Here is a 230,686-nt window from a genome sequence, read left to right as displayed (position 1 = left end):
TAACTCCGCAGGCTGAAGCGTTAATGACTGCTGTTACGCCACCCGATTGTGCGTAAATTGCATTTTTCACTGACATAATAACTCCAAATTAAATTATTGAGTAAATGCTAACAGGAGCTTAGACACTTTACTAGCTTACTATAGCGTCACCCACTAAGTTTTAGACAAGGCGCAAGTGAAGGCGGTGAAGGAGTGTAAAAAGTATATGACTTAAGCCGTGCGAGCTTGCAACGAACTATAAAGCTTAGTGGGTGATGCTATAAATAGAGCTTTTCGGAAACCATGCCCTAGGTTTTAAAAATACCTGTTTATAATTTATGATTTCCAACTAATTTTTAAAAAACTATTTTGTATTCCTAGGGTCAATGTTTCGAAAATTATATATCTGCTAGATGTTAAGATGGTACATAAGTGCTACTAGAATTGACCGTCTCTACACGATTAAGTTTTTCTGTAGCTTGATTAGAAAAAAAACCATTATTAGCAACGCAGAGTGGAATAATATTATTTTGTTTCTCTGCCGTAATAGTTGATAGCGTCGTCTGATTTGCAGGTTCTTTAAGTAAAAAATCTATTATGGCGCGATGTCCATTGCGTAAGGCTACATTGAGTAATTTTTTGTTCTCTTTAGGTGTTATATTTATCGCAATTTCAGCTTGGTAGAGTAATTTAAAAGCGGCTAACGAACCACTTTCTGCAGCATAGAATAAAGCGTTATTTCCTTTTTTATCACAAAGCGTAATGTCGGCACCTTGCGTTAATAATAATTTTATATTAGGTACAATAGCGGCCTTTGCAGCTAACATTAGGGGCGTACGCTCCTTGTCATCGCTTAAGTTAAGTAATCTGCCAAACCCTTGTGTAAATAAAAAATTAAGCATGTCATTAGGTTGGCTTGCTGCTAATGTTAAACCTGTCTCTTTTTCATTCGCCAAAATTAAATTAGTTTTTGTCTTTAGAATAAGTTCCACTACTTCGATATTTCCGGTTTCGATTGCCGCTAAAGCGTGCTGCTCATTTAAAGAAGCGCCATAACTTAAAATAAGCTCTATTAATTTAATATTCCCTGTTTTGACTGCTAATAAAGTAGCTTGATTTTTTAACAAAACACCATGGCTTAAAATAAGCTTGGTAATTTCCAAAGCTTCATTATTAATAGCCAACTTTAGCGCCTTATATTTATTTTCTTCATTTTCTAAAGGTAGAAGATACTCTATGATTGGTAGTTGGTAATATTGAACTGCTGTTAGTAAAAGGGGCGTGCTTATATAAATATGACTACCGTATATATCCTCAGTTTCTCTTACAAAAGTCTCTTTATGACCGCCTTTTTCAATATGGTTTTTAATAAGCGACAAATTGCCTTGTTCGATAGCATCAGTAAGAGTTTTACGATTGTGAGAAGTTCTGAGATGTTTTTCTATATATTTTTTAAATTTTTGCTTCATTGCTTTTTCCTTAAGAGCTCAATGTCTAGATAAAGTACTAATATTTTTTAACCTAATTTCACATACTATGCTTACATTTTTATGAAAAATACAATCATTGGTTTGAAGAAGCACGCTCTAATTTAAAGACTTTGCTTGATAGAAATTTTCGAATTCTTTAATAACTTCATCAGCACTTTGCATAAACTCAGCAAAAACTTCTTTTATTGCGGCAATATCTTTAGCTTCTTTGGCTTTTTTCTCAAGACGAATGACCTGACTTTGTAGTCTAGGTACGCCACAAAAACAACAGGCGCCATTGAGCTTATGGGCTGCACTTTCAAGTCCTTTAATATCCTTTTGCTCAAATAAAGTGACAAACTCAGGCTGACTTTTAGTAAGTTCTTCTACAAAGCGCGTTAAAAATTCTTCTGCCAAAATTTGATTACCAGAAACTTTTTGCACACAAAGCGACCAATCAATGGCAAGCGCTTTAGTTTTATTAAGGATGCGTAAGAGGTGAGTTAATAATTGTTTTTCATCAATAGGTTTTTCTAAGCAAAGATCAATTCCTGATTTTGTTAATTGCTCTTGTTTGACATCATTGGTGTTAGCACTAATAACAACAATTGGCGTTCTTCGATTTAAAATAGATTCTTTGCGAACTAATTTTGCGGCCTCTAGTCCATTTAATTTAGGCATCTGTACGTCTAAGAGAAGTAAATTATAGCGTTTTTCTTGACAAGCTCTAAGCGTTTCCTCGCCATTTTCTACTAGTTCAATAGCGGCATGTTCTTGTAAGAGGGAACTTAAAAGCATTCGATTGACTGGGTTATCTTCAGCAATAAGAATTTCAGGATGAATCGCTCTTAATTGTTTCCTTAAATTGTCTAACTCATGATTATTAGTTACCGTTTGTGACGCCTCATTAAGAATGAATTCAATCGTATCGTATAATTTTTGAATACTTAATGGTTTATATAAAAAGGCGCGCGCGCCTAAAGCTTGGGGGTCATGAATAAGCCATTTGGACACTAAAACACAAGGAATAGTTTGTTTCCGTAATAATTGAGCAACTTGCTTTTCGCAGCCTTCATTAACATTAATAAAGGCAATCTCGCATTCTTTATGGTTTTTAAAGGCATCCTCTAACTGGTTAAACGCATTAACTGCAACGCATTGTATGCCCCAAAAGCCTATCCCGTTACACATGGCCTCAAGTTGCAGTGGATTATCGTCAAAGCAAATAGCTTTTAATAGACCGAATCGATGCGTTTGATTTTTTTCAACTTCGTAAGCTGCTAATTTCTCTAATCTAATTTTAACTGTAAAGGTAGACCCTTTATGTAGCTCACTGGTTAATTGGATGCGTCCATGCATTTCTTCTGCTAATTTTTTACAAATCACAAGCCCAAGTCCAGTACCGCCAAAACGTCTGGTGATGGATGTATCTGCTTGATTAAAAGCATTAAATAACTTCGTTTGGTCGTCTTTTGATATGCCGATACCTGTATCTGTAATAGCAATAGAAACTACATAGTCCTTTTCGGATTCTTGTTCGATTAAGGTGCGAATTAAAACATAACCATGATCGGTAAACTTAATAGCATTACTAATTAAATTGGTCAAAATTTGTTTTATACGTAATGGGTCGCCTAAAACAGTTTTAGGAACCCTAGTTCCTGTAGAAGGAATTAAATCAATTCCTTTTTTATGAGCATTCGGACCAGCTAAAGTCAATACTTCATCAATGCAGGCTCTTAAATCAAGTGGAATACAATCAAGATGCAATTTGCCAGCATCCATTTTCGAGTAATCTAAAATATCATTAATAATATTTAATAGATCTTGAGAAGAAGATTTAATCGTTTTTACATAATCTAGCTGTAGGGGATCAAGTTTGCTTTCTAACAAAACATTAGTAAAACCAATAACACCATTCATGGGAGTTCGAATCTCATGAGTCATGTTGGCAATAAAATCGCTTTGCTGTTTAATTTTTTCTTCAGTCTTTTTCTTTTCTAGCGATAATTGAATATTTTTTTCTTCTAAAAGCTCAAGACTATTTTGTAAGTCTTCTGTGGCAACCTCAATATGATGATTAAGGTCATGGATTGTATTTAAATATTGACGCTGTAGGTGCGCACATCCTTTTTCAATTTCTCCTAATTCGCTATCACTAGAGACAGCAATATGTGTTTCAAATTCATTTTGTAAAATTTGTTTCATACTACGCCGTAAACGGGCAATAGGTAGGTAAATGCGTTTAGATAATAAGTAGTGAATGGTAAGGCTAATTAATAAACCAAAGAGAGTAATAAAAATAGTGATGATATACATTTGATAACGTTTAATTAGCATTGACTTGGTATCAATGTCAATGGATAGCCATCCTAAAATATCATCCGCTTGCAGTGGTATATAGTCTGCCGTTTTTTTAAAAGTGGTATTTGAGTAGAGGTTAAACTTAGGAATCGTAATAGGTGCGACAAAATTAATTACGTAAGGTTCAATTTGTTTGCTTTCAATGTAATCACCGGTAAATTCAGGAGGTTTAAATGGTGTATGAATAGAGTGCTTTCCACCTCGATAAGCCATTAAATGCCCATCACCATCATAAAAGGCAAGTGCGATAACCTCAGGATTAATAGTTGAGGCGTTAATAAGCCCTTGCAGCGTTCGTCTATCATTACGCATCATAGCTAGTTGGGCTGCAGGTAATAATTGACGGATATAAGCTTCTCCTAAACGAAACATATGCTGATTTAAGTCTTTATTAAATTGACCGTTATAAAAAACAGCAAATAATAGGGCAACTACAAAAACCGGGATTAATGTCGTCAGGCGAAGCTGATATTTAATACTTAAGCCTTTCATAGAGAATAACGTAATCCATTTGCTGAGCGGTTAAATTTAGCATAACTTGCACAAAAATAATGGCTAGAAAACCTCCTGTACTGAGATATACTGTGGTTTTTCACTAGTTTTTTCGCCCAACCTGTGCTCAAATTAATCTGTTCACCAAGATTCAAGCCTACCCTTCGAACGGTTAAAGAATAACCGCCGTTAAATAAAAAAAGTGCTTCTTGCATAGTTTTTATAAAATTGGCAATACATTTGTTGGCTTTTCGTTATATATAAAGTCAGCTATTATAGCCCGAATATTTTCCTGCTTACAACGGAGCAATTTTAATGGTTGTTAGAACGCGTTTTGCCCCAAGCCCCACAGGGTTTTTACATGTTGGTGGAGTAAGAACGGCCTTATTTTCTTGGTTATATGCTAAAAGGCATCAAGGACAATTTGTTTTGCGTATTGAAGATACTGACAGAGAGCGCTCTACCCAAGAATCAGTGCAAGCTATACTCGATGGCTTAGCTTGGTTAGGTATGGATTATGATTTAGGCCCTATCTATCAAACCAATCGCTACGAAAGATATCAAGAGATAGCTATACGTCTTTTATCTTTAGGTCATGCTTATCGCTGTGTTTGTTCTAAAGAACGTCTAGAAGCACTACGAGAAGCGCAATTAAATGCAAAAGAAAAACCTAGATATGATGGCCATTGCCGTAACTTAAACTTAGCACCTACTAATGAGCCTTATGTCATTCGCTTTAAAAATCCAACTACAGGGGCGGTTGTTTTTAAAGATGAAGTCTATGGCGAAATTGAAGTAGAAAATAGCGAATTAGATGATCTGATTTTAATTCGTTCAGACGGTCATCCAACTTATAATTTTGCGGTAGTTATTGATGATTGGGATATGGAAATCACGCATGTTATTCGTGGTGATGATCATATCAACAATACGCCAAGGCAAATTAATTTATTTAAAGCGCTTAATGCTCCTATTCCTATTTTTGCACACCTACCAATGATTTTAGGTGATGATGGTAAGCGCCTATCTAAGCGGCATGGTGCGGTCAGTGTATTACAATTTAAAGAACAAGGCATATTGCCGCATGCACTGCTTAATTACTTAGTAAGATTAGGATGGTCTTATGGCGATCAAGAAATATTTAGTGTTGATGAAATGATTAAATACTTTGATTTGGTTAATGTTAGCCGTGGAGTAGCAAGCTTTAACTATGAAAAATTAATGTGGTTAAATCAACATTACTTAAAAGCTGATAAGCCTGCAGAAGTTGCAAACGCTTTATTATGGCAGTTTGAACGTTTAGGTATTAATCCCACTGATGGGCCAGAACTTGATAAAGTTATTATGATTCAAGCTGATCGATGTAAAAATCTAGTCGAAATGGCAGAAAAAAGTCGCTATTTCTATCAAGATGTTATCGAATATGATGAAGATGCGGTTAAAAAACATCTACGTCCTGTGGTTCTTGAACCACTTACTCGTTTATATGAACAATTTCAACAAGAAGCAGACTGGAGTGCGGAAACTATTCAACATATTATCAATAATGTTAGTGCTGAATTTAATATTAATATGAGTAAAATAGGTCAGCCATTACGCGTGGCTGTAACCGGAACTAGTATGTCACCTGCTATTGATGCAACCTTGGCGTTAATTGGAAAAACTCGCACAATATTTCGTTTACATGAAGCGTTGGAACGAATAAAAAAACGAGCAGCTAATACGGCAAATTGATTGTTTTACTTTTTATTTACTAAAGCTTGAACAATTAGCTAAGCTCTTTAACCATAAGGATTTTATTACTCTATACACAAGCTTATCCACAAATTTTGTGGATAAGCCTTTTATTTGATTTTGGTAAATAATTTAATTAATTCATTAAAAAACAACAAGTTATCCTAGCTAGACAGAAAAATGAACTAATAATTAGCTAATTGTGAAACGTTGCAGGAAAAAATATCCACAGTTTATTAAATTAATTTATTATTATGATTTTAATTAATTTTCTTTTGGACAATGATTGCATCACTAACATTAGAAAACCCATGGACATTTAAATGAAAATTATTAATTGCCGCATGCAACTGACTTGAGCTTCCACCATCTAAATTCAGTGCATGAATGCAATTGAGTGGTGGCGCTTGCATTAACTGAGCTAATTCAGTAGTTGATAAGGGTGAATTTTCTGTTACTAACATAACCACTTGGCCTTCAGGAGTGATGCCTAAAGCGGAGCGTTCAGCACGTCCTGGCTTTAGAGGTGGAATTTGACCATGGATTATAAGACGCGGCCCACTTTGAACAGCAAAATCAATTTGTTTACTACGTTTAAATTGATTAACACTTGTTAAATAAGCATGATCATGTTTAATGTAAAAAACTCCCCACCAACTGATTTGCTTTAGGGGACTTTGTTGTTTTTTGTCATTTATTCTAAGTCCTAAAGGATGGAAATTATGGTCAAAAAAACCACCATTAATAGTAATTAAAGATTTACTATGCTCAGCATATTCTTCCGCTGAGGCATTTTTCAATGCTAAATCCTTTGCCATAATAGAAGAAAGTTTGTTTGATTTTAAATCAATCAGAAAAACATGAATATGCGACCATGGCGAAAGATAGCTAAAGTTTAAATCTTGATAAAGTAAACCTGGGCCTAATCTTTGCCAGTTAGCTGCTGCAATTGCGTAATTAAGCAAGATTGTAATAAATAAAACAGTAAATATTGCTTTTAAACCTTGCCTCAACCATTTTGTGAGTTCAATGGTTTTACTGGGCATCGTATTCTTGTATCCTTATTATTTTTATAGTGGATTAACTATGCAAAATTCGTCAGAAAATCTTACCAGAGTGCAACAAAAATCGACAAGCGATTTATCTAAGTTAATGCAGGATATCTTAGATCGGGCTCGTTCTCAAGGTGCTACTGATGCTGCTGTTTCAGTCAATCATGATAGTGGCTTTTCTGTAGATGTTCGTATGAATGATGTTGAGACGATTTCCTTTAACGAGGATAAAGGGGTAAGTTTAGTTATCTTTATTGGCCAACGTATGGGTAATGCTAGCAGTACTGATACATCGCCTAAAGCTTTAGATGCATTAGTTAAAGCAGCTTATGATATTGCTCAAGTAAGTTCTGAAGATGCATGCTTTGGTTTAGCTGATCGTGAGTTGCTAACTAATCAATTTCAAGAGCTTGATTTATACCATCCCTGGGATATTAATCCTTCCCAAGCAATCGAAATGGCTTTAAGTTGTGAAGCGCACGCTTTAGCGCTTGATAAACGGATAAAGAATTCAGATGGTGTTAATCTGTCTACTTACAGTTTTATGCATGGCTATGCAAATAGTTATGGTGCTTTAGGTATTATAAACGGAACAAGACATAGCATAAGCTGCTCTTTAATTGCGCAAGAAGGGGAGTCTATGCAGCGTGATTACGATTATACTACGGCTCGTCATGCTCATGATTTAACCTCTCTTAAGCACTTAGCTGAAACCACTGTAGAACGAACTGTGAGTCGTTTGAAGGCTAAACAGGTTAAAACACAGAAAGTACCTGTTTTATTTTCTTCACGCATCTCAAGTAGCCTCTTATCAAGTTTAATTAACGCAATTAGTGGCTCTAATTTATATCGTAAAAATTCATTTTTACTAGATGCTCTCGATAAACAAATTTTTCCAACAATGATTAAAATTTATGAACAACCACATTTGCTAAAAGCTTTAGGTAGTGCGCCTTTTGATGGCGAGGGAGTACCCACTCGAAATAATATCTTTGTTGAAGACGGTCGTCTTTGTCAGTACGTATTAAGTAGTTATTCAGCAAGACGATTGGGTTTAAAAACGACAGCTAATAGTAGCGGAGTTCATAATTTAACTATCAATCCAACAACTGGTGGTTTAGATGAGTTAATAAAACAAATGGATAAAGGCTTAATCGTAACAGAATTAATGGGGCAAGGTGTTAATGTATTAACCGGTGATTATTCACGGGGCGCTTCTGGTTTTTGGGTAGAAAATGGCGCTATTCAATTTCCAGTAGAGGAAGTAACCATTGCGGGTAATTTAAAAGATATGTTTTTAGCAATTCAAGCAGTAGGAAATGATATAAATCCTAATATTGCAACTCGATGTGGTTCAATTTTAATTGATGGGATGACAGTTGCTGGACATTAAAATAATTACAGTTAAGTTGTTGATAGAAAAAGTTTTAATTAGTTTCTAAGCTCTATCATTGCCAGAATATTGCCGTAGGATAAGGAACAAAAATTAAGTGTTGTAAGTTGCTTCATGCGTAAGAAGTGTTGGGTCGATTGGCTCAACACCATCTATATTGTATTATTATCTATCAAATGTTTTAATTTACTTAATGACGTAATACTTAAGGATTTTATAGAAAAAACATATATGTAATTAAAATTTTAATTCTAAGAAATATATTTATTATAGGATTCTACCTTATTTACACAGGTATTTTCTTTAATAACTTGTTAAGCTTGGCTTAAACTATCTTTCAAATTCATCTTTGAAATACTGCTGAATAATCCTTTTAGGAACTTTTGTATAAGGTTGAGAGCCCGTTTTATTACAAAGATATAACATAATAATAATAGTTATGAGTTTATTTAAGTTTAGTCGATAAAGAGTAAATATTATTATTTAGGGCGCCTTGTAATAAAAAATTCCTGGCTATTTTTGTACTCATCTTATTTTGTTCTTTTAATATCTTAAGACGTATAATTTTTTTAAAAGAAATTGCAAAACTTTCTAAACCTTAACGTTGCAAAGAAGCTATTTAGAGAAAATAAACTATTCTCATAATTTGCTATAATAAAATAAAAATTTACGTAAATGAGTTTATGGATAATCTTAATTATGATTTTCGTATTATTATTATTGATGATAATGTGGAAATTCATAAAGACTTTATAAAAATACTTACCAAACCTCTGCGAAATGAGCTTGAAGAGTTTGAAGAGAAGTTATTTGAGAGTTCTACTAAAAATTCAAATAATTTAGTTTTACCACGCTTTAAAATTGACACAGCAACTCAAGGACAAGAAGGCGTGGCCCTTATTAAAAGGGCATTTGAGGACAAAGAGCCTTATGCGCTTGCCTTTGTAGATATTCGTATGCCACCTGGTTGGGATGGCATTGAGACAATTAAAAATATATGGAAAGTTGATTCTGATCTTCATGTGGTGATATGTACCGCTTATTCTGATTATAGTTGGGAAGAAACTATTGAAGAGTTAGGTCATAGCGATAATTTCCTTATTTTAACAAAACCCTTTGATCACATTGCAGTACGCCAATTAGCTTATGCTTTAACAAGAAAATGGAAGTTATTACGTGAATCGCGTGCTTATACATTATCGCTTGAACAAGAAGTAGAAAAAAGAACAGAAGAATTAAAATTTCATGCTACACATGATGCGCTGACAGGGTTAGCTAATCGAGTGCTTCTGCAGGATAGAATACAGCAAGCAATAGCCATTTATAAACGTTATCAAACCAAGTTTGCTATTTTATTTTTTGATTTAGATCGATTTAAGTTAATTAACGATAGTTTAGGACATTCCGCAGGTGATGAATTATTAAACTTGATTGCTCAACGCTTATTAACTGCGGTTCGTTCTTTTGATACGTTAGCAAGACTTGGGGGGGATGAGTTTGTTTTATTGATAACAGAATTAAATAATTTAGACGATATTGTAAAAATTGCTAATAAAGTGCTACAGATGATTAAAGAACCTTTGCAAATTATGGGTCGTAATTTAGGCGTTACTAGTAGTATGGGAGTATCCATATGTCCTCAAGATGGCCAAGAAATTGATAATCTTTTACGTAATGCTGATACTGCAATGTACCATGCTAAAAAGTTAGGTGGCGATCAGTTTCAATTTTATTCTTATGAAATGAATGAGAACGTATTAGAGCAGTTAGAACTTGAAGCACAATTGTATCAAGCATTAGCACAACAAGAGTTAGTATTATGGTATCAACCCCAATTTCATATCCGAGAGCATAAATTAGAAGCTGTTGAGGCATTGATACGTTGGTATCATCCCTCTGAAGGCTTACTTTTGCCCCTAGATTTTATTCCTATTGCAGAGCGCACAGGCTTAATCATACCTATAGGTGATTGGGTGATAAAAGAAGCTTGTACTCAGAATAAGGCTTGGCAAGAAGAGGGTTTGCCACCAATACGCATGGCCGTTAATATTAGTTCCCAACAGTTAAGTCAAATTGATTTTGTAGAAAAAATAAAGTCTATATTACTTGAAGTAAATCTAGAGCCTCGATACCTTGAGCTAGAATTAAGCGAGAGTGCCATTATTAATCCTTCAATTATTGATAAGATTAATGAATTAAAAAACTTTGGCGTTCAAATAGCGTTAGATGATTTCGGGACAGGTTATTCTAATTTACATCATTTGCGCACGATGTCTCTAAATCGATTAAAGATTGACCGCTCTTTTATCAATAATATTCAGTATAATGGTAATGATGACCTAATTATTCGAGCCATTATTTCTATGGCTAAAAGCTTAAATCTTGATGTTCTAGCCGAAGGAGTAGAAACACAAAAACAACTTGATTTTCTAAAAGGGTATCGATGCGATCAAATTCAAGGCTTTTATTTTAGTAAACCCTTACCTGTAGACAAACTTACTCGACTGTTAAAAAATCCTAATGCAATTAGCGATTTATTAAAGCAAGTTCGAAAGGAATAAATATGAAAAAGAGTTGGTTAAGCTTAAGTATATTACTCATTCTTATATTAGCTAGCCTCTATTTTTATTTATTTCACAATAGTGTTAATCAATTACCGACTTATTTTAAATATACGCCAGAGGAACAAGCATCTTTATCTCACTTAGAGTCTAGTAAATTAATGACTATGGATTCTCTAAAAAAATGGGATAATGTAATGTTTGACTTAGTTAAATCCCATAAATTAGCAGATGCCCCTGCCTCACGACTTTATGCGTATGTTTATACAGCACAACGTGATGCAGCTTTTTTGGCATTTAATGTAAAGCATCAATTTGTAGGTAATCTTGATGTAATTTCTAGTGAAGTGCTTTGCTTATTTTTTCCTGATAGTTGTTTAAATATTAAACTTGGTGTTCGTGATGATGGCTTTTCACACCGATTAAGTGACTTGGTTTTAAATAAAATAAAACCGCGGATGGCTAAAGACAGCCAAAATGAACATTTATCACCTCAACTTTTCGGAGAAGGGTATTGGGCTGGCGTTAAACCGTTTTTTGGTCAAGATGTTGGATTTTGGACACCATGGCTTATTAGCTCTTTAAAACAATATTTACCGCCAAAGCCATCTAACCCTAATGATCCATTTTGGCAGAGTCAACTTAAACAAACAGAAAACGCATTAAATCATATTACGCCTGAACAGACTAAGGCTGTAGTATTTTGGGCAGGAAATCCTTCTACGGTTACACCACCTGGAATTTGGTTAAAATTTGCTAATGAATATATGGAAAAAGAACAAGTTTCCCTGTCTAAAGTATTTTTAGTTCGTTCAGTGCTAGCTATGGGAATAGCGGATGCGGTAATAACCGTGTTTAAAGCTAAATATACTTATTGGGTAAAACGGCCATTTATGTTGAATCCAGCTATACATACAGTCATGCCTACGCCTAATCATCCTAGTTACCCTGCAGCACACTCAGTTGTTTCTGCTGCAGCAGCAGTCATCTTAACTTATTATTTTCCTGAAAATAAATCAGTTTGGTGGAAAGAGGCTCACCAAGCAAGCTCAAGTCGCGTTTGGGGCGGAATCCATTTTCCCGTTGATACTAACGCCGGATTGCAATTGGGCGAGGAAGTAGCTCATGCTGTTTTGCAGGCTCAGCCGCCAAAATAGAGGTAGTCCATGAGTATTCGACATAAAATTCTATTAAGTATGTTCTTAGTAGTAATACTTTTTGTACCTGTTAACCTTTATTTATTAACACGATATCTGGATGTTAAACAAAAATTTTTAGTTTTCGTGGATAATACAGCTCCTCGACTTGAATCATTATTAAAAATGAAAAATTTAAATAACCGCATCAATTTATTTATTGAAAATTTAAGCGTTAAATTCCAAGTAACACCGGCAAATACTAACACGCCTGATAAGGTGGGAGCTGTTAAGGATGAGTTCTTAGCTTTGCTAGAAGAATTAGGAGAGCAAGAGAAGAATTACAGTGATTATCAACAAACTGGAGTAGCTACGTCTGTAAAACGACTTATTACCCTGCGAGATGAGGTCATGCTAGCTGCTTTAAATGTTTTTTCTGCTAAAGAACAACAGCAAGACATGCATCATATCGACGCTCAAGAAAAAGTACTGCAAGATAAAGGAAGGCAACTTAACTATTACATTGATACCTTACTGTTACAAGAGTCAGCCAACATAGATGATGAGCGCGAAAGAATTAATCAAGCAGCTCACGATCTAACAAACTTAATTTTACTTTTAAATCTTATAATTATATTAACTAGTTTTATTATTAGTGTTTTTCTAGCAAAAATAATATCAAATCCTCTTATTCGTCTTAGTCAGTTTGCTAAGAATATTGATTATGAAAATTTAAAACCTCTACTTCCTATCCTTAGCCAAGATGAGATAGGTGAGTTACAAGAACATCTAAATCGCATGCTACTTAAATTAGATAAAGCTAAAACTATCTTAGTTGAAACATCTCGATCTGCAGGGGTAGCGGAAATGGCTACAAGTATTTTGCACAATGTCGGTAATGTTTTAAATAGTATCAATACTTCTGTAGCTTTGCTTATAGAAACCAATCAACAATCATCGATAGATAAACTACCTAACTTATTGGACTTGCTAGAAAAAAATATAAATAATTTGAATTATTTCTTGGCTTATGATGAGCGCGGTAAAGTAGCTATACCTTATTTTAAAAAGTTAATTGAAAAATTAGAAAATGAAAAAATTAAAAGGCAAGAAGAGTTAAAGAATTTAGATCAAAACCTTAATCATGTAACTCAACTTATTATGACGCAACAAGAATCTAATCGTCCTGGCGTAAGTCTGCGTGAGAAGGTTGAGGTTATTGAATTAATTGAAGATATTTTGCCTTTATTTGCTAATCAACTTAGAAGAAATAAAATTGATATAGAAAGGCAATTTACTCGTCTTCCTACTTTTTTATCAGTTAAAAATAAAATACAACAAATTCTTATTAATTTAGTCAAAAATGCTATCGATTCTTTAGCCATCAGTCATCAAAAAGAGAAAAGACTAGTAATAAGATTAGAGCTAGATAAAGAAAAAAATTGGCTTGAAGTGATTATAAAAGACAACGGTGTGGGTATAGCCAAGGAAGATTTACAAAAAATTTTTACATTTGGTTTTACCACCAAGCCACATGGGCATGGTTATGGTTTACATAATTGTGCTTTGTTAGCAATTGAGCTAGATGGAGAGCTACAAGTCGAGTCAAAAGGCATCAATCAAGGCGCTACTTTTAAGCTAATATTACCTTTAAAAACAGAATAAATTTTTATCTTTTAGGGCATATATCCACCGAAGACGGATTATGTCATGGTTTTTCCTATATATAGATGCAGGCCGCCTTAGCTGGTATCAACTCTGTTTGCTCCATTTAAAATGGGTAAAACCAATGAACTCATTTTACCTTCTAAGCAGAGCAATGTCTTATGAGGGGTAGGTTAAATTGTAGTTAATTATAAAGTCTAAGTAAGTAGTGCTAACCACCTAGTTCGGTGAGAAAGAGACGGTCACCTAAAGTAAATAATTTAAGCGGCAAGTTATTCCACTTGATCTATTATTTTTTTAAAATTTATATTGCCTATTTACCATAGATTATTACGATTTAATTTTTGTCGCGGAAAATGATACGTCCTTTAGTTAAATCATAAGGGGTTAGTTCAACTTTAACTTTGTCTCCTGTTAAAATACGAATATAATTTTTGCGCATACGGCCTGATATATGTGCTGTAACAACGTGACCATTTTCTAGCTCAACACGAAACATTGTATTAGGTAGTGTATCAATTACCGTACCAAGCATTTCAATATGATCTTCTTTTGCCATGAGGTCTCTCAAATTAATTAAATTACATAAAAAGGTAAATAGTGCCTTAAAATGGAAGAAATGGCAATTAGGTATTAAATTTCTTTCATAGCTTAAGGTAGATAGAATTGTTTTGCTTTAATATTTTGGTGCCTGTGGCAGGGTATTTTCTCTAAATAGATATTAGATAAGTGTGACTTGTAAATAGCCTAGTTACAATTTTGTAGCTAAGTCAAAATTACTATCAAGTCAGTTATGAAAGTTAATTATTCATTATTGCCATATACCTTGCTTAGTAGGATAGCCTAAAGTTTTCTCTAAGCGTTTTAAAAAATCTTGTCGATTTATACTAATTGCGCCTAAGCTTTGTAAGTGTGGCGTAGGTAGCTGGCAGTCAATAAAATCAAATTGCCATCGTCTAAGTTGCTGACATAAATAAAACAGTGCCATTTTAGAGGCATCTTGTTTCTGATGAAACATAGATTCACCGAAGAATGCCCTGCCTAAACTGATACCATATAGGCCACCAATCAATTCATTATTATCCCAAATTTCTACAGAATGAGCATAACCTAAATGATGCAAGGCTAAATAAGCTTGTTGCATCTCATCGGTAATCCAGGTATGGTTTTTACGATTATTAACTGTTGCACAATTATAAATAACTTCTGCAAAGGCTTGGTCAAAAGTAACACGATAAGATTTATTTAGTGATTTTTTTAAACTTCGTGACAGCTTAAATTCCTCAGGCAACAAAATTAAACGTGGATTAGGCGACCACCAAAGTATGGGGTAATTATTATCAAACCATGGAAAAATACCTTGGCTATAAGCTGCTAATAAACGCTCCGGTGATAAATCGCCGCCTATAGCTAGTAAACCCTGATCATCTGCACTTTCAGGATCAGGAAAAGTATAAAGTAAATGCAAAGATGTAGTCATTAATAAATTTTAAACAGTTAGCTTATTATAAGTTTATACCGATAAATTAAGGACCTCTCTTTAAAGCAGCTTTGCAGAAAAATTTTAATTTAATAACTAACTAATAAAGCTATCTATTTAGCTAAGTCATCTAAATACTTTTCTGCATCTAAGGCTGCCATACAGCCAAAGCCTGCTGAGGTAATAGCTTGGCGATAAACATGGTCAGCTACATCCCCACAAGCAAATACACCAGGAATTGAAGTCGCTGTTGCCATACCTTCTAAGCCGGAACGTATAATTAAATAGCCATCATTAGTCATGGTTAATTGATTCTTAAATAAGCTGGTATTAGGATCATGCCCAATTGCAATAAATACCCCATCAACTTTAAGATAATTGATATTATCATCAGGAAGATGGCGTAAATTCACTCCAGTGACTTTAAGACCATCACCTAAAACCTCTTCTAAAGTGTGATGCCAAAGTAATTTGATATTGCCGGTACGTGCTTTTTCAAATAACCTATCTTGCAAAATTTTCTCAGCTCTTAAGCTATCACGCCGATGAATTAAGGTCACAGAAGCAGCTATATTAGAAAGATAAAGCGCCTCTTCAACAGCAGTATTACCGCCACCGATAACACATACATCTTTATTGCGATAGAAAAAGCCATCACAAGTTGCGCAGGCCGAAACGCCACGACCTTGATAAGCTTTTTCAGTTTCTAGACCTAAATAACGGGCTGAAGCGCCGGTGGCAATAATTAAGGCATCACACGTATAAGTTTCACTATCGCCTTGTAAAGTAAAGGGACGTTTATTTAAATCAGCCTCAATGATGTGATCAAAAATAATTTGAGTTTCAAAACGTTCTGCATGTTTTTGCATACGCTCCATTAACGCAGGTCCTTGTAAGCCTTCTGCATCACCAGGCCAATTATCTACCTCCGTTGTCGTTGTTAATTGACCACCTGGTTGCATACCAGTAATCATTACCGGACGAAGATTGGCACGTGCTGCATAAACTGCTGCAGTGTAACCAGCTGGGCCTGAGCCTAGGATAATAAGCTTATGATGATTGTTACGGCTTGTCATTTCTTTCTTCTATATAAGTTATGTTACTATGTCAAATAGTATGATAGAAAAACAAATTTTAAAATAGCTATGGCGAAAAGAGACGCAAGTAATAAACCTAAAAACAATAAAGCGTTACCCGCTTTTTTAGTAAAACGTATTAGTGAGGGGAGTTTTATCCTACTTTTAACTGGCGTTTTATTTATTCTCCTTTCTTTACTTACCTACCATGTCACCGATCCTGGCTGGACACATTTAAATCCCAATCGGCATACAGAAATAGCTAATGCAGGTGGGCATGTAGGTGCTTATATTGCTGATGTATTGTATTTTTCTCTCGGCTATTGTTGCTTTTTTCTTTCATTAGGCATTCTTTATATTGCTTGGTTGGTTTTAAAAGAACATCGTATTATGCAAGCAGTTAATAAGCCGGTCCTTTTACTGCGCATTATTGGTTTTATATTAGCAATTGTTGGAGGCTGTGGTTTATTAAGTCTAGATTCAGTCATTGTTAACGCTACGTCAATTAATAGCGCAGGTGGTTTAATAGGTAATTGGATAGCTAAAGGATTTTATTATGCTTTAAACTTACATGGTGCTTCTTTACTACTTTTAGCAATAGTGCTAGTTGGCGTGACTTGGCTAACTGGCTTTTCTTGGGTAAGGCTTTCAGAATCTATTGGTATTTATACGGTATTGGCTTGTAATTGGTTTACCAGTAAATTTAAAAGTATACTGAGCAATTTATATAATCACGCGAAAGCGTTAATTCAAAGGGATAAATCAGATAAGCCGCTAATTAGACCAACTAGAGCACCATTATTGTCTATAAAAAGGCAACCAGATAGAAAGGAAAGAGCAGAAAAAACTGTTCCTATTTTAATTTCTCAAGCCAACATTCCTAATCCAACAACTAATATTGTTGAAAATCTACCGCAAACGGATAATAAGCCCGTCAAAGAAAAAAAAGCTAAGCCACCCATTGCTAGTGGTTTACCTTCGTTAAGCTTACTCGATAAAGGGCAAGTAGGTAAGCCTTTAGGAGGTTATACCCATCAAGAATTAGAGAGTTTATCGCGTGAAGTAGAACAGCATTTGTTAGATTTTGGTATTCAGGCGGATGTTGTTGCAGTCCATCCTGGCCCCGTCATTACTCGTTTTGAACTCCAATTGGCTGCAGGAATTAAAGTCAGTAAATTAACAGCATTAGCGAAAGATTTAGCGCGCTCCTTATCAGTTCTTAGTGTACGTGTGGTAGAAGTAATACCAGGTAAAACAGTAGTAGGTCTTGAATTACCAAATCAGCATCGAGAAATTGTTCGGCTCTCATCGGTATTATCAGCTGAAGTGTATCAACATGCTATGTCGCCTTTAACACTTGCCTTAGGTGTTGATATTGCTGGCCATCCTATGATAGTTGATTTAGCTAAAATGCCTCATTTATTAGTAGCAGGTACAACTGGCTCAGGTAAATCCGTAGGGATCAATGCCATGATTTTAAGCTTATTGTTTAAGTCAACACCTGATCAAGTTCGCTTAATTATGATTGATCCTAAGATGTTAGAATTATCAGTCTATGATGGTATTCCCCATTTATTAACACCTGTAGTGACTGATATGAAAGAGGCAGCTAGCGCATTGCGTTGGTGTGTAGCTGAGATGGAACGTCGTTACCGCTTAATGGCCTCCCTTGGTGTGCGCAATTTAACTGGGTTTAACAATAAAATAAATGAAGCTTTAGAACGAGGTGAGCCATTAACCGATCCATTATGGAAACCAAATGACGGTATGGATACTAGTGCGCCATTATTACAACCACTGCCTTATATCGTAGTTGTTGTGGATGAATTAGCTGACATGATGATGGTTGTAGGTAAAAAAGTAGAGCAGTTAATTGCCCGTATTGCTCAGAAAGCACGTGCTGCAGGTATTCACCTAATTTTAGCTACGCAACGACCCTCGGTTGATGTCTTAACAGGATTAATTAAATCAAATATTCCTACACGAATGTCATTTCAAGTGTCTTCTAAAATTGATTCAAGAACTATTCTTGATCAACAAGGGGCAGAGCAGTTATTAGGCCATGGAGACATGCTATACTTAGCTCCAGGTACTGGTGCTCCCCTGCGGGTACATGGTGCTTTTGTTGATGATAAAGAAGTTCATCGCATTGCAGATGATTGGCGCGCCCGTGGCGAGCCTGACTATATTGAAGAAATCACTCAAACTTTAGATAGTTCGGAAGGGGGAGGCGATGATGGGCAAGAGACAGAGGATATTGATCCTTTATATGATCAAGCAGTTGAATTTATTATTCAAACTCGTAAGGCTAGTATTTCATCCGTGCAACGCCGTTTTAAAATAGGTTATAACCGTGCAGCGCGTTTAGTTGAGGAGATGGAAAGGACAGGAATTGTTGGCCCCTTAGATGGCGGCTATAGAGATGTACTTGTATCAGCTGTACCGGACGAATAAAAGAGGAAAATATGAGAAAAATAATTAGTTTATTGTTATTAAGTTGGCTACCAATTAGTTGGGCTCAAACACCGGCTGATGAAGTACAAGCTAAATTAAATGCGATTCGCAGTATGAGCGCGGGCTTTGATCAAATTGTAACTGCTGGTCGGCGTGAAGTATCGCAGTCTTCAGGTAAGATGGCATTAGTTAGGCCAGGCCATTTTCGCTGGGAAACGAAAAGTCCTCTAGAACAATTAGTTGTTGCAGATAGTAAGCGTTTATGGGTTTATGATGTTGATTTAGAGCAAGTAACTGTCAAAAAACAAGAGTCTGGTTTAGGTGGCACCCCTGGGCTTTTTTTAAGTGGTTATGATAATAGTGTGACACGCGATTTTGATGTCTCAACTCAAGATAAAAATGGTGTGCGCACTTATATTTTAAAAGCAAAATCGCCTAAAGAAAATTTTCAAACAGTCAATTTAACCTTTAATGGGGATGCTTTAAATATTATTGAGTTTTTTGACCAGCTTGGCCAACATACTATTGTGAAATTGAAAAATGTAAAAACTAATCCCGCTTTAGGCGATAAATTATTTCAATTTAAACCACCTAAAGGGGTGGATGTTGTTGAGCAGTAGTAATCAGTAGTGGAACCTGTGGCGCCACTAGCCGAAAAGCTAAGGCCTAAGCATTGGGATGAAGTGATTGGGCAATCACATTTACTTGGGCCAGGTAAACCGCTGCGTTTAGCGTTTGCCTCGGGTAAGCCTTATTCTATGATTTTTTGGGGCCCTCCTGGCGTTGGTAAAACAACTTTAGCGCGTTTAAGTGCAGCGGCGTTTGATTGTGAGTGGATAGCAATTTCTGCGGTGTTGGCGGGAGTTAAAGATATTCGCGCAGCTGTTGAACAAGCGCAAGTCAATTTAACTTTGCATAGACAAACACTACTTTTTATTGATGAAATTCATCGTTTTAACAAATCCCAACAAGATGCTTTATTACCTTATACTGAATCTGGCCTAATAACTTTTATTGGTGCAACTACAGAAAATCCTTCTTTTGAAGTTAATTCAGCTTTACTTTCAAGAGCACAAGTTTATGTACTTAAACCATTAACTAATGAAGAGCTGGGTTTATTAGTAGCGAGAGCACAAAAACAAGTTTTGCCTCATTTACAATTTAGCGCAGAAGCGCTAGAACATGTTATTCATTATGCTGATGGTGATGCTCGTCGACTACTTAATTTATTAGAACAAATTGATACAGCAGCTAAAGTAGAAGGGATAAGTGAAATTACATTGACCTTTTTACAGCAGGTTTTAGCACCTAGCGGCCGACGTTTTGATAAAGGTGGTGAAAATTTTTATGATCAAATTTCAGCCCTACATAAATCGGTGCGCGGATCACATCCTGATGCGGCACTATATTGGTTAACTCGAATGCTAGATGGTGGAGTTGACGCCCGTTATCTTGCACGAAGAATAATTAGAATGGCGTGGGAAGATATTGGACTTGCTGACCCACGAGCCATGCAATTAGCTAACGATGCTGCATTAACTTATGAAAGGCTTGGTTCGCCTGAAGGAGAACTAGCTTTAGCACAAGCGGTAATTTATCTTGCGCTCGCTCCTAAAAGTAATGCTGGCTATACGGCATTTAATGAAGCATTTAAATTTGTTAAAAATGATAAATCCCGTGAAGTACCTTATCATTTGCGTAATGCTCCTACAGCTTTAATGGATAAGCTTGGATATGGCCACCAGTATCGCTATGCTCATAATGAACCCTTTGGGTATGCTGCTGGCGAAACTTATTTACCTGAAGGGTTAAATAAACTTAATTGGTATAGACCTGTTGATAGAGGTTTAGAAGTAAAGCTAAAAGAAAAAATGGATTTTTTGAAATCATTAGATACTGAATATAAACAGAAACATAATAAATCAAAAAAATAAAATCTTCTGCCTAGCGTTTAGCGCAAATATCTTATAACTTATTCTAGATACTAATAATTTCTGAGCAGAGCAAAAATCAAAAATTCGTTAAAGCTCTTATAAAGAAAAAAGGGGTTAATTTTCAAGTCCCATAGCGGAAATAAACAAAATTATGTAAGTAATGGACTTTAGAAAAACAATTTCCCTTTAGCTCCCTTAGTCGTTTGAAGACAGGTCTTAATAATTGCAATTACAAGGATGTCAATGTAAGCATGAACAGTCTACATTATGAAATATGCCAGCGTTTGCCTTGTGGTTTAGTGGTGATTAATGCTCAGGGTATAATTGTCTGGTTTAATTATGTTGCTGAGGATTTATTAGGAAAAAATTTAGAGGGCGCATTATGGCTTGATGTCATTAAACGTTCTTTTGCGCCTAAAGAAGATGATGGCTATGAAGTCTCTTTAGTGGACGGCCGGCGTATTAGTGTGGCTATCTCATCTTTAAATCATTTGCCTGGTGAATTGGTTACTTTAACTGACTTAACAACAACAAGGCAATACGAGCAAGAAAAAGCAGAGTATGGAAGGTTTTTAGCATTAGGTAGAATGACAGCACAGCTTGCACATCAAGTTCGTACACCACTAGCTTCAGCAATGCTTTATACAGAGCATTTATTAAATGCTGTGGTAACTCCAGATCGGATGTCTAAGTGGGTGATGCGTATTCAAGCTTGTCATGCTAGTATTGAGAAACAAATCCAAGATCTATTACTTTTTGCGCGTGGCGATACGATTGAGCTTGCCAATGTTAGTGTTGCTCAATGGGGAAAAGAATTAGAAAAGAGAATTTATTCACTAGCTTTACCAACAGCATTACAATTGATAATTGATAATCAGCTGTTAACAGGTTCTTATTATCTTCATACTGAATCGTTAATAGGAGCGATTTTAAACCTGATTACTAATGCCATACAGGCGCAAGCGAGTTATATTGAACTTACGCTTAAGATGGTCAAAAATAATTTAATGATCTCTGTTAAAGACAATGGCTGTGGAATGACAGAAGCGGTGAAAGCACAGGCCTTTTCTCCTTTTTTTACAACTAAAGCAGAAGGTACTGGCTTAGGGTTAGCTGTAGTTAAGGCTGTAGTAAAAGCTCATCGTGGAGAAATTAATCTTAGTTCCTCTCCAGGCGAAGGATGTTGTGTAGAAATAAACTTATTTCAATAGGCTTCTTTCGAAGTGGTTAGTGACAAGTCTCAGGGCCAAGCGAAAAAGTATTGAAAAAGTGCGACGTATATGAAGTACATAAGCATTTTAAATGCGCTTTTTTGTCTGCGAATAGCTGTCAAAGGCTGTTTCGAAAGAAGTCTAATAATTTGTAATAGCTCAGTATAGTATATAAAGTCTTGGTGAAAGGTTTGATTGGATTGCAATTTGGATGAAAATGATACTGAAAAAGGAATATGATATTTTACTTCAGTATTTTGAAGCGTGATGTTCATTTAAAATGCGCCAAATATAGCCTTTCGGTAGATAAGGGTAATCTATTACAATAATTTTTGGTATGCAGTTTATTGCCCACATTAATAAAAGGAATTCAATGATGAGTGGCGTATTAATTGTAGAAGATGATCCTGTGTTAAGAGAGGCGCTGGCTGAAACAATGAATTTGGCAGGGCATTCTTATTTAGCTGCTAAGGATGGAAAAGAGGCCTTAGCTATGCTAGATAAATATAGTCCAACTGTTGTGCTTAGTGATATACGTATGGATGAACTTGATGGGCAACAGCTGCTTAACGAAATCCAGCGCCGTCTGCCAGGTACACCTGTTATTTTAATGACTGCTTATGGTTCCGTTGAAGATGCTTTAAAAGCCATGCGTCATGGCGCGGTGGATTACTTAGAAAAACCTTTTAGTGCACATAAACTAACTGAAAAAATTAATTTATATATGCATTCTACTTATGTAGATAATGATGAAGTACCTATTGCTAAAGATCCTAAAAGTCAGGCCTTACTCTCAATGGCAAGGCGGGTTGCAGAATCGGATGTTGGCGTTATGATTACAGGCGAAAGTGGAACAGGTAAAGAGGTGCTTGCCCATTTTATTCATCAACATTCTGCGCGAAGACAACAGCCTTTTGTTGCTATTAATTGTGCTGCTATACCTGAGCAAATGCTTGAAGCAACCTTATTTGGTTATGAAAAAGGCGCTTTTACTGGGGCTTACAAATCAGCACCAGGAAAGTTTGAGCAAGCACAAGGTGGAACAATTTTATTAGATGAAGTCAGCGAAATGAGTTTAAGCTTGCAAGCTAAACTCCTTCGAGTTATTCAAGAAAAAGAAGTAGAACGTATTGGGTCAAATAAATTGATCCATTTAAATGTACGCGTGCTTGCTACCAGTAATAGGCAATTACTAGAAGAAGTTAAATTAGGGCGTTTTCGTGAAGATTTATATTATCGTCTAAATATTTTCCCATTGCACTGGTTGCCCCTAAGAGAGCGAATTTGTGATATAATCCCGCTGGCTAACTACCTTATTCGGCGCTATTGTAAGAAAACGACTTTAAAAGCACCTTTATTAAGTGAAGATGCTATACAAGCCCTTTTAAGTTACCCTTGGCCAGGAAATGCACGTGAATTAGACAATGTTATCCAGCGTGCTTTAGTGTTACAGACCAATGGTATAATTGAGACTATTCACTTACAGTTGCCTATTTTACAAGCAATTGAGCAGACGTTATCAATTAGTAGTGAAATGAAAAAATTACAAGAGCATGAGTTTGATATTATTGCTCAAACTTTAAAAGCACATGGCGGTAATCGCCAACAAGCGGCTGCAATTTTAGGAGTAAGTGAGCGAACCTTGCGCTATAAGTTAGCAAAAATGCGCGAGGGGGGATATGTTATCTAGGTAACTAGAAGAGCTCCGCTCATAGGTATAAATGCTTAATGGCATCAATTTAAGAATAGTTTTGTCATATTTGTGCTGGCGGGTATCTATTTCTATATAGACTTAGTGCCAGTGTGAAGATAGATTTCCGCCTGCGCGGAAATGACAGGGTTTTAAGTTGCTGAGGCGAAAATAATAGAATTTTTAAGCTGTATCATATGAGTTTAGGTAAGCGCTTAATGGTGTCAATTTAAAAACAGCACTGTCATACCCGCGCAGGCGGGTATCTATTTCTATATAGGCTTAGTGCCAGTATGAAGATAGATTTCCGCCTGCGCGGAAATGACAAGATTTTTAAGTTGCCTATGCGGAAATGACAGAATCCTTAAGTTGACACGATTAGGTGAACACTTACAATAATATGTCATTATTAATAAAGGCATGCACTTCTAAGTTGAGGTGTATACAGAGTAGATAACTCAAGATAGCCGAATAAACAGCATAGGATAAATTTTAGTGGAATGTGCTCTAAGGTTAGAGCTATCAATTGATTTATAAATTATGTTTTTACGCCTACGATTATTTTTATTTAAAACATTTAAACGTTGCTGGTTAATTTTTGCAATTTTTATTATTGCTTTAGCAGTAATATCTAGCTTTTTTCGTGCCCTAACGCCCTGGGCTAAACAATATAAGCCACAGCTTGAGCAACGCTTAACAACTCTTTTAGGCGAGCCTGTCACGATCGAAAAAATGGAGACAGGATGGTTTTGGTTTGAACCTGTTATTAAATTAAAGAATATTAATGTGCAAAGTGCACATGAAGTGATTAATTTAAAGAAACTACTAGTTGGTATTAATCTCTTTGAATCCATTTGGCATTGGCAATTACAGCCTGGTATTTTGTATGTTGAAGATCTTAATTTAACATTACGTCAATTAAGTGATAAATGGCAAATAGAAGGTCTAACTAATATCAACAAAAATAGTACAATGCTTCGTAAAGTGGCTTATACACCTATTTTAGCTTGGGTGCTAGAACAGAAAAAAATTATTATTAAAAATTTTAACCTACAAATTTATTTAAAGGATAAAACGCTACTGCCTTTAAGGCACTTTAATTTAATAATCACTAATCGTTCGGGTCAATATGCTATCAAGGGAAATGCTTACTTAGCTCAAAAGCCCCTGACTTCATTTGAAATATTAGCAAAAATGGAGTTAGACCCCTACAAACTAGCTCAAGCAAAAGGGCAGGCATTTCTTGCGATAAATCATTTACAACTGACACAATGGGATACTTTTTTACCGCACTCACGAATGCAACTTCAGCAAGGAAAGGTAAATCTTTTATTATGGCTCGATTGGCAAAAAGGTCATCTTGAAAAAATTCAAAGTAAGTTGGAGTTAAAGAAGCTAACCTGGCAAGATAAAGAAACTAAAATAGAGCAAAATGTACCTTATTTGCACGCTAATTTAGTTTTAAAACCTACAAATGTAGGCTGGCAATTAGCTGGAAATAATATCGCAATGCAATTAGGTGCTGTTAAGTGGCCAAACAATGAATTCTTAATTAATTATGATAAGAATACTAGTGTATTTGATGTTTATGTTAAAAATCTCATTTTAGAATCCTTCTTACCTATTGTCCCTTACTGGCCTAATCAGTTTAATTCTATTCTAGCGGTTATGCCTAAAGGTTTGTTACAAAATACGCGGTTAACTTTAAAAAATCGTGAGCCTATATTTTTATTAACCAAATTTAATCAACTAAGTTGGTTAGCACAAAAAGCTATGCCGGGGATTGAGAATTTATCTGGATTACTATCCTGGTCACCTAAGGGCGGTAATTTAGCGGTTGATAGCGAACATTTTACCTTAAATTTTTTAAATAAACCTGCTGTTAGTTTTGATAAGCTAGCAGGTATTTTTAGTTGGCAGGCATTAGCAGATGGTTTACGTATTAGTATGCCAAACTTTATGCTTATAAGGCCTGATTTAAAAGTTAATGCAAAAGGCAGTATTAGTGGTATAAACGCGCAGTCAACTGGGCAAATTGACTTAGATGGTAAGCTAGCTGCTGATAATGCTGAGCAGTGGCTAAACTACCTGCCAGCAAAATACATGCGGCATAAACTTGATTTATGGCTAAAAAAAGATGTTAAGCAAATTAAGCAAGCTATAGCGCAAATTTCAATTCATGGTTTAGCAGCAGATTTTCCTTTTACCGATAAACCTGGTGAATTTAAAGTTAACAGCTACCTACAAGGTGTTAATTTACGTTTTGCTCCCCATTGGCCGTTGCTAAAGGATATGCAAGGCTATTTAACTATTGATAGACGCTTACTTGATATTAACATTGATCACGCTTTAACCAAAAATATAGTTATTAATAATGCAAATATAAGAGTACCTGATATTGGCTTAGATAAAGAAGCTTTATTAATACGCACTGAAATTACGGCGCCTGCTGATAAAGCATTAAATTATGTTCGTACATCACCTTTAAAGGAAAAATTATCTGCTTTAAAAATACTGCAAATGACAGGTAATCTAAATCTTGATTTACAATTAGAAATTCCTTTCTACTTTGTACCTGAACATGAACAAATTTTAGCCTTAGGTAATATAACGTTTAATAAAAATCATGTGGCGGTAAACCATATTGTTAATGATATTCAATTAGATAATTTAGTTGGCTCTTTACAGTTTGATGAAAAAGGTATTTTAGATAGTAGTCTTAAAGCAGCTTTTATGAATTATCCTGTTGACTTAGTCATTCAATCTGTTCGTTATCCTAATCCTTATACAGAAGTAAAAATTGTCGCTACAACCACTAGTGAAGTTTTACAAAAGAAATTTAAGTTGCCTTGGCTTAATTTGCTAGCAGGAAAGGTCGAATTAGAAGGTATCTTAACTTTAACTAATGACCCTAATGATCTTGATCATTTACAAATTAAAACCTCTCTTCAAGGTATGGCAATTAATCTTCCACCACCTTTAGGAAAGGTAGCCCAAGCTGTGGTACCTTTAACAGTGGATATTAATTTTAATCCACAAAAAGCATTACGTTTACGTATGGCTTATAATAATCAGCTCAATAGTGATTTGTGGTTTTCACTACTAAATAATAAATTTCTCCTTGAAAAAGGTGAAATCCGTCTTGGTGAAGGCCAAGCACTTTGGCGAGAACAATCAGGTGTACAAATTATAGGTACTTTAAGTAAATTTGATTTACAAAAGTGGCAAAATACTTTCTCAAAACTAGCATTTAATACTATAGGCTCGGACAATGTTCCTATACATTCTGTTAATCTTTTATTAAAAAAAGCAGTCTTAGGCAGCCAAATTTATCCTAATCTAAAAATAAAAGCTGCTAAAGTAAATAGTCATGAATGGACTATTGCATTAAATCAAAAACAAATAGAAGCTAACTTAAGTTATCATTTAAATAGCAACTACTTAAGCGGTACCATAGCCAAATTGAATATAGATAAAATGCCTGCGGCTCAAACTGAAAAACTACCTGCATTAAAAATAAAGAATCTTCCTAATCTAGATTTAATTATTGAACAATTACAATTTAATCATTTAAATCTGGGTACAATTGCGATTAAAGCAGTAGTAAAGGAAGATGCTTTAAAGCTTGAATCTTTTAATTTAAAAACACCCGAGTATGACTTACAAGCACAAGGCGAATGGCAGCAAAAAGAAAAAAGCGAGATGTCTTCGTTGACAGGTGCTGTGCAAATTAAAAATTTAGCTCAAGCGTTACGACGCTTAAAATGGAGTCCTGCGGTAGAAGCACGGCAAGGCCAGTTAAATTTTAAAGGGTACTGGCCTGGCGGTTTCCAAAACTTTTCCTTACAACGTCTTAAAGGAAACTTGTATATTCTTTTAAAAAATGGTCGCATTACCAACCTTAGTCCAGAAACAGAAGAAAAATTAGGTGTAGGTAAGTTACTGAGTATTTTAAGCTTACAAACCATTCCTAGACGTTTAAAATTAGATTTCAGTGATCTCGCACAAGATGGTTATAGTTTTGACGAATATAAGGGTATATTTGAGATTAAAAATGGTATTATGACCACTAATAATAGTTATATTGATGGTCCAGTAGCCTATGGTAGCATGCAAGGTAGCTTAGATATCGTTAATCAGTACTATAATTTAAATTTAGAGATTGTGCCGCATATAACTGCAAGTTTACCGGTTGTTGCAACCATTGCAGGTGGACCTGTTATAGGTCTTGCGACCTGGGTTGCAAGTAAAATTATTAATCATGGCATGCAGAAGATAAGTGGTTATACTTATAAGATCTCAGGTTCCTGGAAAACGCCTACTGTAAAACAAATGAGTATTGTTAAAAAAGAACCTCTGGCCAAAGGTAGTGCCAAGAAAGACGTCTAAAATGAAATGAACAAGCTATTTAGTTTAGCAATCTAGTTAATGTAGAGTTAGTAAATTAAGTGTCCGTATTAATTAATATACTTTGAGTATTATTTATAAATTCATGCTTTAATGAAATAGGATAATATTATGTGGGGCACACTTTTAAAGCGCTATTGGCAAGTGGCCATTTTGCAAGAGACGCCAGCAAATACACCGTATTCGTTCTTTTTATTAGGTTTGATTATATTAATTTATTTTCTTGTGTTAATTATTCAGTGGACCATAGCCGATGTTAAGAGTAATTATAGTTTAATAAATACTATTTTAACTGGTCTAGCACTTTTGCTGTCTTATTTTATCTATACCAAAGTAATTTTTTCATTATACAAAAAAGATAATCGATTTGTGCAAGCAATTACCTCTTTGTTGATGAGTAACTTAATTATTCATTGCCTGGCTTTTCCATTGTTGCTTTTTACTTCATATTTTTTACAAGCTGATATGTTGCAGGTCAATATGTTATTATTCACAATTATTTATATATTAAGCACATTAATATTAAGTATTTGGCAATTCTTAGCTATAGCACATATCTATCGATGTGCTTTAGAATCAAGTTTTTTTGTTGCCATGTTAGTTAGTTTTGGTTTATTGGCAACTAACATTTTAACAGTTTCACTTTGGCGATGAGAAGAAAAATGCATTTACATATTTTAGGAATTAGTGGCACCTTTATGAGCGCGTTAGCATTACTAGCGCGTGAAGCAGGCTATAAGGTAACAGGCTGTGATGCTAATTGTTATCCACCTGTAAGTGATTTATTACAAGCAAAAGGTATTGAGTGGACTGAAGGGTATGACGACACAACTCAAGCACTAAAAGCAGATATAGTAATTATTGGCAACGCTATTAAAAGAGGGATGCCAGTATTAGAAGCTGTTTTAAATGCTGGTAAAAATTATATATCAGGACCGCAATGGCTTGCTGAAAATATTTTACCTCGTTTTCGTGTTCTAGCTGTAGCAGGCACGCATGGTAAAACAACTACTACGTCTATGTTAGCTCATATCCTAGACCAGGCTGGCCTTAAACCTAGCTTTTTGATTGGTGGTGTAGCACCTAATTTTAATACTAGTGCTAACTTAAACCAAGGAGAATGGTTTGTTATTGAGGCAGATGAGTATGATAGTGCTTACTTTGATAAACGGCCAAAACTTATGCATTATCGACCTGAAATTACTATCCTTAATAATTTAGAATTTGATCATGCTGATATCTATGCAAACTTAGAAGCTATTCAACAACAATTTCATTTCTATTTAAAAACAATTCCTAGTAAAGGAGTTGTCATTAAACCACGTGATGATGCAGCTTTAAATGCAGTTATTGCACGCGGTATTTATTCTAATTTAGAAGATTTCACCTTAGATGGGAAAGCAAATTGGTGTGCTGAAGTATTAGATGATAGTGGTTCTCACTTTCGTGTTTTATATAATCATAAAGAGGTAGCAGAAGTAGCTTGGTCTTTAATTGGACGATTTAATATTGAAAACGGCTTAGCTGCGATTGCTGCAAGTTATCATGCCGGTGTTAAACCAAAGGTAGCAGCTAAAGCGTTAGCTACCTTTAAGCCTGTAAAAAGAAGGCTTGAAGTCAGAGCAAATCAACATGATATCACTGTTTATGATGATTTTGCGCATCATCCAACAGCGATTGCTAAAACTATTCAAGCCTTACGCCAAAGCAAGCGTCATAAACGTATTTTTGTAGTCTTAGAATTTGCATCTTATACTATGCGTTCAGGCGTCCATGCTGAAAGTATGGCTAAAGCATTAGCGCAAGTTGATAATGCATTTATTTTAAGTCCGGAACAATTTGACTTATCAGGCTTAGCGAAAGATTGGACTTGTGCTTTTAAAATATTATCTAATACACAGGCCATTATTGATAGCGTAATACAAACGGTCAGACCTGGCGATGCAGTAGTTGTGATGAGTAATCGAGGCTTTGATAATATCCATCAACAATTAATCAGTAGCATTAATAGCCGTTTTACTCCGGTAGAAGATATTCCAATTTAAAGAGAGATTAAAAGCTTCTGTCGTTTCGGCGCAAGCGGAAATCTAACTTCATACTACTACTGAGCCTATATAAAAATGGATACCCGCCTGCGCGGGTATGACAGCGCTCCTTTAAATTGATGCCATTTTAAGCGCTTACCTTAACTCATCGATACAGCTTAAAAGTTCTATTATTTCCGCTCCAACACCTTAAAACCCTGTCATTTCCGCATAGGCGGAAATCTATTTTCATATTGGCACTAAGCCTATATAGAACATAGATACCCGCCTGCGCAAGGTATGACAGCGCTGTTTTTAAGTTGGTGCAGCTGATGTGTTTAAACGTTTTTTGCATAAGCCATACCACTCTTGCTTAAAGATTCTGTCATTTCCGCGCAGGCGGAAATCTATCTTCATACTGGCACTAAACCTATATAGAACATAGATGCCACCTACAGGGGTATGACGGCGCTGTTTTTAAATTGATGCCATTAAGCGCTTACCTAAACTCATACGATACAGCTTAAAAGTTCTATTATTTCTGCCCCAACACCTTAAATCCCTGTCATTTCCGCGCAGGCGGAAATCTATCTTCATACTGGCACTAAGCCTATATAGAACATAGATGCCCACCTACGCGGGTATGACAGGGCTGTTTTTAAGTTGGTGCAGCTGATGTGTTTAAACGTTTTTTGCATAAGCCATACCACTCTTGCTTAAAGATTCTGTCATTTCCGCGTAGGCGGAAATCTATCTTCATACTGGCACTAAGCCTATATAGAACATAGATACCCGCCTGCGCGGGTATGACAGGGCTGTTTTTAAGTTGGTGCAGCTGATGTGTTTAAACGTTTTTTGCATAAGCCATACCACTCTTGCTTAAAGATTCTGTCATTTCCGCGCAGGCGGAAATCTATTTTCACTCTAGTACTGTATCGAATTTAAACCAGCTTCTTGCCTATGCGTAAATGACAGTATGCTCTTAAAAACTACCTTAATTGAGCTTTAATGTAGCATAAAGTTTAGTGGGCGCTATATTTTTAAGAATGAATTACTTGGCCTAATCATTCATGAACTATTTAATTCTATTACATTTATATTTTTAACAACTATAATTCAGAAATTAGATTTTCAATTAATTCTTGAATTTAATAAAAATGTTAGCTTTCTAAACAGTTAGATTCTCACTTGCAAATTGGTTTATACGTTGTTATAAAGAAATAGACAGGTAGGTCTAGTAAAGATCTGTAAACTTTCTTGAATAGATCTGATATTCCGCATTTTGTAGCTGCACATAGATTCAAGAAAGTTGATTAATACATCTATATTTAAGATTTAACCTTAGGCTACATACTTGCATGATCTAAGCATGTAAGTGATGATTTGCGGAGGAAATCTATTATGCCGACCTTTACACAGTTGCAGCAAAAAGCGGAATTTTTACCTATGAAGCTGTGCAACTCGTATACTAAATTATATACAATGGGTGGTCTTTTCTGTTCTTGTCTTCCTTTTACACCTTCTCAATTGCTGCAAGACGCTTACCTAATTCAGAAAGTAGCTAAAAATCTTAACTATTATGCCGTAGTTGAAGAAAACAAATTATTGGTATTGCAAGGTGTTTATCTATACATTTGGGAACGTTATGATAGCTCGTTTCAAAAGGTATTTAATAAACCTTTTTTAGATACTTTAAGTGCCCATTTAGAGGTTAATTCACTTGAAGAGTTAAATAAGGATACTTATGAGGATAGTTATCAAGCGTTAGATGAGTTTTGTAATTGGGTATATCATAATCGCTTTCATCGAGAGCTGGGTGAATTATATAGAGCTTTTCCAAACGATATGCAAGCAAATATTCACACACGCTCCTATCGAGTGCCAGAAAGTGATCTTTCATCCTGGGGAGGTACTATAACTAGTTTGTTAAAAGGTATAGGAATTAATAAGTTATTTTAAGGAGATCATATGGCATATGACGTCCCAGACTATGTTTTTTTAAAAAATGCAACTGATAGATTACAACAGTCTTTTGCCCAATTAACTAAGCGCTACACTGCTCCTTCTTACAAAGTCTTGAGAGAGAGATTACTAAAGCTTGATGACTTATATAAACAAAAGTTAAAAGAAAAAGATAAAAGAAGCTGGATAAAATGTTTACCTGATAAAACTAGACTTGAGCAAATTGGCTGTATTATGCAGTTAGCTGGTAATATGCCTAGTGAGCAAACAACTCTTAAAGAAGATATCATTGAGAGAGCAAAATCTATTTTAATAGGTGCTAGTTTATATCGATATACCCGTATTGATAATTCTTATAAAGTCCTATTTGGTTTTTTTGGCAAGGCCCAAGATAATAGTGCTTTGAATATGGCATTATATGACATTCTTGAGATTTCAGAAGCTAATAACATAGACTCCTTAACCTGGGCAAGTTGTTGCAGTGATTATCGCGATTATTTATTAAAAGATAAAAATTATACTAGCTATAGTTATATTGACCATGATCCAGACTTTTTTGATAATTTAAATACGATGATAACTAGTGAACAAGCGAAAGCATTACCGATGACTAAGCAGTTACAATATATTTTATTTATTCAATCAGTTCATAAAATGCTGGATTCTTATCCCACAAAAATAATGCAAATAGCTGATAAATTAAAAGCATTACTTGGCCCTAAATCTAAAATTAATTATCCTATAGACAAAGAAGAAGTTTTAAAATTGTTAAAAAAACTTTCAGTTGAAGATGATGTATATACCCTATTAAAGCGAATAATCCCAGAAGACTATGCTATTGATTATGTAGAGACAAGATTAGTTGCAACTGATGATAAGAGAGGAGAAATTGAATTTACAACAGATATTCGTGACAGAATCAATGTTTACTGTCAATATGCTTTACTCGGCAGCTATGTATTAGTACTAACAAAAATAAATGAACTGCAAAGATTAAATTCATCTGCAAATTTAATGGATTATAATGAAAGGCAATTGCTCGATACCTTAAAAAAAGCGGTAAAATTTGCTATTGCTGAGCAAGAAGGTAATTTACTTGATGATGAAACTCGTAATTTTGCTCTAACTTCATTACAGAATTTTATCGACTTAAAAGATAATATTCTTATGAATAATGAAGTATGGGGTGGAACTGATTTATTTAAAGGTGAATTTCATCGTCAACTTGTTGATGTAAGAGCTCGTTTAAGTGAGCCGGCCGAAATAGAGAACTCTTTTACTATGTAAATAGTTTATTTTGTTAGCCGTAAGCTAAATTTAAGCTTATTTTTATAAATTTAGGTTATCCACAAAATCTGTGGATAACTGTGTGCGCAAGGTGTTTAAGGGCAATCTTATTTAATAGACTGCTAATATACTATTTGGATAAGCGAGTAGTTATTAATAGTATTAATTTAAAAACCATTCTGCCACTCAAGTATAAACAAGCTTGGTTAATTTCCGCACGAAGCTCTTGCTATTATACGCAGAGCATTTGTTGTTCATGCGCGTTCTTGTTATTCACGTACAAAGCTTTTGCCATTCCTACTCATAGTTCTTGTCATTCCCGCACAGAGTTTTCATTATTCTTACATAGAATGTTTGTCATTCACACACAAAGTTCTTGTCACCCTCCGTACAGAATGTTTGTCATTCACGCACAAAGTTCTTGCCAGCCTCCGTACAGAAGGTTTGTCATTCACGCACAAAGTTCTTGTCACCCCCCGTACAGAATACTTGTCATTCCCGCGCAGGCGGGAATCCATCGCTTCATAGGCACATTGCCAATGTTAAAATAGATTTCCGCCTACGCGGAAATGACAAGATTTTTAGATAATGCTAATTAAGCTAGATTTCCGCCTACGTAGAAGTGACCAAACCTTAGATAGTACTAAAACTAAACTAGATTTCTACCTGCGCAGAAATGTCTAACTTTTCTAGTTGATAGCATTAAGTCATTTACTACTTAACATTAATAATATCTTTTTAATCAATAAGCTATAAAGGCTAGCCCATTTTTTTTGTTAAAAATTTATACATTTTTTATTAAAAATGTGCTCTAAGCGCTATACTAATAATAAAAAGCAAGGAATACCTCTATGGATAAATATCAAGATCGTCAAGCTGCCGGTAAAGTACTTGCTAAGCACCTAAAGGAATATACTAATAAAGCTAATACTATAGTATTAGCACTTCCCCGAGGGGGCGTTCCAGTTGCCTATGAAATAGCAAGCGCTTTAAATTTACCGTTAGATATTTTTTTAGTTAGGAAGCTAGGAGTACCTTGGCATAAAGAATTAGCTATGGGCGCGCTTGCCTCAGGCGGCTGTAAATTTTTTAATCAGGAAGTTATCGAATCATTAGAAATATCACAAGATGAAATAGATAAAACTATTTTAAAAGAGGAAAAGGAATTAAAACGGCGAGAAATACTTTATCGTGATAATCGACCGTTACCTACTTTTTATAATAAAAATATTATCTTAGTCGATGATGGTATTGCTACAGGCTCTACAATACGTGCAGCGGTTAAAGCTTTAAAGAATAGAAAACCTGCCAGTATTATTGTAGCAGTACCCGTAGCTGCCTTATCAACTTTTAAAGAAATGACCAATTTGGTAGAACGTGTCATTTGCCCTTTAAAGCCTATTTATTTTTATGCTGTAGGGATTTGGTATGCTCATTTCCCTCAAATTAACGATGATGAAGTAACGATGTTACTTAAAAAAGCAAACGAAAACTATTTAGCAAATGCTTCGTGAGGATAACTTATGGGTTTTTACTCGCTGGATAAAGCAAAGCAAATTACCATATTAACTGCTAATGCAACCTTATCAGGTTTTTTGTTTGTTCCTAAAGAAGCAGAGGGGCTGGTATTATTTGTTCATGGTAGTGGCAGTAGTGCCCAGAGTACACGTAATCAATATATAGCAAATTTTCTAAATCAAGCCAATTTAGGGACTTTATTATTTGATTTATTAACACCTTATGAGGAAAAAATAGATAATATTACCCGCGAATTACGCTTTAATATTTCTTTCTTAGTAAAACGATTAATTGAAGTAACCCACTGGAGCGCAAAACAGTTTCCTTCTTTAAATTTAGGTTATTTTGGGGCTAGCACTGGTGGTGCTGCAGCCCTAGTTGCGGCTGCTAAAGAGCCTCCTTTAATTAAAGCAGTTGTTTCTCGCGGTGGCAGACCTGATTTAGCAGGTGAATTTTTACCTAAAGTTGCAGCACCTACACTACTTATAGTTGGGGGCAAGGATAAAGGCATAATTGAATTAAATCAATCAGCAATGAGGCAATTAACTTGCGTTAATCAACTAGAAATTATACTTGGCGCAACCCATTTATTTGAAGAAAAAGGGGCTTTACCACAGGTAGCTGAGTTAGCTAAAAATTGGTTTACCACTTATCTCTAAGCTATCTAAAATTAAGGAATCGCCATGGATGCTCACGAAAAAATGGTTCAAACATTAAATATGGCGATCAAACCGTTACTTGGAAGAGCTGAAGATTATGACGAGCTTATTAACAACATTGGTGAGCGACAATTTGTTCTAATGGGAGAGGCAACTCATGGGACAGAAGAGTTTTATCAGACTCGCATGCAAATTACTAAACGTTTAATTGAAGAAAAAGGTTTTATGGCAGTAGCTATTGAGGGTGATTGGCCTGATGTTTATGGTATTCACCGCTATATTCAAGGTGAAGGTAGTAGTCATGATAATGAACAATCTCTAAATCTTTTTCAACGGTTTCCAACATGGATGTGGCGTAATACAGCTATGGCTAGCTTTGTGAAATGGTTAAGAAATTATAACGATAAGTTAGCTGCAACTGAGAAAATTGGTTTTTATGGCCTAGATTTATATAGTTTAAATACTTCAATAACTGCAGTAATTGAATATCTGAAAAAAGTCGATCCCAAAGCAGCTAAGCAGGCAATAGAGCGCTATGCTTGCTTTGATCCGCATAAACTTGATGCTCAATCCTACGGGTATTTAGCTAATGTGGGTATTAAAAAAAAATGTATCGAGGAGGCTATAACTGTTTTACTTGATTTGCAACGTAATGCTTTTGAATATTTACATCAAGATGGCCTTTTGGCTAAAGAGGCTTATTTCTTTGCCACACAAAACGCAAGGATTGTAAAGGATGCTGAAAATTACTATCGGTCTATGTTTGAAGGTGAGACCTCATCATGGAATATCCGTGATCAGCATATGGCAGAAACAGTCACTGTTTTAGCTAATCACCTTGAACAACAATTTCATCGGCCGGCGAAAATAATTATATGGGCTCATAATTCTCATGTAGGCGATGCACGCGCTACAGAGCGTAAGGATCATAAGGAAATTAATATCGGTCAATTAATCAGAGAACAATATGAGTTAAATACTTATTTAATAGGTTTTTCTACCTATGTAGGATTTGTCACGGCAGCTTCGGGTTGGGATAAGCGCCCTGAATGTAAAAAAATAATACCTGGCCTTGCTGGCAGTTATGAGGCTTTATTTCATCAGTTAAAGTATAAGGATTTCATTCTCTATTTAGAAAATAATGAGCAGCTTGAGTATTTTTCACATTTCCCCCGTTTACAACGGGCTATTGGGGTAATTTATAAACCGGAAACAGAGCGTTTTAGTCACTATTTTTTTTCCCGTCTTCCTGCACAATTTGATTGTTTAATTCATATTGACCAAACTCAGGCTGTACAGGAACTTAAAATTACTTAACGATTAAATTAAGTTAATTTAACCTTACTTAAATGAGTATTTAAGTATTTGATAAATTTAATAATTAAAAAATATGGTTGCTAGTTTACTTGTTAATGATATCCAGGCCCGCGCTTTGTTTCCTAGATTCCGCGAACAAGTCGCGGAACGTAGTCGGTATGGGCTTCAAATACCATGTCTTTTTATTTCAACCAATACTAACGCCTATATCCTCCTAAATATTAACGCTTACACCTCAAATATTAACGTTTACACCTAAGAAGTGTTAACGCTTACACCTAACAAATACTGATGCTTACGCTTAACAAATATTAAGCCTATATTCCGTTTTATATTACCGCCTACGTCCCGCGACTTGTTCGCGGGATCCAGTCCTTTATATTTCTTTAGAATTCCTATCTAAGGATTGGAACTTAAGTCTAATTGACTTTATTCAGCCCAAGTTGAAAAAGAAAGTGGTAAAAAAAATACAATTTTAATATTGCCTTAATGATACTTCACTATAATAGAATTATTTAAAAATATTATGAGACATAGTATGTCCGCCTCACTTAAAAGAAAAGTTAGCGAGTTACCATATCGCTCAGAAGAAAATACCTCAAATACCTCAATAATCTCGGTAGTAAATTCAACTCCTAAGTGTATTACTCACGAAAGACCTTTAAGCTTACAATTGTTAAATAAGGCTGAAATGGCTCTAGCAGCAGGTGCTTTTTTTGGCATGCTTGCTGTTATCTGTATTGTATTTTTGTCTTCTTCTATTTTACTATCTCCCTTAGTTATCATCTCTACGATTTTAGCTATCGTATCAGCAGTCACTGCTGTAATTCTTTTAATTATTTCATCAGCGGTTATCAGTTTTAAAGATCAAAAAATTGTAGTAAAGCCTGAATCTGTAGTCTTATATCCATTAACTAGTAATGAGATAAATTCCATCAATAAAGAAGTAGCGTAACTATTAAACTTTTCTCAAGATAACCATTAAAGACTAATTTCAAATGACGAAAACCCTTATGTATTTTATCTATTTACACTTGGTCAATATTTTCTTAGCTTAGCCTTAACTTCTTAATAATAATTATAAAATAGCCCAAATAATAGATTAAATTATCGTCAAAAATTTATATATAGTAGCTAAATAATTAATACTTATTCTTCTTTTTAAGGTCATTGTCTGTTTAAATAGACATAATAACCTGAAAGACTAACAGGAGTGGTATTAATTGGGAAAGTTAAAAAATAAAGTTGCTTTAATTACAGGCAGCACAAAATCTATTGGTCTTGAGATTGCAAAACTATTTCATATGAAAGGTGCTACTGTAATTATGACGGGTAGAGCGCCTAAAGAAAAAGGTCTAGAAATAGCTAAAGCGATAGGAATTACAGATTATATAAGTCTAGATGTTAGCTCAGAAGCTAATTGGCATGATGTTGCTCAGTATGTTGCGGTTAAATATAAACGACTTGATATTTTAGTAAATAATGCAGGTATTGATAAAGTTGCTAATACAGATAGATTGCAAGATTTAGAACATTGTACGTTAGAGGATTGGCAAGCTGTTCATGCTGTTAATCTAGATGGCACCTTTCTTGGCTGTAAGACAATGATGCCACTTTTAATCAAAAGTGAGCATGCTTCAATTATTAATATGGGTTCTCGTTCAGGCTTAGTGGGTGTTCCTTCCTATCCTGCCTATTCCTCAAGTAAGGCAGCTCTTTTAAATTTTACCAAAACAGTAGCGATGCATTGTACGTCTCATAATTACCCAGTACGTTGTAATATTATTGTACCTGCAGCCATATTAACTGATATATGGGATTTAGAGTTTGGTAGAGGCGAATTACGGCAGCAGCGTATTGAAGAGTATGCGCGCAATATCCCTCTAAAAAGAATGGGGCAAGCTGATGAAGTAGCCAAACTGGCTGTTTTTCTAGCCTGTGATGACTCACTATTTATTACAGGCGCGCAATATATTATTGATGGAGGTACCATGGCAGGTACGGGTTCCTACAATACCAATAATGAGAATAAGGCGTTAAACAATACAAACTCAAAAGATGATGATAGTTTAATTAAACAAGAGCAACAAGATTTTAGAAGTCAGCAAGTTAAAAATTATAATTTAAAACAGAATTTCTTTGCGTCAACATCTGCTTTAAATAATCAATTAAAGGAAGACATTCGATTTAATATTGCTCCGTAGCTTATTACTAAATAAGTTAAACTTTAAGTAGTAGGTATGAATTAAATGAGTATTTTGCGGCACTTTTTCTACAGTGATTGGCCGTCAATGGCAGTTTGGAAAAGAGCTAATAAAGAAAATAAGGTAAAAGAAAGCTATTGACTTCTAGGTAGACATAAATTTAACTGGTTAGAGGTATGGTGTTACTTCTAATGCGACAGCTATTCAAGCATTTATTTTTTAAGCCGAAATAATACATTAGACGTCTTTATTAAGCAGTATGATTAAGACAGGTTTATTAAAATTCTTTGCTGTATTACGAGATAAAGTAGCCAATATGATAGATACGGTTAAGAAAAACGATGTTACTCTAGGTTCAACCCTTGCAGCATTAGGCGTTGTCTATGGTGATATAGGTACGAGTCCCTTATACGCTTTGCGTGAATCTATAGGCGGGCTACCTGTTGATATGGTCGACATATTAGGGATATTGTCCTTAATTTTTTGGTCGCTTGTTATTATTATTTCCATCAAATATTTAACGATTGTTTTTAAAGCTGACAATAATGGTGAGGGCGGTATACTTGCTTTACTTGCTCTCTTAAAACAAAAAAATACTAAATACGAAAAATTTTTTTACTTGCTAGCAATTTTTGGAGCGGGTTTACTCCTAGGGGATGGCATGCTAACGCCTGCTATTTCTGTGACTTCTGCTGTTGAAGGTTTAAAAACATTCGCGCCCGAGCTAGATAACTATATATTACCTATCTCGCTTTCTATTCTTCTATTGCTGTTTTTAGTTCAAGAAAAAGGTACAGGAAAGATAGGCGCTGTATTTGGCCCAATTATTTTGATTTGGTTTTTTACCATTGCTATTTTGGGCACAGTTCAAATAGTTAAAAATCCAGCTATTTTAAATGCTATCAATCCTTATTATGCTGTTCATTTTTTAGTTAATTCAGGCTGGAAAGGTTATTTTTTATTAGGTGGTGTATTTTTAGTCGTAACTGGTGGTGAGGCGCTTTACGCTGATATTGGACATTTTGGTAAAAACTCTATACGCATAAGCTGGTTTAGTATTGTTTTTCCTAGTTTAATTCTAAATTATTTTGGTCAGGGAGCTTATCTATTAACCAACCCTGCTGCTATCTCTAATCCCTTTTTTATGATTGCTCCTAGTTGGTTTGGTATCCCCTTACTTATAATTGCTACGCTAGCTACCATTATTGCTTCACAAGCAGTGATTACTGCCACTTTTTCGCTTGCTAAACAAGCGGTCTTACTCGGTTTTTGCCCTCGTATTCAAATTGTTCATACGTCTAAAGAATATCAAGGACAAATTTATGTTCCACAAATTAACTTTATTTTAGCCATAGGGACAGTTTTTCTTTTATTAACTTTTAGAAGCTCAAGTCATTTAGCTCATGCTTATGGTATTGCTGTTAACTTAGATATGCTACTAATAACGTCCATGATAGCTTATACAGCCTTCCATCTTTGGAATTGGCCAATTATAAAAATTATCTCTATTTTAAGCCTCTTTTTCTTGATTGACTTATCTTACTTAGGTGCCAACTTATATAAATTTGCTACTGGTGGCTGGGTTCCCGTTTCCTTTGCCTTAATTATTGGCTTTATTATGTATACATGGAGCCGAGGCTTAGAATATTTAAGGGAAAATTTTTATCATAAAAAAGAGGATTTACCTAAGATACTCAAGCAATTAAATTATAAGTCACTCTATCAATTAACTGGCGTAACCGCTATTTTTATAACCGACGTTTACGATAAAAGTGGAGGAAGCTTCCTCCACTTCTTAAAGCTTAGTCGATCAATGCCAGAACACGTATTAATTGTAAGCTATGTTGTAGAAAATATTCCTTATGTTCACTATAGTAGGCGTTATGAACTTAATTGTCTTAGTGATAGAGTATGCAAGTTAGTTCTACATTATGGTTTTATGGACACTATTTCCATTCCAGCAGCACTGAAGCATGCTACTGCAAGGCATGTATTACCTTTTTCAATGAATGTTGATGCAGCAACGTTTATTGTTGAAGTGCCCAATATTTTTGCTTCTAAAAAGAAGCGTACCTTAATGTTTCATTTTCAAGAGAAAATTTTTGCCTTTCTAATGCGTAATTATTCAGCTAATCTAAATATCGATTTTTATGATGTTCCGCCTAATAGGACTATGGCTATTGGTGCATACTACGTTCTGTAGGTTAGTTCCTCCCTCACTGAAAGGTTGTCTTTGGCGCAGTTTGAACGAAAAGGCTGCTTCAAAATGCTCATGTAGAAAGCTACACTGCGCTTTTTCAGCAGTCTTTTCGTTCAAACTGCACTCAAATCCAATCCTTTCACCAAGCGTTAAGCTCCTGTTGTTCTATTATTCTATCTTTCTATTTATTAAAAGATTGTCTTTGGCGCAGTTTGAACGAAAAGGTTGCTTCAAAATGCTCATGTAGAAGGCTACACTGCGCTTTTTCAGCAATATGTTCGTTCAAACTGCACTCAAATTTAAATTTTAGACGTTAAGTCCCTTATCTCGGCATAGCCGAGATAAGCTTTTTAATTAATCCCAACAGTTACTTTACCAGCAGTGTAGGAGTGTGCCCCAATACCAGCAAGCTTACCTGCACTTACTACTAAATATTCATTGCGAATAGGACGATTAGCAAACCAACATTCTAATATTTCACGAGTGCCTGCAGCATAGCGTGCTTGTGCTGATAGCGAAGACCCGGAGATATGAGGTGTCATCCCATGATTAGGCATAGAGCGCCATGGGTGGTCTGCCGGGGCAGGTTGAGGGAACCACACATCACCTGCATAACCTGCAATGTGGCCAGATTTAACAGCTTGTTCTATAGCTTTAGCATCACATATTTTAGCGCGTGCTGTATTAATTAAATATACGCCGCGTTTCATTTTTTGAATCAGGTCTTCATTAAATAAATGTTCCGTTTCAGCATGAAGTGGAATATTTATCGATACAACATCGCAAAGAGGAAGCATGGTATGCAGATTTTGATGATAAATAAGTCCTAACTCTTCTTCTGTTTTAAGTGGTAAACGATGTTTATCCGTATAATGCATCTTTACATCAAACCCCTTAAGACGCTTCATAACAGCTAAACCAATTCGGCCTGCGCCAACTGAGCCAACAACCATGCCTTCAAGATCATAAGAGCGCATTACACAGTCAGCAATATTCCAGCCGCCATTGATTGCCCATTGATAAGAAGGGAGATAGTTGCGCACCAAAGCTAAAATAGCCATGACTACATGTTCTGCAACACTAATACTATTAGAATAGGTAACTTCTGTAACGGTAATACCTTTGGCAATGGCAGCTTGTAAGTCAATATGATCAGAGCCAATACCAGCAGTGATTACTAATTTAAGTTTCTTCGCTTGCTCTAAGCGCTCAGCAGTTAAGTAAGCAGGCCAAAAAGGCTGGGAAATCACAATATCTGCATCAGATAATTCTTTGGCAAAAATAGAGTTCTCTCCTTCTTTGTCACTGGTGACAATTAAAGTGTGCCCTTGTTCTTCAAGAAATTTACGCAGTCCTAGTTCACCTGAAACACTACCTAAAAGAGCGCCTGGTTGAAAATCAACATGACTAGGATTAGGTACCGAGCTACCGTCAGGGTAGTGAGTTATAAAGGGTATATCATCGCGTGGGTAGGTTTTAGGATAACCACTAATGGGATCATCATAAAGAACGCAAAGTACTTTTGCCATACATTTCTCCATAGTTAAAACACTTTTCAGACTGTCTACATAAATCGTTAAACAACTTTGAGATTATACTGCGACCTGCATGCAATTATGTAGTTATTCTTTAAGCGTTGTATTAGGACTCTTTCCAAACTAGCATTAATAGCCAATCTCCGCCGAAAAAATTCTTCAAAATGCTCATGTACTTCATGTACACTGCGCTTTTTCAACCTTTTTTCGCTGACCTTGTCTCACTGTCAGTTTGGAAAGAGGCCTATTATATCAATTTATTTATTTTGGCTCTGGCAAATGCGAAGTATTCTAGTCAAATAATTCTAAAACTTTTTCAGGAGGACGCCCAATAATAGCTTTATTTTTAAAGGTGACGATTGGGCGCTGCATGAGTATAGGTTCTTTTACCATGGTCTGCAGAATTTGGGATTCATTATGCAGTGATAAATTTAACTCTTTAAAACGACTTTCAGTGGTCCGAACAAAATCTTCAAGCTTAAAATGAGCACGAAGTGTATTTAATTGTTCGATAGTAAGTGGCGTTTTGAGATACTCTATAATTTTAAGTTGAAAACCTTTGTTTTGTAAGAGTTCTAATGCCTGCCTTGATTTTGAACAACGGGGATTATGGTAAATCGTAACTTGTGACATAGTAGTTTATTAAAATTAAATAATTAAAGTATTTAATATTAAGCTACTACTAAGTAGTAGCTTAATTGAATTTTAGAATTAATCTTCATCATCCCAGCTTAAGGTTCCACCCGCTTGATACTCAATAACGCGTGTTTCAAAGAAATTTTTCTCTTTCTTAAGATCCATAATTTCACTCATCCACGGGAATGGATTCTCAGCACCCGGATATTGCTCAGGTAAACCAATCTGACTTAAGCGACGGTTAGCGATAAAATGAAGATATTCTTCAAACATATCAGCATTCATACCTAAAATACCATGAGGCATAGTATCTTTCGCATAAGTATATTCAAGTTCAACGCCTTCTTTAATCAGTCGAATAATTTCTTCCTTAAAATCGGCTGTCCATAAATCTGGGTTTTCAATCTTAATCTGATTGATAACATCAATACCAAAATTCATATGCATGGACTCATCACGCAGAATATATTGGAACTGCTCTGAAGTACCTACCATCTTATTACGTCGTCCCATAGACAAAATTTGCGTAAAGCCAACGTAGAAGAAAATCCCTTCAAAAACGACATAGAAAGCAATTAAATCACGCAATAGTCGTTGATTAGCTTCTGGTGTACCCGTATGGAAATTAGGATCGCTTAAGCTTTGGGTAAAAGGCAATGCCCAAGCTGCTTTTTTAGCTACAGATGGAATTTCACGATACATATTAAATACGGCTGCTTCATTTAAGCCTAAGCTCTCAATAATATATTGATAAGCATGCGTATGCAGCGCCTCTTCAAAGGCCTGCCTTAATAAATATTGTCGGCACTCTGGATTGGTAATATGGCGATAGACTGCTAAGACTAAATTATTGGCAACCAATGAGTCAGCAGTTGAGAAGAATCCTAGGTTGCGTAAAATGATCAATCGTTCATCTTCTGTTAAACCATTTGGATCTTTCCATAAGGCAACGTCTGCACTCATATTGATTTCATTAGGCATCCAATGATTGGCGCAAGCAGTTAAATACTTATCCCAGGCCCATTTATATTTAAACGGGACAAGCTGATTTAGATCAGCCCGACAGTTGATGATTTGCTTATCATCAACTTGAATACGGCCTGCTCCCATTTCTAATGGCTCAAGTCCAGTAGCATGTAAGGTATTAGCTGTAGTAGCTAGTGGTTGGCTTTGTAGTTCCGCCATTTATTTTCCTCCTATTGGCATGCTTCGCAGTCTGGATCGAGTATTGAGCAAACTTTAGGTTCCTCGATCTTCACCGCGTTTAAAGCGCCATCATGAATAGTTGATTTTTCAGCATTACTAGCACCTAAACTACGTAGATAGTAAGTTGTTTTTAAGCCGCGTAGCCAAGCTTGTTTATAGAGTTGATCAAGTTTTTTACCCGAAGGTTTAGCCATATAAATATTTAACGATTGCGCTTGATCAATCCATTTTTGTCGTCTTGATGCTGCCTCAATTAACCACATCGGGTCGACTTCAAATGCAGTAGCATAGCGAGCTTTAAGTTCATCAGGGATACGGTTAATAGGTTGTACACTGCCATTGAAGTATTTTAAGTCATTAACCATTACTTCATCCCATAAATTTAGTTCTTTTAATTCAGCAACTAAATAAGGGTTAATCACGGTAAATTCACCAGAAAGATTAGATTTTACATACAGGTTTTGATAGGTAGGCTCAATAGATTGTGAAACACCACAAATGTTAGAAATCGTTGCTGTTGGTGCAATGGCCATAACATTTGAGTTTCGCATACCTTGAGTACGTACTTTAATACGTAAGCTTTCCCAATCTAGACGCTGCGATCTATCTTGATCTAGATATTTATTACGTGATTGTTGTAATAAATTAATAGAGTCAATCGGTAGAATACCTTTACTCCATAAAGAGCCTTCATAACTTGAGTAGCTACCACGTTCCTTAGCAAGCTCACAAGACGCTTCAATCGCATAATAACTAATCATTTCCATAGAAATATCAGCAAACTCTACTGCTTCTTCGGAAGTATAATTAAGTTTTAATTCATATAATGCGTCTTGAAAACCCATTAAGCCTAAACCGATAGGGCGATGTTTTAAGTTAGAGTTACGAGCTTGGGGAACTGAATAAAAATTAATATCAATTACGTTATCTAACATGCGAATAGCTGTTTTGATAGTACGTTTTATTTTCTCTTCATCTAATTTACCATTCGTTAAATGCGCTGGTAAATTCAAGCTGCCCAAGTTACATACAGCAATTTCATCTACTGATGTGTTAAGTGTAATTTCTGTACAAAGATTCGAACTGTGAACGACGCCTGCGTGTTGCTGTGGTGAGCGTAAGTTACAAGGGTCTTTGAAAGTAAGCCATGGGTGGCCAGTTTCAAATAACATAGACAACATTTTTCGCCACAAGGTAAGAGCAGCAATTGTTTTAGAGTTTTTAATCTCACCTCGCTGTGCTTTTGCTTCAGCACGTACATAAATGGCCTCAAACTCTTGACCATACGATTCGTGTAGCTCAGGAACATCATCCGGTGAAAAGAGGGTCCATTGGCCTTCTTCGTGAACACGCTTCATAAATAGATCTGGAATCCAGACAGCTGTATTCATATCATGAGTACGGCGTCTATCATCACCTGTGTTTTTCCGTAGCTCCAAGAACTCTTCAATATCGCGGTGCCAGCATTCAAGATAAGCACATACAGCACCTTTGCGTTTGCCCCCTTGGTTAACGGCAACTGCTGTAGCATTGACAACATTTAAGAAAGGTACGACACCTTGTGACTTACCATTTGTTCCTTTAATGTGTGAGCCCATAGCACGTACAGGCGTCCAATCATTACCTAAGCCACCTGCAAATTTAGATAATAATGCGTTATCTTTAATTGCACTGTAAATACCATCCAAATGATCAGGTACCGTAGTTAAATAGCAACTGGATAATTGTGGTCTCACAGTACCTGCATTAAAAAGTGTAGGGGTAGAAGACATATAATCAAAAGATGATAAAAGCAGATAAAATTCAATCGCTTTTTCTTCTTTGTCTTGTTCACGAATCGCAAGCCCCATTGCAACGCGCATGAAAAACGCTTGTGGCAGTTCATAACGTATACCGTTTTCATGAATAAAATAGCGATCGTAGAGTGTTTGTAAACTTAGATAAGTAAACTTCATGTCACGCTGTGGCAGTAAAGCCTGAGCCAATTTATCTAAATTAAATTCACCTAATTTACTATCCAATAGACCTTGAGCAATTCCTTGTTGAATAAATGCTTTAAAATAAGTAGGGTAAAGATTTACCATTTCATCAAAGGTGGCTTCAGTTTGGATATTAAGCTTATTTAGTGCTTCACTGCGTAGGCTATCTAGCAAGAGACGAGCCGTGACGTAAGTATAGTTTGGCTCTTTTTCTACTAGGGTACGGGCAGCCATAATCAAGGCGCGGTGTACATCGTCTAATTTCGCTTGATTATAGAGGTTTCTTAAAGCGTCCTTAATAACAGGTTCAGAGGTTACATTTTCTAAGTCACGACAAGCTTCTTGAACGATAGTTTCTACTCTAGCCATATCTAATGGTCTAGCTTCACCATCAGGCATAATAATTAAGGGAACTTTACTATCTTTAGCTTGCTGTTGTTTTGCTGCTTCGCGAGCCTTACGGTGTTCCTCACGATAAAGTACATACGCACGAGCTACTTTATAGTGATGATTGCGCATTAAAGCTAATTCAACTTGATCTTGAATATCCTCAATATGAATTGTACCACCTGCAGGATGGCGGCGTTTAAGTGCTACCGTAATTTGCTTACCAATTTCATCGATTTGCTGATGAATGCGATTAGATGCCACCGCATTATTACCTTCTTCAGCGATAAATGCTTTAGTAATAGCAACTTTAATTTTATTCTCATCATAACTAACTACTTTGCCATTGCGTTTAATGACTTTAAGTACGCCAGGCGCATTTGTAGTTAGCTCGAGTTGGTTAATAAAAGGCATAGTTTCTACCGTCTGTTCTGACATAGTTTCTCCATTCTAGTCACTGTCGCGTAATTAATTTTACTCCCCAAACCCCTCAAGAGACGAAGGAATTGTCAAAGTTATCTTAAGCTCTAACACTTAAATTTATCCCATAAACCCCCTCGCCCCTTACGGGGAGAGTTAGGGAGAGGGGCAAAAAACAATTATTCAGCAGCAACATTCTATTTAATGAAGAAATCATAACTTAAGTATAGCATAAACACAACATATAGCGTTATGCTCAACTTTTATAAACTATATATTGTGTTTTTCCTGTAAAAAACTTGTGGATAACTTGTAGATAGTCGAAAAATAATATTATTTAATAGTACTTGCCTTAAGGTTGTTTAACCACATTTGGCGATTATTCTCCCCCATATCAGATTTTTTTATAACATAATGAAGAATGTAGAGGCCTTTTGGCGTTTGGGTAATTTTTTGTAGCTCATCTTGGACTAAATTAGCCGGGCTGCTTAGCTGAAATTCAAAAATAATCTCCTGTGGAGTTTGCTCATGTATTATAATTTTAGGGTTTAATTCTTCACGTTTAAACGAATTTAAAGTAATGTCTAAATACTCTTTAGGTGTTATTTCCTTAATCGATTTAGGTATGTACTGTGTAGTAATTAATTCATGCCAATTATTAATATTCTCATCGCTAGGTATATATTCAATCGTGGTTATATTATCTTGCTTCCCCCAAGCTGCTTGCCAGAGCCTATGATCAAAAATAATATGTTGTTGCTCGCTATTTTTAACAGTTTCTGAAATATAACTATCACTAGTTGGCAATTTTACCGTACTACAGTACACCTCACCTTGGTAATGGTAATAGGTAACACATTGGGGATTATTTGTATTATTAACTTTAATTAAATTGTTAGGCGCAATAGTGCTATTAGCCATGGATAGTATGCACAGCAAATTTAAACCTATAATAATTTTTTGCATAATAAATGAAGGTGAAATAAATATAAGTTTAGCAAATATGCTCTTTTATATGAGTAAGTTAATTTCTTTTAAACTTTCTAAAATTGACTATAGTTAAAGAAAAATAGGCAGATATTACTGTGTTCATATGATAAGAAAATTACTCTATTACATAGTTTTTTCTGTATTTTCCTTTGCTTCTACTGCTTACGCAGTAGTTAAAATAGGGACATTACAATTTGACCCACCTTTTGTTACCACTGACAATCATTTTGTTTCTAATGGGTTTGACATTGACTTAATGAAAAATATTTGCACAGAATTAAGTTGGCAGTGTGAATTCGTTACTTATAATGAATATGATAAATTAGTAGATGCACTGATTGATCATCATATTGATTACGCTATTAGTGGAATTGTTATTATTCCTTTAAAAGATAATCGTTTATTATTTAGTCTGCCCTATTTATTAAGTGCAGGTACTTTTCTAACATTAAAGAAGAATACCGATATAAATGATTTAGCATCATTAAAAGATAAAAAAATTGGCGTATTAGATGGACGCGGTTATGGTGAGTATTTAAAGCAAAATGCTGATCTTTTAAAGATAAATGTTGTGGATTACCATAATTATATGGACCTTTTTAATGACTTATATGATGGTAAAGTTGATGCTATTTTTATGAATAATTATACTGGGCTCTATTTACTACATCGTTACCCAAATTATGTCAAGTTAGTTAATACTTCTATTAGATTTGCAGATGGTATCGGTATTTTAAGCCGAGCGGATAATAAAGAGAATATAGATAAAATTAATGCACTATTAAATAAATTTGAATCGGATGGCACTTTTATAAAGTTATATAATTATAATTTTGCCTTTTTTATTAAACAATAACTACTTAAGCGGTACGCCCATGGCAATTTTTATATTTTTTATTGCTACCACAAGGGCAGGGTTTATTGCGGGCATTCGTTGTTTTTTTAAACTTACTTGGGGTGAGGGAATCTGTATAAAACCATTGACCTTGATTATTACGAAACTCACTTTTTTCATGAATAGTTTGTATTTTCCCATTTAATTCATAAGAGGCAATAAACTCTACAAACTTACAGTCTTCTTGTTTACTTTCAGGATACGTATTAATAATTTCTAACCTCAGCCATTTAACATTTTTAGCCCAATTTTCTGCTTCTATCTCGTTAAATTGTAATAAAGGTTTTCCATACATAGTCTTTTTAATATAAGCAATATTTGCTCTAGTATAAGCTGTATAGCGAGACCGCATAAGTTTTTCAGGCGTAGGGGCTGGCTCTGATTTCTCAATATAAAGGCCACAGCAGGCTAAATAAGGTTGTTGTGAGCCACAGGGGCAGGAAGGTTCAGTAGTTTGCATTTAGACACAAAGATACGAAATAATGGGTAATTCACTATTTTAGTAGAAACTAGCGTGTTTGAATAGACGATTTTCTAAGCACTAAGAAAAACTTCTGGATCCTGCGAACAAGTCGCAGGACGTAGGTGAGGGGGAAGCTAGTGTTTAGTCTATCTTTATGTACTAAGAAACACCTTCGTACAGCAATTAATCCTCTAAGTCTGGGTCTTGTTCAGCGTTGTTGCATATATCTGAAGCTTCGCTAGCTTTAAAGCAGAACTGGTTAAGAAATAACCGCACTTCTAGTGCAAGTTAAGGTTAATAATGTATTTTTTCCAAAATGGACATTTTAAATTTCCAAATTGCTATCTTCTCTAATCTCTATATTTTGTTTAATATATATACTAAATTAATAATTTATGAGCAAAAATATGAAAAATTTAGCTGAATTTAAGTCCGATTTTAGAGCATTATCTTGGGAATTACATACGCAAGCACTATATATTCAAAATCAGCGCTCTATAACGCCTTGTGAATCTATCAATCCTTCTCACATTCTAACTGCATTTTATTCAGAATCATTAAAAATAGGAAATGAAGAAGACATAGTAGCTTATTTAACGGCATTAGAAACTAAAATTAATATTATTTTAGAAGCTCACCCTCAAAGTGCCTTAGCCAACGATAGAGAAAATGATAGAGAATTTGTAGGTTTTTTACTAAAAGGTGAAAAGACAGTAGATATTTTACTTTATACATCAGGATTCGGATGGAAGTACTATGATATTACAAACCGAAAAAAGACTTTAGCTGACTTAGAAAACCCTACTGAGAAAAGAACAATTGCAAAGACTATAAGACAGAATTTGTTTAATAAGGGTACTTGGCCTGATTTGAGCTTGACCATTCAACTTTGCCTATTTGAAGATGACCCGCGCGGCCCTAAATTAGAAGCACTTGGAAATATAGTATCAGAGGCCGAGCTTATATCTAGTAGTGCCTCATTTATAGTTGATTATCCTGATAATGAAGAGACTTACTATCTAAATGAGGAAGGACTTGCACTGCTTCAAGTGGCAGTAAAAGAAAGTCATGAGGATGATCCTGTATCTGCGCTTTCTTCACCTACAGTCTATCAATTCGATGCAGAGACTGACTCAGAGGTTCTAAATGAGGAAGAACTTGCACCGCTTCAAGTGGCAGCAAAAAAAGGTCATTTAAATATTGTTAATTGTTTGATTGAGGTCGGGGAAGAAGTAGACTTAAAAGACCAAAACGGGCTTACCCCACTTTTTTGGGCAGTGCGAAATAGGAAGTTAAGTGTGGTTGAAGCTTTAATGAAGGCTGGCGCTGATTGTAATTACCGAGTTCCAATGTCTATCAATGAATTACAGGACTTAGTAGCGACTGAATCAGACCAAGTTCAAAAACGTATGACTAATTTTATTATGCAAAAATCGTCTTTAACTAGGACAGCACCTATTTTTATATCATCGGGTGAGTTGGCATTGATTTTAGCACATCTTCATATTGCAGCAAAAAAAGGTCATTTAAATATTGTTAATTGTTTGATTGAGGTCGGGGAAGAAGTAGACTTAAAAGACCAAAACGGGCTTACCCCACTTTTTTGGGCAGTGCGAAATAGGAAGTTAAGTGTGGTTGAAGCTTTAATGAAAGCTAACGCCGATTGTAATTACCGAGTTCCAATGTCTATCGATAAATTACTGGACTTAGTAGCAACTGAATCAGACCAAGTTAAAGAGCGTATGGCTAACTTTATTAAGAAAAAATCGTCTTTAACTGGGGCATCACCTATTTTTATATCATCATGTGATTTGGCATCTATTTTAGCAGATCGCGAAATTATGAAGGCAGTTATATCGTTAAATTCAACTTCACGAAAGCAATTGCATAAATTACTAGCACCAGCACCAAGTCAATCGCCTGAATTACATGCACCATTATCAATCATAGAATCATATTCTTTTTTATATCAACTATGGGCGCTGCCAATGGCAGGTAATAAAAGGAAAAGGCCTGAAGCTAAGGAAGTACCAACAGAAGAGCAAACGCGACATGTAATGTCTTATAGAGGGTAGTAGAAATGGGACTTTTACAACTATTAGAAGTATTTATAGTTTTGCTGTTAGATAATCGAAATGGCGGTTAATAATTATGGGCGTGTTGTAAATATGGTTTTATATATAGGTCCATCAATTCAATAAGACCGGGTAAATAATTGCCATCCAGGCAAACGTTATTTATTACACGAACAGGAGTTTCCCCTTTAGGTTCGTAACGCTCCCTTTTTTAGCTATTCTTAGCATGACCTCAGTTTCTGCTAAAATATGCAACAATGCCGGTTTGTCCGCGGGATTTAGTAAGATAGAGTGTAGGTTAAGTGGTAACTATCATCAGCCAGTTGTAAGCTGTAGAGCTAAATAGCCTAATCCCATTATTAAGATTTTGTAAAAATTTCTTGACAGTCTGGTAGAGCCTCATTAAACTGCCAATCTCTTTCGGGGCTATAGCTCAGCTGGGAGAGCGCTTGCATGGCATGCAAGAGGTCGGCGGTTCGATCCCGCCTAGCTCCACCACCATTAACGTTAGTTTTTGGTGGAAAATTTAGGTCCCCATCGTCTAGAGGCCTAGGACATCGCCCTTTCACGGCGGTAACAGGGGTTCGAATCCCCTTGGGGACGCCATTTTGGCGTTGATAAGTTTTTTACAATTAATAGTTTTAGGTCCCCATCGTCTAGAGGCCTAGGACATCGCCCTTTCACGGCGGTAACAGGGGTTCGAATCCCCTTGGGGACGCCATTTTTATTGTTGGCTTATAAGTAAATTTTAGAATTTCCTACTATTTCAAAGTGATTATTTTGCATTGTCATTTAATATATGCAATTGAAAACTTCCTCTTTCGTCTAGTTGTTTCTGCTATAGCGCTCCTCAAAATAATTTAAGCTTAGTTTAAAGTTATGTTTTCTGTAACTTTAATAAATGAGATAGGTATAAGTTGCCTATACTGATTATTGTTAAGTAATTACCTAAGGTGGGGTCTATAGGGGCAATAAAAGACAATTACAGCTTAAATAAATAGAATGCAAGGAAACCGCAATGGAAATGTATTCAGGAAAAGTAGCGCTTATTACGGGAGCGACTTCAGGTATAGGTCGAGCTACTGCCCTTGCTTTTGCAAGGCAGGGCGCAAAAGTGGTGCTAGCTGGTAGAAGAAAAGAGCAGGGTGAGGCGGTATTGAAGGAAATTCAAGCACTAAATGGCGAGGCAATTTTTATTCAAACAGATGTAACTGTTTACGTGCAAATAGAAGCATTATTTAAGAAGGCCATTGCACATTATGGCCGATTAGATTTCGCATTTAATAATGCCGGTATTCTCAAATTATCGCCCATGACTGAATTTACAGAAGCAGATTGCATTACGCTATTTAATACCAATTTATTAGCTGTTTTTTATTGCATGCAATTTGAAATCCGTCAAATGCAAAAAAATGGTGGTGGTGTGATTGTCAATTACTCATCATTAGCAGGCATTCGTGGGATTGCCGAAAATACCTTATATACTGCTAGCAAACATGGCGTCATTGGTTTAACCCGTGCGGCAGCAATAGAATATGCTCGAGATAATATTAGAATCAATACTATCTGTCCTGCTTATGTTCATACAGCTCTAGATGATTATTTTATCGACTATTACAATATCACCTCGGCGCAATTAGCCGCTGCTTCGCCATTGGGAAGACAAAATTCAGCAGAAAATATTGCTGAATTTGTTTTATTTCTTTGTTCCACACAAGCTTCTTATATTCAAGGTGCCGTATTATCCATTGATGGTGGCGCAAGTGCAGCTACTTCAGTTCCTCGCAAACCTAAAAAGTAAATATATTCTATTAAGGTTTTACAGCTGTAAAATTCTTATTTCTGTTGAATTAGTGTCAATAAAATGATAAAATTGCTTGAATTTTATTCAATTTTATTGGAGTATCTTATGGGAAAGCGAAAACACGTTGGAATAAAACCGTCAACCGAGCAGAAGAAACAGAAATTATATAAAAATGAAGAAACATTTGCTTTTGGTATTCCTATTGAAGACATTCCTGAAAATCAACGTTTAGTATTAGATAATTACGTATTTGATATTAGTGAGTTAGCCCAATTACAAGACAAGGACTTATTTACAAATATGCATACACAAAGTGAATTTAGTAATGAAGCAAAAAATAAGTTGCTATCATGTCATCTCTTAAAAGATAGAGTGCAGAAACTATTAAATTCTAAAATACAAATTTCTGAAGTAGTCATGAACAAAGTTTATAATTTAGGTATGACGCTACTTGAAAAGCGAGATGGAAAGGAAAGTATAGAAGCTCTAGCTGAGTTTCAACAATTTCTTGATTCTTTACCACCGAACGAAAGGAATACGCTTTTAAATTTTAACATTCAAATGAGAGAATATAATAATAGAGCTAAAACCTATATTTTATCAAAGCATACTATAGGTGAAATTTATTCATTAGTAAGTCGAGGTGAGCTCTGTGTAAGAGCTGCAGGCAATTGGTTTATACAAGCTGTTAGAATGACTTACCCAGACATGGTAAATGAAGCATTATTTAAAAAGTTTAATAGACAAGTCACTCCAATAGTAATTCAAAATTTTACAATTTTTGCTAATCGCCAAACGCAAGTACCAAGAACTCATGTTGCATTTCAAGAAGAAGGTAGAATGCAAAGAGAGCTAAATAAAATGATGGAAGATAATAAGAAAAATCAAGAAGCCTTGTTAAGCATTGTTAATACCTTATAACTATAAACAATAGCGATAACTAGGACATTATTAAGTAATAGAGGGATAAATTATCCCTCTATTTAATAAACCTAATCTTTTAACAAAATCGCCACATTAGACGCGCTGCAACTCCATTATCTTTTACCCTAGAAGAATACTGGCCGAAGTATGAGACAGTTAAACTTACATTATTAGTTAAACGCATCGCCTCTAATCCTGCATCAATTAATAACGCATCTCTAGCAATTGGTGTCCCGGCAATAGAAAAAGGCGAACTGCTAGGAAGGAAATTAAAGACAGTATAAGGCGTTAAATGATTATAGGCATGTTGCCAGCCCAAAAAGAGATGCTGATTAAAGGAATAAGCGCCAGTAATAGCAAGCGGACTTTTTTCGCGTATACCTAGCGTTGAAAAGAAGACATCTTGAGTAGCACTATGGGCTCTTAAACTTGCATCGCCACCTACTTCTGTAAAATCATTGGCATGTACATTAACATAAGCAAGATTTACTAAAGGTTTTACTAAAAAGCGATTAACTAGCCAATTGTAACCTAGCTCGCCAAAGACTTGCGCTGTATGAGCATTATAGTGCCCATTAGGCTGGTCGAAGAAATTAGAAAAGCGAATTAAGCGTTGAGCATCTGCTTCACTAAAGCTATAAGCAGCACCACCAGTGAGAACAAATTGGTTATAGAAACTACTGCCATAAATACCTATATGTCCATTACTAACTTTATTCGTGTTAGAACGACGGCTAGATACTTCATGATGAGATTCACTGAACCCACCCACAAGACCTAATCGGCTAGCCATACCGAAGCTTTGATCAGCACCGACAAAGAAACCTTGCGTTGAGCGCTTAAGTTCAGCGGCGTTACCGTCACCTTCTAATTCACCCCAAGCACCAAAGCCATGAGCCCAAAATGTTGTTCCTGTGGCTGTTGTAACTTGTGGTAGTGACTCGCTATTATCTAAACGATTTAAAATTGCGTCTCGAATATAGCGACTTTCTTCAACGAGTGCCGCTAAAGTTGATGGGTAAATTTCGCCAGTTAGGTCACTTAAAACACTTCGTATCTTAGCTGGATCAGCTAAGTTTAAAAAAGCATTATATAAACCATCACCCGGTGTTAAGCTTTCTAGTGCTGTAGCTAAATTTAATTCGTTAGCTGTTAGCGCATAGTAGCTAAACGGAACTAAACTACGGGTCACACTTAAAATGACATCTTGTGGCGTATAATTTAAATTAAAATTCAAAAAAGGTAGAAAAGTTGGCAGTATTAGATTACTGTAAATACCCTCGAGGCCCGCGTTGGCATGTAGAATAACATAATTATTTATAGTGTAAGTAGCAGTTGGTAACAATGCGACACTCGAGTTAGGAAGTAAGGTAGCAGTTCCAGCGACAGAAATTAAATCTGATTGATTGCCAGCAATTTCTAATGCATAAGTAGAGAATGGTTGTTGCGTATAATCGCCAGCAACAATGATATTACCTACAGCAGAATTGCCAGGTGCAATAATTCCATAGATATTGGCTGTTCCAACAGTACCTGTGCCCCCCAAATAAGCGCCAGAATCTACTTGAAAGTAACCTGGTATACTGCCCCCATCGAGGACTAATCCACCCTGCATGACATTGGTTGGTCCTGTATAAGTATTAAAGCCTCTTAGGGTAAATAGACCAGTACCTATTTTTGTAAGGCCGCCAGTACCAGACAAAACGTTATTTGTCCCTATATTAAAGCCATTACTATCTATAATTAACCCTGCACCTTCAAGGTTAAGTTCTCCAGGATTAAAACCGAATATGAAATTAGGTTGGTTAGCGCTAGCTTGAAGAATTCCGCCATTAAAGTTAATTTGTTTGGTTCCAAAACCGCCTACAAGTTGGTTTGTTATTAATGTGCCTGGAATATTAGCTATGCCATTTAAATTTAAAATTCCTGTGCTACCTGGATTTAACCCAACAAAAGTTATACCAGAATTATTCATCGTACTATTATTAATAATATAGCCGCCAGAATTAATATTCAAAGTGCCTATGCCTAAGTTACCCACTGTCAAATTACCGCTAGTGTTCCACGTACCGCCTTCTGATACATTAACAACGCCAACTCCACCAACATTGGCAGCAATTATGCCATCGACGCTACTAACTAAACCACTATTAATGTTGAGCGAGCCATTGCCAAAACTGCCTACAGCAATGTATGTTGTAATATAAAATGTTGAGGGTAACCCTAAAGTGTCGGTGCCGCTTACATTAACAGTGCCCACACTATTAACATTATTTCCAATAATTGCATCAGAAGCAGTTACACGCCCGCCATCATCTTGAATGGTAAGCGTTCCAGTTCCTCTATTACCTACCCGGATAAAGGAGCTATTATTCCACTGGGCACCTGAGCCCGATACGGTAACAGCTCCCGTGCTACCTACTTGGTCAGCAATTAACCCGCGATAACCTTGTACTATACCACCATTTAAAATAGTAAGTGTTCCATTACCGTATTCACCTACATTTAGTGCCTGGTTAACAGTTAATTTAGAGCCTGCTCCTGTAATATTTAAACTACCTGCTCCTAATAAGCCTATAAAAATAGAATTAGCGACATTTAATACACTATTATTTTCAACTGTAAGACTTGGCGTACTAGGCAATGAGTTTCCATTAATAAATAATGAATTTATGGTAATGATTCCCCCTCCAGATATAACAGGGTAAATAGTAGAATTGGTAATACTGACATCGTCAGCTGGTGTTGGCACTGTATTGGTACTCCAATTGCTACTATCAAACCAATTAGAGTTAACCGGAAGTGTATCCCAAGTTACCGCAGTAAAAAAATTAGCTTGGAAATTGTTGGGTTTAGTATCTGCGTGGTCAATTAAATTTAAAGAAGAAAGATGAGGTAAAAAAGTATGCTGTTGTAGCATAAACTCGTCTGACAACATAGATACCTCTGAGGCCGCATAAGTAACTGTGGAAAAACTTAACAATAAAGAGGTAATTGTGGAAACATCCCGTATACTTTTTTTAAATAACATTTAAAATCCTTTTTAAATTATTAAAAATCAGGTAGTAAGTTAACGCGCTAAACTTAAAAATTAAAGATAAATTTTACAATTATGTATAAATTATTAAAAATCGTGAGCATTAAGAAATAGTTAACTAAAAAAGCCATCTTAAAACTTTATTTCTGATACTTTAAAAAAGAACTAAAGTTTTATACCCTGCCTAAATAATTGTTAGCAAAATGGATAATTTTAGATCAGGCTCAACAAGTTAGAATAGTTATAAATTGCTCTATAAACGTTCAAATATAGTTCTTGTGTTAAAGCCAAAAAGTCTTTCATGCATGCGATGAGCGTACTCATCCGTCATATTTGCGATATAATCACAAACGACACGCAAGGCAGTATTTTCATCATACGCCTTTTCATATAACTCCCTATTTTTATAATCCAAGAGACTACTAGGATTAGAACCAATCGCTTCAAATAGCCGCAGTACAACAGTTTGGCCACCATATTCAAATGTACGTGCTTCTTGCGAATCAATAACATACTGATAGATACACTGCATTAAATAACTTAATAAATTAGCAGCTTCTGGCTGAAGAACAACATTATATTTTAGTAATATATTTTCAAAATTAGGGTTGGTAATTTGAATAGAGGTTGCAGTAATAAAATAATTAACCATTTCACCGATTGCTTGTTTACGCTTATAAGCTTCTTGAGAAAAAAGATTATTTAACAAACTATTACCTTCAGTATTCAGTGGGGTTTCGGCTATTAACTCACGAAGATTTTGGTTATCTAGTTGGGCGCGGTTGATTAAGCGCAAATAAATGGCGTCTTCTAGGTCATGAACGCCGTAGGCAATGTCATCAGCGATATTCATGATGGAGCAATCAAAAGAACAAAAAGCTGATTTGCCGTGAGTATAGGCTTGGGGCAATTTAGCTAATGATTGAAATAATTCTCTATCGTTAGTTGATAAGATACTTAAAAGCCAATCAACTTCAGCCTGCTCTGTATCAAAATAGCTTTTAGGTGGCAGCCAGTCATTAATACGAATTGTTTTATTTAAACTGGGATAGGTAGGTGGCGAAATAGTCGCTTTTACTACACTGTTGGGCACTGGATACTTTAAAATGCCCAGCAAAGATCGTCTCGTTAAATCTAATCCAAAAGGGCCATAGGAATCTTCAACTTTAGTAAGTAGGCGCAATGTTTGACCATTGCCTTCAAAACCACCATGATTGCGCATCATAAAATTTAAAGCTACTTCACCACCATGGCCAAACGGTGGGTGACCAATATCATGCAGCAAGCAAATGACACTTACCAAGTCATCATTAGGAAATAAATCTGGTAAGCCTAGAGCTTGATGATTTAACACTAAATGACGGACAATGCTTCGGCCAATAGATGCAACTTCCAGCGAATGGGTAAGACGAGTACGATGAAAATCACCTTCATCAGTGCCTAAAATTTGTGTTTTACGTTGTAAGCGACGAAAGGCAGGACAGTGAATAACACGGGTCCTATCTCGCTCATAAGGATCGCGATGATCGTGTATGCCTCGCTGGTTAGTTTGACCGGAGCGTCGATGAGTCCACATAGATAAATTAATATTGATAAATTATTTACTTTATGTGAACTTTTATCGTCTTACAATCCATAAAATTAAAGTTTTTTTAAATTAAACAGATATAGCTAAAAAGGTCTAAAAATAATCCCACATAAATAAGAGGGGGAATAAGCTATGAATTATCGTCTCGCTATTTATATAGGTTGTTGTACATTAGTCTCTTGTGTACATATAACAGACGATGTACCTTATCCACCAACTTATACCTCTTATAGATACGATGATATGAAATATTATTCGCAAATATATTCTCAAGGTGTAAATTATAATGATTATAGTTCCTCACCTTTACCAACAAGCGAAGTAAAAGTCCCTGAATCTTATCATGTAGGTGCTTACCATTCGCCAACGCGTGCTAAAGATCGGGATAAAAGTTGGGTCAGTAGTCAAAATCCACAAGGATATACTATCGAGCTTGCAGATGATGAAAAGCCTGCGCAAGTTGCTAAGAAATTATATTTAGCACCTAAGAATGATCGTATGGCTGAAATTAAGTATCAGCGTGATGGAAAAGCTTATTACAAGGGCGTATACGGTAGTTATCCCAGTAAGGAAGCGGCCGAAAATGCATTAAATAATTTACCTGCTGATTTAAAACAAAACGCTGGTGTAAAAGATTGGGGTTCTATCCAAAGCTCTGTTAGTGATTAGGCAAGAGGCCTATTAAGTATTTTTACTAATAACTTTAAGCTGTTTTACTAGCAATAACTACCGTTAATTTAACTAATCCAGGCGTACTTGTTTTTTCAATTAATATTTGTTTTAAAGAAAAAGCATAGCGGCTATTTAACTGCCACAACCAAGTTAAAAAAAGCTTATAAGGTACAGAATCAAAAGATAACTGGATATCACCTTGGCCTGTTTGTTGCAGTTGATAAGGTAGCTTTTGAAAATTTGGATTATTTAGCTCTGTGGCGATTATAGTTAATAACTTACTACTAGGCAGCGTTTGTAAGTGTTGCTCATTGGGTACTTGCTGTCTGACTTGTTGCATCCAGGCTAATGTTTCTTGCTTTTCTTTAAGTTGTTTTTCTCTCTCCTTAACAGCTGCAGTCAGTGGTGAGTAAACGAGCAAGTAAAATAAGTAGATAATTGTACAACTTACGCCTAATCCTACTAACCATTTTTCTCTATCATTTAAATTATGCCAATAACTTATCATAGACTTAGCTCCAAGACGCCTATAACATGGCCCTCTTTAGAAGAGGCTTGAGTTTGTCGTACAGTAATTTGTTTTTGTTGTAAATTAGTTTGTAGCCGTTCAAGTGCATCAAAGTCGTTGCTTATCACGGTGATTTGCATCATTTGATTCTGAAAACGCAACTGCTCAATAGTTGAGTTATTATCAGTTAAAGCTTGTGTTAAATCATTAAGTAGAAGCCAAAAATTATTATCATTATTATTACGACCTTTTAGTAATTGGCCGATACGAAATCTTGGACTAATAACTTGTTTAGCTTGAGGAAAAAATTGGCGATAAATAGTAGCAGTTTGCATATCTATTGCACTTAGCTGCTTGCTTAATGAATAAATTTTAAGGCTATTGAATGTTAATAAAGTAATTAACCATAATAATGCCATGACCGCCGCGGCATAATACCACCTCTTAACTTTACTTGCCGTTGGATTATGGCTAAAAGGACCTTGACAAAGATTAAGTATATGATGATTTTGTAGACGTTTAGCAATCCATATTAAAGGCTCTTCATCAATTAATTGGGCTTGCGGTAAATTTATTGGTGAATCATCTTGAAAAGTATAAACTGTTAATTCTGGTGATAATTGATTTAAATAAAGTTTTGCTAGTTCTAAAGTTAGTAAGCCATTAAAATGGTAATCATCATGAACTAATAAGGTATCATTCATAATACAGGCCTCTTGATTAGTTAAAGCAAACCAATCAAGAGTAAGAGAGTTAAATTGAATATTGTTATCATTAAGCTGGGTAATTAATTGATCTAAATAGCTCTTTTTGCATACTATGACTAAATAGCGACCTTGCTGATAATAATGTTTATCAAAACTAAAATGTAAATCTTCAACATTTTCTGCAAGTTTTTCTTCTAGAGCATAAGGAATTGCTGCACGTGCCTTTTTTTCTGGCAGCCAAGCTAATTCTACCTGATGAAAACTAAAATGCTCCGAAGGAGCTATAACTATAGTTTTTGTAGTGGCTAATTGCTTAATTTCACTAAAGCTACGTTGAGCCAAGGGCGCATCAAGGTTACCTTGCGTATCAAGACTTAAGCTTAAACATCCTTCATTAGTTAAATATTTTATAAAAAGAAAACAAATAGACACACTTATCCTTGTTTATTACTCTTAAATTTTAAACGTGGATTGATATTTAGAATCTACGTTTTAAGCCAAAATCCTTTTTAACCTGCTTTATTAAAAGCAGTATATCCAAAAATAGTTTATTACACCAAACTAATAAAAAGAGTTAACCATTATGGTTAACTCTTTACTAAATTTAGACATAGGCTGACTTTTTAAGTGTTAATGTGGCCCACTTATGTTGCAATTCTTGTGCAAGTAGGTATACAGCAAGAGCATACTGTGGGCTATTATTATAACGCGTAATAACATAGAAATTAGGATAAGTAAGCCAATATTCTGCGCCTTTAGCGGTATCTAGCGCAATTAAGCCTGCTTTAGGTGGTGGTTCTTTGAGTTTTATTAAAGGCTGAATTCCCGCAGCACGGAGTTGTTTAGGGGCATACACAGCTTGCTTGTAATTAGTATTAATTCCTTTAATTTGGTCATTAGTTAATCGAGCTGGTTGCGCAACAACTTGCTTTAATTTCCACCCATGCTTATGAAAGTAATTAGCCACGCTAGCAATGACAGCATTATCATCGTTCATTAAATCTTTTTTAGGATTATTTGAAAAATCCGCAGCATAATAACGATAACTACTGGGCATAAATTGTGGTTTACCCATAGCACCTGCATAAGAGCCAAAATACTGCGTGGGAACTACATTGTGTTCACGGCAGAGTAATAAATATTCCGTTAGCTCTTTAGTAAAGAAGGCAGAACGCTTAGGATAATTAAAGGCGAGTGTTGCTAGCGCATCTAGAACACGATAATTACCTTGATGTTTACCATATAATGTTTCAACGCCAATTATTGCAACAATAACACTGGCAGGAACTTGGTATTTTTTTTCAGCTTGATTTAAGGCTTGTTGATTTGCTTGCCAAAATTCAATACCTCCATCAATTCTTTGTTGAGTTAAAAAAAGCTGCTTGTAAGTATCCCAAGGCTTTTTTTCATAAGGCTTTTCCATAGAATCGATAATTTGTGGCTGAATTTTTACTTCATTCATAACTTGAGCAACGTATTGTTTATCAAAATGATGCGTTTTAACCATAAAATCAATAAACTTCTGCACTTCTGGGCGTTTCACAAAGGCCTGATCAGCATAACTTATACTCGCGTTAAAAAAAGTAAGCAGGGTAAGGTAAAGTAGCAACCATAAACGCATAACAATCCTTTTTATTTTAAAAAAGTCATTTTATGCAAGAAAGTTAGTAACAACAATAGACTTCTAATGAGTAAACACCACTTTATTTGTCTATTAATACTAGAAAGCTAGTTCTACTTGAGTTAAAGATAGTCGTAATGCTTATTTTTTTGCAGATAGACTTTAGATGCTATAATTTTTATATAATATAGCCCATTAATAGGTACTTTATGCCAAAGAATATAGATTCTGCTCGTATAGCTTTAAATAAGATGCTTACAAAATATCAAGAAGATAAGAAAAAATCTGGATGGTTTTTTAACAAGGGGGAGAATAGTGCTGGTTATAAGCTTGCGCAGCACTTTATTGACAAAATTAATAACAGTCAGGCTACCGAAACTGAAGAGTTGCTTGCGTTAATTTACTTCGATTCTAAGTATACAGAAATTTCAGAATTGCAAAAGAAATTTACAGAGGAAATGGTAAATATTTTAGGTTTTCAGAGATTGGATATCTGTAAGCATGCTATAACAATCAGTAGGCAATATAACTCTAATAAGCCGTCAAGTGATTTTGAGGATGAGGCTAAAGAAGAATTAATTGCGGAAAAACTCGCACGTCTAGAACCATTTAAAGAAAACTCTAAATATGAGGTAGAGCTACAAGAATTAAATTCTAAACCACCTGAAATGCGATAAATTTACAGATAAGTGTATTATTATCACCTAGCGCTAAGCTATCAACTTAAATTTATTACTTACAAATCATCAGCCTCCGGCTCACTTAGCTATTATGACTTGTGTAATTTCCCGAACTCTTGATAAACCTACTTTCTGCGCGCCAATTAATAAGCTAGAATAGAACCATTTTAACAATAGGTTTTTCAATTGAGCGACTTAACGCGGATCCGAAACTTTTCAATTATTGCTCATATTGATCATGGTAAATCTACACTAGCTGATCGCTTTATTCAAATTTGTGGAGGTTTAACTGATCGAGAAATGGCTGAGCAAGTCCTCGACTCAATGGATATTGAGCGTGAACGTGGCATTACTATTAAAGCGCAATGTGTTTCATTAAATTATAAAGCACGCGATGGCAAAACCTATTTACTTAATTTTATTGATACTCCAGGGCATGTTGACTTTAGTTATGAAGTATCTCGCTCGCTTGCTGCTTGTGAGGGAGCTATTTTGGTTGTAGACGCCGCTCAAGGTGTTGAAGCACAAACAGTAGCTGTATGTTACACAGCTATTGAGCAAAATTTAGAAGTATTACCTGTATTGAATAAAATTGATTTAACACAAGCTGAGCCTGAACGCGTTATTAATGAAATCGAAGATATCATTGGTCTTGAGGCACATCATGCAATTCGTGCAAGTGCGAAAAGTGGTTTAGGTGTCGAAGATGTTTTAGAAGCCTTAGTTAAATATATTCCACCGCCAACAGGTGATACAGATACCCCTTTGCAAGCATTAATTATTGATTCATGGTTTGATAGTTATTTAGGTGTGGTTTCTTTAGTGCGTATTGTCAATGGTACCTTAAAGCGAGGTGATAAAATACGAGTGATGTCTACCGGACGTGCTTATGATGCTGATCAAGTAGGAATTTTCACGCCTAAACGAACTAAAATGGAGTGTTTAAAGGCTGGTGAAGTGGGTTATGTAGTTGCCGGAATTAAAGATATTCACGGCGCGCCAGTAGGTGATACTTTAACGCTTGAAAAATTCCAAGCGCAAGAGCCACTTCCAGGTTTTAAAAAAGTTAAGCCTCAGGTTTATGCAGGCCTTTTTCCTATTAGTGCCGATGATTTTGAAGCCTTTCGCGAAGCATTAGCTAAATTGAGTTTAAATGATGCTTCTTTATTCTATGAGCCTGAATCCTCTGAGGCTTTAGGTTTTGGCTTTCGCTGTGGCTTTTTAGGCATGCTCCATATGGAGATTGTGCAGGAGCGCTTAGAGCGAGAATATAATCTTGATTTAATTTCAACGGCTCCTACTGTAGTTTATAAAGTGGTAACTACAAAAGATGAAACGTTAATGATTGATAATCCTTCACAATTACCGCCTCCTCAGCAAATTAAATTAATGTATGAACCCATCGTACGGGCAAATATTTTAGTGCCTAATGATTATTTAGGGCAAATTATAACGCTTTGTGTTGAAAGACGAGGTGTTCAGGTTAATATGACTTACAGTGGGCGACAAGTGTCTGTTACTTATGATTTGCCAATGAGTGAAGTCGTTTCAGATTTTTTTGACCGGTTAAAATCAGTAAGTAGAGGCTATGCTTCCCTAGATTATAATTTTTTACGTTTTGATGAGGCTGACTTAGTCAAATTAGATGTCCTCATTAATGGTGAAAGAGTTGATGCACTAGCTTTGATCGTTCATCGCAGCGCTGCACAAAGTCGAGGTAGGGCGTTAACTGACAAAATGCGTGAATTAATACCTAGACAAATGTTTGATGTGGCTATTCAGGCGGCTTTAGGAAATCATATAATTGCTCGGCAAACTGTTAAGGCGCTACGTAAAAATGTAACAGCAAAATGCTATGGTGGCGATGTAACCCGTAAGCGGAAGTTACTTGAGAAACAAAAGGCTGGGAAGAAACGCATGAAACAAGTTGGACATGTTGAAATTCCTCAGGAAGCATTTATGGCTGTATTACAAACAGGTAAGAAAAAGTAATAGTTGAATTATTACTTAGATAAACTTTAAGTTTCCTAGGTAATTTATTAGGAAAATAAATATGAATTTTGCTTTGTTACTCGTTATCCTCTCACTTATAAGTGGGGTCATTTATCTTTTAGATATTATATTGTGGGAAAAGAAAAGAGCGCCTAATCAGAAGCCTAACAAAATTATTGAATATGCTCGTTCATTTTTTCCAGTTTTTTTTATTGTTCTGTTATTACGCTCGTTTTTGATAGAACCTTTTCGCATACCATCGGGCTCTTTAGAGCCTACTTTGTTAGTAGGTGATTTTTTAGCGGTCAATAAATTTGCTTATGGCTTGCGTCTTCCTGTGCTTGAGAAAAAAGTAATTCCTATTAGTAGCCCTAAACGAGGAGATATTGCTGTTTTTCGTTGGCCACCTGATGTGACTTATGATTACATAAAACGTGTCATTGGCGTTCCGGGTGATAAAATTAGTTATCGTAATAAAGTTTTATTCATAAATGGTCAGGAAATGAAACAAGCCTTTGTTGAGCGAACCATTGATGAAAGCTCAGGTAAAGCAGTAGCTAAGTATCAAGAAAACCTAAATGGAATAGTACATGATATTTATGTGCGTCCTGATGTAGCCGCTTATGATTTTGAGATAGAGGTACCAGAAGGGCAGTATTTTATGATGGGTGATAACCGCGATGATAGCGCTGATAGTCGGTACTGGGGTTTTGTTTCTGACGCATACTTACGTGGCAAGGCAGTTGTAGTTTGGATGAGCTGGAATGGCAAAACTGATAGTATAAGATGGTCTAAGATAGGACGATTAATTCATTAGGCGTATAGCGGTGCGGTTCAGATTTTCCTTCGCCCCTATGGGGGAGAAGGTGGCGCAAAGCGTCGGATGAGGGGTGATCTATTAGATTTAAATTAAAGGAATAAAGATGAGTAGGCAAAAAGGAATGACCTTCATAGGTTTTTTATTTGTAGTAGTAGTTATTGTTGTCATTGGTGTTTTAATTATGCGCATAGTGCCTGTGTATATTCAGAATTATGAAGTTAAAAGTTCTATTAAATCATTAAACAATGTAAAAAGTGATGTGGCTTCAGATGCTGAATCTTTAAAGAAAAAGTTAGTGAATCAACTTTATATAAATAGTATTAATGATATCCCAGAAAATAATATAGCTGTTACGCCTACTGATCAAGAAAATCATTTTTTAGTAACAGTAAAGTATGATGTTATAAGGCCTCTTATTGCAAATATGAGCCTTTTATTTAACTTTAATGAGTCGCAAGAGGTTACTATTGATTCCCATTGATTTATCCCGATTTTGCCGGAAAATAGATTATCAATTCAAAAATATCGCTTATTTAAAGCAAGCTTTAACTCACTGTAGTGCTGGCAATGCTAACAATGAGCGCCTTGAATTTTTAGGTGATTCTATTTTAAGTTTTGTTATCGCTCATGCCCTTTTTGAACGATTTCAGCAAGAAAGTGAAGGTCAATTAAGCCGTTTACGTGCTTTTTTGGTGAAAGGAGAAACGCTTGCTGAGATAGCAATAGAATTGGGTTTAGGTGACTACTTGTTTCTAGGTCAAGGTGAGCTAAAAAGTGGCGGTTTTCGTCGAGCCTCTATTTTAGCTGATGCCTTAGAAGCCGTATTTGCTGCAGTTTATTTGGATGGTGGTATGGAAGCATGCCAAAAACTTATTCTTAAACTCTTTGCTTCTCGCTTAGAGAATAAAGAATTACAAACCAATTTAAAAGATGCTAAAACACAATTACAAGAATTTCTGCAAGCTAAGAAAAAACCTCTACCGGAATACAATCTAATTAAAATTGAAGGTGAAGAACACGAGCAGATTTTTTATATTGCATGTACTGTTAGCGGCATTACAAAAAGTACGGTTGGCTCAGGCTCTAATCGCCGCAAGGCTGAGCAAGAGGCGGCAAAAGAACTATTAAATTTTTTGAAAAAATAATTAATTTAAATTACTAGCTGCTTAATCTTCTTTTTGTAGGTAAAAAGCAAAAACTAAATTTACTAAAAGATTCTTATTACTATATTTACGTTCTGCGGCTTGTCTAAAGGATTTAGTATGTAAGTCCCTAAACAAGACGCAGGGTTAGGCAGCAGGCTTAAAAAGATGCTTGTATTTTTTTGTGCAAACTTAATCTTCCATTCAATTTATAAAAGTGCGTTTTTAATATTTTTAAAATCCAATTTATCTAATAAAGGTTTGATTAAAACGATTCCCTTATGTTCGTTGCTATTACCATGAACTAAAATAATTCCACCAGGCATAACTTCTTGGCGGTTTCGTTTAAGATTAGCTATCCAAGCATCGGTCCCTAAAGGTATTAAGCCGAAAGATTTAAGTTTCTTAATTAAGGCAGGATTAGAAATCAAACCAGGGAATCTAAAAAATATAGAAGGCATCTCTCCTGCCTCTAATAAATATTTCTCTGTTTGTAATATTTCTAAATCGAAATTAGTCTCAGGCCTTAATAAAAAATTATCAGCATAAGGCAAGTCATTATAATAAACATGGCTGAAAGAGTGATTAGCCCATGTAATATCTAATTTATGTTGTTTTTCTTGAGATATTAGCCATTGAAACTCATCAGGGTGGCCTATTATCCACATTCCAGATACAGCAATAACAAGAGGCGTTGGCTTATGTAGCTCATCAGCACGTTTTACTAGGGCTTTAAAAAAATCTGCTTCAAACGGTTTACTAGAAGGACATAAATCTACAGTTAAAATATTACCTTCATCTAAATCCACATGTTTAAGGCCTTGATTTTCCATAACGTATGGCTCGGCAGTATTTTTATTTAAAATTTGATAATAAGGCGTGCTTGCAATGTTCCAAAAGGTAAAATATCCCGGTTTCTTTTTTTGCGGCGTAAGTTGTCTTGGCCTTAAACTAGCAATTGGTAAAATTTCAGTATCTAAAGTTTTTGGATTAACTGTTAAAAAAGAGGGGGTTCCATTTATTTTAAAGACACGAATAGCAATTTTTAAATCACCTACTATTGTATAAACAGGTAAGAAAATACGTTGATAATCTTCAATAGTGTTTTGGGCGAAACTATTAAGGGAAAAAAGGAGTAAGAATAAGTATAAAAATTTTTTCATAAAGATTATAAAAAATGCAATTTGCGCCTTATAATACTTTATGTTTGTTTTTTAGTCAAGAATGGTGTTTTAGCAGGAGTATTCATATAAGTTGTAGCCCGGATGGTGCGTAGTACAATCAACGTAAGTTGCTAAATCAGTAGTAGAATTAAAAATTAAGTTATTTATATTTTTATTAACTATCCTTTTAAGGGCAAAGCTAAATAAATGCCCTATACAATGCCCCTTTATTCTAAGAGTGCAGCTACAGATAACCATTCTTCTTCAGCTAAATTTAAGGAGTTTTTAATTTCTTTTTGCTCCTTTAAAAGAGTCTGTAGTTTTGTTGAATAACTATCAGTATAAAGTGTTTCATCTGCTAATTGTGCTTCTAAAAAATTTAAGCGTTGTTGATAGTTAAGAACTTGCTGTTCAATTTTTTTTAATTTATTTTGTAGACCCTTACGCTCTTTATAATTGTTGGTAGTATCTATTTGATTTCTTGTGGGTGTTTGATCAGCCAACCACGCGTGATAATCATCTAAGTCGCCTTTAAAAGGTTGTACTTGTTTGTTATAGACCAAATAATACTCATCGACGGCGCTACGAAGTAGATGTCTATCATGCGAAATTAAGATTAAAGCACCTTCATAACTTTGTAAGGCAATTTCTATAGCTGAGCGCATACTTAAGTCGAGGTGATTAGTGGGCTCATCAAGTAATAGAAGGTTAGGTTTCTGCCATACCAATTTAGCTAATGCGAGCCTTGCTTTTTCGCCACCTGAAAAATAGGTAATAGCGTTTACTGCCATATCTCCTATAAAATTAAAACCACCTAAATAATCACGAATAGTTTGCTCACTTACAGTAGGAGAAAGTTCTTGAATGGTTTCCAGTGGGCTTAACTTAGGATTTAACTCCTCCAACTGGTGTTGAGCATAATAGCCGATTTTTAAGTGTATTGATGTTTGAATTTCACCAGTAAGCGCTTTGAGGTTACCCATAAGTGTTTTAATTAAGGTTGATTTTCCTTCACCATTAGGTCCTACTAAGCCTATTCTTGCCCCAGGGTTAATAATTAAATTAATTCGCTGTAAAATAGGTGCTGTATCCTCATATCCTGCATTAACTTGCTCACAACGTAAAAGAGACGAACCAGCTTTAGGGCCAGGGAAAAACTCATAGGAAAAAGGTGAGTCCATTTGAGCTTGCGCAACAGTTTCCATTTTCTCAATCATCTTGAGTCGACTTTGTGCTTGTTTTGCTTTAGTCGCTTTAGCACGAAAGCGAGTAACAAAAGACATCAAATGATTAATTTTATCTTGTTGTTTTGCATAAGTTGCTTGTTGTAAGATAAGTTTTTGAGCACGTAACTGTTCAAATGCACTATAGTTTCCAGTGTAAAGAAAGACATTTTGTTGCTCAATATGTAAAATATGAGTAACAAAAGCATCAAGAAATTCGCGATCATGTGAAATAACTATAATACTACTAGGGCTTTGCTTAAGCCATTTTTCAAGCCAGAAAATAGCTTCCATATCCAAGTGATTGGTTGGCTCATCTAATAAAATTAAATCAGCCGGATTCATAAGGCAACGCGCTAAACTTAAACGCATGCGCCAACCGCCTGAAAAACTATTAACAGGCTGCTGTTGCTCAGCAAATTTAAAGCCTAGGCCATCCATAATAGCTGCTGCTTTTGCAGGTTTGCTATAGCCGCCTGTTTGATTGAGCTCCTCATGACAAGCTACTATTTGTGCATCATTTTTAGCTTGTTCTGCTTCCTTTAAACGTTGTTGTAAAAGAGAATAAGCTTCATCACCAGCTAAAACAAAATCAAGGGCAATTTCTTCGCTGTCAGGTAATTGTTGTGAGAGATGACTAATACGCAGTTGAGGATTAAGCTGACACTCTCCTTCATCAGCAGAAATTTGGCCTAAAATTAAACTAAAAAGACTTGACTTACCACATCCATTATTTCCTACAAGACCAATCTTTTGTTTCTCATGTAAGGCTAATGAGGTTTGTTTAAGTAGAACTTTATTTCCCTGAGAAAGGGTAAGTTGGCGCAAAGATAACATAAAATTAATACTAAATAATAATCAAGTTATTATAGCAATACCGCTTAACTATTTATAGTCGCTTTATTGTACTCTTAAGGGGCTATCCCTAGTTTTTGTCTTCTGTCTTTCATAAATTTCTGGCAAGTTAAAGGCCTGTGGCAACTTACTGGGTTCCGCGAACAAGTCACGGGACGTAGAGTTGGAAAGTCGTGGGACGTAGTGTTAGAAAGTCATGGGACGTAGAGTTAGAAAGTCGTGGAACGTAGGGTTGGAAAGTCGTGAGATATGGGGTTGAGATAAAGAGGTAATTAGAAATAAACACAGAATTTTATCCACCGCCTACGTTCCGCGATTTATTCGCGGAATCCAGCATCGATAATTAATGTTAAGTCTAAAGTTGAGATTATTTTATTAATTAGTGAATCCTAAGCTAAACATGAAACGGATGATTCATACAAGCAAATCCAGAGTTTAAAATCTATTTAGCTAAAGAATAGATTTTAAATTATACAAACTTAGCTGTACTTTAAATCATATATAGGATGATAAGTCGTAAAGACCAAGTTATAATACGGCCAATATGATTTACAGGTTGGTTAATGAATAAGCAAGATTTTTATTTCGATTTGCCTGAAGAGCTTATTGCTCAACACCCTTTAGAAAATCGTCGCGATTCGCGTTTACTATATTATAAGCGTCAGGAGGATACTTATCAGCATTCGCAATTTAATCAATTGCCTGACTTATTAGAGCCTGGCGATCTTTTAGTAATGAATGATACAAGAGTAATTCCAGCTCGTTTTTTTGGTGTAAAAGAAACAGGCGGTAGAGTTGAGTTTTTGATTGAGCGCATTCAAGATGATCATCATTTTCTTGCTCATATTAAAGCTAGCAAAGCGCCGCGGGCTGGTATGCTTATTTTTCTTAATGCTGGCTGGCAAGTAAAAATTATTGCTAAAAATGATGACTTATATCAATGCTATGTTGAAAGTGATCTTGACACTATGCTTGCAGAAATTGGTCACATCCCGCTTCCGCCATATATTACTCGACCTGATGAACTTAAAGATAAAGAGCGTTATCAGACTGTTTATGCTAAACATAAAGGTTCTGTAGCAGCTCCTACAGCCGGTCTGCATTTTGATGAATACTTATTAACTCAATTACAGGAAAAAGGAATAAAGATTGGTTATTGTACTTTACATGTAGGAGCTGGAACATTTAGGCCAGTTCGTTGTGATAAAATCATCGAGCATAAAATGCATAAAGAACAATATATTATTAGTGATTTACTATGTGACTTAGTAAAACAAACTAAATTACAAGGTGGACGGGTAATTGCTGTAGGGACAACCTCCATGCGTAGTTTAGAAAGCGCAGCCTGTGAGGGCAGTTTAAAAGCAGGTAGACAAGAAACAGATATTTTTATCTATCCTGGCTATACCTTTAAACTTTGTGATGGTTTAATTACCAATTTTCATCTGCCTGAATCAACTCTATTGATGTTAGTATCAGCCTTTATTGGTTATAACCAAGCTATGGCTTTATATAAAGAGGCTATTACAAAACGTTATCGTTTTTTTAGTTATGGTGATGCCTGTTTATTACTATAGAATGGATTATTAAAATGCAGTATGTTTTTGGCCAATTAATTCCTACACTATCAAGTCATGCGGGTAGCTCGCTTACTTTTGCCAATTGGCAAGAAGCAGGTGTCCAGACTATTTCCTATAATTTAGAAGAGTTATTGATAAAACCAGGTTTGACGATACTTAAAAAGTTGGCTCACTTAACTAATTATATTACGTGGCCTGGTGAAATTGTCTTAGATGCAACGATGTTAACCTCAACGAAGGAAGGTATTTATCACATTCGTTCTGTTTATGATGGTCAGCTTATTGAAATTACTGTACCGGCGGTAGCATTACTAATCAACCAGCTTAAACCTAATAAAGTACTTCTTCCACCAGGGAGTCTTAAATATTTTGATGATTTTTGGCACTCTATATCTGCCGAAATTGAGCTTTACCTTCATCAAGACGAATTAACAGATGACCAAAAAGTTGCTGGTTATTATATTATCTATACTGCACAACCGTTTGATAATTTTTATATCAATTTGCAACGCCTAAAACATAGCGTTTATCTAATTGGCGATTTTGATTTTGGAGCGATGCAAACTCTTTTTAAAAATAATTATAACATCCAGGCAGATAGACCTGCTTCAGATGCAATGGCAGGAATATTTTATGCAAACCAGGAAAAATTAAATATTTTAAGCCAAGAATTTCAGCGGGATTACCAAGCTCTTGCCAAGAATTGTCAGTGCCAAACTTGTCTTAAGCAACTAACGCGCGCTTATCTACACCATTTACTTCAACAAACGCCTCTCTTAGCCCAACGTTATTTAATCCAGCATAATATTCATTATTGTCAAAATTATTTTATTAATCAAAATTAAAGGTAGATGCTCATTTACGAGAGCTTAAAATATCGCTATGATGTCCGCATTCTTGTCCTGCCTTACTATATAGGGTAAAGATACAATAGAGTTCTTTCTAAATTGTTGATAATTAATCTCAGCGAAAAGAACTTCAAAACGCTTAGGTATTTCATGTACACTGCGTTTTTTATTTCTTTATTAGACTGACTGTATTGTCATGAATAATTTGGAAAGGACTCTAATGGCAAATTTGAGGAGATCGGTATGAGTTTTTTTATCAATGATGCGATAGCTGCAGCTGCAACAGGGCCTAGTGCAGGCCAGACAGAAGGAGCATTTCCATTGGTTATGTTGATTGCTATTTTTGTCTTATTTTACTTTATGATAATAAGGCCAAACAATAAAAGAGCAAAAGAACACCGCGATTTAATAAGTAGTTTAAAAAAAGGCGATGAAATTGTAACTTCTGGTGGCATAGTAGCAAAAGTAGTTAACATCGAAGAACAATTTATTAAAATCAGTGTTACTGAGGGTGTGGAAATTAATATTCAACGTAATGCTGTTGTTTCAGTATTACCTAAAGGTACGATTAAAGCCCTTTAAGTTGGTAGGGACTAGACTTATGATGCAAAACAAATATCCGTTTTGGAAAAACATAGCGTTAGTTATTATTGCAGTAGTTGGCCTGCTTTACGCTGTACCTAATCTATATAGTGAAGATCCGGCTATTCAGATATCTTCACAAACAACTATAGACGTTGAGCAGCTCAAAGAACAAGTTGCAACACTGCTTACTGATGCAAAAATAAATTACAATTCACTATCAGTAGGTAACGAGAGTGTCGAAATAAGATTTTCGTCAACCGACACCCAGTTATTAGCTCAAGATGTTCTTAAAAGAGGCCTAGGTCAAGGTTATACGATTGCATTAAATCTAGCGCCTGCTACTCCCAGTTGGTTTAGTCGAATAGGTGCTGAACCTATGAAGCAAGGCCTCGATTTACGGGGTGGTGTGCATTTTCTGCTTGAAGTCGATGTGGATAGTTTAATTAATCGACGCTATGAAGGTTTAATGAAGAATATTGGCCAGGATTTACGAGAAAAAGGAATACGGTATGCAGGTATTCGTTATTTTCCTGATAAAGGGATCAATATTATTTTTCGTACGCCAGAAGCTATTGATGATGCAGCACTTGAAATTAAAACTAATTTGCCTGGCATAGTGCTTAACAAATCTAAAGAAACCAATACGCTTAATCTAGCTTTATCACCAGCTGAACTTAATTCAATAAGGCAAAATACTATTGAACAAACCATGAGTATTTTACGTAATCGAGTAAATGAGCTTGGTGTGGGTGAAGCTGTTGTACAGCAACAAGGAGCTACACGTATTGCGGTTGATTTACCAGGTATTCAAGATGCCGCACGCGCTAAACAAATTTTAGGTGGTACCGCAACATTAGAATTTCATTTAGTAGATCAGGAAAATGATCCGCAAATTGCTAAGCAAACTGGCGCTGTTCCTGTAAATAGTAAACTTTATATGATGGATGGCCGCCCAATTTTGTTAAAAAAACAGGTAGTGCTAAGTGGGGACTCTATTACTAGTGCTGTCTCAAGCTTTGATCAACAGTCTGCCTCACCAGCAGTACAAGTACAGCTTGGCGGTGGCGGTGAGAGTTTATTTACCAAAATAACGCGTGAAAATATTGGTAAAAGGATGGCAATTGTTTTTGTGGAAACAAAAACAAACATGCAAACTGTCAATGGCGTGGAAAAGCGAGTTTCTCATCGTGAAGAGCGCGTTATTAGTGCCCCTGTTATTCAAAATGCGTTAGGAAATAACTTCCAAATCACAGGTCTTGCAGATACTAAAGAAGCTAGTAATTTAGCGTTATTACTTCGTGCCGGTGCATTACCTGCAGTTATCTACCCTGTTGAAGAGCGCACAGTCGGGCCTTCTCTAGGTAAAGAAAATATCCGCCGTGGTATTGTTTCTTTAGAAGTTGGTATGGGTTTAATACTAGTACTAATGTTAATTTATTATCGTTTTTTTGGTTTGGTCGCTAACATTGGTTTATTTTTAAATCTTATTTTATTAAGTGCGCTTTTATCAATTATTGGTACCACACTTACCTTACCAGGTATAGCAGGCTTTGTATTAACAGTAGGTATGGCAGTTGATGCAAACGTTTTGATTTATGAGCGTATCCGCGAAGAGTTGCGTCATGGTATGTCGCCTCAAGCTGCAATTTATGCCGGTTATGATCGCGCTTTTTCAACCATTATCGATGCTAATGTGACAACATTAATTGTCGGTATCGTGTTATTTGCTATTGGAACTGGTCCTGTACGTGGCTTTGCGGTTATTTTATCGCTAGGTTTATTAACTTCTATGTTAACAAGTATTACTTATACGCGGGCTATAGTGAACTGGTATTATGGCAGGCGAAACGTAAAAAAATTATCTATAGGTATTTAAGGCGAGTAATAGATGGAATTTTTTAATCCAAATTCAAAAATAGATTTTATGGGGGCAAGAAAGTGGACAGCTATATTTTCTGCCCTAATTTTTGTTATCTCGATTAGTGCCTTACTAATTAATGGGCTGAAGTGGGGGCTTGATTTTACTGGCGGCACGCAAATTGAAGTTTCTTTTCCTAATGCGGCGGATTTAGCGGTGATTCGCGATAATCTTTATAAAGCTGGGTTTAAAGAAGCGCAAGTAATTAGTTATGGTACTTCTAAGGATGTATTAATTAGTATTGCTCCAAGAATCAATCAAGAGCAAAGTATCTTAGTTGATAAGGTAATGAATGCACTGCCGGCAGGAGCAATTAAGCAGCGAGTAGATTTCGTTGGCCCGCAGGTAGGGGAAGAGTTAGCTACTAAGGGTGCTTTAGCTATTATTGTTTCTTTATTAGCTACAATGATTTATATAGCTATGCGTTTTGAATACCGACTAGCTGTTAGCTCGGCCGTCGCATTAATCCATGATCCAGTATTAATATTAGGTATATTTGCTATGTTTAATATTGAATTCGATCTAAAAGCACTCGCAGGCTTATTAGCAGTCATTGGTTATTCACTTAATGATACGATAGTCGTTTTCGATAGAGTCAGAGAAAATTTTGTTAAAATTCGGCGGGCTGAGCCATTAGAAATTATGAATATTTCTATTAATCAGACTTTATCAAGAACTATCATGACTTCACTGTTGACCTTATTTGTTGTTGTCGCATTGTTTGTTTATGGTGGTGAAACTATTCGTGGTTTTGCGCTAGCATTAATAATAGGTATTATTATTGGAACTTATTCTTCTATTTATGTAGCTGGTGCTTTAGCAGTCGGCATGGGTTTAGATAGAAAGGATTTTCTTCCAGCGCAGCGTCGCGAAATTGATGACAGGCCTTAAAACAGATAAATAAGATAGCTACATTCGGCAGTAGAAACCCTAATAAGGGTTTTGGCTGTCGAACCTAGACTACTCTAAATAAAGTAAAGCTGGGCTAATAACAGTCTATGAGTAAGAACGCGATATATAATAAATCTTAATATTCGTTAGAATCTTAAGTAACTATCGCCTAATTACAAACTAGTTATAATTTAATTTTTAAGCATTAATGACAATATGAATTTGTTGCGCGGTGTAAGCTTACTGCCAGACTTTAAAGCCGGAACAGTAGTAACTATAGGAAATTTTGATGGTGTGCATCTAGGGCATCAAGCTTTGCTAATGCAATTAAAAGCACAGGCCTTAGAATTTAAGCTCCCAACAGTAGTGCTAATTTTTGAACCACAGCCTGGTGAGTTTTTTTATAGGAGTAAGGCTCCAGCACGACTAACTGATTTAAGAGAAAAAATAGAGAACTTAAAAAAATTACAAATTGATTATGTTTGTTGTATAAAATTTAATTATGCATTAGCAAATATGCAGCCAGCTGATTTTGCTTCACACTATTTCTTTTCTGCATTGCAAGCAAAGTATTTACTAGTGGGGGAGGACTTTCGTTTTGGTCAAAATCGACAAGGTGATGTAAATTTACTGGCTGAGCTAGCTAAAGAGGCTAATTGTAAGCTTGATATTTTTTCGAATTATTTATTAAATGACCAGCGCATAAGTTCGACTAAAGTAAGAGGTTTATTAGCTGAGGGACAATTAAATAGTGCGCAAGCTTTATTAGGTAGACCTTATAGTATCTGTGGCCGTGTTGTCGAAGGGCAAAAGAGAGGTCGCCAATGGGGTATTCCTACCGCAAATTTAAAATTGCATCGCTTAACGTTACCTTTAAACGGCGTTTTTTGCGTGCAAGTTGAACATAGTAATGGCTGCATATCTAACGGCGTTGCTAATATAGGATGTAGACCAACTGTAGATGGTAACCGCAATGTGCTCGAAGTACATTTACTTGATTTTAGTGGTAATTTATACGGTGAAATGCTAAAAGTTATTTTTATGCATAAATTGCGCGATGAGGCAAAATTTTCATCTATTGAAAAGCTTATAAATCAAATACGAAAGGATGTGGTTGCAGCAAAAGGTTATTTTAGTGATTTAATTGTATAAATTTGGTAGATCAATAGATATTTTGAATTGTGGTGGAAAACTTACTTAGAATGTAGTTTAAGCTAAAATTATTCTTAGGAAATAGAAGGGTAGTATTCTCCATAAGCATTTTAAAGTATGATTTTCATGCATTGCGCTTAAATAAAAACCTTTTAATAAGTAGAGGTGCTCTATTAAAGGTGCTAACTTAAAAGAATGCTGCTGTTATTCCGTGTGAGAGAACGCTATTTCTAGTTAGACACCGCGCATGGACTAAAATAGATTTTCCTACGCCCAAACAGCAGAATATCTTTTTTTGCGAAGGGAATAAAATTCTTAAGTTTATACCATTAGGCGATCTATTACGTATAAATAATATTCAGTTTTAATTTGTATAGAGTAACAATAGAATGGCAGATTATAAAGATACCTTAAATTTACCTTATACCGCTTTTCCAATGAAAGCCAATCTTGCTCACCGTGAGCCACAAGTTTTAGAAACATGGTACTCAACTGATCTATATCAAAAAATTAGAGAAGCACGCGCTCAAGACAAGCGTTTTATCCTTCATGATGGGCCACCCTATGCCAATGGCCATCTGCATTGCGGCCACGCGTTAAATAAAATTTTAAAGGATATTATTGTTAAAGCAAAAACAATGAGTGGCTTTGATGCACCTTTTGTTCCTGGTTGGGACTGCCATGGTTTACCAATTGAGTTAAATGTTGAGAAAAAAATAGGTAAAGCAGGCGTAAAGGTAGATGCTAAAGAGTTTCGTTTAAAATGTCGTGAATATGCTGCAAGTCAAATTAATATACAACGTGAAGAATTTAAACGATTAGGTGTTTTTGGCGACTGGGAAAATCCTTATGCAACTTACAATTATAACTATGAAGCTGGAATTATTCGCTCGCTTGGTAAAATAATTGAAAATGGTCATTTACAGCAGGGATTTAAGCCCGTCCACTGGTGTATTGATTGTGGATCTGCCCTAGCAGAAGCAGAAGTTGATTATGAAGATAAAACTTCGCCTTCTATAGATGTTGCTTTTTATGCAAAGGAACCTAACGATATTATTAGTTTATTTGCACAAGATTTATCAGTTAAGCCTGTAATTGTTCCTATTTGGACCACCACGCCCTGGACTTTGCCAGCGAACGAAGCAGTTACCTTAAACCCTAAATTAAATTACAATTTAATTGATGCTGGCGAAAATTATTTTTTAATTGTTGAAGATTTAGTTGAGCAAGTTATGAATCGTTATAAGCTTGCTGACTATAAAGTTTGTGGTAAGTTGCCAGGCGAAAGTTTTATTAAAATACTATTAAAACACCCTTTTTATCAACGGCTTGTGCCTATTATTACCGGCGAACATGTAACGACTGATTCAGGTACCGGGTGCGTTCATACAGCGCCGGCTCATGGCGTCGAGGATTACACAGTTGGTCAAATTTTTAATTTACCATTAATTAACCCTGTTTTAGGTAATGGTTGTTATAACGATACAGTGCAATATTTTGCCGGTATGCCAGTATTAAAAGCCAATGAAAAAATAATAGAGTTACTTGCTGAAAATAATGTGTTGCTCCATAAAGAATCAATTTTACATAGTTACCCACACTGCTGGCGCCATAAAACCCCAATGATCTTTTTAGCTACCCCGCAGTGGTTTATCTCTATGGATAAAAATAATTTAAGACAGATGATTGTAAAAGAGATTGATAAGGTTAATTGGGTTCCAGAGTGGGGTAAACCTCGTATTAGTAATATGGTTGAGAACCGCCCTGATTGGTGTATATCTAGGCAAAGAGCTTGGGGTACCCCTATTCCCTTATTTGTACATAAAGTAACCCGACAGCTACATCCAAATACGCTTGAATTAATTGAGCAAGTGGCAAAGCGAGTTGAAGAAGAGGGAATTGAGGCTTGGTTTGCATTACAAGCAGAAGAGCTTATCGGTGAAGATGCAAAAGAATATGATAAGCTAAATGATACGCTAGATGTTTGGTTCGATTCAGGTGTTTCTCATTATAGTGTGCTAATGCAAGATACGACATTAGGCTTTCCAGCTGATGTATACTTTGAAGGCTCTGATCAGCATCGCGGATGGTTTAATTCTTCTTTAACGACAGCGGTTGCTATGTATGATCAAGCGCCCTATAAAACAGTATTGACTCATGGATATACAGTAGACGCGGAAGGTAAAAAGCTTTCCAAATCGAAAGGTAATTATGTTTCTTTAGATAAACTCATTAATCAATATGGTGCTGACGTGCTACGATTATGGGTTTCATCAACTGATTATCGCAATGAAGTGAGCATCTCTGAAGAAATTATTAAAAGAACCAGTGATGCTTATCGACGTATTCGCAATACAGCGCGATTTCTACTAGCAAACTTAGTTGATTTTGAACCTGAAATTCATTTGCTATCAGAAGAGCAATTAGTTGCTTTGGATAGATGGGCAATAAAACGGACACAACTATTACAAGACGAAATTTTAGCAGCTTATCAGCAGTATAATTTTCATGTTATTTATCAAAAAATTCATAACTTTTGTGCGGTTGATATGGGTAGCTTCTATTTAGATGTGATTAAAGATAGGCAATATACAACACCTAAAAATAGTTTTGCGCGTCGTTCTTGCCAAACAGCGATGTATCATATTATTCAGGCTCTTGTTCGTTGGCTTGCACCTATCTTATCATTTACGGCTGAAGAAATATGGCAATTTATTCCGCAAAGTGCTAGTGAATCTGTTTTTTTACAAACTTGGTATACTGCTTGGCCTGAGCTTAAAGATATTGATATGAACTTTTGGCAACTGTTACAAGCTGTGCGCGATGAAGTTAATAAAGCACTTGAAGCTAAGCGTCAACAAGGTGTCATTGGCTCTGCTTTGGCTGCTGAAGTTACTTTATATGCAGGACCGGAGTTAGCGTCAAAATTAGCTAAGTTAGGTGAGGAGTTACGCTTTTTATTAATTACCTCTGCAGCTCAGGTTAAACCACTAGAGAGTAAGCCAACTGAACTTACTCTAAACTCTAATTTTGATTTAGCGATTGAGGTTAAAGCAAGTGCCTATGAAAAATGTGCGCGTTGTTGGCATCGAGTAGATGACATTGGTTTAAATCCAGAGTATCCTGATTTATGTGGTCGTTGTACAAACAATATAACTAACAAAGATGAGGTTAGATATTTCGCATGAGAAAATGGCCCTGGTTATTTTTAAGCTTAATAGTAGTTATTATTGATCAGCTCACTAAGTTTTGGGCTGCTACACAATTAATGCCTTATCAGCCAGAGCCGCTAATGCCAATGCTCAATTTTACCTTAGCTTATAATACGGGTGCTGCTTTCAGTTTTCTAAGTAATGCTGGTGGCTGGCAACGATGGTTATTTGCACTCTTTAGTTTATTAATGAGTGCTATTCTTTTAGTATGGCTTTTACGAACGCCTAAGCACTTAAAGTTACAGTTAGTAGGAATTAGCTTAATTTTAGGCGGTGCAATCGGAAATCTTTACGACCGAGCGATCGTTGGGTATGTTGTTGATTTTATTCAAGTCTACTATAAGAATTTCTACTGGCCAGTATTTAATATTGCAGATAGCGCCATTTGTATTGGCGCGTTCTTCTTATTAATTGATTTAAGCAAAAATAGCTGTAGACAGCGTGCTTAATTGAGTTACTTCTGGATTTAAAATACTCACTGCATCAACTGAGGGTAGAGATAAATAATGCTCAGCTTCATCCCATTCTACTTCAGTGGGAAATAAACGTAGCATAGGTAAGCATTTATTTAATAAAGCGCAAAATGATAAAGTAGAAGGGTAGGGGCGAACTTGATGATACCCTAGCGCCATAACTTGCATAGCCTCAGAAATAGTCGCAACGCCTGGTAAATAATTTATTGAATAAATAGCGGCTGTTTGTGCTATAGCAGGTAAAAAACCAGGACTAGAGGCAAAGTGTACACCAGCTTGATAACAATTTTCCAATTGCTGAGTATCCGTAATATTGGAAGCTCCAATTCGTAACTTTGGGAATTGCTGCAAAATAGATTTAAGTAATGTCTCATCATGTGTATTAATTTCAACAGCTGAAAAGCCGGCTTGGGCTACCTGTTGAAGCCTATTGAAAAGTAAGGCATCTACATCCAATGTGACAATAATTGTTTGTGTGTTAAATAATTTATCAGTCATTATACCCTTCATAAACAAACAGCAATGCACTTATGGTAGAAGACTTAACGCTTCTTAGCAAGTATCTTATGCATAGATTATTGGTAATGGTTTAAACCTTAATTATTTTGTCTTCTTTTAGGTTTTACGGGAAAGAGGCTGTTTAAAAATTAAACTTACTATTATTCAGTATGCTATATTTATATTTTAAGTAGAAGTTATATTTATGAGAAAGTCTGCCCTTCTTCTTGGAGTTTTTTTCTACTGCTTAAATGGGTATGCGCAAGCTTTTGAACATACTAAAGATAAACTAATACAACAACAAATTTTTTTAGATGAAAAAAATTTTAGTCCAGGCAAGATCGATGGAAAAAATGGTAAGTTTTTTCAACAAGCACTGCAATATTATAAATTATCTAACCCCCTAGAAGAAGTAATATCCCCTACACCTTATACTTTTTTGCGGCTTAATCCACTCTTTTTTTCTAATGAATCTAATTTCAGCTTAAAAGATGATAATCAGAATAAATTTAGCCAAAAATCGTCCTACTGTTGTACCTCTAAACTGCTTCAGGCAATAGTGCCATCTTCACCATATACTTTCTATACAATAAAAATTGGTGATAAAAACTATATAGGCTCTGTTCCTGAAAAAATAAGCATGCAGGCCAAACAGAAAAAATTACTTTACGCAAATTTTGCTGAATTTATTGCTGAGCGATTTCATACTGATAGAAATTTTTTAAAGAAGCTAAATCCAAATACTAACCTCAATACTTTAAAAGTAAATGATAAATTAAGAGTTCCCAATGTTACACCTTTTCTTATTGAGAATCTCACCCAAAAAGTACTTTATAAAAGTAATCAATCATTAAAAAATAGAGTTATTAAAATAAATACGCAAGCAAAAATTCTCCTGGTTTTAGATAATAATAAAATTATTGCTTTTTTTCCTATAACGCCAGGATCTAAAGAGTTACCTGCTCCTAAAGGAACATGGAAAATTAAGAGTATTATTTATCTTCCCTGGTTTAGATATGACAAAGAAATGCTGTTAAAAGGTAAGCGTAGTGCCAACTATTATAATCTTCCGCCTGGTGCTAATAATCCTGTGGGCGTAGTATGGATGAGTTTAAACAAAAAAGGTATTGGAATTCATGGTACTAACGAGTCTGAAACTATTGGGCGATCAACTAGTCATGGTTGTATTCGCTTAACCAATTGGGACATAGTAAAACTTAGTCAGTTAATAGCTCCAGGAGTAAATGTAGAGATTAATTAGAGTAAGTAGGTAAATTTTTCAGCAAAACTGCGCTGGCTAATTAGGACAATTTTGAAAAGGAGTGCCTTAATTACAAATACATTAAGGCTACAATTATTAATTGTTTAAAAATTCAAAGCAAGTATGTTTGCTTTTAAGGTTCGGCCTTGGCTTAACAGATAAATGTTACCAGCTAAAATACTTTAGGTGTAGAAATATTTTGTGGGGTAGTAACAGTTTGCGCTCGGGCTTGTTGCGCTTGTTCAGCCCGTAGCTCTCTATCTAGTGCTCTTACCAAAAAGCTTTGTAACTGAAGTGGAGAACCACTAGAGATAGTAGGCCTTGAATTTTCCATTCGTTGTGCTTTACCTAAATCATGATTAGGTTTTTTAAGCTCTGCTTGAATACTAGCTTTAGTCGCTTGTAGGTGTTCGAGTTTGTTCTTTAATTGAGTAATTTCTTGATCAATGCTGTGACTTCTTTCAGTATTATTTTGTAATCTTTTACCATGAAATTCTCTTTCAGCTTTTTGATTACTTTTAACAAGGTTCTTAATAGCTACCGAGTCTTGATACTTTGCATGAGCTTCACGTCTCTCTTTATCAGATAGTTTATTAATATCATTAACGCCGTTATTAACTAAATAAGATTTGCCATCATGCACAATGATTTTTTGATCAGGTTTGTGAACATAAGCTGCATCTTTAAAGGAACTTACTTCCTCATCATTTTCATCATAATATTTCTTTTCACCACTATAAACAGCAAGCATGTCTTTTAATCCGGCTGCTTGCAAATGGAGATTATTATGATGATGTAACAAATCCATTGCCTGTTTATCTTTACCATCAGCTACTAAAGCATCTATCTCTTGAACTTGCGCATCTAATTTTGCCTTAATGTCTTCAATTTGATTATTAATCTCCGTTTTAATTTTTTCTTCATCTTGAAGTTTTGCTAAGTCGGTGTCTACCTTATCAAGTTTATCGACACCGGAATTAAGCGCCGTATAGCGTTTTTCAATAGTTTCTTCATATTCATTAATCTTGATAAATTCTTGCTGGATTTTGTCTTTTTCAGCAAATTTGTCATTTAATTCATCTTGCACTTCTTTTTCAAGTTTTTCAGTTACTTCTAGTAAACCAGTCAATTCTTCTTTTTCTTCAGGTTTAAGAAGTTTCTGTGCATCTTGATGATGTAAAATTTTCTCAATTTGCTCTTGCACATAATCGTTAATTCTTTTTATGTATTCTTCTCTATCTTCTGCACGAGCAAGCTTCATGAGTAGGTAAGCTATTAGGCGATTACGAAAGAACTCTTCTTCCATAATTTCTTGTTTTAATTGCTTTTGTTCCTCAATCTTTTTAATAAATTCTTCTATTATATATTCACGAACTCGTTCGCCCGCGGGAGTCTTTTCTAAAAATTTTTCTACATCTTCTGCAGTTTTTAAGCCAAATTGGCCTAATTCGCGCTCAAACTCTTCAATTAATGCTGCTGCTATAAGCTTTTTGGAACTAGCAGATATATCAGACACATCAGCCGAGGATGATAAATTTAAATCATCCAGATCTATGTGTTGAGAATCTTCTGCTCTACCTTTAAGCCTGTTTATTAAGGAGTTAGCAAGAAGAGGCATTAATTTAATGTTCATAACAAAACTCACTTTTTATCTATTTTAATTATACCTAAATTGCTGTTCTTATAAAAGCCTTATTGAGCACAAATATATCAATTTTGGCTTTGCCTATCTGAATTAGGACTATTAAACTAGGCACTAAACCACTTCTTTCTTCATAATAACATCTTTTTTTATCTAAACTATTTAAAAATTAATCCGGTAATAAATAACATTAGGCTCTTGTTATCCATACTGCAAGTGATAAAAGTAAATTAATTTTAAATTAAATGCTTAATCGATTGTCGTTTAAGGTAAATGTTTGTTTCTGCGACTCTTTTTGTTTCGTAAATAAAGCAGCTTGCTGAGTTCCTTCTAAATTAGAAGATTTAGGCAAGCTTGATTCAGCAGAAATGGTGTTTAGAAGTAGATTAAGAAAGCGGTAACTATTACCGGATGCTGCATGCTCAAGTTGATCTAGACGAATAGGTTTTTCCAGAAAATAATCACTATTTTTAAATAGTTGAAAATTTTTTTCATCTTCTTTATGAAAAGCTTGATGATATAAATATTGGCGACAGACTTGAATTTTGGCTAGTAAAAATTGCTTAAGGTAGCCAAATTGTCTTTCAAGCCAATTACTACTTGATGTAATGGTATTGGCGCCTAACCGACATAGCGGGCCTATTGTATCATCCCAAACTGAGCCAATAGCTAAAAGACTTAATCCTACACAATAAAATAAGCCTCGACTAAGGGGATTAAAAACAGTTAAGGCTAGACGTATAAGAAGAGTTAAACTATCTATTAAAGGTAAACAAATAAAATTCTTTATGGTTTGTATTATAGGTAGTGAAATTATCCAAAAGCTATTTAATAAAAGATTTAAGTACTTATTATTACTGTATGTGGCTAGAGGATTGGTGTAACCATAGAGAGGGGTTATGCGAAAACCTGTCAAATAGTTTGAGCTTGTTTTGCGTTTAGCAAAAGCAATAAAAGTCTGAGCAATAGATTCAATAGAGCCCAACAATCCTAATGTACGGCTTAAAAGATTGGTTATCCCACGGAAGGGAACATGAATTAATAGAGAGCCTATTTCTAACAAAGGAATAGTTGCTATAGACAGCAATAGATCTAATATGGCAACACCCGCTTGTTTTAAAAATAAGACAGCTAAACGGCCACTTTTTTTACTACCAATTAAAAATCCTTGATAACCGTAATAATGAGCTTCTATAAATGGGCTAAAAAGAATTTTACCAATCGTTGCTAGCCCTTTAAAAAACCATTTAATACTACCTAATAGCCAGTCATCGCCTGGATGCATGACGGTATCATAAATAGCGGCGCCACCTTTAGCCCCTAGAGCTAAATAATTAAGCTCAGGATGCGGCCCCATTTCTTTTTGCAAGACAGGAATAGCTTTACACAAACCATAACCTAAGCCCATGGCGAGTGCTAAGATAATTGCAATTTCAGCAGGATTATCACGTAGGGTATGAATGGCTTGAATGAAAAATTGATCTAAATCCCCAGCGGTAATTATGCTTTGCCAATAGATCACTGCTGCTGAAATTGCTTCAGAAAGCGTACCATGATTCATCCAGCGGCCTAGTTTTTGGGTTGGCTCAATACCGGCAATTAAACCTTTTAAATGTAGTTTAACTAGCAGGGCTTTTAAAGCTTCAGGAGCGATTATAGCGCCGCCACCATAAAGGTAGGCAAGCATGGCTAAGGTTCCTATTAAAGGATTTTCCTCACTTTTATTAATAAAGAACATGCCAAAATGACGTGCCACATTTAAGATTTTATGAAAAGGATTGGTATAGAATGTTAAGTTAGGAATATGTTCTTCTTTAACAATGATATAATGGTGTGTGGTAATATGGTGTTGAATAAATTCTTCTAAAGATTGACCATTTTGTAACAAACCATGACCAATCATAATCTCAGTAATTGATTTTAAAAAAATTGGTTTTTCAAGCACCGGCCGTTCTGGCTGTGTAGTAATGTGTTCGTCATGAATATACTTTGTAAAATCCTGATATAAATCTCGCCGCAAAAATAAATATAAGTTCTGAAAAATATATTTAAAAAATTGTGGAACTCGAGAGAGAAAAGCTTTTAATTGCAAATTAATCTTATCGGGTAAAAAGAGATGGCTCTTCGTTAATTGACTTAATTTAAATAAATCTTCCCCACTTGGTTTAGGATAAAATAAGTCTTTTTCTTTAAAATAATGCAAAATGGTATAGCTATTATTAATGCGAATAATAGCTTGCTTTTTTTCAGGTATATTGACCCAACTGCCATTTGATTGGGTAGTTAAAATATCATAAGCGTCTTTTATAGATTGAGTTATATCACCTGGTTTGTCTAGCTTAGTAACTTGCTTAATTAATTCTCCTAACGTGGGGTAGCCTTTTTGATTTATGCCTACAAAACGGTAATTAGGTTTAATGGTTGTCAATGTCAACCCATCACTGCGGGTCCATGTTTGTTTCTCATGAACAGGTTGAGTTTTTTTAGCCAAATGGTTAGTTAAATGTTTACTTTCTTGATAAATTTTATGAAAAAAGGCACTTAAGCGTGCAAATCTATTGGTAGGTAGATTAATAAGAGAAAGAGGTAGTTCAAAATCGTAAAGAGTGCAAATAACACGTAATGTATTATTTAAATCCTCTTCATCTTGCTTAATGTGAATTTCACTATCCCAAACGAAACACGGTGATTGATTAACGTGTGCATTATTACTTATAGCTGTAAAATCTAATTGATCTAATCTTGAGACAGGGAAAACTCGGTTAAACTGATAATATTGTGCACTTTGTTTGGCTTTATAGAGTATATTTCCTAAATAACCTTCCGAAACAAGTGGGTTATTTGCTAACAGTCTATTTTGATCACGACATTGCTCAATAAGAGAAATAATTTTAGTGCGTAACTTTTCTTGTCCCGCCCAGTCATGACTTAATAGTTGGCGTTCCTCTTCAAGTAATGTGGATAAAGCATAAAGACATTGTTTAGCTAAAAAATATTTTTTTTCTTGATGTTGTTGACGAGGTTTAGGATAACAATCTGAACGAATTAAATAATCATTGACGTGCCTTATACAATCAGCGGTCAGGGAGGCAGGACGCTTGCCAGGAAGATTTTTTAATTTTTCAGGGTCATGTGTGAAAAGTAAAATTTGCGGAATTGATTTGTTATGGTTGGCAATAATTCGTAAGTAATCGCCACCAGGTAGGCGATAATCAATATTATAATAACCAAAAATAACAGCGCCTGCTTGTGGGCTATTAATCGAACCTATAAAAGAAGTTCCTACACCGTGGCTCAACGGCTGTACTTGTAACAAGATTTCCCTATAAATATTATTATTTAGAAGGTGTGAATTCGGCATAGTTATCCTTCATTAGCATCCGGCTATAAAGCGAATTATTTCTATATTGGCTAATCAATAGCAAGGAATTTATAAAAGATTGCTTGCAGATTATCTGCAAATCTCTTAACATCCCATTTGTCTGTGCTTAACACATACTTAGCTTTATAAATCTTTAATAGGGATATTTATTTAAGTTGCATTATCTAACATGGACTCAGCTTTTTTTATTTCTGTTCTTACCTAAGCTAATTTTTGCTGAGAGAATTATTAATAAAGATAGTTCTGCATCAATCGAGCAAATTCAACAATATTCCTTTGAACAAGCCAGACAAACAGCGACTTTATCAGCTACTAATCTTTCAACTTTAAGTAATGATAAAAACAATAATTTGGCCGATGACGAAGAAAGTAATATTCATTTAAAGACAACAACTCATATCGGTGATGTTTTAAATCAAAAACTTCCCATTTTTGGCCGCAATTTATTTGGTAAACAGTGTGAACGCGTGCATCAAGCGCGCTTTTTTAATCCCCAATATCGCTTAGCAGTGGGTGATGAGGTTAATGTACAACTTTGGGGAGCTTATCAATTTTCTCAAAAAATATCTGTAGATAGTCAAGGAAATATTTTTATTCCAGAGGTAGGACCAGTTAAAGTTGAGGGAGTAGAAAATCAACATATTAATGCAGTTATCCAGCAGCATGTGAAGAAAAGTTTTAAAAAGGGTGTCAATATTTATGCCGATTTAGTCACAGCTCAGCCGGTACAAGTCTATGTAGCAGGATTTGTTAATTCACCAGGTTTGTATGATGGCTTATCATCTGATTCAGTAATCTATTTTCTGTGTGCAGCCGATGGTATTAATTTAACAGAAGGGAGCTTTCGCGACATTGTGGTCTTACGTCATGGCAAGCAGTTAAAACATATAGATTTATATGATTTTCTCTTACAGGGAAATATTAACTCGTTTCAATTGCATCAAGGGGATACTATTTTTGTTAACGCACAAAAATATATTATTTCTGTTGCAGGCAATGTTAAAAGCCCCTATCAGTATGAACTTTTAGATCAAGATATTCCTTTATCCCAATTAATATCTCTAGCTAACGTTGAACCAACGGCAACTTATGTGCGCATTCAGCGCAATCAAGGGATGCGGCCTACTTTTTTATATGAATCAATTCATTCTTCTAAACCTGCACGAATTAAGGCAGGCGATCGTATTACCTTTATAGCTGATAAAGAAATTCAGCAAACTTTAATTACCGTTAAAGGAGAGGTCAAAGGGCCACATCAGTATGTGGTTCGGCAAGGCACAACCTTAGGGCAGTTTCTAAAAAAACTGCCTCTGGCAGCTAATGCAAACTTAGATAACGTACAATTATTTCGTGAATCGATTGCTAAACAACAAAAAGATGCGCTAGATGCTAATCTTGCACGTTTACAACGACAAACTATGACTGGAGAGACGCTAACTGGTGATGATGCTAAAATGCAAGCTGCACGTTCAGAGCTTATCACTAAATTTGTTCAAGAAGCTAAACAAATTCAAACTAAAGGGCAAGTTGTTTTAGGACCACGCTCGCATTGGGACAGCATTTTATTACAAAATAATGATGTTATTAATATTCCAGTTTATTCATCTGTAGTTATTATCACTGGCGATGTAGTCAACTCTATTTCATTGACAGTTAATCCTAAGTACCGACTGATCGATTACATTCAGGCAGCGGGCGGTTTTCAAAAAACCGCTAATCAATCCGAATTGCTTTTAATACGACAAAATGGGCAACTTCAACTAGTTAAAAATAATTGGCGTTCAGCGCAGGTAGGTTTACAGGGTGGCGATCAACTTGTGGTCTTGCCTAAACAGACTGAAAATGGAATTAAAGTTACCGGAATGATGACTTCTATTCTTTATCAATTAGCCTTAGCAGCCAAGGTAGCTGCCGCGATTTAAGGTAAATTTATACTGAGTAATTTTGAAATATTAAAATAGCTTAAGAGTATTACGTTAACTCATAAAGTAAGTTAGACGTCTATTGTAAAAGGACTGTAATCGATTAGGAGGTACCTTGAATCTTGATGAAAGGTTGAATTTTCGTGCAAAATATACTAAATATAGCCTGTTGTTGAGAGAAGGTGATTTATTACAAAAGACTTTAAAACTTATTGTTTCCTTACCCTTGTTAAAAACATATACTCGATTGATAAAGTATCTTAGTAAACGAATTAGAATTCAATTAATTGGCAGAATAAACTTAATTTACGCTAAGCCTACGAATAATTTTATTAACTTATGTAAGCAGCAACCGTGCTATCTTTATTTGCCTTGGATAGAGGCTTTAACTAATAAACTACTTGAGCAATTAAATCACTCGGCAACTCCTCATTTCAGTATCTTACCATTGCCTATTTTTGCTGATACTAAAACCATAAAAGCCCGGAAAAAAATCATTTTTTTTGCACAATATCATCAGCAAACCTTAGAGAGAATTTTATTAAATTGGTTGCAACCTGTTGCAGCAGATATAGCTGGTGTGGTTTTTACTTTTGATTATGGTTTGTTGCAACGTCAAGTCATTAGAGTGTGTCAACAATTAAATATTCAAACTATTCTTATTCCCCACGAATCAGTTTTTTTTAATCGTGATAAATATTATTTACATCCTGTCACGGGTATTAATACACCTTTATGTGATTATGTGTTGTGTTGGGGACAATTACAAAAGGATATTTTTACTAATCGTGGTTATCCACTAGAACGTGTTCAAATTGTTGGCGCGCCTAAACTAGATCGCTATTACCATTACCAGCCACGATTATCGCGTAATGAATTTTGTAAGCGTGCTAATTTTAATGAAAACAAAGCTATTATTTTATTCGCTGCGCAAACGTTAGATTTTCAAGTTAATCATAGAATAGCGCTACATGCACAACGTTCAATCATTACACAATTAATTGATTATTGCCTACAAAAAAATTGTGAATTTGTATTGCGCTGTCCGCCTACGGGGTATTTAATCGGTGATAAAAAATTCTTTGCACAAATGCAAGAAACTAGCGTCTTGGTTGATGCACCTAGCCCAAACTATTGTTTTGAACCTGAAGAAGCCATTTATCATGCTGATATAATTGTATCGATTAATAGTACCATGTTATTTGAAGCCTTATTAATGGGTAAGCGAGCTTTATCAGTTAAATACTTTGATTTTGTTGAAGATTGGCAACAGGCAGGAATTAAATGTGTTTTTAAGCAAGAAGAGCTTACATCTATCCTTGATACTTGGTTAGAGGATAAAAAATTTACTAAGCCTAAGCCAACTAATTGGGCAATTAAATCCTTTTCTTTAAATGGTTTTGATGGCCAGGCAACTAATCGTATTATTCATTTTCTTGATAAAATTATAGCCTCACCCATAAAGCCCATATCATTAGCAACTAAGCGAATTTTACATGATGAAGGGCCGCCTATTGATTTCGCTTATTTTCCTAAAGAAGAAAATCAATTTTCTTCTATTACTGAGCTGTTAAATATTAAAAATTTAATTACGTTTAATAAACGTCGTTTTATTCCGTGGGCTGAGGTAGTGTGTAGTGTGCAGCAAGAGACTCAATCATTACCAAGTGCTGTAAAACATTTACCAAAAATTTATATTGCGCCTGGCCTAATTAGCTATGGCGAAAAGTGGACATCAATTATTGTTGATGATATTGCATTTTATGATGCAACGAATCAACCAACTCGTTTAAGAGATTTTTTAAATAGCAACCTTAAATTAACGAAATCACAAGAAGAAGAAGCTCAAAATTGTATCAATAAACTTATTGCTAATGGTTTGCTCTCGCTATCAAAATCGGTAGTGAAGCAAGCAATTATTACCCAGAATGGGCGGCCTAAAATATTGCTTATTGATGAATATGTTGAAAATAGTGATGAAATAAAAAAAATAGCCTTCAATAAAGTTATTGAGCAAGCCATACAATTTCACCCTGATTACGATATTTTAATAAAAGCCCCTCACCCTCTTAAAAAAGGCAAAACCTATTTAAATCGAGCTACTTTAAATACTTACTTAAAGCAAAATAATAATATTTATTTTATCAATAGCGATTATGACCTCTATACTTTAATACGCCAAGTAGACAAGCTTTATGTGGTTAACTCAGTAATAGGGTTTTGGGGTTTACTCCTTAATAAAGAGGTATGTTGTTATGGTCTACCATTTTATGCAGGTTGGGGATTAACAAAAGACGATAATTATTTTTCTTTACCCCTAAGAAAACGCACATTTACAGAGCTTTTTTATTTCGTTTGTATTTATTTAAGTCGTTATTATAGTCCTTTATTGCAGCGCAAATGTAGTTTAAGCGAATATATTGAGTATATTTTAGCGGAGCTTGAGAATAGCAAAAAAATAATTGTTAATAATTGAACTTTAATAGACTTCTTACATAACCTGTTTATTTTACGCGATTGCTATGTTGCAAGGTTTTCTCCAATGCTCATTTACTCCTTAATTTAAGCCAGCCTTTCGGTGAGAAGGGAGATGATCAACTTAATAATAACTTTGTCATTCTCGCTTAAGCGGGAATCTATTTCTATTTCTAGATAGGTTCAGTACGAGTATTAAGATAGATTTCCGTCTGCGCTGAAATGACAAGCTCTTTAAGAGGCTATTAGGTAATCTCTTACTCATTTTTATAGTCAACATTTTATTCTTAACCAAGCCTTAAATCCATGTTAAAATGTTTTAAAAATAAACATAGTTGGAAGTAAATGACAAGTTATTGTGGCTATATTGCTTTAGTTGGGAAACCTAATGTAGGGAAGTCAACCTTACTTAATCATATTTTGCAGCATAAGGTAAGTATTACTTCGCGTAAACCGCAAACCACCAGACATAGTATTCTAGGTATTCATACGCTTGGTGATTATCAATTTATCTATGTAGATACACCAGGTATTCATTATGGCCAAAAAAAGGCAATTAATCGCTTTATGAATAAGACTGCAACTAGTGTCTTGCGTGATGTCGATGTTATTGTATTTGTGGTTGATAGTATGCATTGGACAGAGGAAGATGAATCAGTTTTAAATTTAATTAATAAAACGGACATTCCGTGTATCTTAGCTATTAATAAAGTAGATAAAATTGCCGATAAAGATCAACTTCTGCCGTGGATAGAAAAATTAAGCCACTACCACCAATTTGCCGCTATTGTTCCTTTATCTGCTAAAACAGGGACTCAACTTGACGAATTACAACAAACTGTAAAAGACTTTTTACCAGAAGGGCCACATTTATTTGCAGATGATCAATTTACCGATCGCTCAACTCGTTTTTTATGTGCTGAGTTAATCCGCGAAAAAGTATTTCGTCTTTGTGGGCAGGAAATTCCCTACTCAATCACGGTAGAAATTGAATCATTTAAAGAAGAGGAAAAATTAATCCGTATTCATGCTTTAATTATGATTGATAAACCTAATCATAAGCCTATTATTATTGGTGAAAAAGGACAAAAACTTAAAGAAATTGCTACTAAGGCGCGTTTAGATATTGAAAAATTACTTGATAAAAAAGTATTTCTGCAATGCTGGTGCAAAGTAAAGTCTGGCTGGGCTGATAATGAGCGATTTTTAAAACAACTTGGTTATGACAATTAACTCTTTAAATGCTTGGCTGCTTCATAAACAACCTTTAGGCGACACTAGTCTAAAAGTTATCTTTTACTCCTACGAACAAGGTATTATTACTTGTGTTTATAAAGGTGGCCGTTTACCAGTTAAACAAATCTTACTACAGCCTTTTACGCCTCTATGGGTATCTTTTAATCAGAAAGCAAATTCTCAATGGCGTTACATTCGACAACTTGAAAATACGGCGCTTCCTTTACTACTTAAAGGAATTGCTTTATTTGCAGGCCTCTACGTTAATGAATTAATTTATTATTTATTAGATAATGCCGAATCTCAGCCAACCTTTTATGCTGTTTATGAATATACTTTACAGGCATTAGCTAAATCTACTGAACGGGTAGAAATTGAGGCAATACTTCGACATTTTGAGTATCGATTATTGGAAATTTGTGGCTATGCTTTTTCTTATACTCATGAAGCTTATTCATATGAATTAATTAACCTACAAAAACACTATATCTTTATCGCAGGTCAAGGTTTCGCTCCTGCTAAAGAAGGGCTACTAGGCAGCGACATCGTAGCAATAGGTAGGGGCGAATTAAACAATAAAGAGCGGTTAAAGATAGCAAAATATATTATGCGACAAGCGATTAATCATGCTTTAGAGGGCAGAAAATTGATATCGCGTAGCTTATTTAAAGTAGATATAAAATAAAAAGTTTTAATATTAATAAAATGTTTATTATTTAAAGCTCTTTCTCTTTCTGGCCGAAATACTTTTTATAATTATTTCTTTATAAATCTAATTTTTTAATTTAAGAAAAACATAGCTTATTTAACTTAATTAGCTTCATAATATAAGGGTTGTTTTCTTAAGTGGTGAAGAAGTATGAAAGAAATTTTATTAGGCGTTAATATTGATCATATCGCAACAGTTAGACAAGCGCGTGGCACACGTTATCCTGATCCAGTGCAAGCAGCTATTGAAGCTGAGGAGGCTGGCGCTGATGGAATTACTCTACATATGCGTGAAGACTTACGCCATATTCAAGCACGCGATGTACGGCTAATTAAGCAAGTATTACAAACTAGGATGAATTTAGAGCTAGCTGTGACTGATACTATGCTTGCTTTTGCTGAAGAAATATTACCTGAGCATGCGTGTTTTGTGCCTGAAAAGCGAGCTGAATTAACAACTGAAGGCGGATTAGATGTTGTAGGTAATTTTGATATAATTACGCAAGCTGTAAAACGATTAAAACAAATTGGAAGTGAAGTTTCTTTATTTATTGATCCAGAGATTAAGCAGATTGAAGCGGCTGTGGCAACTGGAGCACCGGTTATTGAAATTCATACGGGTGCCTATGCGGATGCTTCAACACCGACACAACAAAGTGAAGAGTTAGAGCGGGTGAAAATTGCTGCAAAACATGCTGCAAAAGCTGGTTTAATTGTTAATGCAGGTCATGGTTTGAATTATCATAATGTAAAGCCCATTGCAGCAATTTCTGAGTTATATGAATTAAATATTGGCCATGCCATTATTGCACGAGCGCTTTTTACTGGTTTAAAGGATGCAGTAAGGCATATGCGCCAGCTTATGGTGGAAGCTAGAAACTATGTCAATGAATGACGCAATTATTATTCGTTTAACAGGTGACTCAGGTGATGGTGTTCAATTATTAGGTGAGCAGCTAACAATTACTGCTGCTTTAACAGGACGTGATGTTCGAACATTACCTGATTTTCCTGCCGAAATCAGAGCGCCTGCAGGAACAGTTTCAGGTGTTTCTGGTTTTCAACTTGCAATGGCAGAGGAAGCTATCTTTACTGCGGGTGAAAGGTTAGACGTTTTGGTCGCCTTAAATCCAGCTGCCTTAAAAAACTCACTGCCTTTTCTTGCAGAAGGCGGATTATTAATTATTAACGAAGACAGCTTTCAAGAAAAAGATTGGCAAAAGGCAGGTTTAACTGCAGAGTTTCTAGAAGATAAAATAGCACTGTATCAAGTTATTCGCTTGCCATTAATTAGTTATACTCTACAGGCCCTTAAAGCACTTGACATAAGTCATGCCCAAGCTAAAAAGACGAAAAACTTTTATATTCTTGGTGTAGTCTTATGGCTATTTGATTTACCAACAGCAAGTTGCCTTAGTTTTATTCATAAAAAATTTCAGAAAAATCCTCTAATAGCTCAAGCAAACGAGCTAACGCTGTTAGCTGGATATAATTATGCCATGACGCTTGAGCTAAGTCGCCAACATTTTATGCTAGGCCATGTTAGTCGTGAAAAAGGCGAATATAGGCAAATTACTGGTGTTGAAGCCATTGGACTTGCGTTAGCAACGCTGGCTGTAAAAACCCAAACCTCTTTACTGGTAGCAGGTTATCCCATTACGCCATCCTCAGCGATTTTACATGAATGTGCTAAGTTAGCTGATTATGGCGTACAGCTATTTCAAGCAGAAGATGAAATCGCAGCAATAGGCGCTTGTCTTGGTGCAGCCTTTGGCGGTTCACTAGCAATGACTTGTACTTCCGGACCAGGGCTTGATTTAAAAAGTGAAAGCCTAGGTTTAGCGGTAGTCACTGAATTGCCTATGGTTCTTATTGATATTCAGCGTGCTGGTGCCTCTACCGGCCTGCCAACTAAAATGGGGCAAAGTGATTTAAGGCAAGCTCTTTACGGTCGTCATGGGGAGGCACCACTACCTGTTATTGCAGCTCAGTCGCCAGCAGATTGTTTTAATACCGTTCTTCAAGCTTTTAACATGGCTATCTCTTATATGACTCCCGTGATCGTATTATTAGATGCCTATTTAGCTAATGCAGCTGAACCATGGCAAATTCCTGCTTTAGATACTATTGATGTGCCAAAAATCGAATTTAACCGATTTGCAAAACCTTATGAACGTGACGAAAACCTTGTGCGTAGTTGGAATATACCCGGTAGTATAGGATTTATTCATCAAATAGGTGGGCTTGAAAAAGAAGGTAGCGAAGGTAAAGTAAGTTATGATCCCGACAACCATCAAACAATGGTTAACTTACGGGCGAAAAAAATAGCTGGTATTAGTCGTGAATATGCTCCTTTAATTATTGAAGGTGATGCAGATGCCAGCACTTTACTAATTGGTTGGGGCAGCACTTATGGCAGTCTTAAGTCAGTAATTAAACAAGCAAAAGAAGAAGGGCTCGCCCTTGCTTTAATTCATTTACGCTATCTAAATCCATTACCTGAAGAATTAGGAACGTTGCTAGCCCAGTATAAAAATGTTTTAGTTGTTGAATTAAACTCAGGACAGCTATGCCAAATTATTCGAGGGCAATATTTAATTAATGCTCGTTCAATTACTCAGTGTAATGGCCAGCCCTTTACGGTTAGTGCATTAATGAAAGCCATTAAAATGGAACTTAATTATGAACAACAGTTACAAGCGTGAGGATTTTGCAAGTAAAGCTGAAGTACGTTGGTGCCCAGGTTGTGGCGATTACGCTATTTTAGCTGCTTTACAAAAATTACTACCTGAATTAGGACTGGCACCAGAGCAGCACGTTTTTGTTTCAGGCATAGGTTGTGCTGGCCGTCTACCTTATTATATGAATACTTATGGTTTTCATACCATTCATGGTCGAGCACCTGCAGTTGCAACAGGCCTTAAAGCGATGCGTGACGATTTAACGGTATGGATTATTACCGGTGATGGAGATGCGCTTAGTATTGGTGGTAATCACTTCATTCATTGCTTGCGAAGAAATGTTAATGTTAATATTTTACTGTTTAATAATCAGGTTTATGGTTTAACTAAAGGGCAATTTTCCCCAACTTCTCAAAAAGGTCAAGTTACTAAAACTTCACCCTATGGTGTAAGTAATGAACCTATTAATCCCATTTTGTTAGCGCTAGCAGCAGGTGCTAGCTTTGTGGCGCGCGCTGTTGATAAAGATCCCAATCATTTAATTTCTATATTAAAAGAAGCTTATGCTCATCAAGGCGCTTCGTTTGTAGAAATTTATCAAGATTGTAATATTTTTAATAATGGAGCTTTCGATAGTTTTGCTGTTAAAACTAATCGGGCTGATAAAACACTACTACTTAAACAAGATGAGCCATTAGTATTCGGTGCCAATCAGCAATGGGCCCTTATTCCTAGTGGCGATACCCTAGAAATTGTTGATAATAAGTCGGAAATAAAAAATAGCTATATACATCAGCCAGCTAGTTTTATGCATGCAATCCGCTTAGCGCAACTCAATTATCCTGACTTTCCTGTGCCTTTAGGTGTTTATTATCAAAAACCACGTGATATTTTTACGCTAAGTCGTCCCATTAGAAAAACTGAATCAGATTTAGAAAAATTATTTAGACAAAAAGCAAATTGGCAGCAGGTTTAATAGGTAGGTAATGGGTAAATGCAATCTGGCGGAGAGACAGGGATTCGAACCCTGGGAAGGTTTCCCTTCAACGGTTTTCAAGACCGCCGCAATCGACCACTCTGCCATCTCTCCACCGCGAATACTATAACAACCAATAAACCTTTGCAAATGATTTTTAATAATTTCTAACTTTACGTTTACCGTGTATTTTTTATGTATAAATTTAAGACACTTCTATTTTTATAATTAATATTGTACCTATAAAATTTTTATCATATATATTAAAAATTAAGCTATTTGAGTTAATTTAATCTTAAGCTTGTGACTCTAAGATTTATTCCCTTTTATTTTATTATTTTGTTACTATGGCAGTTAGAAACTCTATACAAAGTCTCCCTTCAACATTATTTAAATTACCCGGGTCACTTAAAACACTCGATGTATCACCTATTAAAACATTGATTAATGAAACTTCATTTCCAGAAGATAAATCATCAATAATTAATAAAAAACTTTCTCCTGAACACTTAGCACCTATCGGCCCTGACTATACAAATTCTTGGCAAAAAAGACCATTGGTTTTAAGTGAAAAAACCAGACTTAAATATAATATAGCGACCTGTACCGCAATCGATATTACTGAGTCAGGTACAAAGTTATTAACTGATATTTATCATAAAGTCCATGGGTTACCAGGTTTCGTACATCGATTTCTACAAGGTAAACCTTCATTGGCAAGAGCTTTATTTGTATTGGCGCCACAAATATACCCTATTTTTGATACACCTTATGATAATTCTAAAACATTATTGATGCTTAATCCTGATTATCTTGATTCTAAGGAGTTTTTACTAAATTGTCAGAAAGTATCTCCGAGTTATGCGCTACAACAATTAAAAAATTCAAAAAATGGTTTAGCGCTGGTTACGTGGTATATTCATCCTGAAGCATTACCTGTAAAATTTCATTCTAATCTTGCGGCACAAGAAGTCCTTAAAGATTACAGAAAAAGGTTAATACGTGAAGCTAATATAGTTTGTAAGGATAAAAAGAAACGGTTATTTGACTATTATAGATATGGATCAGAAATAGCAGGTTTAGAGCATTGCGGTACTTTCTCTAAATTGCCAAGAACATCAAGCCAGTTGTCAATTTCTGAATTAGAGGCTAGAAGTAAAAGTATTTATTTTGCATCCCTATTTGATTTAGATAAAAATCCCAAGCAGTCTTTAATTTATTTAAAATCCCTAAGACGTAATATTTTATCTACTCTTGAAACAGTTTACGGTGTTACACCAGAAGATAAGATAAAAATATATCTTCATATGCCTTATTTAGACCCAACTACAACACTACATGTACATATCCGTGTAAACCAAGCGGATCATGCGCTTGAAGATGCTAAAAGTTTTGGACTTAATGAAATTATTGATACATTAGAAAAAAAAGGTACGGTAACGAACCTTATTCTTAGTCGTGGAATTATTTATTGCTCAGAGTATCCTATTGGTAAAAATGTAGATGGTGTGTATGTAAAAACTGTACCGAATCTAAAACGGGATTGGAATGATATTTTTCAAATATTAAAAGCAAAAAATGAAGTAGCAACTTATTTATTGCAAGCACTTAACTGTATAGAAGTAAAAAATCGTATGCAATTACTAGATATCAAGGAAATTGAGAAACTATTAAAAGTACTTGAAGCAGATAAACAATTACCCACAATAGATCAATTAGTAGATATACTCAAAACAATGGAGATTAATAAAGAGTTAGGTGAACTTGGTTGGTCATTAGAAACAGGTAATTGTAATGAGGAACAAACGTTTGGGCTATCTATGAGTTAATAATTTATTAGCGTTATAACAATTTTAATAGAATTAGTATTTACTAGAATTTTATGCTAAAAATTTAAACTAATATTCTACTAAACAAGCTTAATTATAATATTGACGAAGTAGTTCTATTGCATTGCTCCAATCCCTTTGCTTTTACATAATCTCTTTAAAGAAATTATGTAAGAGCAATAATTAAATCTTAATCCTAATCATTAGAGTTTTTTAATTAGCAGATGATGCGTATAATAATTTGTTTTAATTGTTGTAGATGAGATTTTTTCTAAAATCTTACTCCAGTAGTTAATTATTAAATTGCATTACAGCTTAAATCAACAACTACTTTGTTGTACACTCCGATTTGTCGCACTGGTAATTTCTAATAATTAACTTGCTTACTGTAAGTTTTGCAAGAAGTTTATTAACTGTTTACAGGTATTTTTTATGAAACGTATTTTAGCATTGACTCTTACTCTGTTGGTTTTGTTACTCACCTCCTGTGCATCATGGTGGGGAAGTGAAGTCGATGATAATGGGCCTTACAAAGGAATGACGGCTAAACAAATTTTTGATCAAGCGCAAGATGCCATGGCTAAAAAAGAATATACTGCTGCTACTAAGCGCTTAGAGGCCTTAGAGTCTATGTATCCTTTTAGTGAGTTTGCTGAAAAGGCACAATTAGACTTAATTTATGCTTATTATCAAAAAGAAGATTACCCGTCAGCTGCAGCAACAGCAGAGCGGTATATTCACCTTTACCCACGTGCTAAAAATGTAGATTACGCCTACTACATGAAGGGGCTGGCTAACTTTCAGCAAAATCGTGGAACCTTTGCCAATGTTCTACCTTTAGACGAATCATGGCGTGAGCCTGGTACTCAGACGCAAGCTTATGCAGATTTTTCTGTTTTGGTACAACGTTTCCCAGAAAGTAAATATAAAAATAATGCGTTGCAACGTATGGTTTATTTACGTAATACGTTTGCACAACGAGAGCTCAATACTGCAAATTATTATTTAGAGCGTAAACGATATGCTGCGGCTATTGAACGAGCGAATTATTTAATTAAAAATTACCCTCAAGCCTCAAGTGTACAACAAGCTTTAATTGTTCTTTATAATGCCAATAAAGCATTAGGGCTAAATGTGGCAGCAGCAGATGCGCTACGTGTATATCAGCAAACTTATCATACTTTACCTGCAGGGGTCACAGCATAATGATTATAAATTGTGAAAAATATTAATAAAGGATTATGGTATTTATTCACTTATTGTTTGGCATTACCACTATTGGCAATGCCAAACGAAGATGGCCAGTTATTGCGTAAAGATTACTTATTGTATCAAGCGTGGTCTGTAAGCCGTAATTATTATTTCGGCACTACGGTTAAACCAGATAAAATTTATGCCCTAGCTTGGCAACTAGTCTATACAACATTATTACCTAAAACTTACCCACAAAAAGAAGAATTGCTTTTCTTTTATAAAAAAGGTCTAAGTAAAGCGCAGCAAACACAAGCAGCGCAACTAGCTGAGCAACTGATAACCAAATATTATCTTCATCCTTCTTTATCGGAAGCTGAATTGGCTCGAGCTTATCTTTTAAGAGATGCAAATAATAATTGGAAAAACTTTGAAGCTTTTTCAGCATCTAAAAAAGTAATTTATAGATTTAAAAATTGGATAACTTGGATAGCTACACATTATGAGCAAAGTCTTGCCGAAAAATTAGATTACTATGCTTATACTTTATCATTGGCCCATCAGTTTCCAATTATTTATGGCCAAATTAATGTAAAAGGGCCTGAATTACCGCAGATGGTGCAAAGTGAGGTAAAAATTTTCCCTTATGGCTTTTTTGTTGGCCACCCTAATAGTCAAACCATTAATTTTGCCTTAGCAGGTTATAAGACAGCTACTATTAAATTAGAAAATAAATCGATACAAGCTATACCTACTATCAATTTAGAGCCGCTACCTCATACTAAAAATACAGGACTTATTGGCAGAGTTGTACCTTGGTCTGGCTTAACAACTGGAAATATTATGTTAGTAGCCTCCCCAACTTTAGCCGTTAATCTCGATGAACCTTGGCTACAGCCAACTATTCCTCTTACCATTACCGAAAGTGGTGAATTTTACGCCACGGGCCTTGCTCCTGGGCGTTATCAGCTTTTTATTAATACAGCAAACCTTAGTACTAAAATTAATATTACTCTTAAAAAAGAAGAAGTTAGAGGCTTATCCTTAATCAAGCTAGGTAAAAAAATATAATTCTTAGGGTTTACCTAAAATAAATACTCCGAATGCATAATTTTCACCTAGGCTAAGCCAGTTAATATAAGGCGTAACTATGTTTGTAGTTAATTAATTTTTTTTTATTTACAACTATTAATATTAAAATAACAATTTAGTATTATAATTTTACATATTGATTATTATTTTAACTAAATTAATTTATGTCATATCCTGGAGTCTTTAATTTTCTTGATAAGCGTGAGGCGATTACCTACAGCCATCAGCCAACAGGGAATTTAGTAGTTAGCCGTTTACTAAAAAATCAACCGGCATGGCAGAAAATAAGTCTGGCACAGGGGCTTAAGCAAAAATCATTATTATTAACAGATTGGACTTTAGGCCATTTAAAAGGAGAAAAGCTTTTAGCGGTTCAGCAAGTATTAATGAAATTACTAAAAGACGGATTTAATCTTTATTTATGGCAAGATGGTGAAGTTAAAAAGTTAACTCAAGAGAATTTATCTTGCTTAGATAATCAAGCTATTCGTAATCGGGTCACCCCCGTCTTTCCAGAGCAAGCTATTGAAGCTGCTGTTAAAGCGCATCGACTAGTTCATGATCAAATTCATATTTTAGATGATTATTGGGTAAATTTATTACTTAATCCTAATCAAACTGATCGTCAATTAAGTACGTCTGATGTTATAGCTTCAACTCATATGGCTTCTAAAATAGTGGATTTAGTTGAACAAACTAAGCCTGGGCTTAAGACGATTATTCATGATCAGTTCTCGGAGTTTAATGCTATTTTTTCCAGCATTTATGCGCAATTTCCACATACTCAACCTTTAATTCAATATAAGCAACTTGTGCTTGATGGCATGGGTATTCAAACATTGCTTACAGAAGGCAAAATTAGTTACAAAGGATTAATTCTCAATATAGGTGAATTATCAGATATAGAAGAATTTACACTAATAGATGAAGATTCTATTAGTGTTGAGAACTTACAAGCGTTATTAGTTAGACTTTCTAAACTTAAAAAAATTAATTTAACTAACGTCACTAAGTTAAACTCTAATTTTACCAAAGGTGTTAATTTTACAAGTTTAGAAACATTACAAGTAGGTGGCAGTAATATTACAGTAGATGACTTTAGCTATATTTTGCAGCAAGCCTTAAATCTTAAATCACTCATTATTTCTGGTTGTAAAAATTTAACACCTCAATTTACTAATAACTTAAATTTTTCTCAACTGGAAAACTTAGAGACAAGTGCATCTATTGCAGGTGAAGATATAGTAGCTATCCTGAAACAGGCAAAGGCTTTAAAAAGTGTAAAGCTGGAGCGTAATAAGTTATTTGAAGGGTTTTCTAAAGGTGTTAATTTTGAAAATTTAGAATCACTAGATATAGTAGAAGATGAGCAAGGAGATATCCTTAATGATGATTTACTAGAGATATTAAGACAAGCTAAAGGTCTTAAAAAACTTTGTTTAACAAATCATGAAGCTTTGCCACTTAATTTTACAAAAGGACTTGATTTTCATGAGCTAGAAAGCCTTGAGCTACCTAGCACATTAATTGAATTCCCAGATTTACGAGCTATATTAGAACAAACTTCTAAACTAAAAAAATTAATTTTAAGTAACTGTGAATTAATACCTTTTTTTTCTATAGGCTTATCTTTTGGACAACTCGATACACTAATATTAAATGGTGAAGCATTTAATATTGACAATGTTGATTTAAATAACATTTTATCTCAGGCTATCACGTTAAAAATTCTTTATTTAAATAATTGTGAGTTATGTTGTGGCTTTACTTTAGTAGGGAATTTTCATTATTTAGAAGAGCTAGAAGTACAAAATAGTAATATCTCAGTACCTGATTTAGAGACTATATTAAGACAAGCGCGAGGCCTTAAAAGAATTAATCTCTCGTACTGTCAGCAGCTAGTAAATAACTTTCCTCTTGTTGAACCTTTAGAAAATCTAGCAGTGCTTGATTTGAGCAGTTTAACTATTACTTCGGCCCAGTTAAAAAACATCTTATCTCTGGCACCAAATCTTAAAAGTCTGTTTATACTTGATTGTAAGGGATTAGTGTTAGATGCTGAGTTAAAAAAATTATTAAAAGACATCGTAGTCATTCCTTCGATTGCTGCCTATGACATAAAGCCGCAAACAGTAAATTTACAGCGTGTAAAGAAAATTGATGCTGATACTAGTTTTGATCCTGAAAAGGAGCACAAACTTAAGAAGATCTTCTTCCCATTAGATTCAAAAACACCCGAACCAACGATCAATTATTATCGTCAAGGCGTTTATCATAATGTTGATGTTAATCCTAATGTTTGTTTACTAGAAGATGCATTTACGTTATCCAATAAGTACACTCCTGAGCCTCTTCCTACCTTTATACCTTGCTTTCAAGGGCAAGCAGAATTAATTGATATTGGTAAAAAGCTACTATCTAGTAGTAACAATGAAACTTATTACCTGGGTGTACAAGAACTTGTTTTATCTAAAGAATGGCAAGCTTTAAATTCCTTATCGTCTATTGATGAAATAACTCATTATTGCATTGACCCTCAGGATACTAAAATAGAAATTGCCTATTCAGCGTATGATAATCTTTACTATGTGCGAGGCTCTGAAGGTAAAGAAGTTAATCTTTCTTTTCTACTTAAAACCCCTAGTCAGTCCTTTGCCCCTACTTTACCTGAGCATATTAAGTCTATTGTTAATTATTTTAAAGAACAGTTTGGTCAAGATGAGCTTGATTTAGATGAGTCAACTTTACATACAGGTAAAGATTACCGCAATGCAATTATTGATCAAAAAAAAGGTGCGTGCCGACACCGAGCTGTAGCTTTTAAATCCTATATGGATGAATATAACCCTAGTTTACCTGTACGTATTGTTGATAATCGTTGCCATGCATTTGTTGAAATTAAAATTGAAAACCAATGGGTAGCCTGTGATTTGGGGGGGTACCCAGTAACGTTAACTATCGATGACTCTAATAATCCATTAGAGGTTAAAAGGCAGAATAAATCGTCTTTTTCGGTAATGGAAACGGAAGAGGATTTAGAGGTAGCTCAATATATTGAATATTTATCTACCTGGAAAAAAGCCAAGCCTTTAGCGATATCTGTGCAAGCGTATTGTCAGCAGATCAATTATTTAAATGAGGAGGCCAAGAAACGCTTAATTGAGCTTGAGAGCACGGATGATGTCATGGCCTTACAATTAAGCTTAGAATATTATTATCAACACACTTCTCGCCCTGTATTCTATGTTAATTCCCCTGATGATTTAATTTGCTCCGCACCGTTTATAAAATCTGCTAAAGACAATAAAGGTATTTTAACGAAAGGACCAGGCGGCCCGTTGTATGATTTCTTACAAGTATATGCAAAAAGTCAACCCCCACCTGTTTTAATTGTTAATTACGACAATTTTGATGCTGACGATATAGTAAGATTTAATGGCTTATTAGATACCGTACGCCATGCAGATGGCACATCTTTGCCAGAAGAAGCGTTAGTCATAGGATTAATCAATCGTAATAAGCCTGATTGTTATCAAGGCTCTGATTTTTATTCTCGTTTTGATACTGTTGATCAATGTACATTATCATCTAATCAATTAGCTTCACATGTAGCTGAAATTGCTTCATTGCCTTGGGTGGACGCTAATCAATATAGTATGGAAGATGAGAAAGTAATTATTGATCTTTATCACACACCTGATTGGAAGGCACATTTATTAGGTCGCTGGGAACTAGAAGGTGATAATCTTTATTTTGTTGCAGGAGAATTAGAAAAAGCCTTAGCGAGTGGAAAGCCTATCGAGTTACGTAATGTACCTATTACTGCTGATTTTAATCATTTTTGGCGTCAGGCTCAATTACGTGGCTATATTAATTATGAGGGTCGTATATTTGGTATTCCAGCGAATTTAGAGTTTAGAATTCGCGAAGGCTATGAGTGGCACTCTTTGCTTGCCAAAGTTGTAGAAGATAATCAGTTAATTTCAGGTGCTGAGGTTTTAAATCCTGGCCGATTGAATGAATTTTTACGGCAGTATCATTGCCAAGATTCTAAATTATACAGTCAACCTGGCATACTCTCGCGTTATGCTAATACTGATTTACATGTTAATTTAACACGAGAGTTAACTCATGATGAATGGGCTCTTTTTCTAAGCGCCTGCCAAGAATACAAAATTAATTTAATAGTACATCGAGCTCCCACTATATTAGGTCCCCTTAGTTATTTGAATGAAGAGACGGCATCGTCAAAAGAGGAGCTATGCGAGACTATAATTCCTCTTTGGCAAAGAAACTTAGATAGCAAGGATATGGCATTAGTTAGCCGCGATTCTAGTACAACCTTACAAAGTATACTTAAAGATAATAAGCCTTATCTAATTATTGATATCTCTGAATGTGAGAGTGACGATTTATTAATTCATACCCGAGGGGAAGTAGATAGTGAACAGCAAAGATTTCTATTTGAACAAACTAAGCGTGCCCTCCTTAATGCTCTAGACCAAGGCCAACAAGTTATTTTAAAAGGAAAGTTTTCAGATACTCTTATAGATGCGTTAGCACCATTAATGCTTGCAAGGCAGCAGGATAAAACGGCGCGAGGTCGACTAATTGTAATAAGTGATACGCCCTGCTTTTCCTATTTAGACATGCAAGAGCATCGAATTACTGCAGATGAGAAACGCACTCTCTTAGCTAAGCATTTTAGTCAGGATGAGCTAAAGAGCATTGAAGGCTTATATGAGACAGAATCTTTTAATCAATTAAAAGCACGATTAAATTATCTACGCCATCATCCTGAGGTAACAACTAGCCAAAAAAACTGGCATGGATTAGAAGGATTGTCTGGAGGCATAAGCTTAGGTGAATTTAATATTAATAACAGTTTTGCTATTGCAAATGCATTTAATCAGAAACGTCTAAATGAAGTTAATCAGGTTTTATCTTATAGCCCCTATGTTTTTTTAGCGGGTTTAACAGGGGTTGGTAAATCTACTTTTGTAGAAAAAAATTTAAATAATAATAACGATACTCTTTATCAAAGTGAGGCAAATATTTTGGCTTGGGCGAAAGATAAAACGCCTAATAAACGAAAAATATTATTTATTGATGAAGCTAATTTAAGCCAAAGACAGTTTAGTGAATTCGAAGGGTTATTCTATGACCCACCAACTATTCTTATTGATGGTGTAGTACATACCTTAACCAAAGATCATAAAGTTGTTTTTGCTGGTAACCCGTTAAATTATGGTGATGAAAGACATCTAGCTTCGCTTTTTACTGAGCATGGTTGTGCTGTTGTCTTTGAACCTTTGCCACAAGAATTTATTTATGAATATATTATAAAGCCAGTTTTTGCAGATTATTTACCAAAAAACCTTGTTCAAGACATTAGTCAAGAGCTATTAGAAGTTTATTCTTTTTTAGCTGAGTGCTCTACAGATGAAGTGCTCATTTCACCTAGAGAAGTGCAAATGATGGCGTTATTAGTCTTATCCTATTTGCAACAACAGAAAAGTCTAAATCCTGTTATAGCCGTTATGGCGACTAGAAATTATGCATATCAAGTGGTTGCTGGTAATGTGCCTGAGCGCCTTAAAGCGGAATTTGATGAGCGCTTTAAACCCTTTGCTCCTATTTTCCAACAAGATAATCTAAGGTTACAGGAAGATTTTTTAATAACCCCTTCACGAGTAAGTATTTTTAATCAAATTAATGACTTATTAGCATTAAGAGAATATCGACAAAATAGCGCTATTAATGATGCACAACGTTATGGTGGGTTAGGTGGATTAATTCTAGAAGGCGAACCAGGTATTGGTAAAAGTGAGCTAGTAATCTTAGGCTTACGTTCCCGAGGTTATGAAGAGGTTCATTTTAATCGCGATTTAAACAAGCCTTTACCAGAAAAGCCTTTCTACAGAATGCCTGTGAGTTTATCGTTAGAGGAGAAAAAATTGCTACTTGATCGAGCCTTTAATGAAGGGGCGGTAGTGGTAATTGATGAAATAAACAGCTCACCAATGATGGAGCGGTTACTCAACGATTTGTTGATGGGATACAATGAAAAGAAAGAGCGTCCTCTACGGCCAGGATTTTTGGTCATTGGTACACAAAATCCGGTAACGATGGCAGGACGCAAAGCGCCTAGTACAGCACTATCTAGACGACTCATTAAAACAGAATTACCTCCCTACGGCAGTGAAGAAATGCAAGATGTATTAGGTAATAAGAGATTAGATGAGAAAACGGCTGCAAAATTAGTAAATGCCTATGAAATAGTCACTACAAAAGCAGCTGAAGAGCATTTAACACCTAAACCAACTTTTCGGGATTTGCTTCGCCTAGGTGATAATATTTTAAAAGCTCGTAAAAAACACAGGTACGATACAATGGAAGATGATTCATTATATGACGACGCATTTGATGAGCCTGCTGAACAAAGAATTAGTAAGCGATCTAAAGTACAGATTGTAGATAGGGAATTTAAAAAGGAGGTTTCTTTAGTTGATGCTAATAATAAGAACTATCAACCCAATTTATTTAAACTACACGAGAAGCAGCCATTTACTAACCAAGCAAATAATGCTGATTTTGATTTTAAGTAATTGAAAGTGATTTGGTTATTTAAGATGAAAAGCTGTTTGATTCGCAACCCATCTAATTACTCAAATGCTTAATATTTTTCCTATTGGCTTCTTAAACTTATATCATTCATAGATATACTATGTAATGAGATTTTCATTTTAAATCATTACTCCTAGAATTCTTAGACCCTATAACCCTATAGTAGAAACATTTTAATTAAGTAAATAACTCATGAATAGCCATTATTGCAATCTCAAGCATTTACCTCTAAATTAAGTTTGTTAATTTTTCATTTAATATTAATGACTTATTTTAAGGAAAAAACTTATGCAGGCGAAAAATGAGGTACAGGATTTTTTAGTTAAAAATTATCATTTTCAAGAAATGAAAAGGATTGCTAGTAATTCTGGCAATACTGGACATAGAAAAATTGTTTCCTTCTTAGAGAAGTGTGATAGTTTTGATAATTACTTAATATATTCTCGTGATCTTGATACAAAAATAACAAATAATCTAGTCGCTTATAATATAGGGCGTGATAATGTAAATCGTTTGCTCTATGTTAGTGGTTTTTTTTCTAATAAGTATAATTTCACTTATCATGAGTTTCACCTGCGCGAAAACATTGTAGCTTATCTAGATAAGAAACAGCTACAAATGGTTTAGTATTCCTTAGTTTGAAGTTGTTAATTTTGTTGATTCTTAACCTAAAAAGAATTTAGTTTATAAAAAAAGCAGTATTTAAGTTTACTGCTTTTAAGTAAATCTATTAATTTTGTAATAATTAAATCTCTAAGTTAATCATCAATACTGTAGATTAAAAATTTCATTCAAATATTAAATTAAAAGCTTACAAAGATTAAACCGTTCTGCTTTCACAATGCTGTTGCCAAAATTGCTTTAAGTTTTGAATGTATAAAGTTTAATTAGAACTAAGTAGGGTTATTTTAAAGCATTTTACTAATAATGTGAGATAAACCAAGAAGAACTCTTTATATTAAAAGTATTTTTTACAAGGAAATACTTCAATAATTTTTCCTTCTTTAAGAATCGTATAAGCATGGGTGATTTTTAACGCTTTTTTAAGTTCGGTTTTCATTATTTCTACAGCAACACCTGTTAGTTGGTAATATATTTCAAGTACTTCAGGTAAAATAAAAATAAGTTCGAAATTACATTCGGATAATTTATAAAGTATAAGTTTTTGATTATGTAAGCTAAATCGTTTATCTTCAGAATTTATCTGTTCTTTTAACCAAATTAAAAAATTAGGTAGTGGATCTTTAGTAAATTTTTTTGATTTTCTTTTAAGTTTATTAATAGAACAATTGATATTCGATAAGCTATATTTATTATTCTGATTCATATGAGTCTTGCTTAAAATTTAGTGATGACGCTATATATTGGACCATATCCAAAAGGAATAAAAAATTAGTATTTTTACTTCGAAAATGTTAATGCAAATTGTAAAGCTGAGTTATTTAAGAACATATTAATAATAAACTGCAAAGATTTAATTTATGTGAAGAGTTTTTAAAATTAATGATTACCGGAATAGATAATAAGTAGGATTTTAAGTTATTAATTTAATAAAGAATAATTTTAATTAAATATATTTTTACTACTTTAGGTAGGTTCAAGCTTAAAGTGAAAATATTTAAGGTTTAAGTTAAAGCAATAGCTTTAAACTCAACATTTTTATTAGGTTTATCAAGAAATTTTTTAATTTTTCTAGATATAAAATAAAGACAAACAGCACCTAATAATGCCCATGATCCTAACTGATTAAAGACAGAGAAATAATCCGAATTCGTGACAAGTGGATCAATAGATGAAGTTTTTACCATGAGATTAGAAAAATAATGTGATAATGATGAAGCTACACCTGAGACCATCATCCATGTACCCATAAGTAAACCTTGTAATTTAATGGGAACAATTTTCCCAATCATAGCGTAACCTATAGGTCCAATAAGCAACTCTGATAGAGCTTGTGTAATGTAGTGTAATATTATCCAATTAATATCAGCGTAACCTTGGTTATTGGCGTATTTTATACTAAATGCAAGAGCAAAAAATGAAAATGATAAAATAATAAATGACCAAATAAATTGATTTGTAACAGATACAGTAAATTTAGCTGAGCGCAACTTCATAAGTAACGATGACATTAGTGGAGCGCCTATTATAATAACAATAGCATTAATATTTAAAATCCATTGGGTCGCTAATTCATAGCCAAATAAGTGTCGGTTAACATTGTTTTTGATAAATAATGTTACACCCATAGGGCCGGTATAATAAATCATCCAAAATAAGATTGATGAAACAGTAAGAATTAAATAAGCATGAATTTTTTGTTTATTCTCCTTAATTTTTTGTTGTTGCCCGAGTATTAAAATAATAATAAGCATAATGATACTTATCACTACTACTAAACTATTACTAAAGTCTGATGAGTTAAAGCATGTAATTAGAAATGGGAGTAAAGTCAAAGTTATTACCATCCCTAAGCTATTTTTTAAATATCTTTGTAGAGGATCTTTTTGTGCAGATAAAAGGGTATTTTTATCAGCAATTTGTGCCCAAGAAAAACCTATAAAGATTAGAGTTAAAACATTAGTAGTAATTGCAATATAAAATAATTGCTGATATTGATTAGAATAGTCATAAAAACCACTGATAATATAGCCGGCAAAAAAACCTATATTCATTGCAGCGTAACTTAAGAAAAAAGCTTTATCTCTTTGATTATCTTCACCCTGAAATCGTTCAGTTAAGATATTATTATAACAAGTGCTATTGAGTCCGCAGCCAATGAGAAATAAACTTAAGCCTATAAAAAAGTAAGCTTGATTTGCACTAGCTAAAAAACTAATACCAATGGTTTGTATAACAGTTGTTATTAAAAATAAGCAGCGGTTACTTAAATAACGACCGCCTATAAATCCCCCTAATAAATGTAAGATGTAATTAAAACCTAAAAATAAACCAACGATGCTATTACAAATTAAATCACTAAAACCAAGCTGTTTAGTAATGTAAAGGGAAAGAGACGAGTAAAGAACTGCATAAGAGAAAGTTGAAAGAGCCTGAATACAATACAATAAGGTCATTCCTTGATGCACACCTTGCAACGCTTTAAACATTTTTATCCTGTACGTCCTTAGAATTGGCTGACTGTGACATTAAATTAGTAAAATGAGCTAATTGTAAACCTAGTACCTTAAAACAATTTTTAAATGAACTAAATTTAGAAATTCTTAGTTTTTAAAAAATTTAGAAATTTAAATACTAAGTTAGTAAGTTTATTAATTTTCACAATGCTGTTGCCAAAATTGCTTTAAGCTTTCGATATCTGCAGAGCATAACCGTTCCATTGCTTGTGCTAATAAATTATCCGGCCAATTCCACCATTGAATTTTTAATAGTATGTCTATTTGCTCTTGAGTAAATCGTTTACGAATTGGCTTAGCAGGGTTACCAACGACAATGGTATAAGGCTCAACATCTTTCGTAACAATAGCGCGGGTTCCGATGACCGCGCCATGGCCAATTTTAACACCAGGCATGATAATAGCTTCGCCACCAATCCATACATCATGACCTATTTCAGTATTGCCAGCTCCTATGAAGCCATCTAATGCTTCTTTAGTATATTCATCATTGGTGTAATAGAAAGGAAAGGAGCTTATCCAATCCATTCTGTGACCTTGATTGCCAGCCATAATGAAAGCAACTCCTGTTCCAATAGAGCAAAAGTTACCGATAATTAATTTATCTACATCATCTCTATCAGGTAATAAATACCTCGCACAATCATCAAAAGAATGGCCATGGTAATAACCTGAATAATAACTATGACGACCTACTATAATGTTAGGATTAGTTACCTGCTCTGATAATGGTATTCCTTTAAAAGGATTTTCAAAATAATTGGCTTGATTCATTTTGCTAATATTTTAATTTCATTAAAATTTATGGTATTTAGATTAAGCTTATTTTACAAAAATTAATCTATTTCACTAACTTCAGTCGCAAGTTTAGTACTTTTAACTAAAGAAAAAGTAGATTTATCATTTAAAGCCTTCATTAAATCATCAACTAATTGGCGTAATTCGCCACTAAGTAATGTTAATGCTGCATCATGTTTTAAATAATCTTCTTCTAATTGATTAATATCATTAAATTCATCAATAAGGTAATCTAAACTTTTTAGCCGCTTAAATGTTAAATCATGCGTTAAAGTAAATTGAATACGTTCATTCCAAATCAATGATACTTCGGCTGCTGCAAGCCCTTGTGCTATTAACGTTACAATTTCTTCTGCAGGCAACTCATAACCTTTGCAATTAATTCGTTTTTTCTCATCATCTAACGCAAATAACAAGCAATCTGAGGCTAATTGAAAAGGAGAGGGTAAGGTTTGAGGCTTAGCAATCCATTCAGCAAAGCGGCTTGCTAAATTATCTGGATGAGTAAGCGGTTCAAGTTGCAATTTTGGTAGTGTTTTACGTAAGAGAGAAGTTAACTGAGAAGCTTGATTTTCACTAGCTGTGTTAATAATTAAACGTTTACAATTGGTGTCTAGCAAAGCTAATAAGCGCTTTTGAATACAGAAAGATTTTGGTAATAATTCAAATTCAACTTCTTCGGCCAATTGTGCTTTTTCAGAACGCTTAATTTTTCGCCCATTTTGAGTTTCTAATTGACCAATACGTTCAGCTACTACTTGATTGATTACACCACGTGGTAAAATTCGTTCTGTTTTACCTAGGCAAAGTAAAGTAGTGCCTGCTACTTCTTGAGTAAGTTCATCTGCAGAAACGGAGAGCCAGCCATAAATAAAGCGAGCATGGGGAGGACAAGGTTTTAATTGTTCTTCAGCCAGTAGGGCTGCGAAATCCACTTCTTCACTAAGGTCATAATGGTAGATAAGCGCATTGTTAAACCACATATGATATTCCAACAAAAGTTGGCATGCTAACATGATTAATTTTGATAAGCTATAGGGCTAGCTATGAAGCTAGCAATTGGATTTTTATTTAACTTATGTGTTTATCGACCTAAACGTTAAATATAGATATTGAGTGCAACAACTACTGATTTAAAATCAGTGGCATCCTTGCCTGTGATAGAAAACCAATAACCACCAATAATACCTACATTCTGATTAAAATTATATTCGATAGCAGGTGCCAAAGATATTTCTGCTAAATTTTGATGACCAAGATTAACAGCTGTTCCATTAGAGTTTGAGCCTGAAAATCCACGAAAACGTGTGCCATCGCGACTAGCATAATAACCTTCCATTACAGCAACCCAATTTTGGGTAAGATTTAACTCCCATGCTAAGTCAACATTAAATAAATTGCCTGGATTAATTTTACCATCAGTATTTGCCACCCCACCATAACTTGTAATGCCATGTATCCTGACATCTGTGCCTGTAAGAAAGCCAATACTTAAACGCGTACGCAGATAATTTAATTCTGTTAACTGTAAAAGATGTTGAAAGTTTAAATTAAACCCAGTTTGATAACTACCAAGCCCCGAGGCGTCAGTACCTTTATAAAAAGGTTTTAAGTCCTCAAATTTGCCACTAGGAAATATTTCTTGTACGGTAACTCGTAAATCAGGTCGCCACTTAGTTTTACCTTGTTCAAGCGCTTGATAACCTAAGATCATACTGATATCACTAATGTGGTCATAATGCCGCCCTTGTTGTTCATTGTAGGTATAGGGAAGGGTATATTGAATATCAAATTTATCAGCAATACCTTGAGTAATAACAGGAAGGCCAACAATACTTTCACTATGAGGTATATGCGTTAGCCGCCAATGACGAGTGTATACGCCATCATTGTCAGTAAAAAAAGCATAAGGCTCAAGGTTTGTATGCCCTTTAGGTATTGTATGTCCTGCTGGAGCAAGCAGTGGGCCTGTATACCAGGGACTTGCAAATGCGCTATTAAAAATTAAAAAATTTAAAAAAAATACAAATGATTTGGCTGTTAACCGTTGCATAGCTATCCTTATCTACAAACTAGTGGCGTTTAAATCCGTTGGTGTTTTTAATAACCATTTCAATCTACAAGACTATAGTGTAGATTAGCCGACTTTTAATATTTGTGAAATACTTATGAGACCTGCAGTTTATCTTAATTCAGAAAAACAGCATACTATACAACGCGGCCATCCCTGGATTTTCCCCAAAGCTATTAGCAAAACTAAAGGTAAACTTAAGACTGGCCAATTAATCGATATTTTAGATTCAAATGATGAGTTGCTAGGAGTAGGTGCTTACAATGAATACTCTCTATATCGAGTACGTGTATTAGCTCAAGCTTGGGAGCTTCCAACGCTTGTGGACTTAACTCATATAATACAACTACGCCTAGCACAAGCTATTGCTGTTAGAAAAGCACTTAACTTACCTAATGAATTAACTAATGCCTTTAGGTTATTTAATAGTGAAGCCGATGGTTTATCAGGTTTAACCATTGATTACTTCAATAAAATAGTAGTAGTCGCGAGTTCAGCCTTCTGGGTGGAGGCACATAAAACTGAAATTAGCGCTATTATTCAAAAAATTATAGATTGTGAACAATTAATCTGGTTTGCACAGCCTAAGCCTTTAAAGCAAGATGGTTGGGAAGTTAGTGAAGATGATTTTAAATTAGATTTAGCTATTGATGTTCTTGAAGCAGGTATAATTTATCATGTCAATTTTGCTCAAGCGCAAAAAACAGGTCTTTTTCTTGATCAACGCGAGAATCATCAACGAATTGCACAATTGGCTCATGCTAAGCGAGTTTTAGATTTATACACTTATACTGGTGGATTTGCTCTCCATGCAGCTCATGCAGGTGCTACAAAAATTGTAGCTGTTGATAGCTCTGCAGCAGCAATTGAGCAAGCAAAACTAAATGCTAGCAAAAATAAGCTTAACAATATTGAATTTATTGAAGGGGATGCAAGAGATTATTTAAGTCATGCAAAGGATTATGATTTAATTGTTCTTGACCCACCTAAATTAGTTCCTTCACAAAAGCATTTACAAAAAGCAAAGAATTATTACCGCTTTTTGCATCGTGAAGTATTTAAAGCCATGCAATCAGGCGCTTTACTGATGACTTGTAATTGTTCTGCGGCACTTTCAACCCAGGAATTTATAAACCTTGTACAGGCGCAGGCTTTGGCGGTGAACAGGCAATTGCGAATATTAGGAACCTTTGGGCCTGCAAGCTGTCATCCTACTTTGCCATCTTTTCCCGAAGGAAATTATTTAACTGCTGTCTTGGTAGCTATCGTGTAATAATTTTACAGGATATTTGTTATAAATAAAAACAAATAGGGTCTATTAATTACACTTTGAGAAAAATGTTCCACCGGAGATAAAGCGGAAAATTGCTAATTTAACAGGTGATCCTCAAGTACATAATGATAAAGAATCAGAGCGTATTACTACTGAAAATTTTGGTAAACCACCAAAACCCTAATCACGTTTTATCTCATTTTTGCGTAGGCGGAAATCTAGTTTAATGCTTATACTGTGCCCACTTAGAACTAGCTTCCTGTCTGCGCATAAGATTCTTTCCCTTCTCCCCTCGGGGAGAAGGGAACTATAACCGAACAATTATGCGCCTACGTAGAGATGTCCAGTGAACTTAAAAAGTGCCGGTAATTTAAAGTTGGACTTTGGCCTAACATTCGTATGGCTATCGTTAGGACAAGACTTAAGCTACATTAAGCTTAGGTTTAAGTTATTAAGTGGGTTCTTACTTATTATGCCGCCTTATTAAACAATCAACGACTTGATAAAAATCTATTTCACATGCTTTCAAAAGCACTAAAAGATGATAAATGAGATCAGCGACTTCATTGACTAATTCCTCCTTATCATTTTTCATCGCTGCAATGACTACTTCAGTCGCTTCTTCTCCTACTTTTTGGGCACAACGTGCTATGCCAGCCTGTAATAATTGAGTTGTATAGCTATTGGGAGTCTGACTAGTTGCTCGCTCATTAATAAGGTCAATAAGATAGTTTAAGAAACTAAGTTTAGTAGTAATAAATGGTTGAAAACATGTTTTAAAACCTAAATGACAAGCAGGCCCTTGCGGTAGTACTTGAATAAGTAAGCTGTCACCATCACAATCTGTACTTATAGCTTGAACCGCCATAGTATGGCCTGAAGTTGCACCTTTGCGCCATAATTCTTGGCGGCTACGACTAAAAAAGGTAAGTTCATGACTTTCTACAGTGATGGTTAGGGCTTCTTGATTCATATAGCCTAACATTAATACGTCTCCGCTTTCAGCATGCTGAATAATGGCTGGCAGCAAACCGTCCATTTTTTCCCAAGCCAGTTTAGTCATATCAATAGAAATCATTGTCTTACCTCAATTTGATGCAGAGATAAATAGGCTTTTAAAGTAGAAATAGTTAATACTTGATCGTGAAAAACACTTGCAGCTAAAGCACCATCCACTTTTGCCTGTTTAAAAACTTCGATAAAATCTTCTTGACTGCCAGCGCCTCCTGAAGCAATTAGAGGTACAGAAGTTTGGGCACGTAGTTGTTGTAATTGGGCAATATCATAACCGCGTTTTATACCATCTGATTGCATACAATTTAAAACAATTTCGCCAGCTCCTCTATCTTGCACTTCTCTAGCCCATTCAAGGGTTTTACGCGCGGCATTACGCATGGTTTCTACGCTGCCGGTATACTGAAAAACATAAAAGTCATCTTCAATCCATTGACTATCAATCCCAACAACAACACATTGACTGCCAAAGGCCTGACTTAATTCATTAATGAGATTAGGATTTTCTAGCGCTGGGCTATTAATTGAAATTTTATCAGCACCAGCATTTAAAATAGATTTAGCTTGATTAACGCTACGAATACCACCGGCCACTGTAAAGGGAATATTAATTGTTGCTGCCACTCGATTAACCCAGCTTGGGCAGACTGGCTGATGACTTGAGCTTGCAGTGATATCATAGAAAACTAATTCATCCGCACCTTCATCAGAATAACGTTTAGCTAACGTTAGAATATCGCCAATAATTCTATGATTGGCAAATTTTACTCCCTTAACAACAAGATTATCACGCACATCAAGGCAAGGAATAATTCGTCTCGCTAACATACAATATCCTCAAATGATAAGGTTGAATTATTTTGATAAAGCATTCGACCTAGAATTGCAGCACTTACTCCTAAGCTAGCTAATGTAGTTAAATCGTCTAGATCACGTATACCGCCAGAAGCTTGCCAATCAAGATTAGGAAACCTAAAAACTGCTTGTTGATAGAGATCAAAATTAGGCCCTTGCAACATGCCATCGCGACTGATATCAGTGCATAAGATGTTTTTAATATTCCATTGTTGATATTGACTCACAATATCCCATAAATTAGCATCTGTTAAAGTCTGCCAACCATGAATAGCGGGTCTTGGTATTTCATTTTCAATGACGACATCTAAAGCTAAAACAATATTAGTGGCACCGACTAGCTGAATAATCTTCTCTGTAGTTTCTAAATCAGTAACAGCAATACTACCTAATACTAGTTGCTCAATACCTGCCTCAACGCATTTTTTTGCTGTAGTTAAGTCACGGATACCACCACCTACTTGTAGGCTACATTCTGCTAAACGTAATGAGCGAATTAATGGTAATTGTTGTAAGCTTCCTGCTTTTGCACCATCTAAATCAACAATATGTAAGTGTTTTGCGCCACGTTTAACATAACTTTCTGCCAAAGTTAGCGGATTATGAGGATAAATAGTTGTTTGATTAAATTTGCCTTGACGTAGACGAACACATTGCCCTTGTTGTAAATCAATCGCAGGAATAAGTTTCATTTAAAACTCCAACATTAGCAGCATCAAATTGCATTGATAAAAAATTTCTTAGTAAGCACAATCCCACTGTGGAGGATTTTTCAGGATGAAATTGCATACCATAAAAATTAGCGCGCTTGACAATGGCACTAAATTTTAGATTGTATTGGCAATAAGCCACGGTATCAGTGGAATCTAATAAGGCAAAACTGTGCACGAAATATACGTAATCATTGTCCTTTAATTCTACTTTAAGTGGAGAATTATTTACCCACTCTAAGGTATTCCAACCCATATGAGGTACAGGATAGCCGAGCTGTTGTGGTAGGCGCTTAGCAATACCGGGAATCAATCCTAGACATTCAACATTACCTTCTTCACTGTAATCAAGTAAGAGCTGCATGCCTAAACAAATGCCTAAGACAGGCTGCTTAAGTGCCTTAATAACGGCAGCTAGATTGTAATCATGTAAAGCTTGCATACCCGCTTTTGCAGCACCAACCCCGGGTATAATGACATGACTTGCTGACTTAATGATTTTTGCATTATGAGTTAATTGATAGTTATAGCCTAATTGCTTTAAAGCATTACCTAGCGAGGTCAAGTTATTTCCACTAACATCAATAACAGCAATCATAAAACCCCCTTGGTTGAAGGTAAGCTGCTATCGATTTGTAAAATGGCCTGCTTTAAAGCGCGCCCAAATCCTTTAAAGCATGCTTCAATCATATGATGATGATTTTCACCTTTAACAGAGATATGTATACTTGCACCAAGGCTATCAGCTAATGAATTAAAAAAATGGGGCACCATTTCTGTAGCCAAACCGCCAACAAACTCGCGAGTAAATTGACCTTCAAACTTACAGAATCGACGACCACTTAAATCAATAGCAACTTCAGCCAATGCTTCATCCATTGGCAACATAAATCCATAGCGACCGATACCCCATTTATCACCTAAAGCAGTTCTTAATGCTTCGCCAAACGCAATCGCTGTATCTTCAATTAAGTGATGATCATCAACTTCCACATCACCACTTGCTTGTAGGGTTAAAGATAATCCCGCATGTTTAGCAATTTGTTCTAACATATGACTAAAAAAACCAATAGGTGTTTCAATATTATTTGGTTTGTTTGAATCCAAAATTAATGTAAGCGTTATAGCTGTTTCGTTTGTTTTGCGCTCAATAGTTGCTTGCCGCTTAGTACTTAAAATCGTTGCGGTAATGTCTTTCCAACCATGCGTGCTTGATACTGGTAAAAAATTAACTTTTAAATTATCAGCAAATTGTTTGTCAGTAGTGCGATCACCAATCATCCAAGAATTAGTACGATTAAAAGTAGTTGTTTGCAGAAACTCAGTTAATAAACCAATTTTAGGTTTACGACAACTACATTCATCAAGCTCTCTATGAGGACAAATAAAAATATCACTGAAATGGATACCTTGAGAGGCAAATAAGTGGATAATAAAATCATGACAACGGTTAAATTGCTCTTTAGGAAAACTTAAAGTACCTAAACCATCTTGATTACTTACCATTATCAAACGATAGCCTGCATGCTTTAGAGCCAATAAAGAAGAAATAACATCTTGGCATAGTCGGATTTTATCTAAAGAATCCACTTGAAAGTCGTAAGGTTCTTCAATTAAGGTACCATCGCGGTCAATAAATACTATTTTTTGCATTATAAAACTCAGGTTAAGACAATTAAATTTTCTTGACTAAATTCTTGTAGTAACTTCATAAGTATCTGGTTATGGGCTTTATCGCCGATACTAATTCGTAAAAAATCTGCCAAAGGCGTATTTAAAAAATGGCGTATAGCAAGTTTATGTTGGTTAAACCAATCTATTAATGCTTTTGCTTGTTTACTTTTTACAAAAATAAAATTTGCTTCACTAGGATAGACCATTTCGATTAGAGGAAGCTGTTGTAAAAAACTACTCACGCGTTCCCGTTCAGTAAGAATTTGCTGTATGCTTTCAATTAACCAAGCAGGTTTTTGTAAAGCTTGTTGCGCTAGCGCAATGACAGGACTTGATAGAAGATAAGGTGCCGTAATTTTCTGTAGTGCTTGAATGACAACTTTATTAGCAATAACACTACCTAAACGTAATCCTGCTAAGCCAAATGCTTTAGATAACGTGCGCAAGACAATTAAATTTTCATAGTCATTAATTAAGGTGGTAGCACTAGACGAGGCTGCAAATTCAATATAAGCCTCATCTACAACCACCATTGCTTTATCACTAAATTGTTTACAAATAGTAGCTATCGTCTCTAAAGGAAGCAAATTACCCGTGGGGTTATTAGGCTGGCAAAGCATAATAATTTTGCAGTTAGGTTGCCAGGCTCCAAAAAGCTCATCTAAGGATAGAGAAAAATTATCTTTTATATTAAGTGGGCAATTAATAACACTGGCATGTTGCAGCTCAGCATAAAAAGTATACATAGGAAAAGTAGGCGGGCACTGAAGTATACTGTCCTGGCCAGGGCGTAAAAACAGGCGCATAAGAAAATCAATACCATCATCACTGCCACGTGTTAAGGCAAGCTGGTCTTCATTAATTTGATAATAAGCGGCAAGTTGTTCTTGAAGGGCTAGTTGTTCATTAATATCTGGATAGTGGTTTAAAGCAACTGCTTCTAACTTTACCGGTGACCAGGGTGATTCATTAGCATGTAGGCGATAAATAGGCGTATCAGAAGAGGGCCTGTATTCTTTCATTTGAGCTAGTTCCGGGCGTATTAAATCCATTACTGACATATTAATTCTCCAAGTATTTTAAACGGATGTTGACCGCATTGGCATGGGCATCCAAGCCTTCTAATTGAGCCAGGGTTATGGCAGATTGACCTATTTTCTTAAGTCCATTAGCATTTACGTCTTGTACAGTCATAGACTTTAAAAAATCTAAAGTACTAAGTCCACTATGATTGCGCGCATAACCATTAGTTGGTAAGACATGATTGCTGCCCGTTACATAATCGCCTAGAGTTTCAGCAGCCCAAGGACCGATAAAAATTGTACCTGCAGATGTAATTTGACTTACCCAATCTAAAGCATCTTGGCGATTGATAATTAAATGTTCTGGTGCATATTGATTAATCAGAGCAACTTGCTCTTCTGGCTTACAAACTATGATTGCACTTTGCGTTAGGGATTGTTTAATAATGGCCTGTCTTTTTAATGAACTAGATTGCTCTATTACCGCTTGTGCAACAAGAGTTGCTAATTCTTTATCCTCACATAATAATAACACTTGCGAGTCTTGCCCATGTTCAGCTTGTGCTAATAAATCAGCAGCAACAAAATTAGGGTTAGCTTTATTGTCTGCGGTAATTAAAACTTCAGAAGGGCCAGCAGGCATATCAATGGCAGCTCCTTCTGCATCAAGGGCAACTTGAGACTTAGCTTCAGTAACAAAGCTATTTCCAGGCCCAAAAATTTTATCAACTTTAATAATAGACTTAGTGCCATAGGCCATAGCTGCAATAGCTTGGGCACCACCAAGAGGATAAATAGTATCAATACCACATAATCGAGCAGCAACTAATAAATGAGGGTTTATTTCACCTTGATTATTAGCCGGTGTACATAAAACTCTTATTGGGCAGCCAGCAATTTTTGCAGGAATAGCCTGCATTAACAGCGAAGAGATTAGTGGAGTATTGTTACCGCCTGGTATGTATAAACCTACTTTTTGAATAGGTCGATAAAATCTTTGAATATTTATTCCTGTAGAGGTCGTAATACTTAATGGTTCAGGAACTAAGCTTTGGTGATAAGTTGTAATATTGGTTATAGCGGTTTGTATAGCTTCTAAGGCTTCTTGTCCAATTTGAGCTTGATTGATTTTATCTTCTGAAATTTGCAAAGTGTTTAGATTGCATTTATCAAATTGAGACGTAAATTCTAAAAGTGCTTCATCACCACGCTTGCGAACCGCAGCAATAATAGCGCTTACTTGATTTTCGATATCTGTTATTTTTTTAGGCCGCGTTAATAACTTAGCTTGTTCTGCTACAGATAGTTGTTGCCAATCTACAATTTTTATCATGAATTACTCCAGCATTTTTTCAATCGGCAAGACTAAAATTGAACTTGCTCCTAATGATTGAATTGTTTCTAGAGTATTCCAAAATATACCTTCACTAGAAACCACGTGAACCGCTACTTTATCAGGATAATCTGATAAGGGCAGAATAGTAGGCGATTCCGCACCGGGCAAAGCTTTGCAAATACGTGCTAAGGCTGACTTTGGGGCATGAAAAACAATATATTTACGTTCACAAGCTTGTTGTACAGCTACAATACGTCGTTTTAGCATATCAAATAATTCATTGATTTCAGCTGAAAAAGGCTGTGAGGATTGAATAAAGACTGCTTGACTATTTAAAACGGTATCTACCTCAATTAATTTATTATCTTCAAGTGTTTGACCACTAGAAACAATATCACAAATAGCATCAGCCATTCCCATTCGCGGCGCTACTTCTACTGAGCCTGATAACGTTAAAATATCAGCACAGATTCGCTTTTCTTGTAAATATTGTTGTAGTAAATGAGGGTAGCTTGTAGCAATGCGCTTGCCATCTAAATTGCCTGGGCTTTGATAGTGAAATGATTCGGGTATAGCAATGGCTAAACGACATCGGCAAATGCCTAGAGAAAGAATAATATTATAACTAGACTTGTTTGTAGTAGTAGCTGCTTCAAGCAACACATTTTCACCAACGATACCTGCATCACAAAGCCCATCAAAAATTAAGGTTGGAATATCGTCATCACGGACAAAAAGCAAATCAATAGGAAAGTTATCAACATGGCATAAAAGCGCATTTTCTCTAAGTCGATAACGTAAACCGCAGCGCTTAAGTAAATTAAGTGATTCTTGCGCCAGGCGACCTTTTTTTTGTAAAGCTAAGCGTAAACGTCTAGTCATGATTGATTTAATCTTTCAGCAATTAAAGAATACCCGCCACACCCCATCATTAAACTACGTGCTACACGTGTAATTGTTGTAACACTAACACCGGTTTGTTCATGAATAGTGCGATAAGAAAGGCCTTGGCGTAATAGAGGCACCACTTGGAAACGATCAGCCATGGCTTCAAGCTCGGCAGGAGTACATAAATCATTAAAGAAGGCACTTGCCTCTTCTATATTATTTAAAAGGGCAACAGCTTGCATTAATAAACGATGTGCATTTTTTTTAGAGGCATGATGTATTTTCATGTTAATGTTTTAATGCGTTAAAACGTTATTGCAATGTAACAAAATCTAAACACTAAGTCAATAGAAAGAACTTTAATGTTAAAAAACTATTACTACAATTTTACTAAAGTTTACCCAAACTTCACTCTCGTTCTGGATTCCGCGGTAGACCGCGGAACGTAGGAAATAAAGTACACTTACCTCTGCCTGCTTCAATCTGTAAGCTTGAATGCTTAGCCTGAGGTTATAGTAGACCTCTTTCCAAACTAGTAATGATTGACAAGGTCGGTCGAAAAAAGATCTTCAAAATACTCATGTACTTCATGTACACTGCGCTTTTTCAGCCTTTTTCCGACTGAGATTGTCAATCAATGACAGTTTGGAAAGAAGTCTGGTCTAAGGCTTAATGGTGCTACTTTTCTAGCCTACGTCTCGTGGCTTGTCCACGGGATCCAGAGCTCTAATTCTTAGCCGAGATTCCTGAATCCCTCGGACAAGCCACGGGACGTAGAGTGAGTCAAAAAGCCTTGAGGCAGCGCCATTTGGTCTAAGGCCTGGATTATAATTACTGCATTTAACCAGCTAAAGGCCGCACAGCATTTATGCATTTTTAAGGTATAAGTTTTTTACCTGCGTAAGACCTAAGCTTATAGGCTTTCAGCGATGAAAAAATATGTTATAAAACTTATTTGATAGTAATCTTTATTTTAATTAAAGATTTAAATAGTAAGGAGAGGGGAGCATGTTACTTAGGAGAAATGATTCTTGTTTATTGTTAATAGATATGCAAGAAAAGCTCATACCACTTATTGCGGAGTCAGAATCATTAATAAATCATTGTGAATGGCTATTGCGCCTAGCCAATGAGCTAACTGTACCCTGCCTTATAAGCGAACAATATCCGCGTGGGTTAGGTCCTACGCTAAAGTCGCTGCTTGATATTACTTCCCAATCTCAGATAGTAGAGAAAGTAGATTTTTCTTGCGCCAAGGAAGCTAATTTTAAGCGTCCCCTAGAAGCACTTAATAAAAAACAGTTAGTACTCATTGGTATTGAAGCTCATGTTTGTGTGTTACAAACGGCACTTGATTTATTGGCTGAAAACTATGAAGTGTTTATTGTAGTTGATGCAGTAAGTAGTCGTAAATTACTTGATAAAAAATATGCTCTTAAGCGTATGCAACAACATGGCGCAACACTTATAACGGCTGAAATGGTTTTTTTTGAATGGGTAGAAAAAGCAGGAACGCCCTTATTTAAAGCTTTAAGCAGTAAATATTTAAAATAACTATTTATGGAAGATAATAAATGAATTTAGATAATCAGATTGCGATTGTAACAGGTGGTGCTTCAGGTATGGGTAGGGCATGTGTTGACGAGCTTGCAGCTCGTGGGGCACAAGTAGTCATTTGGGATAAAGATATTAGTGCAGTCGTTAATAGTGAAAATATCATTGCTATCGAATGCGATGTCAGTTCAGATACCGCTGTAGTAGCTGCTATGGCTAAAACCAAAGAGCAGGTTGGGATACCGCGAATTTGTATTAATTGTGCAGGTATTGCACCTGCAAAACGTATGGTAGGGAAAGAAGGCGCAATGCCTCTGCAAGATTTTAAAAAAGTTATTGATATTAATCTGATTGGTACTTTTAATGTCATGCGTATTGTGGCTGAGGCTATGGTAAGTTTAAATATTAATGCAGCTACTGAAGAAGAGCGTGGAGTAATTATTAATACAGCTTCTGTAGCGGCGTTTGAAGGTCAAATTGGGCAGCTGGCTTATAGCGCTTCTAAGGGCGGTGTTGTAGCAATGACATTGCCTGCTGCAAGAGAATTAGCGCAGCATTTAATAAGAGTGAATACTATTGCTCCTGGACTAATTGCAACGCCTCTACTCCTTAATATGCCTAAAGAGGTACAAGAAAGCCTCGCAGCTACTGTAACTTTTCCTAAGCGCTTAGGTAAGCCAGAAGAATTTGCTGCTTTAGCCATTCATGTTATAGAAAATCAATTAATCAATGGCGAAGTTATTCGACTAGATGGTGCTCTACGCATGCAAGCTAAATAGAGAGCCTAAATTTATGATAAATAAGTTTATAAACCGTTCTATAATAGCTGATTTCTACTTTTTAAGCAGGATAGAAACCTCTAGCTAGGCTCCTTACTTCTTCCTACGGGATTCATTGATATAACGAGATTTTGGATCCCACAAACACGCCTTAGAATATTGGGAAAGAGCTACGTTTTTTTCTAATACATTTTAGAAAATTAACTTAATATTAATTTTTCCTATACTTATAGATAAACTATATATATTTAATATCTCTTAAATAAAAAGTCCTTTACCTAAATTGCTGTTATTCATTATCAACTTATTTTCAATATAGGGGTTTTAATACAGGGAAAGCTATGAGTAGGGAAGAATTGGAAAAAAAGCTAAGTAATATACATTTAAGTAAACCAGCGCTAAATAGTATTTTTGGCATTGCGCTTTTAATATTAGTTAGCCTTAGTTACTTTTCTTATTCACAAGTTAAGGCTTTACTTGAAGCTGATCGATGGGTTTCTCATACCTATCAAGTCATGCAAAAAATTGACTCAGCACTGTATAGAATAATTAACCTCGAATCTGATCAGCGTGCGTATCTCTTAACAGGTAATGAGCGATTTCTAGCGGACATGGATAATATTAAAACTGATTTAACTAGTGATTTGCAGAATGTAAAACAGTTAACCAAAGATAATTCAGCGCAAAATCAACGAGTCACTCGATTTACAGCCCTAATTAGCCGACGGATGACCATAATTCAGAAGATTATTCAATTAAAAGCATTAAATAAATTTAATACACCTGAGGGGATGACATTATTTGGAGAAGGGCAGGATACCTCGTTACGTTTAAGAAGCTTAGGCCAAGAAATTAAAGCAATTGAGCTAGTGCTATTAAACGAACGGCATTTAGCTGCTATTAGTCATATTGATGCAATGAATAAAATTTTAATGATTGGTAATTTAATCAGTATATTATCTATAATTATTGCCCTACTCCTAACTAACCGAGAGTTAACTATTCGAAGAAGTACGGAATATCAAAATATAACTACACAAGCTCGCTTAAGAAAAATTCTTGAAAGTGCTAGTGATATGATTGCCGCTCTTGATAAGGATTGTCGCTTTTTAATCTTTAATGAAGATTATCAACGTGAATTTAAACTTCTTTTTGATAAATCCATCTGTGTTGGTATGCCTTTGAAAGAAGCTTTTTCTAATACTAGAGAAGATAGAAGTGATTTAGTGAACCTTTGGAAAGAGTCGCTTCGTGAGGATAATACAATAAAACAGGTTGAAGTTGATGTTAATAATGAAAAGCAATTTTATGAAATTTCAACAAATCTCATTTACAATGAAAAAAATGAATTTAATGGTGCCGTGCAAAGTATCCGCAATATTACTAAGCGTATTCAGGAGCATACTGAATTACAGGAATCATATAAACAACTTCAAAAAGGCAATCAAGCTTTAGAAGAGAGAAATAAACAAATCACATTATTAGTTGAAATGAGTGATATTATGCTTGCTTCTAACTCACAAGATGAGTTAAGTGATATCATGTCGAAATACTCAGCAAGGCTTTTAAACTTTTCGAGCGGCTATTTATATGTCATGCATCCCTCTAAAAATTATCTGGAAATTATTTCTCGCTGGGGCGAGCCTACTACTCAAGAAGTCACCTTTGTTCCTGATCAATGTTGGGCAATTCGCTTAGGCAGAAAACATCATGTAAGTAGTGGTGATCGTAGTGAATTAGTTTGTCACCATATCCATATAAGTGAGCCTGATAAATATGCCTTTTTGTGTATACCATTAATGGCACAAAATGACATCTATGGCCTATTGTATTTAGAATTAGTGCAAGGCAGCATGAACATTTTAGATGAAAATCAAAAGCTTTTGATAAATGCTTTTGCAGAATTAGCAGCCCTTGCTTTAGCCAATGTACGTTTACGAGAGAACTTACGTTATCAATCTATTCGTGATCCATTAACCGGGCTTTATAATCGTCGTTATTTAGAAGACTTTCTTTTCAAACAAACACATCAAGCAGAGCGAACCAAAGGCAGTTTCTCTGTATTAATGCTTGATTTAGATCACTTTAAAAAGATTAATGATACCTATGGACATGATGCAGGCGATGCAGTATTAAAAGAATTAGGCCACATATTGCAAGATATTATTCGAGTTGGTGATATCGCAGCTCGTTACGGTGGTGAAGAGTTTGTCGTAGCCTTTTATCATATTGATCATAAAGCGACTTTAAATCGCGCTGAGAATATTAGACAAGCGGTAGCTAAAGTACAAATTCGTTATGGCGCCCAGCAAGTAGGACCCATTACTGTTTCAATTGGGCTAGCTATGTATCCTAGTGATGGCCGAGCGCCTACAGAATTAATTGATGCGGCTGATAAAGCGTTATATTTTGCTAAAAACAATGGCCGTAATCAAATTGTGTCTTTTGGGGATATAAATAAACGAAAATAGTAAGCTTTATTTGTCCTTTAAAGGCTTAGAAGCTAGGCTCTTAGTTATTAAGCGCAATCTCAAGGCATTTACAATAACAGAAACGGAGCTTAGTGACATAGCAGCGGCAGCAAGCATAGGGCTTAATAATAAACCGGTAAAGGGATAAAGAATTCCCGCTGCAATTGGTACACCAAGGATATTATAAATAAAGGCAAAAAATAAATTTTGGTGAATATTGTAAATGGTTGCTTTTGATAGATCATAAGCCTTTAAAATAGCCATTAAATCGCCATGAAGAAGGGTAATATCAGCACTTTCTATAGCAACCTCACTACCAGTCCCCATTGCAATACCAATATCTGCTTGAGCAAGTGCAATTGCATCATTAATACCATCACCTGCCATAGCTACTTTTAAACCCTGTGCTTGTAGTTGTTTAACAACGTTGCTTTTTTCTTCAGGCAGTACTTCGGCAAAAACTTTTTCAATCATTAATTGTTCAGCAATATAATTAGCTGTTTGTTTATTGTCACCAGTAAGCATTATTATTTGCAGTCCACGCTGTTGTAAGTTCTTAATTGCCGTAAAACTTGAAGCTTTGATTGGATCTTCAATAAGCAAAATGCCAACTAGTTTTTTATCTACAGCAAGATAAATTTTAGTAGCATGATGCTTAGCTATTTGCTCTAGACTGTTTGCCTTTGCGCAATCAATGTTAAATTCTTCCATTAAACGTGAATTACCCATTAACATAAATTGGTTATCAATAGAGGCAGAAATGCCTTTACCAGTAATACTAGTAAAGGTATCGCTATTTTTTAATTTAATTTTTTTAGCTTGGGCCGCTTGGATAATAGCTTTAGCTAAAGGATGTTCACTACTTTGTTCAAGGCTAGCTGCAAGTGTTAATAATTCGCCAGATGTTAAATCGGCAAGCGGAATAATCTCTGTTAGTTTAGGTTTACCTTCTGTTAAGGTGCCGGTTTTATCTAAAACTAAGGTTTTAGTTTTTGCCATTAGCTCAAGCGCTGCGGCATTTTTAATTAAAATACCAAGTTGTGCGCCTTGACCTATACCTACCATGATTGACATTGGCGTTGCCAAGCCTAAAGCACAAGGGCAAGCAATGATTAATACAGTTACAGCGGTAACTAAGCCATAGTTAAGAGCAGGCGGTGGGCCAAATAGTAACCAAACTATGAATGTAATAACAGCTGCTAATAGAACTGCTGGTACAAACCAGCTGGCGACAATATCTGCTAAACGTTGTATGGGCGCACGGCTTCGTTGGGCTTGACTTACTGACTGTATAATACGCGCTAATAGAGTGCCAGCACCGATATGTAGCGCGCGCATAATAAAACTACCCGATTGATTAATCGTGCCGCTAAACACCTTATCACCTGGCAGTTTGCTGGCTGGTATTGGTTCGCCTGTTATCATTGATTCGTCAACATAACTCTGGCCTTCGATAAGCTCACCATCTACTGGAATTTTCTCACCTGGCTTAACTCGTAATAAGTCTTCTGCACGAATCTCATCTAACGATATCTCTTCTTCTATTTGAAGAGAGTTTATACGGTGGGCAGAACTAGGTTGTAATTTTAATAAGGCTTCAATAGCACTACTGGTTTTTGCGCGAGCTTTAAGTTCTAACAATTGACCTAATAAAACTAAGGTTGTGATAACCGCTGCTGCTTCAAAATATACGCCGACTAAACCATGATTTAAATGAAAGGCAGGTGGAAATAATCCTGGGGCTAATAAGGCAATAATACTATAGCCCCAGGCAATTAGAATACCGATAGAAATTAAGGTAAACATATTCAATTGTCTTGATTTTAGCGATTGCCAACCCCTACTTAAAAATGGCCAGCCAGCCCATAGTACAACGGGGGTAGCTAATAAGGCTTGTAGCCAGAAAGATAAATAATTTGGTATATACTCAATAAAAAAATGTTCACCCATTGCAAGCAGAAAAACAGGAATACTTAGTATTAGGGCAATAAAAAATCGTCTTCGCATATCAAGATATTCTGGATTTTCTGTAGCCTCTGCAGCAGATATAATTTCGGGTTCTAAGGCCATACCACAAATTGGACAATTACCAGGTTCATTTTGCCGAATAGTTAAATGCATAGGGCAGATATAAATAGTATTTTTATTATTGTTTAATTGGAGCTGATTTTTTACTGTTGAAGTATGATGGCAACTTTGTTTATGAGGGTGTTTATCCATTAATTTACCCTGAAAATCAGATTAATTAATAGTATAGCGTCATCTACTAAGTTTCATACAGTAAAGCCAGCCTGCAAGGTTTAAGTTATATATTTTTGTCTACATATTGATTTATGCGCTTTTAATTTGTCTAAAACACATGGATAACGATATATAGTTATTACAAGGTTTTTACCTTAAGTAGCAAAAAAGCATGGTGGAAATTTGGTATTTTATTTAGTTGAATAGGTCTAGTGGGTGCGCTCAAATTAAAAATAGTGCAAAAGACTATTTTTAATTTGATAACGAATGAGAAAAGACAGCGCTACTTAAGCACCTTGTAAATCAGCAATTAGCCTTAGAGCTATTTGCTCGCTATTAATCTGATAACGTCCAGACGCAATTTCTTTTTTAAGGTGCGTAATGCGATTTTGATTAATAGAAATGGCTTGATTTAGTATCTCTTTTAAAGCGGAAAAATGACTTAAAAAAAGATTCCAATCATGGTTACTGTAAGACAAGAATTGATTTTTCGATAACTTAGTGCTTGTTCTGTTATTAACAGATTTTACCATAACTATGTCCTCGATCTCATTCATCATTATCATCGGCTCCTTATGATAAAATCTTTAGAAATTTCAATTCTTAGAATATCTATAACATAACTTTTTAATGATGTCACTGGTTAAAGTTACAATAATAAAAAAATTTTTATTTGCAGAAAAATATTGCTTAATTATTATTGGATTTTGAACTTAAGCGCTTTAATTTGTACAAAGGAAATTTAAAAAATAGTTTTTTAATTTATAACGATATTATGTAATTAATTTTCATCAGTCGCTGCGCTAATACTTAGCTGGATCCCGTGGACAAGCCACCGGACGTTAACGAAAAAAAATTTATTTAATGGTTTTGTAACAAGGTTTTTTAAGTTATATAAGCAAGCATTAAAAGTAAAAATTTAATCACTTATTCCAACGTCTCGCGATTTATCGTGAACGCTAGTAAGTTAATTAGCGCTTTGAACAAATTATGAGAGGTTGATTAAAAAAGAGTTTATTTAATGTTTTACAATTTCTAAGGTGTGTTAATTTATACAGGTAAGCATTATAGGTAAAAATTTAATCACTTATCCCAACGTCCCGCGATTTATTCGCGGGATCCAGTTAGTTATTTCCTTAGTTGGATCATGGGCCAAGGAGAATAAAATTTTTTGTGAGTTTTACAAGTTTGCTGAGGTATTTTTACTTACTTTGAGGAGTCTTTATGCGGTGTTGGCTAAAAATAATTTTACTGAATTTTTTTCTTTTTAAGTTGGCCTTAGCAGCTACACATCAGCCAGAAGAATTCCTTGCTAAAATTCGTGGCCAAAAAGATGAAGGCCAACAAATTGTTCAGCATTTTTGCGCAAATTGTCATGCTGCTAAACCTTTAATTGAATTAGGCGCGCCTAAAATTAATGTATCAGCGGATTGGGAGGGGCGATTAAAACAAGACTTTACTAAGCTTTTTACACATACTGCTGAGGGCTATGGTGCTATGCCAGCTCGTGGTGGCTGTTTTGAATGTAGTGATGAACAATTACAATTAGCTATTTTGGCAATGTTGCCTGTTTCTTTACAAGAAAAGTTTAATAAGGAGCTAAAAGAGAAGAAATAACTCAATAAGTTGAATTTTTTATTTAAAAAGCTAAACCTATTACAAATTCTCCCGATAACAGAGAAAAAAGGGAGGATATACCAATGAAAAAACATTTCATTTTGGGGCCGTTATGCGTATTAACAGCCGCTTGTTCAATGGATAGATCAGTGCCTATTGTTGATGATGGTGGTTTTACACATTACACCATGCATTATAGTTTCGATAACAAAGGCAGTAACTATTTTCCTGAAAAAAGACCTGCAACAGGGCGAAAAGTATTTATTTTTGACCCGAAAGCGACTGCTTGGGCAGCTTACGATGCGAATGGGGTTCGGGTTAAAACAGGTAGCGCTTCTGGCGGTAAAGATTTTTGTGAAGATACTGGCAAGGGTTGTCGTACTATTACCGGTACTTTCCATGTTTACTCTAAAAAAGGAGCTGATTGTACTTCGAGCTTATATCCTATAGAAACTCATGGTGGTGCTAGAATGCCTTACTGTATGCATTTCTCAGGCAGTTATTCGATTCATGGTGCGTATGAAGTGCCTAATTATAACGCAAGCCACGGTTGTATTCGAGTATTGCCTAGTGCTGCTCAATGGTTAAACGAAGACTTTGTTGATATTGGTACAACGGTTATAGTTGCACCTTATAGCTGATTTTTATCTAGGTTAGTTTGAGCCTGCAACATTACTTAACCGTAACCTAGGGGAGAACCACTCCAATAAAAATAATAAAAAAAGATTTAGATTGTTTTCCCCGCGCTTTTAAAATTAATTTAGAGGCTGTTGTAAATAGTGTTTTAAAAGTAAATTAATTTGTTCAGGATTTGCCTTGCCTTTCGTTTGTTTCATCACCTGCCCAACAAAAAAAGCTAATAATTTTTCCTTACCGTTACGATATTCTTCAGCTTGTTCTGGATATTGAGCTATTAGAGCTTGAATTAATTGTTGCAGTTCATCTGCATTAGTCATCTGCCCATAACCTTCATTTTTAATGATTTTTTCTATATTCTTCTCACCAGCTAAAAGTTTATTAAATATTTGTTTAGCAATAGCATTTGAAATAGTTTGATTTTTAAGGTGATTTAATAATTCGGCTAAAAGTTGTGCTGATACTGGCGGGTTATCGAAAGTTGTAGCTGTGTCATTTAAAGCTGCGGTATAAGTTGTCTTTAACCAATTAACGATCAATTTGCCATCAGCCTCACTTTGTTCCCTAACTTTTAAGAAAAATTGATAAATGGCTGGATTTGATAATAAAAATTGAATATCTTCACTAGAAAAAATAGCTTCACTAATTAAGTTTCTTTTTATCTCTTGTGGTAAGGGCGGCAACTGTTTTCTAATAAGTTCAATATCTTCAACTTTAATTTCAATTGGTAATAAATCAGGGTCAGGAAAATAACGGTAATCTAACTCATTCTCTTTACTACGTAAGAGTTGAGTAGTTTCGGTTATTGGACAAAATGAGCGAGTTTCTTGATAAAGTGGTTGGCCTCTTTCAAGTAGGTCTTGTTGTCTTAACTGCTCAAAGGCAATTGCTTTTTCAATAAAACGAAAAGAATTTAAATTTTTTAACTCCGTTCGTGTACCTAATTTATTGGAGCCTGCTGGTTTTAAAGAAATATTGACATCACAACGAAAAGAACCTTCCTGCATGTTACCATCGCAAATATCTAAAAAGCGAACTAACTGGTGTAATGTTTTTAAATAATTAATAGCTTCTTTAGCTGAATAAATACAAGGGTCTGTTACTATCTCAAGTAATGGCGTACCAGCGCGATTTAAATCAATGGCTGTCTGTTGTGAGTCTATCTCGTACAACAATTTTCCTGCATCTTCTTCTAAGTGTGCTCTAGTAATGGTAATCGTTTTATATTCCTCTGGACCAAGCTCTATAGTTAATTGACCGTCACTAACAATAGGTTGTTTAAATTGACTAATTTGATAGCCTTTAGGTAAGTCAGGATAAAAGTAGTTTTTGCGCTCAAAATAAGAATGTTGACTAATAGTTGCTTTAATCGCTAACCCAAATTGAATAGCCATAAGTACGGCTTGTTTATTTAACACTGGGAGCACGCCAGGTAAGCCTGCATCAATTAATGAGGTTTGCGAATTGGGTGGTGCACCAAATTTCGTCGCGCTACCTGAAAATAATTTAGACTTCGTTTTTAATTGAACATGGACCTCAAGGCCAATTACTGTATCCCATGCCATAATTTTATATTCCGGTTGATTTAGCTAAATGCCAGTTGGTGATTTGCTGATATTGATGCGCAACATTAAGTAATAACGCTTCACTAAAATGGTTACCAATAAGCTGCATACCAATAGGTAAATTATCTTGGTTAAAGCCTGCTGGAATAGATAAGGCTGGGAGGCCTGCTAAGTTAGCAGCTACTGTAAAAACATCAGCTAAATAAGTTTGTACAGGATTGGTTATCTGATGACCTAACGGAAAGGCACAAGTAGGTGTTGTCGGACCTAAAATAACGTCAACTTTGGCCAGTGTAGATAATAGTTCCTGCTGAATAAGTTGTCTAATTTTAAGGGCTTGCAAGTAATAAGCATCATAATAACCTGATGAAAGTACATACGTGCCTGTAAGAATTCGCCGCTTAACTTCAGCGCCAAAACCTTCGCTACGGGAATAAGTAATTAATTCTTGTAAGGTTGCAGCTCGCTTACTGCGGTAACCAAAACGAATACCATCATAACGCGATAAATTAGAAGAAGCTTCAGCACAGGCAATAACGTAATAACAAGGAACCCAAAGGGGCTGTAGCGATAATTCTAAGGGTATAATAATGGCGCCTGCTTCTTCTAACTGTTTAACTGCTGTCTTAATAGCACTTTGAATCGCAACATCAACGTCTTTTTGCAAAAAATTACTTGGTAGGCCAATTTTTAAGCCTTTTATTGATTGATTTAAGCTGGCTCGATAATTAACTGTAGGTTTATTAATTGAAGTAGAGTCTTTATGATCAAAGCCTGTCATGATTTCTAAAATTAAAGCTAAATCTTCAGCTGAGCGTGCCATAGGGCCTGCTTGATCTAAACTTGAAGCGAATGCAACCATGCCAAACCTTGAGGCTAAACCATAAGTAGGCTTGATACCAGAAATTCCGCAAAAGGCTGCAGGTTGTCTAATTGAGCCGCCAGTATCTGAACCTGTAGCAAAAGGAATTAAGCCCGCAGCAACGGCGGCTGCAGAGCCACCTGATGAGCCACCAGGAACGCAATTAACATTCCATGGGTTTTTAACAGGGCCAAAATAACTGTTTTCGTTACTAGAGCCCATGGCAAATTCATCCATATTAGTTTTACCAAGCATAATAGCGCCTTCTTCCTGGAGCTGATTGACAATCGTTGCTTGATAGGGCGACTGGAAGTTAGCTAGCATTTTAGAGCCACAGGTCGTTGGCAAGCGATAAGTACAAAAAATATCTTTATGTGCTAGAGGAATCCCAGTTAATGTCTTTGCTTTATTAGTATTAAGTAGTGCATCTGCTTTTCTAGCTTGATTTAACGCATATTCCTCATCTAAGGAAATAAATGCATTTAAGTCTTTATAAGCATGAATACGTTTAATATATGAATTAGTTAATTCCACGCTTGAGATTTGTTTATTTTTTAAAGCGGTGATAATTGAGTGCAGAGAATCTAACATAATTATTGCCCATCAATAATTTTAGGAACAAAATAAAACTCATTTTCAAAATTAGGTGCAATATTGGCTAATTCATTGTTATAATTTTGTTCAGTAATTTCATCTGCACGTAAGCGCTGATTTATACTTAAAGGATGAAATAGAGGTGAGACGTTGTCGGTATCTATACCTTGTAATTGTTGCACGAAATCGATAATGGAATTAACTTCTTCAGCAAGTTGTTCTATTTCTTGAGATTCTGGGTCAAGATAGGCTAGGCGAGCGACATTATTTAACTCATCTATATCAATAGTCATTTGGCCTCCGGGTTACTGTATTTAGGCAAGCTTTTTTATTGTAAGCGTTCACACCCTATGCACCGAAAGGTTTCATTTGGTGAGCTTGGAACGAAAATCATGCATATTAAATGCGTTTGTAGAATGCTACACTACGTTTTTTGCCTGATTTTAGTCCAAAGTGCACTCAAATCCAACCTTACACCAAGATTCAAGCATACCAGTGAACGGTTGCTTTTTATTAATTAAGCTAGTTTGTGCTTAGACTACTAATAAAAAGTAGACCTCTTTCCAAACTGGCAGTAATGAGATAAGGTCAGTCGAAAAAAGGCTGAAAAAGCGTAGTGTACATGAAGTACATGAGCATTTTGAAGACTTTTTTCGGTTGAGATTGGCCATTAATGCTAGTTTGGAAAGAGGTCTAGTGTCTAAGACTAGTTTTTTAAGAGGTATATTATAGTGTTAGTACAAAAGAAAACGCTAGGTGGTGTTCATATTGAGTATGAACAGCAAAATTTAACCTATGATCAAGCTATAGAGCCTTTACTAGAAAAATTAGATTCACAACGCGGCGCATTATTTGCTTCAAGCTTTGAATATCCAGGTCGTTACACCTGCTGGGATATTGGCTTTATTAATCCGCCCTTAGCCCTTATTTTGACAACAGCACAAATATATTTGCAAGCTTTAAATCAGCGAGGTGAAGAGCTATTAGCTATTATTCATGAGAGGTTACAACAATCTGATACTATTATAATTCAATCTTATTCAAAGACATTTTGCTATCTTGAAGTTAAAGCGCAGGCTAAAATTTTTAGTGAAGAAGAGCGCAGCTTACAGCCTTCAGTTTTTACTATAATTCGCGAGTTATTATCTTTTTTTAAGCTTCCAGATGAGCCTTATCTAGGTTTATATGGTGCTTTTGGTTACGATTTAATTTTTCAATTTGAAGCTTTAGAAAAACAAAAAACAAGAGCTGCTGAACAACGAGATATGGTTCTTTATTTGCCTGATGAAATTTATGTTGTTAATCATCGAAAAGAAGAAGCTTTTGTAAGACGTTATGATTTTCAATTTCAAGGCCGAACAACACAATCTTTACCCAGAGAGGGCCAATACAAAAAATATGAACCTAAATATAAACCTACTATCACAGGGGATCATCAGCCAGGCGAGTACACTAATATTGTTAAAATAGCAAAGGAGCATTTCGCGCGTGGTGACTTATTTGAAGTCGTTCCCGGGCAAATTTTTTATGCACCTTGTCATGAGCAACCTTCAGCTATTTTTAGGCGTATGCGCAAAAGCAATCCCTCTCCCTATGGTTTTTTTATTAATTTAGGAAATGATGAATATTTAGTTGGTGCCTCGCCAGAGATGTATGTACGCGTGCAGGGACGACGTATAGAAACTTGCCCTATCTCAGGAACTATAAAACGTGGCGAAGATGCTATTGAAGATGCAAAAAATATCCAGCAACTTTTAGATTCAGAAAAAGAGTGTTCTGAGTTAACCATGTGCACAGATGTCGATCGAAATGATAAATCCAGGATTTGTGAGGCAGGTAGTGTAAAAGTGTTAGGACGGCGACAAATTGAAATGTATTCGCGTGTTATCCACACAGTAGATCATGTAGAAGGAATTTTACGGGAAGGTTTTGACGCAGTTGATGCGTTTCTAACCCATATGTGGGTAGTAACCGTGACTGGAGCCCCTAAATTATGGGCAATGCGATTTATTGAAAAATATGAAAAATCACCTCGCCGTTGGTATGCTGGTGCTGTAGGCTGGTTTGGGTTTGATGGTAATTTAAATACAGGGCTTGTATTAAGAACGCTGCGTATTGAAGAAGGCATTGCTGAGATTCGCGTTGGGGCGACACTCTTATATGATTCCGTGCCAGAGGCAGAGGAAGAAGAAACACGCCTTAAAGCATCTGCCTTTTTAGATTTATTAGCTAAGCTAGAAAAAAACCAAACGTTGATTGATAGTGATAAACCAGGTTTAGGAAAAAAAATACTACTTGTCGATCATCAAGATTCCTTTGTACATACTTTAGGTAATTATTTAAGACAAACCGGCGCTGAGGTGCAAACTATTCGAAGTGAGCATGCCGTTTCTTACTTAAAAGAGCATTCATATGATTTAGTTGTTCTTTCGCCTGGACCAGGAAGACCTGCTGATTTTAATTTAGCGAGTACCATTGCAACTGCTATTGAATATAAGATACCTTTATTTGGTGTTTGTTTAGGTCTACAAGGTATAGTAGAGTATTTTGGTGGCGAACTTGCTATTTTACCTTATCCTATGCATGGTAAACCGTCAGAAATTATGGTTACTGACGATAAAGGATTGCTGACAGGGCTAAGTCCTTCGTTTACTGCAGGTCGTTATCACTCCCTTTACGCGTGTAAAGAGAGTTTGCCTGAAGAACTAAATATTATTGCTCATACTAAAGATGATATTATTATGGGAATAGCTCATAAAAAACTGCCTATTTATGCTGTACAATTTCATCCAGAAACAATTTTGTCATTAAGTAAACAAGCTGGGATGCGTATAATCAATAATCTGATGAAGATGATAAAATGAATAATAAAATTTTAACTATTTATGCTATTTCAATTTTGCTAGGGATTTTAGTTGGTATAATGGGGTCTTTATTTCAAATTGTTATAGAGTATAGTAATAATTTTATTAACTACATCCTTGATTTTGCTAACGGATTTCATATTCCACCGCAACTTACTTCAGCATTAATTTCGATGCTGTTAATCTTATTAGCCTTATTTCTAGTTAAGCGTTTTGCCCCAGAAGCATCGGGTAGTGGTATCCAAGAAATCGAAGGAACTTTACTGCATGAGAGGCCGATTTTTTGGCGACGTCTTTTGCCCGTTAAATTTTTTGGCGGTGTTATGGCTATTAGCTCTAAGTTACTAGTAGGGCGTGAGGGGCCCACAATTCAAATGGGCGGCAATTTAGGTGATATGTTAGGTGAGCTTTTACATATTAGACAAGATAGACGTGACACTCTAATTGCTGCGGGGGCTGCAGCTGGTTTGGCAACAGCCTTTAATGCACCGTTAGCAGGTGTTTTATTCGTTATTGAAGAAATGCGCAGCCAATTTAATTTTAATTTTACTAATTTTAAAATGGTTGCTATATGTTGTGTAGCGGCAACGGTTACCTTACGTTTTATTCTAGGCTCACAACCAGCAATACCGATGAGTATTTTTCCAACGCCTCATTTATCTTCTTTAATACTTTTCTTTATATTAGGAATAGTAGTTGGTTTTGTGGGACTTATATTTAATATAATTTTAATGTTTAATTTAAGTTTAACAGATAAACTTAAACCTTCTACGCAATATATCTATGTAGCTATTATTGGTGCTTTAGTTGGTTTTTTAGCTGTTTATGATCTTCCCTTAGTTGGTGGCGGTTATGAAATTATTGAAAAATCATTGCATCTTTTCCCGCCACTTAGTGTGCTAATTGGCCTAGTGTTTTGGCGTTTTATGGGGACAATGTTTTCTTATGGAACTGGTGTTCCTGGTGGAGTTTTTGCTCCTCTATTAGCATTAGGGACGTTATTGGGGTTTGTTTGTTTTCAATTTTTAGCTAAATACTCTTCTTTGACAGTAGGAATCCACCCCGGAATGTTTGTTGTAGCAGGAATGGGAGCTCTTTTCTCAGCTGCAGTTAGAGCGCCAATCACAGGAATTGTTTTAATCGTAGAAATGACACAAAATTATTTATTAATTTTACCCTTAATGGTTACGTGCCTTACAGCAACGACTATTGTTCAGTTAGCAAATAATCCACCGATTTATACCCAGCTTTTAGATAGAACATTAAAAAAGCAAAATCAAGCTAAGCTTGAAAAAGCCTGAAATTTGCTTTTATAGACTTTTCCCTATAGTAATATGAAAATTTATTTTATAACCTTTAAAATTTAAGTAGTTGGGCAAATTATAATCACGCCTTAATTGCACTAAGGGTGCAGATTCTACTAATAAAACATAATAAGTTTTATAAGCAAATTGAGCACTTACTAGCTGTTGAAGGGTAAAATGATAACTAGCTCCAAGTTCTTTTATCATAAGTAAATTATGTTCTTCAGGATATATTATGCTAATGTGGGCACCAATGCCGTCTTGATTAAAATAGTTAGGTGGTATGACACCTGGAAAATTTAATAAAGGATATAACTGATGAATATAATTATCATTTATATCTAAATAAATAAGATTATTAGTAGATTTGGCAAGTTGGCCATATAGAGGAAGTTTAGCGGTAGCTTGTATAAGATTGGGTAGTGCTAGTGATGTAATAATAGGTGTTTTCATTAATCGGTTTTCATTATTTAACATTTAAAGCCTTGAATAATTTAAACTACATTTTTGATAGAAATAAATCACTTTGATTTATTATTTTATATAAAAATAATTGTTTTTTAAAATCAGTTATTAAGTATCTCGCAAAAGCTGTGTCGTACGGTATATACTTTTCATTCGTCTTAGCAATAGCATGACAGATGGCAAAATATATTCCTTCAAAAAGATTAATAATTCTTTTTATTGCTCCACAAGTCATTTTGACTTTAGTATTTTTTATTTGGCCTGCCTTAAATGCCTTGATACAGGCATTTATGTTTAGTGATGCGTTTGGAATCCATAGTCGTTTTGCAGGTTTAAGTAATTTTATTGACTTAACTGCAGATCCTGCTTTTTTAAAAGCAATAACGGTGACTATAACCTTAGCATTTTTTATTACCTCAATTACTATCTTATTCGGTTTATGGTTAGCAGTACTCGCTCACAAACGTCAGAAGAGCCAAGCATTTTATAAATCACTTTTTATCTGGCCTTATGCTGTAGCGCCAGCAATTGCTGCTATTTTATGGCGTTTTCTTTGCCAACCGACGCTAGGTTGGATTACTACACTACTCCAATATTTTAACTATGATTTTAACTACTTAATTTATCCTAAGCAGGCATTATTGGTTATTATTATCACGGCAAGCTGGCAACAATTTAGTTATAATTTTTTATTCTTTTTTGCAGCCTTACAAGCTATTCCTACGTCGCTTATTGATGCAGCTATCCTTGATGGTGCTGCAAGTTGGCGTCGTTTTTGGCAAATTATTTTTCCCCTGCTTTCGCCTACTACGTTTTTTTTACTAGTTATGGATTTTATTTATGCTTTCTTTGATACCTTTGGAATTATTGATGTATTAACAAAAGGGGGGCCTGAGAACAGTACGCGAACATTAATTTATAAAGTTTATCAAGATGGTTTTGTTGGTATGGATCCTGGAAGTTCAGCTGCTCAATCTATTTTATTAATGATAATTGTAATTAGCTTAACTTATATCCAATTTCGCTATTTGGAAAAAAGGGTACATTACGCATGAAATTAATAAATAAATTTTTTAGTCATCTTTTATTATTAACTTTTGTCGCATTAATGTTTCTGCCTATTTACTTAGCCATAGTAGCTGCAAGTCACCCTGGAGCTGCTATGATGCAGACCCCTATGCCAGTATGGCCAGGCCCATTATTATGGCAAAATTTAAAAATAGTCCTTACCCAAGGCATTACTTCGACAGGCGGGCAGCCTGTATGGTATTTATTGCTAAATAGCCTAATAATGGCTTTGCTTATTGCAATTGGCAAAATTATATTAGCGCTTTGTAGTGCTTATGCTTTAATCTATTTCAACATACCAGGTAAGAAATTATTATTTATACTTATTTTTTCAACCATGATGTTGCCAGTTGAGGTACGAATTGTGCCAACTTTTCAAGTTGTTGCTTCTTTTCAATGGCTAAATACTTTTAGTGGTTTAACATTTCCTTTAATGGTTTCAGCAACAGCAACATTCCTTTTTCGACAATTTTTTAAAACGATTCCTAAAGAACTAGTTGATGCTGCTAAATTAGATGGTGCAGGCCCGTGGCGATTTTTTCGCGATATCTTATTGCCTATTACCAAACCACAGATTGCCGCATTATTTATTATTTTATTTATTTATGGCTGGAACCAATATTTATGGCCTTTAGTTATGACAACAGAGACTAATATGGCAACGGTAGTCATGGGAATTCGCTATTTAGCTGGTGTTGCTGATCAAATTCCGCAATGGCATTACATTATGTGTGTTGCTTTATTAGCTATGTTACCACCATGTATTGTAATGGTAGTTATGCAGCGTTGGTTTGAAAAGGGGTTAATACATTAATGGCCACAGTAGATCTGGTAAATGTGTACAAAAAGTATGGGCAACAAACCGTTCTTGATAAAATCAATCTTACTATTGAAAAAGGGGAGTTCGTAGCAGTTATTGGCCCCTCTGGGTGTGGCAAATCAACATTATTACGCTTAGTAGCAGGCCTTGATGGAGTCACCGAAGGGAGTATTTTAATTAATAACGAATGTGTTAACTCTATACCGCCACATAAGCGGGATATGGCCATGGTATTTCAAAGTTATGCACTTTATCCTCATATGACTGTTTATGACAATATGGCATATGGATTAAAATTAAGAGGTATGAAGAAAGACGCCATTCAAAAGCGTGTCAATGATGTTGCAGGCTTGCTTCACTTAACAGATTATCTGCAGCGTAAACCCCATGCACTATCAGGCGGGCAGCGTCAACGAGTAGCGATGGGCAGAGCAATAGTGCGCTCTCCTGCTGTATTTTTGTTTGATGAGCCTTTATCAAACCTTGATACTAAATTACGTACTGAGATGCGGCATGAAATTAAGAAATTACATCAAGAGTTAAATACAACCTGTCTATATGTTACCCATGATCAAATTGAAGCTATGACAATGGCGGCACGTGTCCTAGTTTTAAATAATGGAAAAATTGAGCAATTTGATTCGCCGCAACGATTATATCAACAGCCGGCTTCAGTATTTGTTGCTGAGTTTGTTGGTCTCTATCCTGTAAATTTTCTACGTGGTACTTTAGATTCTAAACAGAAAAATATTCAAACAGAGCTAGGTATTACTTTTCCTTGGCCAAGTGAAAATATGATTACGACCGATAAGGAAAAAGTGCTGATAGGAATTCGTCCTGAACATCTACATATTTCTGACGATACTAAAGATGATACTATTGAAGTAAGAGTTGCATTTATTGACAATATGGGATCTGATAAATTGATTCATGCTCACAGCATAATTGATAAACAATATATCACTATAAAAACCTCTGCAGAAACTATGATTAATGAAGAGGTCATTAGAATTAAACCTATCGTTCATAAAGCAAATTTATTTCAGCAACAAACTGGGTTACGGATAGGAGGGTGGCATGGCGGATGCGCAAGCGACAACGTTAAGTGACATCGATAAGCCGCATTATAATTATCTTCAAGCTTTATACTTGTCTTTTTTTAGTAATCGTTTATATGCTGATGTTGGCAGGCGATGGCGAGGCTTATCAATTACTTACTTATTATTAGTGTTTTTAATTGTTGGTCTACCCTTTGCTATACGTATTATTTTAAATTTTAATGATTACTTTGAAAATAAATTTATTTTACCTTTAAAAAGTTTACCGCCAATTTATATCCAAAATGGTGAAGTTTCTCTTAATAAACCTATGCCTTATTTTATTAAGGATAAGGCAGGTAAAGTTATAGCTATTGTTGATACTACAGGAACTATTAAACAAATTGATAATAAGTATCCTGATTTATTTATTCTAATTCAACGAGATGGTTTAGTTTACCGTCTTCCTGACTTGCAGCCCGCTATTGAAGGCAATAACAAAAATCTAGCTTTACAGACTAGTAAAGTTGTATTTGATAAAAATATGAACCAATATTTTGATAGTAATCAATGGTTAAAAACCTCCGGTGTAGGAAAACTTAAATTAATTTCGCAGCTAATTATTTATCCAAGCGTAGTATTTGCTTTATTCTTTATGTATCTAGTTTTTTTTCTAATAATCGCTTTACTAGGACAAGTTATTGCTTTAGCAATTTTTAGATTTACCATAACTTATAAACAAGCATTTCGTCTACTTATGGTAGCTGCTACACCGCACCTTACTATTTTAATGCTTGCGCTTGCATTTAATCAGATGGTTGTTGGCTTAGGCTTCTTTTTAGTGATTTTAATCGCTATTTATTTTAGCTACGCTGTTCTTTCTTTAAAACAAGATAGTAAAAAACTGGTGAATGTGTGAAAGATACAATATTTTTTGCACACGGTAATGGCTTTCCTTCAGCTTGTTACCGGCAGTTATTGCTTGCTTTGGAAGAAAGCTATATTTGTAAGTATATTGATAAAATTGGCCATAATCCTAGATTCCCTGTTACCGATAATTGGGAATATTTAGTAGATGAACTCATTGCTGGTATTCAGAAAGAGTGCTCACATCCTGTTATTGGTGTAGGACATTCCTTAGGTGGTGTATTGACATTACTTGCAGCTATTAAAATGCCAAGCTTATTTAAATCAGTTATTATGATAGATTCACCTTTATTAAGTCGTTTTAAATCAACAATTATAGGTTTTGCTAAATTGCTGGGGTTAATAGATAAAATAACGCCTGCTTTTCGTGCAAAAAAACGACAATCTTTCTGGCAGAATAAAGAAGAATTAATCAGTTATTTAAGAAGCCGGCCGCTATTTAAAACATTTAGTGATGCTTGTTTGCAAGACTATATTGATTTCGGTTTCAAAAAGACTGAAAAAGGTTATAGGTTGTACTTCAAACGATTTATTGAATATCTTATTTTTAGAACAATCCCGCATGATTTACCTCGCTACGAAGGTTTACTTACAGTACCTACTGCATTAATTTATGGCAATAAGAGTAATGTAATCGATAGGCTTGATGTACGTTATATGCAGAAAAAATATAATATTCACTGTTATAAAATGAAGGGCACTCATATGCTACCTATGGAACATCCAGACGCGGTGGCAAGACAAATCTTTATTATACTTAAAGAGCTTAATATACAAGCCTCAATACAGCAAAATTAAACCTTATAACTAGTTGTGCTTGCCATATGCATTTAACTTTAAATGCCTTAAGGCTAGGTTTTTATAGGCTAGTTGATTTTAGAAAAATAAATAATAGTAAAAATTAGGGCGTTGCTATATTGCTTAGAAATAGAAGCAAATAGCAGAGAAATCCAATACTTTTATTAGCAAGCGGTATATACTATTACCATAATAAGTAGAAAGTAATAGCGTTCTTATTTTTGAGCTAATAACTTTAAAAAGAGCTCTAATAATTGCTAGATTTTATTAAAAGGAGAGAAATTGTGTTATCTAGTCTACTGTTTATTGCTATTGCTGGCGTAATCCTTTTCTTGTTAAGTAAGCAAGCTTCTATGATGGTTTGGACTATTAGCTATGCGATAATAGCTTTATTAGGTTGGAAGTTTAGTTCTCAAAGTACACTACTCACTATCAGCTTATTGATTCCTTTTTTTATTTTATTATTTTTCTCGATTCCTTTTCTCCGCACCAAATTAGTTTCTCGCTATTTATTTAAAATGATTAGTAAAACCATGCCTAGCATGTCTGCCACTGAGCGTGAAGCATTAGAGGCTGGTACTGTTAGTTGGGAAGCTGATATTTTTAGTGGTGCGCCTGATTTTGATAAATTAAGGAATTTACCCACTGTCGGATTGACGCCAGAAGAGCAAGCTTTTATTGATGGCCCACTTAATGAGTTATGTCGCATGTTAGATGACTGGGATATAACGCATAATCGTACTGATTTACCACCAGAGGTATGGGAGTTTATTAAACAAGAAGGTTTTTTAGGAATGATTATTCCTAAAGAATATGGTGGGCTTGAATTTTCAGCTACTGCACAGGCGTTTATTTTAGCAAAAATTTATGGCCGCTCTATTAGTGCTGCCACAACTATTTCGGTACCCAACTCGCTTGGGCCTGGCGAATTGCTATTAAAATATGGTACAGAAGAACAAAAACAATACTATTTACCTCGTTTAGCGAAAGGTTTAGAAATCCCTTGTTTTGCTTTAACTGGACCCAATGCTGGTTCTGATGCCGCCTCCATTCCTGATACAGGTATAGTCTGTAAGCAAAATATAGAGGGAGAAGAAGTATTAGGCCTTCGATTAACTTGGAATAAACGTTATATCACTTTATGTCCTGTTGCAACTGTTATTGGGCTTGCTTTTAGAATGTTTGATCCTGATAATTTATTAGGTAGAGGTTATGATGTCGGTATCAGCTGTGCTTTAATTCCAGCCAATACTCCTGGTGTCATTAAAGGAAGACGACACTTTCCATTAAATACGGGTTTTTTAAATGGTCCTACACAAGGTAAAGATGTTTTTATTCCTATGGATTATTTAATTGGTGGCGCTGCTATGGCAGGGCATGGTTGGCGTATGTTAATGGAGTGTTTAAGTGCTGGTCGTGCTATTTCATTGCCTTCAAGTGCTAGAGGTGGTTCACAGTTGGCGGCATTAGCAAGTGGGGCTTATGCGAGAGTTCGTAAACAATTTAATCAAGCAATAGGTAATTTTGAAGGAATTGAAGAGCCTTTAGCACGAATAGCTGGCAATACTTATCTCATCGATGCCGGTCTGTCTTTTGCAGCAGCAGCTATTGACCATGGAGAAAAACCTTCAGTAGCTGGTGCGATTCTAAAATACCATACCACGGAAAGAGCACGTCAAGTTGGTCTTGATGCTATGGATATTCATGGTGGAAAGGGTATTTGCCTTGGGCCTAACAATTATATTGGTCGAGGCTATCAAAATGCTCCAATTGGAATTACTGTAGAAGGTGCCAACATTTTAACGCGGAGTTTAATTATTTTTGGCCAAGGCGCGATTCGTTGTCATCCCTATGTTTATGCCGAATTAGAAAGCATACGCGAGAAAAATATAGCAGCGTTTGATAAAGCATTTTGGGGGCACGTTGGTTTTATTTTCGCAAACTTTGTGAAGTCGGTGGTTTTTATTTTTACTGATGGTTATTTAACTTACGCTCCAAAAAGTCATGCTAAACGTTATTATCAACTCATTCATCGTTATAGTGCAAACCTTGCTTTTACAGCAGATTTTTGTATGGCCATTTTAGGTGGAGAACTGAAACGAAAAGAAAAAATTTCGGCACGTTTAGGCGATGTATTAAGTAATTTATACTTAGCTTCTGCTGTTCTAAAACGTTTTCATCATGAAGGTGAGCCTTTAAGTGACTTACCCTTAGTAGAATGGTGTTGCCAACAACTACTGTATGAGTGTGAAGTTGCTTTAAGAGGCGTCATTACCAATTTTCCTAGCTCTTGGGCACGAGTATTTCTAAAGCTTATATTGCAACCATTTGGTAATTTAAGGCAAAAATCTACCGATAAATTGGGCCATCAATTGAGCAAAATAATGATTGAGCCTAGTGAAACACGTTCTAGGCTAGTTAATAATGTCTTTGTTGAAGAATTGCCAAATTGTCCCGTAGGTCGCTTAGAAGCAGCTTTTAAAAAGATATGTGCTGTTGAAGATCTCGAAAGACGAATTTCACGTGCAGTTCGCGAAGGGCGCCTACATTCGTTAACCTTACTTGAACAAATTACCGAAGCAAAACAACTTGAAATTCTAAATGCTAGCGAAGCAGCGCAATTACAGGAAGCAGAATTAGCACGTCAAGAAGTAATTGCGGTAGATGATTTTAGTGATGATGAGCTTCGTCGTAATGCTCTTAATCCAATGATCGTAAAATCAAAAAAGAAGACTTCTCACGACACATCAAGTAATGCGGCGGCTGTATCGTAATAGTTTGTATTAGCGTTTAAAGTGTCAATTTTATAATAGCTTTCCCGCGTAGGCGGGAAGCTGCGTTTACCTTTGCTGCCTAATATCAAATAAGCCTTTTGGTAGGGTAAATACTTACTTTTATTTGAAGTTTACCTCTATAATTTAGGCTTACGTTTATTAAGCTGGCTTTAGCAAGAACGTTATCTAATTTAAAAATTACAGTCAGTTGGCATGATTACTATATCACGAATGCAAATTTTCTGTGGTAATTTAAAGCAAAAGTAAATAATTTCCGCTAATTCACTGGATTCAATAAAAGTTGGATTACCAAGGACCTCACAATAATCTTCAAAACTAATGCCCATATTTTTATGAATATTTGTTTTAACTAATCCAGGCGCAATATTCATAATGCGCACATTATTTTTAGCCTCAGCTAATTGTAAGCTTTCAGAAATACTACGTACGGCATGTTTACTAGCATGATAAATAACGGCTGTTGGATAGGGTTTACGATCGCCTACTGAGCTAATATTAAAAATTGTACCAAATTTACGTGCTGACATGCCCGGTAAGACAATTTTGATGCCATTAATTACTCCTTTTACTAAAACATCAAGTTCATAGTAACAATTTTCTATAGGTAATTTATCTAACTCGCCAACGTTAAGGTGACCTGCATTGTTAATTAAACATTCCGTTTTACCATAAATTTTTTCAGCTTCTCTTACCGCTTGCTCAAAGACTTGGTAATCTGTTACGTCAATATGAGCGTAATGAATATTTTTATTTTCTGCTATTTCTGTAATTGGCTTACCCCGGCGACTTATTAGTAAACAAGCATAATTTTCTTTAGCAAATTTAATAGCTAAGGCTTTTCCTATACCTGCACTAGCACCAGTAATAACTACTAATGGATTTTTGCTCATTATAAATGGCCATAAATAATTAATATATTATATTAATTATATCAACTTGTTTGACTATTTATCTAAAGCAATAATTAAAGAGATAATTTTAAATTCGAATTTAGGCCAATGAAATAATTATAAGTTACTAAAAAGAAACTATTTTAATTTGCAATTTAAAACAAATTATTAAGAAAAAATACAATTAAATAATAATATCAGGCTTATGATTTTATTTAAGTTGATGCCAGTTAAATGCAAAGGAAGGTAAAAGATTTAATAAGGTCGGTTGAATCTTAGGCTTCTTCAAGGGCCTCATCTGGCATAGTAACATTTAATTCTAAAACAGCATTATCTCCCATCCTCTCTAAATTAACACTAACTTTATCACGAGTTATAGGAATATATTTAGCGATAACAGTTAGTATTTCTTCTTGAAGTTTAGGTAAGTAATCAGGCGTACTTCGTTGAGTACGCTCATGGGAAATAATAATTTGTAATCGTTCTTTAGCAACTGATGCGGTGCTAGTACGCTTTTTTAAATAACTAAATATGCTCATGCTGGAACATCCTCCTTGTGCTTACTAAATAGCCGGCGTAGTAATCCTTTACGCTCCGGACTAATAAAACGCATAGGCCTGCTTTCACCTAAAAAGCGAGCAATAGCGTCTTGATAGGCAAGGCCTGCATCACTTACCTCATCTAAAATAACAGGTGTACCAGTATTGGAAGCTTTTAATACGGCTTTAGATTCTGGTATAACACCAATAAGAGGTATGGCAAGAATCTCTTTGACGTCTTCCACCGAAAGCATTTCACCTTTTTCTACCCTTAAGGGATCATAACGCGTTAAAAGTAAATGCTCTTGAACTGGGCTAGAGTTTTCAATGGCTCTCTTAGTTTTACTAGCTAAAATCCCTAGAATTCTATCTGAATCACGAACTGAAGATACTTCTGGATTTGTAACGACAATAGCATGATCTGCATAATACATAGCCATTAACGCGCCAGTTTCAATCCCTGCAGGTGAGTCACAAACGATATATTCAAAGTCTGTTGCTAAATCTTCTAAAATTTTACCCACACCTTCTAAAGTTAAAGCATCTTTATCTCGTGTTTGTGAAGCAGGTAAAATACATAGTTGAGGAATACGCTTATCTTTTATCAAAGCTTGATTAAGGCTTGCTTCGCCATTAATAACATTAATAAAATCAAATACTACACGGCGCTCGCACCCCATAATAATGTCTAAATTTCTAAGTCCAATATCAAAGTCTACAACAACAGTTTTATGGCCTTGCAAAGCTAAGCCTGATGAAATTGCTGCTGATGTTGTGGTTTTCCCTACCCCGCCTTTACCTGAGGTGACAACTATAATCTTAGCCAAAACGATGCCCCTGTAAGTAATTAACAAAATTATTTGGAATCAGTTTACACGCTAATGATCGTTCAATTCAAGCTCAATAATACATTAAGAAAAAATAATATCATTTTTAGCAAAATTAAATTATCAAAGGGATGATAAATAATTCATTGTGAGTTAACATCAGGCATCAAAAAATAAAAAAAATATGGTCAGTAAGAAAAGTTATAAATAGTTGATTTAATAAAACATTATTTTTTTACTGCAATGGTTTAAATTACTCATAATTTATTAATAAAGGAAACTATGTTTTACCGTCGTATGTTAAAGTCAAAAATTCATCGGGCTCGTGTTACGCATGCTGACTTAAATTATGAGGGAAGTATAACTGTTGCGCCGCAGTTATTACAGGCAGCCAATATACTACCTTATGAAGCTGTGCAAGTTTGGAATGTAACTGCCGGAACTCGTTTTGAAACTTATGCCATTGAAGGTCGACAAAATTCTTCTGCAATTTGTGTAAACGGTGCAGCGGCCCATTTAGTTACGCCAGGCGATATAATTATTATTGCTTCTTTTATTCAACTTGCAGAAGAAAATTGTCAGAATTATAAGCCCACAGTGGTTTTTGTAACAGAGCAAAATCAATTCTTAGAAACACGACTTGAAGTGCCAGCTTTATAAAAAAAATAAATTTTTAAAGGAAAAATATGTTTAAGAAAAGTTTAATTTTAACCTGCATATTAATGCAATCAACAGCAGTGTTAGCAGCAAATTGTGAGACTAAACGTGAAGTCTTTATTGAAAATAAAACAACTAAAGTATGGAAAACGATAATTTGTCCTAATCAAAAACTACCTTTTCATACCCATGAATTTGCTCGGGTGGTTATTCCTAAAGAAGATGGTTATATGGAAGTTATTTATCAAACAGGAAAACATGAAGTTATTACACTTAAAAAAGATAAACCTACTTTATTAAGTGTGCAACAGGGTAGAGAGTTACATCAAGACATGAATATAGGTAGAAAACCTATTGAAGTTACCGTTATTGAGTTACGCAAATAGAGCATTAAAATTAAAGTTGTCAGATAACTTATAAATTTTTGGTTTAAGCGAAGAAGCAATTGTTTCTTAAGGCACTTTTGCATTAAGTAACCAATATTAAAGAAACAATTGCAGTCTGGCTATGTAAAAAATGTTTTAAATAAAATTCTAATTAACTTCTTATTTAATAAACACTTACCAATTTGAACTGCAGCATGAAGTTGTTGTATAAGAAACAGCGCTATAATCTGGACAACATCCCATAGCACCAAAGCCACATCCTGCTAATGTTAAAGAAGATGATGCAACAATTAAGGCGAAGAGTAATTTTTTCATGATGCCATCCTTGCTAAAGTTTTAAGTTATAATTACCAATCACATTTAACAGTTTGTATCAAATTAAATCTTGCTGGCTTATTGTTAAATTCTTTCTTATTGTTATTTATGAATTTTATTTGCCTGTATGAAGTATAGATTATGTAGCGGAAAATATTTAGTATAAAAATTAAACACATAGCATCAATGACTAAATTTTAGACCGCATTAAAGATGTGTAAGGCTCAACTAAGTATCCCCACTATACTGCTTCGTCTCGCTACTTATGCCTTGTTATTGAGCTTAATAGTTGAGGTAATAAAATTTACTTAATTTAAATTATATTGTTTATAATTTTATTAAAGAGTGCATTTTTGCTTGGTAAATTGGCTAATTTTTTGCTAAACTATGCGGTTAATTAACTGCAGGAGCTTTAATATGTCGCTTTCCATTTTGCAACAGGCATTGACTTTTGATGATGTCTTGTTAGTTCCTGCCCATTCGCAGGTATTGCCAAAAGAGGTTTTATTAAAAACCCAATTAACACGTGAAATTCAATTAAATATTCCTTTAATTTCTGCTGCCATGGATACGGTTACTGAAGCGCGTTTAGCGATTGCTATGGCGCAAGAGGGAGGGATAGGAATTATTCATAAAAATATGAGTATTGCCGCCCAGGCCGAAGAAGTTCGAAAAGTTAAAAAATTTGAAAGTGGGATGGTTAAAGATCCCATTTATGTTTCACCAGAACTGACTGTTAAAGAATTATTAGAGGTTATGGCTAAACATAGCTTCTCAGGCGTGCCTGTTGTGGATGGCAATTCGCTTGTAGGAATTGTTACTAGTCGTGATATTCGTTTTGAAACAAATCTTACTTTACCCGTTTCTGCGGTAATGACGCCTAAAGAGCGCTTAGTTACGGTAAAAGAAGGAGCCAGCCGTGAAGAAATTCGCAGTCTCTTACATAAACATCGCTTAGAAAAATTATTAGTAGTTAATGATGCTTTTAACCTACGTGGTTTAATTACCGTTAAAGATATTCAAAAGGCAAAAGAAAATCCTTTTGCCTGCAAGGATGCTGCCGAGCAATTACGTGTCGGTGCAGCTGTAGGTGTAGGCGAGGGGACTGATGAGCGGGTAGCAGCCTTAGTTGAGGCAGGCGTAGATGTATTAACCGTTGATACCGCACATGGTCATTCGCAAGGTGTATTAAATCGAATTGCTTGGATTAAAAAGCATTTTCCTAACATACAAGTTATTGGTGGCAATATTGCAACCGCTGCTGCAGCTCGCGCTCTTATGGAAGCTGGCGCTGATGCTGTTAAAGTTGGCATTGGTCCAGGCTCAATTTGTACTACAAGAATTGTCACAGGCGTTGGTGTGCCACAAATTACAGCTATTTCTAATGTAGCTGAGGGACTTAAAGGTACGGGTATTCCTATTATTGCTGATGGTGGTATTCGTTTTTCGGGAGACATGTGTAAAGCACTGGCTGCAGGTGCACATACCGTTATGCTTGGAAATCTTTTTGCCGGAACTGAGGAATCGCCCGGTGAACTTGAGTTTTATCAAGGTCGAACTTATAAAAGCTATCGTGGTATGGGTTCTATTGGAGCAATGGCTCAAGCACAAGGCTCAAGTGATCGTTATTTTCAAGATTTGACACAAGGTAATGATAAACTGGTTCCAGAAGGTATTGAGGGTCGAGTTGCTTATAAAGGACCTGTACAAGGTATTATTCATCAGATGATTGGCGGACTGCGTTCTTGTATGGGATATACAGGCTGCTCCTCAATTAACATACTTCATGATAGCGCTAAATTTGTTCAAGTTACCAATGCAGGTATGCGCGAATCGCATGTGCATGATGTTAATATTATTAAACAAGCTCCTAACTATCAGGTTGATGAATAGTAATGACAATAAGTAGACAACAGCCTTTGCTGATTCTTGATTTTGGCTCTCAATATACCCAACTAATCGCTAGACGTGTTCGTGAAATGGGTGTCTATTGTGAGATTCATGCTTTTAATATTAGTGAAGAGACATTTAAAGTACTATCACCTTGTGGAGTGATTTTATCAGGTGGGCCTGCGACAGTAACTGCTCAAAGTACCCCAAAAGCACCGGACTGGGTATTTAAAGCAAATATTCCAGTTTTAGGTATATGCTATGGTATGCAGACTATGGCTGTTCAGCTTGGTGGTGAAGTACAATCCTCGCTTATCCGCGAATTTGGTTACGCTGAACTTCGTCTGCATGGTCACTCTAAGCTATTGAATAATATTGAAGATCGTACCACGGAAGATGGTATAGCACTGCTTGATGTCTGGATGAGTCATGGTGATAAAGTAACAGAGCTGCCACCAGGCTTTAAAGTGATTTGTGAAACGCGTAATGCGCCAATTGCTGGTATGGCTTGTGAAGAACGAGGTTTTTATGGCTTACAATTTCATCCTGAAGTTACTCATACAACACAAGGATTACGTATTCTTGAACGGTTTGTCGTAGAAATTTGTGGCGCTAAAAAAGATTGGACGCCAACTAATATCATTGAACAATCAATTCAGGAAATTCAAGATAAAGTTGGCTCAGAGCATGTTCTATTAGGTTTGTCTGGTGGAGTTGATTCTTCAGTAGTTGCAGCATTACTACATAAAGCAATCGGCAATCAGCTTACATGTGTATTCGTCAATACGGGCTTATTGCGTTTAAACGAGCCTGAGCAAGTATTAACTATGTTTGGCCAGCATTTAGGTATTCATATTATTGCAGTAGATGCAGAAGAACGCTTTTTGCAGGCTTTAGAAGGCATTACATGCCCTGAGCAAAAACGAAAAATTATTGGTCGCACTTTTATTGAAGTATTTGACGATGAAGCACAACGAATTCCTGAGGTAAAATGGTTAGCTCAAGGGACTATTTATCCAGATGTTATTGAGTCAGCAGCAACGCATACTAAAGACGCATCAGTCGTTATTAAATCTCACCATAATGTAGGTGGTTTACCTGAGACCTTAAATTTAAAATTATTAGAGCCTATTCGGGAGTTATTTAAAGATGAGGTGAGGAAAATTGGTCTAGAACTTGGCCTTCCTTATGATATGGTTTATCGTCATCCTTTCCCCGGGCCTGGATTGGGCGTGCGTATTCTTGGAGAGGTAAGAAGAGAATATGCTGATATTTTGCGGCAAGCTGACGCTATTTTTTTAGAGGAATTATATAAAGAAAATTTATACCATAAAATTAGCCAGGCTTTTGCTGTATTTTTACCTATTAAAAGTGTTGGGGTAATGGGAGATGGTAGACGTTATGACTTTGTAATTTGTCTACGTGCTGTGGAAACAGTTGATTTTATGACGGCTCATTGGGCTCATTTACCATGGGATTTTCTTGGCCGCGTTTCTAATCGAATCATTAATGAGGTTTCTGGTGTTTCACGAGTTACCTATGATATTTCTGGTAAACCGCCAGCAACGATTGAATGGGAATAGATAACGACGAATATTGGATGCTTGAAGCTTATACGCAAGCGCTAAGAGCTTATGACTCACTAGAGATTCCGGTGGGCGCTATTGTAGTTATGAACAAACAAGTCATAGGTAGGGGCTATAATCGTACCATTAGTGATACTGACCCTTGTGCGCATGCTGAAATTTGTGCACTTAGAGAGGCAGCTGGCAGGTTAGGTAATCACCGTCTATTAGATGCAACACTTTATGTGACTTTAGAGCCTTGTGCTATGTGTGCTGGTGCAATGATCCAGGCGCGTATTAAGCGTTTAGTTTTTGCCACTCGGGATTTTAAATCAGGCGCTGCAGGTTCGGTATATAATTTATTACAAGGCTATCCGCTCAATCATTATGTACAAATTGATGAAGGTATTTTAGAAAGAGATTGCGCGACATTACTTAAGGAATTTTTTAAAGCGCGTCGTTAATATAAGTAATAGCTCGGTTAGCTCGTCGAAACGCTCTAGATTAAGAGAGTTGTTATGTAGCTTGGGCAGCAGCACCATTAGACGCCGCCTTAAGACTCTAGCCTACGTCCCGTGGCTTGTCCACGGGATCCAGAGTTCTAATCCTTAGTTGAGATTCCTGGATCCCTCGGACAAGCCGAGGGACGTAGAGTGAATCAAAAAGCCTTAAGGCAGCGCCATTAGGCGCGACCCAACAACCCATGTTAATGTTGGGTTAAGACCCAAACGACATAAAATCGCTTAAGTTGAAGCTATTAGCTAATCTGTTATTCATTAAATAAAATTTATTAATTAAAATTCACTCATGAGTTCTTTAATTAAAAGTTTACGTAATAGCTCTTTTTCTTGTGCACTAAGCAGATCGTCTGCTTTGTTAGAAATATAGAATGTATCTTCAGCCTTCTCACCAGCGGTTACAATTTTAGCATTGTGCAAGTGAATATTTAGTTTAGTAAAGACTCGACCAACATGGGCTAGAAGTCCGGGTCTATCAGCTGCTATAAGAAATAAACGCGTACAAGGACCCTCATCATTAAAAGTAATTTGTGGTTTGAGTTTAAAATGCGCTAAAGTTCGTGAGAGACGATGTTTACCAATCCTTGGCATTTCTTTTGTATTACTTAAGCGCTTAATGAGTTCTTGCTCAAGCCATTTTATTCTTTCAACAGAAAAGGATGCTTGATGACGCTCATTTAAAATAATATAAGTATCTAAATCAAATTGATTTTCACAAGTTAAAATGACGGCTTCCTGAATAGTAGCCTGACAATTACTTAACACGGTAGTTGCAATAGTAAAGCGGTCATCACGATGTGGCATATAGATAAAAACTTCCATCCCCCCTTGACTATAATGGGGCAAAATCACTACAACTGGATAACTTTGGCAAGTGAAAATAGCTTTGGTATGAATAGCGATGACTTCAGAAGACTCATGAAAAAAATATCTGCTTTTAAAGGAAGACCAAAGCTTTTCAATGTCTTTTGTATTAAATCCTTGCTGTTGTAACAAGTTAAGAGCTTTCTGCTTACGTAGAGCAACAAGCTCTTCTTCATTTAGGTAAGTTTCCTGTTGATGAAAGAACTGTATGGCGCCACGGTATAATTCTTTTAATAAGGAATCTTTCCAAGTATTCCATAAACTTGGATTAGTTGCGCAAATATCGGCCACTGTCAGTAAATAAAGATAATCCAGGTAACTGGGTTTAGGAAATATATGGCAAAACTGCTGAATATTTTTAGGGTCATAAATATCTTGTCTTTGTGCAGTATGAGACATTAATAAGTGATTCTTCACAAGCCATAGAAGTAAATTAGTATCCTCTGCAGGTAACTTATGTTCTATAGCAAATGATTGTGCTTCCTTTTCTCCTAATTCTGAGTGATCGCCGCCTCGACCTTTAGCTATATCATGAAACAGGGCTGCTAAATACAAAATCTCTCTTTTGGTTATTTTTGCCATCAATTCAACGGCTAAAGGAAATTGGGCTGCATAATTCTTATCAAGAAAGCGAGCTAAGTTGCGAATGACAAACAAGGTATGCTGATCGACTGTATATACATGAAATAAATCATATTGCATCTGGCCTGTTACTGCCGCGAAACAATCTAAATAATGACTAAGCACCCCATATTTGTTCATGTAATTTAGTGCTACAAACGTATTGACGCCATCTTTAAAAATAGCTAGAAAAGTTTGCTTTGCTCGCGCTGAAACACGCAGAGTAGTACCAATTAAAAAAAGGTGTTGCCTTATTAAACGAATTGTACTGGCACGTACACCTATGATATCTGGGTATTTAGTAATCCATAAAAATAATTCTAATAGGCAAATTGGATTATTAGAAAAAACCTTATTATGTTTGGCCTCAATAAATTGATTAGAAAGCTGAAAATTAGCGTCTAATGATTTAAGATGTTGTCTTTCTTTATGAATAATTGTTTCTAAAAACCATTGCAGAAGAATTTCATTAATTTCTCGACTGCGTTTGATCATTTGAAAATAAGTTTTCATAAACTGTTCGATTGCTAGAGAGTGTGGCTTATCTTGATAACCAAATAAGGCTGCTAATTTAACTTGATAGTCAAAAAGTAGCCGCTCTTCTGCTTTACCTGCCAAAAAATGAAGGGCAAAACGAACACGCCAAAGATAGTGCTGACATTTAATTAATTCTTCATATTCTTTCTCGGTAATAAAATTGTAGTTAATGCCTTCAGCTAACTTTTTAATTTTGAAATGCCGTTTGCTAATACTAAGTAAAATTTGAATATCACGTAAACCACCTGGCCCATATTTAACATTAGGCTCTAAATTGTAAGCTGTTTCACCGTATTTACGATACCGTTGCTCTTGTTCAGCTTGCTTTGCAAAAAAATATTCATCACTTGGCCACATATGCAAGGGATGCGTTTGATATTGCAATGCCTCCATTAATTTACTATCGCCGCATAATAAACGCATATCTAAAATACTAGAAATAACGCTAACATCTTGGCTGGCTAAATCTGCGCAAGCCTTAACTGTCGTAATTTGATGACTAATACCAAACCCATTATCCCAGCAATTTTGAATAAATGCTTGTGCTTGCTGTAGCTCTTTCTCTGTTATAGATGGCTCATGTAAGAGTAAAATATCTATGTCAGAATGCAATTGAAGTTCTTGACGTCCATAACTACCTAAGGCTATTAGACAAAAGCTATTGTTTGTATGAAGATTATTTTTTTGAAAAAGGGCAAGTAGCGCTTGATCAATAAAATTAACCAATTTCTGCGCTACAGCGGTTATATCCTGGTGCGCATTAAATGGTTGAGTCAGCTCTTCCTTAAACTGTTTTAAGGTATACTTAAGATAAAAATTATTTCTCTTCATCACGTAATGTTAAAATTTCAACGCCATCAGAAGTAACTAAAAGCGTATGCTCCCATTGTGCTGACAGACTATGATCACGCGTTACCACTGTCCATTTGTCAGGTAACAAGCGTGTATGATGTTTACCTATATTAATCATAGGCTCAATGGTAAAAGTCATACCTTCTTTTAATACTTCACCGGTATCTGGCGTACCATAATGCAATACCTGTGGCTCTTCATGAAAAATAGCACCTATGCCATGGCCACAATAATCGCGTACCACAGAGCAGCGATTTTTTTCAGCATGTTGCTGAATTGCATGACCTATATCACCAAGTCGTACACCAGGTTTTACCATTTCTATACCAATAAAAAGGCATTCATGAGCAACTTTAACAACATGTTTGCCTTTAATAGTCGGCTCACCAATAAAAAACATTTTACTGGTATCCCCATGATACCCATCTTTAATAACTGTAATATCAATATTTAAAATATCGCCATTTTTTAAGACTTTTTTACCAGGAATACCATGACAAACTACATGATTAATAGAAGTGCAAATGGACTTAGGAAAGCCATTATAATTAAGCGGAGCAGGGACTGCTTTCTGAACATTTACAATATAGTCATGACAAATGGTGTTTAACTCGTCTGTGGTGATACCTTCTTTTACATAAGGCCCAATCATAGTTAATACTTCACCCGCTAGACGACCAGCAACGCGCATTTTCTCAATTTCTTCCGGAGTTTTAATGGTAACTGCCATGGTTTAAATCCACATACAAATAATATTAGTTTACTAAATTTATAGCGGTTTAGCTAAAAATATAAGAGAAATCTAATAAAATTTACTATTAAACTTTTTTGTAAATCTTATTTCTTCATATTAGTTATATTTTTATATTAACTTGAATTTGAGCAGCATAGGCTACGCTAATGGAAGTAAAAACTATCTGCAGTAAGAATTTTTAAAAGTAGAATAATAAAGAAAGTTCATTACGACTTAGCAATCTAAGTTAAAGGTAAATAGTAATTATCAAGCTTTGTTTGTAGTGGTTAAAAGTACTAGAATAACTGCACAAAATAAATTTATTACCACGCCATACTTTGTATATGGCGTGGAACTTAATTACCAATTATGGCACTTATTCATTTCATCTTGCATCATTTGTTGGAATTGTTGCTGTTGTTGGGCATTAAGAACCATATACATTTGGTGCTTAGCTTGCGCTTTAACCCTTATCATATTGCCAAGAATTGTTGTTTTTTGGCTAATTAATGAATCTAACTTAGAATTATCCATAGAGCTTGATGTAATTAAACTATGTATTTGGCTACGAATAGTTTTTAACTGATCTTTGTTAGATTGAAGGCTTGTCTTTGCTTTATCTCTAATTGCTTTCATTTGATCTTTTTGGGCATCAGTTAATTGTAAAGCACTAGCCATTTCCTTAAAGCTATTTTTGTGACAACCACAATGACAACTTGCACCAGCGCTACCATTATCATCCGAACTGGTTGTAGTTGTAGTAGTTGAAGAAGTTGGTGAAGTACTACCAGTAGAACCCGCACTTGAATCTGTAGAAGAGGAGCTTGTTCCAGAGGCGCCTGTTCCAGATGCACCCGCTCCAGTAGATCCGGTAGATGAGGAGTCTGTAGCAGAAGTACTTGTTGTAGTTGCATTGTTATCAGAAGATGTACTAGAGGCATCTGCTGCAAACATAGGTTGAGCTGTGAAAGCAGCAAAGGCGATAATCGGTAGTAATTTCTTGGTAAACATAAATCTCTCCTTAATTAATTGTTTTTAATCAAAATTAAGTATATACCTGGATTATTAATTCTGCACATATAAAATAACTGTCTAATTGCTATTGATTTCTAATGGCTAAACGTCAAGGGTTAACTCAATAAATGGCTAAATAATTTGTTGTTTTAGGTCTAAATTTGTTTGACCTAATGAAGTTAACGTTGCTGGTTTAGGTTAAATATGGTATAAATAGCGCGCTTTTAACGACACACACGTTTCGTCACATAAGATAGGGTCCTATATAAAGAAGTTTTAGATTATGGGTGTCTTATGGGAAGCGTGGAGGCTCAACCCTGGAGAATAGAATGAATGTAAGTATGCGTGAATTGCTCGAAGCAGGCGCTCATTTTGGACATAGAACTCGTTTCTGGAACCCTAAAATGGCTCCTTATATTTTTGGTTCAAGAAATAAAATACATATTATTAATTTAGAAAAAACCTTACCAATGTTAAATGATGTGACTAATTACGTTGGTCGTCTAGCAGCAAATAAAGCTAAAATTTTATTTGTTGGCACAAAGCGAGCTGCGCAAGAAAGTATTCGCACACACGCAACACGTTGTGGTATGCCTTACATTGATCATCGCTGGTTAGGCGGTATGTTGACTAACTTTAAAACAGTTCGTCAATCTATTTTTCGTTTAAAAGAATTAAAAGAAATGCAAGAAAAAGGTGCTTTTGCCGGCATGATTAAGAAAGAAGCACTAATGTTAACTCGCGAGCTTGAAAAGTTAGAGCGAGGCTTAGGCGGTATTGAAAATATGAATGGCCTGCCAGACGCTTTATTTGTTATCGATGTAGGTTTCGAGCATATCGCTGTAGAAGAAGCACGTCGATTAAAGATTCCTGTTATTGGTATTGTTGATACTAATAACAACCCTGATAGTATTGACTACGTTATTCCTGGAAATGACGATTCTATGCGAGCTGTTGATATTTATGTTCGCTGTATTGCTGATGCAATCTTAGATGCTAAAGAAGGTAATACTATTGGTGGTGCTGATTCAAATGCTGAATTCGTTGAAGTAAACGAAAAAGAAGCTAAAAAAGAAAAAAATGACGAAGAGTAAAAAAATTTAGCCTCACGGAAAAGTTATTAAAATTAACTAACTTAAGTGTATTAGTAAAATAATTTACAGCTAAAAATCGGATAATAAATAGCGTTTCCGCTAAATTTTAGATAGATGAGTAAATAAGGCTAAAGAATGTATATAATACATGACAGAAACCTTATAAATCAGTATAAAGCTTAAAGGTATGCTATAGATGATAAGGGATACGTTGATAAGGCGTATTCCCTTTTTGTTATGTGGAGGATTAAATGTCAATTAGTGCATCGCTAGTAATGAAATTACGGGAAAGAACAGGCGCGCCAATGATGGAATGCAAAAAGTTCTTAGTTATGACCAATGGCGATATTGAGCAAGCTATTTCTGAAATGCGTAAAGCAGGCCAAGCAAAAGCAGATAAAAAGGCTGATAGAATAGCAGCAGAAGGGGTAATTTCTATTGCACTTTCTAATGATAGCCACGTTGCTGTTATGGTAGAAATTAATACCGAGACTGACTTTGTTGCTCGCGAAGAAAACTTTATTAAATTCGCTGAACGAGTGCCAGCAACTGTTTTAGACAATGAAAGTATTAAAGATGTAGCTAGTTTAAGTGAGGCTACTTTAATAAGCACAAATAATACAGTTGAACAAGAAAGGCAACAATTAGTTGCTAAGATTGGTGAAAATATTAAAATTCGTCGCTTAGAAAAACTACAATGCGAAGATGGCGTTGTTGGCTCTTATTTACACGGCAATCGCATTGGTGTTCTTGTGGCAGTACGTAATGGTAATGAAACATTAGCAAAAGATATTGCTATGCATATCGCTGCAAGTCGTCCTATGGTAGTTAATCGCGATCAAGTTTCTGCTGAAGTTATTGAAAATGAGCGTGAAATATTTACAGCTCAAGCACGTGAAAGCGGTAAGCCACAAGAAATTATTGATAAGATGATTGAAGGTCGCATCAATAAGTTTGTTGATGAAGTAAGTTTACTTGGCCAGCCCTTTGTTAAAAATCCAGATATCAAAGTTGGTCAATTATTAAAGGAAAAAAATGCTGAAGTTGTTTCCTTTATTCGTTTTGAAGTAGGTGAAGGGATTGCCAAAAAAGAAGATAATTTTGTCGAAGAAGTTATGGCGCAGGTTCGTGATTAATGAGTAGTGAAAATCAACTTTTAAAGTATAGACGTATTTTATTAAAGTATAGTGGTGAAGCACTTATGGGTAATTCTCAGTTTGGAATTGACCCTGGAATTTTAGATAAAATTGCTAAGGAAGTTGCTGAGTTAATTGCAATGGGTGTAGAAGTTGCGTTAGTAATTGGTGGTGGTAATTTATTTCGCGGAAAAGCCTTATCTGAAGCAGGTTTGGGTCGAGTTACCGGTGATCATATGGGTATGTTAGCAACGCTTATGAATGCGCTTGCCATACGTGATGCAATGGAACGGATAGATCTCCCTGCTCGTATTATGTCAGCTATACCAATGCTTGGTGTAGTTGATCCTTATCATCGTCGTAAAGCTATAACCCATTTACGGAACAAGCATGTAGTGATTTTTGCAGCAGGCACTGGTAATCCTTTTTTTACAACAGATACTGCTGCTTGTTTACGTGCTATTGAAGTGGACGCAGATGTTGTATTAAAAGCTACTAAGGTTGATGGAATTTATTCAGATGATCCAGTTAAAAATGCGTCAGCTAAAAGATATGAATTTTTAACTTATAAACAAATTTTAAGTGATGGTTTAAAAGTTATGGATTCTACCGCTATTTGTTTGTGTGAAGAGCATAATATGCCTTTGCAGGTATTTGATATGAGCGCACCCCAGGCATTGCGAAAAATTGTGCTTGGCGAGCATGTAGGTACTATTGTAGGAGCAGATCATGATTAATGAAATTAAGCAGGATGCTGAAAAGCGAATGAAGAAATCAGTAGAAACTTTTAGGCATGATTTAACGAAAATTAGAACAGGCCGTGCTAATGCAAGTTTACTTGATCATGTTCAAGTAGACTACTATGGTAATCCTACACCAATAAATCAAGTTGCCAATATTACAGCAAGTGATTCACGTACAATTTTAGTTACGCCATGGGAAAAATCTATGGTGGCAGCTATTGAAAAAGCGATTTTAAATTCTGATTTAGGTTTAAATCCAGCAACGGCAGGTACTGCTATCCGTGTACCTATGCCGCCGCTTACTGAAGAGCGCCGGAAAGAAATGACACGTATAGTTCGTGCTGAAGGCGAGCAGGGGCGTGTAGCTATCCGTAATATTCGACGGGATGCTAATAATCATCTTAAAGAATTAGTTAAGGAAAAAGAAATTTCTGAAGATGATGAGCGTAAAGCTAATGAAGTCATTCAAAAATTGACGGATAAATATATTGCCGAAGTAGATGCTGCATTAAGTGAAAAAGAAAAAGATTTAATGGAAATTTAATTTGTATTGTATTAAGCAAGGTAAAATAGTTAAAAACTAACCTGATAGTTTTTAACTACTTAATACATATAAAACACAAAGTGAAGAACAGCTTTCTCCTTCCCGCATAGGTGGGAATCAATTTTTATATAGACACCGTGTCAATAAGAAGATGGATTTCTGCTTGTGCAGGAAGGATAGAATCTTAAGTTGTATTAGACCTCTTTCCAAACTAGCATTAATGGCCATTTTCAACCTTTTTCGACTGACCTTGTCTCACTACTGCCAGTTTGGAAAGAGGTCTATTATCGAAATAATTTATGAGTGGCATTTGACCTAGATTATCTATAGACGTTAGCTTTTTTTGTTTTTGGTTCTTCATGGCTTGCAATTAATTTAATAATATCTTCATTGCTATTAAGTTCCGCAACTTCCCTGGGCGTTTTACCTTTAATAGTAATATTTAAATTAGCTCCTAAGTTTAAGAGTTCTTTTACAAGCGCTGTATGATTTTCTTCAATAGCAATGGCTAAAGGTGTTCTACCCTCACGGTCTTGCTCTTCTAAAAGCTGATTATTAAGTTTGTAGAATTTTTCAATAGCTACAAAATTATTTGCTTTTGTTGCAATGTGGATTGGCTGAAAACCTAGGAAATCGTAGGCTTTTAGATCTGTTTTTTTAGTGTTAATAAGAAAATCTAAAATATTACCTTTGTTATCATAACGAGCAGCATAATGAAGCAGAGAATTTGCTTTATCATATTTGTGTGTAAGAAGCGAAGGATCACATTCTATAAATAATCGAACAGTATCTAAGTGACCGTGCTGTATAGCTAGATGAATGGGTGTTTGGCCTAGGTTGTCTATTGCTTTAGTATCGGCGCCATTTTCAATTAAAAGAGGTATAATCGTATGATTACCATATTGAGCAGCTATATGCAAAGGTTGCTGGCTATCTAAATACCTTTCTGTAACTTTACTGCCCTTGTTTAATAATCCTTGAATTACCTCTTCTTTTTGCTGACAGGCAATGGCCCAATATAATATTCTTCGTTGATGCTCTCTTTTGTGAGTATTAATAACACTATCGTCACAATAAAATTGAAAAGCAAGTTGATAAAAATAATCTAAGATTAGTTGTTTTTTTTCTCCTTGATTTGCTAAATCTACAAGTGTCTGGCCTTGCTTATCTTTGTCAACAAGTCTATCTAATGAGGTAACTACGAATTTTACACTCTCTAAATCCCCTGCATTAATTAAAGAAGGTAATTGCTCAGGCTTAACTTTTGCAGATGATTTTTCAATGATATTTCTTGTTGTTGGACTTAACGTTAAATTAGTGGTAAGCACGGCTAAGTAGTCTGGATCTTTTGCATAAATATTTCTTGCAAAAAGTTCTATAAAGTTAGAAATATTTTTAAATTTGTTTGGATTTAATAATTCAGAATTAGCCCATATTAAAAAGTCTTTTAGTAGGGCATCTACACTCCTAATACCAATATAACCCCTGTGGGCAAGTTCCTCTTCAAGCTCAGTATTTATTTCTGTAGTTGATGGTATTTTATTTATTCTATTATAACGTTGTAGTAAAAGATAATTTATAAAATATGAAAATAGATCTGCTTGTTGTTTATGTGCCGCAAGAATAAGAGAAGAGTTATCATTATCCCTATTAAAGAATTTTGGACTAAGCTTAAGTAAGGAGTCAATAACCTCTATTCTGCCATTATTTATAGCTACATCTATTGGTTCATCGTTGTCATTATTGCGCTCAGTAGCATTTTGAATATCTTGTTGAATCAGATAAACGACAGTACTAGCATGCCCCTGCTTACAGGCTAAATGGATAGGTGGCGTACAGGGGAAGTCAGCTAAAGTTATATCATCATATAAATCTAGATTTTCCTCATAATCATCAAAAGCCATATCTACACATATGGGCAAGTAATTCTTAAAGTCGCCAGCCTTTTCATAATCAACAAAGATTGAGTCACCTGTATTAAGTACATTGGGACTAGCCTCTCCTGCTAACAATGTTTGAGTAGCTTCTAAATTACCCACACTTGCAGCAATATGTAGAGGACGATAACCCAGCTCTATATAACGCTCACCTACTTGGCTGCCACTTTGTAATAATTTTTCAATGATTGCTGATTTTTGCTGTAATGCAATCGCCCAATACAAAATAGTTCTTCCTTGTGTATCTGAATTGGCAGAATAGGCGGCATTCTGAGCAACCATTACTAAATTAATAAGCGTTTGATACTCAGGCTCCATTAAACCCTTTTCCATTTGTTGCTGAATAAAATTGATAATTTTGTAAATATCGCTAGCTTTTCTATAATCAAAATCGCTGTTATGAAGATATTTGTTATTAATAAAATTTATTGCGTTAAGAATTTCATCTTTATGTTCTGCGATATATAGCGCAATTGTCTTAGCTACTGCAACTAGTATATTTGTTTCGATACAGATGCGGGTATCACGCTCAATTTCTTTGGGATCTTTAGTAATGTTGTGGTGAGGCGCAATAGCAATATCTTCACTCTTAACTGACTTTTCCTGTAACGCAGGTGCATTGTGGTGTAAGTAATTTATAACACTAGCTTTAATAGTAGCTTTCTGATACGAACCCTCAGTGAATTGAGAAGGATATTTATCAATACTTGTAAATTCTGTGGCTATAGCCTGGCTAATTAAATTATTAGTACAAACGTTATTAGACTTCTCTCTATAACGTTGGTTAACTGTATCATAAAGGCAATCTAATAATGCTTGATTACCACTTTCTTGAGCCCACTCAAGTCCTGTTTTTCCTGTGATATCGCCTCTTACATCAAAGGAATCTATAGTAAAATGCTTATTTCTTAGAAATTTGCTTAAATTTACTAAGTCATTACTTCGTATTAAAAAAACTAATCGCCTTACCTCAGGATCTGGATAATCTTTTATATAAGTTTCCATAAAAACTTCAAACCACGTTTTATTTTCTGGCGAGGTAATAGGCTCAGTTGGAAAATGGTGCTCATAAAGGTTTTGCCAAAATTCAGTAGCATAGATGACAGAGTGATAAAAAGATTTTTGAGTTCGCGCTAAAGCTAGAATGTCAGCTGGCTGAAGATAAGAAAATACTTCCCATAATATTTCATCTGGTATGACATTGGGAGGAGGATTATTATAATTTGGCTGTTTAAAGAAGAACATAAAAAACCATATGATTTATTTTGAGCTATAAATAAAATTTTAGCACTTTATATAAAAAATATACAAAATGATTAGTTTTATTAATTTTAAATAATAGAGTGAAGACTAAGTTAATGTTTTCGATAATTTTTATTACTATTACTCTAACCTTATAATTATTGCTAGCAAGAACAATTTTTACCTGATTGTTAATTAAAATGAGTTAAATATTAGTTTCTAGGGAAACTTAGCTCTTTTGGTAGTATCTTTATTGGCGGCAATTAACTCAATAATTTCCATATTGCCCTGAGACTCAGCAATTTCTGCAAGGTATTTACCATTAAAGGTAACATCTAAATTAGCTCCTGACTCTATAAGGAATTTTGCCAGTGATGTATGATTTTCTTCGATAGCAATCACCAAAGGAGTTCTACCCTCTGTATCTTGGACCTCTAAGAGCTCAGAGTTCTGTCTAAGTAATATTTTTACAGCTTTAAAGTTATCTTCTTTAGTGGCTATGTGAATTGATTGCATGCCAAAAGCATCTGTTGCTTTTAAATTAATTAATGGGTTGTCAATTAATAATTTTAAAATATCACCTTTTTTATCATAACGTGCAGCGCAATGAAGAAGCGGATGGGTTTGATTACTTTTATAGGTCAGTAAAGATGAGTCATGTTTTATAAATTGTTTTACAGCTTCTAAATCATTATTCTCAATAGCATAATGAATTGGCATGCAGCCAAATGCATCTATTACTTTAACATTTGCTTCTTTTGCAATTAAAAAAGCTAGGATTTCATGGCTGCCTTGCTGAGCGGCTATGTGAAGCGGCCCTTGATTGTTGCTATATATTTCATCAACTTTACTATCTTGATTTAGCAAAGCATTGATAACTGTTTCACTTTGGCCACAAACGATTGCCCAATATAAAATAGTTCTATTTTCGCTGTCTCTTTTTATAGTATTAATTTCATTATTTTCTGTATAAAAAACTAATGCTAGTTGGTAGATATAATTTAAAATTTGCTGATTTTTTGCTTGCAGAGCTAATTTAAGGAGTGATTGGCCATCTATATCTTTCTCATCTAGCCTATCTAAAGATAGAAAGGTATTTTTTAATCCTTCTATATCACCTTTTTCTACTAATAAAAATAATTTCTCTTTAGTAAAAGGAGCACGTGATTTTTGAATTAAATTTCTTATGTTTATACTTAAATCTGGGTCATTAGCTAGCATGTCTAAATAATTAGGGTCATATTCATAAATTTTTCTTAAAAAAAGTGCTAAGTGAGAAAAATTGTTAGTATCATCAACCCACTGTAAATAATTTATCAAAACTTCATCCATACTCTCAACATTAACATAACCAGCTTTTCTAAGTTCCTCTTCAAGCTGATCATCATTGGCATCTATAGGAAGATTATTTTTTAATTTATTTTGCAGATCAAATAAGTATTCTATAAGATAAGTTAGTATTTCTGGTTGTTGTTTAGAAGAGGCAATAACTAGTAGTGTACCTTCAATTCCTCTTTGAAAAAATTTTTGGCTAAGCTCCAGTAACACTTTAACGACCTCTTTTTGACCATGACTAATAGCTATGTCTATAATTGCCATACCATTACTATCATAGGTAGTAGCGCAGGCAGGATCATTTTCAACAAAATATTTTACACTAGCTGAATGTCCATTTTTAGCAGCTAAGTGTACAGGAGTTAAGAATTCTTCAGTTTCAAAATCTTGTTCTGCCCTTTGAGCGTGACTTGAATGAGCAGCTCTAGGATCAGTAGTGGAAGTGTCAATAGCCTCAATATTTAGTGCCTCTATTATTTTATTGCCCTCAAAGGCAATTTTTATAACCTTTAATAAATAAGCATCTAAGTTATCTTCTGTAAAATAATCAGTAAAAAGGGAATCTTGAGTATTAAAAGCAATTGAACTTGCATTATTTTGCAAGAGCACTTCAATAACTTCTTGATAACCATGTTGTGCTGCAATATGTAGTGGGTGGTAGCCTAAATCCATATATCGTTCATGTACCTGGCTTCCCATTTTCAATAATGTATCAATAATTTGTGGTTCCTGCCGACAGGCAATAGCCCAATAAAATATAGTTCTGCCTTGCTCATCTATTCTTGCTGTAAAAGCAGCATACTTAGCTATTTTTACTAAAGTAGTAAGTGCTTGATATTCAGAAACCATGTTAGATGGCATTATATGTCCATAAAATAAATTTATAATGAATAAAAGGCCTTCATAGTGAAAATAATCAGAGGAATTTGCGAGCGGAAGAAAAGAGCCAATCTTGTTAATTTCATTAATAACATTCATTGAATTGCGTGCAATAGTTTGCGTAATTCCTTTAATAGCTGCTATATCCATATTTAATTCAATACAATCAAGTGCAGCTTTTTTAAGTTCACTATCGTTTTTATAAATATCATGATGAGCAGCTATAGCAAGCTTGGATGGTTCTATTGGTAATGTTTGTAAAGTAGAATTATTTTCTTGTCGAAGATAATCAACACAATCTTTAACCACTTTTCTTTCTTGAAATTGTTGCGGCTTGGCAATAGAAATAAAATTTAAAGCTATAATACGACTAATAAATTTAAGATTAACCACTTCTTCTGCACTCTGCCAATATTCTTCTTGTATAGTTTGATAGAATGCATCTAATATTTTCTGGTTACCACTGGCTTGAGCATACTCAAGCGGTGTCTTTTGAGTAAGTTTACCTTTAGTATCGAGAAAACTTCTAATATTTTTGCTATTTTCTTTTAAAAATTTATTTAATTTGTCGCAATCTTGAGAATAGATTAGAAAAATTAAACGTCTAACTTTAGGCTGTTCAAAATCTTCTTTAGCAGTATCCATAAACAATTTATAAGGCGATTTATTAAGTGAAATGGCGGTGGGCGGAATATTAGTAAAGTAATGCTTATACATATCCTGCCAAAACTTATTAGCATTAATGACTGCAATATATAAACGCCAGTTAACTTGTGATAAATCTAATGCATCCGAGAGACTAGCATGAGAAAAGATTTGCCATAGTATTTCATTAGGTAATTCATCAATAGGTAATTTATCAGAGTCAAAAGAGTTGTCTTGGGACTTAAAAAACTGCATATAAATTTCCAAAAAAAGATAATTTATTGGCTATATAAATAAAATATTAGCATTTAAATAAGAAAATATGGAAAAATCGGTAGGTTGTTAAACTTAAGGAGTTTAATCGAATAATTATTGATGAAGTAATAGATAATAATAGCTGAATTATTTAATTGCTCTATATTCAGCAAGCGCTTGTTCGCGTGTTACCTGTAAATCAACCATAGGATAAGGATAGTCTTTACCAAGTTTGATAGGTAAATTATGGCCTAGCCAAGGTTTATGTAGCCATTTTTTAGGTAATTTAGCCAATTCAGGTAGCCATTCTTTAATATAATCACCTTCTGGATCAAATTTTTCGCCTTGGGCCACCGGATTAAAAATTCGAAAAGGAGGGCAGGCCTCAAAATTACTTCCTGCAGTCCATTGCCAGTTGAAAGAATTAAGTGCTAGATCAGCATCTAGTAACGTCTCTAGAAACCAATCTGCCCCAATGCGCCAATCAATAAGTAAATTTTTAACTAAGAAGGAAGCCGATATCATTCTTACCCGGTTGTGCATAAAGCCTGTTTGCCATAATTGACGCATACCTGCATCAACCATTGGAAATCCTGTTAATCCCTGCGACCATCGCTTAAAATCTTCTTGGGCGTGGCGCCATTTAAATTGATTAAATTGTGGTTTAATATTTTCAGTAGCTAGTTGTGGTAAATAATAAAGTTGATGATAACAGAAATCTCGCCAGGCAATTTCCGTTAAAAATTTTTCACTAGAGCTCGCATGATATTTATTATTACGGGCTGAATGAATTATTTGCCAAATTTGTTGAGGGCTAATTTCACCAAAGTGAAGATGAGGAGACAACATAGAATTAGCTTGTTCTGCAGGATAGTCTCTAGTAGTTTGATAATGATTTAAATTATTTTCTAGGAAATAAAATAATCTCTGCCAAGCACCATCCTCACCAGGCTGCCAAAATGTTTTAAATTTGCTCGCCCAATTTGGTTTTGTTGGAATAAGCTGCCAACTATCTAAATTTTCTGAGCTAACTTGAGGGCAAGAAGGCCATTTTTTAATAGCTGGTGTAGTAGGTAATGTATCTAATTTGGTTAAATACTGCCGCCAGAAAGGCGGAAATACTTTAAAATAATTTCCTTGTTGATTTTTAGTCTCCCAAGGCTCAAAAAGTAAATTACCATTAAAACTTTTAACAGCAATATTATCCTTAGCCAGTGCTGCTTTTATCTCTTTGTCTTCTTTAAGCGCTTCAGGTTGATAGCGGTGATTCCAATAGATAGTATCAACTTGATATTGAGAAATAATTTCACGAAGCTTTGCAAGTGGTGAGCCGCTGACAAGGTATAAGTTTAGGCCATGACAGTTAAGATTTTTTTGTAAGTTTAATAAACTGTGATGTAACCACCATTTTTGTGCGCTACCAATTAAAGATGATAAGTTTTTTTCAGCGATATAGAGAGGAATAACCGTATCATGAGCATTACAAGCTGCAGTAAGTGCTGGATTATCTTGGCAGCGTAAGTCTTGTCTAAACCAAATAATTGCTGTTGACATGAGTAATTTTTACTTGGAAAAAAAGTTAGTATAATCTAAATCAGCCATGTAACCCCACTGTTTATCCCATATTAAATTTTTAATTTCTTTACTGCTTTTAAAGCAGTTTAGTAAAGTATTAAAATTGTTTTTTCTAGTAGCAATAAAAATTAGATTAACACAGCCTTTAACGGGCAAGGTAATGATGTTACTACCAAATTGCTGTTTTAACTTAGTAAAAATAATTGGATATTCATAAGCATTAGCAATATTAACTGCTACTATGCCCGTGGGTGTAAGTATACGTTCACAGTTGGCAAAAAAAGCTTGATTTTTACAAGAAGTGGGAAAATCATTTGCGTCAGCAATATCAATAATTAAATGAGAAAATGTTTGCTGGCAAGTGGTAATAAAATGATTAGCTTCATCTTGAATAACTGTTAAATTAGCTAGTTGATTGAGCATAAAATAATGTTGAGCTACCTCAATTACTTCAGGGCTCATCTCAACCGCAGTTAGGGTATAGGATTTTAAAAAAGGCGCTAAGACATGGGCAACGCCAGCTCCTCCTAAACCAAGCATACAGCAATTGCCAGGAATATTTCGCGCAACAAAAGTTAACGCCTTAACGTAATTTAATGCGGGTTTATGCGGTGAGAATTTACTAATTAAACTTTGAAAGGCATTACTATTAAATTTAAGCCAGCGAAAAAAATAATTATCATAGACTCTAATATTATCTGAGCGATAAATACAACGTCCCGCTAGACTCTTCCAAAGCATTAGCTAGTTTTCTCTTGTTGAAAAGGATAAATGGAGCCTAACTGAAGTAGCTTCGTTAATTCATCTAATGCTGTATAAATTTCATTAACTAAACTAAAGTCACCTAAATCATTACTATGGAGCTCAGTGCGATAATGACGGTATATCCAAGTTTCTAATTCTTTAAATAATGTTTCGCTAAATAATATTCCTTGATGCATAGCGTTAAGCTCAAGTGTATTGAGTGGTACCCGTAAGCGAAGGCAAGCAGGGCCGCCGCCATTGCGCATACTTTGTTTTAAATCAAGAAAATAAACTTGATTAATAGGATTGGCATTATCGGCAATTAACTCTTCAATAAAAGCGCGTGCTGAAGTATTAATTTCACATTCTAAAGGGGCAATAAGCGCCATAGAATTATTAGGTAAAGAAATCAATTGAGAATTAAATAAGTAAGTTGAAACGGCGTCATTAACACTTAGCTTGTCTTCTTTGACTTCAATCACTTGAACAGGAAAATTAGCTTTTAATTGCAATTCGTCAAGCGTTTCTTGCTGATTTAAAAAGGCTCGCTCATGAATTAATAATACATTTTCATTAGCAACAGCAATAACATCATTGTGGAAGACGCCCTGATCAATAACATCTGGATGTTGGCGAGCAAAAATAACTTGTTTAGGATTTAATTGATGAGAGCGAGCAATAGCTTGTGAGGCTTCTAATGTTTGTCTTGCCGGATAACGGCGTGGTTGATAAGCAATATCAGCGGCTTGCATTGCTTTTTTACCATAAACAAAAAGATTAACACCAGGATGGCTATGCGTCTTACATAGGCGATTATGATTAGCAGCGCCTTCATCACTAGTAGTAGTACAGCGTGGTAAAATTTGATGATGGAAAAAGTAACGTTCATCAGCAAATAATCTTTTTAGTAATTGTTGTGAAAAAGTAGCTTCCTGATGTCTGTGTAAATTACTAATTAAATTAGCTGCAGTAAAATGAACCCGCTTATCAGCGCAATCTTGACTTGCAGAAACGGTCGCAGCATTAGCAGCCCACATACTCGAGGCTGAGTAGCAGGCGCTTAATAGCTCTGGTGCTGTTTGAAAAGCTTTATTAATTTGCTGTTGCGGTGTGCCTGTAAAACCCAATTCCTGTAACAAAGAAAAATTAGGCCGTGCTTGTGGTGGAAATATAGCTTGTTTAACCCCTAAATTATGTAATAGTTGGATTTTTTTTAACCCTTGTAAAGCGGCAGCTTGCGGGTTGGCAATACTTAATGCATTAGTAATGGATGCAACGTTTCCTGCAGCAAGTCCAGCATAGTTATGATTTGGGCCAACTAAACCGTCTATATTTAATTCAAATACATCAGCCATTTCTTATCCTAACGTTATACCGGGTAATAATTGTGTGGGCTTTGTTAGATGTGCTTGCTCTAAACTTGCAATAGGATAGGCGCAGTAATCGGCTGCAAAATAAGCACTAGGCCGATGATTGCCACTTAAACCAACACCACCAAAGGGTAAACTACTACTAGCACCAGTAGTTTGACGATTCCAATTAATTAAACCTGCACGAACAGTTTTATAAAATAATTCATAACGCTCTTGACTATCACTAAGTAAGCCTGCCACTAAACCATAACGAGTCTGGTTGGCTAATGCTAACGCTTCATCAAAGTGTTGGTAGCGATAAATCTGCACTAAAGGTGCAAAAATCTCTTCATCAGGCGGATTATCTACGGCTGTCATATCAATCAAAGCAGGTGACAATAAACCTGAATTCTCTATTAACAAAGTCATTTTTAATAAAGGTTTTCCACCCAAATTAATTAAATTATCCTGAGCCTTTAAATGATTGTAGGCGTATTTAGAGCTGATAACAGGTCCCATAAAAGGTTCTGGGTTTTCGGTAAAGCTACCTATTTTGAGCTTCTTAAAACTAGTCATCAGTTTATTGAGAAAATTATCACCATAAGCGTTATCTTTGATCATAACGCGCCTGGCACAGCTACAGCGTTGGCCGGCCGTAATCACTGTGGATAAAATAGTTTGATAAATAGCTGCATCAACATCACTTACTTCATCAACCACTAAAGGATTATTACCACCCATTTCTAGCGCTAAAATAACTTCGGGCCGTTCACTAAACTGACGGTGTATGATTTTACCTGTAGCATAACTACCGGTGAAATAAACCCCCTGAATATCAGCTTGTAATAAAGCATGTCCCGTACTTGCATCGCCTTGCACACAATTGATAACGCCAGCAGGAATATTAGCTTTATGCCAACATTGCATAATAAATTGTGCAACTCCAGGTGCTAATTCACTCGGCTTATAAACAATAGTATTGCCTGCTAGAAGTGCTGGGATAATATGGCCATTGCTTAAGTGGGCTGGAAAATTAAATGCACCAAAAACAGCTACAACGCCATGCGGTTTGTAACGTAGACATGCAGTTGCTTCTGTGGTTTGGTCGCATTTACCAGCAGTTCTTTCTTTATAAGCTTGAATCGAGAGGCTAACTTTAGCAATAACTGAATTAACTTCTGTCGTTGACTCCCATAAGGGTTTACCTGTTTCTAAAGCAATGAGATGAGTTAATTCTTGTCGGTTTTGTTTTACTTGTTCTGCGAATGCTTGAAGATAAGCAATGCGACTATTTAAATCTAAGAATGCCCACCTACTTAGTGCCTGGCGAGCTACATAAATTCCTTCATTTACTTCTTCTTTTGTTCCCTTCCTACCTTGCCATACAACTTTACCATCTATTGGGTTAAGCGATGTGAAGCTTTCTCCTTGGCCTGGTAACCAAGTACCGTTTAGATAATGTTGGCCAAGTTGATCCTTATTTACAAAAATTGTCATTGAGAGCTCTCCTGCCAGGGTTTTGCTTTGTTGTTTAATGGGTTTTTAGTATGATTGTTAAAATTTTTAGCAAAAGGATCAAGGCGCTCAAATTGTAACGGTGCTAAGCGGATAGTGTCATTTTTTTTTACTTTAAGTAACTCTGCTGTATTTTTACTAATAATACATTTTCTAGTTTCGTTATTAAAAATAGAATGACTGATTGTCGCTCTGAAATCCATTATAGTATTAGACATAATAAAACGTGGGCCAGTGACTTCATCACTAAGGCTTTTAATAGTTAAAATTCGACTAGCAGCAATTGTATTAATGTCATGTGATGGTGCTTCAATAGTAGGACCTGCATCAAAAATATCAATATAATTATTATAGCGAAAGCCTTCATTAAATAGGATTTTCAGTGCAGGACGTGTAGAGGCATGTGGCTGCCCAATAGCTTCTTGAGCTTCCTCTGCTAATAATTTAACGTAAATAGGGTTACGTGGCATTAGATCGGCGATAAACTGTTTATTGGTTAAAATAGTTAACTCATCAGCTTCAGCAAAAGACATATGAAAAAAATGGCGACCAACGTTATTCCAAAAGGGTGAATTTCCTTCTTCATCACAAATGCCGCGCATCTCAGCAATTAGTGTAGGCGCAAAACGTTTTGGGTATTGCGCCATAAATAAAAATCGTGCTTTAGAAAGTAGTAATCCATTACCCCTAACGCGATAGGAAGGTTCTAGAAAAAGGGTGCATAATTCACTGCGTCTTTGATTATCATTAACTAAACTTAAAACTTCATAGTCACTGCGAATATTTAAAGAATGACAAATGCGGGTTCGTAAAGACACTTTATAAGAATAAAAAGGTGTTTCAAAGCCGGTAAATGCTTCAATAGCAGCTGTGCCTACCAATTGTTTATTGCTTGGATCTTCTAAAACAAATAAATAATACTCATTTTGGGGGCGCATGATTTCTTTAGCAAAAGAGCTACAAGATAATGTGATGCGACGATGTAATAACTCTTTATTTTTAGGTAGTGTAGTTAAGCCAAACCCGCTTTGAAGGGCCAGCTCATAAATAGCATCAACATCAGTTATCTGAGAACGGCGAAATAACATCATAATTTAAGCTCCTCAAGTCCTTTTTGAGCTAAATCCATTAAAATAAGAGTACTTAAACTTGCACGTTCAACTAAACTATCAATTTTTATAAATTCATCTTGACTATGTATATTGCCGCCACGTACACCTAAGGTATCTAAAACAGGCAAGCCTTGGGCTGCTAAGTTATTACCATCACAGCAACCACCGCTGTCTCGCCAATCTATATTAAGGCCAAGTGTTTGCCCTATTAACTTCACACGTTGATATAGTTGATTAGTCCCTTGTGATATGCGCTTAACAGGCCGACCAAATTTCCCATGAAGCTCGAGGCTATAATCAGCACGCTTTAAATTTTGCATAATTTGGTTAAGTTCACTTATAACCCAAGCTTCATCTGCCGGATTATCTATGCGTACATCGAGTTTAACGACAGCATTATCTGGAACAATATTTAGCGCTGTGCCACCAGCTACTTTACCAACATTAATGGTAACACCTTCTCGCTTACCATTTAAGGCATGTATGGCTAAAATAGCTTCTGCCAAATAACAAATTGCATTTCTTCCCTCATAAAAAGCGCGGCCAGCATGGGAAGCTTTACCCGTAGCAACTAAGGTAAATTTTCCGCTTCCTTTACGGTTTTTAGCTAGGGTTCCTTGACTATCCATAGCAGGTTCATAAAGCAGGCCGGCTTGGTAATTGGGGGCTAATTCATTAAACAAGGAACCAGAAGCAGGAGAGCCAATTTCCTCATCCGCATTAATAAGTACATCCCAGCCAATTAAGTTAGCATATTCAGTTTGTTCAAAGGCTAAAAGTGCATGCAGCATGACAATTAATCCACCTTTCATGTCAGCAACCCCGGGTCCATTAATGGTATTTTCATTAATCCAGGCTAGTTTTTGAAAAGGATGGTGGCTAGGAAAGACGGTATCCATGTGACCTGCTAAAAGTATACGCCTTTTAAGATTTGGCCTTTTGCGAATGAATAAAGCATTACCACAGGTAAGCGTAGCAATATTGCCATCCATGGTTACTGTATTAACAGCCGGCAGCTCTATTGTTTCTATCTCATCTGCTAAAGGTTGAAAAGCATTAGCTAATACTTGTTGTATTTGTTGTAGGCCAGCTAGGTTATCACTACCAGAATTAATTTCACAAAATTGATGCAATTGCTGCACCATAAGAGGTTGATTTTCATGTAAAGAAAAAATTAAATCCTTTATATAGGAGTCCATGGGTTATCTTATGGCTAAATTATGCAACATTAGCTGAAATTAAATTGATTTGCAACGCTGGTTAAAACTAAGGTTGTGGCCATTTTTCTAGTCTATTTTAATATTTTATTCAAGCCAATCTAACTCCTATGGTATTCATCGGCCAGTGATTCCCTTTCGTTATCTTCTTTATTTTCTTTATTTATTAAACGAAGCTTACTATCAAATTCTTTCATACCTAGCTGTGTTGCTAGAGAAACTTGATCTTTCATTGTTTTAACTTGTGTTTTCCGTTTATCTGCATAATAACCGGCTTTTGCCGTTGCAAAACCTTTAGTTATCCAATTCTTAGTCAGCTCATTTACCTTAATAGGAACTTTAATTACCGAAGAGGTCTTTTCAATGATAAAGCTAGGAATAAACAACATTACGCCAATTAAGGATTTCATCATGCCAGCAATAACTTGAAGTTTAGGACGAGTTATCCTTAATTCATCAGCTAATTTATCATATTGTACTAGGTTTTGACTGTTGGGCTTCATTGTAATAGTCGGAGTTAAAGAGGCTGCTTCTAGAAGTAGACGTTTACCACTTACTTTTTTCTCACTCTGATATTTAATGGTATCAATTATTTTTAAAGCTTGGTCAATTTTAGGAATTAGCTTACTGTGGCCGTCTCTTTGAGCTTTTGCTTTGTTTTCTATTAGATCAGCAGATATTTCTATAATTCGTTGCTGCAAGAGTTTGGTGACTCTACTATGCGGGCAATTAAAATCTCGCCATTGAATGAGCCATTCTAGTTCAGGGTTGTTCTTTATCGTTTGATAGTCTGTTGTAACGTAAGCATTTATTACATTCCAGATAACATTTAAATGATGATTCATCCCTCGTCCTTTTACCGAGGTTGAGGCAGCATGAAGTGCTTGTTCAAATTCTTCACGACTTAAAGGATGACCAGACTCAATAGATTTAAGTAAGTTAAAGTAGGCTGAGGATACACCGCCTCTATCAATTGCATCTTTACAAGAAAAATTAATACTAACAGGCTTAAGGTTATCAATAATATAATTAGTTAATTCAAACTTAATAAAATGAAACCATACTGCTTGGCGCTCTGCCTGGCTTAATGTCATATTAGGCGTAATACCCATGGCTTCAAAGCTTTTTGTTAATAGTTTTTGTAATTTTTCTTCTTCAACCTCTATACTACTTTTCTGGTCATTAGGTGGAAAGATTAGCTCTCTAATATCTTCACTAATATAAAAATCACTAATTTCTTTTTTAAAGCCAGGCTCAGGCTCCCGTTTAGCGATATTAAGAAAAGTAGAGTATACCTGGTCATAGGTAAATTCTTTTTTTGTTTTAAGATGGGATTTTTGATCCATAAGTCCTTTGTCAGCGGGTAAGGTAATGACTGCAATATTTGGATGCCTTGACTCTAAATCTTCAAGTTTTTTAGTAAGAGCAACTTCTCTTTGACCTTCAAAATCAAAAGTGCCTCTATCTCTCGCTAAATTATTAAAGTAAATATGAGTAATCTTTTTTTCACCATCAATGCAATGCTTACGCGCTTGTATTTTTAACCAACGTTCAAATAAGGGGCTTACGCGCTCTTTTCCTTCATATCGTTGCGCTTGCGTACCTATACGAATTTCCGTAACAACTGGATGTTCTTGTTGGCGTAAATAAGCATAAGATCTTATGCTAGGAATATTCGTATAATATTGAGGGGTGAATGTCCTACTTGCAACAGCTGTAAGACGCTTTAGCCTGGCCTCATTATCGGCTGGAGAGGAAATATCTTTATTAATTCTTGGACCTTGATCGGCAATGGTTTTAGCAATAGTATGTTGGATGCTTTTATCAGATTTACTTGGCCGATAATTAAGTGGAATATGTTTAATAGCTTCAAATGTTTGTTCAAGAAGCCGACTATCATTATTATAAATAATATCAATGAAATTATCCAACTCTTGTTTTTTTTGCCTTAAAGTATCTAATGAAACTTTATTAGATTGATTAAAATATTCATGGTGGTGAAATAATGATTGATAATCAAGAATTTTTTCCTTTTGATATTTAATATCTTTATTGAGCCGTTTATAAATAATCTCAATATTATTATCTAAAAAAGCAATTAATTGAGTATACACTTTGGCATATGCGTGATTATTTTGATAGGTTAGATGGTTTTTTATAATTTCTAACTCTTTCTTTAGTGGCGCAAACTCCTCTTGTACTAATAAAAAACTTGGTAGATTATCTAGTAATTCTCTTAAATAGCTATAACAGTTCTTATTATGAATTTTTTCACTAGTAATAACGGTTTGAGCTTGTACCTTTTTAAATGCTTTAGTTGCTTCTTCTAAACTTGCAACAGTAGCCTTACCGTTTAACATATTTTCTAATGAAGAAGAGATTAGCTTTCTAGCCTCTATGGGTAAGTAATCAAATGATTTTAAATCCGCAGCGTTAAAAGAATCTAAGTTGCCATGGTCACTCCAAAGTATGTAGAGAAACTCACCTAATTCTTTTAAAAAAATAGCCTCTTGTTCTTCTCTATCTTGTTTTTTAATTTTAGCTTTTGTGGGTAGAGCATAGCTAATATCAACTTTAATAGGTTGATGTGGCTCAACTAAAACATCCTTCCATTTAAAATCTTTAAGTGGAAATTTTTTAAAATCAATTTTTTTTAAGGCAGCTAGTAACTCTAATGTAATTTGGATATGCTCATCTAAGGTCAATGGTCTTTGGCTATTCCTAGTATCATTTATAATGTTTAAGAATTTTTCTCCTTGAATTTGGCGTACTACAGCGTATTTTCTATTGTTTTCACTATCAACAATAGGTTCACTAACAGCAAAAGTTAATTGCGAATAATAACCATGCTGTTGGCGTAGTTCTTGAAAGTCCTCTTCTAGAGAACTATTCGTAGAAGTTTCCATAATGACCTCATCATGGAAGTTAGGAATATAGTGTATCCTACCATTCTGATTAAAGATGAGACTACCTAACATTGGATATACTGTTATGTCAGAATTTGTGATAGGAATGCCATCGCTACCAAAAATATCATAACGGCGAATACCTTTCTCATTGTTCTCTCTAAGAATAACTTGAAAACGAAATTTCATTGATAAGTTTTCTTTTTCGCCGTAATTATATTCCTCGTTTGCTCGCCAGAATGAATTTGTAGGCTCCGTTAAAGAGGAAAAAAATGCTACTAATTTATCGATATCTTCTGGTAGAAAATTAGGCTGTTTAAAATTTATAAGGTCAGGATTAATCATTAAAGTATAATAAATTTAAAAGTTCTACTTTATTATAGAAAACAATTATGAATTTATGATTAAATAGTGCTCAATAAGTGCAAATTTTTTTAATTCGGATAAAAAACAGTGCTTTTCACCTCTTACCTATGTCTTGCGACTTATTTGCAGGAGCCGGGGGGATGCCAGTTAAATTACTTACGCCGTAAACAAGCTACGAGACTTAGGCCTAGAACAGAGCGTTTTTTAACTCTTTTCGTTTTTTGTCCAGTACAAAGGTAAATTTTAATCACAGCACATTATAAATAGAAAAGATTTAAAGAATTTATTAGCTGAATTAGGAACTGGGAAGACTCCTAGACACTCCATTCCCACTATCTATCTCGTCGTCTTTAATATTTAATCGAGCTATTTGTTTATCAAGCCAATTAGTATCTATTTTTAGAACAGTGCAAATGGCATCTAATTCAGAGCCTTTATGTCTTGTACTATCACTTACAGGAATCGAGCTATTTGTCAGAAGTTCTTTACTTAATTTTCTAGAATTTCGTTTTTCTGAGGTCTCTTCTTTACCTTGAAAATTCCTAGAAACCTCGCTCCCACTATCTATCTCGTCGTCAATATTTAATTGAGCTATTTGTTCATCAAGCCCAAGCCAATTAGTATTTATTTCTTGAACAGTACAAGTGGTATCTGATTTAGAGCTTATTTGACCTGTAGCATCACTTACAGCCATCGAGGTATGTGCCAGATCTTTTTTACTTAATTTTCTGAGATTTTGTTTCTCTGAAGTTTCTTTACCCATGTCGAAAGCAACTCTTAATTTGTCTTTTAAAAAAATAGAATGTTCTTTTTTAACTTGTTCACAAGGCATATCAGAATCAAGCGTTGTTAAGGCCTCTTCTTTTGAAAAAACTCCTTCTATTTGACAATTTTCTGAGATAAAATTTTTCTCATATACCGATTGGTCAGGATTTATTTTTAATGCCCTAAGTAAATCTGGGCTTGGTTCGCCAACTATACTTAAGAATTCTTCATCAAAGCCACGACTTTTTGTTTTAAATACAGTTGCTATTTTCTTAGTAGTGCCTTCATATAAATTAAAAGCTGCAGCTACTACTTCACTCAAAGTGGACTCTAAAATACGAACTATAGGCACATCACCAAACACCTTGGTACTTAAAGTATCATTGATTAAAAAAGATGTTACTGTACCTTTTTTAGAAGCGCATAAGTTCACATCTGCCGCTAAAATTATTCTAGAAATTACTTTATCTTTAAGAGCCTCTTTAATGTTTAAAAGTTCCTCAGTGATAGCCTTTTCAATCTTTTTTTGTTCAAGCTTTTCTCGTTCAATACTGTCTAGTTCAATATTTTCTTCAGGGTCGTTATCGATATTTATTACTTTATATACGAAATTATCTATTTCAAGGCGGGATGAGTAGCTTTTAGATTTTACTCTAGCTGTAATTGGCTCATGATAACAAATGATAACTAAATCATTTTGACTATCTAATCCGTAGTAAATATGTGCTTTCGAACCCATAATCTTTCATTTTGTAAAAAATATAAACTATGCGATAGATTTTAATACAAAAACATTAAGTAAATATTAAGACTTTAAAAAATGGTAATGTTTTATTTTACAAAGAGCAAGTTATTTAACCTTAGTGATTGAATTTTTAATTAAGGTAAATTTCGGTATATCCATAGAAGCTTTTGCAGTTTAATTGGTAGAGTAAAAACAAGTCGCCGGATGTCTATTGAAAGTTAAGGATATTTTTCATTTTTTGTCTTGCGCAAACAAGGTTTAGCCTAAATTATAAGCTTTATTAGTTCACTTTTAATTTAAACTAATCTTATTGGTATATTGTTTAGCAAAATTTTCTTTAAATACATATGCTAAACTTGAACATGAAGCCTGTTTTAGGAGAAAACAATGATTACTAGCCCCTTACAAAGCTATATTATTGAGCAAGTTTTAGGATTATATCTGTTAATAATGGCGATAGTCATGATAGCTCGTGCTGATTACTATCGTAAAATTGTACGCGAAGTTTCAATTGATAAGGACTTAATATTTGTAAGTGCCATGTTTAGCTTAATTTTTGGCCTTATTATGATTGTTGTGCATAATATCTGGGCATGGAGATTTGAGTTAATTGCAACAATAGTAGCTTGGTTAGTTGTTATTAAAGCCGTACTCTGGCTTGCTATTCCTGAGCATATGACTGCCTTAAGTAAAAAAGTCTATAAAGATAATATGTATTACGTTATGGCAGTGATTGCAGGTATAATTGGTATTATTTTATTAATTCATGCTTATCACGCGTTTGGCGGTCAGTCTATTGGAGCTGCATTTTTAAAAGCTGGTAGTGTTAAGCAATAAGTATTAATCTCATTGATTAATGGGTATTCTGTTAGCGGAAAGCCAAATCGTTTGGCATTATAAACTTGCGGTATTAAACAAATATCAGCGAGTGTTACCTCGCTACCGTAACATACTTGGCCCTTATGGGGCATATTTTGCAGGCGGCGCTCGAAAGCGTCAAAACCTTCTTTGAGCCAATGATAATACCAGCTTTTCACATTTTCTTCTTCGGCGTTAAATTGATGGCGTAAGCGGTTAAGTACTCTTAAATTATTTAATGGATGTATATCACAAGCAATAATTAGAGCTAGACTGCGAACCTGAGCACGGCCTAAAGGTGTTTGAGGCAGTAAAGGGGGGGTAGGGTTAATCTCCTCTAGGTATTCGATAATTGCTAGAGATTGATTAAGGATATGACCATTTTCATCTAAAGTAGGTACTAGTCCTTGCGGGTTTAGTTTTGTGTAATTGGGAGCATGCTGCTCTCCGCCATTATTAACTAAATGAACTGAGAATGTTTCATAGCTAATATTTTTTAGATTTAATGCGATACGCACTCTATAACTTGCGCTGGAGCGATAATAATCATAAAGTTTCACGTTATAGACCTTGATATTTAGTTAGCGTTTGTTCTATAACACCGAATATAGATTGTCCTTCGGCATCTAGCATCTCAATACGTATATTATCACCAAAGCGCATAAAAGGCGTTTTGGCTTGACCATATTCTAGTATTTCCAGCATTCTCTTCTCAGCAATGCAAGAGGAGCCGCGGCTTCGATCAACATTGGAAACTGTCCCTGAACCAATAATAGTGCCAGCAGTTAATTTTCTGGTTTTAGCGGCATGAGCAATTAAATCAGCAAAAGAGAAGGTCATGTCGATACCGGCATTAGGTTGACCAAATAGCTCACCATTTAAAAAGCTTAATAAAGGCAAATGAACGCGGTTATCTCGCCAAGCATTACCTAACTCTTCAGGCGTTAAGGCTATAGGCGAGAAACTACTAGAAGGTTTAGATTGAAAAAAGCCAAATCCCTTACTTAATTCATTAGGAATTAAATTACGGAGTGAAACATCATTAACTAACATGATTAGTTTAATATGGTTGGCAGCAGCCTCGCGACTAACTCCCATAGGAACATCATCCGTAATTATGGCTAATTCAGCTTCAAAATCAATTCCATAGTCCTCATTGGCCATTAGAATATCTTCGGTAGGCGCTAAAAAGCTATCTGAACCACCTTGGTAAAGCAGAGGATCAGTCCAGAAATTAGCAGGCATTTCAGCCCCTCGCGCTTTACGAACCAGTTCAACATGATTAACATAAGCACTACCATCAGCCCATTGATAAGCTCTAGGTAGGGGAGAAGCCCATTGCTGGGCTTTATAAGGAAAGATATTAGCCACATCGCCGCCATTAAGGGCTTGATAAATTTCTTCAAGTGGTGCGCTAACAGATGCCCAGTTTTCAAGTGCAAATTGTAAAGTGGGTGCAATGTGCTTAACGTGAACTGCATTAGTTAATGTCTTATTAACAAGGCATAGTTCACCATCACGGCTATGCATGGATTTTAGAGTAGCTAATTTCATTTGGAAACCTTATAAAATCATTGAGCAGGTTGTAATGTGCCTCGTTTTATTTGATCACGTTCTATAGCTTCAAACAGGGCCTTAAAATTACCTTCTCCAAAGCCTTGATTACCTTGTCTTTGAATAATTTCAAAGAATACGGGGCCAAATACATTCTCAGTAAAAATTTGTAATAGCAGGCCTTGTTTAGGATCAATTTCACCATCAATTAAAATTTGTTCTTGTTGTAATTGTGCTACAGGTTCTTGATGCCAAGGAATACGTGCTCCAATCATTTCATAATAGGTGTCAGGTACATCAAGGAAAGGCACGCCTTTTTGTCTTAATGAGTTAACACTACGATAAATGTTATCGGTATTTAAAGCGATATGTTGAATACCTTCACCGCGATAATCATGTAAAAATTCTTCTATTTGTGATTTATCATCTTTAGATTCGTTTAAAGGAATTTTAATTTTTCCGCACGGACTTGCTAAAGCACGACTAATTAAGCCAGTCATTTGTCCTTCAATATTAAAGAAGCGAATTTCTTTAAAATTGAAAATGGATTCATAAAAATTAGCCCATTTATCCATATTACCGCGAAAGACATTATGGGTTAAATGATCAATAGCCGTTAAGCCACAGTCTTCACTAACTTTGTTTTCTATTGAGAGAAAGTCCCATTGTTGCGTAAAAGGTTGATGAGTATCATCAACAAAATAAATAACGCTTCCACCAATAGCTTGAATAGCTAAAAGACCATGATCAGCATGTTGGCAGTCTTGAAAGGGGGTTGCACCATGCGCAATGACATATTCATAAGCTTTATTAACATCTTTAACTTGAAAGCCCATTGCACACGCGCCTGCACCATGATTTGCGGCATGCTCTTTAGCTTGACTATCGGCAGCATTATTAACGATAAATTTAATATTTCCCTGTTCATAGAGAGTAATATCTTGATATTTATGCTTAGCTGCAACATGAAAACCCATCTGGGTAAACTGCTGATGTAGAGATGAGGCGTTTGGAGCGGAAAATTCAAGAAAAGCAAAGCCATCGAGTCCGCAAGGGTTTTCAGCATTAGTCATAGTAGCTCCTTGTAATAACCAACTTTCAAATAGGACGAATTAAAAATAGGCCATCAGCAATAGCTAATAAGCTTACATCAACTCGCTTGTCATGTTTTAATAATTCATTTAATCGTTTAATTTCTTTTGTTTGACCGCCTGTTTCAGTAGGATCAATTACTTTACCGTCCCAAAGCACATTATCAATGGCTATTAAACCGCGAGGATTTATTAATTGTAAGGCGAATTCATAATAGTTTATATAATTCGTTTTATCAGCATCGATAAAGATAAAATCAAATGACTCTTTGTATCCTTCCTGAAGCAGTTCGTTTAAAGTTTGTAACGCTGGTGCTAAACGAAGCTTAATCTTTTTATCTTGATTTGCTTCACGCCAAAATTCATGAACTCGACTTGTCCATTCAGTATTAATATCACAGGTTATAAGCTCACCATCTTCAGGCAAAGCTAAAGCCATAGCTAAGGCGCTATAGCCTGTAAAAGTTCCTAATTCTAAAACTTTACGAGCAGAAATTAATTTTAATAGAAATTGCATAAACTGCGCTTGTTCAGGCGCAACTTGCATATTCGCTAGAGTCATTGTTGAAGTATATTCCCGCAGAGATTTTAAAACTGGATGCTCGCGCAAAGAGATATCTAGCATGTAATCATATAATGGGGGTGTAAGGTTTAAATGCTTCATCGTTATAAGCTACCTTTATGGTTATCTTCAACCTAAAACTAGACGCTTTGCACTGCAATAGACTTTTGCAAAAGCGCTAGTTTACCTTTAAAGTAATTAAATAGTTGTATTATTGAGATTTTTTCACTTTAGATTAAAACTACTTATCTATTTTAGCAATACTAGGCCAATTTTTCTTGCGCCATCATATCAGCAATCTCACTAGTTGCTCTATCTTCAGATGCAGAACGTTTAAATATTTCAGCTAAAGAATTAGGAATGCGTTCAATATATTGATCAACGTCATTTTCATGGATATGTAGATACTTACTCGCTGCTAAAATTAATCCCCCGGCATTAATAACATAATCAGGTGCATAGCATATGTTTTTCGCATGTAGCAATCTACCATGATGGCTGTGAGCTAATTGATTGTTAGCTGCACCAGCTATAATTGAGGTTTGAAACTGCTGAATACTAATATCATTAATGACAGCACCTAAAGCGCAAGGCGAAAAAACATCGCAAGGAATTTTATGAATAAGTTCAGTAGGAACAGCAGAAGCGCCAAATTCGCTAACAGCACGATTTACATTGTCTGGATTAATATCCGTAACGGTGAGTTTAGCGCCCGCTTCATGTAAATATTTTGCTACTAAATAACCAACATGACCTAAGCCTTGAATAGCTACATGTAAACCTCGTAAATTATCTTTACCTAATTTAAAAGCTACAGCGGTTTCAATTCCTCTAAAAACCCCCCTAGCTGTAAAAGGAGAAGGATCACCATTGTGTTGAGATAAGCTAGCAACGTAAGGTGTATGCTCAGCAATGATATCCATATCACTTAGTTGGGTACCACTATCTAGTGCGGTAATATAGCGCCCACCTAATTCGTTTATAAATTTGCCAAAGGCATGAAAGTAAGCGTTGCGGTCAAAAGAAGTTGGTGGTTTAATAATAACAGATTTACCACCTCCTAAAGGAAGATCAACGGATGCCGCTTTAAAGCTCATACCGCGTGCTAAGCGCATAGCATCCTTAATGGCATCTAAGGTGTCTGTATATTCAATAAAACGGCAGCCACCCAGTGCAGGCCCAAGTTTCGTATTATGGATTGCAATAATAGCTTTCATGCCGGTTACAGGGTCTACTTTAAAGTGTAAATCACCGAAACCATGCGCTAAAGCATAATCTAAAAAATCATCCTGATTAAGTGGACTAATATCATTTTTTACCAATGTTTCTATTGACATCATTAGTATGGCTCCAGTGAATTATCTGCCCAATTTATAAATCGATTTACTTGTTAAAGCAATGACTTTAATTAACAAGCTTATCTTAAAAATTAACTTAACTAATAAGTAACTTTAATTAATTAGAGTATAAGACATAAGACGACAATTGTTTATGTCTATGTTAGCATTAAACTAAAATAAGCGTTAGCGTTCATACCGTGTAATAGTTACAAATAAGCATAGCTTAAATTTCTTGGAGATCCAGATGAAAAACCTAATTAAAATAGCTGTGTTATTTTTATTACCTTCTTTAACTTTTTCTGATATCTGTCAAGCTGATTCAGCTTTAGACAAAGTTGCCTTTCAAGTTTCCGCTAGGCAATGGGTCACTACGCAAACCGCTTTATTAACAATAAATATTAATGCAACCTTAACTAATGCTGATTTAGTAAAGGCTCGAGCTGATATTATGACTAATCTAAATAAAGTTGCTTCTGGCGATTGGCATATTACACAATTTGATCGTTCTCAAGATAGCTCAGGTTTAGAGAAATTATTTGTTGAAGCACAAGTACGTATTCCGCAGGCAGCTTTAACAAACGTTTATCAAAATGCTAAATCAGTTAGTCAACCAGGAAGTACTTATACCATTAGTGCGATTGATTTTAAGCCTAGCATAGAAGAGATACAACAAGTAAAAGCACAAGTTAGACAACGACTTTATAAGCTTGTTAATGCTGAATTAACACGCTTAAATAATACCTATAAAACGCAACATTATTCAGTAAGCGATTTGTATATTCTAGACGGTGATAATCCCAATCCTACCCCTCAACAACCTAGGGCCTATCAGGCAAAGCAAATGATAAATACCATGGCGCTTGGGTCAGCCGCCGCACCTACCATAGCAGTAAGCAATGAAATTATTATGAGCGCTATAGTAGAGGTCGCTTCAAATCGTAGTATGGAGTAAATAAATTGGCAAAAAGTTATACCGTAATAGGCCATCGTGGTGCGTCTGCATACGCGCCAGAAAATACATTTGCTGCTTTTAATAAAGCCTTAGCACTTGGCTGTCATTTTATTGAATTTGATGTGATGTTAAGTAGTGATAATGAGCCATTTATCATCCATGATGAAGTTTTAGAGCGTACTACTAATGGTCAAGGAGGGGTAGGTTTAGTGACTGCGGCTTACTTAAAATCACTTGATGCAGGCCTTTGGTTTTCTAAACAGTTTCATCATGAAGGGATCCCACATTTTAGAGATGTTTTAATTTGGCTGTATGAAAATGACGTTCATGCAAATATTGAAATCAAACCTTATCCGGGTACAAGCGAGCAAACAGCTACGGTTATTTTAGATTATTTAAAACGTTTTTGGCCGCAAAATAAATCGCTACCATTAGTCTCTAGTTTTGATTTCAGTGTATTAACAATTTGTTGCAACAAAGCACCTCATATCCCCTTAGGACTACTTTTAGATGCATGGGATGACCAATGGTTGGATAAGGCACAAGCTTTAAACTGCTTTTCTATTCATATTAATGAGCTTTCTCTAACTAAGGAGCGAGTCCAAACCATTAAAGAAAATAGCTACCAATTGTATGTGTATACCGTTAATGGTAAAGAAAGAGCCAAAGAGCTTTTGCATTGGGGTGTAGACGCCGTTTTTAGTGATTATCCAGATTTATTATTATGAGAAAGTTTATTTTATGTTTAGTGCTGTTTCTTTTAAATAAATCTTGGGCTGCTAGAGTAGATATTGTTTTATGGCATTCATTAGCAGGCCATTTAGCGGTTGCATTACAGCAATTAGTTGATGAGTTTAATCACACTCAAAATGAATATTTAATTAAACCTGTTTATAAAGGTGAATATACCGATGCTATTACAAGTTTTGCAGCTGCCTTTAAAGCAAAGCAACCTCCAGCTCTAATTCAAGTTTTTGAAGTAGGAACAGGTATTATGCTAGCTCCTGCAGGAATTATTAAGCCCCTGCACGAATTAATGCTAGAACAAAGACAACCATTAATCACTAAAGATTTTCTACCAGCTTTGCTTTCTTTCTATAGTCAAAATGGCAAACTCCAAGCCTTACCTTTTAATACCTCTATTCCTATCATAATGTATAATGCAGACGCGTTAGCTACAGTGGGTGTAAGTGAGAAAAACTTTCCCACAACTTGGAATGAGTTAGAGAAGGTAGCCGCTCAATTAAAAGCAAAAGGTTATCAGTGTACTTATACGTCTGCTTATCCTGGCTGGATATTAATTGAAGCTTTTTCTGCAATGCATAATCTACCTTTAATTGATAGTTTAGCGTATAAGGCAGTTTACAATAATCAAGCTATTATTCATCATTTAGAGCGTTTAAAGCGATGGCAAGAAAATCATTATTTTACTTATGGCGGCCGAGCCAGTGATGCAACCTCTCTTTTCACTAGTGGCAAATGCGTGATGTATAGTCAATCCTCTGGAAGTTATGCCAGTATAGTAAAACTTGTTAACTTTCATGTAGGTGTTGCAACGCTTCCTCTTGATGACATGGTAAGTAAAGTTAGATATAACAGTGTTAATGGCGGAGCTGCATTATGGGCTGTTGCCGGTCAATCACAGAAAGTTTACCAAGGTATTGCAGAATTTTATACTTATTTATTAAAACCAAAAATTCAACAACAATGGTATCAAAATACAGGTTACATTCCTCTTGGTATTAAGGGAAATTATGCATTCATTGCAAAAGAAAATACTCAACCCATTCTATTTTTAGCGCAGCAAGAATTAGCAAATAATAATCAGGATTCGCTGAATTTAGCAGGTATCCCACAAAATCAGATTCGAATTATTAATGACGAGGCCATAGAGGCAATTTTTGCCGGTATTAAAACGCCAAAGCAAGCTATGGATAATGCAGTTGCTCGCGCCAATTTAACATTGGCTCGTTTTCTACGTAATACAAGACATTAAATTATTAAAATTAATGAGACCTTTACCCTAGAGTTATTACGTATCAGCAATTATCAACTTTTTTATTAAATAAAAATTAGTTATGTTTCTTCTTGTTTGGTATTCGCATTTAGATTAATCCTATCCGCGACATAACGACTAACCAGTTGTGAGATAAAAATAGCAAGATAGGCTTGACCAAAAAAGGCTTCCATCCAAGTTAAACATTGTACTATTGGTTTTGTTGCTACTATATCTCCAAAGCCTACAGTGGTTAAAGTAATGAAGGAATAGTAAATGGCTTGACTTTGTGAGTTTAGACCTAAACCTGATAAAGAATATGGATCTAGGGTATAGATCATTAAATAGAGATAAGCAAAAGATAAACCAATAAAAAGATAAGCAGAAAGTGAACCAAATAAAGTAGCCATATTAATTACTTTATTTCTCAAGGTTAATTGCAAACAAGCGATTGTCATTAAGCCAAAAAAAATAACGGCAAGGAACGATCTAATTGATTCAAAAAATGTATAAGGAAGCAAATGACTAATAAAAGTTTCTATTAATTGCAATATGCCTATGATAGTAAGCCACATAAATAAGCGATGCTCTTTTTCACCTATTACTAAAATACTAGTGACAATTAAAATAACTAAAACTATATCTGTGATATGCCATAAGCCAATTTGGGCCTCAAGTGCTTTTGCGAAGCAAAATAATAAAATAGTAAAAAATAAGAAAAGAAATTGCATCTTCCTTACTAAACTTAACATGCTTCATCCTTTGACAATCTTAATAATTAAATTAGTAATATCTCCATAACAATAGATAAGTATAGTGTTACCTACCACGTTTATTCATGAACAAGCGAATTTTTAAAGAAATCTCAAGCAAACCAGTTAAGTCTTCTTAAAAATAACCGATAACAGCAGTGTAGAAAGCGGCTTTTTGTCTAGCCTTGCTAATTTAAACTACTTAATAGCAGGTGAGGTATTTATGAAGAAATTAGCTGATACCGAACTTATTCTCTCTGGAAACAAGATTTATCACCTTGATATTGGTGCAGACGACATTGCTGATACTATTTTGACAGTCGGTGATCCAAGACGAGTACAGAAGGTCGCACAGTATTTTGATAGTATCGATTTTAAGCATGAGCATAGAGAATTTGTCACACAAACTGGATATTTTAATAAAAAACGCCTCACTGTTCTTTCTACCGGTATGGGTACCCAAAATATCGATATTGTTTTAAACGAATTAGATGCCTTGATAAATATTGATTTTAAAACCAGAACTATCAATAACAAACTTCGCTCTTTAAATATTATTCGGCTTGGTACAACAGGGGCGTTACAATCAACTATACCTTTAAATAGTTTTATTGTTGCGAGTCACGCTATCGATTTAACAGGTATTTTGCTCTATTACAATCCTAAGCAAAATACTGAGGAAGCGGAACTTACACAAAAATTTAGTGCTTATATGAAAGGGAGATTACCTGAAACACCTTTATTAGCTTACGCTGGTGATCGAGAAATAGTAGAATCTTTTTTAACGCACCCTCAGTGTATAGAAGGCATTACGGTAACTTGTCATGGATTTTATACACCCCAAGGTCGGCCATTACGTCTTGGTGAAATGCCATTTAATTTTGCCGAATACTTAGCAAATTTTCAGTTTAATAATATATCTTTAACTAATCTTGAGATGGAAACAGCTGCATTATACGGTTTATCTAAACTTTTAGACCATCGTTGTTGCTCTATTAATGTTGTTATCGCAAATCGTATTACCAAGCAATTTACTTCTTCCCTTGAGTTTGCTGAAAAGCAATTAATTGAATTTTCATTAGAGGCAATAACGGCTACGTCATTATAACTAGAACGATTGCCTGCTTTTATCTTACCAATATTTAATTCAATTCATTCTTAATTTGCTCTTAAAACTATCTTTTCCACAGTATAAATTTCATTAAATCTAACTTTTTAGCTAATTATTTAAACTAATTAATTATTATTTAACAATTACTTAGTGATCAAAATTGGAATAATCTGATCCTCTATTATACACTTAGTTTAGATAAGGAAAGAAGGGGAAACACATGAAAAGAAACATAAAAGGACTTATGTTATTACCATTTATCGGTAGTTTAACGGCTTGCGGATTTGTTACTACCGGTGTTAGTGATTACACTACTATTTATCCTAGCACCGCAGGTTGTTGCGGAAATACTGTAGTTATTAATAAGCCTTGTTGTAAACAGGTCGTTGTAAAACCTGTTGTTAGACGTGTTCATCATTCTTGCTGCACTAAAGTGGTCAGACCTGTTGTAGCAAGCCCATGTTGCTCTTCTGTTGTAACTACGCCTATTTATACTCCTGCTTATAATACAATGACTGTAGTTAACACTGAGCCAGTTGATGTTACTTCAGTAACTTATGATTATTATTAAGCTAGGGTATTTTGCTAATGTAGTTAGACGCGATTAGTTTGTTTAACCTGTATTCATAAGGCAAGTAGTTAAAATAAGCTTAGCTGATGGAAGCAATCTTCAGTTAAGCTTCTTTTTTTTCTGGGTTTAGAAATTGAACTTTTAAGTTTAGATGAATGCTTACCTATTTTAATAGCGGCTTGATTTTCGCTAGTGTAAGTATAATGATCTAAAAAATTAATTAAGCTAAGTAATAATAAATTATTAGTAGCAAACGAAGTAAGCTTATAACGTTGCTGCACATGGTTATGGATATAGTTACATAATTGTTCATATGCATTGCTGTAAGAAGTAAACGCTATTAGTCTTTTCTGGCCACTTTTTGCTAAACGTCTTCCAGAAGAAATAACGATAGTCCAATCATTTAATAAATCCTTTTCCAGACAAAGCGTATAATAGGTGGTTGCTTTTTCAAAACGTAATTGAAACCAACTCTTATCATAATGCAAAGTAATTTGATAAAACCACATAATATTACTAAGCCAAGGTTTCATAATAACTAAATCTTTGTTGCGCTTTGCCATGCTAAACATATTAGCAGATTTACCCCTTATTATTAAGGATTATAGTTAAAGTGTTTTTAACCATTCTTTATAAATAGAGTTCTAATTAATTTTAAGCAATACTAAGCTCTCTTTTCCTTGCTAATCGTTCATCTTGCCAAGTCTGCATTAAGACATAAAAAACAGGTACAAAGATAATTGCTAAGCAGGTTGAAGCTAACATTCCACTACAAACCGTAACGCCAATTGTTTTGCGAGCGTAGGCACCAGCTCCCGTTGCAAACACTAAAGGTAAAACACCAAGGATAAAAGCAAAAGAAGTCATCAAGATTGGCCTAAAGCGTGTTTTTGCGGCAATGACTGCTGCCTCTGTAACGGACTTGTCATGTAGCGTATGTTGTTCATGGGCTACTTCTACTAACAAGATAGCGTTTTTACTTGCTAAAGCAATAAGTAACAACAAACCAATCTGGGTATACATATTATTGTCTAAACCTAACAGTAGTAAGACGGTGACTGTTCCAACTAAAGTAAGTGGAACACTAAATAAAATGACAGCAGGTAATAGCCAGTTCTCATATTGCCCTGCCAAAATTAAATAAACGAGAATAAGTGACATAGCAAAAATATAATAGCTCATATTCCCAGCTAGCTTCTGTTGGTATGAAGTACTAGTCCATTCATAAGAAGTTCCTGGTGGTAAATATTGCTTGGCTAATTGTTCCATTAACAAAATGGCTTGCCCTGAACTGTAGCCTCTATTAGCCATCCCATTAATAGTTGCAGAAGGGTAGAGATTATAAAGTGGAACAAGACTTGGTCCAACAGCATGAGTAAGATCAACTAATGTCCCAAAGGGAACCATAGCACCAGCTGAATTCTTTACATAGAAATTCTGTAAATCGTGTATATCACGACGCGAATTAGCATCAGCTTGCACAAAGACTGGAAAAACCTGCCCAAACTTTGTAAAAAGATTGACGTAGGAGGAGCCTAAATAAGTTTGTAAAGTATTAAAGGCATTACCTACTGTAACGCCTAGGCTTTCTGCTTTAGTGCGATTAATAGGTGCTGCAAGTTGAGGAGCACTTGCTCTGAATGTCGTTACCAATTGTTGTACAGCCGGCTGCTCAGCAGCTATTTTAACTAATAAGTCAGTGGCTTTCTGTAATTTTGCATAATCAAAACTGCCATCTTGCAATTCTATTTGCATTTGAAATCCACCGGACATGCCAAGTCCTTGAATAGGAGGAGGTACTACTACTAACACTTTAGCCTCTAAGGTTTTTTGTGCTAATGCTTTAAATTTAAGAAATAAAGACAGTAAATCCTCACCTTTACCCCGCACGCCCCAATCTTTAAAAACAATATAAATTGCACCTGAATTTGCTAAACTTGCATTATTATCTAAAAGAGAGATGCCACTAATAGCAATGACATTAGCAACAGCATTCATAGAAGAAATTTCTTTACTTAATCTTGCTAATATGGCTTCTGTACGCGATAAGCTAGCACCATCGGGTAACTGAACGCTTAAAACCATATAACCTTGATCTTCAATGGGTATAAATCCAGTGGGCACACGCGTTAGACCAAAGATTGCTAAGACAACTATTATAAAACCAATGAAAGATACGCTTTTACTTTTATTTACTAAGCGGCTTACAAAATTTATATAGCGATTTTCAACAGCATGAAAACCTCTATCAAAAAGCTGAAAGAATTTATTTTTAGGTTTATTGGGATCAATAGGCTTTAACCATACTGCGCACTGTGTTGGTTTTAATGTCATGGCATTAATGGCACTAAGCAATGCAGTGGCTGCAATGACTAAGGCAAATTGGGCATACATCGAACCGGTTAAACCCGGTAAGAAACCAGCAGGAATAAAAACTGCCATTAAGACTAAAGTAATACCAATGATAGGACCTAATAATTCTTTCATTGCTTGAATAGCTGCAGCTTTAGGGGTAAGGCCGCGTTCAATATGTTGAGTAGCACCTTCAACAATAACGATAGCATCGTCTACAACAATCCCAATAGCTAATACTAAGGCAAAAAGAGTTAACAGATTAATGGTGTACCCTAACATTAAAATGCCAAAAAAAGTACCAATGATGGTGACAGGCACAGTTGTAGCAGGCACTAAAGAAGCACGAAAATTTTGTAAAAACACGACAATAACAACTAATACTAAAACGCCTGCTTCAAGAAGTGTTTTATATACTTCGTCAATAGAGGCTTGTACGAAAGTAGTAGTATCAAAAGGAATAGAATACTTTAAGCCTGGAGGAAATTTTTTTGCCATTTTAGCAACTGTTTTTCTTACTTCTTTAGCAACTTGCAACGCGTTAGCGCCTTGTAACTGGAAGATACCTATAGCTGCTGCAGGTTTATTATTAAGCTTTGCATCCTGACTATAACTAGATGACCCTAATTCCACAAGGCCAATATCGCGAATACGAACTATTTGTGCACTACTACTTGCATTTCCTTTCTCATCCGGCTTAGGCACTATTGTTTTAACAATAATATCAGCAAATAGTTTGGGGTCAGCGAGTTGACCTGGTACGTTGACAGTAAACTGATAAGGCGGCTGGCCTACTGTTGGAGGAGAAGCAAGTTGACCTGCGGATACTTCTTTATTTTGATGACTAATAGCATCTAATACATCACTAGGATTTAGCGAAAAAGCAAGCATCTTTTTCGGGTCTAGCCATACACGCATAGCATAACTACCTGAGCCAAAAATCAAGACATTACCAACTCCAGGCAAGCGGGCTAGTTCATCTTGCATATTAATAACAGCATAGCTATCAAGAAATAAACCATCATATTCATTATTTTCAGAAGTGAGCGTTATAAATTGCAAAATTGCGGTTGATTTCTGTTGTACTAAAACGCCTTGCTTTTGCACCGCATCAGGCAGCTGCGCCATTGCTGCTTGAACGCGATTTTGCACTAGCACCTGAGCATAATTAAGATCAGTCCCAACAGAAAAAGTAACAATTAAGTTATAATTGCCACTATTAGTACTGGTAGATTGCATATAAAGCATATTTTCAACCCCATTGACTTGCTGTTCAATAGGTAATGCAACCGTATTAATTAAGGTTTTCGCATCGGCACCGGGATAGTTTGCTGTAACTTGAATGGTTGGCGGAACAATAGAAGGGTATTGTGATATAGGTAAAACACCAATAGCTATGAGTCCTAAAAAAATCATTAAAAGGGCAATTACATTGGCTAAAATTGGCCGTTCAATAAAAAATTTAGAAATCATTTCTCTACTTCCCTCTTAATTATGTATTACCACTAGTTTTAAGCTAGTTATTAGTAAATGTTCACTTAATGATGTCAACTTAAAAATTCTGTCATTTTATGTTGGCAGAAATTTATTTTAATACCAGCAGTGTTTAAGAACCCTATCATGTTCAAACAGCCAGAAAATTATTTTAATCTCACCGGTATTTAAAAATCTTGCCATTTACATGCAGCCAGAAATCTATCCAAATATCGGCACGATTTAAAAATCTTGTCATTTCCGCGCAGCTAAGAATCTATCTAAATATCGGCACGATTTAAAAATTTTGCCATTTCCACGCAGTTAAGAATCTATCTAAATATCGGCACGATTTAAAAATCTTGTCATTTCCGCGCAGCTAAGAATCTATCTAAATATCGGCACGATTTAAAAATCTTGTCATTTCCGCGCAGTTAAGAATCTATCTAAATACCGGCACGATTTAAAAATCTTGTCATTTCCGCGCAGGCGGAAATCCATCTTACTATTTGCACTGTGCTTATCTAAAAATAGATTCCCGTCTACGCTGGAATGACAGAGCTAATTTAAAGTTAATATCATTAAGGGTTTATATCCTTTCATGTGAGTCGACCATGCTCAACGGTTATACATCAAGGCGCAATCTTAGGAGTCACTTGTTGGCCAGGCATGGCATTTTGTAGGCCATTTATAACAATTTGCTCATCGATGTTCAGGCCCTTACTAATGACTTGTTTTCCATCTTCTACAGAACCTAATACCACATGTCTTGCTTCAATATAATTATCTTTTCCAAGTACTAAGATATAGGCCCCTAGTTGATCATATTGCACTGCTGTCTCTGGTACAGTTAACTGCATTACAGGTTCAGATAAAGGAACTTTTACTTGGACAAATAAACCAGGTAAAAGGCTATGATCTTTGTTGGGTAAGATAGCACGAAATTGCATAGTGCCTGTAGAAGCATTTAAACCGGTATTAACGAAGTCGAGTTTGCCTTCATAAGGAAAGTCAGTATCAGTTTGTAAACCAACAAAGACTGGTATGGTGTTAATGTTATTAGCATGAATACCACGAGCATGAGCAGCTTTACGTAATTTAATTAAGGCTAATTCATTAAGGTTTATATATACATAGATAGGATCAATTTGTTCGATGGTAGCTAATTGCGTGGCTTCACCATGACCTACTAAGTTACCTACGTCAACTAAATGGCGGCCAATTCGGCCATCAAAAGGTGCTAACACATGTGTATAGCTGTAATTAATTTCAGCATTATTAAGTTTTGCTTGCGCTCGTGAAATACCTGCCTTCGCTTCGTCTAACTGAGCTGCCCATTTTTCAACATTTTTTAAAGAAGTAGCATTTTCTTTATACATTTGTTGCTGGCGACCATATTCAGCATTTCTGTATGCATAATTTGCTTTTTGTGCTGCCAGGTTTGCTTGTGCCTCTTGTACTTTATCAAGGTAGGGCTGAGGCTCAATCACAAATAAATTTTTTCCTTTCTTAACAAAACTACCGTCAACAAAATCAATTTCTTGTAAATAACCTTCTATCCTAGCCACTAAGTTGACTGAATTAAAAGCAACTGTATTACCCGTTTGAATAATATAGCTTCCCATTTTAGTCATGCTAGGCTTTTTAACAATAACTGTCGGTGGCGTCACAGTAGGCTTTGGTTTAGCGGTATGCTCTATAAACCAGTAAATAAATAATGTTAAAAGAATAAGTAGTATAATGAATTTGATGATTTTGGTACTTTTATTACTATTCATATGGATCACCAATTGGGTAAGTAAAGCTCTTTAATTTGCTGTGCATTATTGGCAGGATATTGATGATTTGGTTGTTCTAATAAATCACCCCAATTAGTACGGACCGCCATAGCTGCTTTGACCTTAAGCGGTATGACATCATTACAGCCTCGTATTTGCCAGCCTCCACCTAAAGAGCGATAAAGTGCTACTAATGATTTAGCGATATCGCCTTGAGTTGTAACTAAATTGGTTTCAATACGTAATTGTTGTCTTTCTGCATCTAATACTATCGAATAATCATTTTCTCCTTGCCTATAGCGAGTTATCGAAAGCTTAGTGGTTCTGATCGCAGAAGTATTTGCTTGCTTTAATAAGTTAGCTGTTTTTCTTGCCTCTATATAGCTTGTGATATTGTCTTGTACTTCCTGTTGCGCTTTTAAAACTAAATTAACGTAATTAAGTAAAGATTGCTGGAAAGCGGCATCTTGTGCTCTTACCGCGTTTGTAATTTGACCATAATTTAAAATAGGCCAAACAAAAGAGGGGCCAGCAACAATATTGCGATTGGACCAATTAAATAGGTCACTTAAAGAGTTATTACCAATAGTATTTGCTGCAAAGACAAAGGTACCTGATAGCGATAATGCGGGATAGAGATTCGCTTCAGTTGCCCCGATTGTTTCAGATTGCGCTATAGCTTCCATACGTGCTTGATAAATATCTGGCCGTCTTGCCATCGCTTCTTTAGGAATACCAATAGCTACCGTAGGTGGTGCTTTAGGTATACCTTTTGATTTTTGTAAAAAACGATCAATATCGGTGGGTACTGTACCTAATAAAACGGCAAGAATATCTTTATTGGTTTGTAATTGAGTAACATATTTTGGCAGCGTTGCTTGAGTTTCAGCAAGTGCAGTTTCTGCTTGCTCTACATCTAAGAGACTAGTTTGGCCACCGCGATAACGGGCCTTAGCGATTCTTAAGCTTTGCGTTTGAACTGCAATATTTTGCTTGGTAACTCTAATTTGTTGTTCAGCGGTACGGATATTTATATAAGTATCAGCAATATCAGCAGTTAAGGTAACAAGCGCTTGATCATAGGCAGCAAGGGAAGAGAAAAATAATGCATCCTTAGCTAAAATAGCACGTCGGTATTTGCCCCAAAAGTCTATTTCCCAACTTGCTGTAATACCTAAGGTAGCTGTCTTAAAAGAAGGTGGTAAGACAGTTTGAAATTCACTACCACCAATTCGATAATAAGTATAGCTACCTGTGAGGGCTTGTTTTTGTGGGTAAAGTTGGCCTACTGCTTGTGCTAATTGCGCTCTAGCTTGCAGCACTTTGACGCCTGTAGCTTGAAGGGACAAATTATCATGATAACCTTTATGAATTAAAAAGGTTAAATTAGGATCATGAAAAACCTTCCACCAATTGGCATTTTGAATAGGAGCAATTTTAACTGCTGGATTATTCTGTAACCAATACCGAGCTACTTTCTTTTTAGGCTCATGATAATTTGGGCCAACCATACATGAGCTAAGCATAAAGCAAATTAAAAGGGGCGAAAATCTTAATCCTAAAGACAATTTCTGTTATTTCCTTATAAACTAAAATAGCTCTAGCTCAAATCAAATTACACGCTAGCCAAGATTTAATCTTAACCATGAATTTAAGCCTAGGCAATAAAGTTTTATTACTAAAGCTTAAATGGATTATTAAATCTAACTTTATCAGCAAAGTGGATGTAATAATTTACTTTTATACTGGAGAAAAATCGACAACAGTTGAAAAATTTTCTTCTTCTAGCTAATGTCTCATGGCTTGCCTATGAGATTGACTAATTTAACTAGCGCGCTGGATCCCGCGAACAAGTCGCGGGACGTTGGCTGGAGGGGAAAGAGATATTTTTTATTTTTTTGTCCGGTACAAAGATAATTTATATTAAAAAGTTAATAAGGAAAGCTATAAATAGCTAGCAGAGAAATTTAGTCAAGTGCTTATTTTTCATTAATACTAGCACTAGCCTTAAATTTAATTAAGGTATCCACTGCATTAACTGCTGAAATATAACCACAAAGACAAGGGTCATTACTATTAACATTAGCTTTTAATTCTTCAACACTTGCGCCTGTGATAATGCCATTGCCAACAATAATCCCTTGTAGGGCAAACTGGGTAAAGCAGGCACTAACATGATTCATTATATACTGATAATGATCTAGATTTTTCTTAAGAATTAAGCCTAAAGCAATATAACCATCAAAAGGATTATTCTGCTGATAATAGTTAATGACAAAAGGAATTTCATAGCTGCCAGCTTTTATAGTTTCAACTTGATATTGATGCGAAGTTTGTTTGACAACGTCCAGGCAGTTTTCTAATTGTTTTATAGATAATTCAGGATGGATATTAGAAGAGACAATTAATATTTTAGTCATAAATATTTATTAACCTAATATTTTTAGCGTACTTTAGCATGGATTTAAAAAAAGTAAATTTAAACTTTAAGCAAAATTTGTGCTGTATGTTTTAATACAGAGGAGGGTAATTAAAGTTTATACATTCAACTTTTTAAATTCTATAAATCAAATCTCTAATAAGGTTAAGCCTAAAGTTCTTTTTAAAAAAACTATTTTTTTCAAAAAGAGATTAATTCAGACAAAAAAATTGATGAAATTATGTCTCCCTTAAATAGAGATACATATCAATCTCTAGTAGATAAATAGTGGGAGAGTGCTGAAACGCCTATTAGAGATGAAGTTAAAAAGCTTAGAATTCTAACGGCTATGGAGCTTTACGAAGCTACTGAAGATCCTGAATTAAAAAAAGTTTTATTTGGAGCTATTGAAGCATATAAGAGAGATTTTAAGACTAACTCTGCAAAATTAAATAAGTGTGTAGTCTGGGCAGCAGAGGAGATACTTTCGAAAACTGATAAAGCTATAGGACAGAATACATTAAAAGCTATAGCTCTGGATTTTAGTATTGAAAAGTTAGCCGGTGAATTTTCAAGGACTAAACATGTAGATTTAATCCATTTTCACAATGAAGCAAGTCTTACTGTAGATTTAAATAAAAACAGTAGTTTTAAACAAAGAGGCGGATTGAGCGAATCACTCGAGCGACTTTATAATTTGTTCCTAGGAATGTTTACTGGAAAAAATAAATTTGAAACACAAGTAAATAATAATCAAGAGCAAATTAATTATAGCTTTAAGATAAAGTAAATCTTTATTTTAAAGATTTTTTGAGGTATCTCTGAGTCAAATCGATTTTGCATAAGCTGTCTTTAAAACACACATTTATATATTACTTTGTCGAATATAGTAACTTAAATCATTCCATTTAGTAGTTCCCTAACTAGTGGCTAAAGCTAAATTCAAAAACCAGTAATAAATGAAAGTGTTAATTGTTTAGGTAGTTTAACTGATTTAGCCAAAATTTTACCGAGTTAGGCTAAAAATTAGCCAGCTGGTTCTTTGAAAGTAGCTGCATAAAATGTCTTAACTCCTTATCAGAACGAATTTCAACAAAATAAGTTTGTGGATAATTTTCCTTTAAATATATTAATAAAGCCTGAACTCGATTTTCAAAACCCCACATATACTTTAGAAGAGACCAGCTGAGTTTCTCTGGGCAGTTTGGCGCACGGTCATCAATTCTTCTATCTTTACAAAAAAAGCGTTTCAAAGCTCGCCAATAACAGCGGTATCTAGGATAATTAAAATATACGCACATGGTTGCGCGTTGATAGCGCATCTCGAAGGATTTAGTCGAGTTGCCATCAATAATCCATTGCTCTTGATTTACTAAAGACTGCTGAATAGAGAGAAACTCTTGGTAATTACGCTCAACCCAATAGTCGGTAAAAAAATATTTATCTAAATGGTAAAGCGGTATTTTAGTGTGCTGATGCAGTTGATAAGCAAAGGTGGATTTACCACTACCACTGCGTCCCATAATCATAATACGATGAGGCATAAACAAAATATTGTTGGTTAAATTAGTAGACCTCTTCCTAACCTGTTTATTTAACGCGATTGCTGTGTTGTAAGGGTTTCTCCAGAGCTCATTTACGCCATGTAAACTCCGCTTCTCAAAACCCTTGCGTCTTGCACTCACCCAAAATAAGCAGGTCATTCAAGAGGTCTATTAAAATAGATTTTTTAAATACTTATTAATTTTAACCAAAAAAAGGGTGATTATAAATTCTTTTTCGATCGTTAGCCTAAATAAGGATTATAATAAAGTATTTATGCTTTATTAAGTTAATCGGGGTTGTCAACGAAATAATTAATTTAAATAAAAATTCTTAAGTTTTATTAACAAGGAGAGTGTTATGATTCAGGCGAAAGGATATGCTGCCACCTCTGCAACAAGCCCACTTGATTTATTTAATTTTGAACGGCGTGAGGTAGGAAAAGAAGATGTACATATTGCTATTTTATACTGTGGTATTTGTCATTCTGACCTTCATGCTGCACGCAATGAGTGGGGTGGTACTGTTTATCCAGTTGTTCCAGGTCATGAGATTGTTGGCCGAGTAATCGCTGTGGGGGAAGATGTCGCAAAATTTAAGCAGGATGATATCGTTGCGGTAGGTTGTTTAGTTGACTCTTGTCGCCATTGTCCTAGTTGCGAAGAAGGCCTAGAACAATATTGTGAGACAGGATTTACCTTAACCTACAATAGTCCTGAAAAAGAAACCGGCAAAATGACCTATGGTGGCTATTCTGATAGTATTGTTGTTAATCAAGATTTTGTATTAAAGGTGCCTGATTCTTTAGATATTAAAGCAGTAGCGCCACTGTTGTGTGCAGGTATTACTACTTACTCGCCGCTTCGACACTGGAATATTAAAGCGGGCGATAAAGTCGGGGTTGTTGGTTTAGGTGGGCTTGGGCATATGGCCGTTAAAATCGCTCATGCAATTGGCGCTGAAGTAACTATGATTACTACCTCACCAGATAAAGAGAAAGATGCAAAGCAGTTAGGGGCCAATAAGGTATTATTATCAAAAAACGAAGAAATGATGGCTCAATTTGCTAATTATTTTGATTTTATTATTAATACTATCCCTAAAAATCATGATATTAATCCTTATTTAAATTTGTTAAAACGTGATGGCACTATGGTTATTGTTGGTGCAGTTGAAATACTGACGTCAGGATTAGATGGACGTGCTTTAATTTTTAGGCGTAGAAATGTTGCAGGTTCGCTTATTGGTGGTATTAAAGAAACGCAAGAAATGCTAGATTTTTGTGCTAAACATAATGTTCTTCCGGATATTGAAATGATTAATATAGAAACAATTAATGAGGCTTATGAGCGAATGTTAAAAGGTGATGTAAAATATCGTTTTGTTATTGATATGAGCTCTTTAAAATAATTATATTGTTGTTTTATAATGTATAGCGTTACCTACTAAATTTTACTATCTGTAGGTAAGAAGAGGTAGGTAACGCCATATCCTCTTATTATTAGACCTCTTTCCAAACTAGCATTAATGGCGAATCTCAGCCGAAAAAAGTCTTCAAAATGCTCATGTACACTGCGTTTTTTTTCAGCTGACCTTGTCTTATTACTGCCAGTTTAGAAAGAGGCCTAATAAGCAAAAAGTTAATTATTGTGGGGAAATAGATAATTGTTGTTCTTGATTTAGGGGTTTAGCTGGTACGCTATGACATTGTTTTATTTCTATCGTTTTCTCAGCAGTAAGTGAGCATATTATTTTAAAGCCTTTAGGATTATATAAATACATTGTTAATTTATGAGGCGAAGTTCCTTCAATATTTACTATATAATTTTCTGGATTAGGTAGATATTGTAATTTTTTAGAAATACATTTTGCTAGTGGTACACTCTCAGTTTTATTGCCTTGGTCATAGCATTGTTTGGTAGCCAAAACTATTGCTTCTACAAAAGGCATTGCAAAAGCACTTTGTAGTGGTAGAAGGATTAACGCTAAAACTAAATTAATTTTATTTAAGATGGCCATAGACAGTTGTTTCCCTTTTTTTATTAAATTATAGCCAAATTTGTTTAAATCACTCGTTATCTAAAATAGTTTAACTCATTTTAACAAAAGTATATTTTTAGTAGTCACTAGGTTATATACGTGTTAAGCTCACACTTGCAAAATTAATAAGCAGTATTTAATGTCAGAACTTTATCATTTAATTTATAAAAGCCAAGCAACAGCCCCTCTTAATGACGACCAATTAACTGAATTAGCAAAGATTGCACGATTTAAAAATTTCATCTACCAACTAAGTGGTTTGCTGGTTTACTCGGAGCAAAATTTCTTTCAAATTTTGGAAGGGAAACTCGCTTCTATAGAAGTTATTTATGACAAAATTGTAAAAGATTCAAGACATGAAAATATTGTCTTACTAACTAAAGAACCTATTACGAAGCGGACATTTTGGCGATGGAATATGGGATTAGCCACGATTGATGATACCAATGATATACGTGAACAGCTTATTCAACATATGCAATTAAATATTAATTTAGCTTTTACTAATAAAAACGATGCTCGTTTTATACTAGAAGCTTTTTCAAGAAAAGTTTTTCAAGAATATATTCAATAGCTTAAGATAAACATAATTTATCTTGTAGGCTTAACCGTAAGTAAAAGCATATTAAACGATAAGGCTTATCTTTCTAACTTGTTAGCATGAGCTATTATATTAGCTAGAATACTGGATCCCGTGGACAAGCCACGGGACGTTGGACCTTTTAATTTTCCTTACTTACTTGCAAATGTTTTACCATTTTCTTAGCATTTCAAATGCTTACTTAGATTTGCCTGACAATTTCACTTGCTTACTTACCAACAGCCTAACTTATTTATCAACGACTTATAACCACCTACCTACATCCCGCGACTTGTTCGCGGGATCCAGTAATCCAATTATTAAATTGGATTTGGGGAAAAATCAGGGCAAGTAGCCCAAGCAAAAGCGCTTGATTTGAATCAAACTATTATTTATGCCAAGAAGATTAATTTTTAGTTATTTTTGCTAATGTTGCAAAGGCTTTTTTGATTTGGGCTGGCTTGTGCTTGGCTGTAATAAAAAATCTTAAGCGTGCCTGATTTTCCGCTACAGCTGGATAAATAATAGGCTTAATATTAAGGCCTTTTTCCATACATTGGCGCGATATGGCTATACATTGTCTTGAATCACCGATGATAATTGGTAAAATTGGTGTGTAATCATTTAAACCAATGTTAAAACCATAGTTTAAAGCAGTTTCTCTAGCTAGTGTGCTTAAACTTCTCAATTGTGCAACACGTTGTGGTTCTTTTTTTAAAATTTGAATAGCCGCAAGCGCTGCTGCTGCACTTGCAGGTGAGATACCTACAGAAAAGACAAAACCTGGGCAGGTGTATTTTAGATATTCGATTAGTTCCTTTTTGCCTGCAATATAACCACCAATACTGGCAAAGGATTTACTTAATGTTCCCATCCAAATTTCTACATCATTTGGGTTAACGTTAAAATGCTCACGGATGCCGGCGCCATGTTTTCCTAATACACCAATAGAATGCGCTTCATCTATCATCAGCCAAGCACTATGAGCCTTTTTAACAGAAATAAAATGAATTAAATCAGGAATATCACCGTCCATGCTATATATTCCCTCGAGAATAATTAATACCCTTTTATAATGATGGCGATTATTTTTTAAAATATTATCAAGAGCTTGCCAGTCGTTATGAGGGAAAGCCATACGCGTAGCATTAGAATAGACGGCACCTAAAATTAAGCTACTATGTGCTAATTCATCATGTAGAATTAAATCTTCTGGGCCATATAAATGTGCAATAGTACTAACATTGGTCGCATGTCCTGTATTGAAAACCAGTGCGTCATCAACACCTAACAAGTCAGCTATTTCTTGTTCTAAGGCATGATGAATAACTTTTTCACCAGAAACTAACCGACTAGCTGATACAGATGTACCATATTTTCTTGTAGCTGCAATAGATGCTTTGACCACAGCAGGATGATTATTTAAACCTAAATAATTATAAGATGTAAAATTAGTGTACTTTTTGCCATTAATTATACAAGTATCACTAGCTATACTTTCTTGTCTATCGAAAAATATATTATTACCTAAATCGTGTTGCATTTTTTTTAGTTGTTGGTAAGGAGGAAATTGGCTGAAATCGGTATAAATAGCGTAGTTAGTTTTTTCTTGGCGCTCTTTAGTCATTAAGTTAGGGGGTTGAAGATTTAACGTTGGTTTTACTTCCTGGCCTTTAACAGAAAAATAGATAGATTGCGAAAGCTCAGCAATATCATCTTGATTTAAAAGAAAGCTCTCATCGACTGTTATTAAGAAGGTATCCTCAATATCAGCAAATAGCGATTGTATATGTAGAGAATCAAATCCAAAGCTAATTAGCGGCTGTTTAATATCTATTTGCTGTGGCTGTTGCTTTAATGAAGCTGCAATTTTATAAGTTAGCCACTGTTGTATATCTTCTAAATTACAATTCTCTTTAGTCATCAGTTATTCCTGGCCTCTAAATCCCACCGATACAGTAATTTTAGTTGATTACTTTCTAAAAGTTGTTTTGTATAGCTTCGCCTTAACTTACCGCTAGTTGTTTTAGGAATGGTTTTGGGTGGTAGTAATGCTATTAAATAGGTCTCTAAACTATGTTCAATACTAATATTAGTCCTTATTTTTTGAATAATGTTAAGGTAATCATTTAAACCTAATGGTTGCTTGACCTCCGCTGCAATAGCTAATCGCTCATGCCCATCAGAAACTAAAGAAAAAGCTGCTGTACAACCCAAGCGAAGCCTAGGTTCATCATGATTTACAATGAGCTCAATATCATGGGGATAATGATTTTTTCCATTGATAATGATAAGGTCTTTAATACGGCCTGTAATATATAAATGACCATCTAATAAAAAGCCAAGATCACCGGTTCTTAAATAAGTTTTTTCTAAATTATGATTTAAAGTTGCCTGATAAGTCTCTTTAGTAGCTTCCTCTTTTTGCCAATAGCCTAAAGTGACGCTATCACCATGTAACCATATTTCGCCAACCTGACCTTCGCGGCAGGGCGTAAGGTCCTCTGAGACAATAATCGCTGGAACTTTTGGTCGCCCACAGCTAACTAAAACACTATTATCTTTTGCTTTTTCATGAGTAGGAGCAATTTGATGCTGTTTTAAGCTGGTTTTTTTTACAACCAAATAATTTAATACCTCGTCTCTATGCTTTCCACTGACAAAAACAGTTGCCTCTGCAAGTCCATAAATTGGATAATAAGCTTGTTTATTAAAACCATATGGCTTAAATTTTTTATAAAAATTATCTAGCGTTTGGTAATTTATATGTTCAGCGCCATTGTAGGCAACTCGCCATGTCTTTAAATTAAAATCAGCATCAATTTTTTCTGTGTCAACTCTTTTTGCACATAATTCAAAAGCAAAATTAGGTCCGCCGCTAATGGTTCCTTTAAAATCTGAGATTGCTTTTAGCCATATATAGGGATGGCGTAAAAAAGTAAAAGGGGCCATCATTAAGATAGGAAATTGTACATAAACAGGAAATAATAAATTACCAATTAAACCCATATCATGATAAGGAGGTAACCAGGAAACCATACGATCGTTTTCTGCTCTACCAATGGTGTTATCGACTAATTCTAAGTTAACCAATAGATTGCGATGGCTAACAATGACCCCCTTAGGCAATGCAGTTGACCCGGAAGTATATTGTAAATAAGCTGGGTTATCAGGTTTAATACTTACTGGTTTATACGGGTTTGTAAAATTTTTTTCAGTTACGCCAATATCAAGCCAATGGAATTTTTCAAAATCCCATTCACATAATTCAGTAGTTTTATGAGAAAATTTAGAAGCTAATTTTTTTAATAATCTATTAGAGGCAAGTGTTTTAAATAAACTTAATTTCTTAATATTATTAATAATTTCATTATTTGATAAAATAAGGCGAGGATTGGCATTATTAATAATAGCTTGTAGTTTTTCTACTGTATTTTTGTCAAAGGGGGGATAAGCAGGTACTGCAAGAACGCCTGCATAAAGACAAGCCCAAAAGCTGACAATATAATCTATTCCTGGAGTAAAAATCATCAAAACTCTATCGCCAGGTTGCGTATAAGCTTGTATTAAAGCAGCTACTGTCAAAATTTTCTTTTCAATTTCACAAAAAGTAAGATTAATACTGTCTTTGACAAGGCCTGTAGGTGAATAGCTATATAAGAGGTTATGAGGAGTATTTTGACAGCGATCATTAAATAAATGAACAGTACTAGTAAACCTTAAGTCTTTGTACATAGAAGTCACCTCTTAAAACTAAGTTTCTTAGGCATTTCTTCTTAATTATTTTCTATTCCATAAGAAAATTTAATATTCAAACTAGATGAAATTATTAATTTCATCTCTCATAACAAGTAAAAAAATTTTGGAAAAAACAAGTCTAATTGAAAAAAATATTAATAAGATTATTAGATTAAAAATAGTTAATATATTGAAAATAAATACTATTATTTGGGGGTTAAATTTATTAAAAAATTTATAAGTTATTTGTTTATAATAACTCCGTAAGTATTTAATTTTTATAACACTATTTATGTCAGAACTTATAGCTATAAAACAATGTTTATTCATAAAATTTTTAATTCATAAGTTTTCAAAAAACATTTTATACTTATCGCAGTTTTTATCCGCATAAAGCAATAAAATATTAAATTATATTAAAGTCTAATTTAAAAGATTATAGCTTAATTAAAAGTAGATAGAGAAATGAGTTAAAAATAATTTTTATTATTAATTTAAATATATTAATTCTTAGCTATTCTAGATATTCATTTTATCATCAAATTTTCGCTAGTTATTTAGTGTGGTTAAGCAAATAATGAAAAAAATAATAGATAATATTTATCATTTTCAAATAAATATTGAATGGATGATAGAGAATTTGAACTAAAATTTAATTAAATTTACTTTACAGCTAAAGGATTTCATATGGCAAGCAGATTTCGCTGTATTGTTACTGCTAAAAAAGCGGATGGTACTTCCTTTGTAAGTGAGGATAGGCAAGTCTCATTAAGCCCCTTAGAGATATATGATTTTTGGGCAACCGATGAAATACCAGCATCAAGCCAAGGTGAGAATACTCTATTAAATAAACCTACTACTCTTGAACCTTCAAAAGCTGGGACTATTTTTAGATTTTTTGAAATACCGCCTATAGATAGAAATAGCTCTCCTGAAAACGCTGAGGTACAAGCACAGGAGGCTTTTGCTGCTGCTAATGCTCTTCATTGCCGTGTTAATACATATCGTCATCCAATGATGCATACGACTAATACCATTGATTATGTCGTGGTATTAAAAGGCGAGGTAACTTTATTGCTTGATCAAGGTGAAATTAAACTTAAGCCTTTTGATGCTGTGGTACAACGGGCAACTAATCATTATTGGCTCAATGAAACTAGTGAACCTGTATTAATGATGGGCGTTTTATTAGCAGCAAAAGATTAATTTCTACACTAAAGGATTTCTTAAGTTTTATGAACTATAAACAAATTAAACGTTTTACGCGTGAAAACCTCGCAAAGAGGCTAAAAAATATAGACATTACACCTATTTGGTTAAGTGAGCGCTATTTTGTCTATCAACGAGAAGGTGAAATAGGTAGCGAATATATTTTTGTTGATTGCGTAGAGAAGAAAAAAGAAAAGCTTAAAAATTATTCTAAAATATTAACCCCTACACCTAATCCTTACAACAGATTAACGCCAAATCATAAATATAACTTGCTGGTTAATAATTATAATTTGTTCCGCCAAGAGTTAAGCACTGGCGAACAATTACAGTTAACTTTTGATGGAAGAGAAGACTTTGCCTACAGTAAAATACCTGGAACCTGTCGTATTCCACTACAAATTGAAAATGGGATAATTCCCTGGTCGATGCCAGGTTTATTTTCTCCTGATGGCGCTTATTTTCTTACCCATCAACTAGATGAACGCCAAGTTAAATTATTTCACATTCAAAACAATGCTAATACAGGGCGTGCAAAGCATTATCAATTCCATCATGCCTATGCTGGCGATAGCCACTTAACGTATCTACAACTTATTTTAATTAATATTGCTAAAGGTAGTGTTAAACGCTTGCACTGTGATCCTTTATTGGTTGAGTTTTTTACGGTTTTTGATTTAAAAAATTGGCTTTGGTGGAGCAAAGATAGTAAAAAAATTTATTATCTACGCAACTATCGGGGCTACAAACGATTAAGTTTATGTGAGTATAACCTAGATACAGAAGCTGAGGTGATTTTATTAGAGGAGTTTTCTAAAACCTATATTGAACCAAATCAAATTTTCTTTTGGGATGCCAATGTTTACCTACTTGAAGACTCTAATGAAATTTTATGGTGGTCGGAGCGGGATGATTGGGGCCATTTATATTTATATGATAAGACAACTGGACAATTAAAAAACCAAGTAACTCGTGGTGAGTGGTTGGTTTTAGATATTTTATTTGTTGATGAAAAGCATCGTCAGGTCTATTTTACGGGTTGTGGCCGTGAAAAGGGCGATCCTTATTATCGTTATCTTTATTGTGTGAAATTAGATGGGAGCAAGTTAACTTGTCTTACAGCCAAGCAGGCAGAACATGCCATTTTTCCTTCGCCACAGTTTAATTTCTTTGTTGATACTTATTCTACTATAACAACAGCACCAATTACGACATTATGTGACAGAGATGGCCAAATAATTATGACTCTTGAAGAGGCTAATATTACTATATTAGAAGCTTATAACTGGCAAAAACCGGAATTATTTTCTTTATTAGCACTGGATGGAATAACTAAATTATATGGTGCAATTTTTAAGCCTAGCTATTTTGATGCTAGTAAAAAATACCCTATTATTGCTGATATTTATCCAGGTCCTATGAATAATCATGTTCCGAAAGCGATGTATTGCAACGGAGATAAAGTTGCTTACCGTTGGCCTGGTATGTGGCAAATGCAAGCACTTGCTGAATGTGGATTTATTGTAGTTTGTTTAGATACACCAGGCAGTGCTATGCGTAGTAAAAGTTTCCGCGATGTTAGCTATGGAAGACTACAAGAAGGTAGTCTTGCAGAGCATATTGCTATATTAAAAGCATTAAGTAAAACATATACTTATATGGATATTGAACGTGTTGGTATTACCGGTCATTCTGCTGGAGGTTATATTGCTGCACGTGCCTTATTACTTTATCCTGATTTTTTTAAAGTAGCTGTTGCAGGTTCTGGCATCCATGATTTAAAGAATTTTATGGCGTATTGGAGTGAAAAGTATCAAGGCTTAGTTGAAACAGGTAATTATGAGAACCAATCTAATAATAAGCTTGCCCATATGCTTAAGGGAAAATTATTATTAATTCATGGTGAAATGGATGATAATGTTCATGTTCAACACAGTATTCATCTTTATCAGTCTTTGTTAAGCGCCGGAAAAAATCATTTAGTTGAGCTATTAATTTTACCGAATACTTATCATGAGTGTAATGAACACCCGGTCTATTTAGAAAATTTATGGAACTTCTTTATAAAAAATTTAAAGTAAAATTATTTTTTAGCTTCATTTTTAATTAAATAAAGAAAGATTAGTAAATTTAACGCTTAATTTGCACTTTTTTTGATGATTTAAAATTTACTTCTTAATCTCGTTAATATTATATTAATAATATTTGTATAAAATATATACAAATTTAAATAATTAACAAGGATTCCCCTAAATGAGAGGCAAGCATTATTATACAAGAAGTAGAAGTAGAAATAATCCAATTAGTTCTCAAGAGCAAGAGAAGCAATCTCAAGGTCTAGACTATGAAACTGAAAGCTCTAGTTCTTCTAAAAGAAAGCTTATTACAGAACGTAAAGAATCAACCACTAAAAAAGTAAAGGTTGGAGGCGATGGCACTAAAAACCAATCTCGCTCTCTTAAAAGCTCTGAAAGCAATGAATCTTCATCTCCGGCAGAAACAGGAAAGAAGCGAGCAAGAAACGGCAAACAGAGTGGCTCTTCTGATTTAAAAAAAGCAAATCAAAGACATTCTTTGGATTTTTTTGCAAAAAGAAAAGCTGCCCAGCCTAATAGTCATACACTTAAGAATGATAAGAAACAGAGTCTATCAAAAGTATCCAGCCAAAGTGAGTCTAGGCAAGATTTAAGCGAAGTAAGTGTAGCGATAAATGCAAGTGCAGAAGATAGTATTGTTAATGATAGATGCAAGCAAAAAGCCTATGTACAAATACCTAGTGAATCAGATTTTGCGGCTTTTGTTGGTATGCCAGCAAGTGCAGAAGAGGAGGATGGATCACAAGATCAGCATCAAAGATTAACTAAAATTATAAATTTTATTAAGGAAAAAAATTTTCTACCCATTAAGCAAACTAGTGATGATATGCTAGAAAATTGGCAGGATCTTTTCAAGAGTATTGCCCAAGGCAATGCTAATGCAAAAAGATTATTTGATAAGATTGATAATAATGATCCTATTAAAAAAGCGCTATTAGCCACTCACACAGTAGCTTATGTCAAAGCAATTATTGGTAAGTGTGTTAATCCGAAACAAAAGGCAGATAAGTTTCTTGATGAAGATATTCACATTAATAACAAAACGTTTGAAGTATTAATTAAAGATATTGCGACGACAATACATAATTTTAAAGACTATAACGCAGTTTTTAATATAGGCCTGCCTACACACCATGCTTATAGTGATAGAGCAGCTGGATATTGTATTTTTAATAAAGTTGCCATCCTTATTCATTATTTTAATTATGCTAACAATATTATATGCGGTTTAGATGTTAATGCCGATGATGGATTGCGAGATACTCTAAGTACAAGTAAACAACTTACATCATCTAAAGTAATACATTTAGATAGCTATGATCCGCGTGTTTATCCTTACTTTAATCCCGCTGTTGACCCTGACTCCGATCTTAAACCTATTGAAGGTAACTATAATTATGTTCCCCTTCATTTAAATGACAAGGACTATATAAGACGAAAAGCAAAGGATATCCATCCGCTCATAGAGGCAATGTTAAAACAAATAGCTACAGCTTGTAGCCAGCCTGATTTACAAAATACAGCTATCTACCTGGTGCTTGGTTGGGATTCGCATATTGAGGAAAAAGCAGGTTGCGCTAATGATCTCTTTTACAAAGTAGATAAGCGTCACGATGATGAAATGATTTATCGGCGACTAAAGCTTACTGAAGCTCTAAAACAGCGATTTAATGATAGAGATTTTGAATATTTTTATCTTAAATTAAGAGAAATTATTAATCAGCATAATATTCCTTTTCTTTATGTAAGCCTTGAAGGCGGCTATACAGAAGCCGTTAATAAAAAACAAACAGAAATGTTTATAGAAAAATTAATACTTAGTCAGGCAAGACCCGCAGAATCTCAAGTGCAGAAAGTTAGTCAACAAGGGATATTTAAGGCTAAAAAAGAAATAACTAAAGCCTCTTTTGAGGTAGAAGCGCCTTTACTTTCTTTAGATTCTTTTAATTAAAGATTTTTAAATAGCTAAGTCAGGTAAAGCATAAATGATTTAAGTATTTCTTTTATGCCTCAAGTGCCTTTTAAGTAAAAATTAAAAAAAATTTATTTATTTAATAAAATGCTCAAAAAAATTAGCTCAAAGGAAATGTATAGCCTGCCGACTATATGGCTAACAAATCTCCCACCTAATACAATAGACCTCTAATATATAATTGTATTGTGTTTTGGTATTGTTAGGTTTTAGCCCTAACATAGCCAAAAATTAATTGCTATCACTTGGAGTATTAATAAATATGTTTGCAGTTATTTATCGGGCGTTTCTTAAACCTGGATTTGAGGCAGAGTATCAAGAGGCTTGGCGCCAAGTTGCTTCCTATTTTGTTCAATATCGAGGTGCCTTAGGTTCTTGCTTACATAAAACTGCAGACGGTATGTGGGTTGCTTATTCTCGTTGGCCAGATAAAGCTACGCGAGACGCAGCTTGGCCCGGAGACGATGCCCCTTCAGAAATTCTACCTTCAGAAATTAGGGACGCTATTATAAAAATTCAAACTTGTATTGATCAAACGCAAAAATTAGCTGACCTTAACATGGAAGTAGTAGATGATTTATTAACTACAACTCAATTGTCGTAACGAATTACATTGGGCAAAAGCCCAATGTAGCTATCATAAACTAGATTGCCAAATCTAGTAAGTAAAGCTCTTGAAAGCCTTTTACCTAGTATAAGCTCGTTTTATTTCCTCAATAATAAACAATTCATTTTATAGAAAAGAAATGATGTTTAGTATAGTAAGTATTAAAATATAAACCTTTTGGTATATAAATAATATAAAAATTAAACATTGGTATCAAAAAAAACTTTAATTTAGTAGATTGTGATTGAATTTAATAACTCATAAGGTGATATCAATGAGAAAGATAAAAACTTTATTAACTTGCTTGTTTTTACCAAGTCTTGCGATGGCCCAAGTCACATCGCCATCCTCTACCTTAAGCATGGAGTTATCAACTACTGGTGTGAGTCAGATTATTCAAGGTAGTAGTAATATTCTTGCAGCTGGAGGCCAGCTCACTATTGTTGCTGTAAGTAGGGTTGGAGAATTTATGGATATTACGATGCGGGCAGCAGCTAATTTATCTACTTTAACCATTCGAGTAGCAAAAGATGCTGTAGGCAACTCACTCATTGCAGCAGGTCAAACAATTAAAGTAATTAGCGTTAGCGGCGGTAATCTTGTTTATGCTGCGGGGCAACTCATTGCTTTTTTACCTAACGAAATAGGTAAAAGTTTAATCTACAGTAAAAAGATATAATCTGGAGTATATTATGAAATTTTTAATGTTACCTAGATTATTTTGGTGCTTGTTACTGTTTATAGTTTGTCCTGCCATGGAGGCAGGGACATCCTGTAAAAAAATAAGCGTTAAACCTGAATTATATATTCAGGCTACTCGCATAGCACTAGAGGCGCAAAATAAGCTAAACAAAAGCCATGCGCAAGTAGCATTAATAGCTAGAGTAGGGACTAATCTAGAAAAATATGGCCTTCATTATAGTCATGTTGGCTTTGTTATCAAAGATTATCCTAATGCAGTCGGTAAATGGACAGTTTTACATTTATTAAATGAATGTGGAACTGCTTATTCTTCTCTTTATGCACAAGGATTAATGAATTTTTTTTTAGATAATCTCTATAGTATGGACTATCAAATTATTATTCCTGATTTCGATACTCAAAAAAAACTTAATAATATTCTTTTAACTAATAAAATTAAAAAGCTACATAGCAAATATTACAGTGTACTTGCTTATCCTTATTCCACAATGTACCAAAATTCTAATCAATGGATTTTAGAAGTTTTGGCAGCAAGTTTGCAAAATAAAGCAGTCGATTCTAGAAGAAATTTACAAAAATATTTATTAAAAACAGGTTATAAACCTACAGTTATTAAGCTAAGTCCGGTTACTAAATTAGGTGCTTCTATGTTTAATACAAGTGTTGCATTTAATGACCATCCTTCCCATGAACTATTAACTAATCAATTTTCAACAGTTACGGTTGAGTCAATTGTAAATTATCTAAAGCAGCATAAGATTATTCAAAAAATAATCAAGTAATGCATTTTATTTTTAAAAAGATTAAAATTAAGCAAATTTCATAAGGTGTTAAAATGAAAATTTTTAAAGTAAAAGGGTTTTGGCCTTACCTTTTATTGGTTTTTTTAAATACGTTTATCGATATAAGTCATAAAATTTTAATACAAGATACCTTATATCAGTCTTCACCTAGCTCTGTTTATACACTGTTATCATCGATTATTAATGCGTTTATTTTACTTCCATATATTTTATTATTTACGCCTGCGGGATTTATTGCTGATCGATTTTCTAAAGTAATCGTTTTAAGAGTCACAGCCGCTTTAGCAATTCCGCTTACAATAATTATTACTTGGTGCTACTTTCAGGGTTATTTTGTTGGTGCTTTTTTTATGACTTTGCTACTTGCGGTGCAAAGTACTTTAAATTCACCTGCTAAATATGGCTATATTAAAGAATTGTTTGGTAAGGAGCATTTAGCACAGGCGAATGCCATAGTCCAGACTTTAACAATTATATCAATTTTAGGGGCGACTTTTATTTTTACTTCCTTATTTACTTACTGCATAAATTTAGCACATTTACAACATTCTCTAGATAAGGAACATATACTAAATGCGTTTGCGCCCATTGGCTTTCTCTTAATTCTTTTTTCAATTTTTGAAACTTGTATGGCCTTTTGCTTAATTAAAAAAGAAGCGGTTGATCCTAACTCATGCTATAAAGTTGTAAATTATTTTAAAGGAAAGTATTTAAGAGCCTACCTATCTCATACCCGAAAACCTCATATTATTTTTATTTGTATTATTGGGTTATCTATATTTTATGCAATTAATCAATTACTTTTGGCAAGCTATGGTGCATTTTTAAAAGAGCATATGGGGCAGGTCAATGTACTTTTTGCGCAAGGTTCTTTAGCCATTGCTGGTATTGGTATACTACTAGGTGCTTTATATTCAGGTCGAAGTTCTAAATTTTTTATTGAATTAGGATTAATTCCCATTAGTACTATTGGCATAACTGTTAGTCTTTATTTTTTACCTTATTTAACAAGTTATTTCGCTATTCTTGCCCTCTTTTTAATTTATGGTTTTTTTGGCGGCATGCTAATTGTGCCGCTAAATGCATTAATCCAGTATTATTCGCCAAAACAGGTAGCTGGAAAAGTTCAATCAGCCAGTAATTTTTTGCAAAATTGTTTTATGTTAGGATTTCTTGGTTTAGGAGTGCTGTCTTACATCTACCAAATAGATAGTTTGCTACTACTTAACCTTTTATGTGTTATTTCATCGCTTGGCGCACTTTATACATTAATAATTTGGCCGCATCTATTAATACGTTATATTTTTTCTTTTATTCTACGAATCATTTATGGATTTTGTATTTATCATGTGCAGAATATACCTACTCAAGGTGGAGTATTATTATTAGGAAATCATGTAAGCTTTATTGATTGGGCTCTATTACAAGCTGCCTGTCCGCGGCCAGTACGGTTCGTTATAGATGAGGCTTTTTATAATAAACCGTATTTAAAATGGCTACTTAAATTTTTTAAAGCTATTCCTATTGCGCCAGGGAAATCTCAAGCAGCTTTAGCGGAGATTAGGCGTGCGCTAAATGCTGGTGAGGTGATTGCTTTATTTCCAGAAGGCCAACTAACTTTAGATGGTGAATTAGGTAAATTTCATAGTGGCTTTGAACGTGCTGCTTTAAATACAAAAGCTTTAATTATTCCATTTTATTTACATGGTTTGTGGGGATCACGCACTTCACGTGCTAAAAAATATATTAAAAGTAAGTGTCGTGGTGAAGTTAGTGTAACTTTTGGTTCTGTTATGGGCATTAATAGTAAAGCTTCTGAAGTAAAACAACAAGTTAATGCTTTATATCTTCATCTACAGGCATGCAACAAGCCGGTAGTTAAGTTTGAATATAGTTAATTAGGACGTTTTAAGTTATTAAAAATTTCTGGAACCCATGGGCGAATAGCAATGATTAATGCTGTCCCATGGCGTTTATCAATAGGAATGTCTACCGTTTCTCGGCAAAGCTTTGCAAATTCATTAGCAGTTTTAACTAAAATTTGTTGAAATAATTGATTATCTTGTTCACTTAACATTCCACTTCGCACTAAATACAACTCAGTAGGTTCTTCAAATTTGCAGTTAAAAAAATCATCTTGAATTGTTTTTTGAAAGAAACGTTGAATCGGTCCATTTGGAATCCAATGGAAATTTTGATCAACAAGTCGTTTAAAGCGATTACCAGGCAAAAACTCAATAATCTTCATTTGATCAAGCCGGGCTGCGTAACGAATTAATTCATGTTCAGAAATGGTGTAGTAATTTAAAATATCGTTAAAATTCCAGTGATTAAGAATACAGATCGCTACTAATAGCAAGCCTAGGTCTTTAACTAGTTCTTCTTCCTGCTTTATAGTTAAACTAGAAATTTTCGTTTTACTTTTTTCTAATAATTCAAACATATCAGCAAGCGTCATATTTAAGCAGGAGGAAATTTCTTCTAAGCGGCTAATATTAGTATCTTCTTGACTAAAAATTCGTTTAATACTGGCTTCTGATAAATGCAATTTATCGGCTAAGGTTTTATAAGTGAAACCATGCAATCGAAGTTGCTTCTTTATAATCGTGAATAATTCACTCAACTGGGTCATTGGATTTACAAATATCTAAATATTAAATGAGAGTATTATATCAGATTTACTTTAAGCAGCTGGTGTCTACCTTAAATAAAAGATTTTAAATAACTCAATTAGTAAAATTTCAAGTCGAAGTTAAAATTTTTGATGGTTATACTAAAGTTGTAGTAGTTTAGAGAGTGATCTCTAATAATATCGCTTTAAGAATTCTGTCATTTCCGCGCAGGCGGAAATCCATCTTCATAGTTGCACGGTGCCAACATAGAGATAGATACCCGCCTGCGCGGGTATGACAGCGCTGTTTTTAAATTGACACCATTAAGCGCTTAACTAAACTCATACGATACAGCTTAAAAATTCTATTATTTCCGCCTCAGCACCTTAAAACTTTGTCATTTCCGCGCAGGCGGAAATCCATTTTCATAGTTGCACGGTGCCAACATAGAGATAGATACCCGCCTGCGCGGGTATGACAGCGCTGTTTTTAAATTGACACCATTAAGCGCTTAACTAAACTCATACGATACAGCTTAAAAATTCTATTATTTCCGCCTCAGCACCTTAAAACTTTGTCATTTCCGCGCAGGCGGAAATCCATTTTCATAGTTGCACGGTGCCAACATAGAGATAGATACCCGCCTGCGCGGGTATGACAGCGCTGTTTTTAAATTGACACCATTAAGCGCTTAACTAAACTCATACGATACAGCTTAAAAATTCTATTATTTCCGCCTCAGCACCTTAAAACTTTGTCATTTCCGCGCAGGCGGAAATCCATTTTCATAGTTGCACGGTGCCAACATAGAGATAGATACCCGCCTGCGCGGGTATGACAGCGCTGTTTTTAAATTGACACCATTAAGCGCTTAACTAAACTCATACGATACAGCTTAAAAATTCTATTATTTCCGCCTCAGCACCTTAAAACTTTGTCATTTCCGCGCAGGCGGAAATCCATCTTCATAGTTGCACAGTGCCAACATAGAGATAGATACCCGTCTGCACGGGTATGACAGGACTGTTTTTAAGTTGTAGCTGATGTGTTTAAACGTTTTTTGCATAAGCCATACCACTCTTGCTCAAAGATGCTGTCATTTCCGCGCAGGCGAAAATCTATCTTCATAGTTGCACGGTGCCAACATAGAGATAGATACCCGCCTGCACCGGTATGACAGGACTATTTTTAAGTTGTAGCTGATGTATTTAAACATTTTTTGCATAAGCCATACCACTCTTGCTTAAAGATTCTGTCATTTCCGCGCAGGCGGAAATCCATTTTCAGATTGGCACTGAAACTACATAGAGATAGATGCCCGCCTGCGCGGGTATGACAGCGCTTTGCTTAAGTCAACCTACTTAATTGTTTACATAAACTAATACGATACAGCTCAAAAACTCTGTCATTTCCGCGCAGGCGGAAATCCATCTTCAGATTGGCACTGAAACTACATAGAGAAAGATACTCGCTTGCATGGGTATGACAGGGCTTTGCTTAAGTCAACCTACTTAATTGTTTACATAAACTAATACGATACAGCTCAAAACTCTGTCATTTCCGCGTAGGCGGAAATCCATTTTCATGGTTACACTGAGTCTATATAAAAATAGATACCTGCCTACACGGGAAGGACAAAGTTATTCTTAAGTTAACACCATGAGGTAATTTCTTATTTAATTTTTACTTCAGCAAACCTTGCGTTTCTGACTCTTCATTAAAAAATTTTACAAAGAAAGATTTACTCAATTTTGGATTTTTCTTATTTATTCTTATAAATTCTCTTTCAAAGCCGCATTTTAGATAAAATTCTGGCGCCTGAAATGCACTGGTTACTAAATTAATATTATTAAAGCCTTTTCCTTTAAAGTTATTTTCAAGAGCTAACAATAATTGTTTGCCATAGCCTTTACCGCGATAAGAATGGTCTATCCAGATATCATCAATATAAATTTCAGCAAATGCAGTATAGGCATTAAGAACGCCAAAAATCTCTTTTCTTTCATTGATAATAATCACTGAAAACCGTCGATAATTGACGTCTATACCATGACTTGTTTCATAAGCAATGAGATCACGGGTCATATGACTCTCAGTTGCTTCATCGATTTTATCTATAATGCTAATTGCATATTTTTCATTGTTTACAAGTGGTTGCGACTGTTGATGTGCATTAGTTGTGAAACGAAAAATAACTCGTTTAGGCTGCTGAAAATCATAATCAACGGATGTCACTTTTTCCTGGTAATCTTCATTAGTAAATTTTGCAATAGTTTTTCGCCAAAATGCTAAGCCACGGTAGTTTTCTGGAATAACTGAAACTTCCCATAATCCTGGGTGCATTTGCCATAGTTGAAAAGCAGAAAGGCAGCCAACGCCTTTTCCTTGAAATTTAGCAAGGATGAAAAACTCTCCCATGTTCCACATAGTATCTGGATAAATACCTACCTGATTTAAAAGAGCAAAGCCTGCCAGTTCATCACCAATTAGGATAAGAAAAGCTTTTCTAGTTGGGTCTGTGAAGTAGTTTTTAAAATTGAAGCTTTCATAAAGACCATCGGCAGGACAGGCCCAATCTACGGATATAAACCCGCATTCACGCGAAAGATCATAGACATAAAATCTCGCCATATTCTGAATAGTGGGATAATCAGCTAAGGTTGCTTGTTTAATCTTTAACTTAGCTTTTAATTCTTCAATATCCACCGCTTGTCCTTAATCATAATCCATTACCTGTTTTATATATGTATGCTTATAAAGGGATTGTGATATTTAAGCAAGAGACTATTGGTGCTCGCTTGGTGCGCAAAAAGCCCTAAAAAATTCTAATCTATAATTAAAACATACATTTGTTTTGATTTAAAAGACTATGCAGAACAAAATAGAGCCTTGGGTAATTGTCGGGGGTGGCCCTGTTGGGGAAATGCAGGCTGTGCTTTTAAGTGCAGTTTTCCCTAATCAACCTATTTATGTTATAGATAAAGTAAGAGCGCAAACAAGACAGCACGGTCTTTTAATTTGGTCTGAGACAATTGAGCGCATCATCAACCAGCTTAATTTTATTAGGACTGATATTTCATTAAAGTTAGATAAGAAGGATACTTTTGGTCAAAAAAGTATTCAATCAATTGATGATACTATTGCTTTTTTAAAAGAAAATTTATTGAAAAATTACAATGGAACGTTTATTCGCACACAAGAATTAATCGAGAAATTACGCAATGCCACGAAAGATAGATCTAATGTTTTCCATGTTTCTGGGGAAGTAACTGCTTTGCGATTAAATTTTGCGGGAGATCAAGACGATAGCGATATATCAAAATTATTAGCTTCTGCAAGTATGGTTTTTGGAGCTGATGGTGCACGTAGCCTAATTAGAGAGGAAGTATTTAATGATACTAAAGGAGATCCCTCTAAGAACGTTGAAGTAGGCCATATCCTTGAAATTAAATTTGAGGTAAAAAATAAAAATTACTCCTTTATTAAAGACCAAATTTTTAAAACTTTCGTACCTTCTCTACTTAAAGGTAATGTGCATATTTGGATGCAAAGTAAAGATAACTCAGCAACGTTACGTATTTTTATTGATGACGAAGTTTATAAAAAGCTAAGGGATAAGCGTGATCATAATGGACAAGCTTATGGCACATTTGCTAATCCTTATCGGCGCTTAATAGATCTACCAAAAGAATTTAGAGCAGCTATTGCTGAGGTTATTAATTCGGTTATTGGTGAAGAAAATATTAAATATGAAACTTTAAAAATTACTACCATACCTTTAGTAACATTTAGTGCAAAACGCTTAGTGACTCTTAAAGATGGTACAGTCTATGTGTTAATTGGTGACTCAGCTGCAGGATTAGTATTAGCGCGTGGTTTAAATAATGGCTTAGAGGGTAGTATGCAATATGTTACCGCTTTGTATTATTCTACTTTAAACGAAGAAGATTTTATTAAATGTTTTTCTCAATATGAAGAATTATTACAGACTCATATTCGTTTAATTGATGGCTATATTAGTAGTCTGCGCTATCAGCAACCAGCTTATCTTGATTTAAATGAAAAAATACAGAGTATTCTAGACAAATATTTATATATCTATAACCAAATCGTTGATCATCCAGCAAAATCAAGTACAAAACACAGTGAAATGGTTATGGGATTAGCTCAACAATTTGAAGAATTTGTAAACTCATTAATTCCAAATGCATTAGATGCGCATTGGAAAAAAGAATTATTTGAAGTGCTAATGAATAATAAATTATTATTAAAAACACCAAAAAGCGAAGTTCATATTGCAGAAGAAAATATTCAGCTAATTACTGAAAGAAATTTAAAGGGTATAAAGCATGAGGCTAGTTATCTTAAGTTTTACAATAGTGCTGTCGGGCATTTGTCACCTTTTAAAGTAAATAACTCTACCAATAACAATTCTATAACTGATATACCTAAGCCAGATGTTATTGAAGAAATTAAAAATGAATTACACAAATTCAAATATAACTTAAAAAATAATCAATCATTTTATACAGATACATTTTCAGCAGAATGGTACTATGCTGCACAAAAAGTATATATTAAAATGGATAAGTTAATTTCAATACTATCTGATTCTTCCAAAGGAAGCGTTTATCAATATTATTTAGAACAATTAAAGATAATTAATAATTTTCTAGCAATAAGCAACCTAAAAAGTGATTTAGGTGGCATGATTCATTTTCTTACTGATGGTATTACAATGCAAAAACAGCCGCAAAATACCCAAATCCCAAGTGATTATTTAAATTTACTTTTCGAATTGATAACTCAAACTGGCAATATTGCCGATAAGTCAGAAAAACGTTTCCTAAATTGAAATTACATTATTGCCTGTAGGTATTTTTTATATACACTCAAAAGTAGATTATTTCATTTTTTAGTTTAGTGGATTTAATAAATTTCTTTCTACGCGGAATGACAGGGTTTTAAGTTGCTAATTGCGAAAATAATAGAATTTTTAAGCTGTATCGTATTAGTTTATGTAAACAATTAAGTAGGTTGACTTAAGCAAAGCGCTGTCATACCCGCGTAGGCGGGTATCCATCTATCAAAATAATCCAATGCTTAAATCAAGCCACTGAGGATTATTTTGTTCTATAAGATTTATTTTCCATTGCCTATTCCATTTTTTGAGGCGCTTCTCTCTAGTAATTGCTTCATAGACGTCTGTGTGAATTTCATAATAAACTAAGTGGTGAACGTTGTATCTTTTAGTAAATCCTTTGACTAAATCTTCTTTATGCTGATTGACTCGTTGCACAAGATTAGAGGTAATTCCGGTATACAGAGTTCCATATACTTTACTAGCTAATATATAAACGTAATATTGTTTTTCTTCCATTATTCATGTTGTTAGTTGCTATAATTTGCTGTAGTAGCATAAATGATTTTGACAGTTTCCATATAATAAATTCATTTCACTTATGAAGCAAAAATAAGCTAAAAAGTTAAGGTAGAATAACCAGCGTTTATAGCAAGTGTAGTGCAAACTTTGTTCTCACCACACTTGTAATTTTCTAGCGTTGATGTTGGAAAAATAATTCTCTATCGCCGTAATAAGAAGCTAATAAAGTACTTTCTAACATTAAGGTACCAATATGGTATTCTTTGCCATGATATTTTCCATATACTTCATACATAGGTCCTACAGGTATTTGTAAAAAGGATAGTCTAAAGTCTTCGCGAGAATTTTCAGGAATTATTCCTATTACTGAGCTGCTTGGTTTGAAATAAATTTGTTCAGGAAAGACTGGAATACCGTCAAATTTTCCTTCACTTGTCCAGGCAGCTAAATGCCATATGGGTAAATCATTAGCTGGATCACGTGTCCATTCAAAGATTTTTTCAATAGCTTTTAATACCCAGCTTGTAGGGTGCGCTATTTTATTTGAAAAATCTTTAGCAAAATAATTCCAATTTGCCTGCTGTCCATCAAGCGAATTCATTACTTGTAAATTTAAGGAAGCATGCTGTGATACTAGAAACTTAATCGCCATACCTGGTATGTAATTATTTTCTGCCGGCGGAATAGCTAATGAAAGACGCGCAAGACCAATAGCACCAGTTTGGTAAATACCTGTAAAAGGATGATTAGGTACTGGAATAAAAGTGATTTTACCAACTGAACCATTAGCATGAATAATTTTGACACGACCTACCGGTAGCTCATCACTTTCATGATCAAATGTTGGGCTTAAATTAAATATTCCTTTTAATTTTTGCAACACTTCTTTAAAGCTATTTCCCGTTAGTTCGGGTAAAGAGTTTATTTTATTACTTTTAGTAATTTCTTCCCATAATAAATCTTGTTTTTGTTGCGCAGATAACTCTTGATAATTATTAGGTAATTGTGCATATACACTTAAATTGACAAAAAAGTAAAATAAACCTGTAAGTATTAAAATCCACAAGCGGCACATCAAAACTCTCCTTAGTCATTAGACCTCTTGCATAACCTGTTTAGTTTACGCGATTGCTGTGTTGCATGGATATCTCCGGTACTCATTTACACCATGTAAACTTCGCTCCTCAAAACCCTTGCGCCTTGCACTCACGCAAAATAAACAGGTTATGCAAGAGGTCTATTATTTTAATAGTCGGCATGAATTACTTCTTCGATTTAAGTTATCAAAACATAAAACTGAAAAATTTTAAGCTGTTAAAGGGTTCTTAGTTGAAATTCATAAGCCTTTATTAAAATAATATTTAAATGAAATAAATACAATAATAATGACTATAGCGCTTTATTAGGGAAACTAAAGCGAATTAAAGACAACATTGCCATCCCCAATGATTTAAAAATGCCTCTTTATCTAATTCATCTTGAGCTCTAGTAGAATTTCTTTTTAAAAGAATTTGCTCTAAATAATAACGAATATCTTCAAAAAATCGCTGCAATTGATAGAACTTACATAACGTTAAATCAATGGTTGAATTAGGATTTAAAGTAGAATAGCTCGTAAGTAGATTAGTATCTTGATAATGCCAGAGATCGCGCTCAATAGGTGCAATTTTGATACCATCCCAATCCACTAACCAAACCTCTTTTTGAGTTTGTAGAATATTGTAATGATGGGGATCGCCATGCGTAATAGCTAGAGGAATATTTTTTTGTTGCAACTGTTTCTGCCAGGTTTTTAGTTGCTCTAGTTTTTCTATTAATTGATTTTGGTAAATTTTTAATTGTGAAAATAAGCTTGCTGTATGAATATTATCTTTAAATAAACTTTTTTGCTTAAAATAATTTAATAACCCAAGTCCATACGAGATATCAAAATCCTCTTGAGCAAAATAAGTAAATTCTGCAGTGGGAAGCTGATGAAGTTTAGCTAATAAAGAGGCTAGTTTGTCAAATAGTAATTCATTTGGGAGATAAGAAGGATGGGAGCCTACAATGTAATTACATAGTATTAGAGTGAGCTCATAAGTATCAAAGCAAAAAGTATCTTTTATAGTTTTTATAATGCAAGGTACATGTTTAAGACCAAACTCATGTCTAAAACGATAAAGAGTCATTGCCATATTATGGAGCGTATTTGTCGTGGGAGGGATGGGCACTAATGGTTGATTTTTTGGATATATTTTTAGAAAAAATTTTTTATTTTTTTCAGTTTGAATTATAAAGCTGTAAAAAGAGCCTGTATCAATAAAATGAAGTTGGACGCCTTTAATGTGATATCCTTGTTCAATAAGCACAATTAATTGTTGATCAGAATACTTTAATTCATTGCGGCGCATAATTACTATCTCGGTAAAAGGAAGTCTAATAAAATGTTAAGCTCAAAGAAAAAACATGATAAATAACGTTATACCAGGAAATGATAATTTGCTTAAGGAAGTTATTCGCTGGGGCTCTCAATATCTTTTATCAGCGCATTATATACTAGAAAGTGAGGAGCCCGAAGAAGTACAAAACACGCCCTGGTCTTACGTAGTTCGCTTTGCAACTGCAAATGGTTATATTTATTTAAAACATACGCCAAAACTTCTGGCATTGGAATCTATTATTACTGAAATACTGCATGATAAATTTCAAGCCGCTGTGCCAAAAATTATTGCGCATAACGCAGATTTAAATTGTTTTTTAATGAAAGATGCAGGCAAGCCGCTGCGGAAAATTTTGCAAAAGCAATTTAATGTAATATTGCTTAGTAAAGCTATTGATAAATTCACAGCTTTGCAATTAGCTATTAGCGATAGTGTCAATACTTTTTTTAATATAGGTGTTCCAGATTGGCGATTAGCCAAGTTACCAACCTTATATAAGCAATTACTTGCAGAAAAAGACATATTGCTAGCGGATGGGTTATTAGAAAAGGAAATTAATAAATTAGAGAAACTGCTTCCTACTGTCTGCAATCTTTGTAAAAAATTATCTAATTACTCAGTTAAAGAGACTATAGTTCAGCCGGATTTTCATGATAATAATATACTTATAGATGATACCTATCAAACCACTACCTTCATTGATCTAGGGGAAATCGTAATTTCTCATCCATTTTTTTCATTGATAAACTGTTTAGAGCAAGCAAAACGCCATCATGGGTTGACAGAAGAAGATGATGCTTATTTGCAACTTAAGTATGCCTGCTATAAAAATTTTATGATTGATACATCGAAAGCAGAAATTCTAGATGCTTTCGCAATAGCGCATAAATTATGGTTTATTTATGGTGCGTTAGCTCATTACAGATTATTAATGGCATGTGGCCATACAAAACTTATTTCATTTCAAAAGCAAGGCAGATTAAGAGGTCAATTAAAACAATTTATTAACCTCATCTAGTAAAACAATTTCATGCCAAACACACCATTTTTTTTTGCAAGCCCACTATTTTTCCTCTATTTGTAGGAAAACTGCAAATAATGTGTAAATTAAATAATTTCTTTTAAAATCCCCTGTTTGTACAAGGTAAAATAGTTTTAAACAAAATTAAATGAAGATAATTATGCAACAGACGTTTGAATTAGCTAGTGAGAATAGCGATATTGACTTACCTACTGTAAATATTGGCCTTAATTTAGCCGTGCCAAGGACTAAATCAGGAGCCATTGATTTAACAAAAGCGCTGTTGATTGGTGAAGGTGGTACTCACAAACTTTATCGGTTCCCAAATGCACCCGTTGTTATTAAATTAATGAAAGAAAATCCTAATCCTGAAAAACTTGCGGAATTAGAAAAAAAATATGCCGTTTTATATAATTGTTTTGACAAGGATGGAAAGCAACGTTGTATTCGGGAGAAACATATTACTTTTCCTGTGCAACTTCCAGGAAAAGATACAGAAGAAAGCGCTGCACTATCAATTGTCCCCTACGAAAAGTGTTTCAAATCTCAAATAAAGTTTGATTTTAAAATAGAGCCTGCAGAACTTGATCCTTATTTAATTAAACACAATAAAGAGCTATTTACTACGGTAAATAAAGTGCTTCTTCACCAAGCTAACTCGCCAGGCAGCTTTAATTTAAATGATTACAGCGCTATTGATGAAAGAATTGGTATGATTTTGCAGCGCCTAGATAATGATCTAGAACTCAGAAAGGTTATGATTGAATTTTTAACTCACTACAGAGACTTTTATCGGAAAACTAATATCATTTTAGATGCAGTGGGTTTTGAAAATATTCTTTTTTTTAAAGATGACAATGATAAATGGCAGTTTAAAATTGGTAGTGCTATTAAGCATGATACCGGGCAATACACTAATGAATTATTTGCCAAATTAGCATCTGAACAGAAAATAGATTGGACTCAATTCATTAATTTCACACATGCCTATTATTCACCAGCTAACATTAGAGCTGTTAATATTTGTGCAATGAAGCTTGGCTTAGAGCCTATTATTAATGATGTAGAGATTGCTACTAAGGATTTATTTGAAATTACGCAACTATTATCAGTGCTTGAGCATATGCTTTCTTATGCACGACATGGTGATTTTACTAGCGTGGAGAAAATGCTTAACGAAAATAAAGCTAAGTTAAACTTTAATCTTAGAGACTTCTGGGCTTATTCTTTAATAGCAGATGAATACATTAAACAGGCACAACCACTAAGTGCACTTAAACAATATTTAGATATAGTTAGTCAGTTACCTATTGTTTTACCAGATAACGAGAATGATGCAGTAAGGATCAAAAATGCAAAAGATAGGATAATTGAACGAAAAAATACGGTGAATAAAGAAATTAAAAGTATGCAAGATAAAAAAATGCAGCTGCATGAAGAGCTTAAGGTGGCGCTGCCAAAGTTTAGTATTTGGTCATCTTTAAAGAAAGAGAATGCTTTGCCGATAGAGACAGCCGTAAAGCAATTTAATAGCTAAGAATTCATAATTTTTGCGCAATCGTCATTAGTCGTGCTGATTTATTTTCAATGAACGGCGAGCCATCCATATTGCATTGACTTAAAATTTTAAAACCAGCTTGTTGCAGTAGCTCTTGTAGTTGCTTGCTAGTATAGATTTGCAATGTTTGTGCGCTTTTAGAAATTTTAGGCTTACTAGATTCATATTCTTCTATAAGTGTTGTATAAGAAGCCAAAATTCCTTCTTCATTAATTGTACTGAATTGTATTTCGCGAAGTTTTTTTTCTTTTTCAGCCTTAATCCAATCAATGGTTAGTTTAGTTATATTATTATCTGTTAGGAAGTATCTTAAATTAAAGATATCAAAAAGATAAAAGCCACCAGGTTTTAAGTTTTGGTAAATATTTTCGATAGTAATTTGAAAATCAGCTTTGGTTAAATGACCTATAGCATTGAAAATGGTTATGACTGCATCAAATTCACCAACTTTTACAGAGCGCATGTCACCTTTAATAAATTGGATATTAAGGTGTTCTCGCTTCGCTTTATTTTGCGCTATTTTTAGCATATTAGTGTTAATATCTACACCAACAACAGAATAACCACGCTTAGTTAACCAAAAAACTTGCGAGCCTGTGCCACAGGTTAAATCAAGTATAGTTTTCACGTTATATTGTTTTAGTATATTTTCTATAGTTTGATTCGTTATAGCCGAATTTTCTTCGTTAAAAGCATCGTAATTGACAGCTTCTTTATTGTAATGCGAGGGTTTCGCACTAGTATGAATGATGTATTTCATAGAAATTAGAGTTTTGTCGCCTAGAACTTATCTGTAGTTTAAAATAATTTTAATTTTTTCTCATCGTATAATTAAAAGTAAGCAAATATAACAAAGAGAAGCTCTGTTTTTAGCTAGATTGAGTTGATTAACTTTCATCATGTACCACAAAGCCATTAAAGAATATGGTTTTGTATCACTGCTTAAGATTGCAGTGACACAAAAACAAACTACAATTTATTTTTTTCTTATTACAAAGTATTGGATACTTCTGTTAAATTCATAGTCTCCTTGAGGTTATTTTTTACTTCAAGTAAATCATTAATTCTTTTTGTGTATATTGCATTATCTTTTACGCCCCTTGTTATCTTGATATCTTCGCAGGTATTGACGATAACATCGATTAATTGTTCTTTATTATCTTTACGCATTAAATTATTGAAATAAACGCTATAAAGCTTATCAGATGCTGCACTTACAATTCCTTTCACAAAAGTATTAATCATCGCTCTATTAAGCGCTTCTGCAGGTTTCTTATGCATAGTATGTTGAATAAGTGGACTCGAATTAGTTACCACCTCAGCTTTCTCTTC

176 protein-coding genes and 4 tRNA genes (2 of these 180 running past the window's edge) are annotated in these 230,686 nt (G+C 35.0%); 97 read left to right on the top strand and 83 right to left on the bottom strand.

What is annotated here, in order from left to right; translation table 11 throughout:
- The 3 genes from ACNVED_RS10125 to letS form a co-directional block, all read right to left on the bottom strand.
- Nucleotides 1-76, bottom strand: partial view of a 6-phosphofructokinase gene (locus tag ACNVED_RS10125; RefSeq protein ID WP_419418899.1) — the 5' end (the start) only. 1,160 nt of this gene lie to the left of the window's left edge; only the first 76 of its 1,236 coding nucleotides appear in the window; the start codon lies at nucleotides 74-76; its stop codon lies off the left edge, out of view.
- Between the two features lie 319 nt (nucleotides 77-395).
- Nucleotides 396-1,448 carry an ankyrin repeat domain-containing protein gene (locus tag ACNVED_RS10120; RefSeq protein WP_419418898.1) on the bottom strand — a complete coding sequence of 351 codons (1,053 nt, stop codon included), beginning with the start codon at nucleotides 1,446-1,448 and terminating at the stop codon, nucleotides 396-398.
- A 117-nt stretch (nucleotides 1,449-1,565) separates the two neighbouring features.
- Nucleotides 1,566-4,304, bottom strand: a complete 2,739-nt coding sequence (letS, locus tag ACNVED_RS10115) for a two-component system sensor histidine kinase LetS (protein ID WP_419418897.1) — start codon at nucleotides 4,302-4,304, stop codon at nucleotides 1,566-1,568.
- Nucleotides 4,305-4,619: 315 nt separating this feature from the next.
- Here letS and gltX point away from each other — a divergent pair, with 315 nt between their 5' ends.
- Entirely contained in the window at nucleotides 4,620-6,038 is a 1,419-nt protein-coding gene (gene gltX, locus ACNVED_RS10110; RefSeq protein ID WP_419418896.1) for a glutamate--tRNA ligase, read from the top strand.
- Nucleotides 6,039-6,298: 260 nt separating this feature from the next.
- Here the strand turns inward: gltX and ACNVED_RS10105 are convergent, their stop codons facing one another.
- On the bottom strand, nucleotides 6,299-7,084 hold the full coding sequence (locus tag ACNVED_RS10105) for a phosphodiester glycosidase family protein (protein WP_419418895.1): 786 nt from the start codon (nucleotides 7,082-7,084) through the stop codon (nucleotides 6,299-6,301).
- A 40-nt stretch (nucleotides 7,085-7,124) separates the two neighbouring features.
- Here ACNVED_RS10105 and pmbA point away from each other — a divergent pair, with 40 nt between their 5' ends.
- The 4 genes from pmbA to ACNVED_RS10085 all read left to right on the top strand — a co-directional run bounded on the left by pmbA (nucleotide 7,125) and on the right by ACNVED_RS10085 (nucleotide 13,845).
- Nucleotides 7,125-8,483 carry a metalloprotease PmbA gene (gene pmbA / locus ACNVED_RS10100; protein WP_419418894.1) on the top strand — a complete coding sequence of 453 codons (1,359 nt, stop codon included), beginning with the start codon at nucleotides 7,125-7,127 and terminating at the stop codon, nucleotides 8,481-8,483.
- A gap of 683 nt (nucleotides 8,484-9,166) precedes the next feature.
- Nucleotides 9,167-11,044 carry an EAL domain-containing protein gene (locus tag ACNVED_RS10095; protein WP_419418893.1) on the top strand — a complete coding sequence of 626 codons (1,878 nt, stop codon included), beginning with the start codon at nucleotides 9,167-9,169 and terminating at the stop codon, nucleotides 11,042-11,044.
- 2 nt (nucleotides 11,045-11,046) lie between these two features.
- A complete protein-coding gene (locus tag ACNVED_RS10090; RefSeq protein ID WP_419418892.1) occupies nucleotides 11,047-12,201 on the top strand; it encodes a vanadium-dependent haloperoxidase in 1,155 nt (384 codons plus the stop codon).
- Nucleotides 12,202-12,210: 9 nt separating this feature from the next.
- Nucleotides 12,211-13,845: an ATP-binding protein gene (locus tag ACNVED_RS10085; RefSeq protein WP_419418891.1), complete on the top strand. Its 1,635-nt coding sequence runs from the start codon at nucleotides 12,211-12,213 to the stop codon at nucleotides 13,843-13,845.
- A gap of 337 nt (nucleotides 13,846-14,182) precedes the next feature.
- On the opposite strand, the gene infA is transcribed toward ACNVED_RS10085, so the two are convergent.
- The 3 genes from infA to trxB form a co-directional block, all read right to left on the bottom strand.
- On the bottom strand, nucleotides 14,183-14,404 hold the full coding sequence (infA, locus tag ACNVED_RS10080) for a translation initiation factor IF-1 (protein ID WP_058482464.1): 222 nt from the start codon (nucleotides 14,402-14,404) through the stop codon (nucleotides 14,183-14,185).
- 252 nt (nucleotides 14,405-14,656) lie between these two features.
- Nucleotides 14,657-15,325, bottom strand: a complete 669-nt coding sequence (gene aat, locus ACNVED_RS10075) for a leucyl/phenylalanyl-tRNA--protein transferase (protein ID WP_419418890.1) — start codon at nucleotides 15,323-15,325, stop codon at nucleotides 14,657-14,659.
- A gap of 113 nt (nucleotides 15,326-15,438) precedes the next feature.
- Nucleotides 15,439-16,401: a thioredoxin-disulfide reductase gene (gene trxB, locus ACNVED_RS10070; protein ID WP_419418889.1), complete on the bottom strand. Its 963-nt coding sequence runs from the start codon at nucleotides 16,399-16,401 to the stop codon at nucleotides 15,439-15,441.
- Between the two features lie 69 nt (nucleotides 16,402-16,470).
- On the opposite strand from trxB, the gene ACNVED_RS10065 reads away from it, so the two are divergent.
- The 16 genes from ACNVED_RS10065 to ACNVED_RS09990 all read left to right on the top strand — a co-directional run bounded on the left by ACNVED_RS10065 (nucleotide 16,471) and on the right by ACNVED_RS09990 (nucleotide 41,271).
- A complete protein-coding gene (locus tag ACNVED_RS10065) occupies nucleotides 16,471-18,855 on the top strand; it encodes a DNA translocase FtsK (protein WP_419418888.1) in 2,385 nt (794 codons plus the stop codon).
- A gap of 11 nt (nucleotides 18,856-18,866) precedes the next feature.
- Nucleotides 18,867-19,475, top strand: coding sequence for an outer membrane lipoprotein chaperone LolA (lolA, locus tag ACNVED_RS10060; protein ID WP_419418887.1), 609 nt, complete (start codon nucleotides 18,867-18,869; stop codon nucleotides 19,473-19,475).
- Between the two features lie 9 nt (nucleotides 19,476-19,484).
- Complete coding sequence (locus ACNVED_RS10055; protein ID WP_419418886.1) at nucleotides 19,485-20,789, top strand: replication-associated recombination protein A; 1,305 nt, start codon at nucleotides 19,485-19,487, stop codon at nucleotides 20,787-20,789.
- Nucleotides 20,790-21,040: 251 nt separating this feature from the next.
- Nucleotides 21,041-22,000, top strand: coding sequence for a sensor histidine kinase (locus ACNVED_RS10050; RefSeq protein ID WP_419418885.1), 960 nt, complete (start codon nucleotides 21,041-21,043; stop codon nucleotides 21,998-22,000).
- A 373-nt stretch (nucleotides 22,001-22,373) separates the two neighbouring features.
- Nucleotides 22,374-23,690 (top strand): sigma-54-dependent transcriptional regulator, encoded by a 1,317-nt coding sequence (locus ACNVED_RS10045; protein ID WP_419418884.1) that lies wholly within the window; start codon nucleotides 22,374-22,376, stop codon nucleotides 23,688-23,690.
- A 540-nt stretch (nucleotides 23,691-24,230) separates the two neighbouring features.
- The gene (locus ACNVED_RS10040) at nucleotides 24,231-28,079 is read left to right on the top strand and encodes a YhdP family protein (protein WP_419418883.1); all 3,849 of its coding nucleotides are present in this window, start codon (nucleotides 24,231-24,233) and stop codon (nucleotides 28,077-28,079) included.
- 129 nt (nucleotides 28,080-28,208) lie between these two features.
- A complete protein-coding gene (locus ACNVED_RS10035; protein WP_419418882.1) occupies nucleotides 28,209-28,751 on the top strand; it encodes a hypothetical protein in 543 nt (180 codons plus the stop codon).
- Nucleotides 28,752-28,759: 8 nt separating this feature from the next.
- Nucleotides 28,760-30,142: a UDP-N-acetylmuramate:L-alanyl-gamma-D-glutamyl-meso-diaminopimelate ligase gene (mpl, locus tag ACNVED_RS10030; protein ID WP_419418881.1), complete on the top strand. Its 1,383-nt coding sequence runs from the start codon at nucleotides 28,760-28,762 to the stop codon at nucleotides 30,140-30,142.
- A 1,380-nt stretch (nucleotides 30,143-31,522) separates the two neighbouring features.
- Nucleotides 31,523-32,080 carry a hypothetical protein gene (locus ACNVED_RS10025; RefSeq protein ID WP_419418880.1) on the top strand — a complete coding sequence of 186 codons (558 nt, stop codon included), beginning with the start codon at nucleotides 31,523-31,525 and terminating at the stop codon, nucleotides 32,078-32,080.
- A 9-nt stretch (nucleotides 32,081-32,089) separates the two neighbouring features.
- A complete protein-coding gene (locus ACNVED_RS10020) occupies nucleotides 32,090-33,370 on the top strand; it encodes a hypothetical protein (protein ID WP_419418879.1) in 1,281 nt (426 codons plus the stop codon).
- Nucleotides 33,371-34,221: 851 nt separating this feature from the next.
- Nucleotides 34,222-34,884, top strand: a complete 663-nt coding sequence (locus ACNVED_RS10015; protein ID WP_419418878.1) for a phosphoribosyltransferase — start codon at nucleotides 34,222-34,224, stop codon at nucleotides 34,882-34,884.
- 9 nt (nucleotides 34,885-34,893) lie between these two features.
- Nucleotides 34,894-35,547 (top strand): dienelactone hydrolase family protein, encoded by a 654-nt coding sequence (locus tag ACNVED_RS10010; RefSeq protein WP_419418877.1) that lies wholly within the window; start codon nucleotides 34,894-34,896, stop codon nucleotides 35,545-35,547.
- 24 nt (nucleotides 35,548-35,571) lie between these two features.
- The gene (locus ACNVED_RS10005) at nucleotides 35,572-36,864 is read left to right on the top strand and encodes an erythromycin esterase family protein (RefSeq protein ID WP_419418876.1); all 1,293 of its coding nucleotides are present in this window, start codon (nucleotides 35,572-35,574) and stop codon (nucleotides 36,862-36,864) included.
- 538 nt (nucleotides 36,865-37,402) lie between these two features.
- Nucleotides 37,403-37,819, top strand: a complete 417-nt coding sequence (locus ACNVED_RS10000) for a hypothetical protein (protein ID WP_419418875.1) — start codon at nucleotides 37,403-37,405, stop codon at nucleotides 37,817-37,819.
- Between the two features lie 268 nt (nucleotides 37,820-38,087).
- The gene (locus ACNVED_RS09995) at nucleotides 38,088-39,068 is read left to right on the top strand and encodes an SDR family NAD(P)-dependent oxidoreductase (protein WP_419418874.1); all 981 of its coding nucleotides are present in this window, start codon (nucleotides 38,088-38,090) and stop codon (nucleotides 39,066-39,068) included.
- A 316-nt stretch (nucleotides 39,069-39,384) separates the two neighbouring features.
- Nucleotides 39,385-41,271 (top strand): potassium transporter Kup, encoded by a 1,887-nt coding sequence (locus ACNVED_RS09990; RefSeq protein WP_419421172.1) that lies wholly within the window; start codon nucleotides 39,385-39,387, stop codon nucleotides 41,269-41,271.
- 347 nt (nucleotides 41,272-41,618) lie between these two features.
- Here the strand turns inward: ACNVED_RS09990 and ACNVED_RS09985 are convergent, their stop codons facing one another.
- The 5 genes from ACNVED_RS09985 to ACNVED_RS09965 form a co-directional block, all read right to left on the bottom strand.
- Nucleotides 41,619-42,797, bottom strand: a complete 1,179-nt coding sequence (locus ACNVED_RS09985) for an NAD-dependent formate dehydrogenase (protein WP_419418873.1) — start codon at nucleotides 42,795-42,797, stop codon at nucleotides 41,619-41,621.
- Between the two features lie 297 nt (nucleotides 42,798-43,094).
- Nucleotides 43,095-43,436: an arsenate reductase (glutaredoxin) gene (arsC, locus tag ACNVED_RS09980; RefSeq protein WP_419418872.1), complete on the bottom strand. Its 342-nt coding sequence runs from the start codon at nucleotides 43,434-43,436 to the stop codon at nucleotides 43,095-43,097.
- Nucleotides 43,437-43,514: 78 nt separating this feature from the next.
- Complete coding sequence (locus tag ACNVED_RS09975) at nucleotides 43,515-44,624, bottom strand: ribonucleotide-diphosphate reductase subunit beta (RefSeq protein WP_419418871.1); 1,110 nt, start codon at nucleotides 44,622-44,624, stop codon at nucleotides 43,515-43,517.
- 11 nt (nucleotides 44,625-44,635) lie between these two features.
- Entirely contained in the window at nucleotides 44,636-47,425 is a 2,790-nt protein-coding gene (locus ACNVED_RS09970; RefSeq protein ID WP_419421171.1) for a ribonucleoside-diphosphate reductase subunit alpha, read from the bottom strand.
- Between the two features lie 339 nt (nucleotides 47,426-47,764).
- Nucleotides 47,765-48,352, bottom strand: coding sequence for a hypothetical protein (locus ACNVED_RS09965; protein ID WP_419418870.1), 588 nt, complete (start codon nucleotides 48,350-48,352; stop codon nucleotides 47,765-47,767).
- A gap of 172 nt (nucleotides 48,353-48,524) precedes the next feature.
- Between ACNVED_RS09965 and ACNVED_RS09960 the strand changes: the two genes are divergently transcribed.
- Nucleotides 48,525-49,277: a transporter substrate-binding domain-containing protein gene (locus tag ACNVED_RS09960; RefSeq protein ID WP_419418869.1), complete on the top strand. Its 753-nt coding sequence runs from the start codon at nucleotides 48,525-48,527 to the stop codon at nucleotides 49,275-49,277.
- A gap of 4 nt (nucleotides 49,278-49,281) precedes the next feature.
- Here ACNVED_RS09960 and ACNVED_RS09955 read toward each other — a convergent pair whose 3' ends face one another.
- The gene (locus ACNVED_RS09955; RefSeq protein ID WP_419418868.1) at nucleotides 49,282-49,776 is read right to left on the bottom strand and encodes a YchJ family protein; all 495 of its coding nucleotides are present in this window, start codon (nucleotides 49,774-49,776) and stop codon (nucleotides 49,282-49,284) included.
- Nucleotides 49,777-50,186: 410 nt separating this feature from the next.
- Between ACNVED_RS09955 and ACNVED_RS09950 the strand changes: the two genes are divergently transcribed.
- From ACNVED_RS09950 to ACNVED_RS09925, 6 genes are all read left to right on the top strand, one after another.
- The gene (locus ACNVED_RS09950; RefSeq protein ID WP_419418867.1) at nucleotides 50,187-51,854 is read left to right on the top strand and encodes an ankyrin repeat domain-containing protein; all 1,668 of its coding nucleotides are present in this window, start codon (nucleotides 50,187-50,189) and stop codon (nucleotides 51,852-51,854) included.
- Between the two features lie 422 nt (nucleotides 51,855-52,276).
- Nucleotides 52,277-52,352, top strand: a tRNA-Ala gene (locus tag ACNVED_RS09945).
- A gap of 32 nt (nucleotides 52,353-52,384) precedes the next feature.
- Nucleotides 52,385-52,460 (top strand) — tRNA-Glu (locus tag ACNVED_RS09940).
- Between the two features lie 39 nt (nucleotides 52,461-52,499).
- Nucleotides 52,500-52,575 (top strand) — tRNA-Glu (locus ACNVED_RS09935).
- 297 nt (nucleotides 52,576-52,872) lie between these two features.
- Nucleotides 52,873-53,655, top strand: coding sequence for a glucose 1-dehydrogenase (locus ACNVED_RS09930; protein ID WP_419418866.1), 783 nt, complete (start codon nucleotides 52,873-52,875; stop codon nucleotides 53,653-53,655).
- A 108-nt stretch (nucleotides 53,656-53,763) separates the two neighbouring features.
- On the top strand, nucleotides 53,764-54,579 hold the full coding sequence (locus ACNVED_RS09925; RefSeq protein WP_419418865.1) for a hypothetical protein: 816 nt from the start codon (nucleotides 53,764-53,766) through the stop codon (nucleotides 54,577-54,579).
- A gap of 79 nt (nucleotides 54,580-54,658) precedes the next feature.
- Here the strand turns inward: ACNVED_RS09925 and ACNVED_RS09920 are convergent, their stop codons facing one another.
- Together ACNVED_RS09920 and ACNVED_RS09915 are read right to left on the bottom strand one after the other, a co-directional pair.
- Nucleotides 54,659-57,613, bottom strand: a complete 2,955-nt coding sequence (locus tag ACNVED_RS09920) for an autotransporter outer membrane beta-barrel domain-containing protein (protein WP_419418864.1) — start codon at nucleotides 57,611-57,613, stop codon at nucleotides 54,659-54,661.
- 259 nt (nucleotides 57,614-57,872) lie between these two features.
- Nucleotides 57,873-59,195: an anti-phage deoxyguanosine triphosphatase gene (locus tag ACNVED_RS09915; RefSeq protein ID WP_419418863.1), complete on the bottom strand. Its 1,323-nt coding sequence runs from the start codon at nucleotides 59,193-59,195 to the stop codon at nucleotides 57,873-57,875.
- A gap of 144 nt (nucleotides 59,196-59,339) precedes the next feature.
- On the opposite strand from ACNVED_RS09915, the gene ACNVED_RS09910 reads away from it, so the two are divergent.
- Nucleotides 59,340-59,876: an SPOR domain-containing protein gene (locus ACNVED_RS09910; RefSeq protein ID WP_419418862.1), complete on the top strand. Its 537-nt coding sequence runs from the start codon at nucleotides 59,340-59,342 to the stop codon at nucleotides 59,874-59,876.
- Between the two features lie 34 nt (nucleotides 59,877-59,910).
- Here the strand turns inward: ACNVED_RS09910 and gspM are convergent, their stop codons facing one another.
- The 3 genes from gspM to mltB form a co-directional block, all read right to left on the bottom strand.
- The gene (gene gspM / locus ACNVED_RS09905) at nucleotides 59,911-60,387 is read right to left on the bottom strand and encodes a type II secretion system protein GspM (protein ID WP_419418861.1); all 477 of its coding nucleotides are present in this window, start codon (nucleotides 60,385-60,387) and stop codon (nucleotides 59,911-59,913) included.
- Nucleotides 60,384-61,526 (bottom strand): type II secretion system protein GspL, encoded by a 1,143-nt coding sequence (gene gspL / locus ACNVED_RS09900; RefSeq protein ID WP_419418860.1) that lies wholly within the window; start codon nucleotides 61,524-61,526, stop codon nucleotides 60,384-60,386. Before gspL ends, gspM begins: the two co-directional genes overlap by 4 nt.
- A gap of 172 nt (nucleotides 61,527-61,698) precedes the next feature.
- The gene (gene mltB, locus ACNVED_RS09895) at nucleotides 61,699-62,715 is read right to left on the bottom strand and encodes a lytic murein transglycosylase B (RefSeq protein WP_419418859.1); all 1,017 of its coding nucleotides are present in this window, start codon (nucleotides 62,713-62,715) and stop codon (nucleotides 61,699-61,701) included.
- Between the two features lie 209 nt (nucleotides 62,716-62,924).
- On the opposite strand from mltB, the gene ACNVED_RS09890 reads away from it, so the two are divergent.
- The 5 genes from ACNVED_RS09890 to rnc all read left to right on the top strand — a co-directional run bounded on the left by ACNVED_RS09890 (nucleotide 62,925) and on the right by rnc (nucleotide 67,352).
- Nucleotides 62,925-63,392, top strand: a complete 468-nt coding sequence (locus ACNVED_RS09890; protein ID WP_419418858.1) for a hypothetical protein — start codon at nucleotides 62,925-62,927, stop codon at nucleotides 63,390-63,392.
- Between the two features lie 189 nt (nucleotides 63,393-63,581).
- Entirely contained in the window at nucleotides 63,582-65,387 is a 1,806-nt protein-coding gene (gene lepA, locus ACNVED_RS09885) for a translation elongation factor 4 (protein ID WP_419418857.1), read from the top strand.
- Between the two features lie 61 nt (nucleotides 65,388-65,448).
- Nucleotides 65,449-66,204 carry a signal peptidase I gene (gene lepB / locus ACNVED_RS09880; protein ID WP_419418856.1) on the top strand — a complete coding sequence of 252 codons (756 nt, stop codon included), beginning with the start codon at nucleotides 65,449-65,451 and terminating at the stop codon, nucleotides 66,202-66,204.
- A gap of 106 nt (nucleotides 66,205-66,310) precedes the next feature.
- Complete coding sequence (locus ACNVED_RS09875; protein WP_419418855.1) at nucleotides 66,311-66,688, top strand: DUF4845 domain-containing protein; 378 nt, start codon at nucleotides 66,311-66,313, stop codon at nucleotides 66,686-66,688.
- On the top strand, nucleotides 66,678-67,352 hold the full coding sequence (gene rnc, locus ACNVED_RS09870; RefSeq protein ID WP_419421170.1) for a ribonuclease III: 675 nt from the start codon (nucleotides 66,678-66,680) through the stop codon (nucleotides 67,350-67,352). Before ACNVED_RS09875 ends, rnc begins: the two co-directional genes overlap by 11 nt.
- Nucleotides 67,353-67,558: 206 nt before the next feature.
- Here the strand turns inward: rnc and ACNVED_RS09865 are convergent, their stop codons facing one another.
- Together ACNVED_RS09865 and ACNVED_RS09860 are read right to left on the bottom strand one after the other, a co-directional pair.
- Nucleotides 67,559-68,512: a hypothetical protein gene (locus ACNVED_RS09865; RefSeq protein WP_419418854.1), complete on the bottom strand. Its 954-nt coding sequence runs from the start codon at nucleotides 68,510-68,512 to the stop codon at nucleotides 67,559-67,561.
- Between the two features lie 227 nt (nucleotides 68,513-68,739).
- A complete protein-coding gene (locus tag ACNVED_RS09860) occupies nucleotides 68,740-70,572 on the bottom strand; it encodes an ABC-F family ATP-binding cassette domain-containing protein (RefSeq protein ID WP_419418853.1) in 1,833 nt (610 codons plus the stop codon).
- A 581-nt stretch (nucleotides 70,573-71,153) separates the two neighbouring features.
- Here ACNVED_RS09860 and queA point away from each other — a divergent pair.
- The 8 genes from queA (at nucleotide 71,154) to lspA (ending at nucleotide 81,225) form a co-directional block, all read left to right on the top strand.
- On the top strand, nucleotides 71,154-72,167 hold the full coding sequence (queA, locus tag ACNVED_RS09855; RefSeq protein WP_419418852.1) for a tRNA preQ1(34) S-adenosylmethionine ribosyltransferase-isomerase QueA: 1,014 nt from the start codon (nucleotides 71,154-71,156) through the stop codon (nucleotides 72,165-72,167).
- Between the two features lie 14 nt (nucleotides 72,168-72,181).
- On the top strand, nucleotides 72,182-73,015 hold the full coding sequence (locus ACNVED_RS09850; RefSeq protein ID WP_419418851.1) for a queuine tRNA-ribosyltransferase: 834 nt from the start codon (nucleotides 72,182-72,184) through the stop codon (nucleotides 73,013-73,015).
- Nucleotides 73,016-73,261: 246 nt separating this feature from the next.
- Nucleotides 73,262-73,600, top strand: coding sequence for a preprotein translocase subunit YajC (yajC, locus tag ACNVED_RS09845; RefSeq protein WP_419418850.1), 339 nt, complete (start codon nucleotides 73,262-73,264; stop codon nucleotides 73,598-73,600).
- Nucleotides 73,601-73,622: 22 nt separating this feature from the next.
- Nucleotides 73,623-75,479, top strand: coding sequence for a protein translocase subunit SecD (gene secD, locus ACNVED_RS09840; RefSeq protein WP_419421169.1), 1,857 nt, complete (start codon nucleotides 73,623-73,625; stop codon nucleotides 75,477-75,479).
- 12 nt (nucleotides 75,480-75,491) lie between these two features.
- Nucleotides 75,492-76,412 carry a protein translocase subunit SecF gene (secF, locus tag ACNVED_RS09835; RefSeq protein WP_419418849.1) on the top strand — a complete coding sequence of 307 codons (921 nt, stop codon included), beginning with the start codon at nucleotides 75,492-75,494 and terminating at the stop codon, nucleotides 76,410-76,412.
- 216 nt (nucleotides 76,413-76,628) lie between these two features.
- A complete protein-coding gene (gene ribF / locus ACNVED_RS09830; RefSeq protein ID WP_419418848.1) occupies nucleotides 76,629-77,564 on the top strand; it encodes a bifunctional riboflavin kinase/FAD synthetase in 936 nt (311 codons plus the stop codon).
- A 389-nt stretch (nucleotides 77,565-77,953) separates the two neighbouring features.
- A complete protein-coding gene (gene ileS / locus ACNVED_RS09825; protein WP_419418847.1) occupies nucleotides 77,954-80,752 on the top strand; it encodes an isoleucine--tRNA ligase in 2,799 nt (932 codons plus the stop codon).
- Nucleotides 80,749-81,225, top strand: coding sequence for a signal peptidase II (lspA, locus tag ACNVED_RS09820; protein ID WP_419418846.1), 477 nt, complete (start codon nucleotides 80,749-80,751; stop codon nucleotides 81,223-81,225). Before ileS ends, lspA begins: the two co-directional genes overlap by 4 nt.
- Here the strand turns inward: lspA and ACNVED_RS09815 are convergent.
- On the bottom strand, nucleotides 81,193-81,750 hold the full coding sequence (locus ACNVED_RS09815) for a multidrug DMT transporter permease (RefSeq protein WP_419421168.1): 558 nt from the start codon (nucleotides 81,748-81,750) through the stop codon (nucleotides 81,193-81,195). The genes lspA and ACNVED_RS09815 overlap by 33 nt on opposite strands.
- Before the next feature lie 202 nt (nucleotides 81,751-81,952).
- Here ACNVED_RS09815 and ACNVED_RS09810 point away from each other — a divergent pair, with 202 nt between their 5' ends.
- Entirely contained in the window at nucleotides 81,953-83,008 is a 1,056-nt protein-coding gene (locus tag ACNVED_RS09810) for a L,D-transpeptidase (RefSeq protein WP_419418845.1), read from the top strand.
- 172 nt (nucleotides 83,009-83,180) lie between these two features.
- Here ACNVED_RS09810 and ACNVED_RS09805 read toward each other — a convergent pair whose 3' ends face one another.
- Nucleotides 83,181-84,641, bottom strand: coding sequence for a hypothetical protein (locus ACNVED_RS09805; protein WP_419418844.1), 1,461 nt, complete (start codon nucleotides 84,639-84,641; stop codon nucleotides 83,181-83,183).
- A 250-nt stretch (nucleotides 84,642-84,891) separates the two neighbouring features.
- Nucleotides 84,892-88,011, bottom strand: a complete 3,120-nt coding sequence (locus tag ACNVED_RS09800; protein WP_419418843.1) for a hypothetical protein — start codon at nucleotides 88,009-88,011, stop codon at nucleotides 84,892-84,894.
- 176 nt (nucleotides 88,012-88,187) lie between these two features.
- Here ACNVED_RS09800 and ACNVED_RS09795 point away from each other — a divergent pair, with 176 nt between their 5' ends.
- The 7 genes from ACNVED_RS09795 to ACNVED_RS09765 all read left to right on the top strand — a co-directional run bounded on the left by ACNVED_RS09795 (nucleotide 88,188) and on the right by ACNVED_RS09765 (nucleotide 98,030).
- Nucleotides 88,188-89,954, top strand: a complete 1,767-nt coding sequence (locus ACNVED_RS09795) for a polysaccharide biosynthesis/export family protein (RefSeq protein WP_419418842.1) — start codon at nucleotides 88,188-88,190, stop codon at nucleotides 89,952-89,954.
- 115 nt (nucleotides 89,955-90,069) lie between these two features.
- A complete protein-coding gene (locus ACNVED_RS09790) occupies nucleotides 90,070-92,430 on the top strand; it encodes a hypothetical protein (protein WP_419418841.1) in 2,361 nt (786 codons plus the stop codon).
- Between the two features lie 344 nt (nucleotides 92,431-92,774).
- Nucleotides 92,775-93,662, top strand: coding sequence for a GTPase Era (era, locus tag ACNVED_RS09785; RefSeq protein ID WP_419418840.1), 888 nt, complete (start codon nucleotides 92,775-92,777; stop codon nucleotides 93,660-93,662).
- Entirely contained in the window at nucleotides 93,652-94,350 is a 699-nt protein-coding gene (recO, locus tag ACNVED_RS09780; protein ID WP_419418839.1) for a DNA repair protein RecO, read from the top strand. Before era ends, recO begins: the two co-directional genes overlap by 11 nt.
- Nucleotides 94,351-94,524: 174 nt before the next feature.
- Nucleotides 94,525-95,268 carry a pyridoxine 5'-phosphate synthase gene (gene pdxJ, locus ACNVED_RS09775; protein ID WP_419418838.1) on the top strand — a complete coding sequence of 248 codons (744 nt, stop codon included), beginning with the start codon at nucleotides 94,525-94,527 and terminating at the stop codon, nucleotides 95,266-95,268.
- Entirely contained in the window at nucleotides 95,255-97,078 is a 1,824-nt protein-coding gene (locus tag ACNVED_RS09770) for a 2-oxoacid:acceptor oxidoreductase subunit alpha (RefSeq protein ID WP_419418837.1), read from the top strand. The genes pdxJ and ACNVED_RS09770 overlap by 14 nt, the downstream gene beginning before the upstream one ends.
- Nucleotides 97,056-98,030, top strand: a complete 975-nt coding sequence (locus ACNVED_RS09765) for a 2-oxoacid:ferredoxin oxidoreductase subunit beta (RefSeq protein WP_419418836.1) — start codon at nucleotides 97,056-97,058, stop codon at nucleotides 98,028-98,030. Before ACNVED_RS09770 ends, ACNVED_RS09765 begins: the two co-directional genes overlap by 23 nt.
- Before the next feature lie 26 nt (nucleotides 98,031-98,056).
- On the opposite strand, the gene ACNVED_RS09760 is transcribed toward ACNVED_RS09765, so the two are convergent.
- A tRNA-Ser gene (locus ACNVED_RS09760) sits at nucleotides 98,057-98,144 on the bottom strand.
- Between the two features lie 233 nt (nucleotides 98,145-98,377).
- On the opposite strand from ACNVED_RS09760, the gene ACNVED_RS09755 reads away from it, so the two are divergent.
- The 5 genes from ACNVED_RS09755 to ACNVED_RS09735 all read left to right on the top strand — a co-directional run bounded on the left by ACNVED_RS09755 (nucleotide 98,378) and on the right by ACNVED_RS09735 (nucleotide 109,396).
- A complete protein-coding gene (locus ACNVED_RS09755; protein ID WP_419418835.1) occupies nucleotides 98,378-99,859 on the top strand; it encodes a hypothetical protein in 1,482 nt (493 codons plus the stop codon).
- 432 nt (nucleotides 99,860-100,291) lie between these two features.
- Entirely contained in the window at nucleotides 100,292-101,065 is a 774-nt protein-coding gene (locus tag ACNVED_RS09750; protein WP_419418834.1) for an outer membrane protein assembly factor BamD, read from the top strand.
- Nucleotides 101,066-101,077: 12 nt separating this feature from the next.
- The gene (locus ACNVED_RS09745) at nucleotides 101,078-102,121 is read left to right on the top strand and encodes a hypothetical protein (RefSeq protein WP_419418833.1); all 1,044 of its coding nucleotides are present in this window, start codon (nucleotides 101,078-101,080) and stop codon (nucleotides 102,119-102,121) included.
- A gap of 185 nt (nucleotides 102,122-102,306) precedes the next feature.
- Entirely contained in the window at nucleotides 102,307-108,750 is a 6,444-nt protein-coding gene (locus ACNVED_RS09740) for an AAA family ATPase (protein ID WP_419418832.1), read from the top strand.
- A 307-nt stretch (nucleotides 108,751-109,057) separates the two neighbouring features.
- Nucleotides 109,058-109,396: a hypothetical protein gene (locus ACNVED_RS09735; RefSeq protein WP_419418831.1), complete on the top strand. Its 339-nt coding sequence runs from the start codon at nucleotides 109,058-109,060 to the stop codon at nucleotides 109,394-109,396.
- A 331-nt stretch (nucleotides 109,397-109,727) separates the two neighbouring features.
- Here ACNVED_RS09735 and ACNVED_RS09730 read toward each other — a convergent pair whose 3' ends face one another.
- The 5 genes from ACNVED_RS09730 to ACNVED_RS09710 form a co-directional block, all read right to left on the bottom strand.
- Nucleotides 109,728-110,096, bottom strand: coding sequence for a hypothetical protein (locus ACNVED_RS09730; RefSeq protein WP_419418830.1), 369 nt, complete (start codon nucleotides 110,094-110,096; stop codon nucleotides 109,728-109,730).
- A gap of 298 nt (nucleotides 110,097-110,394) precedes the next feature.
- On the bottom strand, nucleotides 110,395-111,879 hold the full coding sequence (locus ACNVED_RS09725) for a peptide MFS transporter (RefSeq protein WP_419418829.1): 1,485 nt from the start codon (nucleotides 111,877-111,879) through the stop codon (nucleotides 110,395-110,397).
- 162 nt (nucleotides 111,880-112,041) lie between these two features.
- Nucleotides 112,042-112,680: a type B chloramphenicol O-acetyltransferase gene (catB, locus tag ACNVED_RS09720; RefSeq protein ID WP_419418828.1), complete on the bottom strand. Its 639-nt coding sequence runs from the start codon at nucleotides 112,678-112,680 to the stop codon at nucleotides 112,042-112,044.
- Between the two features lie 62 nt (nucleotides 112,681-112,742).
- On the bottom strand, nucleotides 112,743-113,687 hold the full coding sequence (locus tag ACNVED_RS09715) for a recombination-associated protein RdgC (RefSeq protein ID WP_419418827.1): 945 nt from the start codon (nucleotides 113,685-113,687) through the stop codon (nucleotides 112,743-112,745).
- Between the two features lie 116 nt (nucleotides 113,688-113,803).
- On the bottom strand, nucleotides 113,804-114,757 hold the full coding sequence (locus ACNVED_RS09710; RefSeq protein WP_419418826.1) for a hypothetical protein: 954 nt from the start codon (nucleotides 114,755-114,757) through the stop codon (nucleotides 113,804-113,806).
- A 115-nt stretch (nucleotides 114,758-114,872) separates the two neighbouring features.
- Here ACNVED_RS09710 and ACNVED_RS09705 point away from each other — a divergent pair, with 115 nt between their 5' ends.
- On the top strand, nucleotides 114,873-116,048 hold the full coding sequence (locus ACNVED_RS09705; RefSeq protein WP_419418825.1) for a class I SAM-dependent rRNA methyltransferase: 1,176 nt from the start codon (nucleotides 114,873-114,875) through the stop codon (nucleotides 116,046-116,048).
- Between the two features lie 463 nt (nucleotides 116,049-116,511).
- Here the strand turns inward: ACNVED_RS09705 and hisIE are convergent, their stop codons facing one another.
- From hisIE to ACNVED_RS09660, 9 genes are read right to left on the bottom strand one after another with little or no spacing between them, the layout of a single operon-like run.
- Nucleotides 116,512-117,126 carry a bifunctional phosphoribosyl-AMP cyclohydrolase/phosphoribosyl-ATP diphosphatase HisIE gene (hisIE, locus tag ACNVED_RS09700; RefSeq protein ID WP_419418824.1) on the bottom strand — a complete coding sequence of 205 codons (615 nt, stop codon included), beginning with the start codon at nucleotides 117,124-117,126 and terminating at the stop codon, nucleotides 116,512-116,514.
- Nucleotides 117,123-117,890, bottom strand: coding sequence for an imidazole glycerol phosphate synthase subunit HisF (gene hisF / locus ACNVED_RS09695; protein WP_419418823.1), 768 nt, complete (start codon nucleotides 117,888-117,890; stop codon nucleotides 117,123-117,125). Before hisF ends, hisIE begins: the two co-directional genes overlap by 4 nt.
- Nucleotides 117,884-118,609 carry a HisA/HisF-related TIM barrel protein gene (locus tag ACNVED_RS09690; RefSeq protein WP_419418822.1) on the bottom strand — a complete coding sequence of 242 codons (726 nt, stop codon included), beginning with the start codon at nucleotides 118,607-118,609 and terminating at the stop codon, nucleotides 117,884-117,886. The genes hisF and ACNVED_RS09690 overlap by 7 nt, the downstream gene beginning before the upstream one ends.
- Nucleotides 118,587-119,225: an imidazole glycerol phosphate synthase subunit HisH gene (gene hisH, locus ACNVED_RS09685; protein ID WP_419418821.1), complete on the bottom strand. Its 639-nt coding sequence runs from the start codon at nucleotides 119,223-119,225 to the stop codon at nucleotides 118,587-118,589. Before hisH ends, ACNVED_RS09690 begins: the two co-directional genes overlap by 23 nt.
- Complete coding sequence (gene hisB, locus ACNVED_RS09680; protein WP_419418820.1) at nucleotides 119,222-120,280, bottom strand: bifunctional histidinol-phosphatase/imidazoleglycerol-phosphate dehydratase HisB; 1,059 nt, start codon at nucleotides 120,278-120,280, stop codon at nucleotides 119,222-119,224. Before hisB ends, hisH begins: the two co-directional genes overlap by 4 nt.
- Nucleotides 120,281-120,288: 8 nt before the next feature.
- Entirely contained in the window at nucleotides 120,289-121,362 is a 1,074-nt protein-coding gene (gene hisC / locus ACNVED_RS09675) for a histidinol-phosphate transaminase (protein WP_419418819.1), read from the bottom strand.
- A 1-nt stretch (nucleotide 121,363) separates the two neighbouring features.
- Nucleotides 121,364-122,656, bottom strand: a complete 1,293-nt coding sequence (gene hisD, locus ACNVED_RS09670) for a histidinol dehydrogenase (protein ID WP_419418818.1) — start codon at nucleotides 122,654-122,656, stop codon at nucleotides 121,364-121,366.
- Nucleotides 122,657-122,659: 3 nt separating this feature from the next.
- On the bottom strand, nucleotides 122,660-123,541 hold the full coding sequence (gene hisG, locus ACNVED_RS09665) for an ATP phosphoribosyltransferase (RefSeq protein ID WP_419418817.1): 882 nt from the start codon (nucleotides 123,539-123,541) through the stop codon (nucleotides 122,660-122,662).
- A complete protein-coding gene (locus tag ACNVED_RS09660) occupies nucleotides 123,538-123,834 on the bottom strand; it encodes a YerC/YecD family TrpR-related protein (RefSeq protein ID WP_419418816.1) in 297 nt (98 codons plus the stop codon). The genes hisG and ACNVED_RS09660 overlap by 4 nt, the downstream gene beginning before the upstream one ends.
- 721 nt (nucleotides 123,835-124,555) lie before the next feature.
- On the opposite strand from ACNVED_RS09660, the gene ACNVED_RS09655 reads away from it, so the two are divergent.
- The 3 genes from ACNVED_RS09655 to ACNVED_RS09645 all read left to right on the top strand — a co-directional run bounded on the left by ACNVED_RS09655 (nucleotide 124,556) and on the right by ACNVED_RS09645 (nucleotide 128,351).
- The gene (locus ACNVED_RS09655) at nucleotides 124,556-125,101 is read left to right on the top strand and encodes a hydrolase (RefSeq protein WP_419418815.1); all 546 of its coding nucleotides are present in this window, start codon (nucleotides 124,556-124,558) and stop codon (nucleotides 125,099-125,101) included.
- Between the two features lie 20 nt (nucleotides 125,102-125,121).
- Nucleotides 125,122-125,880, top strand: a complete 759-nt coding sequence (locus tag ACNVED_RS09650; RefSeq protein ID WP_419418814.1) for an SDR family NAD(P)-dependent oxidoreductase — start codon at nucleotides 125,122-125,124, stop codon at nucleotides 125,878-125,880.
- A 341-nt stretch (nucleotides 125,881-126,221) separates the two neighbouring features.
- Nucleotides 126,222-128,351, top strand: coding sequence for a diguanylate cyclase (locus ACNVED_RS09645; protein ID WP_419418813.1), 2,130 nt, complete (start codon nucleotides 126,222-126,224; stop codon nucleotides 128,349-128,351).
- A 6-nt stretch (nucleotides 128,352-128,357) separates the two neighbouring features.
- Here ACNVED_RS09645 and ACNVED_RS09640 read toward each other — a convergent pair whose 3' ends face one another.
- Nucleotides 128,358-130,571, bottom strand: a complete 2,214-nt coding sequence (locus ACNVED_RS09640) for a copper-transporting P-type ATPase (RefSeq protein ID WP_419418812.1) — start codon at nucleotides 130,569-130,571, stop codon at nucleotides 128,358-128,360.
- Nucleotides 130,572-130,879: 308 nt separating this feature from the next.
- Nucleotides 130,880-131,152 carry a flagellar biosynthesis anti-sigma factor FlgM gene (locus tag ACNVED_RS09635; protein ID WP_419418811.1) on the bottom strand — a complete coding sequence of 91 codons (273 nt, stop codon included), beginning with the start codon at nucleotides 131,150-131,152 and terminating at the stop codon, nucleotides 130,880-130,882.
- 664 nt (nucleotides 131,153-131,816) lie between these two features.
- Here ACNVED_RS09635 and ACNVED_RS09630 point away from each other — a divergent pair.
- Nucleotides 131,817-132,209, top strand: a complete 393-nt coding sequence (locus ACNVED_RS09630) for a c-type cytochrome (RefSeq protein WP_419418810.1) — start codon at nucleotides 131,817-131,819, stop codon at nucleotides 132,207-132,209.
- Between the two features lie 83 nt (nucleotides 132,210-132,292).
- Complete coding sequence (locus ACNVED_RS09625; RefSeq protein WP_419418809.1) at nucleotides 132,293-132,850, top strand: L,D-transpeptidase; 558 nt, start codon at nucleotides 132,293-132,295, stop codon at nucleotides 132,848-132,850.
- A gap of 114 nt (nucleotides 132,851-132,964) precedes the next feature.
- Here the strand turns inward: ACNVED_RS09625 and gatB are convergent, their stop codons facing one another.
- From gatB to gatC, 3 genes are read right to left on the bottom strand one after another with little or no spacing between them, the layout of a single operon-like run.
- Nucleotides 132,965-134,410, bottom strand: coding sequence for an Asp-tRNA(Asn)/Glu-tRNA(Gln) amidotransferase subunit GatB (gene gatB / locus ACNVED_RS09620; RefSeq protein WP_419418808.1), 1,446 nt, complete (start codon nucleotides 134,408-134,410; stop codon nucleotides 132,965-132,967).
- A 4-nt stretch (nucleotides 134,411-134,414) separates the two neighbouring features.
- Nucleotides 134,415-135,863, bottom strand: coding sequence for an Asp-tRNA(Asn)/Glu-tRNA(Gln) amidotransferase subunit GatA (gene gatA, locus ACNVED_RS09615; protein ID WP_419418807.1), 1,449 nt, complete (start codon nucleotides 135,861-135,863; stop codon nucleotides 134,415-134,417).
- A 2-nt stretch (nucleotides 135,864-135,865) separates the two neighbouring features.
- Entirely contained in the window at nucleotides 135,866-136,159 is a 294-nt protein-coding gene (gatC, locus tag ACNVED_RS09610) for an Asp-tRNA(Asn)/Glu-tRNA(Gln) amidotransferase subunit GatC (RefSeq protein WP_419418806.1), read from the bottom strand.
- 438 nt (nucleotides 136,160-136,597) lie between these two features.
- Here gatC and ACNVED_RS09605 point away from each other — a divergent pair, with 438 nt between their 5' ends.
- Complete coding sequence (locus ACNVED_RS09605) at nucleotides 136,598-138,730, top strand: anthranilate synthase component I (RefSeq protein WP_419418805.1); 2,133 nt, start codon at nucleotides 136,598-136,600, stop codon at nucleotides 138,728-138,730.
- The gene (gene clcA, locus ACNVED_RS09600) at nucleotides 138,727-140,031 is read left to right on the top strand and encodes a H(+)/Cl(-) exchange transporter ClcA (protein WP_419418804.1); all 1,305 of its coding nucleotides are present in this window, start codon (nucleotides 138,727-138,729) and stop codon (nucleotides 140,029-140,031) included. Before ACNVED_RS09605 ends, clcA begins: the two co-directional genes overlap by 4 nt.
- A 9-nt stretch (nucleotides 140,032-140,040) precedes the next feature.
- On the opposite strand, the gene ACNVED_RS09595 is transcribed toward clcA, so the two are convergent.
- Complete coding sequence (locus ACNVED_RS09595) at nucleotides 140,041-140,511, bottom strand: hypothetical protein (protein WP_419418803.1); 471 nt, start codon at nucleotides 140,509-140,511, stop codon at nucleotides 140,041-140,043.
- Between the two features lie 164 nt (nucleotides 140,512-140,675).
- Here ACNVED_RS09595 and ACNVED_RS09590 point away from each other — a divergent pair, with 164 nt between their 5' ends.
- The 6 genes from ACNVED_RS09590 (at nucleotide 140,676) to ACNVED_RS09565 (ending at nucleotide 147,923) form a co-directional block, all read left to right on the top strand.
- Nucleotides 140,676-141,554: an ABC transporter permease subunit gene (locus ACNVED_RS09590; protein WP_419418802.1), complete on the top strand. Its 879-nt coding sequence runs from the start codon at nucleotides 140,676-140,678 to the stop codon at nucleotides 141,552-141,554.
- A complete protein-coding gene (gene ugpE, locus ACNVED_RS09585) occupies nucleotides 141,551-142,381 on the top strand; it encodes a sn-glycerol-3-phosphate ABC transporter permease UgpE (RefSeq protein WP_419418801.1) in 831 nt (276 codons plus the stop codon). The genes ACNVED_RS09590 and ugpE overlap by 4 nt, the downstream gene beginning before the upstream one ends.
- Nucleotides 142,381-143,496, top strand: coding sequence for an ABC transporter ATP-binding protein (locus tag ACNVED_RS09580; RefSeq protein WP_419418800.1), 1,116 nt, complete (start codon nucleotides 142,381-142,383; stop codon nucleotides 143,494-143,496). Before ugpE ends, ACNVED_RS09580 begins: the two co-directional genes overlap by 1 nt.
- Nucleotides 143,465-144,343 carry a DUF1189 family protein gene (locus ACNVED_RS09575; protein ID WP_419418799.1) on the top strand — a complete coding sequence of 293 codons (879 nt, stop codon included), beginning with the start codon at nucleotides 143,465-143,467 and terminating at the stop codon, nucleotides 144,341-144,343. Before ACNVED_RS09580 ends, ACNVED_RS09575 begins: the two co-directional genes overlap by 32 nt.
- A complete protein-coding gene (locus tag ACNVED_RS09570; RefSeq protein WP_419418798.1) occupies nucleotides 144,340-145,149 on the top strand; it encodes an alpha/beta fold hydrolase in 810 nt (269 codons plus the stop codon). Before ACNVED_RS09575 ends, ACNVED_RS09570 begins: the two co-directional genes overlap by 4 nt.
- 284 nt (nucleotides 145,150-145,433) lie before the next feature.
- The gene (locus ACNVED_RS09565; protein WP_419418797.1) at nucleotides 145,434-147,923 is read left to right on the top strand and encodes an acyl-CoA dehydrogenase; all 2,490 of its coding nucleotides are present in this window, start codon (nucleotides 145,434-145,436) and stop codon (nucleotides 147,921-147,923) included.
- Between the two features lie 191 nt (nucleotides 147,924-148,114).
- Here the strand turns inward: ACNVED_RS09565 and ACNVED_RS09560 are convergent, their stop codons facing one another.
- The 3 genes from ACNVED_RS09560 to minD form a co-directional block, all read right to left on the bottom strand.
- A complete protein-coding gene (locus ACNVED_RS09560) occupies nucleotides 148,115-148,834 on the bottom strand; it encodes an SDR family oxidoreductase (RefSeq protein ID WP_419418796.1) in 720 nt (239 codons plus the stop codon).
- Nucleotides 148,835-149,109: 275 nt separating this feature from the next.
- Nucleotides 149,110-149,373, bottom strand: coding sequence for a cell division topological specificity factor MinE (gene minE / locus ACNVED_RS09555; RefSeq protein WP_115331433.1), 264 nt, complete (start codon nucleotides 149,371-149,373; stop codon nucleotides 149,110-149,112).
- Nucleotides 149,370-150,200: a septum site-determining protein MinD gene (gene minD, locus ACNVED_RS09550; protein ID WP_419418795.1), complete on the bottom strand. Its 831-nt coding sequence runs from the start codon at nucleotides 150,198-150,200 to the stop codon at nucleotides 149,370-149,372. Before minD ends, minE begins: the two co-directional genes overlap by 4 nt.
- Nucleotides 150,201-150,482: 282 nt before the next feature.
- Here minD and panD point away from each other — a divergent pair, with 282 nt between their 5' ends.
- Nucleotides 150,483-150,860, top strand: coding sequence for an aspartate 1-decarboxylase (gene panD, locus ACNVED_RS09545; RefSeq protein ID WP_419418794.1), 378 nt, complete (start codon nucleotides 150,483-150,485; stop codon nucleotides 150,858-150,860).
- A gap of 26 nt (nucleotides 150,861-150,886) precedes the next feature.
- The gene (locus ACNVED_RS09540; RefSeq protein ID WP_419418793.1) at nucleotides 150,887-151,243 is read left to right on the top strand and encodes a hypothetical protein; all 357 of its coding nucleotides are present in this window, start codon (nucleotides 150,887-150,889) and stop codon (nucleotides 151,241-151,243) included.
- A gap of 174 nt (nucleotides 151,244-151,417) precedes the next feature.
- On the opposite strand, the gene ACNVED_RS09535 is transcribed toward ACNVED_RS09540, so the two are convergent.
- Nucleotides 151,418-151,558 (bottom strand): hypothetical protein, encoded by a 141-nt coding sequence (locus ACNVED_RS09535; protein ID WP_419418792.1) that lies wholly within the window; start codon nucleotides 151,556-151,558, stop codon nucleotides 151,418-151,420.
- Nucleotides 151,559-151,975: 417 nt separating this feature from the next.
- Between ACNVED_RS09535 and guaB the strand changes: the two genes are divergently transcribed.
- The 3 genes from guaB to tadA are packed head-to-tail and all read left to right on the top strand — an operon-like array spanning nucleotide 151,976 to nucleotide 155,477.
- Nucleotides 151,976-153,451 carry an IMP dehydrogenase gene (gene guaB, locus ACNVED_RS09530; protein WP_419418791.1) on the top strand — a complete coding sequence of 492 codons (1,476 nt, stop codon included), beginning with the start codon at nucleotides 151,976-151,978 and terminating at the stop codon, nucleotides 153,449-153,451.
- Between the two features lie 2 nt (nucleotides 153,452-153,453).
- Nucleotides 153,454-155,031 carry a glutamine-hydrolyzing GMP synthase gene (gene guaA / locus ACNVED_RS09525; RefSeq protein ID WP_419418790.1) on the top strand — a complete coding sequence of 526 codons (1,578 nt, stop codon included), beginning with the start codon at nucleotides 153,454-153,456 and terminating at the stop codon, nucleotides 155,029-155,031.
- A complete protein-coding gene (gene tadA / locus ACNVED_RS09520; RefSeq protein WP_419418789.1) occupies nucleotides 155,022-155,477 on the top strand; it encodes a tRNA adenosine(34) deaminase TadA in 456 nt (151 codons plus the stop codon). The genes guaA and tadA overlap by 10 nt, the downstream gene beginning before the upstream one ends.
- Before the next feature lie 330 nt (nucleotides 155,478-155,807).
- On the opposite strand, the gene glnD is transcribed toward tadA, so the two are convergent.
- The 3 genes from glnD to ACNVED_RS09505 form a co-directional block, all read right to left on the bottom strand.
- Complete coding sequence (glnD, locus tag ACNVED_RS09515; protein WP_419418788.1) at nucleotides 155,808-158,384, bottom strand: [protein-PII] uridylyltransferase; 2,577 nt, start codon at nucleotides 158,382-158,384, stop codon at nucleotides 155,808-155,810.
- Nucleotides 158,371-159,135: a type I methionyl aminopeptidase gene (gene map / locus ACNVED_RS09510; protein ID WP_419418787.1), complete on the bottom strand. Its 765-nt coding sequence runs from the start codon at nucleotides 159,133-159,135 to the stop codon at nucleotides 158,371-158,373. Before map ends, glnD begins: the two co-directional genes overlap by 14 nt.
- Before the next feature lie 363 nt (nucleotides 159,136-159,498).
- On the bottom strand, nucleotides 159,499-160,149 hold the full coding sequence (locus ACNVED_RS09505) for a Spy/CpxP family protein refolding chaperone (protein ID WP_419418786.1): 651 nt from the start codon (nucleotides 160,147-160,149) through the stop codon (nucleotides 159,499-159,501).
- Between the two features lie 332 nt (nucleotides 160,150-160,481).
- On the opposite strand from ACNVED_RS09505, the gene rpsB reads away from it, so the two are divergent.
- From rpsB to frr, 4 genes are all read left to right on the top strand, one after another.
- The gene (gene rpsB, locus ACNVED_RS09500) at nucleotides 160,482-161,246 is read left to right on the top strand and encodes a 30S ribosomal protein S2 (protein ID WP_419418785.1); all 765 of its coding nucleotides are present in this window, start codon (nucleotides 160,482-160,484) and stop codon (nucleotides 161,244-161,246) included.
- A gap of 251 nt (nucleotides 161,247-161,497) precedes the next feature.
- Nucleotides 161,498-162,382: a translation elongation factor Ts gene (tsf, locus tag ACNVED_RS09495; RefSeq protein WP_419418784.1), complete on the top strand. Its 885-nt coding sequence runs from the start codon at nucleotides 161,498-161,500 to the stop codon at nucleotides 162,380-162,382.
- Nucleotides 162,382-163,119 (top strand): UMP kinase, encoded by a 738-nt coding sequence (pyrH, locus tag ACNVED_RS09490; RefSeq protein ID WP_419418783.1) that lies wholly within the window; start codon nucleotides 162,382-162,384, stop codon nucleotides 163,117-163,119. The genes tsf and pyrH overlap by 1 nt, the downstream gene beginning before the upstream one ends.
- Entirely contained in the window at nucleotides 163,112-163,669 is a 558-nt protein-coding gene (gene frr / locus ACNVED_RS09485) for a ribosome recycling factor (protein ID WP_419418782.1), read from the top strand. The genes pyrH and frr overlap by 8 nt, the downstream gene beginning before the upstream one ends.
- Nucleotides 163,670-163,989: 320 nt before the next feature.
- Here frr and ACNVED_RS09480 read toward each other — a convergent pair whose 3' ends face one another.
- From ACNVED_RS09480 to ACNVED_RS09435, 10 genes are all read right to left on the bottom strand, one after another.
- Nucleotides 163,990-166,851 (bottom strand): ankyrin repeat domain-containing protein, encoded by a 2,862-nt coding sequence (locus tag ACNVED_RS09480; RefSeq protein WP_419418781.1) that lies wholly within the window; start codon nucleotides 166,849-166,851, stop codon nucleotides 163,990-163,992.
- 216 nt (nucleotides 166,852-167,067) lie between these two features.
- Entirely contained in the window at nucleotides 167,068-169,962 is a 2,895-nt protein-coding gene (locus ACNVED_RS09475; protein ID WP_419418780.1) for an ankyrin repeat domain-containing protein, read from the bottom strand.
- A 147-nt stretch (nucleotides 169,963-170,109) separates the two neighbouring features.
- A complete protein-coding gene (locus ACNVED_RS09470; protein WP_419418779.1) occupies nucleotides 170,110-171,516 on the bottom strand; it encodes a cryptochrome/photolyase family protein in 1,407 nt (468 codons plus the stop codon).
- A 9-nt stretch (nucleotides 171,517-171,525) separates the two neighbouring features.
- A complete protein-coding gene (locus tag ACNVED_RS09465; RefSeq protein WP_419418778.1) occupies nucleotides 171,526-172,278 on the bottom strand; it encodes a spermidine synthase in 753 nt (250 codons plus the stop codon).
- The gene (gene astB, locus ACNVED_RS09460; protein WP_419418777.1) at nucleotides 172,278-173,636 is read right to left on the bottom strand and encodes an N-succinylarginine dihydrolase; all 1,359 of its coding nucleotides are present in this window, start codon (nucleotides 173,634-173,636) and stop codon (nucleotides 172,278-172,280) included. The genes ACNVED_RS09465 and astB overlap by 1 nt, the downstream gene beginning before the upstream one ends.
- A 3-nt stretch (nucleotides 173,637-173,639) precedes the next feature.
- A complete protein-coding gene (gene astD, locus ACNVED_RS09455) occupies nucleotides 173,640-175,130 on the bottom strand; it encodes a succinylglutamate-semialdehyde dehydrogenase (RefSeq protein WP_419418776.1) in 1,491 nt (496 codons plus the stop codon).
- Nucleotides 175,127-176,239 carry an arginine N-succinyltransferase gene (locus tag ACNVED_RS09450; RefSeq protein WP_419418775.1) on the bottom strand — a complete coding sequence of 371 codons (1,113 nt, stop codon included), beginning with the start codon at nucleotides 176,237-176,239 and terminating at the stop codon, nucleotides 175,127-175,129. Before ACNVED_RS09450 ends, astD begins: the two co-directional genes overlap by 4 nt.
- The gene (locus ACNVED_RS09445) at nucleotides 176,236-177,459 is read right to left on the bottom strand and encodes a hydrolase (RefSeq protein WP_419418774.1); all 1,224 of its coding nucleotides are present in this window, start codon (nucleotides 177,457-177,459) and stop codon (nucleotides 176,236-176,238) included. The genes ACNVED_RS09450 and ACNVED_RS09445 overlap by 4 nt, the downstream gene beginning before the upstream one ends.
- Nucleotides 177,460-177,578: 119 nt before the next feature.
- Nucleotides 177,579-180,728: a hypothetical protein gene (locus ACNVED_RS09440; protein ID WP_419418773.1), complete on the bottom strand. Its 3,150-nt coding sequence runs from the start codon at nucleotides 180,726-180,728 to the stop codon at nucleotides 177,579-177,581.
- A gap of 316 nt (nucleotides 180,729-181,044) precedes the next feature.
- A complete protein-coding gene (locus ACNVED_RS09435; protein WP_419418772.1) occupies nucleotides 181,045-182,253 on the bottom strand; it encodes a hypothetical protein in 1,209 nt (402 codons plus the stop codon).
- Nucleotides 182,254-182,646: 393 nt separating this feature from the next.
- On the opposite strand from ACNVED_RS09435, the gene ACNVED_RS09430 reads away from it, so the two are divergent.
- Complete coding sequence (locus ACNVED_RS09430; RefSeq protein WP_419418771.1) at nucleotides 182,647-183,096, top strand: hypothetical protein; 450 nt, start codon at nucleotides 182,647-182,649, stop codon at nucleotides 183,094-183,096.
- Here ACNVED_RS09430 and maiA read toward each other — a convergent pair.
- The 5 genes from maiA to ACNVED_RS09405 all read right to left on the bottom strand — a co-directional run bounded on the left by maiA (nucleotide 183,048) and on the right by ACNVED_RS09405 (nucleotide 187,664).
- On the bottom strand, nucleotides 183,048-183,677 hold the full coding sequence (gene maiA, locus ACNVED_RS09425) for a maleylacetoacetate isomerase (protein ID WP_419418770.1): 630 nt from the start codon (nucleotides 183,675-183,677) through the stop codon (nucleotides 183,048-183,050). The two genes, ACNVED_RS09430 and maiA, sit on opposite strands and share 49 nt — an antisense overlap.
- A 1-nt stretch (nucleotide 183,678) precedes the next feature.
- Nucleotides 183,679-184,671, bottom strand: a complete 993-nt coding sequence (locus tag ACNVED_RS09420) for a fumarylacetoacetate hydrolase family protein (RefSeq protein ID WP_419418769.1) — start codon at nucleotides 184,669-184,671, stop codon at nucleotides 183,679-183,681.
- A 17-nt stretch (nucleotides 184,672-184,688) separates the two neighbouring features.
- Nucleotides 184,689-185,744 carry a 4-hydroxyphenylpyruvate dioxygenase gene (hppD, locus tag ACNVED_RS09415; RefSeq protein ID WP_419418768.1) on the bottom strand — a complete coding sequence of 352 codons (1,056 nt, stop codon included), beginning with the start codon at nucleotides 185,742-185,744 and terminating at the stop codon, nucleotides 184,689-184,691.
- A gap of 25 nt (nucleotides 185,745-185,769) precedes the next feature.
- Nucleotides 185,770-186,426 carry a class I SAM-dependent methyltransferase gene (locus tag ACNVED_RS09410; protein WP_419418767.1) on the bottom strand — a complete coding sequence of 219 codons (657 nt, stop codon included), beginning with the start codon at nucleotides 186,424-186,426 and terminating at the stop codon, nucleotides 185,770-185,772.
- Between the two features lie 161 nt (nucleotides 186,427-186,587).
- Nucleotides 186,588-187,664 carry a Leu/Phe/Val dehydrogenase gene (locus tag ACNVED_RS09405; protein ID WP_419418766.1) on the bottom strand — a complete coding sequence of 359 codons (1,077 nt, stop codon included), beginning with the start codon at nucleotides 187,662-187,664 and terminating at the stop codon, nucleotides 186,588-186,590.
- Between the two features lie 244 nt (nucleotides 187,665-187,908).
- Between ACNVED_RS09405 and ACNVED_RS09400 the strand changes: the two genes are divergently transcribed.
- From ACNVED_RS09400 to ACNVED_RS09390, 3 genes are read left to right on the top strand one after another with little or no spacing between them, the layout of a single operon-like run.
- Nucleotides 187,909-188,616: a hypothetical protein gene (locus tag ACNVED_RS09400; protein ID WP_419418765.1), complete on the top strand. Its 708-nt coding sequence runs from the start codon at nucleotides 187,909-187,911 to the stop codon at nucleotides 188,614-188,616.
- A gap of 5 nt (nucleotides 188,617-188,621) precedes the next feature.
- Nucleotides 188,622-189,344: a glycerophosphodiester phosphodiesterase gene (gene ugpQ / locus ACNVED_RS09395; RefSeq protein WP_419418764.1), complete on the top strand. Its 723-nt coding sequence runs from the start codon at nucleotides 188,622-188,624 to the stop codon at nucleotides 189,342-189,344.
- A complete protein-coding gene (locus ACNVED_RS09390; RefSeq protein ID WP_419418763.1) occupies nucleotides 189,341-190,612 on the top strand; it encodes an extracellular solute-binding protein in 1,272 nt (423 codons plus the stop codon). Before ugpQ ends, ACNVED_RS09390 begins: the two co-directional genes overlap by 4 nt.
- Before the next feature lie 80 nt (nucleotides 190,613-190,692).
- Here ACNVED_RS09390 and ACNVED_RS09385 read toward each other — a convergent pair whose 3' ends face one another.
- Nucleotides 190,693-191,364 carry a potassium channel family protein gene (locus ACNVED_RS09385; protein ID WP_419418762.1) on the bottom strand — a complete coding sequence of 224 codons (672 nt, stop codon included), beginning with the start codon at nucleotides 191,362-191,364 and terminating at the stop codon, nucleotides 190,693-190,695.
- A gap of 223 nt (nucleotides 191,365-191,587) precedes the next feature.
- Here ACNVED_RS09385 and ACNVED_RS09380 point away from each other — a divergent pair, with 223 nt between their 5' ends.
- Together ACNVED_RS09380 and ACNVED_RS09375 are read left to right on the top strand one after the other, a co-directional pair.
- Entirely contained in the window at nucleotides 191,588-192,472 is an 885-nt protein-coding gene (locus tag ACNVED_RS09380) for a nucleoside phosphorylase (protein ID WP_419418761.1), read from the top strand.
- A 223-nt stretch (nucleotides 192,473-192,695) separates the two neighbouring features.
- Nucleotides 192,696-193,046: a hypothetical protein gene (locus ACNVED_RS09375; RefSeq protein WP_419418760.1), complete on the top strand. Its 351-nt coding sequence runs from the start codon at nucleotides 192,696-192,698 to the stop codon at nucleotides 193,044-193,046.
- Nucleotides 193,047-193,114: 68 nt separating this feature from the next.
- On the opposite strand, the gene ACNVED_RS09370 is transcribed toward ACNVED_RS09375, so the two are convergent.
- The 5 genes from ACNVED_RS09370 to ACNVED_RS09350 all read right to left on the bottom strand — a co-directional run bounded on the left by ACNVED_RS09370 (nucleotide 193,115) and on the right by ACNVED_RS09350 (nucleotide 201,069).
- The gene (locus tag ACNVED_RS09370; protein WP_419418759.1) at nucleotides 193,115-193,579 is read right to left on the bottom strand and encodes a hypothetical protein; all 465 of its coding nucleotides are present in this window, start codon (nucleotides 193,577-193,579) and stop codon (nucleotides 193,115-193,117) included.
- Between the two features lie 121 nt (nucleotides 193,580-193,700).
- Nucleotides 193,701-196,871 carry an efflux RND transporter permease subunit gene (locus ACNVED_RS09365; RefSeq protein ID WP_419418758.1) on the bottom strand — a complete coding sequence of 1,057 codons (3,171 nt, stop codon included), beginning with the start codon at nucleotides 196,869-196,871 and terminating at the stop codon, nucleotides 193,701-193,703.
- A gap of 632 nt (nucleotides 196,872-197,503) precedes the next feature.
- Entirely contained in the window at nucleotides 197,504-198,649 is a 1,146-nt protein-coding gene (locus tag ACNVED_RS09360) for an efflux RND transporter periplasmic adaptor subunit (protein WP_419418757.1), read from the bottom strand.
- 5 nt (nucleotides 198,650-198,654) lie between these two features.
- A complete protein-coding gene (locus ACNVED_RS09355; RefSeq protein WP_419418756.1) occupies nucleotides 198,655-200,175 on the bottom strand; it encodes an efflux transporter outer membrane subunit in 1,521 nt (506 codons plus the stop codon).
- 453 nt (nucleotides 200,176-200,628) lie between these two features.
- Entirely contained in the window at nucleotides 200,629-201,069 is a 441-nt protein-coding gene (locus ACNVED_RS09350) for a 6,7-dimethyl-8-ribityllumazine synthase (protein WP_419418755.1), read from the bottom strand.
- Nucleotides 201,070-201,417: 348 nt separating this feature from the next.
- Here ACNVED_RS09350 and ACNVED_RS09345 point away from each other — a divergent pair, with 348 nt between their 5' ends.
- Nucleotides 201,418-201,858 carry a hypothetical protein gene (locus ACNVED_RS09345; protein ID WP_419418754.1) on the top strand — a complete coding sequence of 147 codons (441 nt, stop codon included), beginning with the start codon at nucleotides 201,418-201,420 and terminating at the stop codon, nucleotides 201,856-201,858.
- A gap of 229 nt (nucleotides 201,859-202,087) precedes the next feature.
- Here the strand turns inward: ACNVED_RS09345 and ACNVED_RS09340 are convergent, their stop codons facing one another.
- On the bottom strand, nucleotides 202,088-202,612 hold the full coding sequence (locus ACNVED_RS09340) for a DNA topology modulation protein (protein WP_419418753.1): 525 nt from the start codon (nucleotides 202,610-202,612) through the stop codon (nucleotides 202,088-202,090).
- A 358-nt stretch (nucleotides 202,613-202,970) separates the two neighbouring features.
- Here ACNVED_RS09340 and ACNVED_RS09335 point away from each other — a divergent pair, with 358 nt between their 5' ends.
- A complete protein-coding gene (locus ACNVED_RS09335; RefSeq protein ID WP_419418752.1) occupies nucleotides 202,971-204,020 on the top strand; it encodes an NAD(P)-dependent alcohol dehydrogenase in 1,050 nt (349 codons plus the stop codon).
- Between the two features lie 234 nt (nucleotides 204,021-204,254).
- On the opposite strand, the gene ACNVED_RS09330 is transcribed toward ACNVED_RS09335, so the two are convergent.
- Nucleotides 204,255-204,629, bottom strand: a complete 375-nt coding sequence (locus tag ACNVED_RS09330) for a hypothetical protein (protein WP_419418751.1) — start codon at nucleotides 204,627-204,629, stop codon at nucleotides 204,255-204,257.
- 160 nt (nucleotides 204,630-204,789) lie between these two features.
- Between ACNVED_RS09330 and ACNVED_RS09325 the strand changes: the two genes are divergently transcribed.
- Entirely contained in the window at nucleotides 204,790-205,224 is a 435-nt protein-coding gene (locus ACNVED_RS09325; protein WP_419418750.1) for a BLUF domain-containing protein, read from the top strand.
- Nucleotides 205,225-205,636: 412 nt separating this feature from the next.
- Here ACNVED_RS09325 and ACNVED_RS09320 read toward each other — a convergent pair whose 3' ends face one another.
- Both ACNVED_RS09320 and ACNVED_RS09315 read right to left on the bottom strand, forming a co-directional pair.
- The gene (locus tag ACNVED_RS09320) at nucleotides 205,637-207,154 is read right to left on the bottom strand and encodes an aminotransferase class I/II-fold pyridoxal phosphate-dependent enzyme (protein WP_419418749.1); all 1,518 of its coding nucleotides are present in this window, start codon (nucleotides 207,152-207,154) and stop codon (nucleotides 205,637-205,639) included.
- Nucleotides 207,154-208,965, bottom strand: coding sequence for a fatty acyl-AMP ligase (locus tag ACNVED_RS09315; protein WP_419418748.1), 1,812 nt, complete (start codon nucleotides 208,963-208,965; stop codon nucleotides 207,154-207,156). Before ACNVED_RS09315 ends, ACNVED_RS09320 begins: the two co-directional genes overlap by 1 nt.
- A gap of 690 nt (nucleotides 208,966-209,655) precedes the next feature.
- On the opposite strand from ACNVED_RS09315, the gene ACNVED_RS09310 reads away from it, so the two are divergent.
- The 7 genes from ACNVED_RS09310 (at nucleotide 209,656) to ACNVED_RS09280 (ending at nucleotide 218,255) form a co-directional block, all read left to right on the top strand.
- Nucleotides 209,656-210,174, top strand: a complete 519-nt coding sequence (locus ACNVED_RS09310; protein WP_419418747.1) for a cupin domain-containing protein — start codon at nucleotides 209,656-209,658, stop codon at nucleotides 210,172-210,174.
- Between the two features lie 29 nt (nucleotides 210,175-210,203).
- Entirely contained in the window at nucleotides 210,204-212,258 is a 2,055-nt protein-coding gene (locus tag ACNVED_RS09305) for an alpha/beta fold hydrolase (RefSeq protein ID WP_419418746.1), read from the top strand.
- Nucleotides 212,259-212,430: 172 nt separating this feature from the next.
- On the top strand, nucleotides 212,431-214,224 hold the full coding sequence (locus ACNVED_RS09300; protein ID WP_419418745.1) for a hypothetical protein: 1,794 nt from the start codon (nucleotides 212,431-212,433) through the stop codon (nucleotides 214,222-214,224).
- A gap of 283 nt (nucleotides 214,225-214,507) precedes the next feature.
- Complete coding sequence (locus ACNVED_RS09295; protein WP_419418744.1) at nucleotides 214,508-214,849, top strand: antibiotic biosynthesis monooxygenase family protein; 342 nt, start codon at nucleotides 214,508-214,510, stop codon at nucleotides 214,847-214,849.
- A 277-nt stretch (nucleotides 214,850-215,126) separates the two neighbouring features.
- Nucleotides 215,127-215,531, top strand: a complete 405-nt coding sequence (locus tag ACNVED_RS09290) for a hypothetical protein (protein ID WP_419418743.1) — start codon at nucleotides 215,127-215,129, stop codon at nucleotides 215,529-215,531.
- Nucleotides 215,532-215,544: 13 nt separating this feature from the next.
- Entirely contained in the window at nucleotides 215,545-216,336 is a 792-nt protein-coding gene (locus ACNVED_RS09285) for a DUF2145 domain-containing protein (RefSeq protein ID WP_419418742.1), read from the top strand.
- A 53-nt stretch (nucleotides 216,337-216,389) separates the two neighbouring features.
- Entirely contained in the window at nucleotides 216,390-218,255 is a 1,866-nt protein-coding gene (locus ACNVED_RS09280; protein ID WP_419418741.1) for an MFS transporter, read from the top strand.
- Here the strand turns inward: ACNVED_RS09280 and ACNVED_RS09275 are convergent.
- Both ACNVED_RS09275 and ACNVED_RS09270 read right to left on the bottom strand, forming a co-directional pair.
- A complete protein-coding gene (locus ACNVED_RS09275) occupies nucleotides 218,252-218,989 on the bottom strand; it encodes a helix-turn-helix domain-containing protein (RefSeq protein ID WP_419418740.1) in 738 nt (245 codons plus the stop codon). The genes ACNVED_RS09280 and ACNVED_RS09275 overlap by 4 nt on opposite strands.
- Nucleotides 218,990-220,652: 1,663 nt before the next feature.
- Complete coding sequence (locus ACNVED_RS09270; RefSeq protein WP_419418739.1) at nucleotides 220,653-221,675, bottom strand: GNAT family N-acetyltransferase; 1,023 nt, start codon at nucleotides 221,673-221,675, stop codon at nucleotides 220,653-220,655.
- Between the two features lie 163 nt (nucleotides 221,676-221,838).
- On the opposite strand from ACNVED_RS09270, the gene ACNVED_RS09265 reads away from it, so the two are divergent.
- On the top strand, nucleotides 221,839-223,824 hold the full coding sequence (locus ACNVED_RS09265) for a hypothetical protein (RefSeq protein ID WP_419418738.1): 1,986 nt from the start codon (nucleotides 221,839-221,841) through the stop codon (nucleotides 223,822-223,824).
- Nucleotides 223,825-224,055: 231 nt separating this feature from the next.
- Here the strand turns inward: ACNVED_RS09265 and ACNVED_RS09260 are convergent, their stop codons facing one another.
- From ACNVED_RS09260 to ACNVED_RS09250, 3 genes are all read right to left on the bottom strand, one after another.
- On the bottom strand, nucleotides 224,056-224,349 hold the full coding sequence (locus ACNVED_RS09260) for a GIY-YIG nuclease family protein (RefSeq protein ID WP_419418737.1): 294 nt from the start codon (nucleotides 224,347-224,349) through the stop codon (nucleotides 224,056-224,058).
- Between the two features lie 175 nt (nucleotides 224,350-224,524).
- Nucleotides 224,525-225,427 carry a hypothetical protein gene (locus ACNVED_RS09255; RefSeq protein WP_419418736.1) on the bottom strand — a complete coding sequence of 301 codons (903 nt, stop codon included), beginning with the start codon at nucleotides 225,425-225,427 and terminating at the stop codon, nucleotides 224,525-224,527.
- A 346-nt stretch (nucleotides 225,428-225,773) separates the two neighbouring features.
- Entirely contained in the window at nucleotides 225,774-226,745 is a 972-nt protein-coding gene (locus tag ACNVED_RS09250; protein ID WP_419418735.1) for a phosphotransferase, read from the bottom strand.
- A 55-nt stretch (nucleotides 226,746-226,800) separates the two neighbouring features.
- Here ACNVED_RS09250 and ACNVED_RS09245 point away from each other — a divergent pair, with 55 nt between their 5' ends.
- Together ACNVED_RS09245 and ACNVED_RS09240 are read left to right on the top strand one after the other, a co-directional pair.
- A complete protein-coding gene (locus ACNVED_RS09245) occupies nucleotides 226,801-227,793 on the top strand; it encodes a phosphotransferase (protein WP_419418734.1) in 993 nt (330 codons plus the stop codon).
- A gap of 163 nt (nucleotides 227,794-227,956) precedes the next feature.
- A complete protein-coding gene (locus tag ACNVED_RS09240) occupies nucleotides 227,957-229,333 on the top strand; it encodes a hypothetical protein (RefSeq protein WP_419418733.1) in 1,377 nt (458 codons plus the stop codon).
- A 4-nt stretch (nucleotides 229,334-229,337) separates the two neighbouring features.
- Here the strand turns inward: ACNVED_RS09240 and ACNVED_RS09235 are convergent, their stop codons facing one another.
- Together ACNVED_RS09235 and ACNVED_RS09230 are read right to left on the bottom strand one after the other, a co-directional pair.
- A complete protein-coding gene (locus tag ACNVED_RS09235; protein WP_419418732.1) occupies nucleotides 229,338-230,114 on the bottom strand; it encodes a class I SAM-dependent methyltransferase in 777 nt (258 codons plus the stop codon).
- Between the two features lie 230 nt (nucleotides 230,115-230,344).
- Nucleotides 230,345-230,686, bottom strand: the 3' portion of a protein-coding gene (locus ACNVED_RS09230) for a hypothetical protein (protein WP_419418731.1). The gene runs 675 nt beyond the window's last position; only the last 342 of its 1,017 coding nucleotides appear in the window; its start codon lies off the right edge, out of view; the stop codon is at nucleotides 230,345-230,347.

This window comes from Legionella sp. D16C41 (assembly GCF_048541585.1).
In the GTDB taxonomy this organism is placed as follows: Bacteria; Pseudomonadota; Gammaproteobacteria; order Legionellales; family Legionellaceae; genus Legionella_C.
The sequence above is the reverse complement of the archived record's forward strand: the minus strand, read 5'-3'. Positions and strand labels throughout refer to the sequence as shown.

Excerpts from the sequence above, each read along its gene's own strand:
- ACNVED_RS09345 (WP_419418754.1), top strand. The coding sequence starts at position 201,418 with ATGGAGCTTTACGAAGCTACTGAAGATCCTGAATTAAAAAAAGTTTTA.
- ACNVED_RS09410 (WP_419418767.1), bottom strand. The coding sequence starts at position 186,426 with ATGAAGCATTTAAACCTTACACCCCCATTATATGATTACATGCTAGAT.
- lspA (WP_419418846.1), top strand. The coding sequence starts at position 80,749 with ATGAGAAAATGGCCCTGGTTATTTTTAAGCTTAATAGTAGTTATTATT.
- ACNVED_RS10010 (WP_419418877.1), top strand. The coding sequence starts at position 34,894 with ATGGGTTTTTACTCGCTGGATAAAGCAAAGCAAATTACCATATTAACT.
- ACNVED_RS10005 (WP_419418876.1), top strand. The coding sequence starts at position 35,572 with ATGGATGCTCACGAAAAAATGGTTCAAACATTAAATATGGCGATCAAA.
- hisH (WP_419418821.1), bottom strand. The coding sequence starts at position 119,225 with ATGATTGCTGTTATTGATGTTAGTGGAAATAACTTGACCTCGCTAGGT.
- ACNVED_RS09990 (WP_419421172.1), top strand. The coding sequence starts at position 39,385 with ATGATAGATACGGTTAAGAAAAACGATGTTACTCTAGGTTCAACCCTT.
- ACNVED_RS09325 (WP_419418750.1), top strand. The coding sequence starts at position 204,790 with ATGTCAGAACTTTATCATTTAATTTATAAAAGCCAAGCAACAGCCCCT.
- ACNVED_RS09590 (WP_419418802.1), top strand. The coding sequence starts at position 140,676 with ATGGCAAAATATATTCCTTCAAAAAGATTAATAATTCTTTTTATTGCT.
- secD (WP_419421169.1), top strand. The coding sequence starts at position 73,623 with ATGCAAAACAAATATCCGTTTTGGAAAAACATAGCGTTAGTTATTATT.
- ACNVED_RS09365 (WP_419418758.1), bottom strand. The coding sequence starts at position 196,871 with ATGATTTCTAAATTTTTTATTGAACGGCCAATTTTAGCCAATGTAATT.
- ACNVED_RS09725 (WP_419418829.1), bottom strand. The coding sequence starts at position 111,879 with ATGTTTAAAGCGTTGCAAGGTGTGCATCAAGGAATGACCTTATTGTAT.
- ACNVED_RS09915 (WP_419418863.1), bottom strand. The coding sequence starts at position 59,195 with ATGTGGACTCATCGACGCTCCGGTCAAACTAACCAGCGAGGCATACAC.
- ACNVED_RS09850 (WP_419418851.1), top strand. The coding sequence starts at position 72,182 with ATGCAGTATGTTTTTGGCCAATTAATTCCTACACTATCAAGTCATGCG.
- ACNVED_RS09535 (WP_419418792.1), bottom strand. The coding sequence starts at position 151,558 with ATGAAAAAATTACTCTTCGCCTTAATTGTTGCATCATCTTCTTTAACA.
- ACNVED_RS09475 (WP_419418780.1), bottom strand. The coding sequence starts at position 169,962 with ATGCAGTTTTTTAAGTCCCAAGACAACTCTTTTGACTCTGATAAATTA.
- ACNVED_RS09430 (WP_419418771.1), top strand. The coding sequence starts at position 182,647 with ATGATTACTAGCCCCTTACAAAGCTATATTATTGAGCAAGTTTTAGGA.
- ACNVED_RS10000 (WP_419418875.1), top strand. The coding sequence starts at position 37,403 with ATGTCCGCCTCACTTAAAAGAAAAGTTAGCGAGTTACCATATCGCTCA.
- aat (WP_419418890.1), bottom strand. The coding sequence starts at position 15,325 with ATGACTACATCTTTGCATTTACTTTATACTTTTCCTGATCCTGAAAGT.
- ACNVED_RS09350 (WP_419418755.1), bottom strand. The coding sequence starts at position 201,069 with ATGACTAAAATATTAATTGTCTCTTCTAATATCCATCCTGAATTATCT.
- map (WP_419418787.1), bottom strand. The coding sequence starts at position 159,135 with ATGGCAGTTACCATTAAAACTCCGGAAGAAATTGAGAAAATGCGCGTT.
- ACNVED_RS09645 (WP_419418813.1), top strand. The coding sequence starts at position 126,222 with ATGAGTAGGGAAGAATTGGAAAAAAAGCTAAGTAATATACATTTAAGT.
- ACNVED_RS09540 (WP_419418793.1), top strand. The coding sequence starts at position 150,887 with ATGTTTAAGAAAAGTTTAATTTTAACCTGCATATTAATGCAATCAACA.
- ACNVED_RS10085 (WP_419418891.1), top strand. The coding sequence starts at position 12,211 with ATGAGTATTCGACATAAAATTCTATTAAGTATGTTCTTAGTAGTAATA.
- era (WP_419418840.1), top strand. The coding sequence starts at position 92,775 with ATGACAAGTTATTGTGGCTATATTGCTTTAGTTGGGAAACCTAATGTA.
- ACNVED_RS09860 (WP_419418853.1), bottom strand. The coding sequence starts at position 70,572 with ATGTTATCTTTGCGCCAACTTACCCTTTCTCAGGGAAATAAAGTTCTA.
- ACNVED_RS09765 (WP_419418836.1), top strand. The coding sequence starts at position 97,056 with ATGAACAACAGTTACAAGCGTGAGGATTTTGCAAGTAAAGCTGAAGTA.
- ACNVED_RS09385 (WP_419418762.1), bottom strand. The coding sequence starts at position 191,364 with ATGTTAAGTTTAGTAAGGAAGATGCAATTTCTTTTCTTATTTTTTACT.
- pyrH (WP_419418783.1), top strand. The coding sequence starts at position 162,382 with ATGAGTAGTGAAAATCAACTTTTAAAGTATAGACGTATTTTATTAAAG.
- ACNVED_RS09470 (WP_419418779.1), bottom strand. The coding sequence starts at position 171,516 with ATGTCAACAGCAATTATTTGGTTTAGACAAGACTTACGCTGCCAAGAT.
- guaA (WP_419418790.1), top strand. The coding sequence starts at position 153,454 with ATGACAATAAGTAGACAACAGCCTTTGCTGATTCTTGATTTTGGCTCT.
- ACNVED_RS09505 (WP_419418786.1), bottom strand. The coding sequence starts at position 160,149 with ATGTTTACCAAGAAATTACTACCGATTATCGCCTTTGCTGCTTTCACA.
- hisD (WP_419418818.1), bottom strand. The coding sequence starts at position 122,656 with ATGATAAAAATTGTAGATTGGCAACAACTATCTGTAGCAGAACAAGCT.
- rpsB (WP_419418785.1), top strand. The coding sequence starts at position 160,482 with ATGAATGTAAGTATGCGTGAATTGCTCGAAGCAGGCGCTCATTTTGGA.
- tsf (WP_419418784.1), top strand. The coding sequence starts at position 161,498 with ATGTCAATTAGTGCATCGCTAGTAATGAAATTACGGGAAAGAACAGGC.
- ACNVED_RS09480 (WP_419418781.1), bottom strand. The coding sequence starts at position 166,851 with ATGTTCTTCTTTAAACAGCCAAATTATAATAATCCTCCTCCCAATGTC.
- ACNVED_RS09950 (WP_419418867.1), top strand. The coding sequence starts at position 50,187 with ATGAAAAATTTAGCTGAATTTAAGTCCGATTTTAGAGCATTATCTTGG.
- ACNVED_RS09755 (WP_419418835.1), top strand. The coding sequence starts at position 98,378 with ATGGCAGTTAGAAACTCTATACAAAGTCTCCCTTCAACATTATTTAAA.
- tadA (WP_419418789.1), top strand. The coding sequence starts at position 155,022 with ATGGGAATAGATAACGACGAATATTGGATGCTTGAAGCTTATACGCAA.
- ACNVED_RS09420 (WP_419418769.1), bottom strand. The coding sequence starts at position 184,671 with ATGAAATTAGCTACTCTAAAATCCATGCATAGCCGTGATGGTGAACTA.
- ACNVED_RS09970 (WP_419421171.1), bottom strand. The coding sequence starts at position 47,425 with ATGCCTTTTATTAACCAACTCGAGCTAACTACAAATGCGCCTGGCGTA.
- ACNVED_RS09960 (WP_419418869.1), top strand. The coding sequence starts at position 48,525 with ATGATAAGAAAATTACTCTATTACATAGTTTTTTCTGTATTTTCCTTT.
- ACNVED_RS09280 (WP_419418741.1), top strand. The coding sequence starts at position 216,390 with ATGAAAATTTTTAAAGTAAAAGGGTTTTGGCCTTACCTTTTATTGGTT.
- ACNVED_RS09305 (WP_419418746.1), top strand. The coding sequence starts at position 210,204 with ATGAACTATAAACAAATTAAACGTTTTACGCGTGAAAACCTCGCAAAG.
- frr (WP_419418782.1), top strand. The coding sequence starts at position 163,112 with ATGATTAATGAAATTAAGCAGGATGCTGAAAAGCGAATGAAGAAATCA.
- ACNVED_RS09440 (WP_419418773.1), bottom strand. The coding sequence starts at position 180,728 with ATGATTAATCCTGACCTTATAAATTTTAAACAGCCTAATTTTCTACCA.
- ACNVED_RS09925 (WP_419418865.1), top strand. The coding sequence starts at position 53,764 with ATGGGAAAGCGAAAACACGTTGGAATAAAACCGTCAACCGAGCAGAAG.
- ACNVED_RS10040 (WP_419418883.1), top strand. The coding sequence starts at position 24,231 with ATGTTTTTACGCCTACGATTATTTTTATTTAAAACATTTAAACGTTGC.
- ACNVED_RS09235 (WP_419418732.1), bottom strand. The coding sequence starts at position 230,114 with ATGAAATACATCATTCATACTAGTGCGAAACCCTCGCATTACAATAAA.
- guaB (WP_419418791.1), top strand. The coding sequence starts at position 151,976 with ATGTCGCTTTCCATTTTGCAACAGGCATTGACTTTTGATGATGTCTTG.
- ACNVED_RS09315 (WP_419418748.1), bottom strand. The coding sequence starts at position 208,965 with ATGTACAAAGACTTAAGGTTTACTAGTACTGTTCATTTATTTAATGAT.
- ugpE (WP_419418801.1), top strand. The coding sequence starts at position 141,551 with ATGAAATTAATAAATAAATTTTTTAGTCATCTTTTATTATTAACTTTT.
- ACNVED_RS09335 (WP_419418752.1), top strand. The coding sequence starts at position 202,971 with ATGATTCAGGCGAAAGGATATGCTGCCACCTCTGCAACAAGCCCACTT.
- ACNVED_RS09750 (WP_419418834.1), top strand. The coding sequence starts at position 100,292 with ATGAAACGTATTTTAGCATTGACTCTTACTCTGTTGGTTTTGTTACTC.
- ACNVED_RS09330 (WP_419418751.1), bottom strand. The coding sequence starts at position 204,629 with ATGGCCATCTTAAATAAAATTAATTTAGTTTTAGCGTTAATCCTTCTA.
- gatA (WP_419418807.1), bottom strand. The coding sequence starts at position 135,863 with ATGTTAGATTCTCTGCACTCAATTATCACCGCTTTAAAAAATAAACAA.
- mpl (WP_419418881.1), top strand. The coding sequence starts at position 28,760 with ATGCATTTACATATTTTAGGAATTAGTGGCACCTTTATGAGCGCGTTA.
- ACNVED_RS10035 (WP_419418882.1), top strand. The coding sequence starts at position 28,209 with ATGTGGGGCACACTTTTAAAGCGCTATTGGCAAGTGGCCATTTTGCAA.
- ACNVED_RS09340 (WP_419418753.1), bottom strand. The coding sequence starts at position 202,612 with ATGCCTCATCGTATTATGATTATGGGACGCAGTGGTAGTGGTAAATCC.
- yajC (WP_419418850.1), top strand. The coding sequence starts at position 73,262 with ATGAGTTTTTTTATCAATGATGCGATAGCTGCAGCTGCAACAGGGCCT.
- ACNVED_RS09295 (WP_419418744.1), top strand. The coding sequence starts at position 214,508 with ATGTTTGCAGTTATTTATCGGGCGTTTCTTAAACCTGGATTTGAGGCA.
- ACNVED_RS09770 (WP_419418837.1), top strand. The coding sequence starts at position 95,255 with ATGTCAATGAATGACGCAATTATTATTCGTTTAACAGGTGACTCAGGT.
- ACNVED_RS09715 (WP_419418827.1), bottom strand. The coding sequence starts at position 113,687 with ATGTGGTTTAACAATGCGCTTATCTACCATTATGACCTTAGTGAAGAA.
- ACNVED_RS09630 (WP_419418810.1), top strand. The coding sequence starts at position 131,817 with ATGCGGTGTTGGCTAAAAATAATTTTACTGAATTTTTTTCTTTTTAAG.
- ACNVED_RS09910 (WP_419418862.1), top strand. The coding sequence starts at position 59,340 with ATGAATTATCGTCTCGCTATTTATATAGGTTGTTGTACATTAGTCTCT.
- lepB (WP_419418856.1), top strand. The coding sequence starts at position 65,449 with ATGAATTTTGCTTTGTTACTCGTTATCCTCTCACTTATAAGTGGGGTC.
- ACNVED_RS10120 (WP_419418898.1), bottom strand. The coding sequence starts at position 1,448 with ATGAAGCAAAAATTTAAAAAATATATAGAAAAACATCTCAGAACTTCT.
- ACNVED_RS09375 (WP_419418760.1), top strand. The coding sequence starts at position 192,696 with ATGAAAAGAAACATAAAAGGACTTATGTTATTACCATTTATCGGTAGT.
- gltX (WP_419418896.1), top strand. The coding sequence starts at position 4,620 with ATGGTTGTTAGAACGCGTTTTGCCCCAAGCCCCACAGGGTTTTTACAT.
- glnD (WP_419418788.1), bottom strand. The coding sequence starts at position 158,384 with ATGAAGAGAAATAATTTTTATCTTAAGTATACCTTAAAACAGTTTAAG.
- ACNVED_RS09975 (WP_419418871.1), bottom strand. The coding sequence starts at position 44,624 with ATGGCGGAACTACAAAGCCAACCACTAGCTACTACAGCTAATACCTTA.
- ACNVED_RS09740 (WP_419418832.1), top strand. The coding sequence starts at position 102,307 with ATGTCATATCCTGGAGTCTTTAATTTTCTTGATAAGCGTGAGGCGATT.
- ACNVED_RS09310 (WP_419418747.1), top strand. The coding sequence starts at position 209,656 with ATGGCAAGCAGATTTCGCTGTATTGTTACTGCTAAAAAAGCGGATGGT.
- ACNVED_RS09710 (WP_419418826.1), bottom strand. The coding sequence starts at position 114,757 with ATGCAACGGTTAACAGCCAAATCATTTGTATTTTTTTTAAATTTTTTA.
- clcA (WP_419418804.1), top strand. The coding sequence starts at position 138,727 with ATGAATAATAAAATTTTAACTATTTATGCTATTTCAATTTTGCTAGGG.
- minE (WP_115331433.1), bottom strand. The coding sequence starts at position 149,373 with ATGAGCATATTTAGTTATTTAAAAAAGCGTACTAGCACCGCATCAGTT.
- ACNVED_RS09965 (WP_419418870.1), bottom strand. The coding sequence starts at position 48,352 with ATGGCTAATAGCACTATTGCGCCTAACAATTTAATTAAAGTTAATAAT.
- ACNVED_RS09355 (WP_419418756.1), bottom strand. The coding sequence starts at position 200,175 with ATGCTTAGCTCATGTATGGTTGGCCCAAATTATCATGAGCCTAAAAAG.
- gatB (WP_419418808.1), bottom strand. The coding sequence starts at position 134,410 with ATGGCATGGGATACAGTAATTGGCCTTGAGGTCCATGTTCAATTAAAA.
- ACNVED_RS09690 (WP_419418822.1), bottom strand. The coding sequence starts at position 118,609 with ATGAAACTTATTCCTGCGATTGATTTACAACAAGGGCAATGTGTTCGT.
- ACNVED_RS09650 (WP_419418814.1), top strand. The coding sequence starts at position 125,122 with ATGAATTTAGATAATCAGATTGCGATTGTAACAGGTGGTGCTTCAGGT.
- ACNVED_RS09285 (WP_419418742.1), top strand. The coding sequence starts at position 215,545 with ATGAAATTTTTAATGTTACCTAGATTATTTTGGTGCTTGTTACTGTTT.
- ACNVED_RS09390 (WP_419418763.1), top strand. The coding sequence starts at position 189,341 with ATGAGAAAGTTTATTTTATGTTTAGTGCTGTTTCTTTTAAATAAATCT.
- ACNVED_RS09320 (WP_419418749.1), bottom strand. The coding sequence starts at position 207,154 with ATGACTAAAGAGAATTGTAATTTAGAAGATATACAACAGTGGCTAACT.
- lolA (WP_419418887.1), top strand. The coding sequence starts at position 18,867 with ATGAGAAAAATAATTAGTTTATTGTTATTAAGTTGGCTACCAATTAGT.
- ACNVED_RS09730 (WP_419418830.1), bottom strand. The coding sequence starts at position 110,096 with ATGAATCAGAATAATAAATATAGCTTATCGAATATCAATTGTTCTATT.
- ACNVED_RS10025 (WP_419418880.1), top strand. The coding sequence starts at position 31,523 with ATGCCGACCTTTACACAGTTGCAGCAAAAAGCGGAATTTTTACCTATG.
- catB (WP_419418828.1), bottom strand. The coding sequence starts at position 112,680 with ATGAATCAAGCCAATTATTTTGAAAATCCTTTTAAAGGAATACCATTA.
- ACNVED_RS09955 (WP_419418868.1), bottom strand. The coding sequence starts at position 49,776 with ATGCAAACTACTGAACCTTCCTGCCCCTGTGGCTCACAACAACCTTAT.
- infA (WP_058482464.1), bottom strand. The coding sequence starts at position 14,404 with ATGGCAAAAGAAGATCATATTGAAATGCTTGGTACGGTAATTGATACA.
- ACNVED_RS09930 (WP_419418866.1), top strand. The coding sequence starts at position 52,873 with ATGGAAATGTATTCAGGAAAAGTAGCGCTTATTACGGGAGCGACTTCA.
- ACNVED_RS09450 (WP_419418775.1), bottom strand. The coding sequence starts at position 176,239 with ATGATGTTATTTCGCCGTTCTCAGATAACTGATGTTGATGCTATTTAT.
- ACNVED_RS10065 (WP_419418888.1), top strand. The coding sequence starts at position 16,471 with ATGGCGAAAAGAGACGCAAGTAATAAACCTAAAAACAATAAAGCGTTA.
- astD (WP_419418776.1), bottom strand. The coding sequence starts at position 175,130 with ATGACAATTTTTGTAAATAAGGATCAACTTGGCCAACATTATCTAAAC.
- recO (WP_419418839.1), top strand. The coding sequence starts at position 93,652 with ATGACAATTAACTCTTTAAATGCTTGGCTGCTTCATAAACAACCTTTA.
- ACNVED_RS10015 (WP_419418878.1), top strand. The coding sequence starts at position 34,222 with ATGGATAAATATCAAGATCGTCAAGCTGCCGGTAAAGTACTTGCTAAG.
- ACNVED_RS09575 (WP_419418799.1), top strand. The coding sequence starts at position 143,465 with ATGGCGGATGCGCAAGCGACAACGTTAAGTGACATCGATAAGCCGCAT.
- hppD (WP_419418768.1), bottom strand. The coding sequence starts at position 185,744 with ATGACTAATGCTGAAAACCCTTGCGGACTCGATGGCTTTGCTTTTCTT.
- ACNVED_RS09595 (WP_419418803.1), bottom strand. The coding sequence starts at position 140,511 with ATGTTAAATAATGAAAACCGATTAATGAAAACACCTATTATTACATCA.
- hisG (WP_419418817.1), bottom strand. The coding sequence starts at position 123,541 with ATGACTAGACGTTTACGCTTAGCTTTACAAAAAAAAGGTCGCCTGGCG.
- ACNVED_RS09435 (WP_419418772.1), bottom strand. The coding sequence starts at position 182,253 with ATGGGTTCGAAAGCACATATTTACTACGGATTAGATAGTCAAAATGAT.
- ACNVED_RS09560 (WP_419418796.1), bottom strand. The coding sequence starts at position 148,834 with ATGAGCAAAAATCCATTAGTAGTTATTACTGGTGCTAGTGCAGGTATA.
- ACNVED_RS09800 (WP_419418843.1), bottom strand. The coding sequence starts at position 88,011 with ATGCCGAATTCACACCTTCTAAATAATAATATTTATAGGGAAATCTTG.
- ACNVED_RS09240 (WP_419418733.1), top strand. The coding sequence starts at position 227,957 with ATGCAACAGACGTTTGAATTAGCTAGTGAGAATAGCGATATTGACTTA.
- ACNVED_RS10095 (WP_419418893.1), top strand. The coding sequence starts at position 9,167 with ATGGATAATCTTAATTATGATTTTCGTATTATTATTATTGATGATAAT.
- ACNVED_RS09890 (WP_419418858.1), top strand. The coding sequence starts at position 62,925 with ATGCCAAAGAATATAGATTCTGCTCGTATAGCTTTAAATAAGATGCTT.
- arsC (WP_419418872.1), bottom strand. The coding sequence starts at position 43,436 with ATGTCACAAGTTACGATTTACCATAATCCCCGTTGTTCAAAATCAAGG.
- ACNVED_RS09265 (WP_419418738.1), top strand. The coding sequence starts at position 221,839 with ATGCAGAACAAAATAGAGCCTTGGGTAATTGTCGGGGGTGGCCCTGTT.
- ACNVED_RS09445 (WP_419418774.1), bottom strand. The coding sequence starts at position 177,459 with ATGGACTCCTATATAAAGGATTTAATTTTTTCTTTACATGAAAATCAA.
- ACNVED_RS09260 (WP_419418737.1), bottom strand. The coding sequence starts at position 224,349 with ATGGAAGAAAAACAATATTACGTTTATATATTAGCTAGTAAAGTATAT.
- ACNVED_RS09300 (WP_419418745.1), top strand. The coding sequence starts at position 212,431 with ATGAGAGGCAAGCATTATTATACAAGAAGTAGAAGTAGAAATAATCCA.
- ACNVED_RS09380 (WP_419418761.1), top strand. The coding sequence starts at position 191,588 with ATGAAGAAATTAGCTGATACCGAACTTATTCTCTCTGGAAACAAGATT.
- ACNVED_RS09370 (WP_419418759.1), bottom strand. The coding sequence starts at position 193,579 with ATGAAACCTTGGCTTAGTAATATTATGTGGTTTTATCAAATTACTTTG.
- ribF (WP_419418848.1), top strand. The coding sequence starts at position 76,629 with ATGAATTTGTTGCGCGGTGTAAGCTTACTGCCAGACTTTAAAGCCGGA.
- hisC (WP_419418819.1), bottom strand. The coding sequence starts at position 121,362 with ATGTCAGTAATGGATTTAATACGCCCGGAACTAGCTCAAATGAAAGAA.
- ACNVED_RS09635 (WP_419418811.1), bottom strand. The coding sequence starts at position 131,152 with ATGATGAATGAGATCGAGGACATAGTTATGGTAAAATCTGTTAATAAC.
- ileS (WP_419418847.1), top strand. The coding sequence starts at position 77,954 with ATGGCAGATTATAAAGATACCTTAAATTTACCTTATACCGCTTTTCCA.
- ACNVED_RS09920 (WP_419418864.1), bottom strand. The coding sequence starts at position 57,613 with ATGTTATTTAAAAAAAGTATACGGGATGTTTCCACAATTACCTCTTTA.
- ACNVED_RS09655 (WP_419418815.1), top strand. The coding sequence starts at position 124,556 with ATGTTACTTAGGAGAAATGATTCTTGTTTATTGTTAATAGATATGCAA.
- ACNVED_RS09735 (WP_419418831.1), top strand. The coding sequence starts at position 109,058 with ATGCAGGCGAAAAATGAGGTACAGGATTTTTTAGTTAAAAATTATCAT.
- ACNVED_RS09705 (WP_419418825.1), top strand. The coding sequence starts at position 114,873 with ATGAGACCTGCAGTTTATCTTAATTCAGAAAAACAGCATACTATACAA.
- ACNVED_RS09810 (WP_419418845.1), top strand. The coding sequence starts at position 81,953 with ATGAGAAAGTCTGCCCTTCTTCTTGGAGTTTTTTTCTACTGCTTAAAT.
- gspM (WP_419418861.1), bottom strand. The coding sequence starts at position 60,387 with ATGATAAGTTATTGGCATAATTTAAATGATAGAGAAAAATGGTTAGTA.
- ACNVED_RS09245 (WP_419418734.1), top strand. The coding sequence starts at position 226,801 with ATGATAAATAACGTTATACCAGGAAATGATAATTTGCTTAAGGAAGTT.
- ACNVED_RS09660 (WP_419418816.1), bottom strand. The coding sequence starts at position 123,834 with ATGAAAATACATCATGCCTCTAAAAAAAATGCACATCGTTTATTAATG.
- mltB (WP_419418859.1), bottom strand. The coding sequence starts at position 62,715 with ATGCGTTTATGGTTGCTACTTTACCTTACCCTGCTTACTTTTTTTAAC.
- ACNVED_RS09275 (WP_419418740.1), bottom strand. The coding sequence starts at position 218,989 with ATGACCCAGTTGAGTGAATTATTCACGATTATAAAGAAGCAACTTCGA.
- letS (WP_419418897.1), bottom strand. The coding sequence starts at position 4,304 with ATGAAAGGCTTAAGTATTAAATATCAGCTTCGCCTGACGACATTAATC.
- ACNVED_RS09805 (WP_419418844.1), bottom strand. The coding sequence starts at position 84,641 with ATGAACATTAAATTAATGCCTCTTCTTGCTAACTCCTTAATAAACAGG.
- ACNVED_RS09360 (WP_419418757.1), bottom strand. The coding sequence starts at position 198,649 with ATGAATAGTAATAAAAGTACCAAAATCATCAAATTCATTATACTACTT.
- secF (WP_419418849.1), top strand. The coding sequence starts at position 75,492 with ATGGAATTTTTTAATCCAAATTCAAAAATAGATTTTATGGGGGCAAGA.
- ACNVED_RS10090 (WP_419418892.1), top strand. The coding sequence starts at position 11,047 with ATGAAAAAGAGTTGGTTAAGCTTAAGTATATTACTCATTCTTATATTA.
- hisIE (WP_419418824.1), bottom strand. The coding sequence starts at position 117,126 with ATGATTTCTATTGATATGACTAAACTGGCTTGGGAAAAAATGGACGGT.
- ACNVED_RS09625 (WP_419418809.1), top strand. The coding sequence starts at position 132,293 with ATGAAAAAACATTTCATTTTGGGGCCGTTATGCGTATTAACAGCCGCT.
- astB (WP_419418777.1), bottom strand. The coding sequence starts at position 173,636 with ATGGCTGATGTATTTGAATTAAATATAGACGGTTTAGTTGGCCCAAAT.
- ACNVED_RS09875 (WP_419418855.1), top strand. The coding sequence starts at position 66,311 with ATGAGTAGGCAAAAAGGAATGACCTTCATAGGTTTTTTATTTGTAGTA.
- panD (WP_419418794.1), top strand. The coding sequence starts at position 150,483 with ATGTTTTACCGTCGTATGTTAAAGTCAAAAATTCATCGGGCTCGTGTT.
- pdxJ (WP_419418838.1), top strand. The coding sequence starts at position 94,525 with ATGAAAGAAATTTTATTAGGCGTTAATATTGATCATATCGCAACAGTT.
- ACNVED_RS10020 (WP_419418879.1), top strand. The coding sequence starts at position 32,090 with ATGGCATATGACGTCCCAGACTATGTTTTTTTAAAAAATGCAACTGAT.
- ACNVED_RS09255 (WP_419418736.1), bottom strand. The coding sequence starts at position 225,427 with ATGTGCCGCTTGTGGATTTTAATACTTACAGGTTTATTTTACTTTTTT.
- hisB (WP_419418820.1), bottom strand. The coding sequence starts at position 120,280 with ATGCAAAAAATAGTATTTATTGACCGCGATGGTACCTTAATTGAAGAA.
- ACNVED_RS09400 (WP_419418765.1), top strand. The coding sequence starts at position 187,909 with ATGAAAAACCTAATTAAAATAGCTGTGTTATTTTTATTACCTTCTTTA.
- ACNVED_RS09985 (WP_419418873.1), bottom strand. The coding sequence starts at position 42,797 with ATGGCAAAAGTACTTTGCGTTCTTTATGATGATCCCATTAGTGGTTAT.
- ACNVED_RS09865 (WP_419418854.1), bottom strand. The coding sequence starts at position 68,512 with ATGAAAAAATTTTTATACTTATTCTTACTCCTTTTTTCCCTTAATAGT.
- ACNVED_RS10050 (WP_419418885.1), top strand. The coding sequence starts at position 21,041 with ATGAACAGTCTACATTATGAAATATGCCAGCGTTTGCCTTGTGGTTTA.
- ACNVED_RS10045 (WP_419418884.1), top strand. The coding sequence starts at position 22,374 with ATGATGAGTGGCGTATTAATTGTAGAAGATGATCCTGTGTTAAGAGAG.
- ACNVED_RS09640 (WP_419418812.1), bottom strand. The coding sequence starts at position 130,571 with ATGGATAAACACCCTCATAAACAAAGTTGCCATCATACTTCAACAGTA.
- trxB (WP_419418889.1), bottom strand. The coding sequence starts at position 16,401 with ATGACAAGCCGTAACAATCATCATAAGCTTATTATCCTAGGCTCAGGC.
- ACNVED_RS09580 (WP_419418800.1), top strand. The coding sequence starts at position 142,381 with ATGGCCACAGTAGATCTGGTAAATGTGTACAAAAAGTATGGGCAACAA.
- ACNVED_RS09290 (WP_419418743.1), top strand. The coding sequence starts at position 215,127 with ATGAGAAAGATAAAAACTTTATTAACTTGCTTGTTTTTACCAAGTCTT.
- pmbA (WP_419418894.1), top strand. The coding sequence starts at position 7,125 with ATGCAAAATTCGTCAGAAAATCTTACCAGAGTGCAACAAAAATCGACA.
- ACNVED_RS10105 (WP_419418895.1), bottom strand. The coding sequence starts at position 7,084 with ATGCCCAGTAAAACCATTGAACTCACAAAATGGTTGAGGCAAGGTTTA.
- gatC (WP_419418806.1), bottom strand. The coding sequence starts at position 136,159 with ATGACTATTGATATAGATGAGTTAAATAATGTCGCTCGCCTAGCCTAT.
- ACNVED_RS09405 (WP_419418766.1), bottom strand. The coding sequence starts at position 187,664 with ATGATGTCAATAGAAACATTGGTAAAAAATGATATTAGTCCACTTAAT.
- ACNVED_RS09465 (WP_419418778.1), bottom strand. The coding sequence starts at position 172,278 with ATGCTTTGGAAGAGTCTAGCGGGACGTTGTATTTATCGCTCAGATAAT.
- ACNVED_RS09250 (WP_419418735.1), bottom strand. The coding sequence starts at position 226,745 with ATGCGCCGCAATGAATTAAAGTATTCTGATCAACAATTAATTGTGCTT.
- queA (WP_419418852.1), top strand. The coding sequence starts at position 71,154 with ATGAATAAGCAAGATTTTTATTTCGATTTGCCTGAAGAGCTTATTGCT.
- hisF (WP_419418823.1), bottom strand. The coding sequence starts at position 117,890 with ATGTTAGCGAGACGAATTATTCCTTGCCTTGATGTGCGTGATAATCTT.